220 protein-coding genes, 1 tRNA gene, 1 other RNA gene and 1 riboswitch (2 of these 223 cut by a window edge) are annotated in these 230686 nt (G+C 56.6%); of the genes, 89 read left to right on the top strand and 133 right to left on the bottom strand.

Going from position 1 to position 230686, the window contains the following annotated elements:
• Positions 1–2754, top strand: the 3' portion of a protein-coding gene (glnE, locus tag DUD43_RS11985) for a bifunctional [glutamate--ammonia ligase]-adenylyl-L-tyrosine phosphorylase/[glutamate--ammonia-ligase] adenylyltransferase (RefSeq protein WP_153230471.1). It extends 3 nt beyond the left edge of the window; 2754 of the gene's 2757 nt are visible here — the last part of the coding sequence; its start codon lies off the left edge, out of view; the stop codon is at positions 2752–2754.
• A gap of 102 nt (positions 2755–2856) precedes the next feature.
• Entirely contained in the window at positions 2857–3555 is a 699-nt protein-coding gene (locus tag DUD43_RS11990; protein WP_153230472.1) for an epoxyqueuosine reductase QueH, read from the top strand.
• A 317-nt stretch (positions 3556–3872) separates the two neighbouring features.
• Here the strand turns inward: DUD43_RS11990 and clpB are convergent, their stop codons facing one another.
• Entirely contained in the window at positions 3873–6464 is a 2592-nt protein-coding gene (gene clpB, locus DUD43_RS11995) for an ATP-dependent chaperone ClpB (RefSeq protein ID WP_153230473.1), read from the bottom strand.
• A gap of 324 nt (positions 6465–6788) precedes the next feature.
• On the opposite strand from clpB, the gene DUD43_RS12000 reads away from it, so the two are divergent.
• Positions 6789–7517 carry a helix-turn-helix domain-containing protein gene (locus tag DUD43_RS12000; protein ID WP_009455938.1) on the top strand — a complete coding sequence of 243 codons (729 nt, stop codon included), beginning with the start codon at positions 6789–6791 and terminating at the stop codon, positions 7515–7517.
• A gap of 141 nt (positions 7518–7658) precedes the next feature.
• On the opposite strand, the gene DUD43_RS12005 is transcribed toward DUD43_RS12000, so the two are convergent.
• From DUD43_RS12005 to aceA, 10 genes are all read right to left on the bottom strand, one after another.
• Complete coding sequence (locus DUD43_RS12005) at positions 7659–7913, bottom strand: hypothetical protein (RefSeq protein ID WP_153230474.1); 255 nt, start codon at positions 7911–7913, stop codon at positions 7659–7661.
• Between the two features lie 66 nt (positions 7914–7979).
• The gene (locus DUD43_RS12010) at positions 7980–8183 is read right to left on the bottom strand and encodes a FixH family protein (protein WP_153230475.1); all 204 of its coding nucleotides are present in this window, start codon (positions 8181–8183) and stop codon (positions 7980–7982) included.
• A gap of 18 nt (positions 8184–8201) precedes the next feature.
• Positions 8202–9701, bottom strand: a complete 1500-nt coding sequence (gene ccoG, locus DUD43_RS12015) for a cytochrome c oxidase accessory protein CcoG (RefSeq protein WP_153230476.1) — start codon at positions 9699–9701, stop codon at positions 8202–8204.
• 37 nt (positions 9702–9738) lie between these two features.
• The gene (gene ccoP, locus DUD43_RS12020) at positions 9739–10656 is read right to left on the bottom strand and encodes a cytochrome-c oxidase, cbb3-type subunit III (protein ID WP_153230477.1); all 918 of its coding nucleotides are present in this window, start codon (positions 10654–10656) and stop codon (positions 9739–9741) included.
• Positions 10653–10826: a cbb3-type cytochrome oxidase subunit 3 gene (locus DUD43_RS12025; RefSeq protein ID WP_153230478.1), complete on the bottom strand. Its 174-nt coding sequence runs from the start codon at positions 10824–10826 to the stop codon at positions 10653–10655. Before DUD43_RS12025 ends, ccoP begins: the two co-directional genes overlap by 4 nt.
• A complete protein-coding gene (ccoO, locus tag DUD43_RS12030) occupies positions 10827–11486 on the bottom strand; it encodes a cytochrome-c oxidase, cbb3-type subunit II (RefSeq protein ID WP_153230479.1) in 660 nt (219 codons plus the stop codon).
• Between the two features lie 10 nt (positions 11487–11496).
• The gene (gene ccoN, locus DUD43_RS12035; protein WP_153230480.1) at positions 11497–12984 is read right to left on the bottom strand and encodes a cytochrome-c oxidase, cbb3-type subunit I; all 1488 of its coding nucleotides are present in this window, start codon (positions 12982–12984) and stop codon (positions 11497–11499) included.
• 183 nt (positions 12985–13167) lie between these two features.
• Positions 13168–13353: a cbb3-type cytochrome oxidase assembly protein CcoS gene (gene ccoS / locus DUD43_RS12040; RefSeq protein WP_153230481.1), complete on the bottom strand. Its 186-nt coding sequence runs from the start codon at positions 13351–13353 to the stop codon at positions 13168–13170.
• Position 13354: 1 nt separating this feature from the next.
• Positions 13355–14323: a hypothetical protein gene (locus DUD43_RS12045; RefSeq protein WP_051316227.1), complete on the bottom strand. Its 969-nt coding sequence runs from the start codon at positions 14321–14323 to the stop codon at positions 13355–13357.
• Positions 14324–14910: 587 nt separating this feature from the next.
• A complete protein-coding gene (aceA, locus tag DUD43_RS12050; protein WP_009455950.1) occupies positions 14911–16218 on the bottom strand; it encodes an isocitrate lyase in 1308 nt (435 codons plus the stop codon).
• A gap of 308 nt (positions 16219–16526) precedes the next feature.
• Between aceA and queF the strand changes: the two genes are divergently transcribed.
• Positions 16527–17354: an NADPH-dependent 7-cyano-7-deazaguanine reductase QueF gene (gene queF, locus DUD43_RS12055; protein WP_153230482.1), complete on the top strand. Its 828-nt coding sequence runs from the start codon at positions 16527–16529 to the stop codon at positions 17352–17354.
• 174 nt (positions 17355–17528) lie between these two features.
• Here the strand turns inward: queF and DUD43_RS12060 are convergent, their stop codons facing one another.
• From DUD43_RS12060 to orn, 15 genes are all read right to left on the bottom strand, one after another.
• Positions 17529–18779 (bottom strand): MFS transporter, encoded by a 1251-nt coding sequence (locus tag DUD43_RS12060; RefSeq protein ID WP_137430209.1) that lies wholly within the window; start codon positions 18777–18779, stop codon positions 17529–17531.
• Positions 18780–18784: 5 nt separating this feature from the next.
• The gene (gene pgsA, locus DUD43_RS12065; RefSeq protein WP_026482947.1) at positions 18785–19357 is read right to left on the bottom strand and encodes a CDP-diacylglycerol--glycerol-3-phosphate 3-phosphatidyltransferase; all 573 of its coding nucleotides are present in this window, start codon (positions 19355–19357) and stop codon (positions 18785–18787) included.
• 39 nt (positions 19358–19396) lie between these two features.
• Positions 19397–21220: an excinuclease ABC subunit UvrC gene (uvrC, locus tag DUD43_RS12070; protein ID WP_153231623.1), complete on the bottom strand. Its 1824-nt coding sequence runs from the start codon at positions 21218–21220 to the stop codon at positions 19397–19399.
• Positions 21183–22238 carry a beta-N-acetylhexosaminidase gene (nagZ, locus tag DUD43_RS12075; RefSeq protein ID WP_035272713.1) on the bottom strand — a complete coding sequence of 352 codons (1056 nt, stop codon included), beginning with the start codon at positions 22236–22238 and terminating at the stop codon, positions 21183–21185. The genes uvrC and nagZ overlap by 38 nt, the downstream gene beginning before the upstream one ends.
• Complete coding sequence (acpS, locus tag DUD43_RS12080) at positions 22235–22693, bottom strand: holo-ACP synthase (RefSeq protein ID WP_042481654.1); 459 nt, start codon at positions 22691–22693, stop codon at positions 22235–22237. Before acpS ends, nagZ begins: the two co-directional genes overlap by 4 nt.
• Positions 22694–22825: 132 nt before the next feature.
• Positions 22826–24139 (bottom strand): phenylacetate--CoA ligase PaaK, encoded by a 1314-nt coding sequence (gene paaK / locus DUD43_RS12085; RefSeq protein ID WP_153230483.1) that lies wholly within the window; start codon positions 24137–24139, stop codon positions 22826–22828.
• 73 nt (positions 24140–24212) lie between these two features.
• A complete protein-coding gene (gene paaI / locus DUD43_RS12090; protein ID WP_153230484.1) occupies positions 24213–24674 on the bottom strand; it encodes a hydroxyphenylacetyl-CoA thioesterase PaaI in 462 nt (153 codons plus the stop codon).
• Positions 24674–25465, bottom strand: coding sequence for a 2-(1,2-epoxy-1,2-dihydrophenyl)acetyl-CoA isomerase PaaG (gene paaG, locus DUD43_RS12095; RefSeq protein WP_042481663.1), 792 nt, complete (start codon positions 25463–25465; stop codon positions 24674–24676). Before paaG ends, paaI begins: the two co-directional genes overlap by 1 nt.
• Before the next feature lie 14 nt (positions 25466–25479).
• On the bottom strand, positions 25480–27144 hold the full coding sequence (gene paaN, locus DUD43_RS12100) for a phenylacetic acid degradation protein PaaN (RefSeq protein ID WP_153230485.1): 1665 nt from the start codon (positions 27142–27144) through the stop codon (positions 25480–25482).
• Positions 27145–27227: 83 nt separating this feature from the next.
• Positions 27228–28310 (bottom strand): 1,2-phenylacetyl-CoA epoxidase subunit PaaE, encoded by a 1083-nt coding sequence (paaE, locus tag DUD43_RS12105; protein ID WP_153230486.1) that lies wholly within the window; start codon positions 28308–28310, stop codon positions 27228–27230.
• 4 nt (positions 28311–28314) lie between these two features.
• Positions 28315–28815, bottom strand: coding sequence for a 1,2-phenylacetyl-CoA epoxidase subunit PaaD (gene paaD / locus DUD43_RS12110; RefSeq protein WP_042482208.1), 501 nt, complete (start codon positions 28813–28815; stop codon positions 28315–28317).
• Between the two features lie 5 nt (positions 28816–28820).
• Positions 28821–29585 carry a 1,2-phenylacetyl-CoA epoxidase subunit PaaC gene (paaC, locus tag DUD43_RS12115; RefSeq protein WP_153230487.1) on the bottom strand — a complete coding sequence of 255 codons (765 nt, stop codon included), beginning with the start codon at positions 29583–29585 and terminating at the stop codon, positions 28821–28823.
• Between the two features lie 8 nt (positions 29586–29593).
• A complete protein-coding gene (gene paaB, locus DUD43_RS12120) occupies positions 29594–29878 on the bottom strand; it encodes a 1,2-phenylacetyl-CoA epoxidase subunit PaaB (protein WP_153230488.1) in 285 nt (94 codons plus the stop codon).
• 94 nt (positions 29879–29972) lie between these two features.
• The gene (gene paaA, locus DUD43_RS12125; RefSeq protein ID WP_153230489.1) at positions 29973–30965 is read right to left on the bottom strand and encodes a 1,2-phenylacetyl-CoA epoxidase subunit PaaA; all 993 of its coding nucleotides are present in this window, start codon (positions 30963–30965) and stop codon (positions 29973–29975) included.
• Positions 30966–31253: 288 nt separating this feature from the next.
• Positions 31254–31799, bottom strand: coding sequence for an oligoribonuclease (gene orn / locus DUD43_RS12130; RefSeq protein ID WP_153230490.1), 546 nt, complete (start codon positions 31797–31799; stop codon positions 31254–31256).
• Positions 31800–31842: 43 nt separating this feature from the next.
• Here orn and DUD43_RS12135 point away from each other — a divergent pair, with 43 nt between their 5' ends.
• Both DUD43_RS12135 and rsgA read left to right on the top strand, forming a co-directional pair.
• A complete protein-coding gene (locus DUD43_RS12135; RefSeq protein ID WP_153230491.1) occupies positions 31843–33090 on the top strand; it encodes a M48 family metallopeptidase in 1248 nt (415 codons plus the stop codon).
• Positions 33087–33986 (top strand): ribosome small subunit-dependent GTPase A, encoded by a 900-nt coding sequence (rsgA, locus tag DUD43_RS12140; protein ID WP_153230492.1) that lies wholly within the window; start codon positions 33087–33089, stop codon positions 33984–33986. Before DUD43_RS12135 ends, rsgA begins: the two co-directional genes overlap by 4 nt.
• A 79-nt stretch (positions 33987–34065) precedes the next feature.
• Here rsgA and DUD43_RS12145 read toward each other — a convergent pair whose 3' ends face one another.
• Positions 34066–34737 carry an NUDIX hydrolase gene (locus DUD43_RS12145; protein WP_153231624.1) on the bottom strand — a complete coding sequence of 224 codons (672 nt, stop codon included), beginning with the start codon at positions 34735–34737 and terminating at the stop codon, positions 34066–34068.
• Positions 34738–34890: 153 nt separating this feature from the next.
• Positions 34891–35265, bottom strand: a complete 375-nt coding sequence (gene rplS, locus DUD43_RS12150) for a 50S ribosomal protein L19 (protein WP_003799181.1) — start codon at positions 35263–35265, stop codon at positions 34891–34893.
• 272 nt (positions 35266–35537) lie between these two features.
• Here rplS and DUD43_RS12155 point away from each other — a divergent pair, with 272 nt between their 5' ends.
• Together DUD43_RS12155 and DUD43_RS12160 are read left to right on the top strand one after the other, a co-directional pair.
• On the top strand, positions 35538–35813 hold the full coding sequence (locus DUD43_RS12155; protein ID WP_153230493.1) for a lipoate protein ligase C-terminal domain-containing protein: 276 nt from the start codon (positions 35538–35540) through the stop codon (positions 35811–35813).
• Positions 35810–36580 (top strand): lipoate--protein ligase family protein, encoded by a 771-nt coding sequence (locus tag DUD43_RS12160; RefSeq protein ID WP_409049732.1) that lies wholly within the window; start codon positions 35810–35812, stop codon positions 36578–36580. Before DUD43_RS12155 ends, DUD43_RS12160 begins: the two co-directional genes overlap by 4 nt.
• Positions 36581–36611: 31 nt before the next feature.
• Here DUD43_RS12160 and DUD43_RS12165 read toward each other — a convergent pair whose 3' ends face one another.
• The 6 genes from DUD43_RS12165 to DUD43_RS12190 form a co-directional block, all read right to left on the bottom strand.
• Entirely contained in the window at positions 36612–36806 is a 195-nt protein-coding gene (locus tag DUD43_RS12165; RefSeq protein WP_026482961.1) for a hypothetical protein, read from the bottom strand.
• Between the two features lie 305 nt (positions 36807–37111).
• A complete protein-coding gene (locus DUD43_RS12170; RefSeq protein WP_009455994.1) occupies positions 37112–37753 on the bottom strand; it encodes a peroxiredoxin in 642 nt (213 codons plus the stop codon).
• A gap of 186 nt (positions 37754–37939) precedes the next feature.
• The gene (locus tag DUD43_RS12175; RefSeq protein ID WP_153230494.1) at positions 37940–39757 is read right to left on the bottom strand and encodes an acyl-CoA dehydrogenase; all 1818 of its coding nucleotides are present in this window, start codon (positions 39755–39757) and stop codon (positions 37940–37942) included.
• Positions 39758–39865: 108 nt separating this feature from the next.
• Entirely contained in the window at positions 39866–40795 is a 930-nt protein-coding gene (locus DUD43_RS12180; RefSeq protein WP_153230495.1) for an electron transfer flavoprotein subunit alpha/FixB family protein, read from the bottom strand.
• Entirely contained in the window at positions 40796–41545 is a 750-nt protein-coding gene (locus DUD43_RS12185; protein WP_009456000.1) for an electron transfer flavoprotein subunit beta/FixA family protein, read from the bottom strand.
• 85 nt (positions 41546–41630) lie between these two features.
• Entirely contained in the window at positions 41631–42554 is a 924-nt protein-coding gene (locus DUD43_RS12190) for a histone deacetylase family protein (RefSeq protein WP_194273387.1), read from the bottom strand.
• 11 nt (positions 42555–42565) lie between these two features.
• Between DUD43_RS12190 and mltB the strand changes: the two genes are divergently transcribed.
• Positions 42566–43759, top strand: a complete 1194-nt coding sequence (gene mltB / locus DUD43_RS12195) for a lytic murein transglycosylase B (RefSeq protein ID WP_153230496.1) — start codon at positions 42566–42568, stop codon at positions 43757–43759.
• Here mltB and cysM read toward each other — a convergent pair.
• The 14 genes from cysM to gyrA all read right to left on the bottom strand — a co-directional run bounded on the left by cysM (position 43756) and on the right by gyrA (position 59008).
• Entirely contained in the window at positions 43756–44661 is a 906-nt protein-coding gene (cysM, locus tag DUD43_RS12200) for a cysteine synthase CysM (RefSeq protein WP_153230497.1), read from the bottom strand. The two genes, mltB and cysM, sit on opposite strands and share 4 nt — an antisense overlap.
• Before the next feature lie 99 nt (positions 44662–44760).
• Positions 44761–45147, bottom strand: a complete 387-nt coding sequence (locus DUD43_RS12205; protein ID WP_153230498.1) for a ComEA family DNA-binding protein — start codon at positions 45145–45147, stop codon at positions 44761–44763.
• Positions 45148–45263: 116 nt separating this feature from the next.
• The gene (gene rfaD / locus DUD43_RS12210) at positions 45264–46262 is read right to left on the bottom strand and encodes an ADP-glyceromanno-heptose 6-epimerase (RefSeq protein WP_153230499.1); all 999 of its coding nucleotides are present in this window, start codon (positions 46260–46262) and stop codon (positions 45264–45266) included.
• Positions 46259–47188 (bottom strand): D-glycero-beta-D-manno-heptose-7-phosphate kinase, encoded by a 930-nt coding sequence (gene rfaE1 / locus DUD43_RS12215; RefSeq protein WP_153230500.1) that lies wholly within the window; start codon positions 47186–47188, stop codon positions 46259–46261. The genes rfaD and rfaE1 overlap by 4 nt, the downstream gene beginning before the upstream one ends.
• Positions 47185–48432 carry a lipopolysaccharide assembly protein LapB gene (gene lapB, locus DUD43_RS12220; RefSeq protein WP_153230501.1) on the bottom strand — a complete coding sequence of 416 codons (1248 nt, stop codon included), beginning with the start codon at positions 48430–48432 and terminating at the stop codon, positions 47185–47187. The genes rfaE1 and lapB overlap by 4 nt, the downstream gene beginning before the upstream one ends.
• A 16-nt stretch (positions 48433–48448) precedes the next feature.
• Complete coding sequence (locus DUD43_RS12225; RefSeq protein WP_153230502.1) at positions 48449–48781, bottom strand: lipopolysaccharide assembly protein LapA domain-containing protein; 333 nt, start codon at positions 48779–48781, stop codon at positions 48449–48451.
• Between the two features lie 114 nt (positions 48782–48895).
• Entirely contained in the window at positions 48896–49255 is a 360-nt protein-coding gene (locus tag DUD43_RS12230) for an integration host factor subunit beta (RefSeq protein ID WP_026482971.1), read from the bottom strand.
• A gap of 5 nt (positions 49256–49260) precedes the next feature.
• The gene (gene rpsA / locus DUD43_RS12235; RefSeq protein ID WP_022983279.1) at positions 49261–50979 is read right to left on the bottom strand and encodes a 30S ribosomal protein S1; all 1719 of its coding nucleotides are present in this window, start codon (positions 50977–50979) and stop codon (positions 49261–49263) included.
• Positions 50980–51065: 86 nt separating this feature from the next.
• Complete coding sequence (cmk, locus tag DUD43_RS12240; protein ID WP_153230503.1) at positions 51066–51743, bottom strand: (d)CMP kinase; 678 nt, start codon at positions 51741–51743, stop codon at positions 51066–51068.
• Positions 51740–53062, bottom strand: a complete 1323-nt coding sequence (gene aroA / locus DUD43_RS12245; protein WP_153230504.1) for a 3-phosphoshikimate 1-carboxyvinyltransferase — start codon at positions 53060–53062, stop codon at positions 51740–51742. The genes cmk and aroA overlap by 4 nt, the downstream gene beginning before the upstream one ends.
• Positions 53059–53943, bottom strand: a complete 885-nt coding sequence (locus DUD43_RS12250) for a prephenate dehydrogenase (protein WP_153231627.1) — start codon at positions 53941–53943, stop codon at positions 53059–53061. The genes aroA and DUD43_RS12250 overlap by 4 nt, the downstream gene beginning before the upstream one ends.
• A gap of 187 nt (positions 53944–54130) precedes the next feature.
• Entirely contained in the window at positions 54131–55222 is a 1092-nt protein-coding gene (gene pheA, locus DUD43_RS12255) for a prephenate dehydratase (protein WP_153230505.1), read from the bottom strand.
• Complete coding sequence (gene serC, locus DUD43_RS12260; RefSeq protein WP_153230506.1) at positions 55215–56324, bottom strand: 3-phosphoserine/phosphohydroxythreonine transaminase; 1110 nt, start codon at positions 56322–56324, stop codon at positions 55215–55217. Before serC ends, pheA begins: the two co-directional genes overlap by 8 nt.
• Complete coding sequence (gene gyrA / locus DUD43_RS12265) at positions 56324–59008, bottom strand: DNA gyrase subunit A (protein WP_153230507.1); 2685 nt, start codon at positions 59006–59008, stop codon at positions 56324–56326. Before gyrA ends, serC begins: the two co-directional genes overlap by 1 nt.
• 440 nt (positions 59009–59448) lie before the next feature.
• Here gyrA and ompA point away from each other — a divergent pair, with 440 nt between their 5' ends.
• The 3 genes from ompA to gph all read left to right on the top strand — a co-directional run bounded on the left by ompA (position 59449) and on the right by gph (position 61550).
• On the top strand, positions 59449–60045 hold the full coding sequence (gene ompA, locus DUD43_RS12270) for an outer membrane protein OmpA (RefSeq protein ID WP_009464175.1): 597 nt from the start codon (positions 59449–59451) through the stop codon (positions 60043–60045).
• An 83-nt stretch (positions 60046–60128) separates the two neighbouring features.
• The gene (gene ubiG / locus DUD43_RS12275) at positions 60129–60851 is read left to right on the top strand and encodes a bifunctional 2-polyprenyl-6-hydroxyphenol methylase/3-demethylubiquinol 3-O-methyltransferase UbiG (protein ID WP_009464176.1); all 723 of its coding nucleotides are present in this window, start codon (positions 60129–60131) and stop codon (positions 60849–60851) included.
• A gap of 6 nt (positions 60852–60857) precedes the next feature.
• Positions 60858–61550 carry a phosphoglycolate phosphatase gene (gph, locus tag DUD43_RS12280; protein ID WP_153230508.1) on the top strand — a complete coding sequence of 231 codons (693 nt, stop codon included), beginning with the start codon at positions 60858–60860 and terminating at the stop codon, positions 61548–61550.
• Between the two features lie 6 nt (positions 61551–61556).
• On the opposite strand, the gene DUD43_RS12285 is transcribed toward gph, so the two are convergent.
• Positions 61557–62423 (bottom strand): LysR family transcriptional regulator, encoded by an 867-nt coding sequence (locus tag DUD43_RS12285; RefSeq protein ID WP_153230509.1) that lies wholly within the window; start codon positions 62421–62423, stop codon positions 61557–61559.
• 84 nt (positions 62424–62507) lie between these two features.
• Between DUD43_RS12285 and DUD43_RS12290 the strand changes: the two genes are divergently transcribed.
• Positions 62508–64043, top strand: a complete 1536-nt coding sequence (locus DUD43_RS12290) for an MFS transporter (RefSeq protein ID WP_153230510.1) — start codon at positions 62508–62510, stop codon at positions 64041–64043.
• Here the strand turns inward: DUD43_RS12290 and fdxA are convergent.
• Positions 64040–64372, bottom strand: a complete 333-nt coding sequence (gene fdxA, locus DUD43_RS12295) for a ferredoxin FdxA (RefSeq protein ID WP_009464181.1) — start codon at positions 64370–64372, stop codon at positions 64040–64042. The two genes, DUD43_RS12290 and fdxA, sit on opposite strands and share 4 nt — an antisense overlap.
• Before the next feature lie 135 nt (positions 64373–64507).
• Complete coding sequence (locus tag DUD43_RS12300) at positions 64508–65581, bottom strand: linear amide C-N hydrolase (RefSeq protein WP_153230511.1); 1074 nt, start codon at positions 65579–65581, stop codon at positions 64508–64510.
• A 236-nt stretch (positions 65582–65817) separates the two neighbouring features.
• Here DUD43_RS12300 and DUD43_RS12305 point away from each other — a divergent pair, with 236 nt between their 5' ends.
• Complete coding sequence (locus tag DUD43_RS12305) at positions 65818–67833, top strand: ligand-gated channel protein (RefSeq protein ID WP_153230512.1); 2016 nt, start codon at positions 65818–65820, stop codon at positions 67831–67833.
• Between the two features lie 62 nt (positions 67834–67895).
• Here the strand turns inward: DUD43_RS12305 and DUD43_RS12310 are convergent, their stop codons facing one another.
• Entirely contained in the window at positions 67896–68225 is a 330-nt protein-coding gene (locus tag DUD43_RS12310; RefSeq protein WP_153230513.1) for a hypothetical protein, read from the bottom strand.
• Between the two features lie 106 nt (positions 68226–68331).
• On the opposite strand from DUD43_RS12310, the gene DUD43_RS12315 reads away from it, so the two are divergent.
• Both DUD43_RS12315 and DUD43_RS12320 read left to right on the top strand, forming a co-directional pair.
• The gene (locus tag DUD43_RS12315) at positions 68332–69135 is read left to right on the top strand and encodes a hypothetical protein (protein WP_153230514.1); all 804 of its coding nucleotides are present in this window, start codon (positions 68332–68334) and stop codon (positions 69133–69135) included.
• Positions 69136–69182: 47 nt separating this feature from the next.
• The gene (locus DUD43_RS12320) at positions 69183–70307 is read left to right on the top strand and encodes a metallophosphoesterase (RefSeq protein WP_153230515.1); all 1125 of its coding nucleotides are present in this window, start codon (positions 69183–69185) and stop codon (positions 70305–70307) included.
• Between the two features lie 22 nt (positions 70308–70329).
• On the opposite strand, the gene DUD43_RS12325 is transcribed toward DUD43_RS12320, so the two are convergent.
• Positions 70330–71106, bottom strand: coding sequence for a DNA alkylation repair protein (locus tag DUD43_RS12325; RefSeq protein WP_153230516.1), 777 nt, complete (start codon positions 71104–71106; stop codon positions 70330–70332).
• A complete protein-coding gene (locus DUD43_RS12330) occupies positions 71103–71591 on the bottom strand; it encodes a MarR family winged helix-turn-helix transcriptional regulator (RefSeq protein ID WP_153230517.1) in 489 nt (162 codons plus the stop codon). The genes DUD43_RS12325 and DUD43_RS12330 overlap by 4 nt, the downstream gene beginning before the upstream one ends.
• Before the next feature lie 334 nt (positions 71592–71925).
• Here DUD43_RS12330 and DUD43_RS12335 point away from each other — a divergent pair, with 334 nt between their 5' ends.
• A complete protein-coding gene (locus DUD43_RS12335) occupies positions 71926–73209 on the top strand; it encodes a pyridoxal phosphate-dependent aminotransferase (protein WP_153230518.1) in 1284 nt (427 codons plus the stop codon).
• A gap of 110 nt (positions 73210–73319) precedes the next feature.
• Here the strand turns inward: DUD43_RS12335 and DUD43_RS12340 are convergent, their stop codons facing one another.
• On the bottom strand, positions 73320–74255 hold the full coding sequence (locus DUD43_RS12340) for a LysR family transcriptional regulator (protein WP_194273388.1): 936 nt from the start codon (positions 74253–74255) through the stop codon (positions 73320–73322).
• Between the two features lie 198 nt (positions 74256–74453).
• On the opposite strand from DUD43_RS12340, the gene DUD43_RS12345 reads away from it, so the two are divergent.
• Both DUD43_RS12345 and DUD43_RS12350 read left to right on the top strand, forming a co-directional pair.
• Positions 74454–75374: a ketopantoate reductase family protein gene (locus DUD43_RS12345; RefSeq protein WP_194273389.1), complete on the top strand. Its 921-nt coding sequence runs from the start codon at positions 74454–74456 to the stop codon at positions 75372–75374.
• Between the two features lie 43 nt (positions 75375–75417).
• Positions 75418–76719: an MFS transporter gene (locus DUD43_RS12350; RefSeq protein WP_153230521.1), complete on the top strand. Its 1302-nt coding sequence runs from the start codon at positions 75418–75420 to the stop codon at positions 76717–76719.
• Positions 76720–76798: 79 nt separating this feature from the next.
• On the opposite strand, the gene DUD43_RS12355 is transcribed toward DUD43_RS12350, so the two are convergent.
• Positions 76799–77701, bottom strand: a complete 903-nt coding sequence (locus DUD43_RS12355; protein ID WP_153230522.1) for a LysR family transcriptional regulator — start codon at positions 77699–77701, stop codon at positions 76799–76801.
• Between the two features lie 144 nt (positions 77702–77845).
• Between DUD43_RS12355 and DUD43_RS12360 the strand changes: the two genes are divergently transcribed.
• On the top strand, positions 77846–78271 hold the full coding sequence (locus tag DUD43_RS12360; RefSeq protein WP_153231628.1) for a RidA family protein: 426 nt from the start codon (positions 77846–77848) through the stop codon (positions 78269–78271).
• Here the strand turns inward: DUD43_RS12360 and DUD43_RS12365 are convergent.
• The 6 genes from DUD43_RS12365 to DUD43_RS12390 all read right to left on the bottom strand — a co-directional run bounded on the left by DUD43_RS12365 (position 78213) and on the right by DUD43_RS12390 (position 81167).
• Entirely contained in the window at positions 78213–78530 is a 318-nt protein-coding gene (locus DUD43_RS12365) for an antibiotic biosynthesis monooxygenase family protein (RefSeq protein WP_153230523.1), read from the bottom strand. The genes DUD43_RS12360 and DUD43_RS12365 overlap by 59 nt on opposite strands.
• Positions 78527–79525 carry a zinc-dependent alcohol dehydrogenase family protein gene (locus DUD43_RS12370; protein ID WP_153230524.1) on the bottom strand — a complete coding sequence of 333 codons (999 nt, stop codon included), beginning with the start codon at positions 79523–79525 and terminating at the stop codon, positions 78527–78529. Before DUD43_RS12370 ends, DUD43_RS12365 begins: the two co-directional genes overlap by 4 nt.
• Before the next feature lie 61 nt (positions 79526–79586).
• A complete protein-coding gene (locus DUD43_RS12375) occupies positions 79587–79889 on the bottom strand; it encodes an ArsR/SmtB family transcription factor (protein WP_153230525.1) in 303 nt (100 codons plus the stop codon).
• 19 nt (positions 79890–79908) lie between these two features.
• Positions 79909–80118: a hypothetical protein gene (locus tag DUD43_RS12380; RefSeq protein WP_153230526.1), complete on the bottom strand. Its 210-nt coding sequence runs from the start codon at positions 80116–80118 to the stop codon at positions 79909–79911.
• Positions 80119–80123: 5 nt separating this feature from the next.
• The gene (locus tag DUD43_RS12385) at positions 80124–80711 is read right to left on the bottom strand and encodes a TetR/AcrR family transcriptional regulator (protein ID WP_153230527.1); all 588 of its coding nucleotides are present in this window, start codon (positions 80709–80711) and stop codon (positions 80124–80126) included.
• Positions 80712–81167 carry a MaoC family dehydratase gene (locus DUD43_RS12390; protein ID WP_153230528.1) on the bottom strand — a complete coding sequence of 152 codons (456 nt, stop codon included), beginning with the start codon at positions 81165–81167 and terminating at the stop codon, positions 80712–80714. It abuts the gene before it with no gap.
• Positions 81168–81898: 731 nt separating this feature from the next.
• Here DUD43_RS12390 and DUD43_RS12395 point away from each other — a divergent pair.
• On the top strand, positions 81899–83641 hold the full coding sequence (locus DUD43_RS12395; RefSeq protein WP_153230529.1) for an ABC-F family ATP-binding cassette domain-containing protein: 1743 nt from the start codon (positions 81899–81901) through the stop codon (positions 83639–83641).
• A gap of 102 nt (positions 83642–83743) precedes the next feature.
• Here the strand turns inward: DUD43_RS12395 and DUD43_RS12400 are convergent, their stop codons facing one another.
• The 3 genes from DUD43_RS12400 to DUD43_RS12410 all read right to left on the bottom strand — a co-directional run bounded on the left by DUD43_RS12400 (position 83744) and on the right by DUD43_RS12410 (position 85585).
• A complete protein-coding gene (locus tag DUD43_RS12400; RefSeq protein WP_153230530.1) occupies positions 83744–84247 on the bottom strand; it encodes a GNAT family N-acetyltransferase in 504 nt (167 codons plus the stop codon).
• Between the two features lie 33 nt (positions 84248–84280).
• Positions 84281–84772, bottom strand: a complete 492-nt coding sequence (locus DUD43_RS12405) for a RidA family protein (protein WP_153230531.1) — start codon at positions 84770–84772, stop codon at positions 84281–84283.
• A gap of 195 nt (positions 84773–84967) precedes the next feature.
• Entirely contained in the window at positions 84968–85585 is a 618-nt protein-coding gene (locus tag DUD43_RS12410; RefSeq protein ID WP_153230532.1) for a LysE/ArgO family amino acid transporter, read from the bottom strand.
• 110 nt (positions 85586–85695) lie between these two features.
• Here DUD43_RS12410 and DUD43_RS12415 point away from each other — a divergent pair, with 110 nt between their 5' ends.
• A complete protein-coding gene (locus tag DUD43_RS12415) occupies positions 85696–86595 on the top strand; it encodes a LysR family transcriptional regulator ArgP (RefSeq protein WP_153230533.1) in 900 nt (299 codons plus the stop codon).
• A gap of 112 nt (positions 86596–86707) precedes the next feature.
• Here DUD43_RS12415 and DUD43_RS12420 read toward each other — a convergent pair whose 3' ends face one another.
• Positions 86708–88216: a PLP-dependent aminotransferase family protein gene (locus DUD43_RS12420; RefSeq protein ID WP_153230534.1), complete on the bottom strand. Its 1509-nt coding sequence runs from the start codon at positions 88214–88216 to the stop codon at positions 86708–86710.
• Between the two features lie 105 nt (positions 88217–88321).
• Here DUD43_RS12420 and DUD43_RS12425 point away from each other — a divergent pair, with 105 nt between their 5' ends.
• Both DUD43_RS12425 and DUD43_RS12430 read left to right on the top strand, forming a co-directional pair.
• Complete coding sequence (locus tag DUD43_RS12425; protein ID WP_153230535.1) at positions 88322–88975, top strand: FMN-binding negative transcriptional regulator; 654 nt, start codon at positions 88322–88324, stop codon at positions 88973–88975.
• Between the two features lie 127 nt (positions 88976–89102).
• Positions 89103–89564, top strand: coding sequence for an Rrf2 family transcriptional regulator (locus tag DUD43_RS12430; RefSeq protein ID WP_153230536.1), 462 nt, complete (start codon positions 89103–89105; stop codon positions 89562–89564).
• Between the two features lie 51 nt (positions 89565–89615).
• Here DUD43_RS12430 and DUD43_RS12435 read toward each other — a convergent pair whose 3' ends face one another.
• From DUD43_RS12435 to ssrA, 4 genes are all read right to left on the bottom strand, one after another.
• Positions 89616–90311 carry a class I SAM-dependent methyltransferase gene (locus DUD43_RS12435; protein WP_153230537.1) on the bottom strand — a complete coding sequence of 232 codons (696 nt, stop codon included), beginning with the start codon at positions 90309–90311 and terminating at the stop codon, positions 89616–89618.
• Between the two features lie 93 nt (positions 90312–90404).
• Positions 90405–91340: an NAD(P)/FAD-dependent oxidoreductase gene (locus DUD43_RS12440; RefSeq protein WP_153230538.1), complete on the bottom strand. Its 936-nt coding sequence runs from the start codon at positions 91338–91340 to the stop codon at positions 90405–90407.
• A gap of 155 nt (positions 91341–91495) precedes the next feature.
• The gene (locus DUD43_RS12445; protein ID WP_042481811.1) at positions 91496–92119 is read right to left on the bottom strand and encodes a glutathione S-transferase family protein; all 624 of its coding nucleotides are present in this window, start codon (positions 92117–92119) and stop codon (positions 91496–91498) included.
• Positions 92120–92235: 116 nt separating this feature from the next.
• Positions 92236–92597: a transfer-messenger RNA gene (ssrA, locus tag DUD43_RS12450) on the bottom strand.
• A gap of 145 nt (positions 92598–92742) precedes the next feature.
• Between ssrA and sstT the strand changes: the two genes are divergently transcribed.
• The 7 genes from sstT (at position 92743) to DUD43_RS12485 (ending at position 99691) form a co-directional block, all read left to right on the top strand.
• Positions 92743–93969, top strand: a complete 1227-nt coding sequence (gene sstT, locus DUD43_RS12455) for a serine/threonine transporter SstT (protein ID WP_153230539.1) — start codon at positions 92743–92745, stop codon at positions 93967–93969.
• A 163-nt stretch (positions 93970–94132) separates the two neighbouring features.
• Positions 94133–94765 (top strand): LysE family translocator, encoded by a 633-nt coding sequence (locus DUD43_RS12460; RefSeq protein ID WP_153230540.1) that lies wholly within the window; start codon positions 94133–94135, stop codon positions 94763–94765.
• A 328-nt stretch (positions 94766–95093) separates the two neighbouring features.
• Complete coding sequence (locus DUD43_RS12465) at positions 95094–95597, top strand: nucleoside 2-deoxyribosyltransferase (protein WP_153230541.1); 504 nt, start codon at positions 95094–95096, stop codon at positions 95595–95597.
• A gap of 207 nt (positions 95598–95804) precedes the next feature.
• Entirely contained in the window at positions 95805–96641 is an 837-nt protein-coding gene (locus tag DUD43_RS12470; RefSeq protein WP_153230542.1) for a MurR/RpiR family transcriptional regulator, read from the top strand.
• Between the two features lie 286 nt (positions 96642–96927).
• The gene (locus DUD43_RS12475; RefSeq protein ID WP_009456280.1) at positions 96928–97239 is read left to right on the top strand and encodes a DUF485 domain-containing protein; all 312 of its coding nucleotides are present in this window, start codon (positions 96928–96930) and stop codon (positions 97237–97239) included.
• Positions 97236–98900 carry a cation acetate symporter gene (locus DUD43_RS12480; RefSeq protein WP_153230543.1) on the top strand — a complete coding sequence of 555 codons (1665 nt, stop codon included), beginning with the start codon at positions 97236–97238 and terminating at the stop codon, positions 98898–98900. Before DUD43_RS12475 ends, DUD43_RS12480 begins: the two co-directional genes overlap by 4 nt.
• A gap of 128 nt (positions 98901–99028) precedes the next feature.
• Positions 99029–99691 (top strand): response regulator transcription factor, encoded by a 663-nt coding sequence (locus DUD43_RS12485; RefSeq protein ID WP_042481829.1) that lies wholly within the window; start codon positions 99029–99031, stop codon positions 99689–99691.
• Here the strand turns inward: DUD43_RS12485 and DUD43_RS12490 are convergent.
• Positions 99678–103121 (bottom strand): PAS domain-containing hybrid sensor histidine kinase/response regulator, encoded by a 3444-nt coding sequence (locus DUD43_RS12490; RefSeq protein WP_153230544.1) that lies wholly within the window; start codon positions 103119–103121, stop codon positions 99678–99680. The genes DUD43_RS12485 and DUD43_RS12490 overlap by 14 nt on opposite strands.
• 459 nt (positions 103122–103580) lie before the next feature.
• Between DUD43_RS12490 and DUD43_RS12495 the strand changes: the two genes are divergently transcribed.
• Positions 103581–105290: a sulfate adenylyltransferase gene (locus DUD43_RS12495; RefSeq protein WP_153230545.1), complete on the top strand. Its 1710-nt coding sequence runs from the start codon at positions 103581–103583 to the stop codon at positions 105288–105290.
• A gap of 282 nt (positions 105291–105572) precedes the next feature.
• Here DUD43_RS12495 and DUD43_RS12500 read toward each other — a convergent pair whose 3' ends face one another.
• Positions 105573–106778, bottom strand: coding sequence for an MFS transporter (locus tag DUD43_RS12500; RefSeq protein ID WP_153231629.1), 1206 nt, complete (start codon positions 106776–106778; stop codon positions 105573–105575).
• A gap of 11 nt (positions 106779–106789) precedes the next feature.
• Positions 106790–107980, bottom strand: a complete 1191-nt coding sequence (locus DUD43_RS12505; protein ID WP_153230546.1) for a serine hydrolase domain-containing protein — start codon at positions 107978–107980, stop codon at positions 106790–106792.
• A 120-nt stretch (positions 107981–108100) separates the two neighbouring features.
• Here DUD43_RS12505 and DUD43_RS12510 point away from each other — a divergent pair, with 120 nt between their 5' ends.
• Complete coding sequence (locus DUD43_RS12510) at positions 108101–109033, top strand: LysR family transcriptional regulator (protein WP_153231630.1); 933 nt, start codon at positions 108101–108103, stop codon at positions 109031–109033.
• Positions 109034–109317: 284 nt separating this feature from the next.
• Here DUD43_RS12510 and speE read toward each other — a convergent pair whose 3' ends face one another.
• Entirely contained in the window at positions 109318–110595 is a 1278-nt protein-coding gene (gene speE / locus DUD43_RS12515) for a polyamine aminopropyltransferase (protein WP_153230547.1), read from the bottom strand.
• 173 nt (positions 110596–110768) lie between these two features.
• Positions 110769–111914 (bottom strand): ATP-binding protein, encoded by a 1146-nt coding sequence (locus DUD43_RS12520; RefSeq protein ID WP_153230548.1) that lies wholly within the window; start codon positions 111912–111914, stop codon positions 110769–110771.
• Positions 111915–112708: 794 nt separating this feature from the next.
• Between DUD43_RS12520 and DUD43_RS12525 the strand changes: the two genes are divergently transcribed.
• Both DUD43_RS12525 and DUD43_RS12530 read left to right on the top strand, forming a co-directional pair.
• The gene (locus tag DUD43_RS12525) at positions 112709–113332 is read left to right on the top strand and encodes a helix-turn-helix domain-containing protein (RefSeq protein WP_153230549.1); all 624 of its coding nucleotides are present in this window, start codon (positions 112709–112711) and stop codon (positions 113330–113332) included.
• Between the two features lie 202 nt (positions 113333–113534).
• Positions 113535–115241, top strand: a complete 1707-nt coding sequence (locus tag DUD43_RS12530; RefSeq protein WP_153230550.1) for a methyl-accepting chemotaxis protein — start codon at positions 113535–113537, stop codon at positions 115239–115241.
• Between the two features lie 5 nt (positions 115242–115246).
• Here the strand turns inward: DUD43_RS12530 and DUD43_RS12535 are convergent, their stop codons facing one another.
• The gene (locus DUD43_RS12535) at positions 115247–115822 is read right to left on the bottom strand and encodes a TMEM165/GDT1 family protein (RefSeq protein ID WP_009456260.1); all 576 of its coding nucleotides are present in this window, start codon (positions 115820–115822) and stop codon (positions 115247–115249) included.
• A 1-nt stretch (position 115823) separates the two neighbouring features.
• A riboswitch (yybP-ykoY riboswitch) is annotated at positions 115824–116000 on the bottom strand.
• 90 nt (positions 116001–116090) lie between these two features.
• On the opposite strand from DUD43_RS12535, the gene DUD43_RS12540 reads away from it, so the two are divergent.
• On the top strand, positions 116091–117653 hold the full coding sequence (locus tag DUD43_RS12540; RefSeq protein WP_153230551.1) for a glycosyltransferase family 39 protein: 1563 nt from the start codon (positions 116091–116093) through the stop codon (positions 117651–117653).
• A gap of 5 nt (positions 117654–117658) precedes the next feature.
• Here DUD43_RS12540 and DUD43_RS12545 read toward each other — a convergent pair whose 3' ends face one another.
• The gene (locus tag DUD43_RS12545) at positions 117659–118567 is read right to left on the bottom strand and encodes a LysR substrate-binding domain-containing protein (protein ID WP_153230552.1); all 909 of its coding nucleotides are present in this window, start codon (positions 118565–118567) and stop codon (positions 117659–117661) included.
• Between the two features lie 125 nt (positions 118568–118692).
• On the opposite strand from DUD43_RS12545, the gene DUD43_RS12550 reads away from it, so the two are divergent.
• Positions 118693–119319, top strand: a complete 627-nt coding sequence (locus tag DUD43_RS12550; RefSeq protein WP_153230553.1) for an FMN-dependent NADH-azoreductase — start codon at positions 118693–118695, stop codon at positions 119317–119319.
• A 248-nt stretch (positions 119320–119567) separates the two neighbouring features.
• Here the strand turns inward: DUD43_RS12550 and ribA are convergent, their stop codons facing one another.
• Positions 119568–120239, bottom strand: coding sequence for a GTP cyclohydrolase II (gene ribA / locus DUD43_RS12555; protein WP_153230554.1), 672 nt, complete (start codon positions 120237–120239; stop codon positions 119568–119570).
• Positions 120240–120549: 310 nt separating this feature from the next.
• Here ribA and DUD43_RS12560 point away from each other — a divergent pair, with 310 nt between their 5' ends.
• The gene (locus DUD43_RS12560) at positions 120550–121062 is read left to right on the top strand and encodes a hypothetical protein (protein ID WP_153230555.1); all 513 of its coding nucleotides are present in this window, start codon (positions 120550–120552) and stop codon (positions 121060–121062) included.
• Between the two features lie 81 nt (positions 121063–121143).
• Positions 121144–121842, top strand: a complete 699-nt coding sequence (locus tag DUD43_RS12565) for a cytochrome b/b6 domain-containing protein (RefSeq protein WP_153230556.1) — start codon at positions 121144–121146, stop codon at positions 121840–121842.
• Between the two features lie 153 nt (positions 121843–121995).
• Here the strand turns inward: DUD43_RS12565 and DUD43_RS12570 are convergent, their stop codons facing one another.
• The gene (locus tag DUD43_RS12570; protein WP_153230557.1) at positions 121996–123642 is read right to left on the bottom strand and encodes an ABC1 kinase family protein; all 1647 of its coding nucleotides are present in this window, start codon (positions 123640–123642) and stop codon (positions 121996–121998) included.
• 264 nt (positions 123643–123906) lie between these two features.
• On the opposite strand from DUD43_RS12570, the gene DUD43_RS12575 reads away from it, so the two are divergent.
• Positions 123907–124758 carry a neutral zinc metallopeptidase gene (locus DUD43_RS12575; protein ID WP_153230558.1) on the top strand — a complete coding sequence of 284 codons (852 nt, stop codon included), beginning with the start codon at positions 123907–123909 and terminating at the stop codon, positions 124756–124758.
• A 75-nt stretch (positions 124759–124833) separates the two neighbouring features.
• Positions 124834–124909, top strand: a tRNA-Lys gene (locus DUD43_RS12580).
• Positions 124910–125085: 176 nt separating this feature from the next.
• Here DUD43_RS12580 and DUD43_RS19125 read toward each other — a convergent pair.
• The 6 genes from DUD43_RS19125 to DUD43_RS12605 all read right to left on the bottom strand — a co-directional run bounded on the left by DUD43_RS19125 (position 125086) and on the right by DUD43_RS12605 (position 130915).
• Entirely contained in the window at positions 125086–125253 is a 168-nt protein-coding gene (locus DUD43_RS19125; RefSeq protein ID WP_194273390.1) for a hypothetical protein, read from the bottom strand.
• Between the two features lie 252 nt (positions 125254–125505).
• Entirely contained in the window at positions 125506–126852 is a 1347-nt protein-coding gene (locus DUD43_RS12585) for an aspartate aminotransferase family protein (RefSeq protein ID WP_153230559.1), read from the bottom strand.
• A 119-nt stretch (positions 126853–126971) separates the two neighbouring features.
• Positions 126972–127931 (bottom strand): helix-turn-helix domain-containing protein, encoded by a 960-nt coding sequence (locus tag DUD43_RS12590; protein WP_153230560.1) that lies wholly within the window; start codon positions 127929–127931, stop codon positions 126972–126974.
• A 193-nt stretch (positions 127932–128124) separates the two neighbouring features.
• Complete coding sequence (locus DUD43_RS12595; RefSeq protein ID WP_153230561.1) at positions 128125–129435, bottom strand: MFS transporter; 1311 nt, start codon at positions 129433–129435, stop codon at positions 128125–128127.
• Positions 129436–129471: 36 nt separating this feature from the next.
• Positions 129472–130350, bottom strand: coding sequence for a TauD/TfdA dioxygenase family protein (locus DUD43_RS12600; RefSeq protein ID WP_153230562.1), 879 nt, complete (start codon positions 130348–130350; stop codon positions 129472–129474).
• Between the two features lie 88 nt (positions 130351–130438).
• Positions 130439–130915, bottom strand: coding sequence for a MarR family winged helix-turn-helix transcriptional regulator (locus tag DUD43_RS12605; RefSeq protein WP_052362886.1), 477 nt, complete (start codon positions 130913–130915; stop codon positions 130439–130441).
• 166 nt (positions 130916–131081) lie between these two features.
• Between DUD43_RS12605 and DUD43_RS19350 the strand changes: the two genes are divergently transcribed.
• The 3 genes from DUD43_RS19350 (at position 131082) to DUD43_RS12615 (ending at position 133353) form a co-directional block, all read left to right on the top strand.
• A complete protein-coding gene (locus tag DUD43_RS19350) occupies positions 131082–131204 on the top strand; it encodes a hypothetical protein (protein ID WP_259672471.1) in 123 nt (40 codons plus the stop codon).
• 554 nt (positions 131205–131758) lie between these two features.
• Positions 131759–132097, top strand: coding sequence for a P-II family nitrogen regulator (gene glnK / locus DUD43_RS12610; RefSeq protein WP_009456229.1), 339 nt, complete (start codon positions 131759–131761; stop codon positions 132095–132097).
• Between the two features lie 14 nt (positions 132098–132111).
• Complete coding sequence (locus DUD43_RS12615; RefSeq protein ID WP_153230563.1) at positions 132112–133353, top strand: ammonium transporter; 1242 nt, start codon at positions 132112–132114, stop codon at positions 133351–133353.
• A 119-nt stretch (positions 133354–133472) separates the two neighbouring features.
• Here the strand turns inward: DUD43_RS12615 and DUD43_RS12620 are convergent, their stop codons facing one another.
• Together DUD43_RS12620 and purB are read right to left on the bottom strand one after the other, a co-directional pair.
• Positions 133473–133925 carry a c-type cytochrome gene (locus DUD43_RS12620; protein WP_083053307.1) on the bottom strand — a complete coding sequence of 151 codons (453 nt, stop codon included), beginning with the start codon at positions 133923–133925 and terminating at the stop codon, positions 133473–133475.
• 99 nt (positions 133926–134024) lie between these two features.
• Positions 134025–135401, bottom strand: coding sequence for an adenylosuccinate lyase (purB, locus tag DUD43_RS12625; protein WP_153230564.1), 1377 nt, complete (start codon positions 135399–135401; stop codon positions 134025–134027).
• 235 nt (positions 135402–135636) lie between these two features.
• On the opposite strand from purB, the gene DUD43_RS12630 reads away from it, so the two are divergent.
• Positions 135637–136248 (top strand): glutathione S-transferase family protein, encoded by a 612-nt coding sequence (locus tag DUD43_RS12630; RefSeq protein WP_153230565.1) that lies wholly within the window; start codon positions 135637–135639, stop codon positions 136246–136248.
• A gap of 59 nt (positions 136249–136307) precedes the next feature.
• Here the strand turns inward: DUD43_RS12630 and DUD43_RS12635 are convergent, their stop codons facing one another.
• Complete coding sequence (locus tag DUD43_RS12635) at positions 136308–137153, bottom strand: helix-turn-helix domain-containing protein (protein ID WP_153230566.1); 846 nt, start codon at positions 137151–137153, stop codon at positions 136308–136310.
• An 83-nt stretch (positions 137154–137236) separates the two neighbouring features.
• On the opposite strand from DUD43_RS12635, the gene DUD43_RS12640 reads away from it, so the two are divergent.
• Positions 137237–138331 (top strand): alpha/beta hydrolase, encoded by a 1095-nt coding sequence (locus DUD43_RS12640; RefSeq protein ID WP_153230567.1) that lies wholly within the window; start codon positions 137237–137239, stop codon positions 138329–138331.
• Here DUD43_RS12640 and DUD43_RS12645 read toward each other — a convergent pair.
• The 6 genes from DUD43_RS12645 to DUD43_RS12670 all read right to left on the bottom strand — a co-directional run bounded on the left by DUD43_RS12645 (position 138318) and on the right by DUD43_RS12670 (position 145821).
• Positions 138318–139130, bottom strand: a complete 813-nt coding sequence (locus tag DUD43_RS12645) for a sulfite exporter TauE/SafE family protein (protein WP_153230568.1) — start codon at positions 139128–139130, stop codon at positions 138318–138320. The genes DUD43_RS12640 and DUD43_RS12645 overlap by 14 nt on opposite strands.
• Before the next feature lie 9 nt (positions 139131–139139).
• Positions 139140–140255: a tRNA 2-thiouridine(34) synthase MnmA gene (gene mnmA, locus DUD43_RS12650; RefSeq protein ID WP_153230569.1), complete on the bottom strand. Its 1116-nt coding sequence runs from the start codon at positions 140253–140255 to the stop codon at positions 139140–139142.
• Between the two features lie 218 nt (positions 140256–140473).
• Positions 140474–141895: an FAD-binding oxidoreductase gene (locus DUD43_RS12655; protein WP_153230570.1), complete on the bottom strand. Its 1422-nt coding sequence runs from the start codon at positions 141893–141895 to the stop codon at positions 140474–140476.
• 26 nt (positions 141896–141921) lie between these two features.
• On the bottom strand, positions 141922–143016 hold the full coding sequence (gene aroG, locus DUD43_RS12660; protein WP_269465265.1) for a 3-deoxy-7-phosphoheptulonate synthase AroG: 1095 nt from the start codon (positions 143014–143016) through the stop codon (positions 141922–141924).
• Positions 143017–143501: 485 nt separating this feature from the next.
• Positions 143502–143732, bottom strand: a complete 231-nt coding sequence (locus DUD43_RS12665; protein WP_153230571.1) for a YbdD/YjiX family protein — start codon at positions 143730–143732, stop codon at positions 143502–143504.
• 1 nt (position 143733) lies between these two features.
• Complete coding sequence (locus DUD43_RS12670; protein WP_153230572.1) at positions 143734–145821, bottom strand: carbon starvation CstA family protein; 2088 nt, start codon at positions 145819–145821, stop codon at positions 143734–143736.
• Positions 145822–146340: 519 nt separating this feature from the next.
• Between DUD43_RS12670 and ehuB the strand changes: the two genes are divergently transcribed.
• The 4 genes from ehuB to ehuA all read left to right on the top strand — a co-directional run bounded on the left by ehuB (position 146341) and on the right by ehuA (position 149455).
• Positions 146341–147207: an ectoine/hydroxyectoine ABC transporter substrate-binding protein EhuB gene (ehuB, locus tag DUD43_RS12675; RefSeq protein ID WP_153230573.1), complete on the top strand. Its 867-nt coding sequence runs from the start codon at positions 146341–146343 to the stop codon at positions 147205–147207.
• A gap of 102 nt (positions 147208–147309) precedes the next feature.
• Positions 147310–147981 carry an ectoine/hydroxyectoine ABC transporter permease subunit EhuC gene (gene ehuC / locus DUD43_RS12680; RefSeq protein WP_009456199.1) on the top strand — a complete coding sequence of 224 codons (672 nt, stop codon included), beginning with the start codon at positions 147310–147312 and terminating at the stop codon, positions 147979–147981.
• Between the two features lie 2 nt (positions 147982–147983).
• A complete protein-coding gene (gene ehuD / locus DUD43_RS12685; RefSeq protein WP_153230574.1) occupies positions 147984–148676 on the top strand; it encodes an ectoine/hydroxyectoine ABC transporter permease subunit EhuD in 693 nt (230 codons plus the stop codon).
• Positions 148673–149455 carry an ectoine/hydroxyectoine ABC transporter ATP-binding protein EhuA gene (gene ehuA / locus DUD43_RS12690; protein WP_153230575.1) on the top strand — a complete coding sequence of 261 codons (783 nt, stop codon included), beginning with the start codon at positions 148673–148675 and terminating at the stop codon, positions 149453–149455. The genes ehuD and ehuA overlap by 4 nt, the downstream gene beginning before the upstream one ends.
• A 147-nt stretch (positions 149456–149602) precedes the next feature.
• Here ehuA and DUD43_RS12695 read toward each other — a convergent pair whose 3' ends face one another.
• The 6 genes from DUD43_RS12695 to DUD43_RS12720 form a co-directional block, all read right to left on the bottom strand.
• Positions 149603–150205: a DUF2239 family protein gene (locus DUD43_RS12695; RefSeq protein WP_153230576.1), complete on the bottom strand. Its 603-nt coding sequence runs from the start codon at positions 150203–150205 to the stop codon at positions 149603–149605.
• A gap of 374 nt (positions 150206–150579) precedes the next feature.
• Complete coding sequence (gene thpD / locus DUD43_RS12700; RefSeq protein WP_045930185.1) at positions 150580–151503, bottom strand: ectoine hydroxylase; 924 nt, start codon at positions 151501–151503, stop codon at positions 150580–150582.
• Positions 151504–151521: 18 nt separating this feature from the next.
• The gene (locus tag DUD43_RS12705; protein ID WP_009456191.1) at positions 151522–151914 is read right to left on the bottom strand and encodes an ectoine synthase; all 393 of its coding nucleotides are present in this window, start codon (positions 151912–151914) and stop codon (positions 151522–151524) included.
• Positions 151914–153221: a diaminobutyrate--2-oxoglutarate transaminase gene (gene ectB / locus DUD43_RS12710; protein ID WP_153230577.1), complete on the bottom strand. Its 1308-nt coding sequence runs from the start codon at positions 153219–153221 to the stop codon at positions 151914–151916. Before ectB ends, DUD43_RS12705 begins: the two co-directional genes overlap by 1 nt.
• A 95-nt stretch (positions 153222–153316) precedes the next feature.
• On the bottom strand, positions 153317–153835 hold the full coding sequence (gene ectA / locus DUD43_RS12715; protein WP_228125784.1) for a diaminobutyrate acetyltransferase: 519 nt from the start codon (positions 153833–153835) through the stop codon (positions 153317–153319).
• A 35-nt stretch (positions 153836–153870) separates the two neighbouring features.
• Positions 153871–154398 carry a MarR family winged helix-turn-helix transcriptional regulator gene (locus DUD43_RS12720; RefSeq protein ID WP_153230579.1) on the bottom strand — a complete coding sequence of 176 codons (528 nt, stop codon included), beginning with the start codon at positions 154396–154398 and terminating at the stop codon, positions 153871–153873.
• A 349-nt stretch (positions 154399–154747) separates the two neighbouring features.
• On the opposite strand from DUD43_RS12720, the gene yddG reads away from it, so the two are divergent.
• Positions 154748–155659: an aromatic amino acid DMT transporter YddG gene (gene yddG / locus DUD43_RS12725; RefSeq protein ID WP_153230580.1), complete on the top strand. Its 912-nt coding sequence runs from the start codon at positions 154748–154750 to the stop codon at positions 155657–155659.
• 164 nt (positions 155660–155823) lie between these two features.
• Here the strand turns inward: yddG and tldD are convergent, their stop codons facing one another.
• Entirely contained in the window at positions 155824–157284 is a 1461-nt protein-coding gene (gene tldD, locus DUD43_RS12730; protein WP_153230581.1) for a metalloprotease TldD, read from the bottom strand.
• 528 nt (positions 157285–157812) lie between these two features.
• Here tldD and DUD43_RS12735 point away from each other — a divergent pair.
• A complete protein-coding gene (locus DUD43_RS12735) occupies positions 157813–158160 on the top strand; it encodes an H-NS family nucleoid-associated regulatory protein (RefSeq protein WP_153230582.1) in 348 nt (115 codons plus the stop codon).
• A gap of 94 nt (positions 158161–158254) precedes the next feature.
• On the opposite strand, the gene DUD43_RS12740 is transcribed toward DUD43_RS12735, so the two are convergent.
• Entirely contained in the window at positions 158255–158902 is a 648-nt protein-coding gene (locus tag DUD43_RS12740) for a DUF4136 domain-containing protein (protein ID WP_153230583.1), read from the bottom strand.
• Between the two features lie 164 nt (positions 158903–159066).
• Here DUD43_RS12740 and pepN point away from each other — a divergent pair, with 164 nt between their 5' ends.
• Both pepN and DUD43_RS12750 read left to right on the top strand, forming a co-directional pair.
• Positions 159067–161745, top strand: coding sequence for an aminopeptidase N (gene pepN, locus DUD43_RS12745; RefSeq protein ID WP_153230584.1), 2679 nt, complete (start codon positions 159067–159069; stop codon positions 161743–161745).
• Entirely contained in the window at positions 161742–162767 is a 1026-nt protein-coding gene (locus tag DUD43_RS12750) for a class 1 fructose-bisphosphatase (protein WP_009456167.1), read from the top strand. The genes pepN and DUD43_RS12750 overlap by 4 nt, the downstream gene beginning before the upstream one ends.
• A 123-nt stretch (positions 162768–162890) precedes the next feature.
• On the opposite strand, the gene DUD43_RS12755 is transcribed toward DUD43_RS12750, so the two are convergent.
• Entirely contained in the window at positions 162891–163877 is a 987-nt protein-coding gene (locus DUD43_RS12755; protein ID WP_153230585.1) for a quinone oxidoreductase family protein, read from the bottom strand.
• A gap of 148 nt (positions 163878–164025) precedes the next feature.
• On the opposite strand from DUD43_RS12755, the gene DUD43_RS12760 reads away from it, so the two are divergent.
• Positions 164026–164886, top strand: a complete 861-nt coding sequence (locus DUD43_RS12760) for a DMT family transporter (RefSeq protein WP_153230586.1) — start codon at positions 164026–164028, stop codon at positions 164884–164886.
• 4 nt (positions 164887–164890) lie between these two features.
• Here the strand turns inward: DUD43_RS12760 and DUD43_RS12765 are convergent, their stop codons facing one another.
• From DUD43_RS12765 to DUD43_RS12775, 3 genes are all read right to left on the bottom strand, one after another.
• A complete protein-coding gene (locus tag DUD43_RS12765) occupies positions 164891–165961 on the bottom strand; it encodes a tartrate dehydrogenase (RefSeq protein WP_042481959.1) in 1071 nt (356 codons plus the stop codon).
• A 129-nt stretch (positions 165962–166090) separates the two neighbouring features.
• The gene (locus tag DUD43_RS12770; protein WP_153230587.1) at positions 166091–167029 is read right to left on the bottom strand and encodes a 2-hydroxyacid dehydrogenase; all 939 of its coding nucleotides are present in this window, start codon (positions 167027–167029) and stop codon (positions 166091–166093) included.
• Entirely contained in the window at positions 167029–168531 is a 1503-nt protein-coding gene (locus DUD43_RS12775; protein WP_153230588.1) for a helicase HerA-like domain-containing protein, read from the bottom strand. The genes DUD43_RS12770 and DUD43_RS12775 overlap by 1 nt, the downstream gene beginning before the upstream one ends.
• Before the next feature lie 139 nt (positions 168532–168670).
• On the opposite strand from DUD43_RS12775, the gene DUD43_RS12780 reads away from it, so the two are divergent.
• The 10 genes from DUD43_RS12780 to DUD43_RS12825 all read left to right on the top strand — a co-directional run bounded on the left by DUD43_RS12780 (position 168671) and on the right by DUD43_RS12825 (position 176009).
• Positions 168671–169402, top strand: a complete 732-nt coding sequence (locus tag DUD43_RS12780; protein WP_153230589.1) for a YebC/PmpR family DNA-binding transcriptional regulator — start codon at positions 168671–168673, stop codon at positions 169400–169402.
• 48 nt (positions 169403–169450) lie between these two features.
• The gene (gene purD, locus DUD43_RS12785) at positions 169451–170740 is read left to right on the top strand and encodes a phosphoribosylamine--glycine ligase (RefSeq protein WP_153230590.1); all 1290 of its coding nucleotides are present in this window, start codon (positions 169451–169453) and stop codon (positions 170738–170740) included.
• Positions 170741–170761: 21 nt separating this feature from the next.
• On the top strand, positions 170762–171667 hold the full coding sequence (hemF, locus tag DUD43_RS12790) for an oxygen-dependent coproporphyrinogen oxidase (protein WP_042482223.1): 906 nt from the start codon (positions 170762–170764) through the stop codon (positions 171665–171667).
• A complete protein-coding gene (gene nadD, locus DUD43_RS12795; RefSeq protein WP_153230591.1) occupies positions 171658–172275 on the top strand; it encodes a nicotinate (nicotinamide) nucleotide adenylyltransferase in 618 nt (205 codons plus the stop codon). Before hemF ends, nadD begins: the two co-directional genes overlap by 10 nt.
• Positions 172276–172283: 8 nt before the next feature.
• The gene (gene rsfS, locus DUD43_RS12800; protein ID WP_042481969.1) at positions 172284–172688 is read left to right on the top strand and encodes a ribosome silencing factor; all 405 of its coding nucleotides are present in this window, start codon (positions 172284–172286) and stop codon (positions 172686–172688) included.
• 70 nt (positions 172689–172758) lie between these two features.
• Positions 172759–173229: a 23S rRNA (pseudouridine(1915)-N(3))-methyltransferase RlmH gene (rlmH, locus tag DUD43_RS12805; RefSeq protein WP_009456141.1), complete on the top strand. Its 471-nt coding sequence runs from the start codon at positions 172759–172761 to the stop codon at positions 173227–173229.
• 23 nt (positions 173230–173252) lie between these two features.
• Positions 173253–173870 carry a Maf family protein gene (locus tag DUD43_RS12810; RefSeq protein ID WP_153230592.1) on the top strand — a complete coding sequence of 206 codons (618 nt, stop codon included), beginning with the start codon at positions 173253–173255 and terminating at the stop codon, positions 173868–173870.
• 139 nt (positions 173871–174009) lie between these two features.
• Complete coding sequence (gene dsbG / locus DUD43_RS12815; protein ID WP_153230593.1) at positions 174010–174783, top strand: thiol:disulfide interchange protein DsbG; 774 nt, start codon at positions 174010–174012, stop codon at positions 174781–174783.
• A 21-nt stretch (positions 174784–174804) separates the two neighbouring features.
• Positions 174805–175107, top strand: coding sequence for a hypothetical protein (locus DUD43_RS12820; protein WP_153230594.1), 303 nt, complete (start codon positions 174805–174807; stop codon positions 175105–175107).
• Positions 175108–175238: 131 nt separating this feature from the next.
• Positions 175239–176009, top strand: a complete 771-nt coding sequence (locus DUD43_RS12825) for a MipA/OmpV family protein (protein ID WP_153230595.1) — start codon at positions 175239–175241, stop codon at positions 176007–176009.
• 7 nt (positions 176010–176016) lie between these two features.
• Here the strand turns inward: DUD43_RS12825 and DUD43_RS12830 are convergent, their stop codons facing one another.
• From DUD43_RS12830 to DUD43_RS12855, 6 genes are all read right to left on the bottom strand, one after another.
• Positions 176017–176394 (bottom strand): translation initiation factor, encoded by a 378-nt coding sequence (locus tag DUD43_RS12830; protein WP_153230596.1) that lies wholly within the window; start codon positions 176392–176394, stop codon positions 176017–176019.
• An 83-nt stretch (positions 176395–176477) separates the two neighbouring features.
• Positions 176478–177932, bottom strand: coding sequence for a YdgA family protein (locus DUD43_RS12835; RefSeq protein WP_153230597.1), 1455 nt, complete (start codon positions 177930–177932; stop codon positions 176478–176480).
• 78 nt (positions 177933–178010) lie between these two features.
• Complete coding sequence (locus DUD43_RS12840; protein ID WP_416202950.1) at positions 178011–178922, bottom strand: NAD(P)-dependent oxidoreductase; 912 nt, start codon at positions 178920–178922, stop codon at positions 178011–178013.
• 81 nt (positions 178923–179003) lie between these two features.
• Positions 179004–179651 carry a maleylacetoacetate isomerase gene (gene maiA, locus DUD43_RS12845; protein WP_153230599.1) on the bottom strand — a complete coding sequence of 216 codons (648 nt, stop codon included), beginning with the start codon at positions 179649–179651 and terminating at the stop codon, positions 179004–179006.
• Between the two features lie 34 nt (positions 179652–179685).
• Entirely contained in the window at positions 179686–180657 is a 972-nt protein-coding gene (gene ispH, locus DUD43_RS12850; RefSeq protein ID WP_009456459.1) for a 4-hydroxy-3-methylbut-2-enyl diphosphate reductase, read from the bottom strand.
• Positions 180657–181133 carry an FKBP-type peptidyl-prolyl cis-trans isomerase gene (locus DUD43_RS12855; protein WP_223254057.1) on the bottom strand — a complete coding sequence of 159 codons (477 nt, stop codon included), beginning with the start codon at positions 181131–181133 and terminating at the stop codon, positions 180657–180659. Before DUD43_RS12855 ends, ispH begins: the two co-directional genes overlap by 1 nt.
• 49 nt (positions 181134–181182) lie before the next feature.
• Here DUD43_RS12855 and radC point away from each other — a divergent pair, with 49 nt between their 5' ends.
• From radC to DUD43_RS12895, 8 genes are all read left to right on the top strand, one after another.
• Positions 181183–181854 (top strand): RadC family protein, encoded by a 672-nt coding sequence (gene radC / locus DUD43_RS12860; RefSeq protein WP_153230600.1) that lies wholly within the window; start codon positions 181183–181185, stop codon positions 181852–181854.
• A gap of 93 nt (positions 181855–181947) precedes the next feature.
• Entirely contained in the window at positions 181948–182790 is an 843-nt protein-coding gene (locus DUD43_RS12865; RefSeq protein WP_153230601.1) for a MurR/RpiR family transcriptional regulator, read from the top strand.
• A 341-nt stretch (positions 182791–183131) separates the two neighbouring features.
• Positions 183132–184550 (top strand): MFS transporter, encoded by a 1419-nt coding sequence (locus DUD43_RS12870; RefSeq protein ID WP_153230602.1) that lies wholly within the window; start codon positions 183132–183134, stop codon positions 184548–184550.
• A 38-nt stretch (positions 184551–184588) separates the two neighbouring features.
• The gene (locus DUD43_RS12875; protein ID WP_153230603.1) at positions 184589–185266 is read left to right on the top strand and encodes an aspartate/glutamate racemase family protein; all 678 of its coding nucleotides are present in this window, start codon (positions 184589–184591) and stop codon (positions 185264–185266) included.
• A gap of 28 nt (positions 185267–185294) precedes the next feature.
• Positions 185295–186620 carry an MFS transporter gene (locus DUD43_RS12880; protein WP_153230604.1) on the top strand — a complete coding sequence of 442 codons (1326 nt, stop codon included), beginning with the start codon at positions 185295–185297 and terminating at the stop codon, positions 186618–186620.
• Between the two features lie 352 nt (positions 186621–186972).
• Positions 186973–187239, top strand: coding sequence for a type B 50S ribosomal protein L31 (locus DUD43_RS12885; RefSeq protein ID WP_003802796.1), 267 nt, complete (start codon positions 186973–186975; stop codon positions 187237–187239).
• A gap of 135 nt (positions 187240–187374) precedes the next feature.
• Complete coding sequence (locus tag DUD43_RS12890) at positions 187375–189135, top strand: ArnT family glycosyltransferase (RefSeq protein WP_153230605.1); 1761 nt, start codon at positions 187375–187377, stop codon at positions 189133–189135.
• Positions 189136–189144: 9 nt separating this feature from the next.
• Positions 189145–190566 (top strand): MATE family efflux transporter, encoded by a 1422-nt coding sequence (locus tag DUD43_RS12895; protein ID WP_153230606.1) that lies wholly within the window; start codon positions 189145–189147, stop codon positions 190564–190566.
• 270 nt (positions 190567–190836) lie between these two features.
• Here DUD43_RS12895 and DUD43_RS12900 read toward each other — a convergent pair whose 3' ends face one another.
• The 3 genes from DUD43_RS12900 to DUD43_RS12910 all read right to left on the bottom strand — a co-directional run bounded on the left by DUD43_RS12900 (position 190837) and on the right by DUD43_RS12910 (position 194176).
• Complete coding sequence (locus tag DUD43_RS12900; protein WP_153230607.1) at positions 190837–192114, bottom strand: quaternary amine ABC transporter ATP-binding protein; 1278 nt, start codon at positions 192112–192114, stop codon at positions 190837–190839.
• Entirely contained in the window at positions 192111–192968 is an 858-nt protein-coding gene (locus tag DUD43_RS12905; protein WP_009456478.1) for an ABC transporter permease, read from the bottom strand. Before DUD43_RS12905 ends, DUD43_RS12900 begins: the two co-directional genes overlap by 4 nt.
• 164 nt (positions 192969–193132) lie before the next feature.
• A complete protein-coding gene (locus DUD43_RS12910; protein WP_153230608.1) occupies positions 193133–194176 on the bottom strand; it encodes an ABC transporter substrate-binding protein in 1044 nt (347 codons plus the stop codon).
• A gap of 186 nt (positions 194177–194362) precedes the next feature.
• On the opposite strand from DUD43_RS12910, the gene DUD43_RS12915 reads away from it, so the two are divergent.
• Entirely contained in the window at positions 194363–194602 is a 240-nt protein-coding gene (locus DUD43_RS12915) for a hypothetical protein (RefSeq protein ID WP_153230609.1), read from the top strand.
• Between the two features lie 112 nt (positions 194603–194714).
• On the opposite strand, the gene DUD43_RS12920 is transcribed toward DUD43_RS12915, so the two are convergent.
• Positions 194715–195953, bottom strand: a complete 1239-nt coding sequence (locus DUD43_RS12920) for a class I SAM-dependent methyltransferase (protein ID WP_153231631.1) — start codon at positions 195951–195953, stop codon at positions 194715–194717.
• Between the two features lie 351 nt (positions 195954–196304).
• On the opposite strand from DUD43_RS12920, the gene DUD43_RS12925 reads away from it, so the two are divergent.
• From DUD43_RS12925 to DUD43_RS12980, 12 genes are all read left to right on the top strand, one after another.
• On the top strand, positions 196305–197453 hold the full coding sequence (locus DUD43_RS12925; RefSeq protein ID WP_153230610.1) for a Bcr/CflA family multidrug efflux MFS transporter: 1149 nt from the start codon (positions 196305–196307) through the stop codon (positions 197451–197453).
• A 140-nt stretch (positions 197454–197593) separates the two neighbouring features.
• Entirely contained in the window at positions 197594–197830 is a 237-nt protein-coding gene (rpmB, locus tag DUD43_RS12930) for a 50S ribosomal protein L28 (protein WP_003802782.1), read from the top strand.
• A 35-nt stretch (positions 197831–197865) separates the two neighbouring features.
• A complete protein-coding gene (gene rpmG, locus DUD43_RS12935) occupies positions 197866–198033 on the top strand; it encodes a 50S ribosomal protein L33 (protein ID WP_003802781.1) in 168 nt (55 codons plus the stop codon).
• A 212-nt stretch (positions 198034–198245) separates the two neighbouring features.
• On the top strand, positions 198246–200903 hold the full coding sequence (leuS, locus tag DUD43_RS12940; protein WP_153230611.1) for a leucine--tRNA ligase: 2658 nt from the start codon (positions 198246–198248) through the stop codon (positions 200901–200903).
• Between the two features lie 2 nt (positions 200904–200905).
• The gene (gene lptE, locus DUD43_RS12945) at positions 200906–201538 is read left to right on the top strand and encodes an LPS assembly lipoprotein LptE (RefSeq protein ID WP_228125785.1); all 633 of its coding nucleotides are present in this window, start codon (positions 200906–200908) and stop codon (positions 201536–201538) included.
• Positions 201539–201540: 2 nt separating this feature from the next.
• On the top strand, positions 201541–202602 hold the full coding sequence (gene holA, locus DUD43_RS12950; protein WP_153230612.1) for a DNA polymerase III subunit delta: 1062 nt from the start codon (positions 201541–201543) through the stop codon (positions 202600–202602).
• A gap of 69 nt (positions 202603–202671) precedes the next feature.
• Positions 202672–203967, top strand: coding sequence for a glutamate-5-semialdehyde dehydrogenase (locus DUD43_RS12955; RefSeq protein ID WP_088450488.1), 1296 nt, complete (start codon positions 202672–202674; stop codon positions 203965–203967).
• 3 nt (positions 203968–203970) lie between these two features.
• Positions 203971–204387 (top strand): CopD family protein, encoded by a 417-nt coding sequence (locus DUD43_RS12960; RefSeq protein WP_035272539.1) that lies wholly within the window; start codon positions 203971–203973, stop codon positions 204385–204387.
• 1573 nt (positions 204388–205960) lie between these two features.
• A complete protein-coding gene (locus tag DUD43_RS19435; protein WP_231691408.1) occupies positions 205961–207310 on the top strand; it encodes a THUMP domain-containing class I SAM-dependent RNA methyltransferase in 1350 nt (449 codons plus the stop codon).
• 216 nt (positions 207311–207526) lie between these two features.
• Complete coding sequence (locus DUD43_RS12970; RefSeq protein WP_153230613.1) at positions 207527–208045, top strand: RDD family protein; 519 nt, start codon at positions 207527–207529, stop codon at positions 208043–208045.
• A gap of 43 nt (positions 208046–208088) precedes the next feature.
• Positions 208089–209000 carry an Hsp33 family molecular chaperone HslO gene (gene hslO, locus DUD43_RS12975; RefSeq protein ID WP_009456504.1) on the top strand — a complete coding sequence of 304 codons (912 nt, stop codon included), beginning with the start codon at positions 208089–208091 and terminating at the stop codon, positions 208998–209000.
• Between the two features lie 79 nt (positions 209001–209079).
• Positions 209080–209907, top strand: a complete 828-nt coding sequence (locus DUD43_RS12980; protein ID WP_153230614.1) for a hypothetical protein — start codon at positions 209080–209082, stop codon at positions 209905–209907.
• Between the two features lie 361 nt (positions 209908–210268).
• On the opposite strand, the gene ftsB is transcribed toward DUD43_RS12980, so the two are convergent.
• The 4 genes from ftsB to DUD43_RS13000 form a co-directional block, all read right to left on the bottom strand.
• Positions 210269–210574 (bottom strand): cell division protein FtsB, encoded by a 306-nt coding sequence (ftsB, locus tag DUD43_RS12985; RefSeq protein ID WP_009456508.1) that lies wholly within the window; start codon positions 210572–210574, stop codon positions 210269–210271.
• Positions 210575–210619: 45 nt separating this feature from the next.
• Complete coding sequence (eno, locus tag DUD43_RS12990) at positions 210620–211906, bottom strand: phosphopyruvate hydratase (RefSeq protein WP_009456510.1); 1287 nt, start codon at positions 211904–211906, stop codon at positions 210620–210622.
• A 354-nt stretch (positions 211907–212260) separates the two neighbouring features.
• Positions 212261–212707 (bottom strand): MarR family winged helix-turn-helix transcriptional regulator, encoded by a 447-nt coding sequence (locus tag DUD43_RS12995; RefSeq protein WP_153230615.1) that lies wholly within the window; start codon positions 212705–212707, stop codon positions 212261–212263.
• Positions 212708–212709: 2 nt separating this feature from the next.
• Positions 212710–214284 carry an MDR family MFS transporter gene (locus tag DUD43_RS13000; protein ID WP_416202926.1) on the bottom strand — a complete coding sequence of 525 codons (1575 nt, stop codon included), beginning with the start codon at positions 214282–214284 and terminating at the stop codon, positions 212710–212712.
• A 157-nt stretch (positions 214285–214441) separates the two neighbouring features.
• Between DUD43_RS13000 and DUD43_RS13005 the strand changes: the two genes are divergently transcribed.
• Positions 214442–215167 carry an SDR family NAD(P)-dependent oxidoreductase gene (locus tag DUD43_RS13005; protein WP_153230617.1) on the top strand — a complete coding sequence of 242 codons (726 nt, stop codon included), beginning with the start codon at positions 214442–214444 and terminating at the stop codon, positions 215165–215167.
• Between the two features lie 132 nt (positions 215168–215299).
• Here the strand turns inward: DUD43_RS13005 and DUD43_RS13010 are convergent, their stop codons facing one another.
• The 8 genes from DUD43_RS13010 to DUD43_RS13045 all read right to left on the bottom strand — a co-directional run bounded on the left by DUD43_RS13010 (position 215300) and on the right by DUD43_RS13045 (position 222583).
• A complete protein-coding gene (locus DUD43_RS13010) occupies positions 215300–215584 on the bottom strand; it encodes a DUF1330 domain-containing protein (RefSeq protein WP_153230618.1) in 285 nt (94 codons plus the stop codon).
• 18 nt (positions 215585–215602) lie between these two features.
• Entirely contained in the window at positions 215603–216454 is an 852-nt protein-coding gene (gene kdsA, locus DUD43_RS13015; protein WP_009456521.1) for a 3-deoxy-8-phosphooctulonate synthase, read from the bottom strand.
• Between the two features lie 76 nt (positions 216455–216530).
• Entirely contained in the window at positions 216531–216911 is a 381-nt protein-coding gene (locus tag DUD43_RS13020) for a VOC family protein (protein WP_153230619.1), read from the bottom strand.
• Between the two features lie 88 nt (positions 216912–216999).
• Positions 217000–218646 carry a CTP synthase gene (locus DUD43_RS13025; RefSeq protein ID WP_153230620.1) on the bottom strand — a complete coding sequence of 549 codons (1647 nt, stop codon included), beginning with the start codon at positions 218644–218646 and terminating at the stop codon, positions 217000–217002.
• Between the two features lie 148 nt (positions 218647–218794).
• Positions 218795–220573 (bottom strand): aminopeptidase P family protein, encoded by a 1779-nt coding sequence (locus tag DUD43_RS13030; RefSeq protein WP_153230621.1) that lies wholly within the window; start codon positions 220571–220573, stop codon positions 218795–218797.
• Positions 220574–220666: 93 nt separating this feature from the next.
• Positions 220667–221320 carry a CoA transferase subunit B gene (locus tag DUD43_RS13035; RefSeq protein ID WP_153230622.1) on the bottom strand — a complete coding sequence of 218 codons (654 nt, stop codon included), beginning with the start codon at positions 221318–221320 and terminating at the stop codon, positions 220667–220669.
• Positions 221321–221339: 19 nt separating this feature from the next.
• Entirely contained in the window at positions 221340–222038 is a 699-nt protein-coding gene (locus DUD43_RS13040) for a CoA transferase subunit A (RefSeq protein ID WP_094197279.1), read from the bottom strand.
• Positions 222039–222160: 122 nt separating this feature from the next.
• The gene (locus DUD43_RS13045; protein WP_153230623.1) at positions 222161–222583 is read right to left on the bottom strand and encodes an acyl-CoA thioesterase; all 423 of its coding nucleotides are present in this window, start codon (positions 222581–222583) and stop codon (positions 222161–222163) included.
• A 182-nt stretch (positions 222584–222765) separates the two neighbouring features.
• Here DUD43_RS13045 and DUD43_RS13050 point away from each other — a divergent pair, with 182 nt between their 5' ends.
• Positions 222766–224412 carry an electron transfer flavoprotein-ubiquinone oxidoreductase gene (locus tag DUD43_RS13050; protein ID WP_194273392.1) on the top strand — a complete coding sequence of 549 codons (1647 nt, stop codon included), beginning with the start codon at positions 222766–222768 and terminating at the stop codon, positions 224410–224412.
• Positions 224413–224492: 80 nt separating this feature from the next.
• On the opposite strand, the gene DUD43_RS13055 is transcribed toward DUD43_RS13050, so the two are convergent.
• The 3 genes from DUD43_RS13055 to DUD43_RS13065 form a co-directional block, all read right to left on the bottom strand.
• Positions 224493–225389: a DMT family transporter gene (locus DUD43_RS13055; RefSeq protein WP_228125787.1), complete on the bottom strand. Its 897-nt coding sequence runs from the start codon at positions 225387–225389 to the stop codon at positions 224493–224495.
• Between the two features lie 165 nt (positions 225390–225554).
• A complete protein-coding gene (gene acs, locus DUD43_RS13060) occupies positions 225555–227540 on the bottom strand; it encodes an acetate--CoA ligase (RefSeq protein WP_153230625.1) in 1986 nt (661 codons plus the stop codon).
• A 97-nt stretch (positions 227541–227637) separates the two neighbouring features.
• On the bottom strand, positions 227638–228942 hold the full coding sequence (locus DUD43_RS13065) for an MFS transporter (RefSeq protein WP_153230626.1): 1305 nt from the start codon (positions 228940–228942) through the stop codon (positions 227638–227640).
• A gap of 346 nt (positions 228943–229288) precedes the next feature.
• Between DUD43_RS13065 and DUD43_RS13070 the strand changes: the two genes are divergently transcribed.
• A complete protein-coding gene (locus tag DUD43_RS13070; RefSeq protein WP_228125788.1) occupies positions 229289–230008 on the top strand; it encodes a C40 family peptidase in 720 nt (239 codons plus the stop codon).
• 112 nt (positions 230009–230120) lie between these two features.
• Here DUD43_RS13070 and DUD43_RS13075 read toward each other — a convergent pair whose 3' ends face one another.
• Complete coding sequence (locus tag DUD43_RS13075) at positions 230121–230456, bottom strand: DUF2325 domain-containing protein (RefSeq protein WP_009456553.1); 336 nt, start codon at positions 230454–230456, stop codon at positions 230121–230123.
• Between the two features lie 213 nt (positions 230457–230669).
• Positions 230670–230686 carry the 3' portion of a CysB family HTH-type transcriptional regulator gene (locus DUD43_RS13080; RefSeq protein WP_009456554.1) on the bottom strand. Its footprint extends 934 nt past the window's final position, so only the last 17 of its 951 coding nucleotides appear in the window; the start codon falls outside the window, past its right edge — the gene reads right to left on this strand; its stop codon occupies positions 230670–230672.

The raw sequence follows: 230686 nt of genomic DNA on the forward strand, positions 1-230686 counted from the left end.
AGCCAGTCCATTATATTGAAGCCCGTGATGCAATGGTCCGGCCCCTTGCGTCGAAAAGTAAACGCTCAGCCACAATTTGGAACGTGGTTGGAAGAGCAAGCCCAGCACCCTGTCACCCCCGCACTGATTACGCAATGGTATAGGACTTTGCTGCCCGAACCCGAGAATGATCGTCTGGCACAAGTGCGCCAGGCCTTGCGCCAACTGCGTGAGCGGGTCTTTCTGGTGCTGATGATCCGCGACATCAATGGCCTGGCGCCGCTGGACGAAGTCATGCAGGCCATGAGCAGCCTGGCTGATCTGGCCGTGGCACAAGCCTATGAAACCGTGGCGCAGCAACTGGCGGAAATCCACGGTATTCCTAAAAACTCGGAAACTGGCCTGCCCCAGGAGATGATTATTTTGGGTATGGGCAAGCTGGGCGGGGGGGAATTAAACGTTTCTTCCGACATTGACCTGATCATGCTCTACGACGAGGACGGCGAAACCGATGGTCGCCGCCCCCTGAGCTATCACGAGTTTTACGGCAAAGTTACCCAGCGCATGATGCCCGTGCTGTCCGATACGGACGCCTTCGGCCAGGTGTTTCGCACCGACTTGCGCCTGCGCCCGGACGGCGATTCCGGGCCACTGGCCTGGAGCATGCAGGCTCTGGAAAACTATCTGGTCAACCAAGGCCGGGAATGGGAGCGCTATGCCTGGATCAAGGCTCGTCCCATCAAGGCCCAGGCCTTTGAAGGCAGCCGCAGCGCTGGAGATGTGCATCACTTCGAAGCGCTGCGTACCCCTTTTGTGTACCGCAAGTATTTTGACTTTGATGCCCTGTCTGCCCTGCGCGGCCTGCGCGAACGCATCCGTCAGGACTGGACACGTCGTGCCCTGAACCGCAATGGCGTGGAGACCTGGCACAACATCAAGCTGGGGGACGGCGGAATTCGAGAAATTGAGTTTGTGGTTCAGCTCAACCAGCTGATTCGCGGTGGACGACAGCCTTCCCTGCAAACACCCAGCCTGCACAAGGCCCTGCGCGGTCAATGCGCAGCCGGTCTGCTGGACCAGGAGGTCTGCGACAAGCTGCTGGCCGCCTATACCTTCTTGCGGCGTGTCGAACACCGCCTGCAGTACCGTGAGGACGAGCAAACCCATTTGCTGCCCCAGGACGAAGAACTGCGCACCGAGCTGGCGGCCACGTTGGGCCTGAGCCTGGCCGATTTCGACGACCAGCTAGGCCAGCACAGAAAGTTTGTGTCGCACACCTTCCGCAACGCCTTCCGTCTGGCCGGTATGGGCGAAGAAGCCAGTGCCGAGCCTCCTGCAGCGGCAGCCCCCGCCCCCGAAGTCAACAGCGCCGAGCAAGATCAGGCTTTGCAGGAGCGCATCGAACAATTGCGTCAGGCCCTGCTGAACAGCCATCGCCTGCGCAGCCTGCCCAATGCCAGCCTGGATCGCGTCCAGCGCTTGATCCCCTTGGCCGAGGACTACGCCTATCGTTCCGAAAACCCGGAAATGACGGCGACCCGGCTCTTCAACCTGATCGAGCTGATTGCCCAGCGCAGTGCCTATCTGGCTTTGCTGGCTGAATACCCCGATACCCTGGCCCGTGTTGCCCGTATTGTCTCGGCCAGCCCTTGGGCCGCGCAGTATCTGGCTCAATACCCGCTCCTGCTGGACAGCCTGATCGAATGGCATTCGCTGATGGAGATTCCGGACTTTGCCGCCCTGTCCGAGCAAATGTGCCGCGATCTGGACGCGTGCCGCCTGCCCGATGGCCAGGCCGATGTCGAACAGCAAATGAACATGATGCGCGACTGGCAGCACCAGATCACCTTCCAATTGCTGGCTCAGGATCTGGAAGGCGTGTTGACGGTAGAGGCTCTGGCCGACCAGCTCTCGGCCCTGGCCGACATGATGCTGGCCGAAACGCTGGAGCGCACCTGGCCTCTGACGCGCCCCCGCAGTCTGGGCCCCGAACACGACACTCCGCCCCGCTTTGCCGTCATTGCCTACGGCAAGCTGGGCGGCAAGGAAATTGGCTACGCTTCGGACCTGGATCTGGTATTTCTGTACGACGATCCCAGCCAGGACAATGTGGAGCGCTACATCAAACTGGCTCGCCGCATGACCAGTTGGTTATCAGCCATGACCTCCTCTGGCCGCCTCTACGATATTGACCTGCGTTTGCGCCCGGATGGTGATGCGGGTTTGCTGGCTGTCAGCGTGGATGCTTTCGAGCAGTATCAAACCCGCAGCGCCTGGTCCTGGGAGCATCAAGCCATTACCCGCGCCCGTTTTGTGACCGGGGATGCCCAGATCAAGGAACGTTTCGATGAAATCCGCCGCTCCATCCTGTTGATGGAGCGTGACCGTCGCAAACTGCGCGCTGACATTCTGGACATGCGTGACAAGATCAGCGCCGGACACCCCAACCGCAGCGAACTGTTTGACTTGAAACACGACCGTGGCGGCATGGTGGACGTGGAGTTCATCACCCAGTATCTGGTGCTGTGCCATAGTCGTGAGCATCCCAAACTGCTGGAAAACCTGGGCAATATCGCCTTGCTGGGCATTGCCGCACAGGCGGGCCTGATTGCGGTAGACCATGCCCAGGAAGTGGCCGACGCCTACCGTGCCCTGCGCCGTCGTCAGCACGCTTTGCGTCTGGAAGGGGCAGAAAAAGCCCGTGTGCCGCAAACCGAGCTGACTCAGGAACGGCAGGCCGTTACGCGTCTATGGGACGAGGTCCTGGGGTACTAAGGCAACAGATTGATTTCACTAAACTTTGCCAAGAATCTACAATAGTCGCATTGATTTATTGTGCGACCGACTCGGGACGCCTTTTTTCTCGGATTCAGATTCATGTCCACTCAGCTCAATCGTCCAGTTTTAACCATGCCGGAGAAGCGCGAGAAATTGCTGCTGCACTCCTGCTGCGCCCCCTGTTCGGGCGAGGTGATGGAGGCCTTGCACGCCTCGGGGATTGAATACACCGTTTTCTTCTACAACCCCAATATCCACCCGGCCCGCGAGTACGAACTGCGCAAGCAGGAAAACATTCGCTTTGCCGAAGAACACGGCATCGAGTTCATTGACGCCGATTACGACGTGGATAACTGGTTTGAACGTGTACGCGGCCTGGAACATGCCCCCGAGCGTGGCGAGCGCTGCACCGTCTGCTTTGATATGCGCTTTGAGCGCACGGCCCTCTACGCCCATGAAAATGGCTACGACATCATCTCGAGCGTGCTGGGTATTTCGCGCTGGAAAGACATGAACCAGATCAACGACTGTGGCGAACGCGCTGCAGCCCGTTATCCGGAGATGAAGTACTGGACCTACAACTGGCGCAAAGGTGGCGGCTCGCAACGCATGCTGGAAATCAGCAAACGCGAGAACTTCTATCAGCAGGAATACTGCGGTTGCGTGTACTCGCTGCGCGACACCAACCGTCACCGCCGCTCGCAAGGCCGCCCTCGTGTCGAGATCGGTGTGAAGTTCTACGGCAAGGATGAACTGGACCTGACTCCGCCTCCGGCACCGGTTCAAGAGAATGCCTAAGCAAGACCTGTACGGTCTTTACGGACTCAGTACACCTGGCCAAGACAGCCTCCGCCTGCCAGATGTCCCTTATACGAACATGACACCGATGAGCCACACCAAGATTCTGGATAGCTTTGTCTTTGCCAAAACCCAAGTGGGTGACACAGATCAGAGGTAAAGCAACCCAGGCTTGAAACACTCCGTAGAGCCAAAGAAAAAGCGCCCTGGTTTCCCAAGGCGCTTTTTTACTGCTGTTTCAACTACGATTTACTGCATGTGCTGGTCATCTCTACTGCTCAACGCTCACCAGCACAACAGTAATTAGCGTCTGCTGATTACTGGATACTGCGGCTGAACGTAAATTCGCCGTCCTTCCAGTCCACAGGCACCACATCTTTAGGACCAAAGCGGCCTTCCAGAATCAGGCGAGCCACCGGGTTTTCAATGTGCTGCTGGATGGCACGTTTCAAAGGACGTGCACCGAACACAGGGTCAAACCCGGCCTTGGCCAACTGCGCCAAAGCAGCCTCGCTGACTTCCAGATGCATGTCACGCTGAGCCAGACGCTGATCCAGACGTTCAAGCTGGATACGAGCAATGGACTCGATGTGTTCTGCTTCCAGACCGTGGAACACCACCACTTCATCAATACGGTTCAGGAACTCGGGGCGGAAATGCTGTTTCACCTCTTCCCACACCACTTCCTTGATCACATCGTAAGGCTCACCTGACAAACGCTGGATATGCTGCGAACCCAGGTTGGAGGTCATGATGATTACCGTATTACGGAAGTCCACTGTACGACCTTGACCGTCAGTCAAACGACCGTCGTCCAGCACCTGCAAGAGCACGTTAAAGACGTCGGGGTGCGCTTTCTCTACCTCGTCCAGCAGAATCACCGAATAAGGTTTGCGACGCACGGCCTCGGTCAGGTAACCGCCCTCTTCGTAGCCCACGTAGCCGGGAGGCGCCCCGATCAAACGAGCCACCGAGTGTTTCTCCATGAATTCGCTCATGTCGATACGAATCATGTGATCCTCGGAATCAAAGAGGAAGTTGGCCAATGCCTTGGTCAGCTCGGTCTTACCCACACCAGTTGGCCCCAGGAACAGGAAGGAACCATAAGGGCGGGACGGATCAGACAGACCCGCACGCGAGCGACGGATAGCATCCGACACCAGACGTACTGCCTCACCTTGGCCGACCACACGCTTGTGCAGGTAGTCTTCCATCTGCAAGAGCTTTTCACGCTCGCCCTGCATCATCTTGGACACAGGAATACCGGTTGCACGCGAAACCACTTCCGCGATTTCCTCGGCACCGACCTGCGTACGCAGCAAGCGAGGTTTGTCCTGATCCGCCTTGTCCATATTGGCTTCGGCCGCTTTCAGACGCTCTTCCAGCTCGGGCAGCTTGCCGTATTGCAGCTCGGCCAACTTGTCGAACTGACCCTTGCGTTGCAACTCGGCCATTTCGGCACGGACTTTCTCGATTTCCTCTTTAACGACTTGCGAGCCCTGGACGGCCGCTTTTTCGGCTTTCCAGATCTCTTCGTAGTCGTTGTACTCGCGCTGCAGCTTTTCCATCTCGTCATTGATGGCCTGCAAACGACGCTGAGAGGCCTCGTCCGTATCCTTGATGACGGCTTCACGCTCGATCTTCAACTGAATGATGCGGCGATCCAGCTTGTCCATGACCTCGGGCTTGGAGTCGATCTCCATACGGATACGGGCAGCGGCCTCGTCGATCAGGTCAATGGCCTTATCGGGCAGGAAGCGGTCCGTAATGTAACGCTGCGACAGCTCGGCCGCGGCCACAATGGCAGGGTCGGTAATCGCAACACCGTGGTGCAGCTCGTAGCGCTCCTGCAAACCGCGCAGAATCGCAATCGTGGACTCCATGTCAGGTTCGTTCACCAGCACCTTCTGGAAACGGCGCTCCAGAGCGGCATCCTTCTCGATGTATTGGCGGTACTCGTTCAGCGTAGTCGCACCAATACAGTGCAGCTCGCCACGCGACAAGGCGGGTTTGAGCATATTGCCGGCATCCATGGCACCTTCGGCCTTGCCAGCGCCCACCATGGTGTGCAGCTCGTCAATGAAGACAATGGTTTTGCCATCGTCCTTGGACAGCTCTTTCAAGACAGCTTTCAGACGTTCTTCAAATTCGCCACGGTACTTGGCACCGGCCAGCAGAGCGGCCAGATCCAGTACCAGAACGCGCTTGCCCTTCAGGGTTTCGGGCACTTCGTTGTTCACGATACGCTGCGCCAGACCCTCCACAATGGCGGTCTTACCCACCCCAGGCTCACCAATCAACACGGGGTTGTTCTTGGTACGACGCTGCAGAATCTGGATCGTGCGGCGAATTTCGTCGTCACGGCCAATCACCGGGTCCAGCTTGCCCAAACGGGCGCGCTCGGTCAGGTCTGTGGTGTATTTGTCCAGCGCCTCACGGTTGCTATCACCTTCAGCGTCATTCACATTGGCACCACCGCGTACGGCTTCAATGGCGGCTTCCAGCGCACGACGCTGCAAACCGGCATCACGCAGAGCACGACCAGTTTCACCCTTGTCATCGGCCAGGGCCAGCAGGAACAATTCGCTGGCGATATAGGTGTCACCGCGCTGAGCGGCTTCCTTGTCGGTTTTGGCCAAAGCCGCTTGCAGGGCCGAACTAAGCTGCTGCTGACCTTCCGCCCCTTGTACCTTGGGCAGATTGGAGATCAGGCGGTTAAGCTCGTTTTCCAGACGGGGAATGGCAACGCCCGCACGGGCCAGCAAGCTGCCGGTGCCAGAATCAGCATCAGCCAGCAAGGCGACCAGTACGTGGGCGGGTTCCAGATAGGGGTTGTCTTCGCGAACAGCCAGGCTTTGCGCATCCGCTAAAGCCTGTTGAAACTTCGTTGTCAATTTATCGATTCGCATAGAATTTTCACTTCAGAAAATATGCGATCAGCTAAAGCAAACAGTTACCAAATACTGCTCGCCCAGATCTCGCAACAAATAACAGGATGAATTGAAGATAAGGACAAAAACCAAGTATTCAAGTGTTTAGATCGCTTTTAAACAACAACATGGCAGGGGTAGTTACAGTGCGCTGTACCCGGCATGGGGAGCCACTTCCCGCGTGGCGCGGGCCTTAAGAACTAAACATATTAAGGATTAGCGGGAATACCAACCAATAAAAAGCTACAATTACACTTGATTTGACTCAAAGATTTAGCGTTTCGCCATCTGACATTATTCCTTATGCAAAAACGTATCTCGGTTACCGCTGACTCCATACGCTGCTCCAGCTGTATGCTCAATGAGGTGTGTCTACCTCTTGGGATGCCTAAGCATGAAATGGAGCGGTTGGACGAATTAGTCAAGGAGCGCATCCGCATCCCCAAGGGCGGCGTGCTGTTTCGACTGGCCGACTCAGTCGAGGGAATCTATGGTCTGCGCTCTGGTTCGATCAAGATGCAGCTGGAAGATTCCACCGGCCACATCCAGATTACGGGCTTTTTATTACCAGGAGAAATCCTGGGCATGGATAGCCTGGTTGAAAATCGCCATGTCTCCCATGCCATCGCCCTGGAAGACAGCGAAGTCTGTGTGATCCGCCTCGATGATCTGGACCGCCTGTCGGCCCAGTTGCCTATCTTGCAGCAACAGTTCCGTCGCCTGATGAGCAAGGAAATCAACCGTGCGCATCAACTGATGATGACCCTGGCCGGACTGCGTTCCGAACAGCGCCTGGCTGCCTTCTTGCTGAACCTGTCCCAGCGCCTGTCGCTGCTTGGCTACTCCCCTTACGAATTCATTCTACGCATGAGCCGCGAAGAAATCGGCAACTTCCTGGGCCTGACGCTGGAAACCGTCAGCCGCCTGTTCTCGCGTTTTGCGCGCGAAGGTCTGCTGAAAATCTCCCAGCGCGAAGTCCACTTGCTGGACCTGGCCGCCCTGCGCACGCTGGCAGGCACGGAGTGCGACTAAATCACCTGGCTGTTGCCTAGGGCTCAGGCAGGCCGCCGAACGTCTCTACGGCCTGCTGTATCGCTCCCCAGCGCCAGACGCGCACAAAAAAAAGCACATGCAATTTGCATGTGCTTTTTTATCTCCTGGCGCTTGTCCGAATCAGTCCAGACTGTCTGCCGGTTCAGCCAGTACCGCTGGCGAACCAGAGGACATATACAGGCTAAGCGTACAAGCCACCGAAGCGGCCACCCAGAACAGAAAAAACGCCACCGTATAAAAGGTCAGTCGATCTACTTGCATATGTCCAAGTACAACGATGTCCAACGGGTCCACCAACGCAAACACAATTGCACTCAGTACCCCAGCGACCAGGAATGAAGGCCACAGTATCCACATCAACGATCGGATGGTCATTCGTACCCCCTTCTTGAACGGAAACATACTTCTCTCAACCCTAGCGTAACGGTGAATCAACTGCTCTTAGCGCTGCTCGCGGGCAGGCTCTGTCTTGGTGACAACCAGACCTTGCTTGACGCCGCCGTCCGAAACTCCCTGGTTACTGAAGTTCTGAAAGGCCAACACAATAGTAATGACGCAGCCCACGATAGCCAGAGCCGGTCCGGCCATCAGCAACCAGGGCCACGGTTCACGCCACCAGGGTCCACTGTCCTTTGATTCGTCCATGTTTTGCTCTTTATAAAGTTACTGAGGAATATAAAAACTACTGCGTTCGTTCACGTAGGTCTTGCGGCCCCCTTCATGCTCGCCTACTGCCTGGATGGAAATACCATACAGGCCTGGCTTGGCACTACTAATTGGGACTTGCACCACGACCGGCAACAATCTATTGCCAGCAGGTGCCACATGAATGTGATCCTGGCCGTTCTCGGTCAAATGAATGCGTGCGCCTTCCAGACCAGTGACGGACAACTGCAGCTCCATCGCCTCTTCCGAGGTATTGATGACTTGCAGGCGGAACACGTTTTCAATCATGCCGCCGGGCACTTCACGGCCCAACGCGCCACGGTCGCGGATCACGTCCACACGCATCGGTGTCCGGGTTGCCAAGGTATAGACGAAGGCACCACAAATGACAGCCAGAATCAGGATATAAGACAGCACGCGCGGGCGCAGCATGCGACGTCGCACCTGCGGCTGCGTCATGCGCTCTTTAATGGCACGTTCCGAGGTGTAGCGGATCAGGCCCTTTTCGTAGCCCATCTTGTCCATGACCTGATCACAGACGTCCACACAGGCACCACAGCCAATACACATGTATTGCAGGCCATCACGAATATCAATGCCGGTCGGACAGACTTGAACACAGAGGCTGCAGTCCACACAATCGCCCATGCCGGCTTCTTTATGGTCAATCTTGCGAGATCGACCGCCTCGGGTTTCACCACGCACGAAGTCGTAGGTAACCACAAAGGTATCGCTGTCCACCATGGCACTTTGGAAACGCGCGTAGGGGCACATGTACTTACAGACGGCTTCGCGCATGAAACCTGCGTTACCCCAGGTGGCAAAGGCGTAGAACAAGAGCCAGAACCACTGCCAGGGGCCCAGGGACAAGGCGATCAGTTCACCACCCAGTTCACGGATAGGCGCGAAGTAGCCGATAAAGGTAAAGCCGGTCCACAAGGCAATCACAATCCACAGGAAGTGCTTGGTTGCCTTGAGACGTAATTTGCGGGCGTTCCAGGCCTGTTCATCCAGGCGGATACGCGCCAGACGGTCACCTTCCACCTTGCGCTCGACCCACATGAAGATCTCGGTGTAGACCGTCTGCGGACAGGCATAACCACAGAACAAGCGGCCGGCCATGGCGGTGAAAAGGAATAAGGAGAAGGCAGATATAAGCAGCAGCACCGTCAGGTAGATAACGTCCTGGGGCCACAGAATCATGCCAAAGATGTAGAACTTGCGTTCCAGCAGGTCAAACAGCACTGCCTGACGGCCGTGCCATTCCAGCCATGGCAGACCATAGAAAATGATCTGCGTGAAATACACCATCCAGATCCGCCAGCGGGCGAATACGCCCTTGACGGATCGTGGATAGATTTTGCTGCGCACATCGACCAGCGCCTTCTCGACTTGCGGAGAGGTTCCACCCGCTCCCTTGGTGTTACGTGGAGGTTGCCACTTGGGCACAGTTCCCTGCGCGGTATCAGCGCTCGGTTGGGAAGAATCACTACTCATTGCAAGTCCTGAAGGCGTCAGATCAATTTAAAACACATTAGTTAGCCTGGGCAGGCTCGGCATTATTCGACAAGCCCCAGACCCAACCAGCCAGCAAACGAATCTGCTCAGGAGTCAGAGTGGCTTTCTGAGCCGGCATCTGGTTGGTACGACCCTGCAGGACGGTCTGAACGATGGTGGCTTCGGAGCTGCCATACAGCCAGTAATCGTCAGTCAGGTCAGGAGCGCCCAACAGCGTGTTGCCCTTGGCATCCGCACCGTGACAGGCAAAACATGCGCTGTCATAGACACGTTTACCAGCAACCAGACGCAGAGGATCTGCAGCCAGGCCGGACAAGGAACGCACATACTGAGCCACATCGGAGGCTTGAGCGGGGGTGAATTGCGCTTGTGGCGGCATCATCCCGGTACGGCCTTCGGTAATGGTGTGCAGAATCTGCTCGGGCTCGCCACCCCACAACCAGGCTTTGTTGGCCAGGTTAGGGAAGCTGGGAGCACCTTGTGCATCGGAGCCGTGACACTGGGCGCAGTTGTTCAGGAACAAACGCTGACCAATTTCGCGGGCTTCCTGATCGCGAGCGATCTCTTCGATAGGCATTTCGCGGTAACGGGCGTACACAGGCTCCAGGCGAGCATTGATCTCGGCCTGTTGCTGCTTGACCTGTTGGCCGGAGCTAAAGCCCAGCGTGCCCTTGAAGTTGCCCAGGCCGGGGTACAGCACCAGATAACCCAAGGCAAACACACACAAACCGATGTACATCACGGTCCACCAGCGTGGCACGGGTGTATTCAGTTCGGTCAGGTCACCGTCCCAAACGTGGCCGGTTTCTTCTACGTCGACGGTCTTGCCCAGAAATGCGCGCTGGGTAAAGAGCAGCCACAAGCAAAACACGATGCCCAGCAAGGCGATACCGGAGATCCAGAGGCTCCAGCCATTATTAAAAAAGTCACTCATTCGGAACCCCCAGGGTTTTTATCGTTACTTCCCTCGTCGGGCAAGGCGAAAGGCAGAAGCGCTGCTTCTTCGTTGGCCTGGCGGCGTCCTCGAGAGAACGCCCACCAGCAAATGCCAAGGAAGGTAGCCATCGCCAAAGCGGTCACAACAGCGTTGATGATGGCTAACATTTAGTGGCTCCCCTGCTCCACAGCCTTGGCGGCTGCGTCGCGACTGGCTACGCCCAGACCTTGCAGATAAGCAACCACCGCGTCTTCTTCGGTCTTGCCTACCAGCTCCTGAGGAGCAGCATCAATTTGTTCCTGCGTGTAAGGCACACCCAAGGTACGCAGGACATTCATGCGGTCCTGAATGTTTTCGCCTTCCACCGAGTTTTTCTGCAGCCATGGGTAGGCAGGCATATTGGACTCTTTGACCACGTTACGTGGGTTGCGCAAGTGAATGCGGTGCCATTCGTCGCTGTAGCGCTGACCCACACGAGCCAGGTCAGGACCGGTACGCTTGGAACCCCACAGGAAGGGGTGGTCGTACACGGACTCACCCGCCAGCGAGTAAGGACCGTAGCGCTGCACTTCGGACTGCAGCATACGAATTTGCTGCGAGTGACAGCCCACACACCCTTCACGGATGTAGATATCGCGACCCATCAGCCTTAACGGCTCGTAAGGCTGAATGCCTTCGGTAGGCTGGGTGGTCGAGTGTTGAAAGAACAAAGGTACGATCTGCACCAGGCCAGCGAAGGAAATCACCAAGATACTCAGGATGATCAGCAGCCCGGTGTTTTTCTCGATCGTGGCGTGCGAAAAGCGCTTGTTAGTGTCATTAGCCATGATTTACTCCTTAGGCCAGCAAAGTGGTTGGACCAACCAGCGCTGGGTCGCGGGCATCCGGGTTTTTCAGGGGCACAACAGGGTTGATACCTTTCTGACCTGCACGAACGGTCAGGAACACGTTCCAGGACATCAGCAAGATACCGGCCACAAAGAAGGCGCCGCCCAAAGCACGGATTGCGTAGAAGGGGTAAGTAGCCTTCACGACTTCCACAAAGCTGTACGTCAAGGTGCCATCAACACCGGTAGCACGCCACATCAGACCTTGCATCACACCGGCAATCCACATTGCGGCGATATACAGCACCACGCCCAGGGTAGCCAGCCAGAAGTGCAGGTCGATCAGACGAGGACGAGCCATTTCAGTACGGCCGTACAGACGGGGGATCAGGTAGTACAGGGAACCGAAGGTAATCATGGCAACCCAGCCCAGCGCACCGGAGTGCACGTGACCAATGGTCCAGTCGGTGTAGTGCGACAGCGCGTTCACCGTACGGATAGCCATCATGGAGCCTTCAAAGGTGGACATACCGTAGAAGGACAGAGCCACAACCATGAACTTCAGGATCGCGTCAGTACGCAGCTTGTGCCAGGCACCCGACAAGGTCATGATGCCGTTGATCATGCCGCCCCAGGAGGGAGCCAGCAAAATCAGGGAGAAAGTCATGCCCAGAGACTGGGTCCAGTCTGGCAAGGAGGTGTACAGCAAGTGGTGAGGACCTGCCCACATGTACGTAAAGCCCAGGGCCCAGAAGTGGACGATGGACAAGCGGTAGGAGTAGATGGGACGGTTGGCCTGTTTGGGGATGAAGTAGTACATCATGCCCAGGAAGGACGTGGTCAGGAAAAAGCCCACGGCGTTATGGCCGTACCACCACTGCACCATGGCGTCCTGCACACCGGCGTAGGCCGAGTAGGACTTCATGAAGCTGACTGGCAGTTCCAGGTTGTTGAAAATGTGCAGTACAGCGATGGTGACGATGTAGGAGCCAAAGAACCAGTTGGCCACATAAATGTGACGTACACGGCGCTTGACGATCGTGCCAAAGAACACAATGGCGTAAGCCACCCAGACCAGCGTGATCAGGATGTCAATGGGCCATTCCAGTTCGGCGTACTCTTTGGAGCTGGTGTAACCCATAGGCAGGGTAATGACCGCAGCCACCAGCACAGCTTGCCAGCCCCAGAAAGTGAAGGCTGCCAGCTTGTCGCAGAACAAACGGGCCTGACAGGTACGCTGCACGACATAGTAGGATGTCGCGAACAAGCCGGTGCCACCAAAGGCAAAAATCACAGCGTTCGTATGCAGTGGACGCAGACGTCCAAAACTAAGCCACGGTGTGTCGAAATTGAGTTCTGGCCAAATCAACTGCAAGGCAATAAAAAGGCCTATTGCCATGCCGATGACGCCCCAAAATACGGTCATGATGGCGAACTGCCTCACAATCCCGTAATTGAAGACTTCGGCGTTATTTCCGACTGCATCGGAAGTGCCCATTTGCTTCCCCTAAACAAACATTGTTAATACAAGCGACAACAAGCTACATCATCCAGCAAGTCGGTAATCCGCTACTTGATGCTTATCAAAAAACTTCGGAAAGCACGCGCTCGCGCGTGTTTCCGCCCCGCAGACTGTGTGTCGCCGACCATTTGCAGGGCTAAAAAACAAAATTGGCAGGTATCAGGAATCGGGTGGACGCTCTGCTCCCGACAGACCCGCGGTGGAGTCGTCGTCCAGCAAGATGGAATCAGCCGCATTGCCCGTATCTTCAAACTGACCGGCAAAAATTGCCCACCAGAAAGAGATACCGATGACAATGACCAGAAAAATGGAGATGGGGATCAGGACCAGCAAAGAGCCAAACATATCAGCCCTGCCTTGCTGCTGGACCGGTCCACTGGGCCGGCACCTCACGGGTGCGGCTGCGATAGATGCGCCAGGAGTTGGCCGCTACGGCCAAAGAGGACACCAGCATGCTGACGGCTGCCAGCCAGGGGGCCACAATGCCCAAGGCTGCCAGGGGAGTCATGAGCAAATGCCAGACAATCGAACCGTACAGGTTCTGACGGGCGATGCGGCCGGTTTGCTGGGTCAGTTGTACAACTTCAAATTCATTCTTGGCAGGTCGGGCCAGCAAGCCGGCATGCGCTGAAGCGACGGCTGAAGGAACCGACATGGACATGGCACAGGGACAGCTCATGACCAGCATGGCGACCACAACGGGCACGACATGCGAAGGGTCCATCCAGTACCAGACCAGACCAAAGGCAGCGGCCAGTACCAGCTGAATGCTGACAAACCAGAATGCCAGGGTATTGGCATGACCCGTCACGGACTGGCGAAAACGTTCGATCAGGTCATGGGATGCAGACTGCGTTACCGACTGGCGTGCACAGAGCTCCAGATAACGGGCGGTCAGCAAAAAGGCCACGAACATCGTGACCGAGTCGTAGTACACCTCGCCCTGCTGGGTCCAGGTGTTATAGACGCTGGGCAGGAAGGCGCCAACAATGCCCAGGGCCACCGGCACATCCATGCCGACACGGCCTTCGGACAAGCTTTTGACCGCGCCTTTCAAGATGGGCCAGGCACAGTACAGCACGACTGGCATGGTCAGGCACAGGCCCGCCCAGTTCATGAGCACAATGACTTGCGAGAGGGATTCAATATCTTCAGCGCGGGTGCTGAAGGAGCGCATATAGCCGGGGAAAGCAAACATCATCACCTGCATGGCAGCCAGCCAGGACAGGCCCAAACGGGCTAGTGTGTGTCGTCGACGCGACCGCTGCTCATCGGTGAGGGGCTTTGGAAGAGAAAAAATCGAATATGCGCGCATGGAAGGACTATAAGCCACTGATATTTCTTCATTCTTGATTTAAATCAATACGACTTTGCTTCGATCCTATATCGTTGTCCTTATGCATCTTGTTCAGGCCGTTACCCCCCCAACGCGGCGCTAACTGTTCAATGCTTTCAAGGCTGCTTATTGGCAGCCTTTTTTTTATTCCCATCCGCAAGGCAGGACAACGATTTTGCACTGGCTATTCGTCCCTTGCGCGGCCAAAGTCTACCACGCCTTTTCCCTATGAGAATGCCTTGATTATCAAGACTTTTCATGACGAAATAAGGTCGCTCTGTGAATGCAAATCAATTCACGAAAACTTGAACCCTGAATTTAAAAACAGGCGTGTCTTGCTACCCGCTTTGCAAGCCTTTTCGGGCCTGTTTTCCGCCTTTCTTTTCTGTGCTTACCAAGCCTGTTCAAAACCGTTTTCATCAAATATCAAGTCTTTAAATTTGATATTTGAAATATGTAGCTTTTAAGCAAAAACCAGCGCCCAAATAAAAAGCAGCCCACCGACTGGAGCGTACGGTGGGCTGCCTGCAACCAGAGAAGGGGCTATCTACCCTTCCCTGTCCTGCTTATGCCTCGGAGGGCGCGAACTGCTCGGCTTCGGTGGAGCCGGCCAGTGCGGTCGTCGAGGACTTACCGGCTTCAACTGTCTGCGTGACAGCGTCAAAGTAGCCTGTACCCACTTCGCGCTGGTGTTTCACAGCGGTAAAGCCCAGTGGTGCAGCGGCGAACTCTTTTTCCTGCAGTTGAACAAAGGCGCTCATCTGGTTGCGGGCGTAGCCGTGGGCCAGTTCGAACATGCCGTAGTTCAGTGCGTGGAAACCAGCCAGGGTGATGAACTGGAACTTGTAGCCCATGGCACCGAGCTCGCGCTGGAACTTGGCAATGGTGGCGTCGTCCAGGTTCTTCTTCCAGTTGAACGATGGCGAGCAGTTGTAGGACAGCAGCTTGCCAGGGAACTGACGGTGGATGGCTTCCGCAAAGCGGCGAGCGTATTCCAGATCCGGAGTGGAAGTTTCGCACCAGACCAGGTCGGCGTAAGGAGCATAGGCCAGACCACGGGCAATGGCTTGATCCAGACCGGCACGGGTACGGTAGAAACCTTCAACCGTACGCTCGTCCAGAATGAAGGGGCGATCGTACTCGTCCACATCGCTGGTGATCAGGTCTGCTGCGTCCGCATCGGTACGGGCAACCAGAATCGTGGGAACGTCCAGAACGTCGGCAGCCAGACGAGCAGCCACCAGCTTGGAGATGGCTTCACGAGTGGGTACCAGCACTTTGCCACCCAAGTGACCACATTTCTTGGCCGAAGCCAGCTGGTCCTCGAAGTGAACGCCTGCAGCGCCCGCCACAATCATGGCTTTCATCAGTTCAAATGCGTTCAGCACACCACCGAAACCGGCTTCTGCGTCGGCCACGATAGGAGCGAAGTAATCCACGTAGCCTTCGTCGCCCGGATTCACCCCTTCCATCCACTGGATCTGATCACAGCGGGCCAGGGAGTTGTTGATGCGACGCACCACGGATGGCACCGAGTTAACGGGGTACAGCGATTGGTCAGGGTACATTTCGCCAGCGCTGTTGGCGTCGCCAGCCACTTGCCAACCCGACAGGTAAATCGCTTTCAAACCGGCCTTGACCTGTTGCATGGCCTGGTTACCCGTCAAGGCACCCAGTGCATTCACAAAGGGTTCCTGATTGATGGACTGCCACAGACGCTCAGCGCCACGGCGAGCCAGAGTGTGCTCCTCGACCAGAGAACCACGCAAACGAATCACTTCCTCAGCGGTGTAACCACGCTTGATACCTTGCCAGCGTGGATCTTCTGCCCAGCGTTTTTGCAAATTGCGGATCTCAGTTTCTCGAGCATTCATGATGGACTCCTAAGATGGATTTAACAGTGAACAAGATGACTACAGTCTACCCAAATGCTGCACCGCAACCATGTTTTCTATCTTATATAAGAGTAATTATTTTTTTGTTTAAAATCATATAGATGAATAATTAATTTCGAGATATGAAACGACTTACCTGTTTGTGAAATGAAAAACTGTGCGGCGCGACAGCCGTTTTTTGCATACTGAGACAAGGATTTCACAATGTGGGATAATCGCCTTTATACCGCCCGGTGAGCGCCTGCTCGCTGCACCGGTTTCCTGTTTTATTTCTGCAGTACCCGCCAATGAGCAACACCTCCCCTCTTAAAGACTCGCCTCTTGGACATGATGTGGTTTATCCCACACAGTACGATCCCAGTGTCCTGTTTGGCATTGAACGCTCCCTGAACCGCCAGACGCTTCAGGTTCCCGAACAATGGCATGGCGCCGATATCTGGAACGGTTACGAGATCTCCTGGCTCAATCCCAAAGGCAAGCCCGTCGTCGCCCTGGCACGCTTTGTCATTCCCTGGAATAGCCCACGCATCATCGAGTCCAAGTCCTTCAAGCTGTATCTGAACTCGTTCAATGATGAAGTGATAGAAGACATGGCCAGCCTTGTACAGCGCATGGAGCAAGACTTGAGCGCTGTTGCCGGTGCCGCCGTTAATGTGACGCTAATTCCGCTTGGCGCCTTGAACGGTCAGCCGATCAGCCAGCTGGAAGGCCACTGCATTGATGAGCTGGACATCAGCATTCAGGACTACACGCCACAAAGCGGCTTGCTGCAATGCCTGCCAGACGCCCCCATCGTGACCGAGTCCCTGGTCTCTGATTTGCTCAAGTCCAATTGCCCCGTCACCGGCCAACCCGATTGGGGCAGCGTGCAAGTGCGTTATACCGGCCCGCAGATTGACCCGGCTTCCTTGCTGCGCTATATCGTTTCGCTGCGCCGTCACACCGAGTTCCATGAACATTGTGTGGAACGTCTCTACAGCGATATTCAGCAAAGTTGCCAACCAGAGCGTTTGCTGGTGTACGCGCGTTATACCCGCCGTGGCGGCCTGGATATCAACCCCTGGCGCAGCAGCCATGCGGATAGCGTAGAAGAACCTCGACTGGCTCGTCAGTGATCTCTATATAGCTATAGAGAGATGCTTGAACCGGAAAGGCGAATACGTCTTTCCGGATTCACAACTGGAAGAGCCCTGCTGTAAGGTCGAGCAAGACAAAACCCCAAAAACCTATCGTGTTTTTGGGGTTTTCTTTTATGGCCGTCTGAGAGGCCATGAATAGCATCGAGCAGATCAGGATTTGGTCGCGCGGCTTACGGTAGAGGCCACATATACCGCCAAGCCAGCCGCAGTCCAATACCCGATGGCTGCGCCGTACCATGGGGCCTGGGTCAAACCCACGTCCAGCAGCAAACCAAAGCCGACTGGCGCCAGAGAAGAGCCCACGTCCATACCCGAATACACCAGGCCGTATACCGCGCCGGTAGACCCTTTGGGGGTGACACGGCGTATCAGCATGTCCCGCGATGGCGAGGCGATGCCCGAGCAGAAGCCAGCCGCCCCCACCACGAACAAGGCCAGCGAAGGCATAACCCAGCCTGCGCCCAGTACCAGCAACAAAGCCCCCGATACGCACAGCGACACAAACACAATCAATTCAGAACGCGGTGTCGTGGAAGCAATGAAGCCCCCCACAAACATGCCTGCGGCCGAAGCCAGCATGAAGCCGGACAAGGCCGTACCCGCCGTCACCTTATCAATGCCATAGGTGTTGTGCAGCATGGGGATGGTGTAGTTCTGTACTACGGCCATCGCTGCGGTAGCAAAAGCAAAGAACAGGAAGGCGCCCCACAAGGAAGGACGCGACAGCAAGGTAGACAAAGTCGTCCAGACCGACTCCTTGGCCTGCGGACGTGCAGGCGCTGCTCCCGAGGCCGTGCGCCCTGCCAGGGCATCCCGGTTCATCAGAACCAGCACCAGAATAGCTGCAATCAAGGCTGCCGCCGACAATACGGCGACGCGCCAGTTGAAGTAGATGGTCAGTGTGGTGATAAAGACCGGCGTCAAGGCCCAGCCCAGATTTCCCGTCAAACCGTGCGCGCTAAAGGCGTGGCCCAAACGAGCCGGGCTGACACGATGATTCAGGATGGAATAATCCACCGGATGAAACACGGCATTGCCCACGCCACCAATCAAGGCTGCCGCCAGCAACATGCCATAGCCATTGGCCGTACCGATCAGCAAGGCCGCCACCACGAAACAGGACAGGCCCACCTTCAGGACCGGCAAGGCGCCGATGCGGTCAACCAGAAAACCGGAAGAAGCCTGCCCAAAACAGGACACCAGGTAGAAAGTGGTGACCAGGCCACCCAGGGTCAGGAAGTCGTAACCGAACTCCTGGCCCAGGGAGATATACAGTGTGGGCAGAATCAGCTGAAAGAAGTGCGAACTGGCGTGTGCGATACCGATAACGCCAATAACCCGCCAGTCCTGTGAGCCGTCGGGCCCCGCCCCATCCAGCGTCGTTGTTGATGAATTAGCCATTTGTCTCAGAGTTGCTTTTTCTTGATCTCCGGCCAGGCCTTCTGCAAGTAGTAGCACATGGACCAGACCGTCAGGACCGCGGCGACAATAATCAGGGCTTGCCCAATGATCCGTGTCGGCAAGCCCATGACGGGCGACCAGTACAGCAGACAAGGAATGGCAACCATTTGCGCGGCGGTTTTGAATTTACCCAAGCGATGAACTGCCACACTACCACTGGCACCAATCTTGGCCATCCATTCCCGCAATGCCGAAATGGTGATTTCGCGGCCAATAATAATCAGGGCGATAAAGGCATCCACGCGGCCCAGATCCAGCAAAACCAGCAAGGCGGCGCTGACCATGAGCTTGTCCGCAACCGGGTCCAGGAAGGCCCCGAATGAGGAAGTCTGGTTCCAGCGGCGAGCCAGCCAGCCGTCAAACCAATCCGTTGCGGCGGCCACGATAAACACCGAAGCGGCCCACAGATCGCGTGTTTCCATGCTCAGCCAATCCGCTGGCAGATAAAACAGGGCGACGATCAAGGGAATCAGAACGATGCGAAGCCACGTCAGGGCTATGGGCAGATTAAAAGGCATAGCTTGGATACCAACCTAATTTAAAACAGAGGCTCTCGCCTATCGTAAAGCATGATAAATGCGTTCGGCCAGTTCAGTGGATATTCCATCAACCGCACTAAGCTCATCAATACTTGCGTCCGCAACGCCGCTAAAACCACCAAAGCGAGCCAGCAGACGCTGACGCCGTTTGGCGCCAATCCCGTCAATATCTTCCAGGCGTGACACATTGCGCGTTTTGGCACGTTGGGCACGCATGCCCGTAATGGCAAAACGGTGCGCCTCATCACGCACCTGGGCGACCAGCATCAATGCCGCAGACTCCACACCCAAAGCCACCGGCGGGCGATCATCGGCAAACACCAGGGTTTCCAGACCTACTTTACGCTTTTCACCCTTGGCAACGCCGACCAGGACATGAATATCCAGGCCCAGCTCCACAAAAACCTGACGGGCAATTTCCACCTGGCCCTTGCCGCCGTCGATCAGAACGATATCGGGCAAAGGCGCCAAACCTTCGGCAACCCGCGAGAAACGTCGGTTCAGCACCTGACGCATGGCTGCGTAATCGTCGCCCGGCGTGATGCCGGCAATGTTGTAGCGGCGATAAAGCGAGTTCTGCATCTCGTGGTGTTTATAAACCACACAGGAGGCCTGGGTGGCCTCCCCTGCTGTATGGCTGATATCGAAACATTCGATGTGCAGGGTGTCGAGCTGAGCCTCATCCAGGTCCAGTTGCAGCGCTTCGGCCAGGGCTCGGGTTCGATCTGCACGGGCGGTGGATTCGCTCAGCACGCGGGCCAGTGCCAGACCGGCGTTCTTGGTGGCCTGCTCCAGCCAGATCTTGCGTACCCCTTGCGGGCGCACCACAACGCGCGCCTTCACGCCGGTTTGCTCGGCCAGCAGCGGCATCAGGTCCGCATCAGGCAAAGCGTGCGAACAGACCAGAACCGGCGGCATGCGGCGCTCCAGATAGTGCTGGGCGATAAACGCCGCCAACACATCACTGGGAGTGTCATCGTTGATTTGTGTGGGGAAGAAAGCGCGGTCGCCCAGGTGACGGCCACCGCGCACCATCGCCAGGTTCACACAGAACTTACCGCCCGCGTTCAGCACCACAATAATGTCTACATCTTCCTTGCCCACCTGCTCCATGCTTTGCTGCTGCAGCACGGCCGACAAGGCTTTCATCTGATCACGCAGGGCCGCCGCCTGCTCAAAGTCCAGGGCATCAGAGGCCTGCATCATGCGCTCTTGCAGCTCGCCCAGAATTTCCGCCGTATTACCATCCAGAAAACTGATGGCGCGCTGCACATCCAGCTGATACTGCTCGGTCGAAATCAGGTTCACACAGGGGGCCGAACAGCGTCCGATCTGATGCAGCAAACAGGGACGGCTGCGGTTGGCGTAGACGCTGTCCTCACAGGTCCGTAAACGGAACACCCGCTGCAGGATCTGAATGGTCTCACGCACCGCCCAGGAGTTGGGATACGGGCCGAAGAAATGCCCCTTCCCGCTGGTACTGCCCCGGTAATAGGCAATACGAGGCGCCTGGTGGGCGCTGATCATCAGGTAGGGGTAGGACTTGTCATCCCGGAAAAGAATGTTGTAGCGCGGCCGCAGACGCTTGATGAGGTTGTTTTCCAGCAGCAAGGCCTCGGCCTCGCTGCGGGTAACGGTTACCTCGATGCGCGCAACACGCGCCACCATATGGGCAATACGGGGACTGCTCAGCGTTTTCTGGAAGTACGAGCTGACACGGCGCTTGAGGTCACGCGCCTTGCCCACATACAGTACCTCGCCCTGATCGTCGATATGCCGGTACACGCCCGGCAGATTCGGCAGATCAGACAGATAGGATTTTAGATTGAAGTCCGCGGGCATATTGATAGTGTTCATCCGCTTGCAAAGCGTCCCAATCCAAGGCTGGCGTCGTAGGCATCAGGCGACGAATGCGGTTTTGCGATTCCTCGGAAATCGTGAAATCCAGGCGCGAGAGCAAATCGTCGGCCAGATCAGGGCGATTGCAGACCAGCACCATGTCGCAACCAGCACCCAGAGCGGCCTGAGCACGTGCCAGGATATCACCCACAACGGTGGCGCCTTCCATGGTCAGGTCGTCGGAGAAAATCACGCCGTCATAGGCCAGGGCCTTGCGCAGCACGCGCTGAATCCAGTACGGCGAAAAGCCGGCTGGCAGCGGGTCTACTTTGGAGTAGATCACGTGCGCAGGCATCACGGAAGGCAACTGCAAGGTGCCCAGCCAGCCGTAAGGGGCGGCGTCTTCGTCCAAAATCTCTTCCAGGGTACGGTCGTCAACGGGGATTTCGTGATGCGAATCCGCCTCTACACCGCCATGACCGGGAAAATGCTTGCCGCAAGCGGCCATACCAGCCTTGTTCAAGCCACGAATCAAGCCTGCAGCCAACATGGAGACGGCGCGGGGATTACGGTGGAAAGAGCGATCACCAATCACCTTGCTGACACCCCAGTCCAGATCCAGCACCGGCGTAAAGCTCATGTCCACGCCGCAAGCGCGCAGCTCGGCCGCCAGCACATAGCCCGTATCGGCGGCCACCGCAGCGGCCTTGACGGCATCGCGTGTCCACAACTGACCCAACTGGCTCATGGCGGGCAGCGTGGTAAAGCCGTCCTCGCGGAAACGCTGCACGCGGCCACCCTCGTGGTCCACGGCGATCAGCAAAGGCTCATCACGGGCTTCGTGAATGGACTGGCACAGGGCGGTCAACTGAGCACGATTTTCAAAGTTGCGGCTGAACAGGATCACGCCACCGACCAGCGGATGGCGCAGGCGCTCGCGCTCCTGATCCGTCAGGACCATGCCCTGCACGTCCACCATGACCGGGCCCGGAGGCAGTACTGCTTGCGAGGAAGAACTCATTTAGTGTCAGACTCAGCTAAGGATAAGGAAGGAATGGCAGGCGCTTTGGCTTCCAGCACCACAAAGGCCATGGCCATATCGGATTCATCAGTCAGGGAAATATGAACGGCCCCGAAACGGGCATCAAACCAGCTTTGCAGATCCGCTGACAGGCGCACCATCGGGCGGCCACCGGGCGCATTCAGGGTTTGCATGCGCGACCAGGCCATAGGCATGCGCATACCCAGCCCTACCGCTTTGGAAAAGGCTTCCTTGGCCGCGAAACGGGTGGCCAGATAGCGCAGGCCGCGCACCGGATCGCGTGCCTGACGGCGGGCGTAAACTTCCCGCTCCTGCTCGCCCAGGATGCGCTTTACAAAGCGATCACCATGACGAGCCAAGGCGCGCTCGATCCGCTCGATACGGATCAGGTCGGTGCCGATGCCGGCAATCAAACCGGACGGTATTGGGGGCATGATGTCATCAGAAAAAATACAGCGAAAACGGCCTGGGCCGCCTACCAGCTTGCAATGATACCGTGAGAGCGCAGAATACAAAAACGGCCCTGCCAGAGCAGAGCCGTTTTTTTCGACTTCAAGCAAGCCGACTTAGAACGCGCGCTTGTCGATCACACGTTTGGCCTTGCCGGTCACGGTACGCTCGACCATGCCGGAGGACTGCACACGGATACGTGCGCTGACGCCAATAAAGGTCTTGATGGAGTGAGTCAAACGACGAGCCAGTTGCTCGCGCTGGGCTTCGTTCAAATGATTGAACTCGGCACGCACTTCCACCAGAATTTCCAGCTCGTCCATATTGCCGTTACGGCTCAGAACCAGTTGGTATTGGGCAGCCAGCTCAGGCATCTTCAGAACCAGTTCTTCGACCTGGGTCGGGAACAGGTTCACACCACGCACAATCAGCATATCGTCGCTGCGGCCAGTGATCTTGCCGATGCGGCGCATGCTGCGCGAAGTGGGTGGCAACAGCTGTGTCAGGTCGCGAGTGCGGTAGCGGATGACGGGCATGGCTTCTTTGCTCAGCGAGGTAAAGACCAGTTCACCGCTTTCACCCTCGGCCACAGGCTCGCCGGTTTCAGGGTTGATGATTTCCGGGTAGAAATGGTCTTCCCACACTACTGGGCCGTCCTTGCTTTCCACGCACTCCATGGCCACGCCAGGGCCCATCACTTCGGACAGGCCGTAGATGTCCACGGCGTCGATGCCAGCGCGCTGCTCGATATCCAGACGCATCTGGCCGGTCCAGGGCTCAGCGCCAAAAATACCGATACGCAGGGAGGTATCGCGTGGGTCCATGCCCTGACGCTCGATCTCTTCCACGATATTGCAGAAGTACGAGGGGGTAACCAGAATCACGTCGGGACGGAAATCCTGAATCAGCTGAACTTGTTTTTCAGTCTGACCACCGGACATGGGGACCACGGTACAACCCAGGCGCTCGGCACCGTAGTGCGCACCCAGACCGCCGGTGAACAGGCCGTAGCCGTAAGCCACGTGGGCAATATCACCCGGACGGGCACCGGCCGCCCACATGGAACGGGCAAACAAGTCCGCCCAGGTGGAAATATCCTTGGCGGTGTAGCCAACCACGGTCGGTTTGCCCGTGGTGCCGCTGGAAGCATGAACGCGTGCTACCTGTTCGCGGGGAACCGCAAACATCTTGAAGGGGTAGTTGTCACGCAGGTCCTGCTTGGTCGTGAAGGGGAACTTGGAAATATCCGACAATTGCTTCAAATCGTCGGGGTGCACGCCCGCTTCATCAAATTTCTGCCGGTAATGCGGCACATTGTCGTAAGCATGCTTTAACGTCCATTTCAGACGTTCCAGTTGCAAGTTACGGATTTCGTCAACACTTGCATGCTCGATGGCATCGCGGCCAACCTGTTCTTTAATTGCTGTCATGGTGTACTCCTGCCCTGCCGCTGGTGTGGTACTACCGACCCCCCCGGGTCTACAGGGTATGTATCGTCAAAAGTTATTTTTTTTCAATCCCGCCCAATACCGTGCCATTCAGCCGGTACGAGCGCCCACGGAACAAGGCAATGCGCTTGTCGTTCTGGTTGACCACCTCGATGTCATAAACACCGGTGCGGCCTGCCAGGGAGGCCTCGACAGCGCGAGCCGTCAGGACATCCCCTTCAAAAGCAGGTGCCAGGTAATCGATGGTGCAACCGGACGCAACAGTCGGTGCATTGCGAGAATTGCAGGCAAACGCAAATGTGCTGTCAGCCAAGGCAAAAATGAAACCGCCGTGACAGGTCTTGTGGCCGTTGAGCATGTCGGCGCGCACCGTCATGCTCATATTGGCCTCACCCGGTGCCACGCTGTCCAGGCTCAGGCCCAGGCCCTGAGAGGCCTGGTCATTGCCATACATATGCTCGCTGACCTGTTGGGCCAGCGCTTGTGGGTCTTCAACAGCAAGTGCGTTGCTTTGCATTACTTTCCTTTGAATTGGGGGGCACGTTTGCCCAGGAATGCATTAACACCCTCGCGATAATCCTCGGATGCACCCAGTTCACGCATCAAGTCGCGTTCCAGATCCAACTGTTGATCAAGCGAATGGGCATCACTGGCATAAATCGCTTTCTTGGCATAGGCCAAACCTTTGGTCGGAGCCTGGGCAAAGTGGGCGGCCAGCTCGTTCAGGCGAGCCTGGAACGCGTCGTCATCCACACATTCCCAGATCAGGCCCCACTGAGCAGCCTGCTCGGCCGAGAGCTTATCGCCCAGCAAAGACAGGCCCATGGCGCGTGCTGTACCCACCAGACGCGGCAAGAAGAAAGTACCGCCGGTATCGGGCAAAAGGCCCAGACGGCAGAAAGGCTGGATGAAGCTGGCCGAGCGAGTGGCGATCACGATGTCGCCGGCCAGAGCCAGGTTGGCCCCGGCACCAGCGGCCACACCATTGACCCCCACCACCACAGGGGCCGCCAGCGCGCGCAGGCGACGCACCAGCGGTGCGTAGTATTTCTCGATGGTGCCACCCAGATCCACGGGTGCATCACCCGCGCTCATCTGGCGCTCGGACAAGTCCTGGCCAGCACAAAAGCCACGGCCATTACCCGTCAGAATCAGCACGCGCAGATCCGCGCACTGTTCCACTTTATCCAGGGCCTGAGCCAGCTCACCGTGCATGTCGGCCGTAAAGCTGTTGAGCTTGTCGGGACGATTCAAGGTGATGCGTGCTACGCCATTTTCCAGCTGAAATTGAATACTTTGGTCAGTCACCTGGCCACCCTCCTTTAGAAATGCCAGCGAGTCTGAACGACACGGAAACGGTTAGCGACATAGGCCGAATCCGACAGGGATGCGTTGGCGGCCGGGTTGGCGCCAGTGCCGTGGAAGTCACTGTAGGCTGCGGTCTGGTTGATGAACACAGCGCCGGTCAGGTTCAGGGACAGGGACACGCCGGAACGCTCGGCCATGCGCTGGATCTTGGCAGTCACAGCATCATCGGTGCTGTAAGCCGACAAGGTCAGTGCACCGTGCTCAATCACGTTGCGACCTGCCACTTCAATGCTTTGCTCGGTCGAATCGGTTTGCACCACAAACACGATGGGGCCGAACCATTCTTGCTGGATCTCGGGCTGGTCCACACGGGCCTGCAAGACCAGCGGTGTGCGTACGCGGGCACCGGGGAATGCGGGGTGTTCCAGCGTCTGGCTGTCAGCCAGGATAGGCATGCCCAGCTGGCGAGCCTGATCAATACGCCGTGCGCACGCTTCGTTTTGCACGGCGCCGGTGATCTCAACGGCACGGGCCGGATCGGACACCAGTTTTTGCACCGCCAGAGCCAGGCCTTGAGCCACTTCATCAAAGCTCATCACGCCGTCGGCCGTACGGATACCGTCGCGAGGCACGTAGATGTTCTGAGGAGCGGTACACATCTGACCGGAGTACAGCGCAAAGGAGAAAGCCAGGTTGCGGGCAACAGCCTTAAAGTCTTCAACCGAATCGATAATGACCTGGTTCACACCGGCTTTTTCGGTGTAGACCAAAGCGTGGCGGGCATTTTCTTCCAGCCAGTTACCGTTCTGGCTGCTGCCGGTAAAGTCGATCAGCTTGACGGCCTTGTTCATGGCCAGTTGCTGGGCGGTGTCTTCCGATGGCTCGTGGGCGGCCAGCAGAACCACATTAGGATTGAAACCGGCTTCGGCCAGCACTTCGCGGGCGATCGCAACGGTAATGGCCAAAGGCAGGATTGCGCCAGGGTGCGGCTTCACAATTACGGTATTGCCGGTTGCCAGGGAAGCAAACAGGCCGGGGTAACCGTTCCAGGTCGGGAAGGTGGAGCAACCAATCACCAGACCAATGCCACGGGGCACCACTTTGAACTGCTTCTTCATCTGGATGGGATCGTGCTTGCCCTGGGGCTTGATCCAGTCAACCAGACCGGGGATACGGGACATTTCCTGCCAGGCGTAGGCCACGGCTTCCAGCGCACGTTCCTGAGCGTGAGGGCCACCAGCCTGGAAGGCCATCATGAAGCCCTGACCCGTGGTGTGCTGCACAGCGTGAGCAATCTCGAAGCTGCGCTGGTTCAAGCGATGCAGGATTTCCAGGCAGATACCAACCCAGGCTTGTGGGCCAGCGTCACGCCAGCTGTCCAGCGCCAGTTGCGACTGGGCCAGCAGTTGATCCACAGGCACTTTGGGGTAGCGGATGCCCAGATCAAAACCAAAAGGCGATTGCTCATTGCCCACTTCACCTTGTGCGCCTTCCAGCGCCAAAGGAAAGGCTTTGCCGCGGTAGGCTTCAAAAGCAGCCTGACCATCCTGAGCCGCGGTTTCACCATAGGCGCGCGGGCTGGGATTTTCAGGGTAAGCGCTCCAGAAGTTGCGCTCCAGAATACTGCTCAAAGCTTGATCCAGCGTCGCCTGATGCGTCTTGAAAAAATCTGCTGCCATACAATGTGCTCCTGAAACTAGTAGGACGCCAAGCTGGGAAGCCGGCGTCCAGATTCTTGAAAAACCGCTTGTTTGCTGCGGTCTTAGGTTTCCTGATCGAAGTCGATGACCACCCGGTCGGTCACCGGGAAGCTTTGACAACTGAGCACGAAACCGCGGGCTACTTCGTAATCTTCCAGTGCAAAGTTGGCGTCCATGTCCACTTCGCCCTCTACCACTTTGCAACGGCAGGTGGAACAAACCCCACCTTTACAGGAGTAAGGCAATTCCAGCCCTTGCTCCAGCGCCGCATCCAAAATACTGCTGTTGCTCTTGCTGATGGTCAGGTTGCGGGTGATACCGTCCTGAATCACGGTCAGCTCGCACTCTTCCTTGCCCGGAGCCTTGCGCGACTCTTCGCCCGTGCGCAAGGCACGTGGGCCTTTGGGGGCACCGAACAGCTCGAACTTGATCTGGGATTTTGCCAGGCCGTTTTCCTGCAAGGCGGCAACCACCTGCTCGCTCATGTCCTGGGGACCGCAGACAAAGGCCACATCCACACTGGCGGGATCGAACCATTGCTGCATCAGCTGGCGTACTTTTTCACCGTCCAGACGACCGTTGAACAGGTCAATATCCTGCGTTTCCCGGCTCATGATATACACGATGGAGAAACGTTCCATATAGGTGTTTTTCAGGTCCTCGATCTCTTCGCGGAACATGATGGCCGAGGAGGCACGGTTACCGAAAAACAGCGTGAAGGTCGACTGGGGCTCGGTATCCAGCGCGGTTTTCACCAGCGACAGAATCGGGGTAATGCCGCTACCGACCGCAAAGGCGGCGTAACGGTGAGCCTGGCTGGGATCAAAGTCCACAGTGAAGTTGCCATCCGGTGGCATCACTTCCAGGGAAGCACCGGCTTCCAGGTGACTATTAGCCCAGGTAGAGAAGGCACCATCATTGACGCGCTTGATCGCCACGCGCAGCAAACGGTCGTGCGGAGCCGCACAGATCGAATAGGAGCGGCGCAGTTCCTGGCCGTCCAGATGGGTGCGTAAGGTCAGGTATTGACCGGGGCGGAACTGAAACACATCCTGCAAATCGTCGGGCACGGTAAAGGCCACCACCACGGCGTCGCGGGTGCTGCGGGAGACCGAGGCCACAGGAAGAGAATAAAACTGACTCATAGGACTAATGCGCCTTAAAGTAATCGAATGGTTCACCGCAGCTGATGCAGCGATACAGCGCCTTACAGGGTGTAGAGCCAAACTGGCTGATCACCCGTGTATGCGTGGAGCCGCATTGAGGACAGGCCACCACGGGCGCCTCGGGCTGACGCAGCAAACCAGAAATATCAACCGCACTTTGGGCCGGAGGAGCGATACCGTAGTCGCGCAAGGCCAACTTGCCCTGCTCGCTCATCCAATCGGTCGTCCAGGCCGGTGACAACTTCGTATCCACCCGAACCTGCTCGATACCGGCCTGTTGCAAGGCCTGTTCAATCGAGTGGCTCATCTCGTACATCGCCGGACAACCGGAGTAGGTCGGTGTGATGGTGACCACACACACGCCCTGCTCCCAACTCACGTCACGCACAATGCCCAGGTCCAGCAAGGAGATCACGGGGATCTCCGGGTCTGGAACCGTGGCCAGCACTTGCATGACCTGCTCGGTGCTCCAGGTCTGTGTCATGGCAATCACCAAGTGGCGTCAGGATACATACGTGGCAGATGCTGCATTTCTGCCAACAGAAACCCTAACGCTTCTGTGTGACGGCCTTGCGGGCCACCACGGTAGGCCTTGTGCTGAGCATCCTGTTCGGCCGGGCAACGCAGGGTCGCGCGCTCCAGCGCATTCTGGATGTACTCCAGGCAAGGTTGCCACAGGCTGGCCATCAAGGGCACGGCCTGACGCTGAGCCAGTTCCTCGGTGACCTCGTCATCCAGGAACAGTTCACCCAGGTAGAACCAGGCGTCATCAATCGCTTTTTGCATGCGCTGATGGCTCTCGGGCGTACCGTCACCCAGGCGCACGATCAGATCGGTCGAGCGACGCAGGTGATACAGCACTTCTTTGTGTGCCTTCTGGGCAATGGCACGAATCTGCTCGTCGCTGGACTCGACCAATTGCTCTAGCAAGAAGCAATGCCAGGCATCAAACAGGAACTGGCGTGCCAGAGTGTCGCCGTAATGGCCATTCACACGCTCAACCAACAGGTAGTTGGCGTACTCGTGGACATCACGGTGATAAGCCAGACGATCTTCGTCACGGCCCTGACCTTCGGTCTCGCCTGCCAGTGTCAGCCACATACGGGCCTGACCCAACAGGTCCAGTGCGGTATTGGCACAGGCCAGCTCTTCTTCCAGAGCCGGGCCGTGACCAGTCCACTCACCCAGACGCTGTGCCAGCACCAGGTTGGAATCGCCCATGCGCAGGGCGTAGGAAAACAAGGCTTTGTCCATACCAGTTCCTACATATTGATGCCGTCAGGCATTGGGAAAAACGTAGGATGGCGGTAGACCTTGGTGTTGGAAGGCTCGAACAGCGGGCCTTTGTCACCAGGACTGGAGGCAGCGATATCTGCTGCACGCACGACCCAGATGCTCACGCCTTCGTTACGGCGGGTGTACACATCACGGGCATTGTTGATGGCCATTTCGGCGTCCGGAGCGTGCAAGCTGCCTACGTGTTTGTGGGCCAGACCGTGCTGGCTGCGAATGAAAATTTCCCACAGGGGCCAATCGTTCTTGCTCATAACTGAAAATTCCTTGCTGTGCAGCGGCGCTGTCAAAGCACCTGCTGCGAATCGGATCGAATCAGAAACCGTGCTGGTTTCCTAGCCTTATTGATCAGGCCACCTTGCGGACGGCTTCCTGCTTTTGGGCATGTGCATCCAGTGCATCACGGAACCAGGCGCCGTTCTCGTGGGCCTGGACTCGGGCTTCGAGTCGCTCACGATTACAGGGACCATTGCCCTTGATCACTGCCCAGAATTCTTCCCAGTCGATCTCGCCAAAGTCGTAGTGACCACGCTCTTCGTTCCAGCGCAGATCAGGATCAGGAATGGTCAGACCCAGGTACTCGGCCTGAGGCACAGTCTGGTCCACCATCTTCTGACGCAGTTCGTCGTTGGAGAACAGCTTGATCTTCCACTGCATGGATTGGGCGCTGTTGGTGGAGTCCGCATCCGAAGGACCGAACATCATCAAGGCAGGCCACCACCAGCGGTTGATGGAATCCTGAACCATGGCCTTTTGCTCGGGCGTGCCATTCAGGCACATCTGAAGCAGCAGGTCGTAACCCTGGCGCTGGTGGAAGGATTCTTCCTTGCACACACGCACCATGGCACGGGCGTAAGGACCGTAGGAGCAACGGCACAGCGGAATCTGGTTAATGATGGCCGAGCCGTCAACCAGCCAGCCGATCATGCCGATGTCGGCCCAGTTCAGTGTGGGGTAATTAAAAATACTGGAGTACTTGGCTTTGCCCGACAGCAGGTCGTCGACCAGCTTGTCACGGCCTACGCCCAGGGTTTCGGCAGCGCTGTACAGGTACAGACCGTGACCGGCCTCGTCCTGCACCTTGGCCATCAAGATGGCTTTGCGCTTGAGCGAAGGGGCGCGGGTAATCCAGTTGCCTTCAGGCAGCATCCCGACAACCTCGGAGTGCGCGTGCTGAGAAATCTGGCGCACCAAGGTTTTGCGATAGGCTTCGGGCATCCAGTCCCTGGCTTCGATGCGGACACCCTCATCGATGCGCTCTTGAAACCGACGCTCTTCGTCGGACATCTGCTCGATATCCTGGACCTGCTTGACGCCTGTCTCTACAAGTTGTGCATACATGACCATCCCCGGTAAGAGTGCTGAAAGCGCCCAAACAAATTTTGTTTCGACGCAAACCATATACACTTCATTATTTAATACGAAAAATGTGATGTCAATCGTAAATCCGTATCATATGACCCCAGAACAGATACTTTAAGGGTAAATACTTAGACGTAAAAAAACCGAGGAGCGACAAATCGCTATCCTCGGTTTTGATCCTGCCAATGCGCCCCCACGTAAAGCATGCAGCCCGATCACGGAGCTTGCCGGGGCCAGCGCAACACCCGCTTGGCCTGCCCTTCCCGTTTACAGACGGATAAAGTGCTCGCGGTAGTGCTTCAGCTCGTCAATGGACTCGTAAATATCGGCCAGGGCCTCGTGGCGGCTTTGCTTGACGAAACTTTTAACCACTTCAGGCTTCCAACGCAAAGCCAGCTCCTTGAGCGTGCTGACATCCAGATTGCGGTAGTGGAAGAAAGCTTCCAGGCGGGGCATGTAGCGGTACATGAAACGGCGGTCCTGGCTGATGGTGTTGCCACACAGGGGCGACTTGCCAGCCGGTACGTGCTCTTTCAGGAACTCCAGCAACTGGTCCTCGGCCTGCGCTTCAGTCAAGGTGGAAGCTTTGACCTTGTCGATCAGGCCGCTGCGGCCATGCGTCCCCTTGTTCCAGGCGTCCATGCCATCCAGCAGTTTATTGCTTTGATGAACCACCAAAACCGGGCCTTCAGCCACCAGGGTCAAGTCTGCTTCTGTTACCACGACCGCAACTTCGATGATGCGCTCTTTGTCCGGATCCAGTCCTGTCATCTCCATATCGAGCCAGACCAGACGCTGTGTATGAACCGCCATATAATCATTCCTCAAAACGCCCATTTTACATATAGCCGCCTACATGCTGACTTTGTTGTTCATTATCTTTCTGCTTGCAGACGTTTTGCTGCGCTTTTATTTAGGCTTGCGGCAGATCCGGCACGTTTACCGCCATCAGAACGAGGTGCCTGCCGAGTTTTCCGAACGCATTGGCCTGCATAGCCATCAACGTGCTGCACGCTACACCATCGCACGCACCCGGCTGGGTTTGAGCGAGCGTCTGGTGGAAGCTCTGGTGCTGCTGGGCTTTACGCTGCTGGGCGGTCTGCAATGGCTGGATGTCACGTTGGGCAACTGGATCAGCCATGAACTGCTGCGTCAGCTGACCCTGATTGGCGCGGTCCTGGCGATTATGGGGGTCGTCGGCCTGCCTTTTGCCTGGTATCGCAAATTTGTACTGGAAGCGCGCTTTGGCTTTAACCGCATGAAGCCTGCGCTGTTCTTTGCCGACACCGCCAAAACTCTGGTCATCGTCCTGATTCTGGGCACCCCCTTGTGTGCTGCCCTGCTCAGCCTGATGGATTGGGCCGGCCCCTCCTGGCCCTGGTACGGCTGGGGCCTGTGGCTGGTTTTCAATCTGCTGGTGCTGTGGCTGTACCCACGCGTTATCGCCCCCATTTTCAATACTTTCAAACCGCTGGAAGATGCCAGCCTGCGCGAGCGCATCAATGCCCTGGCACAGCGTTGCGGCTTTCAGACCAATGGCTTGTATGTGATGGATGGCTCGCGCCGCTCCGCCCATGGCAATGCGTACTTCACCGGCCTGGGTCGCCAAAAACGCATCGTGTTTTTTGATACCTTGCTGAACAAGCTGCAGCCCGAGGAAGTGGAAGCCGTGCTGGCGCATGAGCTGGGCCACTTCAAGCATCGCCATATACAGCGCCGTCTGTTGATCAGCGTGGTCACGTCCCTGATCTTTTTCCTGCTGGCAGGCTGGGCCTGGGGCAAGGTAGGCTTTTATACCGGACTGGGTGTGATTCCCCAGTTAGGTCGCCCCAACGACGCCCTGGCCCTGATCCTGTTCTTTATGGTGGTGCCCACCTTCACCTTCTGGATGGGCCCCTTGAGCGCCCTGCTCTCGCGCCGCGACGAATATCAGGCCGACAGCTTTGCTGCCCAGCACAGCCAGGCCCAGGACTTGATCAGCGCCTTGCTCAAGCTCTATAACGACAATGCCGCAACCCTGACACCCGACCCTATGCATTCTGCCTTTTACGATAGCCACCCCAACGCGATTGATCGCATTCGACACCTGAAAAGCCTGGCATGACATCTAAATACATTAGCGGTCTGGTGACCGCCGCCCACGGTCGCCACTACTTTGTCGAGCTGCCGAATGGCGAAACGATCAAGTGCTTTCCACGTGGAAAAAAAGCCGGGATTGCCGTTGGCGATCAAGTCGATGTGCTGATGCAGGCTAAAGGGGAAGGCTCTATTGAGGCGGTGCAGGAACGGCGCAATCTGCTGTATCGCTCTGACGATTTCCGCACCAAGCAGTTTGCCGCCAATATTGATCAGCTTCTGATTGTGGTGGCACCGGAACCCGTGTATTCCGAAGACCTGCTGGGACGCGCCCTGGTCGCAGCCTGGAGTGTGGATATTGAGCCTGTGATTATTCTGAACAAGGCCGATCTGGGCACTCACCTGGAACGTGCGCGCGCCAAGCTGGCCCCTATCGCGGCTCTGGGTGTGCCTATTCTGGAAATGGTGGCGCTGGAGCCAGAACAAACACGGGAAGCCCTGGCTCCCTGGCTGGCGAATAAACGCACCTTGCTGCTAGGGCAAAGCGGCATGGGCAAATCCACCCTGCTCAATGCTCTGGTCCCGGATGCAGGCGCACTGACCCAGGAATACTCGCAAGCCTTGGGCGCTGGCCGACACACAACCACCAGCACCCGCCTGTATCACCTGCCCAATAGTGGCGACCTGATCGACAGCCCCGGCTTCCAGGCCTTTGGCCTGTCGCACATGACACAGGAAGATATTGCGCACGGCTTCCCCGATTTTCGAAAGGCCGTGGAATCCTGCCGCTTTTACAACTGCACCCACCGACATGAGCCGGGCTGTGGGGTGCTGGCGGCCATCGAAGCAGGCAGCATTCACCCTGAGCGTCACGCGCTGTACCAGCGCTTGCTGGCCGAGCACGAAAACAAACCACGTTATTAAGGGAATCAGGGGCGAGGCAAGACGCCCCTTTTTCATGAAGGCGGGATACGCTGCCAGAGCGCCCGCCTGTCAGACCTGATTACAGGCCTTTGGCACGCGTATCCCCACCGGCAGACAACTGCACCCAGGCAGCCGACAAGTGGTGGTAAAGATTACGGATCAAAACCGCTGTGGCACCCCAGATAAAGTACGGGCCCCAAGGGATAGAAAAGTAGTAACGCCCTGCCCCGTCCGGCAAATCGGCGTGATGCAGCTGATGGCACTGCGGGTCCAGCAGGACCGACAAGGGCACTTCAAAGACCTCGGCCACTTCAGAGCTATCGGGCAGCACCTGAAAACCCTCTTGCAGCTCGCCAATAATGGGGCGCATCGCAAACTGGGTGCTGGTGACAAAAATAGGATGCTGGCCCAGATAGCGCACAAAGCGCGGCTCGATGCCGATCTCTTCCTGGGTTTCACGCAAGGCGGCCTCTACCGGCCCCAGATCCGAGGCTTCAATACGTCCACCGGGAAAACTGATCTGCCCCGCATGGTTGTGCAGGTGCATGGCCCGACGCGTGAAAATGACGGTAGGCCCCTCGGGGCGCTGCATCACGCCAATACAGACGGCGGAGCGCACATTCATGGAACCGGGCAAGAACTCTGGATAAAAGGAGCTGCGAAATAAAGGCTCGACCTGCCACTGTATGGGCTGGGCGAAGGCACTACGCAGAAAATCCAGTTGCTGGGCCTGGGCAGGCAATTCAGGCAAAGGGTCTAATGCAACCAGGGGCTGGCTGCGAGGGTCGAATCCAGGAACGATAACGGGCCTGATACGAGGCTTATCCATAAGAACTGGTATGTGATCCCACATAAAAACAAAGGCACCCGCCTGGGTGCCTTTGCATCGTTGTTCGCTTGGGAATTAGTTACCCGAACGACGAACGAGTTTTTCTTTGATGCGAGCGGCTTTACCCGAGCGATCACGCAGATAGTACAGTTTAGCACGACGTACAGCGCCACGACGCTTGACTTCGATGCTGGCAATCTGAGGGGAATACAGCTGGAATGTACGCTCAACGGCTTCGCCGGAAGAAATCTTGCGAACGATGAAAGAAGAGTTCAGACCACGATTGCGACGGCCGATAACCACGCCTTCGTAAGCCTGGACACGCTTACGCGTACCTTCAACCACGTTTACGTTCACAACAACAGTGTCACCAGGACCGAACTCGGGAGGCAGCTTGCCACCGGTCAGGCGCTGGATTTCTTCTTGCTCAAGAATAGCGATCAAATCCACGATTAACTCCAAAACCATCGTATCAGCCGCACACATTATAAAAATCGCGCTGACAGAGGATGAAAAAATGATTAGCCCATGATTCTATCAGCAAAAAGCCTGAATTACCAAGCTTTTTGACGGATGACGGCTTCGTTTCCGGACGTTTAACTACGCTAAAATACGACACTTTGGGCATGATGCCCTCGTATTAAACGCAGCAAAGGCGGGATTTTACTCGCTTCGCCCTCCCCTTGGCAAAAAGGGGCCGACCTTATCAAAGGACACAGTCTATGCATGCTGAATACAAAGTTCCTGGCGGCAAGCTGGTCGTGATCGATCTGGATGTCAAAGACCATATGATCGAACAAGCACGATTGAGCGGCGACTTTTTTCTGGAACCCCCCGAAGCACTGGCCCTGATCAATCAGGCCCTGCAGGGCCTGTCCATCAACAGCAGTGCCGAAGAAATTGCGGCTCACGTTAGCCGCGCCCTGCCCAAAGACATTGAAATGTTCGGTCTGGACCCGCAAGCCATTGGCGTGGTCGTGCGGAGGGCCCTGGCATGATGAGCTGGAACGAGTTGCCTTGGGAGCTGGTCCATATGGAGCCGCAGCCCGCTGCCCTGCATATGGCACTGGACGAAATCATTACCCAGCAAGTCAGTGAAGGCACCCGCGCCCCCACCCTGCGTATCTGGGAATGGCAAGAGGCTGCCGTCGTGATTGGACGTTTCCAGTCCCTGCGCAATGAAATTGAAGCCGAGGCCGCAACCCGTCATGGTATTCGTGTGGTGCGTCGTATCAGTGGCGGTGGCGCCATGTTCATTGAGCCCGGCAATACCATTACGTATTCGCTTAGCGTGCCCAAGCAGTTTGTAACCGGTATGACGTTTCAGGAGTCCTACGAATTTCTGGATTCCTGGGTGATTGAAGCCCTGCGCGAAATTGGTATTGATGCCTGGTACCAACCCTTGAACGACATTACCAGCGCCGGTGGAAAAATTGGCGGTGCCGCACAAGCGCGCCGTGGCAATGCCGTCTTGCACCATGTGACCATGGCCTACGACATTGATGCCGACAAGATGCTGGAAGTCCTGCGTATCGGCAAGGAAAAACTCTCGGACAAAGGCACCACCAGCGCCAAGAAACGCGTGGACCCTATCCGCAGCCAAACCGGCATGAGCCGTGAAGCGGTTATTGAAGCGATGCTGAACGTGTTCCGCAAAAAGACGGCACTGAAAACCAGCACACTGGATACATCGACACTGGAACAGGCCGAAAAACTGGCACGCGACCGATTCCTGTCAAACGACTGGACACAACTGGTGCCCTGATCGCCTATTGGAGCAGCACAAGGGCGTGGCCTTAAAACCCGCCCATGCTGCCCAACCACAGCAAGCCAGGAATACTGGCACCCCACACAGCAACCAAACACACATCCATGACCTTGGCCTTGAAGGACAGCGGTTTGGTGAACGGGCTGGACGAGGCCGCGGAACGGACTGGGCCACGGAACCGGGGAGTGGCTTGAGGACGGTAATGACGGCTTGGACTGGACATGGCTAACTCCGTTTACTGTTTTCTTATACAGTACTGTACTTAAAACCAGCACCTAGTGCAATCAGTACCTGCCATGATGTTGCGCCTGCCCCACTGACAGGCTGAAACCCAGCCCCGAAGCTAGTCACAGCCAATTCACTACCAGGCTGGCCCTATCCCTCCCAAGCGTTTTCGGTGCTGGCAAAGCACTTCCATACAGTGCTTTACACAGTAGTCCTGCACAGCAACGCTTCCTGTCATACCCCAAAAAAAGCCCTCGCGCCGCAATGGCACGAGGGCTTTTTGTCTGAACCTAACGGTAATGCTTACTTGTTAGGCTGAGGCGTCACACGCAGGTAAGGACGGATCTCGGTGTAGCCTTTGGGGAATTTCTGCTTCAGAACTTCAGGGTCCTTCAGGCTGGGAACGATGATCACGTCGTCACCGTCTTCCCAGTTCACTGGCGTAGCCACGCTGTGGCTGTCGGTCAGTTGCAGGGAGTCGATCACGCGCAGGATTTCGTTGAAGTTGCGGCCCGTGCTGGCTGGGTAAGTGATGATCAGACGCACTTTCTTGGCAGGGTCGATGATGAACACCGAACGCACTGTCACGGTGGTGCTGGCGTTGGGGTGGATCATATCGTACAGATCCGACACCTTGCGGTCAGCGTCAGCCAGGATGGGGAAGTTAACCGTGGTTTTTTGAGTTTCGTTGATGTCATCAATCCACTTGCCGTGGGAATCAACATCGTCAACGGAAACGGCAATCACTTTCACGCCGCGCTTGGCGAACTCGTCCGCCAGCTTGGCGGTGTAACCCAGTTCGGTGGTGCACACAGGCGTAAAGTCGGCTGGGTGGGAGAACAAGACGCCCCAGCTATTACCCAAGAACTCGTGAAACTTGATGGTGCCAGCGGAGGATTTTTGTTCAAAATCAGGGGCCAGGTCACCCAGACGAAGTGTAGCCATTACGTTCCTCTTTTCGAAATGCAGCCGCGATCAGGAGATCACCGACTTAAATAATCAGGACTAGTCAGATGATTTTGTCAGTATAAAGAGTGCGCTTCAAATAATTTAAAGCTATATCAATATACCCAAAAAAGGCCCGGCAGCCAAAGAGGCGGCGCGGGCCTTTATGCCTTGCGGCTTGACGACTTACAGCAGTTCAGTCGACAGGTAAGGAGTCAGCTCCACACCGTCCGCTACCGACAGGGCCAAGGCGCCGGCACGTGGCAGCAAGTGGCTGGCAAAGAACACGCTGGTGGACAGCTTGCGGCGCAGGAATGGATCCTGGCTACCTTCGCTCAGTGCTTTCTCGGCCGCCAAGGCGGCGCGGGCCATCTGCCAGCCGGTCAACACATAACCGGACAGCATCAGGAAAGGCACGCTGCCCAGGAACACGGCAGACAGGTCTTTCTGAGCGTTCATCAGGGTGAACATGGCAGCACGTTCCACGCTCTTCACACCGGCTTCCAGACGATCAGCGATCAGGCTCAAGGCAGCCTTGTGCTCACCGCCCTGAGCCGCACGTTCACGCAGCTTGGCCACGGTAGCACCCAGCTCGGGAGCCAGCCCCTGGATCACAGCGCCAGCATCACGCAGCACCTTGCGACCGATGAAGTCGTTGGCCTGAATGGCGGTGGTGCCTTCGTAGATAGGCAGAATGCGCGAGTCGCGGTAGTGCTGGGCTGCACCGGTTTCTTCGATAAAGCCCATACCACCATGCACCTGCACACCCAGGGAAGTCACTTCCAGGGACATTTCAGTGCTGAAACCCTTGACCACCGGCACCAGGAACTCGTACAGAGCCTGGTAACGCTTGCGGGCATTTTCGTCTGCACTGTGACGCGCCTTGTCGTTCACACCGGCTGCGAAGTAAGCCAGCGCACGGGAGCCTTCTGTCAGAGCACGCATTTGCACCAGCATGCGCTGCACGTCGGGGTGATGAGCGATGGAGACGGCTTTACCGCCCGTCAGGGGAGCACCCTGCACACGGTCGTTCGCGTATTCAACAGCTTGTTGCAAAGCACGTTCAGCCACGGCGATACCCTGCACGCCCACTGCGTAACGGGCCGCGTTCATCATGATGAACATGTACTTCAGGCCTTCGTTTTCCTTGCCGACCAGGTAGCCAACAGCGCCCTCGCCCACATCACCCTTGCCCGAGCCGTACAGCAGCACGGCGGTCGGGCTGCCGTGGATGCCCAGCTTGTGCTCCAGCGACGCACACCAGACGTCGTTGCGAGCACCCAGGGAACCATCATCGTTGACCATGAACTTGGGCACGATGAACAGCGAAATCCCTTTCACACCGGCAGGCGCATCAGGTGTACGGGCCAGCACCAGATGGACGATGTTCTCGGCCATATCGTGCTCACCATAGGTGATGAAAATCTTTTGACCGCTGATGCGGTAGCTGCCGTCATCCTGAGGAACAGCGCGACTGGCAACCTGGGCCAGATCCGAACCGGCCTGAGGCTCGGTCAGGTTCATGGTGCCGGTCCAGCGGCCTTCCAGCAAAGGAGGCAGGAAACGTTCTTTCTGCTCGTCCGAGCCGACCATGGACACGGCTTCGATCACGCCGTCAGTCAGCAAAGGACACAAGGAAAAAGCCAGGTTGGCGGCATTGATGTTTTCACATGCCACGGCACCGATCAGCTTGGGCAGGCCCTGGCCACCCAGCTCGACTTCGTGCTGCAAGCCTTGCCAGCCGGCTTTTGCAAATTCTTCAAAGGCTTTTTTAAAGCCGGGTGTGGTGGTGACCACACCGTCATTCCACTTGGCGCCATTCTGATCACCGGCGCGGTTCAAAGGTGCTACTTCCTGCTCAACGAAGCGGGCGTTCTCATCAATAATGGCATCGATCAACTCGGCCGAGAAATCCTCAAAGCCAGGCAACTCCAGCACACCAGGTAGATCAGCCAGCTCTGTAAGCGCAAAGCGGATGTCTTGGGTGGGTACACGATACGTCATGAACACTCCTACACAGAAACAAAAAGGACCGAAGCCACAATCAGGCCCCTAGGATATACGCACTGAAAAAAAGCCTGCTGGAGAAGTATCCAGCAGGCCGATGGGCGCTTAGAGCGCTTTTTCTAACTCAGGCACAGCCTCGAACAGATCCGCGACCAAACCGTAGTCGGCCACGCCAAAAATAGGCGCTTCAGGATCTTTATTGATCGCCACGATGACCTTGGAGTCTTTCATGCCAGCCAAGTGCTGGATGGCACCGGAAATACCCACGGCCACGTACAGCTGAGGAGCCACGATCTTGCCTGTCTGACCAACCTGCCAGTCGTTTGGTGCATAGCCGGCGTCCACTGCAGCGCGCGAGGCACCCAGTGCAGCACCCAGCTTGTCAGCCAGACCGTCCAGCAGTTTGAAGTTTTCGGCGCTGCCCATGCCGCGACCACCGGACACGACCACACCGGCACCAGCCAATTCAGGACGATCACTCTTGGCCACTTCACGGCTGACGAACGTCGAACGACCGGAATCAGCGACGGCGCTCAGCTCTTCAACAGCGGCACTACCACCTTCAGCGGCCACCGCGTCAAACGCGGTGGTACGCACGGTGATTACTTTAACGGCATCGCTGGACTGAACAGTGGCCACAGCGTTACCGGCATAAATAGGACGGGTGAAGGTGTCAGCCGACTCCACGGACAGGATGTCCGACAATTGGGCAACATCCAGCTTGGCCGCCACGCGAGGAGCAATATTCTTGCCCGAAGCGGTTGCCGGGAACAGGATGTGGCTGTAGTTGGAGGCAATGGCCAGCACCTGGGCAGCCACGTTCTCGGCCAGGCCTTCAGCCAATGCAGGGCCATCGGCCAACAGCACTTTGCTGACGCCCTGGGCTTTGGCAGCGGCTTGAGCCACGCCGGAAGCCTGGTTACCAGCGACCAGAACATGCACATCACCGCCGATCTTCTGAGCGGCAGCCAGGGCGTTGAGCGTTGCAGCCTTCAGCTGCTGATTGTCGTGCTCGGCAATAACAAGGATAGCCATTTAAATCACCTTCGCTTCGTTCTTCAGTTTCTCGACCAGTGTGGCAACGTCGGGCACCATGATGCCGGCAGCACGAGCTGGAGGCTCAGTCACTTTCAGCGTTTTGATACGAGGAGCCACATCAATGCCCAGCTCTTCGGGAGTCAGGGTTTCCAAAGGCTTTTTCTTGGCCTTCATGATGTTGGGCAGTGTCACGTAACGAGGCTCGTTCAAGCGCAGGTCGGTGGTGATCACGGCAGGCAGGCTCAGCTTCAGTGTTTCCAGACCGCCGTCCACTTCACGAGTGACCGACACGCTGTCGCCCGACACTTCAACCTTGCTGGCGAACGTGGCTTGTGGCCAGTCCAGCAAGGCAGCCAGCATCTGGCCGGTTTGGTTGGCGTCGTCGTCGATCGCCTGTTTGCCCAGGATCACGAGCTGAGGTTGCTCTTTGTCCACCACGGCCTTGATCAGCTTGGCCACGGCCAAAGGCTGCAATTCGGCGTCGGTTTGCACCAGAGTGGCCCGATCAGCACCAATGGCCAGAGCCGTGCGCAGTGTTTCCTGGCTTTGTGCAACGCCGCAAGAAAGAGCGATCACTTCAGTGGCTGCACCGCTTTCTTTGAGGCGAGTGGCCTCTTCGACAGCGATTTCGTCAAAGGGGTTCATGGACATTTTCACATTGGCAATGTCCACCCCGGTTTGGTCAGATTTCACGCGCACCTTGACGTTATAGTCAACTACGCGTTTCACGGGTACTAACACCTTCATGTAATGTTCTCCAGTGCAGTCTTAAATAAAAATTGTTCTGTTGAAATAAGGCTTTAGAAGAATTCCAAAGCCCGGAGCCACTCGCCTAAAGCCCGGCGAGGGCCTTGATGTGGGCCACCACGCTGCGTCCCAGGGACGAGGGATCGTACCCCCCTTCCAGCATACTGACCAGACGTTGTCCGGCACTAGGCGCACAGGCTTGGACCACCATGGCGGTCAATTCCGCATAATCGGCCTCAACCAAGCTGAGCTGTCCCATCTCATCTTCACGGTGGGCATCAAAGCCTGCCGAGAAAAAGACGATTTCAGGGGCAAACGCCTCTATGCGGGGCAAACAAACCTGTTTGAACAGATCGATAATCTGAGCAGACTTGGTGTAGGCCTCAACCGGTATATTTACCATGTTTTGCGCCGCCGGGTCCTGAAAGGAATCAGGAAAAAACGGGGACTGAAAGAAACTGCACATCAGAACCCGCTCGTCGCCGGCAAAAATCTGCTCGGTTCCATTGCCGTGGTGCACATCAAAATCCACGATCAGCACACGCTTGAGATCATATTTTTCCATCGCATAGGCCACGGCCACGGCGATATTGTTGAAAAAACAAAACCCCATCGCCCGCGCCCGTTCGGCATGATGTCCGGGGGGCCGCACTGCACAAAAAGCGCCCGTCGCCCCTTCGTTCATGACGCCATCGACCGCATCCAGGCCCGCCCCGGCAGCGGCATAGGCCGCTTCCAGGGTATGCGGATTCATCAGGGTGTCCGGATCGATATTGAAATATCCCTGCCGCGGCAATTGCTCTTTGAGCTTTTGCACGTAAGCAGCATCATGCACCCGCAGGATATCCTCATCCGTCGCCAGCCGAGCTTGCCGCTGGGCCAGATAGGATGCCAGACCGCTGGATAGCAGTTGATCGTTTATGGCATCCAGTCGCTGCGGACTTTCCGGATGCCATCGGCCCATCTCATGCAAATGGCATGATGGATGGATAAAATATAGTGTCTCCATGAGGATGGATTATGTTCAGACCCACTCGAATTTTGCAAGCAGTACTGATCGCGCTGAGCACTGCCGGCTGCGCCACGACCACTTCCCAAGCTCCTTCTACGGACACCAAACCCAGCAACGACGCGGCTTTCCAGGCCCCGGTAAAAAAAACCGGCGCCGTCACAATCAAGGCTTTGGTCGAGCCCGAGTCCATTCAGGCCGGTGAATCGCGCTCCGGCCGGACACAATTTTTTAAATTAAACGGTGAATTAAACGATGACATTGCGAGCTACGCCCAGGAAGTGGCGAAGGTGCGCAAGATTCCCCTGGATGTTGTCACCGATATTTTGCAGCAAGCTCAATATAACGAGACCGCCGCCAAATTAATGCGCCCCACCAAAGGGCGTATCAAGCGCAGCTGGGTAACGTACAAGCAGCGCAATGTGGATCCGGCCCGTATTCAAGGCGGTGTCCAGTTCTGGCAAAAGCATCGCCTGGCTCTGGACCAGATCTCCAAAGACTATGGCGTACCGCCTTCTATTATTGTGGCCATCCTGGGCGTGGAAACCGTCTATGGAAAAATCATGGGCGACTTCAAGGTGCTGGATGCCCTGTTTACCCTGGGCTTTGCCTATCCGGACGACAGCCGCCCCGAGCGCGGCCAACTGTTCCGCGACCAATTGGCTGACCTGATCGAATTGCATTACCAAGGCGAGCTGGACGCACGGATTGTTCAGGGCTCGTTCGCGGGCGCCATGGGCATGTCCCAATTCATGCCCGGCAGCCTGATACGCTATGCCGTCGATGGTGATGGAGATGGTCGTATTGATCTGCGCAATAATCCGGCCGATGCCATGGCTTCGATTGCCAACTTCCTGCGCGCACACGGCTGGGAACCTGGCCTGCCGGTTTTTGCTCCGGTCGAACTGAGCAATGCGAATAAAGGCATGGTGGACGGCGGCATTTACCCCAAGCTGACTTGGGCGCAATTGAATAATGCCGGTGCCACGGTGAAAGGCCAGAGCCAGAATGCAGGCCCTTGGCAGCAGGCACAACTAGGTGTGGTGAACCTGGTGGACGAGCCACGCAATACGACGGAGTATCGCCTGGGCACGCCCAACTTCTTTGCCATTACCCATTACAACCGCAGTTATTTTTATGCCAGCTCGGTCGCTGATCTGGCTTCCGAACTGGCTAAACAAATGGGCTATGGCAACCCTAATTAATTGAAGATGCCGGTAGACAGGTAACGGTCGCCACGGTCGCACACAATAAAAACGATCGTGGCTTTTTCTACGCTCTGAGCAACGCGCATGGCAGCCACCAAGGCACCGCCGGAGGAAATACCGGCACAGATCCCTTCTTCAGCGGCCATACGGCGCGTCATGATCTCGGCCTCTTGCTGGCCAATTTCCTCGAACATATCCACTTTGGATGGATCGTAAATCTTGGGCAGATACTCTTCTGGCCATTTACGAATACCGGCGATTTGCGCCCCTGGTGCAGGTTGAGCCCCCACCACCACAATGCCGCTGTTTTGACTACGCAAGTAATTACCCACACCCATGATGGTGCCAGTCGTACCCATGGCGCTGACAAAGTGAGTCACCTGGCCATCGGTTTGCTGCCAGATTTCCGGGCCGGTGCTATGCACGTGAGCCGCTGGATTGTCCTGGTTGGCAAATTGGTCCAGCACCTTGCCCTGCCCTTCGGCTTGCATCTTCAGCGCCAGATCACGGGCGTATTCCATGCCGCCTTGATCCGCAGGTGTCAGAATCAACTTCGCACCATACGCCGTCATGGAAGCACGACGCTCCAGCGACAGGTTGTCGGGCATGATCAAAATCATTTTGTAGCCACGCACGGCCGCAATCATGGCCAGCGCAATACCGGTATTGCCGCTGGTGGCCTCGATCAAGGTGTCTCCCGGCTTGATATCACCGCGGCGCTCGGCCTCTTGAATCATGGAACTGGCAGCACGGTCTTTCACCGAACCGGCGGGGTTATTGCCTTCCAGCTTGGCCAACAGGACATTACCGCGCGCCTGCCCAAACTCGCCTGGAATACGCTGCAAGCGCACCAAGGGGGTTTGGCCAACGGTATCTTCAATGGTGGGATAGTTTTTCATCGATCAATCTCTTACCTTGAGCAAGAAGGCAGCCAGCTCGCACTGACTGCCCATGCAGACTAAACAAACTACTAGCTTAAAGCGAGTCTACGCCCAGAGCTACGGCTTTCTTCTTATATCCGCATCGGCCGTATTGGAAACCGGCTTGCTGGCGACTTTGGCAGGCTCCACTTTCAGACCCGACTGCTCCATCGTAATGATCTTTTTCGCACCTATCCCTTTGACCCGGTCGGCCAAATCCTGCAAAGAGTCAAAAGGACCACCCCGCTTGCGCTCCTCCAGAATCAGCTCGGCCGTGCGGGGACCTATGCCTTTAATTTGTTGCAGTTGCTGGGCATCGGCCGTATTCAAGTCGACCGCCGCAACCAAGCTCCAAGGTCCCAATAAACATAAGGCAAGCAGAAAGCGTAAAACGGAAGCACGCCAGCCTTGCATGGAACGCAGCCAGCGATAGGAAACGGGGGACAAGATCAGGGAGGTAGACATGATAAAGGCTCCTTGGAAAGAAGCCTTTATGGTGCTGCCTGAGTGAATGCAAAAGCGGTCCGAAGACCGCGTTTAGCCATGCGTGGCAGCCCGCATGGACTTTATGATCCTAGTGCTTAGCGCAGAGCACCCGATTGCAGCAGACGACGCACGTACTCGGCCACGCCGGTCTGTACATCGTGGAAGGGCTTGTCATAACCCGCAGCACGCAGCTGAGTCAGGTCCGCCTGGGTGTGGCTTTGATAACGGCCTTTCAAATCATCCGGGAAAGGAATGTATTGCAGGAACTGCTGCGTCACCAACTCTTCCAATGCCAAGGCAGGCAGGCCATCGTGTTCACGCAAGGTGTTGACGACGGTCTGGGCTACATCATTGAAGGGCTGAGCACGGCCCGAACCGCAATTGAATACGCCCGACTGCTTGTCCTGACCCAGGAAATGCAGATTCACCGACACGACATCATCAATAAAGACGAAGTCGCGCTGCTGGCCGCCATCCACATAGCCATCCCAACCACCAAACAAGAGCACATGGCCGTCGCGGCGGTATTGCAGCATATTGTGATACGCCACCGAGGCCATACGACCCTTGTGCTGCTCTTGCGGACCATAGACGTTGAAGTAACGCAGACCCACCACAGGCGCACGCAGGCTATCCAGGTGACGACGCAGCACCTGGTCGAACAGGAACTTGGAATACCCGTAGACGTTCAAAGGCGCTTCGTTGCTGAGGTCCTCGGCATACAAGGGGCCCGCACCGTAAACAGCGGCCGACGACGCATACAAGAGAGGGATGCGCTTGGCCTGGCAGTACTCGAAGATTTCCAGTGTCACGCGGTAATTGTTATCCATCATGAACTGACCATTGCGCTCGGTGGTGTCCGAACAGGCACCCTGGTGCAACACAGCTTCAATATTGGAGAACTCGTCCCGCGCCAGACGGGCACGGAAATCATCCTTGTCCATATAGTCGGCAATTTGGCCATGCACCAGATTGACGAACTTGTCGCCATCGCTCAGGTCGTCCACCACCAGAATGTCCGTCACACCCTGCTGATTCAGGCCTTTCACCAAATTGCTGCCAATAAATCCAGCGCCACCGGTCACTACGATCATGCCAATTCCTTTGCCGTCACAATGGACGTACCCAATTTTCCGACCACGATACCACCCGCGCGATTCGCCCAGCGCATGGCCTGCAACCAATCCAGACCAGCCGCCCGCATGACCGCCAGCGTTGCCAATACCGTGTCCCCGGCACCCGAGACATCGAACACCTCTTGTGCCTGGGCATCCACATGCTCACGCCCCTGCTCGGTGAACAAGGTCATGCCTTGCTCGGAACGGGTAATCAGCAAGCATTCCAAATTCAACTTGCGACGCAAACCCTGGGCGCGTCGCATCAAATCATCTTCATCTTTCCAGGCACCCACGGCTTCCTGCATTTCCGAACGATTCGGCGTCAGGATCGTGGCACCTTGATAGCGCTCGTACGTTTTGCCTTTGGGATCGACCAGAACAGGAATGTTTCTGGAGCGTGCCAAGGCGATCAGGCTTTCAACCTGGGCCAAAGCACCTTTTGCGTAGTCCGACAAGACCAGCACCTGATGCTGATCCAGCAAGTCGCTCATGCTTTGCTGCAACTGGTCCAGAGCGCTGCTGGCCGGGCTTTCTTCAAAGTCCACACGCAGCAGTTGTTGCTGACGACCCAGCACGCGCAGCTTCAGCGACGTGGGCATGACCGGATCTTGCACCCAATGGGCCTGAACATGGTCTGCTTTCGCCAGTTCACGCACTGTCTTGCCCGCTTCGTCCTGCCCGATCACACCCAGAAGGCTGGCCTGCGCACCCAAAGCGGCAATGTTGCGCGCCACGTTGGCGGCACCACCCAGACGATCTTCCACGCGGCCCATCTTGACCACGGGAACCGGCGCCTCGGGGGAGATGCGATCCACATCGCCAAACCAGTAACGGTCCAGCATGACGTCGCCCACTACCAGCACACGGCTGGCGGCAACGGCTTCAGCAGGAAAGGTCATCATTTCAGCTCCTCAAGACGGCGAGGAGCATAGGTTTCCCAGGAGTTGCAACCGGGACATTGCCAATAGAAATGGCGAGCCTCAAAGCCGCAAGAACTGCAGGAATAACGGTCCAGACGTTGAGTGTGACGATGAATCAAGGAACGCAGCAGACTCAAATCCGCGCCTGCAATAATTTGATCGACACCGACAGCTTCAGCGCCTTCGGCACCTTCCTTGCCCTGCCCTTGATCCTGGAGTTCAACTTCCAGCATCTTGTCCAGACCCAATAAAGAAGGATGGGCGCGCAAGGCATCACGGGCAAAAGCCCAGGCCTGCAAATGGCCTTCCTGTTCGCGCAGAACACGGAACAGCACATTGAAAATATCCAGGCTGGGATGCTGCTGGTAATGACTGCGCAGCATGGCAACGCCCTCTTCGCCCCGACCCAGCTTGCGGTAACTGTCCAGCAGCTCGGTGGCGTACAGGCCCACATATTCAGGAGCACTGCTCAGAATGGAGACCAGATAAGCCCGCTCCTGCTCGCTTTGCCCTTGCATACGCGCCACACGGGCACGCAAACCGGCAACCCGAGCCTGAGAAGCATACATGCCCTGGCCCGTACCCAGCTTGCGAATGGCATTATCGGCCTCGTCCAGAGCTTTGGCTGCACGTTCAAAATCGGGCTGCTTACCTTGCAAAGCCCCTTCGGCCTGCTCGCACTGGTAATGCACCAGTTGCGGCACGGGTTCATCAACCAGAGCACGCAAGCGGCGCACCGCTTCAATGGCACGCGGCCAGTCGTGCTCGGACTCATAAATACGGATCAAGGCGCGCATGGCCGGGATTGCAAAACGCGTTTCACGCACTGCCTCGAAAGCGGCCTCGGCCCGGTCCAGCATGCCGGCTTTCAGGAAGTCCTGGGCAATCTGAAACTGGGCGTTTTCACGATCGGCCACTGGCAGATCGGCGCGCGACAGCAGACTTTGATGCACACGGATGGCACGCTCCATTTCGCCACGACGGCGAAACAGGCTGCCCAGTGCAAAGTGCAGCTCGGTGGTTTCGGGGTCCAGCTTGGCCACTTCCACAAAAGCGTCAATGGCACGATCCGGCTCTTCATTGAGCAGGAAGTTCAAACCCTTGAAATAGGAATCCGGCAAAGTGCGGGTTTCGGACATCATCTGCCGAAAATCCACCCGCGCGGCGACCCAGCCCAAGGCAAATAGAATTGGTACAAAAACCAACCACCAGGTTTCAAAATCCACTGTTTACTCCAACGGCTTACAAAGGCGCCAAGGGGGCGACGGTCTCGGGCGCAACAGCGGCCGTATTCACGGGCGATTGCTGCACTTGCTCCAGTCTGTCTTGCAGACGGTCCATTTCACGGCGCAAGCGGTTGACCTCGCGACGGCGACGCATGACTGCACCCACCATCAAAAGCAGCCCCAACACCAAACCTAAAATAAACGCGGCCAGCATCACGACGATCAGCGGAACGTCTTGAATAATATGCTCGGCGAAAAAGCTGACTTGCACCGGTTCCGTGTTTTTCAGTGCGAACAGAAGCACGATCACAAAAACGAGCAGACGCAGTACCCAGACTAGATAGCGCATTTTTAGGGCTCCAACAGTGTTTTTATAATGTCTGATTGTACGTGCAAGCGGAATTTAGCGCACACGCAAAACAGGCCCTGTAAAGGGCCTGTGTAATCAGTGTGCAAGTAGGTCTTAACCGTGACGGACTCTCGCATTGAGCTGCTCGAAGGCAGACGACTGGTCGTCCGCTTCGATTTGCTCTTGCTCAAGAAAGACAGAATCGACTCGCTCGCGCAACTCCTTACCCGCTTTGAAGTGAGGCACCTGTTTGCCAGGCACCATCACTTTTTCACCGGATTTGGGATTGCGCCCTACCCGCGGCGAGCGGGTAGAGAGCGAAAAACTGCCAAACCCTCGGATTTCGATCCGTTGACCGCTGGCCAGGGCCTGGGTCATAGAATCCAAAACCGTTTTCACGGCGAAATCCATATCGCGCAGAGCCAGCTGCGGATAGCGGCTGGCCAACAACGCGATCAGCTCAGACTTTGTCACGCTGATTAACCGTCGTCACGTTGCTGCTGGTCCAGCTTGGCACGCAGCAGAGCACCCAGATTGGTCGTACCGGACGAAGCGCTGGCTTCGGTCAGGCGGGCCATGGATTGAGCGGTTTCGGCGGTATCACGTGCCTTGATGGACAACTGAATCGAACGGGTCTTGCGATCCACGCTCAAGATCATGGTTTCGATTTCCTGACCTTCTTTCAGAGCCGTCGTGGCATCTTCAACACGACCCGAGGAGATCTCGGAGGCGCGCAGGTAGCCTTCAACGTCCAGCGACAGAGTTACAACAGCACCCTTGGCTTCTACCGACTTGACGACGCCGCTAACCACAGCACCCTTGTCGTAAGTAGCTACGAAGTTGTTGAACGGATCGCCTTCCAGCTGTTTGATACCCAGGGAAATGCGCTCTTTGTCGGTGTCGATGCCCAGAACCACGGCGTCAACTTCGTCGCCCTTCTTGAAGTTGCGAACGGCTTCTTCGCCAGTCTCGGACCAGGACAGGTCGGACAGGTGAACCAGACCGTCGATGCCGCCTGGCAGACCAACAAACACGCCGAAGTCGGTGATGGACTTGATGCCACCGCGAACCTTGTCGCCGCGCTTGAAGTTGATGGCGAAATCTTCCCATGGGTTGGCACGGCACTGCTTCATGCCCAAGGAGATACGACGACGATCTTCGTCGATTTCCAGAACCATGACTTCGACTTCTTCACCCAAGGTCACAACCTTGCGTGGGTCAACGTTCTTGTTGGTCCAATCCATTTCGGACACGTGAACCAGACCTTCGATACCGTCTTCCACTTCAACAAATGCACCGTAGTCGGTCAGGTTGGTAACCTTGCCGAACAGACGGGTATTTTGTGGGTAGCGACGTGCCAGACCGATCCATGGATCTTCGCCCAGCTGCTTGACGCCCAGGGAGACGCGGCTCTTTTCCTGATCGAACTTGAGGACCTTGGCTTCGATTTCCTGACCCACCTGCAGAACTTCGGATGGGTGACGAACACGGCGCCATGCCATGTCGGTGATGTGCAGCAGACCGTCGATGCCGCCCAGATCCACGAACGCACCGTAATCGGTGATGTTCTTGACGATACCTTTGACGATAGCGCCTTCGGACAGGGTTTCCAGCAGTTTCTGACGCTCTTCGCCCATGGAGGCTTCCAGCACAGCGCGACGCGACAACACGACGTTGTTACGCTTGCGATCGAGCTTGATAACCTTGAATTCCAGGGTCTTGCCTTCGTATGGCGTGGTGTCCTTGACAGGACGCAGATCAACCAGCGAACCGGGCAAGAATGCGCGGATGCCGTTGGTCATGACAGTCAGACCGCCCTTGACCTTACCAGTGATGGTACCGTTGACCAGTTCGCCGGACTCAAGCGCTTGCTCGAGGGACAACCAGGCCGACAGACGCTTGGCGCGGTCGCGGGACAGGATGGTGTCGCCGTAGCCGTTTTCAAAGGCGTCGATTGCCACGGAAACAAAGTCACCAGCTTGAACTTCCAGCTCGCCCTGATCGTTCAGGAACTCTTCCAGAGGGATCAGTGCTTCGGACTTCAGGCCAGCATTGACCAGCACGTAGTTGTGGTCAATACGCAGAACCTCGGCGGAGATAACTTCGCCGCTTTTCAGGTCTTGGTTTTTAATGCTTTCTGCAAACAAATCGGCAAAGCTTTCGCCGCCCGTTGCGTCTGTGTGAAGGTTAGTGGACATTAAATCAATCCGTCAGCCAAAATGGCCGTTAAAAAAACACACCAGGCAGAACCCGGTGGAGTGAACAAAGCCCGATCAGCACGGGATTAGGCTGTCGGGACCGCAATGCCCGACCAAAGGTCGAGCACCTTATTTACAACTTCCTGGATGCTGAGCTGGGAAGAATCCACAATGTGGGCACCCTGCGCAGGCACGAGCGGGGCATGGGTTCGAGAACGATCACGTTCGTCGCGCGCACGCAAGTCCGCCAAAAGACTCGTAAGATTAGCAGAAATACCCTTTTCGCTCAACTGTTTACAGCGTCTTTGGGCTCGCACTTCCGCATCTGCCAGCAAAAATATCTTTAAAGGCGCGTCCGGGAACACAACTGTGCCCATATCGCGGCCATCGCCCACCAAACCGGGCGCAACGCGAAAATCCCGCTGCCGTTGCAAAAGTGCCTCACGCACCAGAGGCAAGGCCGCCACCTGGGAAGCCAGATTTCCTACCTCTTCCTGACGAATGGCGTCGCTGACGTCCTCGCCATCCATGTAGATATGGGGGTGGTCAAAACGCACGTTCAGGTTCTGGGCAGCGTGCTGCACCTGCGCCTCGTCCTGTACATCCACACCGCGACGCAGGCAGGACAAGGCGGTCAGACGATACAAGGCGCCGCTATCCAGCGTGTGCCAGCCCAGCCGCTGCGCGACCAGAGAAGCAATTGTCCCCTTACCGGAAGCGGTAGGACCATCAATGGTAATGACGGGAATGGTCTGCTCTGTCATGCCTGCACCAATTGTTCAAAAACAGAAAAATACTCGGGGAAAGTCTTGCTGACGCAGGCGGGATCCAGAATGGTGACCGGCACCGGACCAAAGCTGGCCAGCGAGAAACACATGGCGATGCGGTGGTCATCATAGGTTTCGATGCTGGCCAAACGCCATTGATCGGCCGCAATAGGATGCACAGTCAGCCAGTCCGGCCCGGACTCCACCGTTGCGCCCAGCTTGCGCAGTTCAGCCTGCATGGCATCAATACGGTCGGTTTCCTTCACGCGCCAGCTGGCGATATTGCGCAAGGTGCAAGGGCCATCGGCAAACATGGCCATGGCAGCCGCCGTCATGGCGGCATCAGGAATGTGGTTGAAATCCAGATCAAAGGCTTTCAGCTTGTCGCCCTGCGCCACGCACAGGCCCGAAACGATCAGCTCATTGGCATGGCGCTCGATACGGGCACCCATGGCTTCGGCCACATCCGCAAACTGAATATCACCTTGCAGGCTTTCTGTGCCCACGCCTTGAATGCGCAGCGGACCACCACCAATGGTTCCCAATGCAATGAAATACGAGGCGGACGAGGCATCGCCCTCCACCACGTACAAACCGGGGCTGACATAAGCGGCATCAGCAGGGACAGTAAAGCTGCTCCAGCCGTCACGCTCTACCTGCACACCAAAGCGCGCCATCATGGCCAGCGTGATTTCAATATAAGGCTGGGAGATCAACTCCCCTTCCACCTCGATACGCAAAGGCTGGCCCGTACGAGCAGTCAATAAGGGAGCGGCCATCAACAAGGCTGTCAGAAACTGGCTGGATACCGAGCCTTTTACCGACACGCGACGCTGATCTGCTTGAGCCAACTCACCAATCGCCAAGGGAGGATAGCCCTCTGCGCCCAGATATTGCACATCAGCACCCAGGCTACGCAGTGCATCAACCAGATCCCCGATAGGACGCTCGTGCATGCGAGCAATACCGCTAAGATTGAAACGGCCACCCATCAAGCCCAAGGCAGCGGTCAAGGAGCGGAAGGCCGTACCGGCATTACCCAAGAACAGATCGGCATCGCGATGCGCAAAAGGAGCACCACCGTCGATTACGACCGTGCCCTGCCCCAGATCCTGCACAGCCACGCCCATTTGCTGCAAGGCAGCCATCATGACGCGCGTGTCATCCGAATGCAGCAAGCCTTCCAGGCGGGTTTGCCCTTGAGCCAAAGCGGCCAACAAAAGGGCCCGATTGGAAATGCTCTTGGACCCCGGCAATTGCAGTTGTCCGCTGGCGCGGCTGACGGGGTTCAAAACAAGACTGTCGCTCTGGCTCATTGCAAACCACTCCTACTTGCCCAAAAACGGCGTGCCAAGGCAGCACGCTCCAAAAATTCGTATAAAGCCTGGCCATCCTGGTCCTGCAAAGCCTGCTCAGCCTGATCCAGAGCCTGACGTACTTCCTGCAACTGGCCCAAGACAGCCTCGCGGTTGCTCAGGAAAATATCGCGCCACACCTCGGCTGATCCGGCTGCAATGCGGGTGAAATCCCGAAAGCCGGTCCCCGCCAAGGCAAAACGCTGATCCGAGTTGGCGCTGGAGGCCACCTGCCACATGAAGACCGAGGATAAAAAGTGCGGCACATGGCTGACCGAGGCCAGCACTTCATCGTGCGTAGCCGGGTCCATCAACATGACCCGCGCCCCGCAAGCCTCCCACACGGCGATCAAACGCTCGCGTGCACTGGCACTGTTTTCTTCCAGGGGGGTCAAAATGACGTTACGGCCGTCGTAAAGATCAGCCCGCGCCGCTTCGGGGCCTACGGTTTCCGCACCCGCAATCGGGTGGCCGGGCACAAACTGGCCAAGACGATCACCCAGCGCTTCGCGCGCCACGCTGACCACATCGACTTTGGTGCTGCCTGCGTCGCTGATCAGGGTGTCGTCACGCAGATGGGGACGCAAGGTTTTCAATACCGAGGCCATTGCACCGATAGGTGTGGCCAACACAATCAGGTCCGCTTGCTGGGCGGCTTGTTCAAGCGTGGCGACCTCGTCGATCAGGCCCAGCTCCTGGGCGCGCCGCAAACTTTTCAGCTGCCGACCTACGCCCAGCACTTTTCCTACCGCCCCGGAGCGCTTGAGCGCCAGGGCCAAAGAGCCGCCAATCAAACCGACTCCGACGACCGCCAGCACCGGAACCAAGGGCGGCGGCGCCATAGTTTCTGATGACGCTATCATGATTAATTCCGTTCCCTCTCAGGCCGTCCATGCTGCGCGCATTGCGTGAAATAGCACGAGCAAAACCGGGATATTGATGCAGACTTTGCCTGACTGTCGCGTGGAATCAGGCAAAAGGCCGTGAGGGGGAAATCTTCCCCACTCAGGCCTTTCTTGTTTCTGATGCTTAAAAGTCGTTTACGGGGTAAGAACCCAGAATCTTGAAAAAGGCGACTTGTTTCTTCAGCTCTGCCAAGGCAGCGGCCATGGCGGGCTCGTCACGATGGCCGATCAGGTCTACGTAGAAATAATATTCCCACTGCCCTGTCCGTGCAGGACGCGACTCCAGGCGAGTCATGGAAACACCATGCACAGCCAAAGGAGACAGCATGTCATAGACAGCGCCAGCCCGGTTGGGCACAGCCAGAATGATGCTGGTCTTGTCATTGCCGCTAGGCAAGGACTCGATATTGCCGATGGCCAGGAAACGTGTGCGGTTATGCGGATCGTCCTGAATACCGGCTTCGACCACGCCCAGATTCCAGGCGGTGATGGCCGTATTACCGGCAATCGCTGCCACGGTAGGATCGGAGGCGGCAAGACGCGCTGCTTCTGCATTGCTGGAAGCGGCTTCACGCAAAAGCTGGGGGTAATGCTTTTGCAGCCAGTTCTGACACTGTGCCAAGGCCTGAGGATGGGCCATCACACGGGTGACGCCTTCCATCGTGCCGCTTTGGGTCAGCAGATTGTGGTGTACACGAATCGAGCGCTCGCCCAGGACACGCAAGGGCGAGTTCAGCAGCAAATCCAGCGTGCGGTTCACGGCACCTTCAGTCGAGTTCTCGACCGGCACCATACCCACTTCAGCCTGACCCACTTCGACGCTGCGGAAAACCTCGTCAAAGGAATCGCATTGCAGGCCATCCAACGCATGGCCGAAATGCTCGTAAGCGGCCTGCTCGGAAAAAGAGCCTTGTGGGCCCAGGTAAGCCACGCGCAATACGCTTTCCAGACCGCGGCAGGCAGAAATAATCTGCCCCCAAACGGCTTCTACCGCTGCCGGAGTAAACGGGCCATCATTTTCAGACTGCAAGCGACGCACAATACGTGCCTCGCGTTCGGGCTTGAGGATGACTTCCTCTGTATTGAAGTCCTGCTTGATCTTGCCCACTTCCAAAGCCGCACGAGCACGCTCGTTAAGCAACTCCAGGATCTGGCGATCCAGCTCATCAATACGATTGCGCCAAGGGAGCAGGCGCTCAGTTAAGGTATTAGCCATTCCGTCGTTCAAAATCAGTCATGAAATCGATAAGTGCCTGCACACCCTCCAGCGGCATGGCGTTATAGATCGAAGCGCGCATACCGCCCACGCTCTTGTGCCCTTTCAGGGAGGTCAAACCCGCTGCCGTGGCCTGTTCCAGGAACAAGGCATCCAGCGACTGATCACGCAAGAGGAACGGTACGTTCATGCGCGAGCGGTAAGCCGGATGGATGGTATTGGTGTAGAACTCGGAGGCATCCAGAAAGCCATACAAGGCCTCGGACTTGGCCGCATTACGTGCCTGCATGGCAGCCACACCGCCCTGGCGTTCCAGCCATTTGAACATCAGGCCGGCCATGTAGATGGAGTACGTAGGCGGCGTGTTGAACATGGACTGCTGCTTTTCGATGTTGGCGTAATTGAACGCCGACGGGCACAGTTCCATGGCATGGCCCAGCAAGTCCTTGCGTATCATCATCAAGGCAATACCGGACATGCCTGCATTTTTCTGGGCACCTGCGTAAGCAACCGCCACGCGCGAGAAATCAATCGGGCAGGACAAGATGTTGGAGGACACATCGGCAACGACGGGTACATCCAGCTTGGGAATATCGTTGAACTCCACGCCACCAATGGTTTCATTGGTGCAGACGTGCAGGTAAGCCGCATCCGAGCGCACATCCCATTGGGAAGGCTCGGGGAACCAGGTCCAGGGCGCCCACTCCTTGCCCTGATCCTGCCAGGCCTGACCGCTGGTACCGGCAACACGAATGTCACCATAGCGCTGAGCTTCTTCGCAGGACTTGACCGACCAGCTGCCCGAAAGCACGTAGTCGGCCTTGCCGCTGCCATTGCGCTGGATCAGGTTCATGGGCAACAGGCCGTTCTGGCCCTGTGCCCCACCCTGAACGAACAGCACCGCGAAGTCATCGGGCACGGACAACAAGCTGCGCAAATCGGCTTCCGCCTCGTCACGCACACCCATATAGTCCTTGCTACGGTGGCTCATTTCCATGATGGACATGCCGGTGCCGTGCCAATCGGTCATCTCAGCGGCGGCTTGTTCCAGCACTTCCAACGGCAGCATCGACGGGCCTGCCGAAAAATTCCATACACGCATTATTCGTTTTCCTCGCCGGAAGGGTCCGCCTGGTCTTGGGCGGAATCAGTTTGATTGTTCTGCTCAAGACTTTCTGGCGCTTGACCGTCTTCGGCCAGCTCGGCATCGACCTCATCATCGGTCTCCACCACGCGGTACACACCAGAGAGTTCGCTGTCATCATCCACGCTGATCAAGGTCACGCCTTGCGTTGCACGGCCCATCTCGCGGATTTCAGCCACACGAGTACGGACCAGCACACCAGCGTTGGTAATCAGCATGATTTCGTCAGTTTCGCGGACCAGCACGGCGCCCACAACCTTGCCATTACGGGCCGAGGTCTGGATGGCAATCATGCCCTTGGTGCCACGACCGTGACGCGTGTATTCACCAATCGGGGTGCGCTTGCCAAAACCGTTCTCGGTGGCAGTCAGCACGGATTGGGTTTCGTCTTCGGCAACCAGCAAGGCGATCACGGACTGACCATCTTCCAGCGTCATGCCGCGCACACCACGGGCTGCACGGCCCATTGGACGTACATCACCTTCGTCAAAGCGCACAGCCTTGCCGGCATCAGAGAACAACATGACGTCGTGCACACCGTCGGTTAGTTGAGCGCCGATCAGGTAGTCGCCCTCGTCCAGGCCCACGGCAATAATGCCGGCCTTGCGGGGGTTGGAGAAGTCGGACAGCGGGGTCTTCTTGACCGTACCGCGCGAGGTCGCCATGAACACGAACTGATCTTCGCTGAATTCCTTGACGGACAGCACCACGTTGATCTTCTCGCCATCTTCCAGAGGGAACATATTGACGATAGGACGGCCGCGCGAGTTGCGCGAACCTTGTGGCACTTCCCAGACCTTCAGCCAGTACACACGGCCACGGTTGGAGAAGCACAGCAAGTAATCGTGCGTGTTGGCGATGAACAGCTTGTCGATCCAGTCGTCCTCTTTCATGGCGGTGGCTTGCTTGCCACGACCACCACGACGCTGGGCTCGGTACTCGGACAGCGGCTGGCTCTTGATATAGCCGGTATGCGAGAGCGTCACCACCATATCCATAGGGGTGATCAGGTCTTCGGTATCCAGCTCGGTGGCGTTGTGCTCGATTTGCGAGCGACGAACGTCCTTGCCGGTCGCCGAGAACTCGTCGCGTACGGCGATCAGTTCGTCACCAATAATGGCAGACACACGAGCCGGGCTGGACAGGATGTCCAGCAAGTCAGCAATCTTGTCCATGACCTCGCGGTATTCCTGAACAATTTTGTCCTGCTCCAGGCCGGTCAGGCGTTGCAAGCGCATGTTCAGGATTTCCTGAGCCTGCACTTCGCTGAGACGATACAGACCTTCCGAGCTCATGCCGAACTCGTCACCCAGATCATCAGGACGGTAAGCCTGACGGCCGCCCACAATGGCGCTGGTGTCGGCACGGGCCAACATCTCGCGCACCAGACCGGAATCCCAGGAACGAGCCATCAGCTCGACACGGGCAACCGGTGGCGTTGGAGCGGCTTTGATGATTTCGATGAACTCATCAATATTAGCCAGGGCCACAGCCAGACCTTCCAGCACATGGCCGCGCTCGCGCGCTTTACGCAGCTGGAATACGGTACGGCGTGTCACCACTTCACGGCGGTGGCTCAGGAAGTAATCCACCAGCTGTTTCAGGTTGAGCAGACGGGGCTGGCCATCGACCAGTGCCACCATGTTCATCCCGAAGGTTTCTTGCAGCTGCGTGTTCTTGTAGAGGTTGTTCAGTACAACTTCCGGTACTTCGCCGCGCTTCAGCTCAATGACCAGACGCATGCCGTCCTTGTCGGACTCGTCGCGAATATCGGAGATACCCTCGATGCGCTTTTCATTAACCAGCTCGGCAATACGTTCTTGCAGCGACTTCTTGTTGACCTGGTAAGGGATGGCGTCGACCACAATAGCCTGACGGTTGCCCTTTTCCATGTCTTCAAAGTGTGTGCTGGCGCGCATGATGACGCGACCACGGCCCGTGCGATAGCCTTCGCGCACACCGGACATGCCATAAATAATGGCGCCGGTCGGGAAATCGGGGGCCGGGATGTATTCGATCAGTTCATCAACCGTGCACTCGGGGTGGCTCAGGCAGTACAGACAGCCGTTGACCACTTCAGCCAGGTTATGCGGCGGAATATTGGTAGCCATACCCACGGCAATACCCGAGCTGCCGTTGACCAGCAGGTTGGGCAGACGCGAAGGCAACAAGGCCGGTTCTTTTTCGCTGCCATCATAGTTAGGCACGAAATCCACGGTTTCCTGGTCGATATCGGCCAGCAGTTCGTGGGCGATCTTGGCCAGACGGATTTCGGTGTAACGCATGGCCGCGGCGTTATCCCCGTCGATGGAACCAAAGTTACCTTGTCCGTCGACCAGGGTGTAGCGCATGGAAAAGTCCTGCGCCAGACGCACGATAGTGTCATAGACGGCAGAGTCACCATGAGGGTGGTACTTACCGATCACATCACCGACGATACGAGCCGACTTCTTATAGGCACGATTCCAGTCGTTATTGAGTTCATGCATGGCGAACAGAACACGGCGATGCACGGGCTTCAAACCATCTCGCACGTCGGGAAGAGCACGGCCCACAATCACGCTCATGGCGTAATCGAGGTAGCTGCGGCGCATCTCCTCTTCAAGCGAAACGGGAAGCGTCTCCTTGGCAAAGGAATCCATAGGTCAATTCTTTATAGATATGGGTTAAGCAGTAAGCCAGCCGTAAACGGACAAGAGGAAATTCTAGCACTTTCACATAGAGGGACGCAGCGTAGGGAGGCGACAAGGCGGGCGATATGTGATTGAAACGGTCGATTCGTCAAAAATCCATCGTCCACTAATCGTATCGATGATGGATTCAAGAAGCTGCCCCACCCTCTTCCTGTTGCCTAAAACCAACAATATCAGGAAAGAACAAGGCTAATTCCACGCATCTTCACGAATCGTTCCCTGTCCCCCTCACGCATGCGGCCGAAATGTCTTAAGATTCGACCTAACACGCATGAAACCCAGCGCAAGCAAGTCTTTGTTCCGTTCAAAGGATTGCTATACTGGTTCCGTTAATCAGCGGCAGGGGTTCGCTGCGGTCACTTAACAGCATCAGCTCAACGAGGAGAAATATGAACAAACCCTCCAAAATCGCACTTGTACTCGCCATTGCCGCCGCATCGGCCACTAGTGCAGTTTCCGCACAAGAGTCCGGCGAAGTTAACAACTGGCGCAATCCGTTCGGCGACGTTTGGAAAAACGGCACCAACGAACTGTGCTGGCGCAACAACTTCTGGACACCTGCTACAGGTATTCCAGGTTGTGACGGTGTGCCCGTTGCCCAAGCCCCCGAAGCTCCTGTCGTCGCTCCTACCGTCACTAAAGTGACTCTGAACGCTGACACTTTCTTCGACTTCGACAAATCCACCATCAAGCCAGAAGGCCGCCAGGTTCTGGATCAAGTGGCTGACACCGTTCAGTCCATCGATCTGGAAACTCTGATCGCTACCGGTCACACTGACTCGATCGGCGCTGAAGCTTACAACCAGAAGCTGTCCGAGCGTCGCGCCAATGCTGTTAAAGCATACTTGGTCAACAAAGGCGTACCTGCTGACCGTATCTACACCGAAGGCAAGGGCGAAGCTCAGCCCGTGGCGTCCAACAAGACCCGCGAAGGCCGTGCTCAAAACCGTCGCGTAGAAATCGAAATCGTGGGCAACCGCAAGTAATTCTTGCTGCATCACGTATTTCTGTAGCTAAGGCTACAATTAAGGCTCCGCTTTTGCGGGGCCTTAATTTTTTTGGATGAGCCATGACCGCTTCCACCGTCACTAACGTCAATGTCGATCCCGCAGAGATCGATAAATTCAGTGCACTGGCATCCCGCTGGTGGGACCCAGACAGCGAGTTCAAACCGCTGCACGCCATCAACCCTTTGCGTCTGGACTGGATTCTGTCCTACACCGGCTCCCTGGCGGGCAAGCAGGTATTGGACGTCGGTTGTGGTGGCGGCATTCTGTCTGAAAGCCTGGCTCAGTCCGGCGCCGACGTCACCGGCATTGATCTGGCCGAGCGCTCCTTGAAAATTGCCCGCTTGCACAGCCTGGAATCGGGCGTGCCGGTCAAATACGAAATGATCAGCGCCGAAGACATGGCCGATCAGCACCCTGGTCGTTTTGATGTGGTCACCTGCATGGAAATGCTGGAACACGTCCCCGATCCGGGCTCCATCATTGCGGCCTGCGCCAAGCTGGTCAAACCCGGTGGCTGGGTCTTTTTCTCGACCCTGAACCGCAATCCCAAATCTTTTTTGTTTGCCATTGTGGGCGCCGAGTATCTCTTGCGTCTGATCCCCAAGGGCACTCACAGCTATGAAGGTTTTATCAAACCCAGCGAGCTGATTTCCTCGGCCCGTCGCAGTGGTCTGGATGCCCTGGCCCTGAAGGGTCTGGAATACAACCCGATTACCGAGCACTATCGCCTGTCCGGCGACACCTCCGTCAACTACCTGCTGGCCAGCCGCCGCCAGAGCTAAGCCCTCATGAATAAACTGGTTCTATTCGATTTTGACGGCACCTTGGCCGACTCTGCTCCGGATCTGGCTGCTACGGCCAATCGCATGCGTCAGGCCCGTGGTCTGCCCGATCTGCCTTATGAAGCTCTGCGCCCCTACGCCTCTCATGGCGCGCGTGGCCTGATCAAGGTGGCTCTGGATATCAATACCGATCACCCTGAATACGCACAACTGCGGGCACACTTCCTGCAGGACTACAACGACCACATGACGGAACTGACCCATTTGTTTGAAGGCGTGGCTCCTATGCTCAAACAGCTGGAACAGGCGGGCTATACCTGGGGGATTGTTACCAACAAGCTGGAATATCTGGCTTTGCCCCTGATACGTCATCTGGGACTGGAAGCAGGCTGTGCCGTCACTGTCGGTGGCGATACCACACCGCACACCAAACCCCACCCTGCCCCCTTGCTGCATGCCGCCAAGCAAACCGGCTTTGCTCCCAAGGACTGCCTGTATGTAGGCGACGACCTGCGCGATATTCAGGCCGGTCAGGCTGCGGGTATGGCCACCATGATCGCGGCCTACGGCTATTGTGCCCAGGACGATAGCCTGAGCAACTGGCAGGCCGATCTGACGGTGCATCACGCTTCAGATATCTGGGAAGGCGTACAACGCTGGGCTAACGACCAGCTCCGCCCCTCTCCACTGGCCTGCTAAACAGGCCTAAGGCAGCAGCTCCGACAGGCGCTGCTGCATCCACACTGCCGCAGGCGGCAAAGTCTGCCCCTGCCGCCACAGCATCCGCACAGGCAAAGGCGGCAACACCATCTCCCGACAATGCAACTGCGCCAGCTTGTTGCGCAGGTTCTCATACTCCGCAATATTCAGCGGCAAGATCGCCCAGCCCAGACTATCGGCCACCATATCGGCAATCACATAAAAGCTGTCTGAACGCCACACACTGGGGCTGACAACCGTCTGCTCTGTCCCTTCGATATGAATCAGCAACTGCCGATGTGCCGTCAGTTCTTTACGGCTGACCTGATTCTGGCTGGCAAGCTGGTGCGTACGCGCCACACAAATCGCCTGGGGCACAGCGCCGATGTAACTTTGCGCAAAAGACGTGGCATCAGCGCCACGATCAAACTGAAAAGCCACATCCGAGCGGCCCTCCAGGATGTAATCCATCACCTCGGAAGCGGTCCCGTTCCAGATCGTCAATTCCACAGCAGGCCAACGCTCGGCCAACTCTTTGAGCAACAGACGTAAAGGCTCTTGAGGCAAAGCCTCATCCAGAGCAATTTCCAGCCGGGTCGGCTGCCCTTGGGAGAAATCCAGCGCCCGACGATTCAGCACGTCCACCTGGCGCAACAGTGCCTTGGCTTCCAGCAGCATGATCTCGCCCGGCACGGTCAGGCTCAAGGTTCGCCGCGAACGATCAAACAGCTCCAGATTTAGATCCGCTTCCAGCAGGGAAATCGAGGTGCTGACAGCCGACTGCACCTTGCCCAGCTCTTTTGCGGCCTGCGTCATGGAGCCGATTTCTGCCACGGCGACAAAGTGTCGAATACGTTCCAGTGTCCAATCCATTTATCTATCTTATAGATGCTAATTAACTTTGTCTGTTGATAATATTGATAGATCATAAGGGCTTTCCTACCCTTCTGGTTTTTTATGCTGCACAGCTCGATTACCCATCAAGCCCAAACTGCTCCCCTGTCTCCAAGCCGTCGCTGGTTGATCCTGGCGATTGTGTCGGCAGCCCTTCTACTGATCGTGGTGGACATGACGGTGCTCTACACCGCCCTGCCACGCTTGACGCATGATCTGCAGGCTTCGGCCTCGGACAAGCTGTGGATCATCAACAGCTACGCCCTGGTCGTCTCCGGACTGCTCCTGGGCATGGGCACCCTGGGCGATCGCCTGGGCCACAAGCGCCTGTTCCTGTCCGGCCTGGCCATGTTTGGTCTGGCCTCGATCGCAGCCGCCTACTCCCCGAACCCAACGGCCTTGATCGCCGCCCGCGCCTTTCTGGGTGTGGCCGCAGCCATGATGATGCCCGCCACCTTGTCGCTGATCCGCATCACCTTTCACGATGAGCGCGAACGTGCCGTAGCCTTCGGTGTCTGGTCTTCGATTGCTTCGGGCGGTGCCGCTTTTGGCCCTGTCCTGGGTGGCTTCTTGCTGGAGCATTTCTGGTGGGGATCGGTCTTTCTGATCAACGTGCCTATCGTGCTGATCGCACTGCCTATGGGCTGGATGCTGGTGCCCCGCTCCACGCCGGATGCCTCCCGTCCCTGGGATATCAAAGGCTCCTTGCTGATCATGGTGGGGCTGGTAGCCAGCACCCTGGCCATCAAGGAAATGGGCAAGCTGCACACGGACTGGACCCTGACCACTGCCGCCTTGCTGGTCGGCATCCTGTTTCTAGGCTGGTTTGTCCGTCAACAAAACCGCAGCCCTTTCCCTTTGCTGGACTTTGCCCTGTTCAAGGATGCCACCCTAAGCACCGCCGTGCTCGCGGCCTTGACCGCCTCGGCTGCCTTGATCGGTATGGAACTGGTGTTCAGCCAACGCCTGCAATTGGTACTGGGTTTCTCACCACTGGAAGCGGGTTTGGCCATTATTCCCTTGCCGCTGGCTGCTTTTATGGCGGGCCCGCTGGCCGGGCGTCTGCTGGTCGTGATCGGCAGCAAGCGACTGCTGATTGGTGCCTTGAGCCTGGCCGGCACGGGCATGGCCGCTTACCTGCTGTGGCATAACAGTGCACAGCCTTTGCAAGTGATCAGCCTGGTCATGCTGGGCCTGGGGATTGGTGCCGCCATGACAGCCGCTTCCAGCACCATCATGCAAAGCGTGCCACCTTCGCGCGCCGGTATGGTGGCCTCGGTCGAGGAAATGTCTTACGAGCTGGGTGGTGCGCTGGGCGTGACCATTATGGGTAGCCTGCTGTCCTTCGTGTACAGCGCCAGCCTGATCTTGCCGCAGGAATTAAGTGATCACGCCCTGGCCTACGACAGCCTGGATCAAGCCTTGTTGATGGCAGAAACCATGCCGCAGAATCTGGCCCTGACCCTAAGTGAGCTGGCCCGAGACTCTTTTGATAAAGGCTATGTGGCGGTACTGGCCAGTTGTACGGCCTTGCTGGTGATGGCGGCCTTGGCTGTCTGGTACTTCCAGCGCAATAACAGCCATCAGAAAGCCCATTAATCTTTCTTCAAGAGCGCCAACTTGTCGGTCTGAGTCGCCCAGTACTCATGATCCGGCAAGGGCGCTTTTTGTTGACTGATACGCTTCCAGGCCGGGTCCTCGCTCAGGGTCCGGTTCAGCTCCACATAGACCTGCTGCTCGGGCGTCACATCCTGATCACTGACAATCGCCCCCACCGGGCACTCGGCCACGCAGATCGAGCAATCAATGCACTCGTCAGGGTGAATGACCAGGAAATTCGGGCCTTCAAAAAAACAATCCATGGGACACACCGTCACACAATCGGTGTACTTGCACTGGATACAGGCTTCCGTCACTACGTAGGTCATGAAACAGCTACTTCAACAAATAAAGACGGGGCATAGCATAACAGCTGAACATGAATATCATGTGATCGCTGTCGGCTATGCCCCGAATAGCTCACCTGGAGTCAGGCTTGCCCCAGGTGGCTTACGCCGCCACGCTTAAATAGCAGGTGGCTTCACTGGCAAGAAGTGGAAAGGCTTGGAGGGTTTGAAGTGCTCCAGCACCTCGCCCATATAAACCGTGCTTTGCTCTGGCCCCAGTTCCAGTTTCATGACCTTGCCCGTTTCAGCCGAAAAATCGACCTTCTTCATATCCAGCCAGAAAGCGCCGGGCGACAGAACCGAATCAAAGTAGTACAGACTACGCTGATGGTCGAACACAGTACGCCAGCGGGTTGAGGAGTTGTTAGGCTGATCAGGCACTGTCATACCGTAAGGTGTAGACGCATTGCGAATCACGCTCAGCACACTGGCCACCGCCTTGTCATCACTAAGATTGCGCGGCACCGCATTGATGTAGAAAGAAGCACGTGCAAAACGGTCTGCCGCACGGCTCGTCCCTGGCAACATATTCAATCCACCCACATCCTGCCAGTAGTCCTTGATGGCCAACTGCTGATCGTAGGTAGGTGAGTTCGTCATCACCTGATATTTGCGGTTGTGGTGGATGTGCTGCTTGCCATCGATGTACTCAATAATGGCGCTGTCCCCGGACGCATCCGACATGGCCATATGCAGCGTTGCCAGACGCTCCTCGTCCGGCATCTTGTCTGTCAGCACGACAAAGGGGTTCTTTTCCAGTGCCTCTACCGCTTCAGCCACCGTTGCGAAATTGTCCAGTACATACTGTCCCCACAAGGACAGACTCAGGGTCTTGTCACCTTTTTTCGGAGTGGGAAACTGCGACTCGGGCAACCACAAAAGGTTGACGTTCAAACCCTTTTCATTCGCACCATCTGTCGAGGCAATGTCATAGCCCGAGGCAATGACGCTGCCATACTTCGAGGTCCATTCCATCGCGGTAGGGCCTGTTTCACCATTCCGTTTTTCGCCACGCGGAAAAATCCAGAGATTCGTTTCGACATCCCTTTTCCAATCCATGGAACGACCGGTAATCACCTGACCGTTATCACCCAGAAAAACAGCTCGGGTACACGCCTGAGAGGCCGCAGGCACCAAAGCCAGCCCAACTGCACACGCCAGCAAAGTACGACGACATTTTTTTAGCAACATCTTTCTCTCCAGAGACGGCTAGCCGCCCAATCAATGAAACAAAAAAACCGACTGCTTTCACAGCCGATACATTGGACACGGGTGTAACAAAAACAGGATTAAGGCAGCGCGTCAAGCCAAGTGACATCTTGTGGTGCAAGACCTACAGATACATGAAAAAGAGCCCTCTTAATTTGAGAATCAGGCCGATTAGATAATAATAACTGTTCTCATTTTTGTTTCTTATTCTGATTTCTATGTCCCTCTTGTTTCCTCTTTCTCCGGCAGCCCGTGCCGTAGCTATTCTTGCTGGCTCCATCGTTCCCTTTTCCTGTACCTTGGCCCAACAAAGCGTTAACCAGCTCGACAATATCGTGGTTACCGCCTCCGGCTTTGAGCAAGCGGTTCAAGACGCCCCAGCCTCCATCAGCGTAGTACCACGTACCGAACTGGAAAAGAAAGCCTATCGTGACGTGACAGACGCCTTGCGCGACGTTCCTGGTGTTGTGATCACCGGGGGGGCCAGTGGCAGCGATATCAGTATCCGTGGCATGGCCTCGGCCTACACTCTGATCCTGGTTGACGGCAAACGACAAAACTCGCGCGAGACACGTCCCAATAGCGACGGTGCAGGTATCGAGCAAGGCTGGTTGCCGCCCATGCAGGCCATCGAACGTATTGAAGTGATCCGTGGCCCCATGTCGTCCTTGTATGGCTCGGAAGCCATGGGTGGTGTGATCAACATCATTACCCGCAAAGTTCACCAGGAATGGACCGGCTCGCTACGCACAGAGGGCACCGTCCAAGAGGACTCCAAGTCCGGCAATATTTATCAAGGCAACTTCTATCTGGCAGGCCCCATCAAAAAAGACATGTTGGGCCTGCAGATTTATGGCCAGGAATCCCGCCGCAACGAAGACGAAATTCTTAACGGTTTCAATAAGCAGAACACGTCCTCGGGCACCGTCAAGTTGACCTTGACGCCTTCGGCCAATCACGACTTCACCGCCGAGTTCTCCCGCACCTTGCAAGAGCGCACATCCACTCCGGGCAAGAGCATGGCAGCAGAGAGCTGCGGCAAGAACGGCAAATGCACTCCCAACGAGATCTCCACCAGCAAGTACTCTCGTAATGTGTTCTCCGTAGGTCACAACGGTCGCTGGGGTAAAGCCGTCTCCAACACCTACGTGCAGCGCGAGGAAATTGATAATCCCGGCCGCAGCATGTTCCTGAAAAACACCGAGTTCAATACGCAATGGAGCCTGCCCTTGGGCAACCATATGCTGACTTCGGGATTTCAATATCTGCACGAGCAACTGCGTGATACCAACAATCAATACAAACCTGAGGTCAGCCGTCTGAGTCGTGAGCAATGGTCTGTCTTTGCTGAAGACGAATGGAGCATGACCGACAACTTCGCCTTGACCGGCGGCGTGCGCATGACTCATGACGAGAACTATGGCAATCACTGGACTCCACGCCTGTACGGTGTGTGGCATGCTACCGAGCAGTTGACCCTGAAAGGCGGTGTGTCCTCCGGCTTCAAAGCCCCTTCCCTGCGCTCGGCCGTGGCTGACTGGGGTCAGATCACCGGTGGTGGCGGTGGCGTACCTGCCGTGATTGTTGGTAACCCGAATCTGAAGCCTGAAAAGAGCCTGAGCCAGGAACTGGGCATTGTTTGGGACAACCAGAACGGCATGGTCAACAGCCTGACCTTCTTCAATACCAATTTCAAAGACAAGATCTCTGAAACTCGCCGTTGTACAGATCCGGATGGCCTGCCTAACTGCCACGTTTTCCCAGGCGATCAAGGCTATAAATTCATCAGTGACCGCGTCAACGTAGACAAGGCCATCATGCGCGGCGTGGAAGCATCCACAACCTGGTCAATTACCGATGACCTGCGCCTGGCTGCCAACTACACCTACACCTACTCCAAGCAAAAGAGCGGGGACTTCTCCGGTCAGCCTTTGAACAAGATGCCCAAGCATATGTTTAATGCGACGCTGGACTGGGATGCCAACGAGCATCTGGGCTTGTGGACGCGTGTTAACTATCGCGGCAAGACCTCGGACTACCTGAGCCGTACCAGCATGGCGCAAGGCACCCCATCCTTCACATTCCTGGACGCCGGCCTGAACTACAAATTCAACAAAACCACCACGGTTGGCTTTGGTGTGTACAACATCTTTGACAAACGCGTCACAGATGAGACTTTTGATGCTGTGTATGATGGCCGCCGTTACTGGGCACAGTTGACTGTTGGTTTCTAAAAAAACCACCCTCTCATGCATGATTGAAAAACGGCCCTTAAGGGGCCGTTTTGCAAATCTGTCTAAAACTCCAGGCAGTCAAAAAATCCCGGCAGTCGCGCATAGCTGTCCATAAGCTGATCAATGACATAAGCGCTGTCACGGGTTTCCAGGGCCAGCAGGTTTTCCCGGTAATCTTCATCGGCCAAGCCAACGGCACTGCGGCCCGGATCAACACGGGCACCAGCCAGTAGCTCGGACAGCTTGGGGTCCTGCATCGCCTCCAGGGCTGCACGCAAGGCCAGTTCTTCATCCGTGAAACCAACTTGTCCGGTGCGATCAGCTTGTAACGCCGCTTGCACTAGGGGCAACAAATTATCAATATCTTGCTTGCTAAGGTAAAACATATGCATGACACGTTCTCCACGGGTTGGTGATCGGCTAGTCCAGCATACCGAAAGAAACAAGACTGGCGCTAGTACGCCGTCATTTACAGAATTAAAAAGGGGGTCCATGACAATGATGCATAAACTCACTCATTCCCGCTGGTTATTGTTGGGAGTCTTGCCACTGGCCAGTCTGGTTCATGCCCAAGTGAGTACTCAAAGTCCAGAAGCCCTGTCCGACAGCAGCAGCTCGCCACGCTATGCCGTGCAGATTACGCCTTACGCCTGGATTACCGGCTTGTCGGGCGAGTCCTCTCCCTTCAAGCGCGCGCCTTCTCTGGACATAGAAAAGTCCTTTTCAGATGTCCTGCACGATCTGCGTGCTGCCGCTTTTCTGAACACCTGGGTGCGTCGCGACCGCTATGTGTTCAACAATGATCTGCTCTACGTAAACACACGCGAAAGTGAAGTGGTGGGTGGTTTGCCTTTGGTGGGTGCTGCAGAGGGAACCGTGGACACTCGGCTGTTCATGGCCACCCTGCAAGGCGGCTACCGCATCTATGACTCCGAGCAAGCCAGCCTGGATGCGCTGGCCGGTTTTACGTTCTGGGATATTCGTACCCGCGCCCACCTGACAAGCGCTGGCCGCACCCGCCATCATCAGGAAAGCTTCAGCTGGGTTGACCCCACTATCGGGCTACGCGCCTTTTATCGCTTTACGCCTGAACTTTCTACCCAAGCCCAGGTCCATCTGGGGGGCTTTGATGCCGGTTCGCGCCTGAGCTATCAAGCGACCCTGACCCTGAACTACGAGCTATCGGACAATTTCTCTGTTGCCGCCGGGTACAAGATGCTGAATGTGGACTATCGCCGCTCCGGCCATGTTTTTGACACGCGCATGTCCGGGCCCGTCATTGGCCTGACCTGGCGTTATTGATGACGTTTTGCAGGCTCCCCTGAGCCTGGTATTTTTTGGATGATCTTGTGTTTCAAGTCGCTGCCCTCGTTTTTGCCCTGTATGTCGCCTGGCGACTGATCAAACCACTGAAGATCAAACCCTGGATCAAGTGGCTGCTAAGTACCCTGGCTGTTGCCGCCACCTTTCACCATTACACCGTGGCCCTGTTCTGGGGCTCGCGGGCTTCCCCGGAAATTCCTGCACAAGCCATCATGGTCCTGGGCTGGGCTTTTGGGGCCGTTTTGCTGGCAGCCTGCTTTACCCTGATTACCGATCTGGCAGGCTTGCTGATGCGCGTTCTGTACAAACCTGCAGGGCTGCTTCTGTTGCGCTCCCCGGCCTTGCGGGGCGTGCTGGGTATCGCAGCTATCAGCCTGTCCGCATTGGGTGTCTGGCAGGCAGTGCAAGTCCCCGAGGTGAAATCCATTGAAGTAAAGATCAAGGGCCTGTCTCCCAGCCTGGATGGTTTCAAGCTGGCGCAACTGACCGATCTGCACGCCAGTCGTCTGCTGCAAGGCCCCTGGATACAAGCCATTGTCGATAAAACACAGGCTTTGAAACCAGATCTGATCGCGATTACGGGTGACCTGGTCGATGGTACGGTGAAGGCTCGCCGTGATGATGTCGCCCCCTTGCAAGCTCTGTCTGCTCCCAAAGGCGTCTGGGTGATTGCAGGCAACCACGAGTACTACACCCAGTACCAGCCCTGGATTGAGCACTTCAACCGCCTTGGGCTACGCATGCTCCTGAACGAGCACAGCATTATTGAACAGGGCGATGCCGCTTTCGCCTTGGCTGGCATCACCGACAAATCGGCAGCAGGACATGGGCAGCCCATGCCTGATGTGGCGGCAGCAGTCGCCGGGATCCCTGCGGGTATGCCCATCATCATGCTGGCCCACCGCCCTGACACCGCCAAGGAAAGCGCAGCGGCCGGAGCGGCCTTGCAGTTGTCCGGCCATACACATGGCGGCCATATTGTGGGCATGCACAAGATCGTGCAGATGGCCAATGGCGGCTATGTGGGCGGGCTGTATCAGGTGGGTGATATGCAGTTGTACGTCAGCTACGGTGCCGGGCTGTGGGCAGGCTTCCCACTGCGTCTGGGACGCGCCTCGGAAATCACCCTGATTACCTTGCGCGCCTCCTGAGTCCAGGACTAGAACCGGAGCATCAAGACACGCTGCGCAGTGCCCGTCGACACAGGCGCTGCACAGCGGCATTGTCCGACGATTGCGCCTGCCATTGAGCACATAGATCACGCACCCACTGCGGCTGATCCTTGGCCGCATCATTCAGGAAATTGGCAACCGAGTCCTGCACATACACACTGCCATCACGGTGCAAGGCCTCCAGAATCGGCAACATGCGTTCCGGTTCTTTTTTCAGGATGGCGATATGTGCGCACCACACTCCCCGAGGGCGCAGCGCTTCACACGCAAAGCGCCGCAAATATTCCGAGTCCGAACGCACCCACTGCTGCAAGGACTGAATCGAAAGATCCAGCTCTGCCACCAGGTGAGGGCGTACCGCCATCCAGGCCCATTCACGCACACCAAAATGCGCATCATCAGCCAAAGGACGCAGTGTCTCCAGGCGCTGGGGCACGCTTAATGACTCACGGGCTCCCACCATAAAGCAGGCCCAGCCCCGCACCACATCCGCCGGATGCTCCAAACAACGTGCCCAGGCCATCTCGCCATAGGTGTCCAGCAAATACTCCCCTATGGCTTTCATGCGCTTGAGAATACCCAGTTCAGCCAGAGTGTCGATGTGCTGCGCGCCCTGCTCATCCAGTTCCGGAAACACGGTCGCCACCAGCACACGCTGATCAATGGCCAAGGACTCGGTCAGGGTAAGGCCCTGGATTTCCCCCTTGGACAGGGCCAGCAAAATATCAGCCGGGATGTCCGCGACCCTGGCATAACCCTTGCGGTTTTCGGTACTCATGATGCTTGTTCTCCACCGGCGGCTTTGTTCAACAAGGTGCTGAGCTGCGTGCATTCTGCCTCGGTCAAATGCTGGAACAGCTCGCCTATCCACTGGGCGTGGGTTCCTACCAGCGTCCTGGCCAGCTCCGCCCCCTGAGGGCTCAGTTTCACCATGACGGAACGCCGGTCAGCCTCGGCCGCAAAGCGCTGCACCAGGCCCGCTTTCAGCAAGCCATCCACCAGGGTTGTGACGGTTGCCCGCGTCACGCCTGCCCGTTCAGCCAGGATGTGGGAGGGCATGCCCTCAGGCGCGTCTTCCAGCAGGAACAAAAGCACAAAACGGGCCTCGCTCAAACCATGAGGGGCCAGCAAGGCGGCGCAGTCTCGATCAATACGGGCAGACAAGGACAGGAGCTGAAAACACAGGGACATGCCCTGAACGTTGACGCCCTTCTGCTGCTCTGCGTGCGAGAGCAAGGCCTGATATTTGGTTTCCAGTTTCATAATTCGATATCAAATGATTTGATATCGAATCTTAATATCGGACCCAGTCAAAAACAAGAAAAATAAAAGGAGTCTGCTGGTCCGAAATGAAGCTGGGTGATTTCACATCATGCCGATTCAATCCACAAAGCGGAATATGCCCGGCTAGTAAGGAGCCTATCTACAAAGACAGCCGATTTTTCGACAAAAGAGTGTCGCCAAAATTCGACAATGCCACATTTTAAGCTTGATGCTTACAAGAGAGGCTCACGCATGCGGTAAGGTATAAGGCTGGTCAGGTATCAGCCCTGCCACCGTTCATCAGCAGCACACATGGAATCCGATTACCAGCATCATGAATAGCATCAAGAAATCGAGCAAATTGGCGAATGTTTTGTACGATATTCGCGGCCCCATCATGGACCGGGCCAAGCAAATGGAAGACGAGGGACAGCAACTGATCAAGCTGAATATCGGCAACCTGGCGGTATTCGGTTTCGACGCCCCGGAAGAAATCCAGCTCGACATGATCCGCAACCTGCCCAACTCATCGGGCTACTCGGATAGCAAAGGTATTTTTGCCGCACGCAAAGCCGTCATGCACTACACCCAGGAACAAGGGATCAAGGGCGTGACGCTGGAAGATATTTATCTGGGCAATGGCGCCTCTGAACTGATTGCCATGGCCACCAATGCCCTGCTGGACGACGGCGACGAACTGCTCCTGCCCATGCCCGACTACCCGTTGTGGACGGCCGTAACCAGCCTGTCCGGCGGCACTCCCGTGCATTACCTGTGCGACGAATCCAAGGGCTGGATTCCGGATCTGGACGATATCCGTTCCAAGATCACTCCGCGCACCAAGGGCCTGGTTGTCATCAACCCGAACAACCCCACCGGCGTGCTCTACCCCGACTCCGTGCTGCAAGCCCTGGTCGATATTGCCCGCGAATTCAATCTGGTGTTGCTGGCCGACGAAGTCTACGACAAGGTCCTGTTCGACGACATGAAGCACACTGCCATGGCCAGCCTGTCCAACGACGTGCTGACCCTGACCTTCAACTCGCTGTCCAAGAGCTACCGCGCATGTGGTTACCGCGCAGGCTGGCTGGTGATTTCGGGCGACAAGAAAGCCGGTGCCGACTACATCGAAGGTCTGAGCATGCTGGCCAATATGAAGCTGTGCGCGAACGTGCCCGGCCAATGGGCCATTCAGACCGCCTTGGGTGGCTATCAAAGCATTAACGATCTGGTTTGCGAAGGCGGACGCCTGCGTCGTCAGCGCGATCTGGCTTACGAGCTGATCACCGCGATTCCAGGGGTCAGCTGCGTCATGCCCCACGCTGCCCTGTACATGTTCCCGCGTCTGGACCCCGAGGTTTACCCCATCAAGGACGACCGTCAGTTCTTCCTGCAACTGCTGGAAGCCACACGCGTAATGCTGGTGCAAGGCACGGGCTTTAACTGGCCCCATCCGGATCACTTCCGCATGGTGTTCCTGCCCCACGAGCCGGACCTGCGCGAGGCCATCAACCGCATCGCCAAGTTCCTGAAAGACTATCGCATCAAGCACGGCACGGAACGGCCCGAGTTCGCTCAGGCTACCCTTCCTGCTGAAGGCAGTGCAGAGGCCGTGTAAGCCATCAGGCATGCACACCTGGCTTGGGCAAGATGCAAGCCACGTCTGAATGAGAAACGCCCGATGCACTTGCATCGGGCGTTTTGCTTTTCAAGGCCCCTGCTCAGCGCCTAGGTTTTTGCTGCTTTCTTGTTGATCAGATTCTGGATCTCATCCAGGAACTTCAAAGCCGGGCCGGGCAAGCGGCCAAAACGACGGTAATAGGTGGAAAAACGTCGCTCCTGATTCATGCCTTCCACCATGATTTCCTGCACCATGCCAGCCTGCAATTCAGCCAGGTACATGGGACGCCCCAGCCAACTGACAAAGCCCGATTGCGTGACCAGGCTTTTCAGCAAGGGAATGGACAGGCTGGACACCGTCACTGTCGGTGCCGGCAGACCTTTATCCAAGAACAAGGCCATCAGGCGGTTGTGCGGCTCGGTATTCCTGGGCACAAAACACCAGCGCTCCTGCAAGAGGTCTTCCATCGTCACTTGTGGCTTGGCCAGCAAAGGATGCTGCGCCCCCACTACGACACGCATGGTTTCACTCCACTTTTCATCCCCGGCAACAGTGCGTTCGGTTTCAATCGTCTCGGGTGCGATCAGCAAGTCCAGGTGATAGTTCTCCAGTTTTTCGACCAGACCATTCCAGATGCCTTCCGTGACCTCGATCTCTATGCCCGGCCAACGGTCCAGATACGCCGCAATGGCAGTGGGCGCAAAAATCGCGGAGGTTCCCGCCGTCACCCCTATCCGCAGCACCCCAGTTGCCAGACCTCGCAAGCGATTCATTTCCTTGCGGGCAATCTGTTCTTCCTGACTCAGGGTTTGGGCATGCGGAGCCAAGGCCGTTCCAAAGGCTGTCAGGCGCATGCCACCGGAATGGCGCTCGAACAAGGGCTCGCCCACCGCCTGTTCCAGCCGCTTGATGATGCGGCTTAAAGCGGGCTGCGTCAGGTTCATTTTGTCGGCGGCTCGACCCAGCGATCCGGTCTCGACTACCGCCAAAAAAGCGCGCAATTCGTTCAAGTTGTAGACCATACCGAACTGTAATGACTTCACCCTTAAATAGCAATATTCAGGAATACCCCTCGCTCCTACACTATCGAAAAAAAGATTAATCCTTGGGGGACAAAACCATGCTTCAAACAGCGCCACGCTGGGCCTACGCCATCGCAAGCCAGGTATTCCTTTTTTAAACAATGGCCTGCCTTGCGCAAGCCATCTGCTTTCACTTTCCAAACCATGAACAAGCCCACTATGAAAATTTGTATTGGTGGTGGCGGAGCCATGGGCAGCCTGTTTGCCTGGCAGCTCTGGCGCTCCGGTGCTCAAGTCCATATTTACGACCCCTGGGTCGAGCATGTGCAGGCCATCCAAGCACAGGGCCTGCGGGTGGATTACGCCCAGGGTCAGGAAACCGCTATGCTCTTTGCCAGCAATAATGCGACCGACATTGGCCCCTGTGATGTCCTGATGATTTTTGGCAAATTCCACCAAACCGCAGCCCTGATTCAGGCTTGTCAGCCTGTGCTCCGGCCCGACACGCTGATCCTGACCTTGCAAAATGGCCTGGGCAATATCGAGATCCTGAAAAACGCCAACCCCAAGCATCGCCTGGCCTTTGGTTTGACGACCCTGACCAGCGAACTGCATGGACCGGGCCATATCGAATCCAGCTACAGCGGTACGGGCGAGACCTTTTTCTGGCCCATGGACGGGCAAGTCACTGACACAGAAATACGTCTTGGCCAATTGCTGAGCAGCCCGATCGGCACCATGACGCTGGACGCCCAGATCGAGCTGCGCATCTGGAAAAAACTGGTGATCAATTGCTGCCTGAATACCGTCTGCGCCCTGGCCAATAGCAATGTGGCCCAAGTCGCTTCTACGCAAGGGGTCTGGCAACTGTTCGAGAACATCATCAGCGAAATCGTGACACTGGCGGCCATGAAGCACATTCCGCTAACCCGCGATATGGCTCTGTCCTATCTAAGCCAGGTTTGCGAAGACGCGGCGGATCACTTCCCGTCCATGGTGATGGACATTCGACGCGGCAAACGCACCGAGATCGACTGCCTGAACGGTGCCATCGTGCAGCAGCTTAAAAAGCGTGGCTTCAGTGCCCCCTGCAATGAGACAGTGACCTCACTCATCAATGTTTTAGAGGCGCGAGCCTGAATACCCAAAAGCAAACATAACAAAGCACTATCTGGAGGAAATAATGGCTGGAACGACTTACTCGGGCGCTGCTTGGCCAGTGCCCACCCGCATCACCCTGAGAGTTGTATTTCTGTGTTTTTTAGCCATTCTGTTTGAGGGCTACGACGTAGGCGTCATGGGGGCGATTCTGCCTGCTCTGGCGGCTGACAAGGCTTGGGAACTGTCGCCCCTGGAGCTGGGAGCCCTGGGCAGCTACGCCTTGCTGGGCATGTTCTTCGGTGCCCTGGCCATAGGCACCCTGAGCGATATGGTGGGCCGCAAGAAAATGCTGATACTGTGTGTGGCGGGATTCTCCCTGTCCATGGCAGGCGCAGCCTGGGCTCCTACCCCGGCTGTCTTTGGTATCTTCCGCTTTTTCGGCGGGCTGGCGCTGGGCGGCGTCATTCCGGTTGCTGCGGCCTACACCATTGAGTTCTCGCCCCCGCAGCGTCGCAGCCTGAACTATGGGCTGATGTACTCGGGCTACTCTCTGGGGATTTTGTCCTCGGCCCTGATTGCCATGTGGCTTCTGCCGCAATTTGGCTGGCGCGAGGTGGTGGCCGTGGGTGCGCTGCCCATTATTTCCGTCCCCTTTCTGATCAAGTTCTTGCCAGAGTCGCTGGACTACTTGCAGACCAAGGGACGTCACACCGAAGCCCTGAGCTTGGCGAACAAGCTGGGCATGAACTCCCTGCCTGCTGCCAGCACTGCCGAGCCCGTACAAGCGAACTGGCGCAGTGTGCTGCGAGCCATCTTTGGTCCCGGCTATTTGCGTGCCACTGTCTGCTTCTGGCTGGCTCTGTTTTTCGGCATGATGCTGGTGTATGGCCTGAACACCTGGCTGCCGCAGATCATGCGCCAGAACGGATTCGATCTGGGCTCCAGCCTGATGTTCCTGGTGGTGTTCAGTCTGGCATCGGCGCTGGGTGGTGTGTTCCTGGGTAGCCTGGCCGACCGCAGCGGCCCCCGCCGCATCGTGTTCCTGTTTTACCTGTTGGGTGGTCTGGCGATTCTGGGCCTGATGCTGGGGAACTCGCTATTCACGAACTATGTGCTGGTCGCACTGGCCGGGATAGGCAGTATTTCTACGTCCTTGATTCTGACGGGCTATCTGACCAATTACTACAGCCCGCATGCACGTGGTACGGCAACCGGCTGGGCCATGAGCTTTGCCCGCCTGGGCGCGGTATGCGGCCCGCTGGTAGGCGGTTATATCGGGAATCTGGGTCTGGCCGTCAGCTGGAACTTCATTGTGTTCTCGGTGGCGGGACTGGGAGCAGCGTTGATGGTGGCCGCAATCCCGGCCCGTCCTTCGGGAGAGTAAAGCCAGGCGGTATTGAACTTGCTTTCAAATAGGCTTGTTCAAACAAGTAGAGGATGCAGGGGCGCGATAAATGCGCCCCTCATTTCAGATCAGCCAGCAGTTCTGTCACCCAATCAATAAAAACACGTAGCCGAACATTCGTATGCTTGCTGCGGTGAAAAGCCACATGCAAGGGCATGGGGTCCATCGTCCAGTCGGGGAATAGCGCCATCAAGCGCCCTGTTTGCACGGCTTCCCTGGCCAGATATTCCGGCAAGCAAACCAGCCCTAAACCCGCTTCGCCCGCTGCCAGATAGGCATTGCCATCATTCACGGCCAAACCATAACGGCCTGGCAAAGCAACCCGCTCTTTATGACGACGCAAGGCATAAGGAAACGGCTTGTTCTGATGCTCCCACAGATACCCCACCATTCGGTGGGCAGACCCTTCCAGTTCTTTGGGATGCGTAGCTACACCAAACTGCTCCAGATACGACGGCGCCGCATAGATGGCCAGATGCAATTCCCCTACGCGCTTGGCGATCAAGGACTGATCCTGAATCTGGCCACCGCGAACTACACAGTCCATGCTTTCATCCAGCAGATCTACCGTCTTGTCGCCCACTCCCATATCCAGCTGAATATCCGGGTAGCGTGCATAGAACGAAGGCAGAGCGGGCACCAGCACACGGCTGGCTAAAGGGCTGGGCACATCCACTCGCAAGCGTCCACTGGGCGAAGCCAGGGCCTGGGCCAGATCCCGCTCACTGTCCTCCAAGTCAGCCAGCAATTGCTCGACGCGCTCGAAGTAAAGTGCTCCAGCGCTGGTCACGCTGACCTTGCGTGTCGTGCGATTCAGCAAGCTCACCTGCAAGCGCGCCTCCAGTTGCTGCACCAGATGCGTGGCCCTGGTTCGACTGATATGCAAAGCCTGAGCCGCCCTGGTAAAGCTGCCCGTTTCCACCACCTTGGCAAAGGTACGCATCGCTTCAAAACGGTCCACGCATTATCTCCAATCGGTAGCAGGGATTGTTTGGATTATAGAAACAGTGTTGTCTGCCATCCAGCGTTTATCTGCTCACGCCCAGGGCCTACAGTGAATAGTTCAATGAACTTCGCCTGCGCCCAGCAGGCACAGGAAAGCATGATGACTCCCCTACGCCTTGCGGTATTCCCCACCGAACGCCAAGCCTTGTATGAGCGCGGGCATTACTCACCCGCGATTCGCTCCAACGGCTTTTTATTTGTTTCCGGCCAAGTGGGCAGCCGCGAGGACGGCTCGCCCGAGCCGGATCTGGAACAGCAAATACGCCTGGCTTTTGAGAACCTCAATACCGTACTGGCCGCCGCAGGCTGCAGCTTTGCGCATGTGCTGGATGTGACACTGTTTCTGGTGAACCCGGAGGCAAATCTGGAAACCCTGTGGAAGGTTCTGCCGGACTATTGGGGTGACGCCCCCTACCCGGCACTGACAGGCGTAGGGGTTCCGTGGTTGTCGGGTTTTCAATTCGAGATCAAGGTGGTGGCGCAGTTGCCCGAACAAAATCCCCAGCACTCATGTGATGCACCATAGGCTCATCGACTAAATAGTCTTGAAGCACCTGCATGAAAACCCGGTGATCTTCCCCCTTTTCAAAAACCATGACATGGTCCTCCAAAGAGGCCCAGCACACGATCAACGTGAACAGATGCGGTGCTTCCACTCCCTGAGCCAGCAGGTGCCCCTGATAACCCTGGGCACGCTGCAATAAAGGAGCGACCTGTTCAAATGCCTGTCTGAAAGCCGCCGCCTGTTCCAGCCGTACCGGCAATTGCGCCACTTCATAAATCATGCGTTTTCCTTGGCGCTATGCTCGGCAATCAGAGCCGGATCAATCGCAATGGCAATTTTTCCTTGCAAGCCATTATTCGGGCTTTCCAGACGTGCATGCGCCAGGCCTATATCAGCCAAGGCATACACCGCGCCTACATGCGGGCGCAGTTGACCACGTTCGACCAAGGCACTCAGCTCGTCCAGCTTGCCGCGGTTTTGACGGGTAAATACAAAGTGATAGCTGGCGTTCTTGCCCCAGGCCTGAATCAGATTTTGTGGCTGGGCAATATCCACAATCGAAACAATCCGGCCCAACTGTGCCAGGGCATCGGGACTGCGCGACAAGGTGTTGCCGCCGATGGTATCGAACACAACATCCACGCCCTGCCCGTCGGTTTCGCGCATGATAGCCTCGACGTAATCCTCCTTCTCATAATCAATGATCACATCCGCTCCCAGGCCACGAACAAACTCGGCATGCGTAGCGCGTGCCGTCGTGAATACCTGCGCCCCGATAGACTTGGCCAGTTGAATCGCTACGTGGCCCACGCCACCTGCTCCACCATGAATCAGAATACGCTCGCCCACTCGCAGCCCGGCACGCACAACCAAGGCCTCCCAAGCGGTGCCTCCCACCAGCGTCAGGCTGGCCGCTTCCAGATGGCTCAAGGTCGCAGGCTTCTTGCCCACAATGCTTTGGTCAGCCACGTGATACTCGGCATAGCTGCCTTGCCCTTCAAAAATCTGCGGGGTGTACCAGACCTCATCACCAGGAACAAAACTGCGCACACCTGGGCCTACCTGCTCCACCACGCCAGAGACATCGTGACCCGTAATAGCGGGCAGTGGCACCAGGTCCGCGTAATCGCCACGCCGCACCTGATAGTCCAGCGGGTTGATGGAACTGGCATGCACACGCACCAGCACTTGCCCGGCCCCAGGCACAGGCTTGGGCACCTCGGCCAGTTCAAAAGAATCAGGGCCACCAAATGATTTCAATCGCATTGCTTTCATGAACAATCCTTAGTTCGTTAAAAAGGGATATCGGGAATTATCGATGTATTGGGATAAAAAATTACAGGTCCGAGCCGATCAGTTCAGCCAGAGCCTGAATATTTGCCTCGTTGCGCTTGTAATAAGTCCATTGGCCAATCCGACGAACCTCGACCAGACCAGCTCGCTGCAAGGTCGCCAGGTAATCAGACACCGTGGACTGAGACAAACCCACACCTTCCTGAATACTACTGACGCAAACCCCGACCTCGTTCACATCCCCTTCGTCTTGCGCAGGGAAATGCTTGGCCGGATCTTTCAAACCTTTCAAGATTTCAAGACGCGTGCGGTTAGAGAGCGCTTTGAATATATCGAGCAATTCCATGGATGCATTATATCGAAAATTACCGATATGCCAATGTAGTAAATTTATTTTTAACAACAACAACAACAACAACAACAACAACAACAACAACAACAACAACAACAACAACAACAACAACAACAACAACAACAATGATCGCGGTTAGGTGCAGAGGTGGTCTTCCAAGACCTGCAGGCATCCCAAAAGAAACACCAGCCCCCTTGCGCTCATCATTAAAGCTACTTATCAAGCCACTTAGTCAGACTCACTACCGGGCAATGCGGCCAACACCGCGGCCTGCATCTCTTGCGTAAATGCAGTATCACCCATGGCCCGGCTGATCATCCCTGTCCCCAACATGGCGGCAAACAAGAGCATGATTTGCTCTTCGGTCTGCTCGGCACAGGCTTGCACGGCCACACTACGGAACTGCTCAAACAAGCGCTCTACCCCTTCGCTGTAAATCGCCGTGGTCTGCGCATCCGCAGGCAAGCCGCTGGCCAGGGAAGAAAAGGCCAGAATCGGGCAGCTTTGGGTTTGAGGCCGGTGCTTGAAATAACGCCGCATCAAGGCTTGAAAGCCTTGCACGGCATCTTCTTCATAGCGCTGATTGATACGCTCCCAGGACTCCGAGGACTGGGTGAAAGCAAAGCGGGAAGCCTCATCAATCAAGGCCTCTTTGGAGGCAAACTGCTTGTAGAAAGCGCCAGCCGTCTGGCCCGCATCTTTCATGATGTCCCCGATGGAAACCCCTTCCACCCCATGTTTGCGAAACAGCCGACAAGCCGTTTCCAGCACCCGCTCGCGGTTGCGTTCGGCCTGCTCACGCGAGACACGCCCCATTCAAACCTCCGGACGACGAAAAGCAATCAGCTTGGCCACCAGGCGCTGACACACTTCATTGTTTTGATTCATGGTGTGAGACTCCACCACCACCATTCCCCTGTCCGCTTTGGAGCGGGAGGGCTGAATATCGATGATTTTACTGAGCACATGCAAGACATTGCCAGGGCGCGTAGGCCGTGGCCAGTCGATCTGCCCGCCCGCTCCAATAATCCCCTGACTGAATACCAGACTGTCCACCAAAAGCTTCATGGTAATGGCGGCCGTATGCCAGCCGCTGGCCGCCAAACCGTGGAAGAACGTGTCCTTGGCCGCTTCTGCATCCAGGTGAAAAGGCTGCGGATCAAACTGGCGGGCAAAACTGACAATTTGCGCTTCATCCAGAGCATGCTCTGCGCTGCGAAACTCCATTCCCAGGGCCAGATCTTCAAGATAGACAGGTGCTGTAAGGCTCATCCGAATACTCTCCAGAAAGTGTGTGAGTGCGTGTCGCTGCCCGCATAAATAGATTATGAATAGCAGCTATCCTTGCATAGCTTTCTCTGAAAATCAACAATAGATTATGAACATACTCTATTTTAAAAATGGTGATAATTCTGCTTTTTCTTACTGAGTAACAACGCAGCCTGGAGTTTGAAAACACATACTCAAACACCGAAGATTGATCTGAAAATCGCTTGCTTGCGGCTAGCAAAAAGCATGGAAACCCGTAATGCACCTACCTGCCTCATCCCCATCTTGAGCTGAATAAATGCGCCTTTAATGCCACACATAGCCTCAAAATCCAGCATCTTGATTTTCTATAGCTCAACAAGCTGATTACAATCACAGCCTTGCGGTTTTGTCGGGACGGACGGCGTTTCACACCTGTCTTTCTTTCCCTGGCACAACCAGTCCTTACCCTGCCCTGAGGCCACAGGCTCGTTGACCCAAGGAGTCTCCTGCACCCGCTTCAGGCATGGCTAACCCATTGATTAAGAGGAGATCCTACACCTATGTGCAAATTCATTTATGCACTCTTCTTTGGTATAGAGAACGGCTCAAGTTTTCGATTTCGCAGCGCGATAATCTAGACTTGAGCGAAGCAATAACTCACTGAAGGACTTCACTCAGGCCTCAAGAATTATCGTCAGCTTCTATTGACGAGGATGCGTTGTACCCGCGCACCCAAGAAACTTGAGCATCTCATGAGTACATTACTGTCGGTCCACTCACTCTCTTACGAAACCCTTTCCGGTCCTTTATTCAAAGAAATTGCCTTCACTATCAAGGCCGGAGATCGAGTTGGACTTATAGGCCACAACGGTTGTGGCAAAAGCACTTTAATCAGCCTGCTTTGTGGCGAACTGACGCCCAAACAAGGCAGTATTTCACTAGCAAACCACTGCATTCTGGCGCGTGTTGAACAATACCTGCCAGCAGATCTGCACGCCTTGAGTTTGCTGAACGCCGTACTGGCTGCCCTACCCGCAGAGCAGCAAAACACGGATGCCTGGCGCGCAGAAACCCTGCTCGGCGAGATGGGCTTTCAGGAACAGGACTGGCATACCCAGGTCAGTGCTTTAAGTGGTGGGCAATACACTCGCCTGCTGCTGGCACGGGCCTTGATTACCCAGCCTGATCTGCTCTTGCTGGACGAGCCCAGCAACCACTTGGACTTGCCTTCCCTGCTGTGGCTGGAAAGCTTTCTAAGCAGCTGGCGCGGCACGTTTGTGCTGGTCTCTCACGACCAGCGCCTGCTGGATCGTGTCTGCAACAGCACCATTATTTTGCGCGATCGCACGCTGTCTTTTTTCTCTCTTCCTTGCTCTGCCGCGCGTGAAGCATTGCGCAATCGGGACGAGACGGATTTGCGTCGTCATCAAGGCGAACAAAGGGAAATTGATCGCATCGAACAAAGCGCAAAACGCCTGGCTATCTGGGGACAGGTCTACGACAACGAGACCTTTGCCCGCAAAGCCCAAAGCATGGAAAAACGGCTGTCCAAACTACGCGAAAACCAGACCGATCTGACGGATGGCACACCCTGGACCTTGCAACTGCATGGTCTGGACATGAAGGCAGATCGTCTGCTGGATATCGCGGATATGGCCGTCAGCCCGGCCGAGAACCTGCCTGCCCTCTTTCAGGCCCATGGCTTGCAAGTGCGCAGCGGGGATCGCATCGGATTGGTCGGTCGAAATGGTTGCGGTAAATCCTCTTTGCTGCGTCAGTTATGGCGATACTGGCAGGCCGAAGCGGACATGGACGGGCTGAAGTTTCACCCGCAATGCCGCATTGGTTACTACGACCAGGACCAGCAGCAACTGGATGGTTCCAAGACCTTGCTGCATGCCTTGCAGGACTTTTCGCCCTTGCCGGACGATGTCAGGAAAATGGCACTGATCAGTGCCGGCTTCCCTTACCTGCGGCATGCACAGAAAGTGGATAGCTTGAGTGGTGGCGAGCGTGCTCGGCTGATGTTCATTGCCCTGTCGCTGGCCAACTATCATCTGCTGTTTCTGGACGAACCTACCAACCACCTGGATCTGGAAGGCAAGGAAGAACTGGCAGAGGAACTGTGCGAATTCAAAGGCGGTTTTATCCTGGTCACCCACGACCGGGAGCTGCTGGAGAAAAGCTGCAATCGCTTCTGGCTGGTGGACGAAGGTTCCTTGACGGAAATGCTGGACCTGACGCAGTTATATGCCTCTCTGGTTCAGACAGATCAAGCAGAGAAATCCTCCCCAGCTTCCAGCCCAGGCACATTGGGCACGAAGACGGCTCAATCAGCCCCCTCCAGCGACGACAGTTTGCTGGAACAACTGATTGAGCTGGAAAGCAGACTGGAAGCGGATCTGGCACGCAAGCCCAAGCATCAAAAGCCTGGCTTGCAAGAGGTCTGGCAAGCGGAAATCCACAAGCTGCGCCAAGCCTTGAATCTGGAATAATCCAGACCTTATGCCTTGCCTGTTCAACAGATCCGGCAAGGCATAAAAAAAACAGCCCCTTGTTGTCAGTTGCAACAAGGGGCTGCCTTTATCTATCTGGTTTTAATCCGCTAAATCCAGCACCAAAGTCTGTGACATCAAAGGGGAACCCTCACGCAAAGGCTCGGGCTCTCCGCTGGGTACAAAGCCGTAGTTTTCATACAGCCGGACGGCTGCTTCATTTGTCAGGGTCACACCTAGACGAATACACGCTGCTTGTCTGTTTTTTGCCCATTTCACCGCGGCATCCAGCAGACCAAAACCTGCCCGCAAACCTCGCGCGGATGGTGCCACCCACATCTGGTAAATATCGGCCACAGCGGGTTCCGAGGCAGACAGCTTGCACCAGACCAGGCCACAAGCTATCCCCTCTTTTTCAGCCAACAAGACATGGTCCGTCTCGGACGCACAAGCAGCTTGAATTCGCTCCTGCCAGAAATGCTCAGGATGTGCGGACTCCACGGCATAGGTACTCCCAAAGGCATCAGGAGAATCACGCAAGGCGCTTAGACGCAATGCCTGATAGGCTCGCCATTCCTGCGCCTGAACCGGACGAATAGAGATCACAACACATCCTTTTCAAAAAGAGTCTGGTGGCGATCAAGGCCGTACGGCTGTCACCTCCAGCTCGACCAGCCAACCAGGGTTCACCAGAGCCTGGACCACCATAGCGGATCGTACGGGCAGATTTGGCTGGTCCTTGGTGCCGAAGTACTTGGAATAGCCTGCCATGAAGCCATCAAAATCCAGCTTGCCGCCATCGGGGGCAACCAGGAAAGCCTGCATCTTGATAATGTCCCCGACCGACATGCCCATACCTTCCAGCTGAGCCTTGATTTGCTCCATGATGGACTCGGTTTGCTGCTGCATATTGCCATAGGCTGCCGGGCTGGCTGCATCCGCCGACTTGTCGCGCACAGCAGGAACAGTGCCGCTCAAGTAAACCGTGGTTTTACCGGCAGGCACTTCCACTGCCGTCAAAATCGGGAAATCCGAATTGGGAATAGGATGGCGCTTCACATCCTGCGCCAACGCCGGTGCAGCCAGGCTGCTGATCAAGGCAGCAGAGGCAAGCATCTTCACGACATTCATAGTTTTCTCCTGATTGAAGGTTCAAAAACCAAGACTTCATTAGGTACAAGCTCTTCCCTAAAGCCTATTTAATTTCAGAAAGACAGCTCAAAGTTAAGACAGTTATCTTTTGATTCAAAAAACCTGGCTTTTCCCGGCCTGTGACACAGGCTGTTATCAGGAGGACAAGCAGCAAACCGCTGCCTGGACCAAGACTTAATGCAAAGGCCGCAGCAGCAATAAAGCACACAGGGCCAACATGAAAACAGCGATGCTGCCGTCCAGCACACGCCAGGCCAGCGGCTGACGAAACACGGGTTGCAGCAATCGCGCCCCGTAGCCCAAGGCCAGAAACCAGCTGGCACTGGCTGCACAGGCGCCCAGGGCGAATGCCCACTGCAAGTTGCCGGGATAAGGCGTAGACAGACTGCCCAACAGCACCATCGTGTCCAGATAGACGTGGGGGTTCAAGAAGGTGAAGGCCAGACAGGTCAGCAAGATGCGGCGACGATTGCGCTCGCTACCCTGCCCGGCCATCAGGCTTCCCTTGCCGGTCCAGGCTCGCTGTGCCGCCAGCAGCCCATACCAGGCCAGAAAAGCCGCGCCGCCAAAGCGCAGAACTTGCAACAAGCCAGGCCATTCCTGTACCAGAGTACCGATGCCAGCCACGCCTCCCAGAATCAAGACAATATCGGCCAGCGCGCAGATCGCTACCACCAAACCCACATGACTACGCTCCAGTCCCTGCTGCAACACAAAGGCATTTTGGGTGCCAATAGCCATGATCAGGCCTGCACCTGTCAGAAAGCCAGTCGCTACAACAGAGAAGAACATGCCATCCATCCACAGAATTGAAAAACTGCGTTATGGTGCTGTCATTTACGATTTAAGAAAAGCTAATTATTCTTTACTCAATTAAGAATAACTAATCAGATAGGCCAATCATGGATCTGCTGCACCCACAACTCAGAGCCTTTACGGCAGTCCTGGAGGAAGGCAGTTTTGAAGCGGCCGGACGCAAGCTGTACATCACCACCTCGGCCGTCTCGCAACGTATCAAGGCGTTAGAAGACAGACTGGGACAGGTGCTGGTCCTGCGCCAACCACCTTGCCGCCCGACACCGGCGGGAGAGTTGCTGCTGCGTCGTGTGCGTCCCATGCAGGTTCTGGAAGCAGAGGCTGTCGCGGACTTTCTGCCGGAACACATTGGACCGCGTCGGCCTATTGCCATTGCGGTCAATAGTGACACGCTGGATACCTGGTTTCTGGAAGCCTTGTCCCAGCTAAGTCAGGAGCATGGCTACCTGTTTGATGTGCGCGTGGATGATCAGGACCACACGCTGGAACTGATACGCAATGGCTCCGTGCTGGGCGCTGTCACCGCCGAACCCACACCTCTGCAAGGCTGCGAGGTTCAGGCTTTGGGCATCATGCGCTATCAGGCAATTGCTTCTCCAGAATTCGTGGCTCGGCATTTCGGATTGGGAGTAGACACAGAATCCCTGGCTCAAGCCCCCATGATTGTCTTCAACCGCAAGGACGAATTGCAGTGGCGCTTTATACGGCAGATCAGCGCTGAATCTGTCGCCCCTCCCATCCACTACCTGCCCACCTCTACCGGCTTTGTGAAAGCAGCGGCTTTGGGCCTGGGCTGGTGTCTGGCACCCGACTCCATGGTCAGCGATGCCCTGGCCGCCGAAGAGCTGGCTTTAGTCGCCCCCGGCCTTTGGCTGGATGTGCCTTTGTATTGGCAACATGCTGCTATCCGCTCCGACACCTTGCGCAATATGGGTAGAGCTCTTCAAGAAGCAGCCAGCACTTCATTGCTGCCAGTTCCTGCTTGATGGACCTTGTCGCGTCCGCACGGGAAAACCAGAGACGGAGTTTTTAATTCGAAGAAGATGGCAGAAGCCGTGTTCAAGCAAGCTCTTGAAACAGGCTGGTCGAAACCTGCACTCAGGACTTTCTGCTGTTCCTGGAGGGCCGGGCAAGCTCAGAGATAATGCGCCCCAGCTTCTGCGCCGCTTCCTTCATGTGCTCTGGACTGAATGCACTCAAACCCAGAATCAAGCCCGGAGGGCCTTCACCAGCGTGATACATGGTGGAGACCGGACGCACAGCCACACCCTCCTGCATGGCGCGCTGTGCCACTGCCACATCGTCAATCTGCGAGGACAGCCACAAGACGGAGTGCATGCCTTGGTCTCCGGGCTGCAAGCTGGCCAAGTCGCCTGGCAGAACCTCGCGCACAATCTCAAAGAGATGATTGCGACATTGGGTATAGACCCCGCGCATACGCCGAATATGGCGCTCCAGATGCCCCTCTGAAATAAAGCTGGCCAGAACATGCTGGTCCGCACTGGGCGGATGCCGATCCAACAGGACTCGCGCTCCGCAAAAAGCCTGTACCAGCTGCGGCGGCACAATCGCATAACCCAGGCGCAACGAGGGAAACAGCACCTTGCTGAAGGTTCCCAGATAAATCACCCGCTCCGGGTCCAGGCCCTGCATGGAAGGAAAGGGATGGCCGGAATAACGGAACTCGCTGTCGTAATCATCCTCGACAATCCAGGCGGACTTATCCCGTGCCCAGGCCAACAACGCATTGCGTCGTGCCATGCTCATGGGCATACCCAAAGGGTATTGATGCGAAGGAGTCACAAAGGCGACCCGCGCATCGGCTTGCAAGCGTATGCCCGCAGCGACATCCAGCCCCTCTTCATCCACAGGCACACGCACCATACGTTCCGGCGCACCTACCGTGTTCAAAATCGCGGTAATACCGGGATAGGCCGGGTTCTCCACCCAGGCGAAATCCTGCTGACTCATCAAGACCAGACAAGCCAGAAACAAGCCTTGCTGAGTGCCCGTGGTCACAATCACCTGCTCTGCCTCACAACGCACTGAGCGTGACCGACGCACGTATTCCGCAATGGCCTCCCGCAAAGGCAAGGCACCTTGAGGATCACCATAGCCGCTCGGCGCGCCCTGACCATGCGCCCGCAAGCGATTCCCCAAGCGTCGCCAGATGGGACCAGGCGCAGCGGCACCCAATGGAATCGACACAGCAAACGGGGCAGACGGCAAAGGCTGGAATTGAGCCGCAACTGTATTGAATGGCTGAGCAGCGGGTGGTGCAGGCTGGGCAGGCAACGCTGTCGCCCTGCGCTTCTGCGCCCTTGTTTTGGGGCTGGCCAGCGAGTGAGCAATATAAGTGCCCACGCCCGGTGAGGACTCCAGAAAGCCTTCGGCAATCAATTGCTCGAAAGCCTCTACAACCGTGCCACGAGCAACGCCCAAGGATGCCGCCAAGGCTCGTGTCGACGGTAAGAATTCACCCGGTTTGAGCGCACCGTTTTTTACCGCATCGCGCAGCTTCTGCGCCAACTGACGACCCAAGGATCCGGCGTTTCGGTCCAGCTCGCCTAGGGAAGGAATCTTTGGATTATGGGCAGTGCGTGACATGGCTTGTGGTCCACAAAAATAGCGCCAAACTGGTACAGAGCAATGATCCAGAACAGATCAATAATAGACACATTGATCCTGAATCCCAAGCCCGAAAAGACAACGATGTATATCCCCGCACACTTCAATGAATCCCGGCCTGAACCACTGCACGAGCTGATCGCCCAGCATCCGCTGGGCATTCTGGTCGCCAATGGAAAAAGTGGTTTGAGCGCGAATCACCTGCCCTTCATGCTCCATCCCCAGGAAGGTGCGCAAGGGGTATTGCATTGCCACGTCGCCAGAAACAATCCCGTATGGCAAGACCTGGAAAACGGCGATGAAGTAATGGTGATATTTCGTGCAGGGGACGCCTATATCTCCCCACAATGGTTTCCCAGCAAACTGGAAACACACAAGCAAGTCCCGTCCTGGAACTACATCGTGGCCCATGCTTATGGGCGGGTAACAATACGCGATGAAGAACGTTATGTTCGCGGTGCCGTGGCGCGTTTAACCCGCATCCATGAAGCCAGCCAGCCCGTGCCCTGGAAGATGACGGATGGCCCCAAGGACTATATCGACGCCATGCTGAAAGCCATTGTCGGGATTGAAATCGAGATCACACGACTGATCGGCAAGACCAAGCTCAGTCAGAATAAAGAGGCTCGGGATGTGGAGGCGGCATCAGCAGCGTTGATCAGCCAAGGGGACCATTTCATTGGCAATGCGATGCAGGCGGTGGCAGCAGACAAACGCGCACAAGAAGCCAAGAAATAAACAAGGTGACGATCCGCTGCAAGGTACAAACCACCCCGATCTGACTATCCCCTTCTTGCTACTTATAATGTGACATCGTGCACCGGGACACCCTCCCCCTTCCCCGGTGCATCACAAGGTCAAGAATATGAGAAGTGATAGTCGGCTCTCCCGCATGCTGCATGTTTTACTGCACATGGCCAGGCACGATCAGCCATTTACCTCCGAGCAAATCGCCACCATGCTCAGCACCAATCCCGTGGTCGTCCGACGCACTATGGCGGGCTTGCGCAAGGCGGGCTACGTGCGCTCTGAAAAAGGCCACGGGGGTGGCTGGACGCTAAGCTGTGATCTGAAAGAGGTCACGCTGCTGGACATACACAAAGCGGTTGGGGGACCGCGTATCTTCTTTATTGGCCACGAGAACGAGAACCCAAGCTGCGGTGTCGCCAAAGTGGTTAACGCCGCCTTGGGCGATGTGCTCAAGGACGCAGAGGCCCTGGTCATGCAAAGGCTGGAGGCTATTCCCTTGGCAGAGCTATTGGCCGAGTTTGAGCAGCTCTATAAGGCAGAAATGGCAGAGCTGGACAGGAAGATGGCGGAGCAATAATCCGCTGGCTCTGCTTGGTTCAGGGCAGAATCAGGAACAGAGAATGAGGCGCTAGGCCTGATCATCTGCATAGGCTACCCAGCCCCAGAACGAGAGCCCTGCATAGAACAAGGCTGGTGCCGTGAACCCGGCCTCTCGCAACAAACCCTCTTCCTCCTGCGGGCTTAACAGCGTCAAATGCTGGGCCATATTTGAAGCAGAACGTATCGCTTCTGCCGTAGTTTCCGTCCCTGTGGCAAAGGCGATGGATCGGGCTAGCCAGTCCTCAGTTGCCCCCTCCTCTGGCCGACAATGATGAGCCACCACAAGCGCCGTCCCCGGTCTCAAGCGTGCGTGCAAGGATTTCAACAGCGACAAGCGCTCTGCTTTTGACAAGAAATGCAGAGTCAGCAGACAAGTAGCACCATCAAATAGCTCCAGCGGTGCATCGTCCACATAGCCTTGTATCAAATCCACTTGCGAACCCAAAGGCCCTAGCACCTGGGCCGCCAGATCCAGCATGGCTTGCGAGGGATCGACTCCTGCAAAAGACCAATCTGGACGGGCTTGCGCAAAGGACTTCAACTCCAGCCCGCCTCCTGCTGCCAGGACCAGAATCCTGGCATTGCTCTTTGCCCGTTCGGAAAGCAGGATCAAGGCCATGCGATGAAGGTCCTGGAAGCCAGGGATGCGCTGTGGCGTTGTATCGGCATACCGGGCGACCAAGGCAGGATCGCTAAAGGGCTGGACGGAAGTGGGGGTTCTCATTGAAATCCTGAGCGGGTGGTAAGCAATGGCATGGGTGCACCCTATGCCATTGCTCGGTCTGCGTGGAATTTGGCGCTGGACATTGCTCTGGCCTCATGCAGCCTTTTCCGAGCTGGCTCCACCCTGCTCGACCAAACCATAAATCAAGGAATGATGTGCCCCACCCGCCGCCATTACCCCCGCAGCGGCAGCGATGGTGGCATTAGCCATAGGACTGGACGCATCACCCGCCGCAAACACACCCGGTACAGACGTGTGCTGCATGGGGTCCACAGCGATAAAAGACCCCGTAGGACCCGCTGTCAGCTTGCAACCCAGCTGTATGGCCAGGTCGCTGGCCAACTCTGTTTTGGGCGCTACAAACAGACCGGAAATAGCCACAATTCTGCCATCCTGCAAACGCACTGACTCCAGTCCTGGCTTGCTTCCCAACAGCTCTGCAATCGGTGTCTTTTCGATCTGCACACCACGCGCTATCAGTTGGGCTTCCTGCTCTGCATTCGGTGTAAAAGCAGCTTGAGTAAACAAGGTGGTCGGCCCCCAATCTGGCACCAGCATGGCTTGATGCATAGCCAGTTCGCTGCTGGCCAACACCCCCAAAGGCTGCTGGTTCAGCTCAAAGCCATGGCAATAAGGACAATGCAGCACACTGTTGCCCCAACGCTCCTGCAGACCAGGAATATCAGGCAAGCCGTCCTTGACGCCAGTGGCCAGAATCAGGCGACGCGCACGGATGGTCTGGGCGTCCTCGGTCAATAGCTGAAACCCACCCTCTATGGCATGAACCTCCACAGCACGCCCGGCTCGCTGCTCGACCGTCCCGTACTTCGCAAGCTGAAGTTTTGCCGTCGCCATGATGGCCGCCGGAGCCTGCCCATCCTGCCCCAGAAAGCCATGAGAGGCCTGGGCAAAGCGATTCCGGGGTTGCCCCGCGTCCAATAAAAGTACGCGCCGCCGCGCCCGACCCAATTGAATCGCCGCTGCCTGCCCCGCAAAACTGCCACCGACGATGATGATGTCGAAGTCCATAAACTCACCTTCTCCTTAACGTAACTTCTCATGTTACTTATTAGAGAAAAACAGGTCAACTCATGAAACTATATTTGTTACGATTTTGATTCGGAAATAGAAAGAAAGGCGTTACGCCGTGCTGAGCACAGCGCAACGCATATAAAGAATGTCGTTCAGGCAGCGGCCTCGGCTACCGCCTTGCGCACGGCCTCGCGCGCTCCTACCCGCTCCAGATAGGCACTGAGTTTAGGAAATTGGCTCATATCAACCGAGTCACCTTCCAGCCAGCCACCTACGGTGTACAGATACGCATCGGCCACGCTGAACTGCTCGCCCAGCACCCAGGGGCCTGCAATCAGGGATTCCAGATACGCCGCACAAGCTGTCATGTTTTGCGGCACCTTGGCACGCATGGCTTCTTCCGCAGCAGGATCATCCGCCCAACGGGAACCACGACGCTTGTGCGCGTGGGCCACATGCACGGTGGATGCCAGATAGCTGTGCAGCTCCTGCATGCGGGCGAACGCAAAGGGATCATTCAAAGGAGCCAGCTTGGCAGCCGGAAAGCTCTGTGCCACAAAAGCCAGCAAAGCCGGGGTTTCCGTCAACGCGCCCTGCTCTGTCACCAGTGCCGGAACACGCCCCTTGGGATTGACGCGCAGAAACTCCGGGCTTTGCTGTTGATTCGCACCAAAATCCAGCTTGACCACATCAAAGTCAGCCCCTGCTTCATGCAGTGCAATATGAGTGGCAAGCGCGCAGGTCCCTGGCGCGGAATAGAACACCCAACGAGACATGTCGATCTCCTTTTGTCCATAAAACGAAGGGATCATTATGACGCTGAAGTGTTGTGGGGCAAGCAAAAAACAAAAAACCCAACAGCCGTTAAGCTGTTGGGTTTCTTGGGATATCTTGGTGGAGTCGGGGGGAATTGAACCCCCGTCCGCAAGCCGTCCACAGACAGTTCTACATGTGTAGTCAATTAATTTTAAGTTTTAACCTTGGACTGTGCCAATTGACAGGCCTTTCCTTGGCGATCCACTAAGTTTTAGAACCGGACTACGTGGCACAGGCCGATTCGATTCTTTGTAAATAACACTGCTGTAGGTTGCCCTACCTAACCCAAAGACAAATTAGTGCAGTGGCCCAGCCTTAAGCGGCTAGAGCGAAACGCTCGTCGTTGGCGTTTATAGTTTTCCAGTGGATTTACGAGCTTACTGGTGCTCGACACGCCCTGTGCTGCTTCTTGACCCACGTCGAAGCCATGTCGACCCCATGTGGATTAGCAACCATATCACATCGGCTACAAAATGTATAGCGCCTGGTGCTAGAATAACCGTCTTCCGCGCTCTGGCTGAGTCCTCGCCAGAGCGTTTTTTCACGTACTTCACACCTACCCTTTTGTCTGGAGTCGCTTTTCATGGCCCATCCCGCCAATCAAGCCAGAGGCCCATTAGGCTTTATCCTGCACGGCAGTCTTGTTACTCAAATTGTGATCGGTTTGATCGCCGGTATTTTGCTGGGGCGCTTTGCTCCCGATGCCGCACACTCGATCGCCCTGCTCGGTCAATTGTTTGTTTCTGCCTTGAAGTCGGTCGCGCCGATTCTGGTGTTTGTGCTGGTGATGTCTTCCATTGCCAATCAAAAAGCCCAATCCTCCAGCCGCATGGGCCCGATTTTGCTCTTGTATGTTCTGGGCACCTTCCTGGCCGCGCTGATTGCCGTGATCGCCAGTTTTGCCTTCCCCGTCAAACTCAAGCTGGATCTGGCCGACACCACCCTGAACCCGCCCGGCAATATCGTGGAGGTGTTGCTGGATCTGTTGACCAGCATTGTGGTGAACCCGGTTGATGCCTTGCTCAACGCCAATTACATGGGCATTTTGGCCTGGGCTATTGCTCTCGGTCTGGCACTGAAACACGGCTCGCAAGGTTCGCGTGACCTGCTTACCGATATGGCCAATGCCGTGTCGTCCCTGGTGCGCCTGGTCATTCGCTTTGCGCCGCTGGGTATTTTTGGTCTGGTAGCGGTCACCATTGCCGAGTCCGGCTTTGATGCGCTGCGCCAATACGGTTTGCTGCTGCTCGTGCTGGTGGGCTGCATGCTGGTGGTGGCCCTGGTCATCAATCCCTTGATCGTGTTTGCCAAGCTGCGTCGTAACCCGTACCCGCTGGTATTCACCTGCCTGCGTGAAAGCGGTATCACGGCCTTTTTCACCCGCAGTTCGGCTGCCAACATCCCTGTGAACATGGCTTTGTGCGAGCGTCTGGGCCTGCATAAAGACACCTACTCGGTATCGATTCCGCTGGGTGCCACCATCAATATGGCCGGTGCTGCTGTCACGATTACCGTGCTGACGCTGGCTGCGGTGCATACTCTGGAAATTCCGGCTGACGTGCCTACCGCCTTGCTGCTGAGCCTGGTGGCCACGATTGCTGCTTGCGGTGCGTCTGGCGTGGCCGGTGGCTCTTTGCTGCTGATTCCACTAGCATGCAATATGTTCGGTATTTCCAACGATGTCGCCATGCAAGTGGTTGGCGTAGGTTTTGTGATTGGAGTGGTTCAAGACTCGGTAGAAACGGCCTTGAACTCCTCGACCGACGTGCTGTTTACCGCTGCGGCAACGCTCGAACCAGGCCGTGCCTGATTTGATACCTTGACGCGCAAGGGGCCAGCCATTCAGGCTGGCCTTTTTTGTAAGTAGTCCAAGTCAAACCCGATAGCATCAACCCAGGCAACAGCCGCCATACTTGAATATGCTGGTTCTGCCAGATACTTCCGCAGTCAAGCTCTTTTCTCAAGGAATTTCCGTGGATTTAGCCAGCCTTTCTCTGTATATCCTTGCTGTGTCAGCCGTCACTGTCATGCCGGGCCCCACCATGCTGCTTGCCTTGAATAATGGTGCGCATGGCGGCAAACGGATTGCAGCTTGCGGTATTGCGGGTGCGGCCCTCTCGGATCTGATTCTGATCGCGGCCGTAGGCTGTGGACTGGGCGCGCTGCTGCTTGCTTCAGAACAGCTTTTTACCGTGGTGAAATGGATTGGCGCGGCCTATCTGCTGTATTTGGCTTATGGACTCTGGAACGCTCCGGTCAGCACCATCCAGACCGAAGCCTCCACGGAAAAAGCCCTGTCGGGTCGGGCCGCTTTTCTGCGCTCCTTACTGGTCGCATTATCCAATCCCAAAGGCCTGCTGTTCTTCTCTGCCTTTCTGCCGCAGTTCATCCACCCAGGCGATTCCATTGCAAGCCAGTACATCACGCTGGCGCTGATTACTGCCTTGATTGATATGGCATTGATGACTGTCTACGCCGTCGGAGGCCATCACGCCATGCGCCTGCTTTCTGGTCAGGCCATGCGCTGGCTGAACCGGGGTTGTGCAGGCATGCTGGCAGGTCTGGGTATTGCTTTAAGTCTGTATCGACGCAGCAATTCCAACTAAGGCTCACGACTTTTTCAAGAAAACCAGGGACCCGCATCGGTCCCTTTTTTCTTGTGTGCTGCGCCCCCTTCTTGTCTACAGCAACAAGATCCATCACCATCCGTGACGCCGGAGCAACAGGCCAAACGACAAAGCGCAAAACCGGGCCAGATACCTGCACCCGGTACTCTGTTCAGGCCGATGGGATCGTATATCATCATTCAGATGGCCGCCCCGCATAGCCTGCTGCGGTTTCAGGGCAGCCACCCCCTCACAAGCTCCGGTTTATCAAGGCAGCCAGCCTGGACCGGCACGGTTTCCCCTCACCCCGAATCAACAAGGAGCCAAGATGAAACGTATCTATTTAGCGGGTCCTGATGTGTTTTTCAGCGATGCCACCGAGCGCGCCAAGCTGCACAAGCAATTGGTACGAGACTTTGGCTTCAAGCCCTTGCATCCCGTTGATCAGGAAGAAATCGAGGCCTCGTCCATCTACCACCACAATATTCGCCTGCTGGATCAGGCCGATGCGGTTCTGGCCAATATCACGCCCTTTCGCGGCGCAGAGATTGATACCGGCACCGCCTTTGAAATTGGTTATGCCGTGGCTCAGGGCCTGCCTGTTTTCACCTACCGCTCTACTGCCGATACGGTTTTGGACACCGTGCGCGAACACTACAGCCCGGTCGTACTGGACCCCGCCAGCCAGATCTGGCGCGATCGCAACGGTGCACTGATCGAGGACTTCGGCCTGCCTTCAAACCTGATGGTGGCAATCAGCACGGAGTTTGTACACGGTTCCTTTACGGATGCCTTGATCGCCGCGCAAGATTATTTCAAAGCCATCAGCTAATTCGTTGACCAGAAAATTTCTGCTGATTAATCAATCACAAGCAATCAAACAGGGGCAAAATTAAACGCATTTCAGCGCAATTAAACGCACCCTGCACTCAGGTATGATTAGGCCTTGAAATCTTCTGCCGGAACATAGGAACCACACCCACCGTTCCCTCAACACCCGCTTTTCTTGAATCAAAAAAACAGGGCTACGCCCAGCACCATGCCAGACACCAGCAACATCTCTTTTCCTGACCGTGTACGCGCCATCCTGAGTGACCTTCCCGCTTCCGAGCGACGTCTGGCCCAATTCACGCTGGATTTCTCGGGTGATCTATCCAGCTACAACGCCTCGGAACTGGCCAGTCTGGCTCAAGTGTCCAATGCCACCGTCACGCGCCTGATCCGGCGTCTGGAATACGCGAACTACGAGGCGGCACGCAAACAGATTCGCTCGGAAAGAACGGATGACTCCTTCACCTCGCTCAGCCAGCCGCTGTCTGCGGGCGAAGCCGCCTTGTATACCCACTTGCAGGACAGCTATAGCAAGCTGGGCAATACCTACCGACATCTCTCCCAGTCGGTTCTGCTGGAAGCCAGCCAGGCCATCAGCCGTGCGCGACAGGTGTGGCTGGTAGGTTTGCAGGCAAACTACTTTCTGGCCGGGCATTTTTACTGGCATTTGTGCAAGTTCATGCCAGGGGTACGGCTTATCCCCGGCGCGGGCCAGACCGTCTCCGAATACCTGGCCGACATCCAGCACCAGGATGTCGTGATTGTTTTTGATTTGCATCCACGCCCCAGCCACATGCCGGAACTGATCCAGCGTCTGGAAACACGCTGTGCGGATCTCGTGCTGATCACCGACCAGGATTACAAGGAGCGCCCCAAAACCCGCTGGTCCCTGCCCTGCCAGCCCGGATCTGAACAGCTGCCTGATAATTCGGTGGCCGTTGCCAGCCTGTCCCATCTGCTGCTGTCCGAAATACTGAAAGTGCGTGGCGCTGATCGCCGCGATGAGTCAGAACAAGAACTGGCCACCGCTGACGCGCTGTTTTAATCGAACAAAAAGCACTCTTTTCAAACTCTGCAACCGACTCAGGGCAGAAGAAACCAGCTCTTGTGCCTGTGCGTCTCCTGCATCATTTGCCCCGTCCAGCTAAACCCAGGCTCCGAAATCAGAGCCTTCTCCCCCCTCATCTACGACCAAAGTCGCCTGTTGGGAAAAGTTGATTCGTTCTATACATGCTGTACACAGAGCGCCCTCAAGCGCCAACTCTCTGTACACGCCGTGTTTAGAGAGCCTCGATGCCAAGAATCATCAAACCCCATAAGGAGACATAAGAATGAGCTCAGCCAATACTGTCGTGACGGCAGTAACCCAGCACCCCGCCTATCAAGAGCTGCTTAGAAGACGCAACCGCATGAGCCTGATCTTTTTCGGCTTGACCGTGATTGTGTACGCCGGTTTTATCTTGACCCTGGCCTTTGACCCCGAACTTTTCAGCCGCTCTGTCGGTTCCATGACCATGACGATTGGCGTGCTTAGCGCCGCCATTGTGCTGATTAGCGCTGTCGTCCTTGTGTCCACCTTCGTCTACATTTCCAACAAGGTCTATGACCCCTTGCTGGCTCAAATCATGAAGGACGTGACATGAAGAAACTACTTCTGAGCCTGGGCCTGTTTGGCATGGCCAGCGGCAATGCCATGGCGGCCCCATCTGGTCAGGCCAATACCTCGGCCATTGTCATGTTCCTGATCTTTATTGCCGGAACCATGGTCATTACCTGGTGGGCGGCCCGCCGCACACGCACCACATCGGACTTTTACACCGCCGGTGGCGGTTTGACCGGCTTTCAAAACGGTCTGGCGATTGCCGGGGACTATCTGTCCGCCGCCTCCTTCCTGGGGATTGCGGGCATGGTGTACGTCAGCGGTTTTGACGGCATGATTTACGCCATCGGCTTCATGTTCGGCTGGCCGGTTGTGATGTTCCTGATTGCAGAACGCCTGCGCAATCTGGGCCGCTACAACTTTGCCGACGTGACCTCGTTTCGCCTGTCCCAGAACCCCATGCGGATTCTGGCGGCCAGCGCCTCCCTGCTGATCATTGCCCTGTACCTGATCGCGCAAATGGTCGGCGCGGGCAAGCTGATCGTGCTGCTGTTTGGTCTGGACTACAACGTAGCCGTGGTGATTGTGGGTTCGCTGATGATGATTTACGTCACCTTTGGCGGCATGACGGCCACCACCTGGGTACAAATCATCAAGGCCGTACTGATGCTGTTCGGCGCCACACTGATGACGATTCTGGTTCTGGCCGCTTTCTACTGGGATGTCGATGCCATGCTGGCCGCTGCCGTGGAAACGCACCCCACCGGACACGCCATTCTTGAACCCGGCGCTGCCGTCAGCAGCAACCCGCTGAACGTGCTGTCCCTGGGTATTGCACTGGCCTTCGGTACCGCTGGCCTGCCGCATATCCTGATGCGTTTCTTCACCGTGGCCGATGCCAAGGAAGCCCGCAAATCCGTGATCTACGCCAGCAGCTTTATTGGCTACTTCTACCTGCTGACCTTCATCATCGGTTTCGGTGCCATCGCCTTGCTGGTCAAGCATCCCGAGTACTTCCAGACTGGCCCGGATGGTTCCTTCAACATGCTGACCAACCTGATTGGCGGCACCAATATGGTCGCGGTGCACCTGGCCAATGCGGTAGGCGGCAATCTCTTGCTGGGCTTCCTGGCTGCCGTGACCTTCGCCACCATTGTGGCCGTGGTGGCAGGTTTGGCTCTGGCGGGTGCGGCAGCTATTTCGCATGACTTGTACGCCAACGTCATTGCCAAAGGACGCGCAACCGAAAAAGACCAGATGCGCATTTCGCGTATCTCCACGGTGGTGCTGGGTGTGCTGGCAATTTTGCTGGGCATTATCTTCGAAAACCAGAACGTCGCCTTCATGGTGGGCCTGGCCTTTGCCATTGCAGCCAGTGCCAACTTCCCGGTCCTGGTGCTGTCGATTGCCTGGCGTGGCTGCACCACGCGTGGTGCCACCATTGGCGGCTTCCTGGGCCTGGTCACTGCCACAGTGTGGGTGGTCTTGAGCAGCACGGTGTGGGTCGATGTATTCGGTTTTGCCGAGCCCATCACCCCCTTCCCTAACCCCGGCATCCTGTCCATCCCGCTGGCTTTCTTCTCGATCTGGCTGTTTTCGACCCTGGATAACAGCGCCCGCGCTACCCAGGAACGCGAAGCCTTCGAGGCTCTGACCGTACGCAGTCAAACCGGCATCGGTGCGGCCAGCGCCAGCGCTCACTAACACTTTTACGCTGATTCAATCAGCACGCTGGAACAAAAAACAGGGCATTTCGGTGCCCTGTTTTTACTGATGTGCAGCTCATCCTGGCCGGCACCATTACAGATACTTGAACATGGCATAATCCCCACATGAATGAACTGCTCATTGCTGACGATCACCCGCTATTTCGTGAAGCATTACGAGGAGTCGTAGCCAGCCTGTTTCCCGGCACGGCCATATACGAAGCGGATCGCATCTCCAACTTATATCCACTGGTCGACGACCATCCTGACGCCGATCTGCTCTTGCTGGATCTGGATATTCCGGGGGCAATTGGTTTCAGCGCGCTGGTCCATTTGCGTGCGACTTACCCCTCCCTGCCCATCATTCTGGTCACCGCCCATGAAGAGGCCCGCTTTATGCGCCGCGCTATGGATCACGGCGCCATGGGCTTCATCCCTAAATCCATTGATGCACAAACGCTGGGCGTGGCCTTGCAAGTGGTTCTGGACGGCGGCACCTGGCTGCCGGAAATCGGCTCTTCCGCCCCCGGCATCAGTCTGGACGAACGGGAAGTTGCCGCGAAATTGCGCGAGCTGACGCCACAACAATTTCGCGTGCTGCAAATGCTCAGCACCGGACAACTGAACAAACAGATTGCCTACGAGCTGAATGTCTCGGAGGCCACCATCAAGGCGCACATGACGGCCATCCTGCGCAAGCTGGGTGCTTCCAATCGCACCCAGGCCGTCCTGATGGCCAGCCATCTTGGTCTGAACCAGGATGAATCCCAGGACGCTAATACGTTTTAATTTGCGCGGTCAAAAAAGCTCGCAGCGAAGCGGGCTTTACCGGCTTGGTCAGCACCAGATAGCCATATTGTCTAGCCGCTGCTTTCAGCTCATCACTACCATCCGCCGTCAACAGAGCACCCTGCGCATGGGGCAGATGCAGGCGCAGTAATTGCAGCGCCTGCAAGCCGTCCAGCCGATCATGCAAGTGATAATCCACCAGCAAAACATCGGGGTTCAGGGCGATTTTCTCCAAAGCACTGTCTACCGTATTGGCGGTGATGATTTCCGCTCCCCAACGGCCCAGCAGCACTTCCATCCCCGCAATAATATCCAGATCATTGTCCAGACACAGCACACGCAAACCCGTTAACGGCAAGCCATCGGCAGGCTTGCTGGACTCGTTACTTGGGTGACTGCTGGCCTCGCTAGCGTGGCTCAAGGGAACGCGAATGGAGAACATGCTGCCGCACCCCACTTCGGACCGCACATCCAGTGTATGCCCCAGCAAGACCGCAATACGTTGGCAAATGGACAGGCCCAATCCCAGGCCACGGCCATCCCAATCGAAGGCTTGCTCGTAGCGATGGAACTCCGCATAAATCTGCTGAATATGATGCGGCGGAATGCCCTGGCCGGAATCCCAGACCTGAAACTCCAGCTCCTCGCCCCGAACCCGCACGCCAAAGACCACCCGCCCCTCTTGGGTGTAGCGCAAGGCATTGGCCAGGAAGTTTTGCAGCACCCGGCGCAGCAGACGATGATCGCTGTACACCAGCAAAGGACGAGCATGAATCCGCAATTGAATGCCACGCCGTGCTGCCATGGGCGCGTATTGATCCGCCAAATGCTGTAGCAGGTGCTGAACATTGATCACGCCCAGATCCGGCTTCAAGGCTCCGGCATCCAGACGGGAAATATCCAGCAGTCCTTCCAGCAATTCCTCTGCGGTACGCAAAGAGGTATCCACCCGTTCGGCCAGATTGGGCATTTCCGCAAGGTCATGGGTATCGCGCAAGGCCGAGGCAAACAGGCGCGCTGCGTTAATCGGTTGCAGCACATCGTGACTAACCGCCGTCAGGAAGCGGGTGCGAGACTCCTGGGCTTTTTCCGCCTCCTGCGTACGCACCGCAACGCGCTGTTCCAGGCTGTCGTTCATCTCCCGCAGCTCGCGCTCCACACGCTTGTAATGCGTAATGTCGCTGTAGCTGGTGACGTAGCCGCCGCCCGGCAAAGGCCGCCCCCGCAGCTCCACCACCTGCTTGTCATTCAACATGCGCTGGGTCACATAGGAAGAGCCTTCGCGCATGAACTGAATACGACGGTCAATAGCCTGCTCCACCCCTATGCTTTCCACGCCATCGACCTTGCCCCGTTCGGCATTAAAGCGAATCAGGTCCGCCACGGATCGCCCCACATACAACATGCTGGGCGGGTAATCGAATAGTTGCTGATAGCGCTGATTCCAGGCGACCAGACGCATGTCCGCATCCACCACACTAACGCCCTGATCAATGTTTTCCAGCGTGGCCAGCAAAATGTCCCGATTGAAACGCAGCTCCTGACCCGCCTCATCCAGCACGGCCATGATGGCGGCCACCTCCATGCCCGAACCACGCAAGGCGCTGGTCAGCACCAGGCGCGCGGACGCCGCCCCCACCGCGGCGGCCAGCAATAGCTCCGTGAAATGCACCCAGGCACTATCTGCCCGCAAGCCGGGCTCCAAAGATTGTTTGACCTGTCTGGCCTGCGTCTCAAAAGCCCGCCGCGCCATCTTCTTGCCGACAATACGCTCTGCCAACAACAGCAAGTCCTGTACCGACAAATCCCCGTAAGAATGACGGGCCGCCAAGGTCTGACGTTCCGCATACGGATTCAGAAAAGGCTCGGCCCGCAAGCGTTCTCCCAGGCCCGGACGTCGGCGCCAGGACACCCAGAGGAAGGCGCTGATATTGCACAGCAAGGACCAGAACGTGCCATGCGTCAGCGGGTCCCAACCCTCCACACCAAACAGCTGATAAGGGCGCAGCCAGGACAGGCCAAAAGGCCCTTGATGCAGCCAGTCGTCCGCCAACCAGCCCACCTCGGTCAGCGTCGGCAAGAGCAAGGTATAAACCCAGATGGCAAAACCAAATAGCAGCCCGGCCTCTACGCCCTGCCGACTGGCACCGCGCCAATACAAGCCCCCGATCAAGCCCGGCCCAAACTGCGCGACCGCCACAAAAGCCATCAAGCCGTAGGCTGCCAAGGTCGTATCGCTACCGCTCAGCATGTAATAGCCGTAAGCCACACCCGCCAGCGCCATGATGGCAACACGACGTATCCATAACACTGTGGAAGCCACCGTACTTTGCTGATACTGCGCCCAGCCACGGCGCAGCAACAAGGGCATTACCAAGTCATTACTGACCATGGTTGAAAGCGCCACGCTGGTCACAATGACCATGCCGGTTGCCGCAGAAAAACCACCTATATAAACCATCAAGGCCAGGCCAACCTGGTTTTGCGACAAGGGCAAGGCCAGCACAAAACTGTCCGGTGCCACCCCCTCGCCCCCGACGCCAAACAAGCTGACACCCGCTGCGGCAATAGGCAAAACCATGACGCTGACCACCAGCAGATAGGCACCGAACAACCAGCGCGCCCGCCGTATATCCACCACGTCACCACACTCCACAATGGCCACATGGAACTGACGGGGCAAACAAATAATCGCGGCAAAAGCCAGCAAGGTCTGACCTACAAAACCCACAGGCGGGCTGTTCTCGAACAGCGTGCTGACGGCTCCCACCATATTGAGTTCAGTCTTGCCAAACCAGCGAAAGGCAAACAGGCCAACCGCGACCAGAGCGACCAGTTTCACCACAGACTCGAAGGCCACGGCCAGCATCAAACCCGGTCTGTGCTCGGTGGCGTCCACCTGCCGCGTTCCAAACAGAATGGAAAACAAGGCCATCAAAATCGCCACATACAAGGCCGGGTCACCAAACAGCCCTGCGTGAAATTCTGTCCCGGCCAGCACACTCAAACTCAAGGCCACCGCCTTGTATTGCAGGGCCAAATATGGAACGGCCGCCACCACGGCAATCCCCGCCACCATGGCCGCCAAACGCTGCGAGCGTCCATAACGACTGGCCATGAAGTCCGCAATGGAAACCGTATTCTGGGATTGAGCCACCAGCGCCAGGCGTTCGATAATTCGCCAGCCAAACAGCAGCATCAGCATGGGGCCTAAATAAATAGGCAAAAAACCAATGCCATAGCGCACGGCCGACCCGACCGCCCCGTAAAAGGTCCATGAAGAACAGTACACAGCCAAGGCCAGGCTGTAGACCGTAGGTCGCAACCAGGGGCGCTGGGTATACAAGGGATTCCTGTCCCCGAACCAGGCAATGGCGAACAAAATTGCGGCGTAAATCAAAGAAGCCAACACCACCCAAGCTGGCGTCATCTGCACTGTCTCCTACTTTGGTATAACGCGATGATTTTTCTCGCGATTGTGAGTAATACTAAGACAGTTCCTGCGGGATCTGGCCTTGGAAAGCTAGGGCTTATCACCTATACCCAATTTGAATTTCAGGGCAGATCTCTTGGGGCAAGCGGCAGCCGCAGCATCATGGGCCACGGTGAAAATCACCTCACCCCTGAACACGCCCGACACGATGCCTGCATCCCTGTCGTCATGCCGTATCAAACGACCGCAGCAAAACAAGGCGCAGGCGGTATTCAAGCCAGCGCTGCATCACCTGTTCAGACAAGGATTTGTCGTCTGACATCACAAGAAGAAATAGAGCGTTTGAAATCCGGGGGCCCGTCCCCTGGCCTGAAACTCATCTATCACTGGCAAACGGAAACGCCCCGACAAATAACTATCTTTCATCGTCACGCGGGGCAAATTAAAGGAGGCAATATGAACCACTCAACATTGAACTTTGATCGCTATCCACAACAGCCGCACGGTGGAACGCTGGTCAACCAGGTCGTCCCGGAAGATCGCGTCAAGGGCGAGATCGAACGTGCGCGCTCCCTGCCCAGCATCCGCGTGGATCTGGAAGCCGTCATCACTATCGAGATGATTGCGACCGGGGTGCTCTCCCCCAACAAAGGCTTCATGAACGAGGCCGACTACAACTCCGTGCTCAAAGAGGGTCGTTTGAGTAATGGTGTGGTGTGGCCTGTGCCCTTGAGCTTCGCCCCGATTGGCGATCGCAACCGCGACATTATTAAAGGACTTTCGGTCGGCTCCGAGGTGGCGCTGACCAATAGCCAGAATGAGCCAGTGGCCATCCTGAGCATCGAGGACATCTTCTCCTACGACAAGGAGCAGCGTGCCCAGCAACTGTTTGGTACTACGGACAGAAACCACCCCGGCGTGGACTCCATTTACCGCCGCATGGGCGATGTGTCCCTGGGTGGTACGTTGCACCTGCTGCAGCGTGTGGATTGGGGCCCGTTCGAGAAACTGCGTCGCGAACCCAAAGACACCTGGCGTCTGTTCTACGAAGAAAAAAAATTCAATTCCGTGGCAGGCTTTATCACCGGCGCGAACCCGCTGCACCGGGGCCACGAGTACATTCACCGCAATGCGCTGGAAGGCATTGATGGCCTGTTCCTGCAGCCGCTGGTGGAGATGGCCAAGCGTGAATACGTGCGCCACGAATTCCGCATGATGGCCTACCGGAACGTGCTGGATACCTACTACCCCAAGGACCGCGCCATCCTCTCGCCGCTGCGTGTCACCTATATTTTTGCTGGCCCGCGCGAAACCATTTTGCATGCCCTGATCATGAAGAACTACGGGTGTACCCACGCCCTGATTGGGCGGGATCATGCCGGGATTGGCAGCTACTACGACAAGTACGCCAGCCACAGCATTTTCGATCAGTTCAGCCCCAAGGAAATGGGCATTGATGTGCGCCTGTTCCATGAAGTGTTTTACTGCACGCGCTGCGCCTGCCATGCCACTTCCGAGACCTGCCCGCACGATGATCGCTTCCGCTTGACCATCTCCGGTACCGGCATTCGCGAGATGCTGCGTCACGGCATCATGCCGCCCAAGGAGATTTGCCGCCCCGAATCCATCCTGCCCGCCATGCAAGGTGTACAACCCAAAGGACTGTGCGAGGAAGGCGAAGCCATCCAGCCGGTCAGCAAGGTTATCCAGAGCATGTTCCCCTACTACACCCAGTACACCCGTCTGGGCGGGGCCAAGCGTAGTAAACCGCTGGATCCCTCTCAACTGACCGTACGCGATCTGGAAATTGCCAGCCACGACGTCCGGCACCATGCGGGAGATATCTACAACGGGGTGTACACCGAGTACAGCGCCGTGGTGGACCACAACCGCAGCATGCAAGCCGCCTGGATTGAGGACGCGCGTGCCGCCTTGCGCTTCCAGCAAGAACGTCTGATCAGCGATCTGGAAGAAAAGCAGCAACAAGCACCGGAAGAAGCCTCGGACGAGTTCATGTACCAGGACAAGCAAGAGGTCGTGCGGGAGCTGCATTCGGCCCGCAGCTTGCTGGACGATATTCCAGCGGTGATTTCTGCCAAGCAGCTGACCACACGTACCTGGAACGTCCTGCCTTACCAGCGCTATCGTGGGGCGGATAAGGAGTAAGGCGGTATCTTGCTACACCGTCCTGCTCGGATTGAAATCGAGCAGGACGGTGTCAAGAAGCCAGGGTAATTAACCGTCCCAGATCGAGAATCAAACTGTGCTGGGAGTTGCTAACTATCCCCTGTCCAACTGGCCACAATGGACCGATAGCGGCGCGCACTAAGGGGCGCTTGCCTGAGCGATACCACTTGATGCACCCGTGATGACGACAGCTTTTGCGTGAGTAACCTTACTCAGGATTCATCTCTCTTGAAGATCATCGAGACAGCCTGTAACAGATGCCTATTTCGATGATGGCAAGCCATGTGAGCGAGCAACTCCAGTGACCGCTAATGCTGCGACGAGCAGCGCCAGCACACTCCACGGAAAGGCGGACACGCTAAAGGTTTCAAGCAGAATGCCGCCGACGATTCCACCACCAGCAATGGCGATATTCCAGACCGTCACCATCATGGATTGCGCCACATCGGTGGCTTCCCCTGCCGCCTTGGCCAAGGCCGTTTGAAATAGCGTTGCCGAACCGCCAAAGGCCAGCCCCCAGACGGCGACAGACGCGTAAACAGCAGCCGGTACGGTGCCGACAAGGCCAAGTGCCAATGCGGCAAGCGCGAACAAGGTCGTGCTGATCAGTACCAGTTCACGCAAGCAGCGGTCGATCAACACACCCACAATCCAGATGCCCAGTAGCGCGGCTATGCCAAAAACCAGCAGCACGAGATCAGTCCGATCCGCGATGCCAGCTGGAACGAGAAAAGGCGCAATGTAGGTGTAGAGGATGTTATGGGCCAGCACATAGACTAGCGTGACGAACAGAATCGGCCGAATGCCCGGTAAAGTGAAAACCGCCCTGAGCGCAAACCCCTTTCCGCGTGCTTGTCCTGGAAAGTCCGGCACCTTGGCGATCACCCAGAATACGAGGATCACGGTCAGCAAACTAATCAGGCCAAAAGTCGCGCGCCAGCCGGAAGCCACACCCAGAAGAGTGCCAGCGGGAATGCCAAGAGAAAGTGCGATCGGTGTGCCCGCCATGGCAATCGCAATAGCGCGTCCCTTCAAGTGTTCAGGCACCAAACGCGCTGCATAGCCAGCCACCAGGGCCCAAAGCAGTCCTGCAAATACACCTGCAAAGAAACGGGCGACAAGTGTGACGGTGTAGCTATCGGAAACGGCGGTCACCAAATTGACAAGAGCAAAGCCGCTAATGGCGGTCAGCAACAATGGCCTGCGCCGCCAACTCTGCGTGACTGCCGTCAATGGAATCGCGGCAAGCAGGGAGCCAATCGCATAAATGGTGACGAGCTGGCCGACCAAGGCTTCGGATACCGTCAGGCTTTGCGCCATCAGTGGCAATAGACCAGCGGGCAGAGCTTCGGTCAGGATCGTGATGAAGGCGGCCAACGCCAAGGCCAGCAAGGCAGGCAGCGGCAAACGATCCTGATTATTCACAGGAACCTGATTGCATTCCTGCAAGCAGGCCGCGCTGTTCATGGAGGTAGAACTCATTGTCCAGCCTCCAAGGCACCATAGACTGCATCACGCAAATCGGTGACAAAGCGGCCGGACATCCCTTCGTACAAGGTATTGGTGAAGGCGACCACAGCGAGCCTTTGCGTCCGATCGACGAACCATGAGTGACCGTAGGCTCCGCCCCAGCGCCAGGTTCCATTGGACTCGGGAGACGCAGCCAGTGTCCGGTCGCGCAGGACCGAGAAACCCAGTCCAAAACCGAACCCTGGCGCATCCGGCAGTTCATAGCCATTCGTCTGGTCCCGCCCCATTTCCGCAACCATTTCGCTGGTTAGCAGACCGCCGCCCCCTTGGCGCAAGGCTTCCAGCAAGCGCAAAAAGTCGCCTGCCGTGCCCGCCATGCCCGCTCCCCCCGAAGGAAATGCCTGCGAATCGAAGATGCGCGCAGGACTGTAAGGGATACCCACCACCCCCTCGAAGGGCGAGACTGTTTCGCCTTCTTGCAGTAGATGCGGCTGAGGCGTGCCATTGACGTAAGCAGTCGCCACACGTTGCGCATCCCGCGCGATAAATCCGGTGTCTGCCATGCGCAGTGGACCCACCACAAGCTGACTCACCGCCACATCCAAAGGCGCGCCATACACCTGCTCGATCAAGGCACCCAGCACGTCGATTGCCAAGGAGTAGCCCCAGGCGGTTCCTGGCTCGTACAGGAGCGGCACAGTGGCGATGCGACGCAGGTTTTCCCCCAGACTGATAGCAGACGCATCCATGCCGTCCGACACACCAGCCTGCGCATAGGGACCTTGCGCATCAGCCTCAAGGAAGCGATAGCCCAATCCGGCCGTATGGCTGAGCAGTTGTCGGACAGTGATCTGCGCAGGACGACCATCAGCCAAACTTGGCCGGAATTCAGGCAGCCAAGAGTGAATGTTGTCATCAAGCCCCAGGCGTCCTTGCGCCACCAATACCAGTGCGGCGGTGGAGACAATGGGCTTGCTCACGGAGGCCAGGCGAAAGACTGTATCCACCGTCATCGCGCGGCGACTTTCATGGTCGGCCCAGCCGTAAGCCTGGTGATGGATCAGCTTGCCACCGCGGGCCACCAGCACAACCGTGCCGACCAGGCGACCCTGGTCCAGTGCCTGCTGAACAAGGGTCTGCACGCGGGTGGAAAGATGCGCTGACGGGACGCTGGCGCCAGGCGTAATTACGGAAGTCATCACAGGTAACTCCTTTCTTCAATGAAGCCAAGCCTCATGATAGAAAGCCTGAAATTAAAGAAAAAGTCAGGTAGAGTTCCGTTTTAAGCGGAACTTTATGTCCGTAATTGAGGTGTGATGATGGACAGTCTCAACAGCTTCACGGTATTCGTCCAAGTGGCTGAAGTACGCAGCTTTGTTGCAGCAGGTCGGCTGCTGGGCGTGTCGGCGTCCGCTGTCGGCAAGAGCGTGGCGCGACTGGAGGAAAAGCTGGGTGTACGCCTGTTTCACCGCAGCACTCGCAGTGTCACGCTGACAGCCGAAGGCACACTGTTCCTGCAACGCAGCCGTCGCATTCTTGCCGAAATCGAGGCAGCAGAGCAGGAGCTATCGCAGGCGACAGCCGCGCCGCGTGGCCGTTTGCGAGTCAGCTTGCCACTAGTCAGCTCACTGGTGCTACCCGTACTTGGCGAGTTCATGCGCCAGTACCCCGAGATTGAGCTGGATCTGGATTTTTCCGACCGGCTGGTCGATGTAATCGAGGAAGGTTTCGACGCGGTGATCAGAACGGGGAACCCAACTGACTCGCGCCTCTCCGCCCGTCGGCTTGGCTCCTTCCGGTCCCTACTGGTCGCTTCACCCGACTATCTAGCGCAGCAAGGGATACCCAAAGTACCTGCTGATTTGCTGAATCACACCTGCCTGCACTACCGCTTTCCCAACAGCGGCAAGCTGGAGCCGTGGGCCTTGCGCCGCGCAGCCGATGAACCCGAACTGACGCTACCAACTTCGATGATCTGCAACAACATCGAGACACGCGTGTGCTTTGCCGTGCAGGGTTTGGGCATCGCCTACCTGCCGGAGTTCTCGATCAGAGAGCCTCTGGCAGATGGGCGGCTGCAGACCATTCTGGCCGACTATGCCGAGCGCACTGGCGTTTTCCACATCCTCTGGCCCGCCAGCAAACATCCTTCACCAAAAGTCAGGGTCTTCATCGATTTCCTGTGTGCTCGCGTATTTCCAGCTTCGCGGGACAAGCCTCAAGCCAAACCCCACCGCAAGGACAGCCGATAGAGGATTGAACTATCTGCTCTACTTCCCACGCCCCCACTGCTGCGCAGGTTGTGCACCGTTGCCGTGACCTTCTGTCTCAAGGATGGCTTTCGACACTCGCAGGGGCCTAGATTGTCCTCGTCTCAGTAATGGATAAATCCGCTGTATAGAGCTTCGATTGAGTGCTGCACAAAGCAATACAGGCACCGTCGTGAAACAAAAAAGCCCCTGATCTTGTTGAGATCAGGGGCTTTTTTTCATAACAGAGCCTGCCCGAAGTCAGACTCGAACTGTCCAGAACCTGCTTAACAGACCTCTTCCAGATTGACCTCGTTCACAGGCATCAGGCGGCGGTAGAAAGTAGGCAGCGCAAACAGAGCGCCATGAAGATCAGCGTTGTAGAACTGCAGGGAATCCTGGTTCTCGCTGCTCATACGCTGTTCCAGGCGCGCCTGGATTTGCTCGGCGGAGAAAGCACGCGGGTTCAGCTCGTCGGAAGCAATCGCCAGCCCCCAGTAAGAGCCATACAGCGGAATATGCAGACCGTAGCCATGTACTTGCGCAAACACACCGGCCAGGGACTCGCTCAGGCTCTTTACCTGCTGGCTTTCGTGGAAAGGCGAACCCAGGTGCAATACCAAAGCACCACCGCTTGCCAGCGCACGTTTGCAGGACTCAAAGAAAGCCGCCGTGTACAAGGGACCGGCCGGAGTTTCAGGGTCGGTCAGATCCAGATAAATCAGATCAAAACGTTCCTGTGTATTGGCCAGGAATTTCGCGCCGTCTTCGATCTGAATCTGCACGCGCGGATTATCAAACGCCCCCTTGTGAATGGACTGCAAGTGCTCGCGAGCTACCTCAATCACTTCACCATCCAGCTCAACCAGGGATACTCGCTCCAGGCTGGGGTACTTCAACAACTCTTCCAGGGCTCCGCCATCACCACCGCCCACAATCAGGGCGCGACGTGGATTGGGGTGAGCCATGACAGCCGGGTGAATCAGACCTTCGTGGTAGAAGAACTCTTCGGCCTCGGAGGTCATCATGCAGCCGTCCAGACGCAAGGTCGTACCCAGGGTTTCGGAACGCAGCAGTTCCAGACGTTGGAAAGCAGTCTGGCGCTCCAGCAAACGCTCAGTAAAGCGGAAGCCATACAGCGCATCCTGATTCAGGTTTTCCGTCAGCAGTTCGCCAGCATGGGCCGGGCCGTCGGCCTCGCCGCGCCACAAGCGATTACGCTGGGCCTGGCCGGGCTTGAAAGCCTGTTCAATTCCGTTGATCAGGCGGGTTGCCTTGCCGGAGTTGTCCTGCATGAAGTTGCAGACATACACGTCCAGCGTTACGCCACCGCGCTCTGGCCAGGTATGGATGGCCAAGTGAGACTCGGCCAGCAACAGCACTCCGGTAACACCACCGGGCTGCCCTTCAAACTCGGGAAATGCCTGCCACTCTTCACCAACAATCGTCAGCCCTGCATCAATAGTCTGCTGGCGGCAAAAATCAGCCAGTTTCTGGGCATCGATCAGCAGCTCCGGGCTGCATGCACATTGGTAAAGGTCTGCGGTCAAGTGCAAGCCTTGCATAATCGTGTGCTCCTTTAACGGATTTTGCGCTCCCCACCAACGAGATGACCGCAACGTAAAAACTTCAAAGCGAGGTGCACCTGAAATGGCGATCACCTCGCTTCACGAAAAGAGCGCAAATTGTACCTTATATCAAACTTAAATATATGAAAATAACCCTATTTTAGAGAAGATTAAGGTATATACGATGCGGAAGGCAGCAGAACCAATTCCATGACCAAATGCGCGCCCGGCCCCGGACGCTCCTTGAAATAGACCCGGCCCCCGTGGTGCTGCACAATCGAGCGCAAAATGGACAAGCCCAAACCGCTGCCTTGCACCTGCTGACCGGGCAGGCGATAGAACTTGTCAAACACCTTCTCTTTATAGAGAGGATCAATACCCGGCCCTTGATCCAGGACCTCTATACAGGCCCAACCAGCCTGGCCGGGCTGCAAGCGCAAGGTCACCGTGCTGTCCGCTGGGGAATACTTCAGGGCATTTTCCAGCGCATTACGCAGGGCCACCAATAAAGGAACAATATCCACCTTGGCCCACAAGCCATACACGGGTAAATCCAGGCGAATGCGATGGCGCTGCTCATTAAAGGCGCGCAGGCTCAGGCGCAGCACGGCACGCAAATCCGATTCGCGCCATTCCTGCATCCCCGCCCCCTCGTACTCCATGCGATTCAGGCGCGTCAAATCGTCCAGCAGCACATCAACGCCACGGACTTTTTCATGTAATTGGGTGTAAATCTTGCTGGCCCAGGCAGACGGGGTGGTCTCCAGTTGCAGCAATTGGATATAGCCGCTGATGGCGGCCAGTGGAGAGCGGATTTCATGGGCCGCTACGGCAAAACAGTCGGCGCGATCGCGCTCCTGTTGCATTTTTGCGCTGACATCACGAATCATCAGCAAGGTTGAAGTGTCTGAATCGGGGGCGGCATAGGCATGAAATTCCAGGGCGCGAGCCTGTTTCCCTTCGCCATCCCGGTGCAAGCAGTAAAAGGGATTTTTCGCACGGTTAATAACCTGGCTAATTCCAGGCAGCAAATATGCTAAATCCGCCCGTATTCCTTTTTCCAGGTTCTGGAAAAAATCAATTAAATCATCCGTGCCATTGGCTAATTCCGGCGTATCCAGCAAACGGCGCATGGCCCGATTGCAGCCTTCAATTCGCCCACAGGAATCGAACATGACAATGGCATCGGGCAAGGCATCCAGCATTTGCTCAAAGCGATTCGCTTTTTCATAAGCCTGCCCCGGCCATTTAGGCACGCTCGCTCGGTCAAACAAACGTTGCCCGATCAAAAAACTGGTAAATAGTGTGAGCAACAAGCCAATCCCCTATTTTCGTCCCACAACAAGCACCGTGCCTGCCTCAGTGCGGTTTCAATCTCCATGCGAGAAAAAGCCGGTCCAGCGGATAAACCAGGCATTTTTCCTGATGGGATTACTGACATGCCAATGCCCTTGCATCAGCTTGGGTGAAAAAAACGGTTAAGCGCCTAATAAATGAATTTCATAACAATTAAGCGAAACAACGGGAAAGGTATTAGTACGTTTTAAAAGTTTTACTCCAAAAATGGCCGCCATACTGCTTAACAAGACAATCAGCCTTATCATAAGGCGCAGAAACTTTCTTTGAGGAAACAAGGGGACTTATACAAAATAGATTCCTATTTATTTCATAAAGACTGATCAGGATCAAGACTAACGATAAAAACAAGTGCTAGGGTGCTAACAGCCTTTTTTCTTGGCCCGACAAGCCAAGCACCGCCCGGACCCGCCCATATCACTAACGTTTATAAATGTGTTCAGCTACCTACACTGGGCCCGTCCGGTAACACGACAGCGCAAGGGATACGCGTAAAATCAGCAAGGCGAGTCCAGGTTCACAGGCCCGCCCGATTGAAGTGATTCCCTGACGAAGCATGAACATCTGAAAATCGGAGATATTAGAAGCATGTGTGTCGAATACTCTGCCTATCACTTGGCGTGAACAGGCCACTTTCCATTGCCATTATTAGTATTTCTGTACTTACTAATACCGTCTCTACACTCTGCACTGCTACATCGGGGCACACAGCCTTCTTTTCCCCGGTCTGGCCTGCTTTCATTTTGTTGACTCCATGAACGACGCCGTTTACTCCACTCGGCAGGCTGCTGATTTACTGGGTGTGTCTGTACGCACCGTACAACTCTGGGTAGAAGCCGGGACCCTGAAAGCCTGGAAAACCCAAGGCGGGCACCGACGCATCGACCGCGACTCCGTACAAGCCATCTTGCAAGAGCGCCAGGGGCAGACCAGCTCCCAGACGCCCGATACCCCGATTACCCCCAGCCTGCCCGTTTGCAGCGGTGAACCCTGCCTGCGCGTGCTGGTCGTTGAAGACGACCTGGATTTGCTGGCGATTTACCGCATGGCCATGGAACACCTGCCCTTCCCGGTCGAGTTGCGCTGCGAACAGGATGGCCTGAAAGGTCTGATTGCCGCCGGCAACTTCTACCCCGATGTGCTGATCGTGGACCTGAACCTGCCCAAGCTCGATGGTTTTGCCATGCTCAAGGCCCTGGCCGACGCCCCGGAAACCGAACATACCCAGATCTACGTGATTTCTGCGTTGAACGCCGCCGATATTCACGCGCGTGGCGGCCTGCCCGGCAACGCGACAGCCCTGGCCAAACCTATTCCCATTGCCCTGCTCCTGCAACTGCTCAGCGAAGCTTTCCACGCCCAGTACCTGCCCTCCTGAACGCCCGCTCTTCCCTTTATCAGCACGGATCAATTTTTTCAATTTCGATCGGTTTGTGACAAAAATTTTCATTTGATTATCATTTTTTTATTTTTAGACATAAAAAACGAATCAAATGATACTATTCACGAAAATTCACAACAAGAAATTGATCCGTTTATCTTGAGTCTTTTGCTGATACAAAAATACAAAGGGAAAGGCTATGCGCAAGAACCTACCAATCACCGGCATCGAAACCGAGCTGCTGGACGAGCAATATCTCATTTCCAAAACTGACCTGGCCGGCCGCATCATTTATGCGAATCCGGCCTTTGTCGAGGTAAGCGGTTTCAGTCGGGAAGAGTTGATTGGCGAGCCGCACAATATCGTGCGTCACCCCGATATGCCGTCCGAAGTCTTTGCGGATTTGTGGCATACCCTGAAACAGGGGCGCTCGTGGGTGGGGGTGGTAAAGAATCGCCGTAAAGACGGCGGTTTTTATTGGGTTCTGGCCCATGCCAGCCCGATTATTGAACAAGGCGAATTAACCGGCTTTGCGTCAGTACGTGTGCGCGCAAAACCCCAGGATATTCAAGCCGCTGAACAGTTTTATCAGGAATTGCGCGAGGGCCGAAGTCTCTCGCGAACCATACGTGCCGGCCAAATTACAGCCCGCAGCTGGCGTCGCCCTTTTGCCAGCCTGCGTTTTTTGGCCGGCCCCAGTTTGCTGGCTGCCTTTTTACGAAAAGGCCTGTTGAATCTAGGTATTACCGGCGGGATTATTGCCATGGTCCTGAATACGGAAATGCCGCAGCAAAGCATGATCCTTCTGGCCAGTTCGCTGGGTGTAGGAACCTTAATGATTCTGGGCTATCAGGCCGTGCTGATGCGACGCGTTTTGGGATCGTTTAAAACGGCCACGCACATCGCTCAACAAATTGCCGCCGGCAACCTGACAGTCAACACACGTGGGCCCGCCGTGAAGAAGCTGGAAACCCTGGGCCAGAACCTGGATCTGATGCGTAAAAGCCTGATGAGCATCAGTACCGATGTGGACCATAGCTGCAGCAACAATCAAGTCGTGTCGCGCAAGCTCTCGGACAATAGCGCCTTACTGGAGGCTCGCACACAAGAGCAGGCGGCCTCCATGCAGGAGACCACCGCCAGCATGAGCTCGTTTGGGCAGGCCGTTTTGCAGACAGCAGAAAATGCCAAGGCCAGCCATGAACTGGCCAGTCGTAGCGCAGATATTGCGGGTCGCGGGAACGAGGCGGTTCAGAAAGTCAGCTCGTCCATGCAGCAGATTCTGGAAAGCTCGCAGCATATTGGCAATATCGTGTCGATGATCAATAACATCGCCTTTCAGACTAATATCCTGTCGATTAACGCCTCAATTGAATCAGCCCGTGCCGGGGAAGCCGGTAAAGGCTTTGCGGTAGTGGCCTCTGCCGTGCGTTCGCTGGCTCAGCAAGCCGCCGAAGCGGCTGATGAAATCAAGCAACTGGTCACCGAAACCCAAACCCTCAGCGCCGAAGGTGCTAGCCACGCGGCAAATGCCGGGCAGACCATGCAGGAAATTCTGACGTCCGTGTCTGAAGTTGCCGGTTTGATGGGTGAAATCTCTGCCGCTACCGGCGAGCAAAGCATTGGTTTGGGTCAGCTGACCCAGGCCTTGAAACAGGTGGATCAGATCACCAGCGACAATGCCGCCCTGGTTCATGACTTGAGTGAAACGGCTCAGGAACTGAACCAGAACGGGGCCGAGCTGCAAGAGGCAATCAGTGTCCTGAATCATGGGGAAAGTGCGCATACTCACCAGCCCACTCGCTCTGCTGCCCCCTTGATCCTGGCCCCGGTTGTGAGTATGGATGCCGCTCGTCGCAGACCTGCCCATCCGGGCCGACTACGACAATTGGCATCCAGCACCTGAATTCGCTAGAAGCCCAGGCTTTCAGCCCCTCCCAACAAGGCCAGCACGCCCAGCACGGCAAAGATACAGGCAGCAATCCGGTGCACCAGTTGAGTCGGCAAACGGCGGGCAATACGCTCGCCGAACAAGACGGCGGGTGCATTGGCCAGCATCATGCCCAGGGTCGTGCCCAGAACCACCAAACCGAACTCCTGATATTTGGCGGCCAACGCGACGGTGGCGATCTGTGTCTTGTCGCCCATCTCGGCCAGGAAAAAAGTCACCAGCGTGGTACCAAAAACGCCAAAGCGCGTACGAGTGGCTTCGGCATCGTCGATCTTGTCGGGAATCAGAATCCAGATGGCCATGGCCAGGAAGGAAATACCCAGCACCCAGCGCAGCACTTCAGGGTCCAGCAAAGCGGGAACCCAGGCGCCAATGGCACCGGCCAAACCGTGATTAACTAAAGTTGCTATGAAAATAGCGAGAATGATGGGCCAAGGGCGTTTGTAGCGGGCTGCAAGAATAAAGGCCAACAACTGGGTTTTGTCCCCAATTTCTGCCAAGGCAACCACACCCGTGGAGATAAACAACGCTTCCATAACAACTCCTGGCCGGATAAGAGACAGATGACCACAAACCCTCCCGGCCAAACGCGAAGGTCTATGGTCAAAAGTCTTGCCAGGCTAAGTTGCTATCAGCGCCATGACCCTGTGTAGGCCAAGTATGTTGACGCTGATCTTCGGTAATCCGAAGCGGCTACTCCCTAATGACGAAGCGCATCGTAGCCCAGATTAAGGCGCCTGTCCAATCGGGGTTTTTCAACGCACAAGAAGTACACTTGCTTATTTCCACGCTTTCACCATACGCATGACTGCCCAGAACCCAGCATCGGCCCAGCCCAACACCTACCAGCGCTACGTGCTGCTGTATCTGTTATTCATGGTTTTGCTGTGGTCCGTTTTGATGGCAATTAGCCACAAAGCGCCCGACCTGGACGGCATGGAAGAGCTGGTCTGGTCGGCCAGTTTCGAGCTGGGCTATTTGAAGCATCCGCCCTTCCCATCCTGGGTGATGGCTGCCCTGACCAGCGTGGTCGGACGCCCGGCCTGGCTGACTTTTGCTGCAGGCATGACGGCCTCGGTGCTGGGGCTGTGGTTTATCTGGAAACTGGCCTGCGAGTTCCTGAATCCCGAACGCGCCTTCATGGTCTTGCTGATCAGTTCTGTCAGTATTTACTTTTCCTTGCGCGGCACCATTTTTAATCACAACACGGCACAACTGTGGTCTGTAACCGCCGCGACCTGGTTTTTCTATCGCGCCAGCCGGGATCAGAAACCGGCAGATTGGTTATGGCTGGGTGCAGTCGCTGCGCTGTCTACCGTCACCAAATACAGCGCCGTGATTCTGTTCACTGCCTTCTTCCTGTACTTTCTGCGCAGCGGTATGTGGCGTCAACGGCAAACCTGGATAGGGCTGGGTCTGGCCCTGCTTGCCTATGTACTGGTCCTGTCGCCCCATCTGTACTGGCTGGTGAAAAATGACTTCGCCCCCTTCCGTTATATGGACGGCTCGCTGGAAACGCATACGCGTTGGGAAGCCTACAAGGAGCTGCTGGCTTTCAGTCTGGACCAGCTGGGACGACTGAGCCCCATGATTGTGGCCATGATTGCGCTGGCCATCTGGAATCGTCGTGACAGGAAAAAGCTGGCTCCGTCCGATGCCGCTCTGCAAAACAAGCAGCGCTATGCCGATGATATTTCCCGCCGCGACAAGCAGTTTCTGCTGTGGGTGGGCCTGACTCCCATCGTCAGCACGGTCCTGATTTCAGCCATTATGGGCACCCGTCTGGTCGCTTCCTGGGCCACGACTTTCTTTGTCTTGTATGGTTTTTTTGCCTTGTGGATCATGCACGGCAAGGACAAGATTCAGCTGCGTCGCGTGGCCATTATTGTGATCGTGCTGCAGATTCTGCTGGCATCGGGCTATGCCCTGGCTCGCGGTCCATTGGCCTGGCATAAAGGTCGGGACTCCCGCTCCACCTTCCCCGGCCCGGAAGTGTCTGCCCAGATGCAAGCTATCTGGAAAGAACACATGCCCGGCATTCCACTTAAAGTCGTGGTGGCGGACACCTGGCTGGGCGGCAATATTGCTGTTCATGCAGGCCAGGACGTGATGGTCTTTATTGATGCCGACCCGGCTGCATCCCCTTGGCTAACACTGCCCAAGGATATGGAATGCGGTGCCCTGATTGTCTACAGCATTCAAACTCGTGGAGAACCTCCGGCATCCCTGCTCAAGCTGTACGAACAAGCCCCCATCAAGGGGCAGGCCGAGCAGCGCTGGTCCTCTGAACGCAGCCCCATGATTGATCTGAACTGGGCGATTCTGCCCGCCCAAAGCAGTTGCCCATTTGCAGCGGCGGCCCGCTAAAACGCTTAAATCTTGGGGTGATGCACCGGCAGTTGCTCCCCCAGATAATCCAGAAAATGCCGCACCGCCGGGGCCATGCCTCGGCGGGAGGCAAATACAGCGTGAATAATCCCCGGCAAGGGTGCCCACTGCGGCAGAACCTGCACCAAGCGCCCGGCTTTCAGGGCATCGCAGCACATATAGTCAGGCAAGATGCCCACGCCTATGCCCTGCTCCACCCCTTCACGCAACGTCAGCAAATCCGAGGCCATATAGCGCGGCCTGTGCGTTACCGTCAGGCTGGCCCCTTCGGGACCGTACAATTCCCATTCGTTTTGACCTTGCCGGGCCGACATGGCCACCGTGGGCAACTTGACCAGATCTGCCGGGCCACGGACCGGATCAAAACGCGCCAGCAGTTCAGGCTGGGCAACCAGAATCGCCCCGGTTTCGCCCAGGCGTTTCACGATATAGCTGGCGCTATCACTTAATGTACTGCGGACTCGCAAGGCCACATCAATCCCGTCCGCTACGGGATCGACCACCCGATTGCTGACTTCCACCTCCAGTTCAACCTGGGGATAGCGAATCAGAAACTGCGCAAACACGGTCGACAAGACCGTATGGGCCAAGGTGACCGGGCAACTGATGCGCAAGAGGCCACGCGGCTCCTGCTGCACCTGGGCCACCGCCGAGTAAGCCGCTTCGGCCTCATCACGCATGGCCTGGCAATGGCGCAGGAACACCTCTCCGGCAGGGGTCAGAGACAGGCTGCGCGTGGTGCGTTGCAAAAGACGCACACCGACCTCTGCCTCCAGGCGGCTCAAGCGTCTGGACACTCGCGATGGCGGCATACCCAGGTGCCGGGCGGCAGCACTAAAGCCGCCGCGTTGCACCACTTCGGTAAACAGCACCATGTCATTTAAGTCATACATACAGGGATGTTTTCCAGGATTACAGACAAAAGTAGAATAATCTTTCTCAGAAAAACCGGCTTATCAAAGGTATGGGCATCAAACATAATGACACCATTCCTTCATCGCTTTGGACACCAAACATCATGAAACTGCTACACGTAGACTCCAGTATCACCGGCGCCAATTCTGTTTCCCGCGAACTTTCGCAATTTGTGGTTGATCAGTTGCGCCAGCAAAATGATCAAGTCCAAGTGGAGCATGTGGATCTGGCCCTGAACCCGCCACCTCACTTCTCGGCTGACTCCCTGGGCATGCGCCTGGGTCTGGACCCAGCCACTCTGAGCGAGCGTCAGCGCGCCGAGAACGCCATCACCGAACAATACCTGAGCCAGTTCCTGGCCTCCGATGTGGTTGTCATTGGCGCCCCCTTCTACAACTTCACCATTCCCAGCCAACTGAAAGCCTGGATGGATCGTCTGGCTCAAGCTGGCCGTACTTTCCGCTACACCAGCAATGGCCCTGAAGGTCTGGCTGGCAACAAAACGGTGTACCTGGTTCTGAGCCGTGGCGGCATCTACTCCGAATCGGAGCAAGGCCAGGCCATGGAACACCAGGAAAGCTACCTGCGCGTGATGTTCGGCTTCATGGGCGTGACGGACCTGCGTATTGTGTACGCCGAAGGTCTGGGCAAAGCTCCCGAGCTGCGCGAGCAGATTATAGAAAACGCCAAAGCCAGTGTCAGCGCCTTGCTGGAAAAGAGCGTTGCCTAAGAGACAGCGAAGGCCAGGTTCGACCCGGCCTTTCTTGCTTAGTTCTGCAAGGCCAAGGCATCCGTCGTTTTAATGACCAGGCCGGCCCTATAAAAATAAGCCAGACCCGAATCCCTGTGTGGATTTCGGGTCTGGCTTTATTTTGGGTATCGATAAGACAAAGGGCCAATTCATGGCCCTTTTTTTGATACCGATAAAGCAGGAGCTGAACCGGGACAGAATCAAATCCGGCCCGTGTCCCCTCTTTTTTATTCGTCCGTTTCCAGCCAGTGGCCCAAACGCAGACGCTTGGTATTCAGGTAGCTCTCGTTAAAGGGATTACCTTCAATTTGATGCGGCACACGCTCCACCACATCAATGCCAATTTCCTGCAGGGTTTTTACCTTGCGCGGATTATTGGTCATCAGACGCAGTTTCTGGATACCGACGTGCTCCAGCATATCCTTGCAGATATCGTAGCGACGCATATCGGCAGGAAAGCCCAGCTTCTCGTTGGCTTCCACGGTATCCGCACCCTGATCTTGCAGGTTGTAGGCACGGATTTTGTTCACCAGACCGATACCCCGCCCTTCCTGGCGCAAATACATCAGGGCACCACGGCCTGCCGTGGCAATGCGCTCCAGCGCCAGCTGCAGCTGAGGGCCGCAATCGCAGCGCAGGCTGAACAGGGCATCGCCCGTCAGACACTCGGAGTGGACACGGGCCAGGACAGGCTCGCCGTCGGCTACATCCCCCAGGGTCAACAAGACGTGTTCTTTTTGATTGCTGCGCTCTACGAATACATGGATCTGGAATACGGCCCAGGGTGTGGGCAAACGGCTGGAGCTGACGTAGTCCAATAAAGCGCCGGGTTTGGCCTGCTGGGCAGCAAGCGTAGAGTCCGATTCTGACGCCAGTGCGGCATCCGGGATGGATTGCATAATGAGTCTCTGCTGCAACGAAGAAATGCGGCTTGGCCCCATCCGGGGCAACCCAGCAATGATAGCTCAATTCGGCCTGTTTCTTTACGCCTGGGACAAGATGCTTTTCAGGACTAATTTAGCCAGTCCACCCCTGACACATAGATGAAACATTCATCTTATGTGCCTATCCTTATAGCGAAAAGTTCTGCTATCCGGTATTCTACGCAACAAGAAAATACATAAAATGTTATGAAACTTACAAATACAGATGAACCATGGCGCTTTGTGTTTTTTTACTAGCCCGGATCGTCTCCCAACTTGATTGATCATGCCCGTCCCTAAGGCCTTTATTCGTTATGTTGTGATTGGGCTCTCGCTGGCCCTGCAACCGTTTGTCGCCCATAGCGCGGCAAGCCAGACCTGGCCTCAACCTCCTTCGCAGTTAAGTCTGGACAGCCCCTACGGCACCCTGCAAGTGAGCCAGAGCGATTATGTCTATGAAGCACAATTGCAACTGGACGCACAAATCATCGCGCCAGAGCTCAAGGGGCTGATCAATATTCCCTACGCCTTCAAGCAGCCCAATAATCAGACAGCCCTGATTTCTGTGGACAATGGCCTGGGTGGTTGCTCGATCAATTACCACTGGGTCACGGTGTCCTCCAAGGGCTACACCGTCTCGCCCGCCTTTGGCTCGTGCAGTGCACAAATCCGGGTACGCCATCACGGCCAGACCCTGATTATGGAAACCCCCAGCCTGGATAATCCGGCCCTGATCGACGAGTACCGTTACGACGGTCGCAAAATCAGTTTGCGTAAACGCAAACACAGAGTCCAATAAGGGAAGGAACCTGCATCGGGAAACGGACTCCAAGACAACACCGACTATAATCAGATGTCTACGTCTCTCCGGATTTTCCCTATGCAAGCCTCCTCGACTCGCCCTTTACTCATCTGGGATTTACCCACCCGTTTGTTCCACTGGCTGTTCGTGATCAGCATTGTGGGCTGTTTTGTGACGATCAAGGCAGGCGGTCTGTGGATGGACTGGCACGTACGCTTTGGTCTGCTGGCCTTGGGACTACTGGCCTTTCGCCTGGTCTGGGGCCTGGTCGGCGGTTATTACTCGCGCTTTAGCCACTTCTTTCCCAATCCGGTGAGCAGCCTGCGCTATCTGCGCGACAAACCTGCGGTCTATCCGGGCCACAATCCTATCGGCGCCTGGTCTGTCTGGCTGATGTTGATTGTGTTTGGTTTTCAGGCTGTTTCGGGCCTGTTTGCCAACGACGACATCTTCACCACCGGCCCCCTGGCCTACCTGAGCAGCGACTGGTCCAAAACCCTGACCGGCCTGCACAAGGCCAATGAATGGATCATGCTGGTCATTATCGGCTTGCATATCCTGGCTATTTTCCTGTATCGCGTATTACGTGGTCAGAAATTAACCAGCGTCATGGTCAAGGGCAGCATGCCCGTACCCAGTGAACCTGCCCTGCCAGCCAGTACGGATACCTGGAAAACCCGTTTTCTCGCTCTGATCATTGTGGCGCTGATTGCCTGGGGCGTGTATTGGATGACGGGTCTGGCGCCTGTAGGCGGTGGCATGGACGACTTTATGTAAGCCCGACTTATCCCCAGAAGCTGTGAATAAACCTGGGGATAATGCGGGGACTGTTTGGGCTGAGCCGCATTTTTACTAGCCGTCTTTTAAACTGGACGGTGACTAGCCGCTTGAGCACTCTCTGCACAAAAAGCGACGGCCTCAAGATACTTTTCAGCGCCGTCGCCAAAATCCCCACAAGACCAGAACCAGACCCAGCACGGCGGCTAATAAACCGGCCCAGCTGAAAATAGTCAGGCCCAGCCAAGCGGGGCCACGTGTTACCAGCACTGGTCCCAGAATCAATACAAAAGCTGCCGTCACAATCGCAATCGCCAAACGGGTAGCCGCTTTTTCCAGCGATGAGGCCAGACGTGGCATACCCTCGATTTGAATGCGCGCTGAAATCTTGCCCTGTCGGACTCGATGCATCAGCAAACGCAGCAATTGGGGCGCATCCATCGCCAACTGGCGAGACTCCAGCAGGCTGCGTTGCAAGTCCGCATACACACGGCGAGGTGAATACTGCTTGCGCATCAAGGCCATGATGACGGGCTGTGCAACCTCCACCACATCAAACTGCGGGTCCAGGCGTTTCAATACGCCATCGGCAGTAATAAAAGCCTTGAACAGCAAAGCCAGATCCGGTGGCAGAATCAAATGGTTCTCGCGCGCCAGAGCCATGAAGTCCAGCAAGGCGGCCGAGATGGACAGAAGTCCACTGCTTTGCCGGGCCACATAACGCTGGGCACTTTCTTCCAGACGACCCCAGTCAAAATCTTCCGCACCGGACCAATCCAGCAAGGTGGTGGCCACCCCATCCGCCTGCCCGTCCACAATCGCCCGCAGTAAAACCAGCAATTGCTGACGGCGACGTTCCGTCAAATGGCCCACCAAGCCGAAATCAATAAAGGCGACCTTATTGCCCGGCAAGGCCATCATATTGCCGGGGTGCGGGTCGGCATGAAACAAGCCGTCCTCCAGAACCATATGCAGGAACGCCAACGCGCCACGGCGGGCCAGCAAGGGACGATCCGCTTCAATGGCTTGCAACTGCGCTTCCTGAATGGGCGAGACCCCAGGCACAAACTCCTGCACCATGACGGTCGCGCTGGTCCACTCCATATAGACACGCGGGACCACAATGTCCTTGAAGGGCCGCATGTTCTCACGCACCGCCAGGGTGTTGGCCGCTTCACGCGTAAAGTCCAGCTCATCGGCAATGGCCTCAGCCAGGGCACGCACAATATCGTAGGGGCGATACTCGGGCAGCAAGCCTTGTTGCTGAACCAGACGGGCAATCTGTTTCAGCAAACGCAGATCAGCCTGAATCAGAGGCTCCAGACCGGGGCGCTGCACCTTCACCACCACCTCAGTGCCATCACGCAAACAGGCGCGATACACCTGTGCCATGGATGCCGAGGCCAGCACCTGGATATCAAAACGCGCAAAGGCCTGCTCTACGGTTTGCCCTAAAGCCTGCTCCAGCTCGGGCCGGATCGTTTCCCAGGGCACCGGTGCGGCATGACCTTGCAGCTTCTCCAGCTCCTGCGTCCACTCCAGCGGCAACAAGTCATTGCGTGTGGCCAGAATCTGACCGAGCTTGATAAAGGTGGGGCCCAGTTCTTCCAGAGCACGTCGCAGACGTTCAGGCGCGGAGCGTTCAGGCATTTCTGTCGCCACCGGGGTCTTGTTGCCGGGCAGCAGGTCCGACAAACCCAGGCGATGCATCACATCCCCAATCCCGTATCGAGCAATGACCGCTCCGATGGCACGAACTCGTGCATGGTCGCGCAAGGCCAACAAGGTTCCTCCCAACATACTCGCTCTCCAGTAGGGTACGCCCTGAGAAAAGTAGCATACCGCAGTGTCCGGGTGACTTACTTATCCACTTATCCACATTTTCAGTGGGCAAGCTCGGGGATAGCCTTTGGACAAGTCACATTAAGGCAAGTAATTCAATGACTTGTCATGACGGGGTAATTAAAGCCCCCTTCTCTTTGGCAGATGACAAGAATCGAAAATGCCTCTGCTTTGGCCCGCAAATCAGAGTACATTGACGTTTTCAAATTCAAGGAGAGCGTGATGCGTCTGGATAAGTCTCGCTCCAGCCGTAATGTCGAGGACCGCCGTGCCAATGGGCCACGCCTGAGCGGCGGCAAGATCGGCTTGGGGACAATTGTGCTGGCCCTGGTGGCCATGTACTTTGGGGTGGATCCCAGTGTGGTGCTGAACCTGGCCGATGGCCCCACCAGCGCCCCGCAATCTCAACCTGTTCCGGCCTCGGATGCACAGGGCCAAACCATTGCCAAAATCCTGGGTGAAACCGAGGATGTCTGGCGTGATATTTTTGCCACGCAAACCAATGGCAGCTACCGCGATCCCGTGCTGGTTCTGTATCGTGGCGCCACTCCCACGGCTTGCGGCGCAGGCCAATCAGCCATGGGGCCGTTTTACTGTCCGGCCGATCAAAAGCTTTATATAGACCTGGGCTTTTTTGCCGAGATGGAACGCAGCATGGGCGTCAAAGGCAACTTTGCCCCCGCTTACGTGATTGCGCATGAAGTTGGCCACCACGTTCAGAACCAATTGGGCATGATGCGCCGTGTGGATGAAGCCCGCCGCAGTGGCTCGGCCTCGCAAGCCCGTCAGGCGTCTGTGCGTCTTGAACTGCAAGCTGACTGCTACGCGGGTATCTGGGCCAATCACGCAGATGCACAACGCCAGATTCTGGAGCCGGGCGATATACGCTCTGCACTGGACGCGGCCCAAGCCGTAGGCGATGACACCTTGCAAAAGCAATCCCAGGGCTATGTGGTTCCCGATTCCTTTACCCATGGCAGCTCGCAACAACGCATGGCCTGGTTCATGGAAGGCTATAAAACCGGGCAGCTGAAAATGTGCGATACCTTCACTCGCCCTGATCCAGCATCCTGATAAACGTAAAATTATGTAACCACTGCTTGTGCAGAATAATTTTCGCTCTATAATCTTTTTCTTCGCAGGAAACGGGGGTCGTTAGCTCAGTTGGTAGAGCACTGGACTCTTAATCCATTGGTCGACAGTTCGAGTCTGTCACGACCCACCAAACGCCCTGCGGCTTGTGAGAGTTTTTAAGGTAAATTTCTGCTCCGCAAAATATACCTTGCTCCGCAAAAAGCATTTTAGCCCGCCATAAAGCGGGCTTTTTTGCGTCTGGAAAATGCTTAACGCTTCCAGCATGCACTGTTGAAACCTTGCCAGGCTCCAAACTGCGGCCAGAAATTAACCCGAATGTGCGCGCTTGCCAGGATTTTTCTTGCTGCGGGTATGCGCGCCACGTTCCTGGCTAACTCGTTGGCCGCGGGTTTTCGTGCTAAGGGTCACGCCCTTGGGTGGAGTGGGAGGAGGAGTACGCTTACGGTCGGCCTCGGTCACAATTTTGGTGCTCATGGAAATCTCTCCAGTTTGGTTAAGTTGCGCTTATTTCGCGTTCGTTCGGTTTAATCTTTGCAGCAGGAATCATCACAGATAAGCTGCCACCTGATCTAGCATAGCAGGCATTAGTCAAACCGGCTCGAACGCCCCCAATGGGGCGATGACATACCCCAGGTAGAGGCTCGCTTAGTAAGCGAGCCTCTACCTCCAGCATTACCGCCTTCAGGTGATGGCCTCCTCATCCCGAAAGTCAGCCTGCGCATTCGCTTAGCCTTTACCGTAGATCAGGCTGACCACTTCCTTGCTGGTCTCGATATAGCCCGTCACATCATCATCCGTCATGGGCGAGGTCAAACCGATCTGCCCGCGATGCACCGGGAAGTATCCCCTGGCAGCCATTTCCAGCGCATAGATACCCATGGCGTCATCATCGACCTTATGCCAGTAGTCTCTATGCGTGGTGATGCGTTGACCTTGCGCTTTGGTCAGGGCGTAGCCCATTACTGAAAACCCGCCTATCAAGGTCAGAGGATAGCCCTGCTGATCCGCCCAGGAAGTCAGCTCGTTCTTGATGCGCGCCGCCATGCTGTTCAGGCCTTGAATCGCGGTTTCATCCAGCGCCTGCATGCAGGCAATACCCGCCGCGCAGGCAAGAGGATGCCCATGATGGGTGCCCGACATCATGACCCGATTCTCTTCGACCACACGGAACACTTCCCGGCTTCCGCCGACCGCCCCGATAGGTAGCCCGCCACCGATAATCTTGCCCAGCACGGTCAGGTCCGGCGTCACCTGGTACACGCTTTGCAAGCCACCATAAGCCGCACGCAACGTGACGGTTTCATCAACAATCAACAAGATACCCAGCTCTTTGGTGAGTGCCCGCAACTGCGTGACGAACTGCGGGTCCAGCTCGACGATACCGCCTGCACCGGCCTGCAGCTCCATCAGTACGCAAGACACCTCGTCCGCATTGGCTCTCAGGATACGCTCGCAGGCCTCAAAATCGTTCTGCACCAGGATAAGGACATGCTCGCTTTTGTACGAGGGGATGCCCTGCGAGTCAGGCAAGGGCTTGGGGTTCTGGTCTGGGCCAGGAGAGCCGTCCGGGTCCGGGTGCGCCGAGATCGCCAGATCGTCCGTGAAACCATGATAGCCACCCTCAAATTTGGCAATCTTCTGCTTGCCCGTATAGCCCCTGGCGATACGAACCGCGCCCAGACATGCCTCGCTGGCAGAACAGAAAAACTTGATCTGCTCTATTGAGGCGATGCGCTCACACAGCAACTGGGCCAGATCCAGTTCGACATCAATCGGGTTACCGAACGAAAAGCCATTGGGCAAGGTCTCCTGAATCGCCGCCATGATGGCGGGATGATTATGACCGAGCACATTGGTGGAAAAGTTGTTGTTCAGATCAAGCAGTCTGACGCCGTCTATGGTGTGCAGATATTGGGCTTCGCCCCGTTCAGCAAAGATCGCATGAGGGCCATAGGCGAAGGTGCGGCGACTGAAGCCACCCGGAATGTAATTTGTTCCCTTGGACGTCTCCAGTTTGGAAAGATGAAAAACATCCGAGAATTTCTTCAGTGAAGCGTCGTAAGCCAAGCTCATCCCTGTCTCCTGTTTTATAAGTATGGAGACTAATCTTATCGATGGCTTTGGCACCTATTTGGCCTTTCCGTGCAGGACGGCTTGACTCTGCCTGCACGCAGCGCCAATTGGCAGATGACTCAGGACAACAAGGCCTTTCTGGCCGCCCGGCACTCGCTGGGCGTCATCCCGAAACGTCGCCGGAACGCACGGCTGAAATGCGCGGCGTCGTTGAACCCCCAGGAAAAACCGATATCACTCAAAGAACGGCTGAACATCGCCAGGTTCTCAATATCGGCGCGGCTGCGGTCCAGCCTGGCGTACTGAATGTAGTTCCAGACGGTCTGCTCCTCGTGCTCAAACAGGCTGTGCAAGGTGCGCAGAGAAATTCCCATGGCCTGGGCCGCCATCCCTGGCGTCAGCTCGGGATTGCTCAGATTGTGGGTCAGATAGATCTTGAGACGGGTCAGAGTGGCAGCCCGGCTTTTGGAGAGCACGGCAGGCTCGTCCTGCATCACGCTGGCGAAAGCGGTCAGCAGCAAGTCAAAAAAATGCTCCTGCAATTGACCGGCAAGCAGGCTGTCTTCTTCTGAAGACTGCAACACCAGATTGGCGACGTAGCTGTACAGAAACCGTCCCGCCCCCGCACTTCCTGAAAAGGGGCGTGCCACCAGATGCTCAAGATGTCCACAACGGGCAGTCAGAAAATGGCGCGGGAAATCGACCGATATCTGGCGGGAGTCACCATCGAAACACATCTCGTAGGGACGCGCACTGTCGTACAAGACGATCTCGCCGGGATGCGTCATGGCGCTACGTCCATCCTGCTTGAGCAGCCCTTTGCCTTGCAGTTGGAAGTTGATCTGGACAATGTCCTGCTCGGCACGTTTGATGTGCCGGTCTTCGCGTCGCACCCGGCTGCGCGAGGTAGCAATATCGGAGAACAGCACATCGCCCAGTTTGCGCCAGGCAATACGTCCATAAAAACGGGAAAGGTCCTGCACCTCGACCGAGGTCACCGTGTACAAATCCGAAATGGCGCTTTCCCAATAGCGCTGACGCTCCTGGGGATGAAGAGCATCGGTCCTGATATGCTTCATCGGGGCTCCTTAAGTCAGTCTTGTGACTTGATACAGGAGAAAACACTCCAAGCCCGGAGCGGCTTATGACAGCTCGCTTCCCAAGGCACTGATCTGCTGTTTTCAAGGCTTTTGATCATAGCACTTGCCCTGCTCTTGCACAGACCTGGCGGGCTGACGCTTCTGTGTGCCAAAGCGTCAGCCCGCAACACACTCAGACTGAAGCCGTACCGCCCAATGCACCACCCGCCTTGGCCTGAATTTGCGACAAGGTTCGGGCCGGATCGACCAGAATGAAGCCCAGCACAGCACCCGCCAGCAAGAGCAGCGCCGTCAAGGCAAAGCCTTGGTGAAAGCCGGCAATGCCGGGTTCGGCCTGAATCAAGCGCCCCATCACAATCGGCGCGACCAGACCCGCCGTGGTGGACAAGGAGTTGGTAATGGCCAGGGTAGAACCGCGCTTTTCAACCGGGCTGATCTGAGCCGAAATGGCCGAGCACAAAACAAAGCCCACTTGCGGAAAGCTCAAGCCCAAAGCGATCAGCACAATCCCGGCAGTGGGTCCTGGGTTCAGATAGGCCGCCGCCAGCAGACACAAGGCCCCTGCCAGCAAGAAACCCACCGTGACCTGACTACGTGCCACTCGCGAAGAATAGCCCTGACGCAAAAAGCGATTGGACAGGTAGGAGCCGCCCGAGACGATTGGGATCGCCACAAAGATGCACAGGGAGAATAACCAGCCCGCCTTATCGGACGAAAAGCCCAGACCCCGCTGCAAATAGGCAGGCAACCAGGTAAAGACCAAGGCTGCGCACCAGTACGCAACCCAGTACATCAACAGATTGCCGATAAAGCTGCGATTCAGCAGTACGTGCCGATAGGAACTGCGCGACGAAGTCGTACTCTTGCCCGCCTCCGCCGTGGGGGCTGCAGTGGCACTGATCGGGCCATCCTTACCCAGCACAGCCCACACCACCAGCCACAGCACTCCTGCCGCTGCCGTCACCCAAAACACCGAGCGCCAGCCGTGGCTGATGGCCAGGTACCCAACCAAGGGGCCCGCCAGCAACATCCCCACCTGCCCGCCTTGCATCACGATGGCGGTAGGCCAGGTCCGCTCCTGATCCGGGAACCACTTATAACAAGCGTGCAGGGCCAGGGGATAAGCCGGCCCCTCCCCTATACCCAGCAAAATACGACAGGCCATCAAGGCAGCAATCGTACTGGCACCCATGGCAACCGGCACCTGCGCAATCGACCAGATAATGACCAGCCCCACCAGCAACAAGCGCGATGACACTGTATTGGACATAAAGCCCACCACAATGCCCGAGATCGCAAACAGAAAGAAAAAGCTGCCTGCAATCGTGCCAAACTGCTGCGGGCTGATGGCCAGCTCCTCCATCAGCGGCACGGCGACCAGACCAAAGATCGCCTTGTCCGCGAAGTTGATCACCATGAACAAAAACAACAAGAACACCACGACGTACCGCTGTCCTGGGAAATACTTTTTATGGTTTTCCATGTCTCCCCCCAACTTGTCAAAAATGCAGCGATACGATCAATAAGGACGGTCGCCCACAATGGTGGCTCGGGCCATTTGTCGGGGCAAAGGGAAATAATCCTGAACAGCATAATGCTGAGTCGCCCGGTTATCCCAAAATGCAATGGTGTGAGGCTGCCATTTCAAGCGCACCTGATATTCAGGATGGCGGGCCTGATCCACCAAATATTGCAGCAGGAAATGCGCGCCACTTTGCAGCTCGGGCATGCCACGGAAAAAGCCGGTTTCGATGTAGTTAGCCAGGTGAGTGGTCCAGCTGCTGACATACAAAATCCGCTGGCCGGTTTCCGGATGAGTACGCACCACCGGGTGTGTCTGGGCTGGGAAACGATCTCGCAAAGCCGCCCTGTCCTCCTCGGGGATACGGTCTATGAAGCCGGGCAGTAAATCATGCACCGCTTCCAGCTCGTGCAAAATATCTTTGATATGGGGCGGCAGATTTTCATAGGCCAGTGCCATATTGCACCAGATGGTATCGCCCCCAGCAGGCGGGCATTCAATGCAGCGCAGGATGGAACCCATGGAAGGTTCGGCCCGCCAGCTAACATCGCTGTGATAGATATTCTCACGCCCCGGCTGCGTGTTATTGCCACCCAGCAGCACCAGCTCGGGATAGTCCGGATCGTGCGGGAAAACCGGATGCACTTCCAGTTCCCCAAAACAACGGGCGAAGGCAACGTGCTGTGCCGCGTTCAAAGGCTGATCGCGAAATACCAGCAACTGATGTTTCAACAACAAGGCACGCAGTTCCTGTACCTGCGTTTCCTCCAAGGGCTGAGTCAAATCGACTCCCGCTACCTCTACCCCGATAGCGGGCGACATGATTCTGGTTTCCAAGCGACTGGCTGCGATTGGGCTGTCTACGGCCTGCGTCATGATCATCTCCTGAATATTGTTTTGTTTCAAACGAAACAATATTAGCGTGAGAAGAATCTGGCACAACTCGGTGATTACCCTTGAAACTTCAAATATGTGCGTCGCCGCTGAAATCGCTGCCAAAGCGCTGAACCATGCGGTTCTCCAGGCGCGTCATCATTTCTTTAAAGGAACTGAGCTCTTCCTGGCTAAGCACGGAAGTCAGTTCCTGTTCCAGATCCAGGGCGATCGGCACGATGCGATCATGCACTTGCTGGCCCTGCTCGGTCAGGCACAGCAGATTGCTGCGCATATCGTTTTCATTATCGCGACGAGCAATTAACTGGGCAGCCGTCAAACGGGAAACCGCACGGCTGACCTTGGCCTTATCCATGCTGGTGCGCTCGGTCAAACTGCCCGAGGTCAAGGTGCCGTAGCGACCCAAGGTCGCAATGATGCGCCACTCCGGGATGGATAAACCAAATTGCTGCGCGTGCTGACGCGCGAAGGTCACCGCAATGTGCGAGGCCAGTATCGTGACTTGATACGGGAGAAAATTCTCCAGGTCCAGGGTAGTTTTTTCCAACTCGCTTCCCAAGGCGCTAGTCCGCTGTTTTCAAGGCTTTTGATCATAGCATTGCCCGGCAAACCCCTGCCCCGATTTTGCGGGCCCATCTGCCCGTCATAGTTGTTTACTTTGTCGGTCTGAAAAATCCGATAGGCTAAAAGATCATTCAAATCAGGAGATTGTCATGCTGATTGCTATTGATCCAACTAAAGCCCCCGATACCACGCCACCGGGTAAAACACCGAACCCCGAGCCTGATCCGAAAAAAATTCCGGGCAATGAACCACCCGCCAAACGCAAGAACTGAAGGGCAGCAACGTCAAGCCCCAGCCCGCATGAAATGAAGCCTCTGTATCAGGGCAGCAAGAAAAACAAGCCTGCCCTGCTCGCCCCCTTGCACTCATTTAAAGGGCACTTTTGAAGCGGAAAAATGTTGCAAAGTTAAGACTATTAAAAAAAAATGCGCACTTGTTGCGCTGCAACATATATTATTTTTCCATAGTCGTTGTTCCTGCGGTGGTGAGATGAGCGGAGACAGGCGTCACAGAGCGCTGCTGTTATCTCGCTGCCCACCGACTAGGCAAGACCGGGGTCACGTGCCTAGCTAGCTTACTCGCCTTGCCGGAATTGTGTTGCTCTTCAACCTACAACACAGGTCCGCTTGCCTACCACTTGCGTTCGCGCTGTCGCACACCCTGCTGACAGCCGGAGAGTCGCTCAAACCGGCGCTGCCCGGTTGCACTCAAGCCATCCACCAGGATTACCCATCCCGGTCGGCCCCCTCTCAACCGTCTCCTACCCCTCTCGGTGTTCCTTTGCATCCGCAAGGCCGGCTTGCCTGTGTTTACTTCAGGAACACCTATGAAATTGATTACCGCCATCGTCAAACCCTTCAAGGTTGACGAGATACGCGAGGCCCTTTCCGATCTGGGCATACAGGGGATGACGCTAACCGAGGTCAAGGGATTTGGTCGCCAGAAAGGCCACACCGAGCTTTACCGCGGTGCGGAATATGCGGTCGACTTCCTGCCCAAGATCCGCATTGAACTGGCTATCCCGGACGAGCAGTTGCAAAGCGTTCTGGAGGCCATTCAAAGCAGTGCCCGCACCGGTCGTATTGGTGACGGCAAGATCTTTGTCCAGCCGCTGGACCATGTCATCCGCATCCGCACCGGCGAATGCGATGAGCAAGCCCTGTAATCGGAGACTCCATCATGAACAACGCTGATCTATCGTGGATGCTGGTCTCCACGCTTCTGGTACTGATGATGGCCGCGCCGGGCCTGGCCCTGTTTTATTCGGGAATGGTGCGTCAAAAAAATGCTCTGTCCATGCTGTCCCAGACCTTGCTGGTGTTCAGTCTGGGGGTGGTGCTGTGGTTTATCTATGGCTACTCGCTGGCATTTACCGCTGGCAATCCTTTGATCGGCAGTTTCGACAAGGTCTTGTTCAATGGCATGTTCACCGCCGCCGACCAACAGTTCTCCATGTCGGGCACCCTGCCTGAACTGCTGTTTGCGTCTTTTCAGGCTACCTTTGCCGGTCTGACTTGCGCTCTGGTTGTCGGTAGTCTGGCAGAACGTACTCGCCTGTCGGCCATCCTGGTCTTTACCGTGATCTGGTTCACCCTGGCCTATCTGCCCATTTGCCATATGGTCTGGTTTGCCGATGAACAGCACGGCGGCTTGCTCAACTCCCGTGGCGCGCTGGACTTTGCCGGTGGAACGGTGGTGCACATCAATGCCGGTATTGCGGGTCTGGTCGGCGCCTGGATGATTGGTCCCAGACTGAACTACCGTCGTGAAGCCATGCCACCTCATAACCTGCCCTTGACCTTTATCGGTGCGGCTCTGCTGTGGGTAGGCTGGTTCGGTTTCAACGCAGGCTCGGCTTTGTCTGCCAATGAAAATGCCACGCTGGCGTTCTTCAACACCATGTTGGCCGCTGCCATTGGCGTTGTAGCCTGGACCTTGGGTGAATGGATCAGCAAAGGTCATCCCTCCTTGCTGGGTGCTTGCTCGGGTGCGATTGCAGGTTTGGTCGGCATTACCCCGGCAGCCGGTTTTGTAGCTCCTTCCGGTGCACTGGCCATTGGCCTGATTACTTCCCTGGCTTGCTTGTGGGGCGTTAATGTTCTGAAGCGTTGGTTACGTGCCGACGATACGCTGGACGTTTTTGGCATTCACGGTTTGGGCGGGATTGTGGGCGCGTTGCTCACGGGTCTGTTCAACGCACCTGTTCTGGGTGGTCCCGGTACCGCGGCTGGCAACAGTATCTGGATGCAGCTGTGGATTCAGCTTGAAGGCGTGCTGGTAACGCTGGTCTGGTCTGGTGTGGCTGCGTGGATTGCCTTCACTATTGCCAAAGTCGTCTGCGGTGGTTTACGTGTCGATGCCGAGCATGAGCGCGAAGGTCTGGATATCCGTACCCACGGTGAAACGGGTTATCAACACTGAGATCCCATCATGATTCTTGCCAATCTTGCCTGCAGGCAAACTGCTCCCTTTAAACACAGGCACAGGCCTAAAAGAAAAAGCCCTCTTTCGAGGGCTTTTTTTATAAGCAGACCAGTTGCTTATTTTTCTTTGCGGTAAGCGTCGTGACAGGTCTTACAGGACTTGCCCACGTTACCGAAAGCCACGCGGAAGGCATCAAAGTCACCCGAATCGGAAGCCACTTTCAGCTTGTCGATAGCAGCGGTGAAATCATCGGTGGCTTGTTTGAAACCCTGAGCATCGCTCCAGGCTTCGGCTTTGGTCTCGCCGCCTTCGGTACCAGCGCCAAATGCGCCCCAAGGCAAGGCCGCCAAAACCGTCAACACTTCTACGTTTTTAGCGATAGCAGCCGCATCATACGGTGCTTCTTTTTTGGCAACGGGAGCCATACGACCAAAGTGCGAACCAATCAGCGACATGCTGGCTTGACGGTAGTTCACGGCCTGTTCTGGCTTGGCAAACTGGGCGGTAGCGGGCGTGACGAACGCAGCGCACAGGGCGGCAGCGGCAGTCAGAAACGCGAATTTTTTCATGTGAACTCCTGTGTGATGAAACATAAAACACTTCATAAAGCACTGGCTCAAAAAACCCGATCTGGCTGTGCCCTTGTGCAAGAGCACAGCCGTTTGGATTTAGATGGCCTGGGCCAACTTTACCGCCACACCCAGATAACTGCGTGGAGTTAGCTCAAGCAAATAGGTTTTAGCGTCTGCGGGCAGTTCCAGACCGCCAATAAACTCGCGCAAGGCTTCCTGAGTAATACCACGGCCACGTGTCAGCGCTTTGAGCTGCTCGTAAGGCTGAGGCAAACCGTAACGACGCATCACGGTTTGAACCGGCTCGGCCAGGATTTCCCAGCAGGCGTCGATGTCCGCATCCACGGCGGCGGCGTTCAGCTCCAGCTTGCCGATACCACGCAGGCAGGCGTCGTAAGCCACCACGCTGTAGCCCAGGGCCACGCCCAGGTTACGCAGCACGGTCGAATCGGTCAGGTCACGCTGCCAGCGGGAGATAGGCAGCTTTTCGGACAGGTGGCGCAGCATGGCGTTGGCCAGGCCCAGATTACCTTCCGAGTTTTCAAAGTCAATCGGGTTGACCTTGTGCGGCATGGTGGACGAACCGATCTCGCCTTCTTTCAGGCGCTGCTTGAAGTAACCCAGGGAGATGTAGCCCCAAACGTCACGGTTGAAGTCCAGCAGGATGGTGTTGGCGCGAGCAATCGCGTCAAACAGGGCAGCCATCCAGTCGTGTGGTTCGATCTGAATGGTGTAGACGTTTTGCGTCAGGCCCAGACCGCCCAGCACTTTCTTGCTGAACGCTGGCCAGTCAATTTCGGGGTAAGCCGAGAAGTGCGCATTGTAGTTACCGGTTGCACCGTTCAATTTAGCCAGAGGCTGAACAGCGGCGATGGCGGTAATGGCGTTTTGCAAGCGAGCGGCCACGTTGGCGAACTCTTTGCCCATGGTGCTGGGGCTGGCAGGCTGGCCGTGGGTGCGCGAGAGCAAAGGCTGCTCGGCATGCAGACGGGCCTGAGCCTTGATGGCATCGCACACTTCCTGCAACTGAGGCAGGATGACCTGCTCGCGAGCACGCGTCAGCATCAAGGCGTGCGAAGTGTTGTTGATGTCTTCAGAGGTGCAGGAGAAGTGGATGAACTCAGCCGCTGCAGACAGCTCGGCGTGGTCGGCCACTTTTTCTTTCAACCAGTATTCCACGGCTTTCACGTCGTGGTTGGTGGTGCGCTCGATGGCTTTGATGCGGGCGGCATCGTCTTCCGAGAAGTTCTGCACCAGGCTCTTGAGCACCTCGCGGGCTTCGGCAGAGAAAGTAGGCAGTTCAGGCAGACCCGCGTCGGACAGGCCGATCAACCAGGCCACTTCGACTTCTACGCGATGCCACATAAATGCGGCTTCGGACAACAGGCCACGCAGGGGGGCGGTACGGCTGCCATAACGCCCGTCCAATGGCGACAAGGCATTCAGAGTGCTCAGGGTATCGGCTATGTGCATCGTTCTACAGAAAAGAAGGGGGAATAAAGTCAGCCCGCATTCTAACATTGCGGGCTGACACCCGTATGCCGCGTGTTCAGCATGGGGGCAGAATGCGACGGCTGTTCGAGGCTTTGACGAATAAACCACAGTTTTTCAACATTGTTTCCAGCGACAGGGTCAGGCCCGACCTGCGGGGCGTTCGCCCATAGGTTCCTGCTATACTTTTTGAGCCTGCAACTTTTGATAGCTTTTTATGAAACTTCTAGCTTCCCTCACCAGCCCATACGCGCGCAAAGTGCGTGTTGTCATGGCGGAAAAAAAGCTCGACTACGAGCTGATTCTGGAGGATGTGTGGGCCGATGACAGCGATATTCTGAAACACAATCCACTGGGCAAAGTCCCCTGTCTGATTATGGATGATCAGGCAAACTTGTTTGACTCCCGCGTGATCGTCGAGTATCTGGATACCCTCTCGCCCGTCGGCCGCCTGATCCCCCAAGCCGGACGTGATCGCGCTGCAGTCAAATGCTGGGAAGCCATTGCCGATGGCTTGCTCGATGCCTGCGTTGCCATCGTGGTGGAAAAACGCCGCCCCGAAGCGCTGCGTCTGCCCGCCTGGATTGACCGCCAAAACAGCAAGATCACCGCCGCCCTGCAATCCATGAACAACACCTTGGGTGACCAGTCCTTTTGCATGGGCACCAGCTTCAGCCTGGCCGATATTGCCGTAGGCTGCGCACTGGGTTATCTGGATCTGCGCTTTCCTGAACTGGACTGGCGCTCGCAGTACGGCAATCTGCAACGCCTGGATGAAAAACTCCAAGCGCGCCCCTCGTTTGCCAGCACCTTACCGCCTACGCAGTGAGCGTTGCGCTAGCAAGCCAGGGCCCATTCTTTTGAATGGGTTTTTTTATGTCTGCTGACTCAGGACTCGCCCAGCAAACGGTACATCCAGAAGGCCTCATCGGACTTCATGCGCTGGGCGAACTGGGCCGGTGAAAAGCCGGAAATGCGTTTGACCTCTCTGCCAAAATGAGACTGGTCGCTATACCCGGCCTGCAGCGCCACATCGGACCAGACCGGATTTTCCTGCTGCCGCACCAGGGCAAACGCACGTTCTGCCCGCACATACAGCTGTAGCTCTCGCTGACTCTGCCCGGCCCAACGCTTGAATTGCCTTTGCATCTGGCGCAAGCCCGTGCCCGTGCGTGTTGCGGCCATCCTCATCCCCAAAGCCGTCAGCCAATGATGCAAGGTGGCAGCACCTTCTATCGCCAGGCTGCCATGAGCACAGCGATGGATTGCCGCCTCCAGCTGCTGAAATAAAGGACCATCTTCAGTCCCTACCCGCCCAAGTGCCTGACAACCGGCAGCGGACAAGACCTGATCCATAGGCAGTAGCTGGTCCAGAAAATCGCTGGCCTCTATTCCAAACACACGCTTCAAGGCATCGGGGTAGAGTCCAATCGAAATCGCATGGACAGGCCCCGGAGACCAGCTAATGGACGGTGTGCGCGAAGGCCCAGCGAACAGCATACTGGGAAGGGCCTCTGACAGGACCGAAGTCCCACCCTCCGCTGGCGTCTGCACCATGTGCAGCTGACCGTGGAAAACCCACGACAAAACCACCAGAGGCGAAGCCGGATAAAAATTCAAACGCTGCTCCGGCAGCAGGTCCAGACCACGGGTATCACGCTCCACACCCAGATGGATGATGGCCGCGGCTTGTCGGCTGGGGTGATGCAAACGGGCACAAGGCAAAGCAGACATGAGAGGTCGTTTCCGTTCTATCCGGCCCAGTCAAGGCGGGCCACACTGAAAGTCCTTTTATCCTACTTCAGCCCCGCCCTCTTATGCCCAAAACTATCTTGCAAGGATCCTGGTCTCATCGCTGCCGCAGCACCCTCGCCCTCTGGGCCACCACCCTGGACGTGTTGGCCCGCCGCGCCATCGCCAAACCCTTGGTGCGCGGCTGGTCTGTGCCATTTGAAATTGCCACCCTGTTTTATCGCAAGCAGTTCAACCACGCCTTCCGCTTGCCAAGCATGGCTGAAGGCCGCGCCTACTTCGATAGTTTGTACACGATTGCAGAACCGGACTTGCCCGTCCAGGTCCACGCCAGTACGCCCCAAGAACCACGTGGCGACTGGTTTATTCCAGACCGCCCGAACAGCTCCAAAACCCTCTTGTACTTTCATGGCGGCGGCTATGCTTTCTACCCTGCCGTGTCGCGACACTTCATTCGCCTGCTGGCCCACAAGCTGCAAACCGCCATCTTCGCCGTGGACTACCGCCTGACCCCGGAACATCCCCACCCGGCCCAACAGGACGATGCGTCAGACGCCTACCGCTATCTGCTCAAGCGTGGCATCCCCGCCCAGGATATTGTCCTGGCAGGCGACTCGGCAGGCGGACATCTGGTATTGATGACTCTGGTCAGTCTGCGCCAGGCCGGACTGCCCCAACCTGCCCTGGCCTTGGCACTGAGTCCCTGGACAGATATAGGCCGACGCGGTGCCAGCCAGTTTGGCTATGATCGCTACGATATGGTGCAGGGTTATCAAACCCTGCAATACGGCCAATGGCTGAAAGGAAATGGCCTCTGGAGTGACGAGCAGCTCTCTCCCATTGCCCAGGATCTGCGCCATCTGGCCCCCATCTACATTCAGGCGGGCGGCAAGGAAATTCTGGTCGACATGATTCGCGATTTTGCCGCCGAAGCGCACAAGCAGGGAGCCAATATACGGCTGGATGTATGGCCGGACATGACGCACGAGTTCCATGCCTACGGCAGTACCCTGCCCCAAAGCGAACAGGCGATTGCCGCGCTACGGACAGCGATTAAATGGACTAAAGGGGGAGTGTTTGAGTCGGCCGACGAAACCGAATTGAATGGGCTGGACTCTGCCTTTGGCAAAGCCCAGCCTGAAGACATCAAGCCTGTGTGATGGCCTGCGTAATCATGTAGATTGCCAGCACAGTCAGCATGCCAGCGAAGATGCGCTTGAGCGTCATCTGGTCGATCTTGTGGGCCAGACTGGCGCCCAAGGGAGCGGTACAAATACTGGTGGCCGAGACAATCAACAAGGCAGGCCAGTAAATAAAACCAATCATGCCGGGATGACCGCCCAGGCTCGCCTGACCGGACCAGATATAGCCCACGCTATTGGCCAAGGCAATGAAAAAGCCCAGGGCAGCCGAGGTAGCCACAGCCTGTCGCACAGGCACATTGCCGCGCAGCATGAAGGGAACGGACAAGAAGGCCCCACCCGCACCCAGCAAACCGGAGATGAAACCGATCAAGGCACCCATGGCGGCAATCCACAAGGGAGCAGGCAAGGAGCGGCCTTGTACCGGGGTCGACTTGCGTGCCATTTTGGAGGCCGAGTACAAGACGAACACACCAAACACAATCGCCAGCGCCGTGCTGTTGATCATGGCAAAAATCGCACCGCCCGACAGCAGCCCGCCCACGATCAAACCGGGCACCATCACCTTGACCACATCCCAACGAATGGCGCCATGTTTATGGTGAGCCCGCACGCTGGACAAGGAAGTGAACAGAATCGTGGCCATGGCCGTGGCAATGGAAGCATGCACGGCCAGCTCCTGCGGCACACCAAACAGCGGCAACAGGAAGGTCAGGAATGGCACCAGAATCATGCCCCCGCCAATTCCCAGCAGCCCTGCAGCCAAACCTATACCGGCACCCAGCACCAGCAAACTGATGACAAGAATGGGATCCATACCCGCCTCTTATTGAATAATGCCGCCGCCCAGGCAGCGGTCACCGTCATACAAGACCACGGATTGGCCCGGTGTTACGGCCCATTGGGGCTGATCAAAATGCAGAGACAGGCTGTCACCTTCGGCAGCCAGGACCGTGCAGGCCGCATCGGCCTGACGATAGCGGGTCTTGGCATGAATCGGGCCCAGCGCGGGCGGATGGCCTGCTACCCAACTGGTCTGCTCGGCCTTCAATTCGGACTGCAACAACCAGGGGTGATCATGCCCTTGCACCACATACAACGTGTTCGTGGCCAGATCCTTACGGGCGGCATACCAGGCGTCGGCAGTACCGTCTTCGCGCTGCTTGCCCTTGACGCCCCCAATGCCCAAGCCCTTGCGCTGACCATAGGTGTGGAAAGCCAGGCCCACGTGCTGACCCAGCACCTGCCCTTCCGGTGTCTTGATAGGACCGGGTTGAGTGGGCAGATAGCGATTCAGGAACTCGCGGAAAGGACGCTCGCCAATAAAGCAAATGCCGGTCGAATCCTTTTTAGCCGCATTGGGCAGCTTCAGTTCCTCGGCAATACGGCGCACTTCCTGCTTGTTGATCTCACCCAAAGGGAACAAGGTGCGCGACAGCTGCGCCTGGTTCAGGCGATGCAGAAAATAGCTTTGGTCCTTGGACGCATCCAGACCTTTCAGCAGTTGATAGTCTGTGCCGCCCCCAGCCATAGGCACGCCACGCACACGGGCGTAATGGCCGGTGGCAATCCAGTCGGCACCCAAGGTCATGGCATGGTCCAGAAAGGCCTTGAACTTGATTTCCGCATTGCACAGAACATCGGGATTCGGGGTGCGGCCTGCCGAGTATTCCCGCAAGAACTCCGCAAACACGCGGTCCTTGTATTCCGCAGCGAAGTTGACCGCCTCGATCTCGACCCCGACCAGATCGGCCACGCTGGCCGCATCCAGCCAATCCTGGCGTGAGGAGCAGAATTCGGAGTCATCGTCGTCTTCCCAGTTCTTCATGAACAGGCCCACGACTTCATAGCCTTGCTCTTTAAGCAGCCAGGCCGAGACAGAGGAGTCCACGCCGCCGGACATTCCGATAACGACGCGACCTTTTTTGGTGGAAATAGTCATTGCAGTGATGATGAGAGGTGCCGCAGCAAGCAAACCTGCGGTCTGGCGCGTGCACCTGACTAACTAAAAAAGGCATTGTACGCCTGCCCTGACGCATGTACAGGCAGACACTGCCCACGGCTGGGGTTTATGGAAAACTGTGCTGCCCAGGACACAAATAAAAAGCCCGAACACACGGTCCGGGCTTTCAGGGCGACTCAAGTGTGACTCAAGCGCGATCAGTCCAGAGGACGCGGGGGCAACATCTTGCCGGGGTTCATGATGTTGTGAGGATCCAGCGCCTGCTTGATGCTGCTCATCACATCCAGTGCATCCTGACCGTGCTCGGCCAGCATGAACTCCATCTTGTGCAAGCCCACACCGTGCTCGCCAGTACACGTACCCTGCATGGCAATGGCTCGCTCTACCAGACGATGGTTCAGGCGCTCGGACTCGTCCCACTCTTCCTGGCTATCGGCATCCAGCAGCATCAGGACGTGGAAGTTACCATCGCCCACGTGGCCCACGATGGTGTACGGGAACGGGGCCTGATCCATATCGGCCGCGGTTTCCGCCACACACTCTGCCAAAGCGGAGATAGGCACACAAACGTCCGTGGTGCTGGAACGACAGCCGGGACGCAGTTGCAAACCGGCAAAATAGGCATTGTGTCGGGCCGTCCACAGGCGGGAACGATCCTCGGCCTTGTCAGCCCACTCAAAGTCCATGCCGCCGTTTTCACGGGTAATTTCCTGAACCACCTGAGCCTGTTCCTGCACACCGCTGGGGCTGCCGTGGAATTCAAACAGCAACAGAGGCGATTCTTTCAGGCTCAACTTGCTGTAGGCATTGGTGGCACGTACAGCGGCGGTGTCCATGAATTCGACACGCGCAATCGGGATACCCATTTGAATGACCTCGATCACGCTTTGCACGGCAGAGCGCAGATCGGGGAAATTACAGATGGCGGCGGAAATAGCTTCGGGCTGAGGGTACAGACGTACCGTCACTTCAGTGATGATGCCCAGCGTACCTTCACTACCGATGAACAGACGGGTCAGGTCGTAACCGGCCGAGGATTTCTTGGCGCGGTTGGCTGTATTGATAATGCGACCATCGGCGGTCACAACCTTCAGCGTCAGAACGTTTTCACGCATGGTGCCGTAACGCACGGCATTGGTACCCGACGCACGGGTAGCGGCCATACCGCCCAAGCTGGCATCCGCACCGGGGTCGATGGGGAAGAACAAACCCGTGTCACGGATATGCTCGTTCAAGGCCATGCGCGTCACGCCAGCTTGCACCGTAGCGGTGAAGTCCTCGGCGTTGATGGCCACGATCTCGTCCATGCCGGACAAGTCCAGGCTGACGCCACCTTGAATTGCCAGAAAATGCCCTTCCAGCGAGGAACCAGCCCCGTAAGGAATCAGGGGCACATGGTGCTCATGACAATGACGTGCCACCCAGGCTACTTCTTCTGCGCTGCGAGCAAAAACAACCACATCAGGCAGCATGGGTGGATACGGCGATTCATCCCGTCCATGGTGTTCACGCACGGCGTGAGAAAGCGAGCAACGCTCTTGGAACTGAGCCTGCAAGGCTTCTACAAAACCTTCAGGTAAAGGGCGCCGCGCTAGGTCGGCATGACCGGGAGCATTCATGAGCATTCCAAAAAGGCAAAACCCTATTATGAGTGGCTAAGTGCCCCCTCTTCAAGAGCGACTCGCGCCTGACGACGCTGACGCACCGCTTCGGCCAGTTTTTCCAGAACCACCACGGTGTCATCCCAATCGATGCAACCGTCGGTAATGCTTTGGCCGTAGGTCAAAGGCTTGCCTTCCACCACGTCCTGACGACCGCCTACCAGATGGCTTTCAATCATCACGCCGCAAATACGCATATCGCCACCAGAGATCTGACCAGCCACATCGGCCAGCACTTCTGGCTGACGGCGGTAGTCTTTATTGCTGTTGGCGTGGCTGGCATCGACCATCACACGCGGCACCATACCGGCCTTGATCATGGCCTGGCTGGTTGCCTCGACGTTTTCAGCGTCGTAGTTAGGCGTCTTGCCGCCGCGCAGAATCACGTGGCAATCGTTATTGCCCACGGTGGACACAATGGCGGAGTGACCACCCTTGGTGACCGACAGGAAATGGTGTGGCTGGGAAGCGGCCTTGATCGCGTCCAGAGCAATGCGGATATTGCCGTCTGTGCCGTTCTTGAAGCCCACCGGACACGACAATCCGGAGGACAGCTCGCGGTGAACCTGGCTTTCAGTCGTACGCGCACCAATGGCGCCCCAGGAAACCAGATCAGCAATGTACTGGGGAGTAATCATGTCCAGGAACTCGCAGCCAGCAGGCAAATCCAGCTGGTTGACGGCCAGCAGCAATTCACGTGCGGTACGCAAACCCTGATTGATGTTGAAGCTGCCATCCATGAAGGGGTCGTTGATCAGCCCTTTCCAGCCCACTGTGGTACGTGGTTTTTCGAAGTACACGCGCATCACGATTTCCAGCTCGGGCGCAAAGCGCTTGCGCTCGACCGTCAGACGGCGGGCGTAGTCCATTGCGGCTTCAGTATCGTGAATGGAACAAGGGCCCACCACGACCACCAGACGATCATCCCGTTCGTGAAGGATCTTGTGAATGCTGCGGCGTGCCTTGTGAACCGTCGTCGATACAGCAGAGGTACACGGGAACTCGCGCATCACATGGGATGGGGGAGACAGCTCCTTAATTTCACGAATCCGTAAATCATCAGTATTGTGCGACACGATTGAACTCCAGTTGGTTTGCCAGGTCCGGGGGCAAACGAAAAAAAAGCCGCCCGGTCTATGCTGGCGGCTTATTTCAGGATTTAGGTCTTACTTGTGTTTGGTGCAACCCGTCCTTTCCTCCACCAGCGGCATCGGAAAAGCATAAAAATAAAAGAAGAAAACGGGGGTTGCGAAAGTCATGGGAAAAATCCTAACACAGTTCCTGACGCGCCGCCAACAAAACCAGCAAGATTCATCCACAAAAACGCAGAACAACAAAATATTTATACCAACAAGGCCCTAAAAAATACCACTAAACGAAATTATCATTTCGTTTAGCGTTTTTTATCGGCCCTTTTGTTTCGTGTTATCGCGAAAAACCACGATAAATCGTTTAGATGACTTGTTTGTCTTATTTTTACATCTGCATACAAACCTGATGACAAGCTGCCCGGCACAAACGCAAAAGGGCCAGAACACTGGGTTTTGGCCCTTAGCCGCCTAATTTAGCAGCAGGCTATACGCCCTTTGCCGCCATACCGGGCTTGCTGTCGTTCCCGGAAAAACTCGGCGTACTCCATCGGTTTCTGATCGGGGTGATTGACCCGCATATGCGTCAGATAAGTTTCGTAGTCAGGCACGCCCACCATCAGGCGCAAGGTTGTGGCCAGATAACGCCCGGTGCCCCGCCCTGCCTGGGCACTGCGCGAGATGGCTCCCGTCAATAATCCTTTCATATCAAACTCCTGCTGCCGCTTGAGCCGGCAATGGCTCGTACGGAGTTTCGGCAGAATGCGGCTCCGTGCTGCGACGTGCTTTCAGCACGCAACGGATGCCAAAGAACACCATGCTCAAGACCACGAAGATGAACAGACCGCACAAGGTAGAGTTCACGTAATCGTTGAAAATAACCTGCTGCATCTGCTCCAGGGATTTGGCCGGTGCCATAACGGTTTGTTCCGCCAGACCTTTCTGATACACCTTGGCGTGGGCCAAGAAGCCGATCTTGGGATCGGGGTGGAACATTTTCTGGAAGCCGGCAAACAGCGTGCAAATCAACAGCCAGATAGTGGGAACGACCGTTACCCATGCGTAACGGTCTTTCTTCATCTTGAAGAGCACCACCGTACCCAGCACCAGCGCCACCGCTGCCAGCATCTGGTTGGCGATACCAAACAAAGGCCACAAGGTGTTGATACCACCCAGCGGATCGACCACACCCTGATACAGGAAGTAGCCCCACGCCGCCACGCACAAGGAAGTGGCAATCAGGTTGGCAACCAGGGACTCCGTGCGCCGCAAGCCCGGCACAAAGGTGCCCATCAAGTCTTGCAGCATGAAGCGACCCGCACGAGTACCAGCGTCCACTGCCGTCAGAATGAACAGGGCTTCAAACAGAATGGCGAAGTGATACCAGAAGCTCATCATCGCAGGCCCGCCGATGACGTTGTGCAGGATGAAGGCCATGCCCACAGCCAGGGTTGGAGCACCACCGGCACGAGAAATAATGCTGTTTTCACCCACGTTGCTGGCCATTTCAGTCAGGTCAGCAGGGGTAATCAGAAAGCCCCAGCTGGACACCACTTGCGCAGCCTGTTCAGGCGTGGTGCCAATCAAGGCTGCCGGGCTGTTCATGGCGTAGTAAATACCGGGTTCGATCACGCAAGCGGCGACCAACGCCATGATGGCCACAAAGGATTCCATCAGCATGCCACCGTAACCGATGTAGCGCGCCTGGGTTTCATTTTCGATCATCTTGGGCGTGGTGCCCGAGGAAATCAAAGCGTGGAAACCGGACACGGCACCGCAAGCAATGGTAATGAACAGGAAGGGGAACAAACTGCCGGACCAGACTGGGCCAGTGCCATCAATAAACTTGGTGGTAGCCGGCATTTTCAGCTCGGGTGCCACGATCACAATCCCGATAGCCAGACCCACAATGGTGCCGATTTTCAGGAAGGTGGACAGATAATCACGCGGAGCCAGCAGCAACCACACGGGCAGCACGGCGGCAATAAAGCCGTAAATAATCAGCGCCCAGGTCAGCTCTTCGCCATTCAGGGTGAAGAATGGCCCCCAGGTTGGGTGCGCGGCCACATCCTGGCCATAGACAATGGCGGCCAGCAGGAAGATCAGCCCGATCACCGAGACCTCGCCAATACGGCCCGGCCTCAGGAAGCGCAGATAAATCCCCATGAAAATGGCCAGCGGAATCGTTGCCGCCACCGTAAAGGTGCCCCATGGCGAGTTGATCAGGGCCTTGACCACAATCAGCGCCAGCACAGCCAGGATGATGACCATGATCATGAAGGCGCCAAACAGCGCAATCACACCGGGCACCGTGCCCAGCTCGGACTTGATCAGATCCCCCAGCGAGCGCCCGTCGCGGCGCATGGAGATGAACAGAACCGTGAAGTCCTGCACCGCCCCCGCAAACACCACACCGGCCAGAATCCAGAGCATGCCGGGCAGATAGCCCATCTGCGCAGCCAGCACCGGCCCGACCAGAGGACCTGCCCCTGCAATAGCGGCAAAATGGTGCCCGAAGAGCACGTGTTTATTGGTCGGTACGTAATCCAGACCATCGTTATGACGCCAGGCAGGCGTCATGCGGGTGGCGTCCAGCTCAAAGACCTTACGAGCAATGAAACGACTGTAATAACGATAGGCAATTAAATAGACGCAGACTGCGGCGACTACGATCCATAGAGCATTGATGCTCTCCCCCCGGCTTAGTGCCACCGTTCCCAGGGCAAAGGCCCCCAGCACTGCAACCAGCACCCAAATCAAATGCTGTTTTATAAAACCGCCCTCTTCTCTGCTCATAGAGCCTCCACGATTTTGCATTAAGTAAGCCTGTCACCAACTTTTTCCTCTGGCAGCACTTCTGATCTGAAGAAGTCGCCAGCTGCCGGTACAAGAGGCGCCATACCGCGTGGGGCAGGCGTTCTTGCAGGGTCGGCACAGTCGCTTGGTACTGTGCGTTCCCGAACCGGCAGGGTTTGAAAGCGCGCCAAAGCGCACTTTCCAAAAGGGTGTCGGCACGCCCGCAGGCGCACCAAACTCATTCATGAATCAATCTGGGGTAGGCATAAGCCAGGCGCTTTTGAGAGGACAAGCGCTCTTTAATCCTTGGGAGCATAGTGAAAACGCGTACTCAAAACACCGCGCATTTTCCCTAAGCCCTATCACTTTCCTTATATAGAAATGCTAAGCAGGCCCTTTGCTCGATAGCTTCTATGCATTTAATTTGAGTACGAATGATTTTATACGCTATGATTTCCCTGCAAATCTTTCGTAAAACAAATCATTCATAACGAAATGGTATAGGCAAAAAAAGGACTCATGATGAAATTACAATCCAAGCCCCTCTGCGCGTTGGCCTTTGCCCTGCTGGGTACCATGGCTGCCGCCTCCAGCGCCCACGCGGTCACGCTAGAACAAGTCAAAGAGCGCGGCGTGATTCGCGTCGCCGTTGCTAATGAAATTCCGTACGGATTCATGGACATGTCCGGCAAAGCCCAAGGCGCTGGCCCCGAAGTGGCCCAGGCCATCATGGAGCGCCTGGGTGTCAAAGAGATCAAATGGGAAACTGCCAACTTCGGCTCCCTGATCCCCGGCCTGCAAGCCAAACGCTTTGATATGGTGGCCGCCGAAATGGCCATCCTGCCGCAACGTTGCAATACCGTGCTGTTCTCCGAGCCCAACAGCTCCTACGGCGAAGGCCTGCTGGTGGCCAAAGGCAACCCCAAGAACATTCACTCCTACGAAGACTTCGCCAAGACCGATCACAAGATCGCCATCATGGCGGGTGCCGATCAGCTGGAAATGATGCAGGCTCTGGGCGTGCCCGATGATCGCATGATCACCATTTCCAACAATGCCGATGCCATCTCCACCGTGGCAACAGGCCGTGCCGACGCCTATGCCGCAACCGGCCAGACCGCCAGCGACCTGGCCTCCAAAGGGGGCGGCAAAGTGGAGCTGGCCGCCGAGTTCAAGGACCCCATCATTGATGGCAACCCGGTTCGTAGCTGGGGCGGTTTTGCCTTTGCCAAGGAGTCCGAGGACCTGCGCAACGCGGTGAACAAGGAACTGGCCGAATTCAAGAAAACCGATGAATGGAAAGCCATCCTGAGCAAGCACGGCTTTACCGAAGAAGACGCCACGCACTCGTTTGAGAAATCCACGGAACAGCTGTGTAAAGCCTGATCCTTCACCTGCGGGTAAGGCGGCCGCACGGGCCTGCGCGGCCCCTTGCAAGAGCCGACAGAGCACCGAACGTGCACCGCCTGCCCTTGTCTGGAACCTGATATGGATTGGTTAAGTTACAGCTCCGCCCTGATGGACGGGGCCTGGGTCACCATACAGCTCACCCTGTATTCCACCGTCGTGGGAGCCATCGCCTCCTTTGCCCTGGGCATAGGCAGGCTTTCCCACTCGGTGGCCCTGCGCTCGCTGTCCGTCACCATTATTGAAGTTTTTCGCGGTACCTCTTTACTGGTACAACTGTTCTGGCTGTACTTTGCCCTGCCTATTCTGGGCGAGTCCATGGGCCTGGACTGGCGTCTGGACCCGGTCGTGGCGGGCACCCTGGCCCTGGGTCTGAACATTGGCGCCTACGGGGCCGAAGTGGTACGTGGTGCCATCCAGGCCGTGCCGCATTCCCAACTGGAAGCGGCCAAGGCCCTGGACTTTACCGAGCGCCAAACCCTGTGGCGCATCAGCCTGCCCCAGGCCATCCCGGAAATGATGCCCAGCTTCGGGAATCTGGCTGTACAGAACCTGAAAGATACGGCTCTGGTCTCCCTGATCAGCCTGGGAGACTTGAGCTTCAGAGCTGAACAAATACGCAACTTCACCCAGGACAGCACCACCATCTACACCCTGCTCTTGCTGATGTACTTTGGCATGGCACTCGTGCTGACGGTCCTGATGAAATTGCTGGAACGCGCAACCGGCCGCTGGCGCGCGCAAAGGAGCTGAACATGCTGTTTGGTATTGAATGGGACACCAGCAGCAACGGAGCATTTGCGCTGTCTATCCTGCCTATCCTGCTTAAAGGCTTATGGGTCACCATCCAGGCCGCCGTGCTGGGCTTTGGTGTTGCGGCCGTTTTAGGGCTGATTCTGGCAGGCCTGAAAAGCGTTCGTCTGCGCCTGATTTCCTGGCCCGCCTATGTGCTGACCGAGTTCCTGCGCGACACACCTTTGCTGGTGCAATTGTTTTTCCTGTACTACGTGCTGCCGGACTACGGCATCGTGCTGCCCGCCTTTCTGACTGGCGCACTGGCGCTGGGTGTGCAGTACAGCGCCTATCTGTCGGAGGTCTATAGAGCTGGTCTGGAATCCGTCACCCACGGCCAGACCGAAGCGGCCCGCGCGCTGGATATTTCCCCGCTGCGCACCTTTATAGTCATCACCCTGCCCCAGGCTATCCCACGCATCATCCCGGCCATGGGTAACTACCTGGTGTCCATCATGAAAGACGTGCCCGTGCTCTCTGTTGTATCGGTACTGGAAGTCCTGAACGTGGCCAAGATTATTGGTGACCGTACTTTTAACTACATCATTCCCCTGTCCATGGTGGGCGGCCTGTATCTGCTGCTGACCCTCCTGGCTTCGGCTGGGGTACGAGCGCTGGACCAGCGTTTGCCCAAGCAAGGAATCCCCCTGCGATGACTGACACAAACCCCATCATTCAATTTGACAATGTCACCAAGAAATTTGGTGATGTCACCGTCCTGGACTCCTTGAACTTTCAGGTGCAGCCGGGTGAGAAAGTCACCATCATCGGCCCTTCCGGTTCCGGTAAATCCACCGTGCTGCGCATTCTGATGACACTGGAAACCATAGACGATGGCGTCATCACGGTAGCGGGCAAGCCCCTCTGGCACGAGCGGGTCGATGACAAGCTGGTGCCTGCCAGCCAGAACCATTTGCGCGAAATGCGCAAGGAAATGGGCATGGTGTTCCAGCAGTTCAACCTGTTCCCGCACATGACGGTAATGCGCAATGTGACTGAAGCGCCCACCCATGTGCTGGGCCTGTCCAAAGAACAGGCACGCGAGCGGGCCACCAAATATCTGGATCTGGTGGGCCTGATCGACCATGCGGACAAATTCCCCAGCCAGCTCTCCGGCGGGCAGCAACAGCGAGTGGGGATTGCTCGGGCCCTGGCCATGGAACCGAACATTCTGCTATTTGACGAGCCCACCTCGGCCCTGGACCCGGAGCTGGTGGGCGAAGTGCTGGGCGTCATTCAAAAGCTGAGTCAGGAACAGGATCTGACGATTCTGCTGGTGACCCACGAAATGCAATTTGCCAAGGAAGTCTCAGACCGCGTCTGCTTCTTTGATAAAGGCGTGATCGTGGAATCCGGCCCGCCCGAACAAGTGTTCTGCAATCCGCAGGAAGCACGGACACAGGCGTTCTTGAGCAATTTCATTCAGGCGGCTTAGCAGCCCCTACGCACTCCGCCACTTGAGCGTGGTTCTGCCCTGCAAGTTACGCATGACAAAGGCACAGCCGGATGCCTGCGTCGGCTCCAGATACACACGTAGTTAAGACTTGGTGTTCATGATCTCTGTCACCAAGTCTTATTAAGACTAGGGTGTCGCCGGAGTTTCCGCCAGCTTGATCGCATGCTCCCGCACATCTTCCGGCCAAGCAGCCAGCAGGGTTTTGAAGCGCTCCTGCTCATCCGCAAACAAGGCTCGCATGGCTTCTTCAAAACCAGGCAAATCACCACCAATTGCGGTCATGAAGTTATAGGCCCGCTCCTGCGCCTGACGGCGCTGATCTTTTGCGGCACTGGCACGGCGAGCTTCTTCAACCAGTTTGCGTAGCGCAACCGATGCTCCACCGGGTTGAGTCGCCAGCCAATCCCAATGGCGGGGCAACAAGGTTACTTCGCGGGGAACCACGCCCAGCTTAGGGCGACCACGGCCGCGTGGAGCCTCCTTTTCTGCCTGCTCAACCTCAGCTTCAGGAGCATCCACTGGCGCATAGCGTTGTGCCAGTTCCTCGTCTGTCCCTTGAGTATTCACATCCACAAAGCGGCCTGTCACATCGTCAAAGATCAGCACGGGATCGTTAACCCGGCTCTCCAGCACTTTCTTCACGGCCAGCACATTGGCCAGCATGGGACCGGACGCGATACGGCGGTGACCCATAAAGCTGGTGTAGGTATTGGGGTAAGTCGTTTTCATAGCAAAACCAATGCTTCGATTAAGAAGCCCCTATTTTTACCCGGATGATATTAATCAGTCAATATTATCCGGGTATAAATAAAAAGGTGTTGCTAATTGAGCGCATTAAAACCGGCAAATCCTGACCAACTGTCATCACAAAGATTCCAGTGCAAGCCTAGTCATAGCTACTGAATATCTCTTCTAACGGCTTTCTGAACCCAGGCCAGTCAATAAGAGGAAGACCAGCCACCTCTGCCCAAGCCCGGTCCCGGTGGCTTGCCTCCCCCCCCCCTGTTCACGATCTTGAACCCACAAAAAACGCCCCCTGAAATAGCTTCAGGGAGCGTCTTATCCGGCCAGGTCTGCACCCAAGGCGCAGACCTTCTTCTTGCTTAGGACTCCAGCAGCGGTCCGTTCAATGGCGTCAGGACAGGGAACTGCCCGCGAGTCGCCACATGCGCAGGACGGGGTGTCAGCCCCTGCTTGGGATCACCCACGCAGTTTTCCACGCTGTTATAGACCGTAAACACATTGGCTCGTGGCCAAGGCGAGATATTGCTGGCCGAACCATGCAAGGTATTGCAGTCAAAAAAGATCACCGAACCAGCCTTGGCGGTAATGGCTTCTATCCCCCCCTGATCCACCAGCAAACGCAGGCTGATCGGATCGGGCACGCCATACTCCTGCTTGCGCAAGGATTCCTTGTAATGGTTGTCCGGTGTCTGCCCCGTGCAAGAGATGAACTGACGGTGCGAACCCGGTACCAGCATCAAGGGGCCATTGCACACATTATTGTCTGTCAGCAGCACCGAGCAACTTAAAGCGCGCATTTGCGGCATGCCATCTTCGATATGCCAGGTCTCGAAGTCCGAATGCCAGTAAAACTCCTTGCCGGTAAAGCCCGGTTTCAGGTTGGCACGGGACTGATGAACATACACATCCGAGCCCAGAATCTGGCGGGCCACATCCAGCACACGCGGATCGCGCACCAGGCGGGCAATCAGCTCGCTGAGTTCATGCACCCGAAAGATCGAGCGCACGGCCTGACTGCCCTTTTCCACCACGGCCTCTTCACGCGACAAGATGCCGGGGTCGGTGCTCATGGCTTCCACATTGCCCAGCAAGGCTTGCACTTCCTGCGCATTGAACAAATCAGGCAGCAGTAAAAAGCCGTTGTCCTCGTACTCCCGCAGCTGGGACTTGTTCAAAGGCTGGCTACCTACCGGATCCGGATACACCACCGGCTCCTGGCGGCTGACGATGGCCGCCGTTCGTTCTGTACGAGAGGTGTACAGATCGCTCATGGTCACTGTCATCATGCTCTCCTTAGGTCTTCAGTCTTCCACGATGGCTGGGTAGACCCCTTTCTCATCGTGAACTTCCTGACCGGTCAGGGGCGGATTGAACACGCAGATCACTCGCAGCGGCTCTTTGCCACCGCGCAGATAGTGTTCATCGTGCTGGTCCAGGGCATAGACCACGCCTGGGCCCAAATCGTATTTCTTGCCGTCGGCAACGGTTTCGATTTCGCCATCGCCCTCGATGCACCACACCGCTTCCAGGTGATTCTGGTAGTGGATGTGGGTCTCGGTGCCAGGAAAAATAACGGTTTCATGAAAGGAAAAACCCATGCCGTCTTTCTTGAGCAAAACACGGCGACTGACCCAGGTGTCTGTGCGCACCTCATCACGGGTTCCAATCACATCTTGCACGTTCTTCACCAACATTAGCGTGCTCCTCCAATCTTCAGAATCTTGGCCTGTGTGCCGCGCTTGGACAGGCACTGGGCCACGCTGCGTTCAATAATGTCCAGACCTTGGCTCAGCTCTTCATTGCTGATGGTCAGGGCAGGCAGCAGCTTCAGAACCTCGTCGTGGGCGCCCGAAGTTTCAATCACCAGACCTTGCTTGAAAGCCTGTGCGGCGATTTCATTGGCCAGACCGGCACCGGGTGGTGTCACCAGGCCCTGAATCAAGCCGCGACCACGCACACTCAAGCCACGATCGGGATAGCTGTGCACCAGATTTTCCAGCCAGTCGCGCACTTGGCGCTCCTTGCCCTGGATCTCGACTTCAAAGTCTTCATTGGCCCAGTAGCTTTCCAACGCTTGAGCGGCGGTCACGAAAGCCAGGTTATTGCCACGGAAGGTGCCGTTATGGGCGCTGGGCTTCCACACGTCCAGTTCAGGACGCAGCAGGACCAGGGACATGGGCAGTCCAAAGCCGGACAGGGATTTGGACAAGGTGATGATGTCAGGGCTGATACCGGCCTGCTCGAAGCTGAAGAAACGGCCCGTACGACCGCAACCGACTTGAATGTCATCGACAATCAGCAGCATGTCGTGCTCGCGGCACAGACGTTGCAACTCACGCAGCCAACGCTGTGTGGCCACGTTCACGCCCCCTTCACCTTGCACGGTTTCCACGATGACCGCGGCAGGATGGTCCAGGCCACTGCTGGGATCTTCCAGCAAGCGCTCCAGATAAGCCATCGTGTTGACGTCCGGGCCCAAGTACCCGTCATAGGGCATGAACGAGGTATTGCCCAGGGCCACACCCGCTGCACTACGAAATTTGGAGTTCGCCGTCACTGCCAGGGAACCCGTGCTGACGCCGTGGAAACCGTGCGTAAAGGAAATCACATTCTGGCGACCCTTGACCTGACGTGCCAGTTTTAACGCCGCCTCCACGGCATTGGTGCCGGTAGGCCCCGTAAACTGCAAGCGGTAGTCCCACCCGCGCGGTTTGAGCAGAACTTTGTCCACCGTTTCAAGAAAGTATTTCTTGGCGCTGGTGGCCATGTCCAAACCGTGTACCAAGCCGTCGGTGTTCAGGTATTCAATCAGCTTTTCTTTCAGATGGGGATTGTTATGCCCGTAGTTGAGCGTACCGGCCCCACTGAAAAAATCGATGTATTGCCTGCCTGACTCGTCCTCCAAGACCGAGCCTCGGGCTTTGTTGAAAATGACCGGGAAGGACCGGACGTAGCCCCTTACTTCAGACTCCATCCGGTCGAATATTTTTAAATCAGTCATATTTCCTCTCCTGGTTATAGAACGGCGTGTCTTGAGCCGACAAACAACAATCAGCGAACCAGACCGGCTCTACCGTTCTTTTGCGTAAAGTCCCCTTATCCAGAGTCCAAGGGGCCGATTCGTAATAGAGGTTCTGCCTCGTGAGCCTGTGCGGCAAACAAGGCGGTATCAAAGAATTCCTGTTCCTGCATGGGCGCTGCCCAGCGCCGGGCCATGGCGGCAAACAGGCCACGCGAGGCCCGGTTGCCGGGGCTGACCGTCGTTTCCAGATAGCGCAGGGAACGGCCACGCAAACGCTGCCTTAGATGGTCCAGCATGGCCTGCCCCAGACGACGCCCACGGGCGCGCTCGTGCACGGCTACTTGCCATACAAAGAGCACATCAGGACGGTCGGGGAGAAAGTAGGCAGAGATGAAACCGTCTATTTGTTCCCCACGCTGCGCGACAACGCAGGTCTGGGAAAAGTGCTCGCTGAGCAGCAAATAGAGATATTCAGAATTCAGATCCAGTGGCGGGCTGTCGGCAATCAGCTGATGGATTGCGGCGGCATCACGCAACAGGGGCGCACGCAGTATCAGCGCCGGGTCACTGGGGGCAGGATCGGTGGCAGTCATGCTGCCGGCCGAGCTGCCCGGACTAGGTCGATCCGTCAAACCACCAACCCGGATTCGGGGGGTACATCCCCTTCCGGGACCTCAAGAATAGGCGAGGCCGTATCGTCGGCCTCCAGCACAACATCCGGGTCAGCATCGAGCAAGCGCACAATGCGCTCCAGGGACAGGGTCATGGTGGCCTGTTCCAGCTCGGGCAACTCTTTCAAGGCGTCCGACAACTTCTTTTGCAGCGGGGACGGCGTATCGCGCGCCAGGGTCACCCCTTCGGGCGTCGCGCTGACAAAGACAATGCGTCGGTCTTCACGGCCACGCTCGCGCAGCACCAGTTTCTTGTCTTCCAGGCGGTCCAGAATACCGACCACGGTGCTGGGGCTGACGTGCATTTCACGGCTGATGGCCGTGGCCGTCAGCGGGCCCTTTTCAATAATGGTGCGCAGGCAGATCAACTGGGGCGCGGTGATATTGCTGTACGCCGACAGTTGCCTGGAGTGCAGGGCAATCGAGCGCGTAATCTGGCGCAAGGCCCGCAAAATTCGTAAATCGTAGTGTTGATCTGTGGTCATTTAATTAGCCAAACAAAATAATTCAGCACGATTAATTCGTGTTGAAATGATATGCCTAGAAAAGATCCAAGTCAAACCGATTTACACTCACCATCATAGAGAGCGTAAACGCGTGGTTCTGACTCAAAATCCAAGAAAATGTAAGCGCCAGCTTCTTCAAAAGCGGGCCAGCCAGGAGCAGAACGATGCCCTGCTCTATCCCTTTTTCACCCGGAGCGGTTCAGGACGACACGCAGCTTACAGTAAACTGTCCAAGCCCGAACCCAACCCGGCCCATTAACCCATAAGTCTCCTGGCCAAGTAAAGCCGCTGCCCGTTCACGGTGCGCCTTGCAGACAGTGAAACCAGCATGAAGCAATCTGATAAGGCAACCCTGATTGGTCTGATCGCCATTGTTCTTTGGAGCACGATTGTCGGCCTGATACGCAGCGTCAGCGACTATCTGGGTGCTACCGGCGGCGCTGCCCTGATATACACCCTGGCCTCGGTCTTTCTTCTCTTATCGGTAGGTTGGGTACGCCTGCGCCACTTCCCGCGCCGCTATCTGATCTGGGGCAGCATTCTGTTTGTCTGCTATGAGCTGTGTCTGGCCCTGTCCATTGGCTATGCCCACAACAGCCAGCAGGCGATTGAAGTGGGCATGGTCAATTATCTGTGGCCCACCTTCACCATCGTGGCCGCTATTTTGTTCAACAAGCAAAAAGCCAACTGGCTGATCGCGCCGGGCCTGCTCTTGTCCATGATGGGCATCAGCTGGATTCTGGGCGGCGAGCAAGGTTTAAGCGTGCACAGCATCTGGCTGAATGTACAGGACAATCCCTTGAGCTATGGCCTGGCCTTTAGCGGCGCACTGATCTGGGCGGGCTACAGCACCATGACCGCCCGCATCGCCCAGGGCAAAAATGGCATCACCTTGTTTTTCATGCTGACCGCGGCCGTTCTGTGGGTGAAATACCTGGGCCAAGGTGCACCCGCAATGAGCTTTACTGTTCCAGCACTGGTGTATTTGCTACTGGCCGCCATTGCGATGGGCTTTGGCTATGCCGCCTGGAACGTGGGTATTTTGCACGGCAATGTCACCATACTGGCCGGCGCTTCCTACTTTATTCCGGTCTTTTCAGCCGCCCTGTCCACCTTCCTGCTGCAAGCTCCTTTGACGCTCACCTTCTGGCAAGGCTCGGCCATGGTGTGTTCGGGGGCCTTGTTGTGCTGGCTGGCCATCCGGGTTCGCAAACCCAGGCCGGTGAAACGCACTGCCTGAAAAAACCATACTCATTAATCCCGGCATGGCTGTGCCTGCCGCGCAAAAATCAAAATTAAATCCAATTTGCTGCAGCGCAATAAAAGCAGCATAAAAAAAGACCGCCCAAAGTTGAATTAACTGGGGCGGTCTTTTTATCGGTTTTGATTAGCCGACAAATTAAATCAGGCGGTTCCACCTACGGTCAGGTTTTCCATCCGCACGGTAGGAATACCCACTCCAACCGGAACGCTTTGACCTTCTTTACCGCAAGTACCCACTCCTGAATCCAGCTGCATGTCATTACCGATCATGCTGATTTGATTCATGGCATCGGGGCCACTACCAATCAAGGTGGCACCTTTAACGGGGTACATCAGTTTGCCGTTTTCAATCACCCAGGCTTCCGAAGCCGAGAAAACAAACTTACCGCTAGTAATATCGACCTGGCCGCCACCGAAGTCTACGGCATATAAACCCTTTTTAACCGAGGCAATAATTTCCTGCGGGTCTTTATCGCCACCCAACATAAAGGTGTTGGTCATGCGCGGCAAAGGCAGGCTGGCGTAGGACTCGCGACGGCCATTGCCCGTAATGGCGGCACCCATCAAGCGCGCATTATGGGTGTCTTGCAAATAACCTTTCAAAATACCGTCTTCAATCAGGACGGTACGTTGTGTGGCATTGCCTTCGTCATCCATATTCAAGGAACCACGGCGGTTTTCCAAAGTGCCATCATCAATGACGGTCACGCCCTTGGAGGCCACGCGCTGGCCAATACGGCCCGAGAACAGGCTGCTGCCACGACGGTTGAAGTCACCTTCCAAACCGTGGCCTACCGCTTCGTGCAGCATGACGCCTGGCCAGCCTGGGCCCAGAACCACCGTCATCTGACCGGCTGGCGCGGGTTTGGCTTCCAGATTCGTCATGGCCGAACGCACGGCCTTGTCCACGTAGCTGCGCAGCATATCGTCGGAGAAGTAGGACAGATCAACCCGTCCACCACCGGCGGCCGAACCACGTTCACGACGGCCATTCTGTTCAACAATGACCGACAAGGACAAGTGCACCAAGGGGCGTACATCAGCAGCCAGACGGCCATCGCTACCGGCCACCAGCACCACATCGTACTCCGCACCCAGGCTGGCCATGACCTGCACCACGCGGGGGTCTGCGGCACGCGCCAAGGCATCCAGTCGTCCTAACAAAGCCACTTTTTCAGGGGCAGGCAAGCTGGCAATCGGGTCTGTGCCCGTATACAAGGTGGGACGCTGCGAATCGGCCGGCACCAGAATACCGCTTTTACCCGAGCCGCCCTGGCGTGCAATCGAGCGCACCACACGAGCCGAAGACAGCAAGGCCTCCGGGCTGAGGGAATCCGAATAGGCAAAGGCGGTTTTCTCGCCGCTTAATGCGCGCACACCCACGCCCTGCTCAATAGAGAAGCTGCCGCTTTTGACGATCCCTTCGTCCAGCGCCCAGCCTTCGCTGCGGGTGTACTGAAAATACAAATCGGCGTAGTCAGCCTGATGGGTGAAGATCTCACCGAGCGCGCCGGACAAATGGCTTTCATTCAAGCCCCAGGGCTCAAGCAACAGTCCACGGGCGCATTCCAGGGCATTGATAGCCGGATCAACTAACTTCATCGTTTATTCCTACTGACAGATCCCCGGCAAGCCCATGGCTGCAAGGGACGAAAATGGGTACCAAAAGACGTGCTGACATCAACTTGGCTTCCGTCCATCTGAGCATTAAAACAGAATGTGCCACCGTATGCGATGCCGACGTACTGATCGGGCGGTTTCCGGGCTTTCAGAACCATAAATCAGCCGGTTGAACTAATAGGTTCAAAAATTCCAATTACGACATTTTCTGATACGGAATTAAAACTATTTTAAAATCTCCCTAATTAGAAACCCACCTATACGGTTTTGATATAAACCCATTCAAATTCATGATAACCCCTGATTAGATTAATTAATCAAGTGCCATTGAATTGTCTAATGGCCTTAAATAATTACAAAAACCAAACAACTTTTTGATTAAGCGTTTATTTTTTATCCAAACTACTTATCTTTTCAAGAAAATCAAAGTACACTGTTTTCGCATGATAAACACGAGCTTGTACAGGCAGGGTTTATCAGATAACTACAAACATGAAACAGGAATCCCATATGTCAGTCGAAACTTACAGCTCCGCGAAGCAAAAGATAGAAAAAGAGATTCTGCGTCTGCAAAAGCAGATGAAATCCCTTCGAGTCAAACAGCGTCGTCCTGTGATCGCGTCTATCGTCAAGTCCATGCAAGATAACGAGATCACGATTGAAGAAGTCGCTGAAGCTCTGGAAAATTCCGCCCGCCGCGGTGCTGGTGCAGGTTCCGACGGCCCTAAAACCAGCTTGCCTCCCAAATACCGCCACCCCGGCACCCAGGACACCTGGACGGGCCGTGGCCGCCCACCACGCTGGATCATTGATGCTGAAGCCAATGGTCGCAGCCGTGAAGAGTTCCTTATCAAATAAGCTTGGGAACCAAACAAAAGAAAGGGACCGCTTGAAAAAGCGGTCCCTTTCTTATTGATATAAATCCCCTACATAATGCCGGGGTACTGGCGACTCAATCCCGAGGTAATGGATATCGGATATCAATTACTTGCCCATTATTACCAGGGAAACCATCAAATATGGCCTGGGACAAAAATGGCATCTGCTGGTCCAGGTTGTCGGAATGGCTATAAGAGACGGCTGTGGCGCGATACACTTCTGCGCCCGAGTTTTGATTATCTGTAATGATTACATTTAGATAATTTTTATACACAGTGACAGGAACATTCACTACATTCGGAGAATAAAAGAAACCTCCGCCCCAACCATCATTTGGCGCATAATAGCCGCGCCCGATTCCCCAAGCCGATGGACCATAAAAACTATCTGCAAATTGAGGCACCCAGCTTTGTTCCTGCGGATTGCCATAATCCATTTGCAGCACAAAACGCGCGGACTTCAGATCCGCCGCTTGCACCAGTCCCGTAACGCCAATAGAAGCCCGCACAGAATCGGCAAAAGACTGGTATTGCAGACTACTGCTTTTGTCCGGCGAAGACTTGATGTAATAGGTATCGCCACTGGTGGCCGTGGGCCATTGCTGATAACGCGTCAATTTGGCGGACCAGCTAGGCGCAGCGCAAGCCGTGGTCAATACCGCCAATGCCAGGCTCATCAGGCGTAGGGCGCGCCAGGAAAACCCTTCAGAAAATAACGTCATAGTTTCACCCTTGCTTGTTTTTCGCTTGCACGTTCAAGCCCGATTAATGACAGCGCCGTAGCGCCGACGAACAATTAGTTTACTGCCTGTTTCTGGCGTCCAGTGTGGGCGTTCAAACAACATTACAATAGACCATCTTTTTTCGATTGTCGGACCAGGATCACATGCGCACAGACACCTTACCTACGATCTCCCGCCACGATTACCAGCCCTACCCCTATCAAATAGAAAAGGTACGGCTGGAGTTTGATCTGGCGGCCGAGCAAACCTTGGTTCGACTGGCTTTTCGAGCCAGCAGCCGGGACGGCCAGGTCCGCCCCCTGGTACTGGATGGCGAAGACATTGAACTGCTTGAAGTCAGTATCAACGGCGTCGCCCTGACTGCCCAGGATTACCAGCTTGATGAGCAGGGCCTGACGCTCTCGCCCCAGACCGCAGAATTTGATCTGGTGCTGGTGAGCCGTTGCCGCCCGCAAGACAACACCATGCTCATGGGCTTGTATGTCTCGGGCCAGAATCTGTTTACCCAATGTGAAGCCCAGGGCTTTCGTCGTATTACCTTCTTCCCGGACCGTCCTGATGTGATGTCCCGTTATGAAGTGGTGCTGCGCGGCGATGCCACGCTTTACCCGTATCTGCTCTCCAACGGCAATTTGCTGGAAAGCACAACGCTGGACGATGGCCGCAGCCAGGCCATCTGGGAAGATCCTTTTCCAAAGCCTTCTTATTTATTTGCACTGGTTGCTGGCGATTTTGATGTACGCGAACGCGAAATCAAAAAGGCCAATGGCCAGCCTGCCCTATTGCAGGTTTATTGCGATCGTGGTGACGGCGATAAAACAGAATGGGCCATGGAATGCCTAGAACATTCGGTACGCTGGGATGAACAACGCTTTGGCCTGGAACTGGATCTGGACCGCTTCATGATTGTGGCCGCTCGCGACTTCAATATGGGCGCGATGGAAAACAAGGGCCTTAACATCTTTAATGCCGCCTATGTGCTGGCGGATGCACAAAGCACCACCGATGCCTCCTTCCACGCGGTTGAAGCCGTTATTGGTCACGAGTACTTCCATAACTGGACCGGCAACCGCGTCACCTGCCGCGACTGGTTCCAGCTTTCCCTGAAAGAAGGCCTGACGGTTTTCCGCGATCAGGAGTTCTCTGCCGATATGCTGGCCCAAGGGCTGGATGGCGCTCAGGCCGCCAGTGCCCGTGCCGTCAAACGCATTGATGATGTCAGCGTCTTGCGTGCCGCCCAGTTCCCTGAAGATGCCGGCCCGATGGCTCACCCCATTCGTCCCGAGAGCTATCAGGAAATCAGCAACTTTTACACCGCCACTATTTACGAAAAAGGCGCTGAAGTCATTCGCATGCAGCACACCTTGCTGGGCGAAGAAAACTTCCAGGCTGGTATTCGTGAATACTTCAAGCGCCACGACGGCCAGGCAGTGACTTGCGATGATTTCGTGGACAGCATGGACAGCGTGTATCGCCAGGTCAAACCCGGCCAAAGTCTGGAGCAATTCCGCCGCTGGTATCAGCAAGCGGGAACTCCACGCGTTCAGGTCAGCCTGCTACACGACCCAGCCGCCCAGACCGCCACACTGACCCTGCGCCAAAGCAATGAGCCCGCCGGGATCGAGAACAAATCCACACCCAAGCCACCTTTGCACATCCCCTTTGCCCTGGGCATGCTGGATCAGCAAGGCACACCACTGACTCTGCATCTGGATGGTCAGCAAGGCGATACGCTGGTACTGGATTTCACGCAAGCCGAACAAAGCTGGACCTTCACACAGATTCCTGAGGCGCCGGTTCTGTCCTTGCTGCGCAATTTCTCTGCGCCTGTGCGGGTGGACTACTACCGTCCGGATTCCGAGCTGGCTTTGCTGGCCCGTCACGACACCGATCCGTTTGCCCGTTGGGAAGCGGCTCAGCTGCTGGCTACCCGTCTGATTTTGTCCTCGGCATCGGGACGCACGCCGTCGGCCGCACAATTGGCGACGGTGGTGCAAACCTGGCATGCGCTGGTACAAGACCCTGCCTTGAGCCCTGCTTACAAGGCCCGCATCCTGTCCCTGCCCAGCGAACGCGAATTGCTGGAACAAACCAAGCCCATGACCCCGCGTACCGTGGTTCAGGCTCGTCGCCAGCTGCAACGTGAACTGGGTCTGGCCCTGACGCCCTACTGGCAGGAGCTGTATCAGTACCTGAGCCTGGAACAAGCTCCCTACAGCCCCGACGCCTTGCAGGCTGGCCAGCGCTCCTTGCGCAATCTGGCCCTGAATTACCTGCTGGTGGCCGGCGTGAATACCGGCCCGCAATTGGCACGCAATCAATACGATCAGGCCACCAATATGACTGATCGCATGGGTGCGCTTAGTGCGCTGGTGAACTACGGTGACGAAGAGGATCGTCAGGACGGTCTGGATGACTTTTTCCAGCGCTGGCAGGACAATCCCCTGGTGCTGGACCGCTGGTTCAGCTTGCAGGCCACCGCCCCCAGCACACAAGTTGCCCAGGTGCGCGCCCTGATGCTGCATCCTGCTTTCTCGATGCGCAACCCCAACCGCGCCCGCTCTCTGATTTTCCAGTTCTGCATGAATAATATGCAGGCTGTACACACGCCGGAAGGCTATACCTTCTGGGCCGAGCAAGTCATTGCCCTGGACAAGCTCAACCCGGAAATCTCTGCCCGCCTGGCCCGTGTGTTTGATAACTGGGCCCGCTTTGAACCCGAAGCCCGCGACCTGCTCAAGGCAGCGCTGGAGCGGATTCAGGCCGAACCCGGCCTGTCGGGCAATGTGGCCGAAATCGTACATAAAGCATTAACTCTTTGACCTCGGAGTCTGTCTTGAAGAAAAACCTTACTCAGTATCTGGTGGAGCAACAGCGCCAGAAGAAAACGGTCACCGCCGATGTGCGCCTGCTGCTGGAAACAGTGGCGCGCGCGTGCAAGGCGATTGGCCATGCCGTCAGTAAAGGGGCGCTGGGCGGCGTTCTGGGTTCTCTGGACTCCGAAAACGTCCAGGGCGAAGTTCAGAAAAAACTGGATGTGCTGTCCAATGAAATCCTGCTGGAAGCCAATGAATGGGGCGGTAACCTGGCTGCCATGGCCTCCGAGGAAATGGACACCCTGCACCGCATTCCCGACTACTACCCCAAGGGCGAAAACCTGCTCTTGTTCGATCCGCTGGATGGCTCGTCCAATATTGACGTGAACGTGTCCATTGGCACGATCTTCTCGGTGCTGAGCGTACCGCCTGAAGCGCGTGACCGCGTGATCGAAGAGCAGGACTTCCTGCAACCCGGCGTGCGTCAGGTTGCCGCCGGTTATGCCATTTACGGCCCGCAAACCATGCTGGTGCTGACCGTGGGTGATGGCGTGGCCGCCTTCACGCTGGACAAGGAAATGGGCTCCTGGGTGTTGACCACCGAGCGCATCACCATCCCCGAGGACACCTCGGAATTTGCCATCAATATGTCCAATATGCGTCACTGGGAAGCCCCGGTAAAACGCTATATCGACGACTGCCTGGCAGGTCCGGATGGCCCATTGGGCAAAAACTACAATATGCGCTGGATCGCCTCCATGGTGGCCGATGTACACCGCATCCTGACCCGTGGCGGTATCTTCATGTACCCCCGTGATGCCCGCGCCTCCGGTCGCAAGGGCAAGCTGCGTCTGATGTACGAAGCCAACCCCATGAGCTTCCTGGTCGAGCAAGCCGGTGGCATGTCGATTGACGGCACACAGCGCATTCTGGACGTACAACCGACAGAACTGCACCAGCGCATTGGTGTGATTCTGGGTTCGCGCAATGAAGTCGAGCGCGTGCGTCAGTACCACGAGCAAGGCTGATTCCTGTCCGCCGAACATCGGCGGATACAGCACTGCCAAATGAAAATGGCCTCCTTGTCGGAGGCCATTTTTTATACGCAGAACTATTTGCGTTGACTGCTCGTCACCGCCCAATAATCCGCTTTAATCCAGCGTCAAAACCGTAGAGCCTGTCGTGCGACGACCGGCCAGATCTTCATGGGCCTTGGCAACCTGATCCAGCGGGAAACGCTGACCGATCAGCGGCTTGATCTTGCCTTGCAGCACCAGCTCGAACATCTCGTCAGCGGCCGCCTGCATGGTTTCCTGGGTAGGCACATAAGCACCCAGCACAGGGCGAGTCACATACAAGGAACCCTTGGATGCCAACGTCGCCAGATTCACACCCGTTACCGGACCGGAGGCATTGCCAAAGCTGACCATCAGGCCACGCGGTTGCAAGCAATCCAGCGAGCGCTCCCAAGTGTCCTTGCCCACGCCGTCATACACAACAGGCACTTTCTTGCCGTTGGTCAATTCCAGCACGCGCTGCACCACGTCTTCGTGGGAGTAATCAATCACTTCCCAGGCACCGTTCTCTTTAGCCAAAGCGGCTTTCTCGGGGCTGGAAACCGTACCAATCAACTTCACGCCCAAGGCACGCGCCCATTGGCAGGCGTACAAACCCACGCCACCGGCAGCCGCATGGAACAGAATCGTCTGGCCTTCGTGCACACGATAGGTCTGGCGCAGCAAATACCAGCAAGTCAGACCTTTAAGCATCATGGCCGCTGCCTGCTCAAAAGTGATTCCATCAGGAATACGCACGACACGATCGGCAGGCACATTACGTGCCTCGGCATACGCCCCCAGGGGACTTTGACCGTAGGCGACGCGATCACCGACTTTCAGGTGCGTGACACCGGAACCGACGGCTTCCACAATGCCGGACGCTTCAAAACCCAAACCATGTGGCAAGGGATTGCTGTAGAGGCCATTACGGAAATAGATGTCGATAAAGTTCAAACCCACCGCTTTTTGGCGTATGGTGACTTCCTTCTCCTGAGGAGCGGGCAGCTCTACCGAAGCCCACTGCAGTACCTCCGGACCACCATTACGTTCAATCCGTATCGCCTTAACCGTCTGCGTCATTGTTTTACTCCTTTGATGAGGGGCCCATAGCAATGTCTTAGAATAATGCCTTACACGTATTGCCTGCCCGACCCCGCTGCCCTATCGCTGGCTGATATAAAGCACCAGAATAGCCTAAATTGACTCTTTTTTTCTCGGATCGCTTTCCATGACGCATGGACGTGCTCTGGCTGCCATTCATGTGGCTGCCGTTCTGTTCGGACTGACCGGTATTTTTGGTGAACTCATTCAGGTCGGCGCCATGCTGATCACCGCAGGCCGAGCCAGCTTTGCGGTCCTGGCCTTGTTCATCAGTATTCGCTCTCAAGGGCGCGGTTTGGGTCAGGGCATGAAAGCTGCAGACTTTCGCACTCTGCTTCTGGCATCCATCATGCTGGCCATTCACTGGGCCACTTTCTTTGTGGCCGTCAAAGTGGGCGGCGTGGCCATTGCCACTCTGGGCTTTGCCAGCTTCCCGGCCTTCATTACCTTGTGCGAATGGGCCGTCCTGCGCGAGCGCGTCACCGTGTCGGAATGGATCATTCTGGCCCTGGTTACCTTTGGCCTGTTGCTGGTGACCCCGTCTTTCGATTTCCAGGATCAATCCACCATTGGCCTGGCCTGGGCAATTGCCTCCGGCTTTACTTTTGCCATGTTCACGCTGATCAACCGCCGCGCCGCCAAGCATCTGTCTGCTCAGCAAGTCGCATGGTGGGAGAATCTGTTTGTGGCCTTGATGTGCTGGCCTTTTGCCATACCGCTGCTGGGCGACAGCACCCTGGTGGACTGGGTCTGGATTGCGCTGCTGGGGGTGTTTTGTACGGCTTTGTCGCACTACCTGCTGGTCTCTGCGCTAACCGTTCTGAATGCTCGCAGCGCCGGGATTGTGATTGCCCTGGAGCCTGTCTACGCCATCGCCTTTGCGGCTCTTCTTTTCGCTCAATACCCCAGCAGCCGTGCGCTGCTGGGTGGTGCCATCATGATTGGCGCCATCACTTGGGCAGGCCTGCGCCCACCCAAGTCCAGCTAATGGCTTAGGCCATTGCTTCCAGAACCTGAGCAACGGCGGCACCGACTTCTGCGGTGCTGGCCTGGCCGCCCAGATCAGGGGTACGTGGGCCATTGGCCAGAACCTGCTCAATGGCTTGCACCACTTCGGCGGCGGCCTGCGGGTAGCCCAGGAAATCCAGCATCAAGGCACCACTCCAGATCTGACCGACCGGGTTGGCAATGCCCTTGCCATAGATATCCGGGGCCGAGCCGTGCACGGGCTCAAACAGGGATGGGAATACCCGTTCGGGGTTCAGGTTGGCCGACGGTGCAATACCGATGGTACCGGTACATGCCGGGCCCAGATCGGACAAGATATCGCCAAACAGGTTGGAAGCCACCACCACATCGAACCAGTCCGGGTGCTGCACAAAGTGCGCGCACAGAATGTCGATGTGATACTTGTCCCACTTCACGTCGGGGTACTGCTCGCCCATGGCTGCCACGCGGGAATCCCACCAGGGCATGGAGATCGAAATACCGTTGGATTTGGTCGCAGCAGTAACGTGTTTGCCGCGTTTTTTAGCCAGCTCAAACGCGAACTTCAAGACACGGTCTGTACCGGTACGGGTGAAGACGCTTTCCTGAATCACGACTTCGCGCTGCGTGCCTTCAAACATGATGCCGCCGCTATTGGAGTATTCGCCTTCGGTGTTCTCGCGCACGATGAAGAAATCAATATCACCGGGCTCACGACCGGCCAGCGGCGAACGCACGCCGGGCATCAAGCGCACGGGGCGCAAGTTGATGTACTGATCGAATTCACGACGGAACTTGAACAGGGACTCCCACAGTGAAACGTGGTCAGGCACCAGATCGGGCCAGCCCATGGCACCAAAGAAAATGGCCTCGGTATCCATCAATTGGGCTTTCCAGTCCGAGGGCATCATGGTGCCGTGCTTCTGGTAGTAGTCCGAGCTCCAATCCAGCACTTTCCAATCAAAATTAATGGCGTGACGACGAGCGGCCACTTCCAGAATACGCAGCCCTTCGGGCATGACTTCCTTGCCGATCCCGTCTCCCGCGATCACGGCAATACGATGAACTTTACTCATTCCTCTTTCCTTGTGGTTTTACATGGCCTCAACGGCCTTATTCTGAAAAGACGCTGCTCTGTTCACAAAACAGCAATTAGCCTGCCAGCTCCCCACGGTGCTGGCAGGCTGGTCCTAATCCAACAATGATTAATAGCCCTGGCTGTGATTGACTCGCCCAGTCGCCGGTTTGCCTTCTTGCAAAAGCTCGATACGCGAACCGATTTGCTCCAGCGCCAGTTCACGCACGGTGATGCCCGAGATATGAGGTGTAATCATCACGGAAGGGATACCCCAATAGGGGTGATCTGCTGGCAGCGGCTCTTGAGTAAAGGCATCCAGCAAAGCGCCTGACAAGTGGCCGCTCTTGAGGGCGTCCAGCACATCCGCATCGACCAGATGACCACCGCGAGCCACGTTGATCAAATAGCCACCGGGCTGCAAATTCGACAACACGTCGCGGTTGATCAGACCCTCGGTTTGCGGAGTCAGCGGCAAAGCGTTGACCAGAACACGGCTGGCAGAGACGCACTCTTTCAGGCCTTCTTCACCGGCATAGCAAGGGAAGTCCGCTTCATGCAGACGACGCGACCAGCCATGCACGGGGTAACCCAGGCTGGCAATCACATGGGCAATCTTGCTGCCAATTGCGCCCAGACCCAACACGGCTACAGGCCACTGACGGCGATCAATCGGGCGATAGGCTTTCCACTTGCCTTCGCGTGACTGCTCTTCGTATGGCTGAAAACGGCCCACAGCACGCAGCACACCATACAAGGCATATTCAGCCATTTGCTCGGCCATGCCCGCGTCTTCCAGACGGTACAAAGGCATTTCGGCCGGGATAGTGCCTGCTACTGCATCCACGCCTGCACCCAGATTGAAGGTAGCGCGCAAACTGGGCTCTTGCTTGAACAAGACCGTATCCGGTTGCCAGACGACGGCATAACTCGCCCCGGTGCTGGCTTGTCCGGGGACGAACTCGTCAATCCTCCAATCGGGATAGGCTTTGCGGAACTCATCCGCCCAACGTGTTGTTTCTGATGGCCGTGCGGTGGCAACAATTAAATGAGGCAATGGCGAGGGCATTAACGTTTTCCTCCAAATAAAGAACCCAACACCCCACGCAGCACTTTGGTGGCAGCCCGTTTGGTCTCGGTTTTGATCATGCTTTGCACCAGGCCGTCCTTCTTGCCACCGCGCGGCCCTGTTGATCCAAAAAGAAAGTCATTCACAACGCCCATCAGGCCGTCGTCCTTGCCAGCCGCCGCCCCTACCTGGGTCGCCCCTGCCGCACCGTTGGCAGCCGCATCGGCAGCCTTTTTAGCCAGCACTTCATAAGCCGATTCGCGGTCAATGGACTGGTCGTACTTCAAACCAAACAAGGAGGCTTGTCGAATCGTTTGTCGTTCAGCCTCGGTAGCGGGGCCGATACGGCTACCCGGAGCCACCAGCCAGGCACGCTCGGTAGGCGTTGGAATCCCCTTGGCATCCAGCATGGACACCAGGGCTTCACCCACCCCCAGTTCGGTAATGGCGGCTTCAATATCCAGGCCGGGATTGGGGCGCATGGTTTGCGCTGCCGTCTTGACGGCTTTCTGATCACGCGGCGTAAAGGCGCGCAAAGCGTGCTGTACCCGATTACCCAGCTGACCCAGAACGGTATCAGGAATATCCAGCGGGTTTTGTGTCACGAAATAAATACCCACGCCTTTGGAACGGATCAGGCGCACGACCTGCTCAACTTTTTCCAGCAGAGCCTTTGGTGCACCTGTAAACAATAAGTGGGCTTCGTCAAAGAAGAAAACCAGACGCGGTTTGTCCAGATCGCCCACTTCCGGCAGACGCTCGTACAGATCAGCCAGCATCCACAGCAGGAACACGGCGTACAAGCGAGGCGACTGCATCAGCTTGTCGGCGGCCAGCACATTGATCATGCCGCGCCCGGAAGAATCGGTGCGAATCCAGTCCATAACATCCAGCGCCGGTTCACCAAAGAAGCGATCCGCCCCCTGGGTTTCCAGACGCAGCAAGGCGCGTTGGATTGCCCCCACACTGGCAGCCGCAATATTGCCGTACTGATTACGCAGCTCGGCAGCGCGATCCGATACGTCTTGCAGCACGGCGCGCAAATCTTTCAGGTCCAGAATCAGCTGACCTTCGTCATCCGCCAGGCGAAAGACAATATTCAGAATCCCTTCCTGGGTGTCGTTCAATTCCAGAATCTGGGACAGCAGCAAGGGTCCCATGTCGGAAATTGTGGCGCGGACCGGATGGCCCTGCTCGCCAAAAATATCCCAGAAGGTGACCGGGTTCGCGCCCCAGACCGGCTCGGGCAAACCCAGCTTTTGCAAGCGTTCCTGCAATTTGGGATTGGGCTGGGCGGCCTGGGAAATCCCGCTCAGGTCGCCTTTGGCATCGGCCAGAAAAACCGGCGTTCCCAGACGGGAAAAGGCTTCGGCCAGGACCTGCAAGGTGACGGTTTTCCCCGTCCCTGTGGCACCCGTAATACAACCATGCCGGTTGGCCAGAGCGGGCAACAGGTAAATGGGAGTATCGCTATTCTGAGCAAGCAAAATTGGATCAGCCATGATTGTTTGTTCTCTTCCGGATAGAATGCCAAGTGCCTAGATTCTAGCGACTTTCGCCCAAGCTCGGGCCTTGTCGCGCAGACAGGTTAAAATAGATCTGTTTTTCTTTGAACGTAGTCTACTGAATTGGTAATACTTTATGGCCGGACATAGTAAATGGGCGAATATTCAGCACCGTAAAGGTCGTCAAGACGCAAAACGGGGCAAACTTTGGACCAAGATCATTCGTGAGGTCACCGTGGCCGCACGTGCCGGCGGCCCTGACCCCGAGTCCAACCCACGTTTGCGCATGGCCTGGGACAAGGCAACCGGTGCCAATATGCCCAAAGACAACATTCTGCGCGCCATCCAGCGCGGCGCAGGCGGGGCGGACGATGCCAACTACGAAGAAATTCGCTACGAAGGCTACGGTATTAACGGCGCGGCCGTGATTGTGGACTGCATGACCGACAACCGTCAGCGCACGGTCTCGGATGTGCGTCACGCCTTTACAAAAAATGGCGGCAATCTGGGTCTGGACGGCTCGGTCGTGTTTCAATTCCGCCACTGCGGTCAGTTTCTGTTCGCTCCGGGCACCTCGGAAGACACGATTATGGAAATCGGCCTGGACGCCGGTGCCGACGATATCGTGACCGACGAAGAAGGCCTGATCGAAGTGCTGTGCGCTCCTACGGACTACCCGGCTGTACAAGCCGCGTTCCAGGCAGCTGGCCTGACGCCCGAAGTGGAAGGCGTGGTCATGAAAGCCCTGAACGAGACCGAGCTGAGCGGCGACGATGCCGTCAAAATGCAAAAACTTCTGGACGCACTGGAAGGCCTGGACGATGTCCAAGAGGTCTACACCACCGCCGTCATGGACGAAGCCGAATAACCTGGTTCCTGAAAACTCCTCTTTGCGGGCCCTGCCCGACTCATCACTATGAAGCTACTTGTTGTCGGCAGCGGCGGCCGTGAACACGCCTTGGCATGGCGCCTGGCCCAATCTGCACGCGTGCAGACTGTCTACGTTGCCCCAGGCAATGGCGGTACCGCGCGTGCCGAACGTATTGAAAACCTGGCGATCACCGATATCCAGGAACTGATTGCCTTTGTGAAGCAAGAAAAAATTGCCTTCACCATCGTCGGCCCGGAAGCCCCTCTGGCCGCCGGCATTGTGGACGCCTTCCGTGCGGCCGGTCTGAAAATCTTTGGTCCCACCCAGGCTGCCGCGCAGCTGGAAAGCTCCAAGGACTACGCCAAGGCCTTCATGGTGCGCCACAACATCCCGACGGCAGCCTACGCCACCTTTACCGATCCGGACGCCGCCAAGGATTACATCCGTCAGCAAGGCGCTCCCATTGTGGTCAAGGCCGATGGTCTGGCCGCTGGCAAGGGCGTAATTGTGGCCACCACGCTGGAAGAAGCGCTGGGCGCCATTGACGACATTCTGGGCGATGGCCGCTTTGGTGCTGCCGGTGCCCGTGTGGTCGTGGAAGAATGCCTGACGGGCGAAGAAGCCAGCTTCATCGTGATGTGTGATGGCAAGAATGTGCTGCCCATGGCCACCAGCCAGGACCACAAACGCCTGAAAGACGGCGATCAGGGCCCGAACACAGGCGGCATGGGTGCTTACTCCCCTGCCCCTATCGTCAGCCCCACGCTGCACAACCGCATCATGCGCGAAGTCATTCACCCCACCATGCAAGGCATGGCCAAGGAAGGCTTGCCCTACTCCGGCTTTCTGTACGCTGGCGTGATGATTGACGATGGCCCGGATGCCACCCGCCCCATCAAGGTGCTGGAATTCAACTGCCGCATGGGCGACCCTGAAACCCAGCCCATCATGATGCGCATCAAGAGCGATCTGACCGAAACCTTCGAACTGGCTCTGGCTGGCAAGCTGGACGAGGCCACCATCGAATGGGATCGTCGCACCGCCATTGGCGTGGTACTGGCAGCAGCCAACTACCCCGAAGAGCCTCGTACCGGTGATGCCATTACGCAATTTGCGAAAGACACCGACGAGTGCATCACCTTCCATGCGGGCACTCAGATGAAAGAAGGCACCGTGGTCACCACAGGTGGTCGTGTACTGTGTGTCACCGCCATGGCCGACTCCATCCGTCGCGCTCAGGAAGCGGCTTACGAGGCCATTTCCCAAACGCATTTCGACGGCAAGCAATTTCGCACCGATATCGGCTGGCGCGCCCTGCCCAGCAGCGAAACCTGATTTACGCAGCAAGGTCTTTTCATGTCTTTACCCATTGATACCGTCCAGGCTTATTTCCGTCAGTTGCAAAGCCACATCGTGGACACTCTTGAGCAGCTGGATGGCACGCCTTTCGAGTCGGACCAGTGGGATCGTCCAGAAGGCGGTGGCGGTCTGTCCCGCCTGCTGGAGAACGGCCCCGTTTTCGAGCGGGCTGCCGTTCTGTTCAGCCATGTCAAAGGCCACACCCTGCCTCCTTCGGCCAGCGCCCACCGCCCCGAACTGGCCGGACGCCCCTGGGAGGCCATGGGTGTTTCGCTGGTGATTCACCCGCGCAATCCCTTTGTGCCTACCACGCACATGAACGTGCGCATGTTTGTGGCCCAGGCCCAGACAGCGGATCAGGACGATGTGTTCTGGTTTGGCGGCGGTCTGGACTTGACGCCCTACTACCTGCACGAAGACGATGCCCGCCACTTCCATCAGGTATGCCACGACGCCCTGGCGCCACACGGTGCGGATTACTATCCGCGCTACAAGCGCTGGTGCGACGAGTACTTTTACCTGAAGCACCGCAACGAAACCCGTGGCATTGGCGGCATTTTCTACGACGACCTGAACGAGCCCGGCTTTGAAGCCAGCTTTGCCCTGACCCGCTCCGTGGGCAATTCCTTTACCGATGCCTACGCACCTATCGTGCGTGCCCGCATGGATCAGGAATACACCCAGGCGCATCGGGACTTCCAGGCCATTCGTCGCGGCCGTTATGTCGAATTCAATCTGGTCTTTGACCGCGGCACGCTGTTTGGCCTGCAATCGGGTGGACGTACGGAATCCATCCTGCTGTCCATGCCCCCCCAGGCGAACTGGCGCTACAACTGGTCGCCCGAACCCGGCACACCCGAAGCCGCCCTGGCCCAATACCTGGTGCCGCGCGAATGGATTTAAAGCGTGTCGGGCTCCTGGGTGGCAGTTTTGACCCCATCCATAAAGCCCATGTAGCGCTGGCTCTTGCCGCGTTCGAACAATTGCAACTAGATCAGGTCCAGTTGCTACCCGCCGCCCAGCCCTGGCAACGCGACGCTCTGGGTGCCAGCACCCAGGACCGCCTGGCCATGGCCGAGCTGGCCGCTCAAAGCCACCCCGGTTTGCAGGTGAACCCCGTAGAGATCGAGCGCGGTGGCCCCACCTACACCATCGACACGGTACGCAGCTTGCCGGCCGGGTCGCAGTACTACTGGATTTTAGGCAGCGACCAACTGCATAATTTCTGCAGCTGGAACGACTGGCAGGAAATTCTTGAATACGTCGAACTGGCTGTTGCCCAGCGCCCCGGCAGTCCTTTGGAAACGCCCGTGGCCTTGCAGCAGGAACTGAGTCGACTTCAGCGCCGTTTGCATCAGATCGACTTTCTGCCCATGGACATCTCGGCCACCCAAATTCGGGAGCGAGTGCAGCGCGGTGACAACATCACCGCCCTGGTCCCGGAAAAAGTCGCTCAATACATTGACAAAAAACGGCTCTATCTTTCCCACCCACAGGCGCGCCCTGTATAGTTCTTTTTATGAATATAGAAACACTTCAACGACTCGTCATCGATGCCCTCGAGGACGTCAAAGCTCAAGACATCAAGGTCTTCAGCACTACCCACATGACCGGCCTGTTCGATCGTGTGGTCATCGCCAGTGGTACTTCCAACCGGCAAACCCGCGCTCTGGCACAGAACGTGTTTGACAAGGCACGCCAAAACAAAGTCGAAGTCCTGGCCCATGAAGGCGAAGACACCGGCGAATGGGTGTTGCTGGATTTGGGTGACATCGTGGTGCATTGCATGCAACCCGCCATCCGCCAGTACTACAACCTGGAAGAACTTTGGGGCGAGCGCCCTGTCGAAGTGGAACTGCTGCCGCAATCGCGTCAGGTTCCACCCGCTGGCTTTTTCGCCAGCGCCGACGAAGACGAAGACTAAGCACTTCCTCTGCCCTGTCGGCAATACCCGGGCCGCAGCTTACGATGCGGCCTTTTTTTTTAGATTTCCCATGAAACTCATTGTCATCGCGGTAGGTCAGCGCATGCCCGACTGGGTGGAGCAAGGCTGGCAGGAATATGCACGCCGCATGCCCCAGGACTGCGCCATAGAACTGCGCGAAATCAAGGCCGAACCCCGTACCAGCGGCAAGACGCCTGCCCAGATGATGCAGGCCGAAGCCAAGCGCATTGAGGCGGCCATTCCCGCCCAGGCGATGCGCATCGCCCTGGACGAACGCGGCAAGGACCTGACTACCGTCAAGCTGGCTCAGGAACTGGAACGCTGGCGCAGCAGCGGTCAGGATATTGCGATTCTGGTCGGTGGCCCGGACGGGCTGGATGCAGCACTCAAGCAAAGCTGCCACGGCATGCTGCGTCTGTCCTCGCTGACGCTGCCCCACCCGCTGGTACGCATTTTTCTGGCCGAACAACTGTATCGCGCCTGGTCCGTCATGACCGGGCATCCTTATCACCGCGCCTGAATCTTCTTTAGTTCTGATTTCTTATGCCTTTTCAGCCCATCTACCTGGCCTCTGCCAGCCCACGCCGCCACGACCTGCTCAACAGCATCCAGATCACTCATGAAGTCCTGAATGTGCCCAGCCCTCCGGGCGAGGATGAACCGCGTCTGGAACAGGAAGCGGTGCTGGATTATGTCCGTCGCACGGCCCGCGACAAATTGCTGCGCGCCCTGGAATGGCGAGCACAGGACAGCAGCCTGGATCAGGAACGCGCTATCCTGAGCGCCGACACCACGGTCTGCATGGGCGAGGACATTTTTGGCAAACCTGCTGATCTGGCCGATGCCGCACGCATCCTGCGCGAGCTCTCGGGCCGTCGTCACAAGGTGATGACCGCCTTGTCCCTGGGCGTAGGTGGGGTGGAATTTGAAAGCATCAGCATCAGCGAAGTCAGCTTCAAAACCCTGAACGAGCAGGAAATTGCAGAGTACTGCGCCAGTGGCGAGCCCATGGGCAAAGCCGGAGCCTACGGTATTCAGGGTTTGGGCGGCGCTTTTATCAGCCACTTGAGCGGCAGCTACACCGGCGTGATGGGTTTGCCTGTGCACGAGACCTACCGCTTGCTGGAATTGGCCAGTCTGAAGATTCGCACACCCGGCTAAACCGGAGAAACAGCCTGATCAGAACAGGAATGGGGAACTATCCGAACCCGGCCTAGTCCCATTCTTTTATTCCATTTGGATCTTAGTATATATTTTCTGGATATATACCTTTACCGACTGTTTTGCAGGATTAACCACCATGTCGCTTTCCTCTTTTTCGATTCGTCTTGCCTTGGCCGGTTTGCTGTGCGCCAGCACTGTCGTCCAGGCCACCGACCGCCCCGCTGCCCTGAAGGCCCTGGAAGAACAAGGCCTGTCCATCGTGGGCGAGTTTGATGCGCCCGGTGGGCTGAAAGCCTGGGGCGCGTATAGCGGGAATCGCGCATTGGCCATCTACAACTTGCCCGACGGACAACACATGATGGTGGGCACCATGATCGATGCCAAGGGTGAGGAAGTGCGCCCGGCCGGTCTGGACGAACTGGTGCAACCCGCGATTGCCAAGGACATGCTGGGCAAGCTGGAAAAATCCCGCTGGATCAAGGATGGCGACGACAAGGCCCCCCGCGTGGTCTACGTCTTTACCGACCCGAACTGCCCTTACTGCATGCAGTTCTGGCAAATGGCCCGCCCCTGGGTGGACTCCGGCAAGGTACAGCTGCGCCACATCATGGTGGGCATTCTGGCCCCCAGCAGCAGCCTGAAATCGGCCGCCATCCTGGCCGCCAAAGATCCTACCAAGGCCTTGAACGAGCACTCTCTGGCCATGCTGAAAGACCGCAGCGCCGGTGTGAAAGGTCTGGACAGCGTGCCCAACGACATCGAGGCCGACCTGACCCGCAATGAAGATCTGATGATGGGCTGGGATTTGCGTGCCACGCCCGCCATGGTCTGGCAGGATGAGCAAGGCCGCATTCAAATGCAGACCGGCGCTTCGCCCGACATCACCGAACGCGTTTTTGGCCCACGTTAATTTCAAGCAGGACGTTTATTCATGAGCACTCGTGTTCTCTTGCATGCCCCTACCGCCGATGCCCTGGAGCGCGCCCGCAGCAATGCGCGCAACTTGCTCAAGGACATACCGGATGCGCAGATTCGCATCATCGCCAATGCGCAGGCCGTTAAAGCCTGCGTAGAAGGCGCTGAGCACGATTGCGACGCCTACACCTACCTGTGCCCCAACACACTGCGCAATCAATCTCTCAGTGCGCCAGAACGCTTCCAAACCCTGGAGCAAGGGGCCATCACCGCCCTGGTGACACTGCAAGCAGAAAACTGGATTTACATTCGGGCCTGACAGGGTGTAGGGCCAGAACAACAGACCATACTGGCCGGTCATGATTCTGCCTGCCCCCGCCCAAACCTTGATACGATAGCTAGGCCCGCGGCAAGCGGGCCTGTTTTTACCCGTATCACAAGGAATCTGTCATGCCCACCCTCGCCCGTTCTGCTCTGCGTCCCTGCCTTTTACTGGCTTTATGTGCTTTAGGAACCAGTCAGGCACTTGCACAGCAAACGACCGTGGGTGTCGGTGTTGGTTTTGCTCCCAAGTACGAAGGGGCGGACAGCTACGATGGCCGTTTCTACCCTCTGCTCTCGCACCGCAACGGCCACTTCTTTCTGGCCCCCAAAGCAGGCATGCCTGCTATCGGTCTGCAAACCAATCTGACAGACAACTGGACAATCGGCACCTACGCCGCTCTGGCCCGTGCACGTAAATCCGGCGATGCCGACCGCCTGTACGGCACGGACGATATTGATCGTCACGGCAATCTGGGCGTGTTTACCGCCTACCGACTGGGCAATGCCAAAATCGAGGGTAGCTACTACCAGGCACTAAAAAGCGGCTACGGCGCCACCGCCGTGCTGGACTTGAGCTACCGCCTCTGGAACGATCAGGACAGCAGCTTCTCGCTGGGTGCAGAGTTGAAATGGTCCAACGAAAAAGCCATGCGCACTTACTTTGGTGTGAAGTCGCACGAAGCGGCAGCCAGCAATGGTCAACTGAACAGCTACCGTCCTGACGCTGGTCTGCGCTCCTACGCGCTGTACGGTCAGTACACCCACAAGCTCAGTGAAAGCTGGTCCCTGCAAGGTCTGCTGGGCGTCAATACCCTGGGTGAAGAAGCCAAGGACAGCCCATTGGTCGAGAAGAAAAGCAGCGTCTTTGGTGGCGTAGGCTTGGGCTACAGCTTCTAAATACCTGTCAGGGTCTGCCGACCCGTTTGACCGTCAAGCCGTTGTGTTCCAGGCGTGCCTGCACAACGGCTCGATGATCACCCTGAATCTCCAGCGTTCCCTCTTTCAGCGTCCCGCCCGCTCCACAGGCGTTCTTCAGCTCCTTGACCAGCGCCTTGAGCTGCTCCTCGGGCATCACCAGACCTGTTACCACGGTCACTCCCTTGCCTTTTCGCCCCTTGGTTTCCAGACTCAAGCGTACTGGCCCCTGAGCCTGAGACAAGGCTTCCTGGCGACGATTCTCTTCACAGCGACACTGATTTTGCGCCTGCCCGCAATCCGGACACATGCGTCCTTGTTCCGTGCTGTATACCAGTCGAGACAACTGGTCCGATAAGCTGGCCATGGAATCTGGCTCCCTTCCCTATTAGGTCAAAAAAAAGCCCACCGAATATCGGTGGGCTTTACGCTGGACAAAGCCCAGACGAATTACATCATGCCCATCAGGACCAGACCAAGCAATTGCTCGGAGGTGAAGCGCTGGCCGTTGATGTCAAACACGCGGTCTTTGCCGTCGTATTTGATGGCTGTCGAAATGCCGTTTTCATCGTTGGTGATCATCTTGGACTCGGCGTAAGGAGCTACGGCTGCATCCAGAACCATATCCAGCATGGCGGCGTTGCCTTCTTCAGGCGACAGGCCTTCAGCCTTGTCCATATCGGCAGCCAGACCACGCAGCATGGGTTTGGAGATCAGGAGATCCAGCTGAGCAGCAGGAATGGCTTCGATCCACATCTCGGGGCTGGTTTGCAGCTCTTGCAACGTCGCATTAGGCTTTTGGAAGTCCACTCGCAACGTGGCTTTGGACTCGCCAGCGGCCGTGTACCAACGCAGAGGCTCAACACGCAGCACAGGCTTGTGCTCCAGTGCTTGCAAAACCAGTTCCATCATCTTCTGAGCCGTTGGGCCATCAACCGAATCCATATCGTTTTGCAGATTGGAATCGGAGATCAGCTTGGACAACGCGGAGATAGCGGGTGCGTACACACGATCAAAATTCATCGACAGTTCAACCGAACCCAGCTTGACCTTGTCTTCAAACACCAGATCGGTCAGCGCATAGACAACCTTGGTATCGCTGATGGAGTCTTTGGTCACCGCATCGGAATTGATGGCGATCTGTTTGAAGGTGATGCCATCGGTCTCGGCCGTTTGCATCTTCACACCATCCACGCTCAGCTTGCCGACCTGGGTACCGTTGACGTTGATGTCACCGTCTTGCTTGAAGTCCACCACGAAGTTGGAGGCTTCCAGCTTCAATGGATCTTCGCTGATATCGTCAACAAACAGCTTGGGGAAGCTGCCGGTCACAACAATATCTTTGCTCTTGCCACCGGCTTTGGTGCGCAGTTGACCGCCGCTGAAGTCCACTTTGACTTCGTCGCCCTGGTGCTTGATGGCTTCAAAATGCACGTTGGAGTCCACGGCACCGTCAAAACCAACCAGGCTGTCAGCCCACAAAGGGGTCTTGTCGCCGGTCAGCTTGTACCAGCCTTCGGTGTCTTTGGTCTTGACCAGTGTGCTGTGCGACAAGGCGGCAACAGGGGTGAAGTTACCCAGCGCCATTGCCGACAAAGGCAAAGGACCATGGCTGATCTTGTCGTCAAAGGTCAGCTCAACAGGCTTCTCTTCAGCGTTAGATGACTTGACGGTAATGGTGTAGCGAGCGGTAGAGGAAAACACGCCACGCTGGTAGTCGACCACGTTCATGACGACCGACTCGCTCATGCCCATCTGCTGCAGCTGTTCTGCGGCCAGGGTATTGAACTCGGCCACTTTCGTACCCACCAGCGCTTCTGTTTTCTTGCCGGTGTACCAGGTCGAACCGCCATATGCGGCCGCTAACACGACAACTAGTGTGACCAGCCCTGTACTTTTCTTCATGACTTCCCTTTTGTAGACCTACAGTCCCAACTTCAAATAGCCGACATAATACCGAAACTAAGTTTGACTGATGGTAGTTTATTCCCCGTAATTGTAACTATTCACATGCGTAATGCGAGCGACATCTTCTTCGCCCAGGCCCAGACGATGGGCCGCACGATAGGTTTGCTGAGCCGCATGAGCCACCGGCATGCTGGTATGACTGACACTGGCCAGCTCCGCCACGGTATTCAAGTCCTTCAGCATGGTGTCCACCGACGCTTTTACTTGATTGTCGGGCTGAGTCATGCGCGGCACGAACAATTGCAGCAGAACCGAATCGGCCCAACCGCCCCCCAGAGCCTCACTGATTTTGGAAGCATCCACGCCATTGTCATTGGCCAGGCTCAAGGCCTCGGCAATGGCGGTCAAGGTGGTGGCCACAATTGTCTGATTGCATAACTTTGTTACTTGGCCGGCCCCTACTGCCCCCATCAAAGTGACGCGCTGCGAATACGCGGCCAGCACCGGACGGACACGATCCAGCTGCACAGCCTGCCCGCCCACCATGATGGCCAGGGTGCCTTGTTCAGCGCCGCCAACACCACCGGATACCGGAGCATCTAGCCAATGGGCCCCACAACGCTGCTGCAACTGGGCCGCCATCTCGCGCGAGGCTTGCGGTGGGATCGAGGAGTGATCCACCACAATCCGCAAGGCTCCCTGCACCGACGCCAGGCCCTGCTCGCCCAGGACGGTATCGTGCACAGCCTGCGCATCAAAGACACACAGGAAAACGGCCTCACACTGCTCGGCCATTTGCGCCGGGGTATCGCACCAATGGGCACCCGCTTCGATCAGGGCTTGCGCCTTGTCCTTGGAGCGATTCCAGATGCGAACCTGACGACCGGCATTCAACAAGCGGCGCACCATAGGCTGACCCATACGGCCCAAACCACAAAAACCAATATTCATGTCTCGTCCTTTACGCCCCCAACGCCGTCCAGCCAGTTGAAACGGGGCAAGAAAAACCCGCCTGTCAGGCGGGTGGAGTCCGGTCGGCGCAAGCAGAGGCCGACCTCATGCAGATGCTCAAGCTGCATCGGGCTGACGGTCGGGAGCCGCTTCCTGAAATGCGGACAGCTCCAGACACTTTTCCTCTACCGCCAAGAGGCGTGGAAATACGCTTAGATCCATGTCAAAACGACGTGCATTGAACATTTGAGGAATCAGGCAGATTTCGGCAAGACCGGGGGTATCACCAAAAATAAAGGCATGATCCTTTTTGCCATGACGCTGCACCAAGGCTTCCAGGCCTTCCAGGCCTACGCTGACCCAGTGGCGATACCACTGGTTGCGCGCGTCTTCCTCGGCATGCAGCTCGTTTTTCAAATACTGCAGCACGCGCAGATTATTCAGCGGGTGAATATCACAAGCCACGGTTTGTGCCATGGAACGTGCCCAGGCCCGCTCTGCCGAGGCTTTGGGCAACAAAGGCAATTCAGGATAGCGTTCGTCCAGATATTCCAGGATGGCCAGGGATTGCGTAATGATCAGGCCATCATCATCCAAAGCAGGCAGCAACTGCACGGGATTGATTTGCACATAATCCGGCTGATGCTGCTGACCGCCATCCTTGAGCAGGTGCACAGGTTTGATCTGGTAATCCAGACCCTTGAGGTTCAGACCAATCCGCACCCGGTAAGCGGCGGAACTGCGAAAGTAGCTATACAAAATCATCTTGTCTCCTGTCCACCCTGCAAAAATCGTTTTTTTATTTGTTCAGGCTTTCAATCTTGCGCGACAGCTCTCGGGGCAGCGGGAAGGCAATGTTTTCTTCCACGCCATCCAGGGCTCGCACTTTGCCTACGCCCAATTCCTGCAAGCGCTGAATCACCTGATTGACCAGAACTTCCGGTGCCGATGCGCCCGCTGTCACGCCCACGCGCTTCTTACCCACCAGCCAGGCCGGATCAATCATTTCCGGTTTATCCAGCAGATAGGCTTCAGCCCCCTTGCGTTCGGCCACTTCGCGCAAACGATTGGAGTTCGAGCTGTTGGTACTGCCCACCACCAGGACCAGATCACACTGTGGAGCCATGATCTTGACTGCATCCTGACGGTTCTGTGTGGCATAACAGATATCGCTTTTCTTGGGTTCCACGATATTGGGGAAGCGCTCACGCAAGGCTTGGGCCACCACCGCGGCATCGTCCACGGACAAGGTGGTTTGCGTCACAAAGGCCAGTTTGTCGGGATCAGCCACTTTCAGATTGGCGACGTCCTCGGGCGTTTCCACCAGGTACATGCCGCCATCGGCCTGCCCCAGCGTACCCTCGACTTCAGGGTGACCGACGTGACCAATCATGATGATTTCCCGGCCTTCCGCGCGCATGCGAGAGACCTCGATATGCACTTTGGTGACCAGCGGACACGTGGCGTCAAAGACTTTCAGGCCACGCTTTTCGGCATCGTCACGCACCTGACGCGATACGCCGTGAGCCGAGAAAATCACGATCGCGCCCGAAGGCGCTTCGTCCAGCTCTTTAATAAAGATCGCCCCCTTGTTGCGCAGGTCTTCCACCACGTAACGGTTATGGACGATTTCATGGCGCACGTAAATCGGTGCGCCGTGCAATTCCAAGGCGCGTTCGACAATATCAATCGCGCGATCGACCCCAGCACAGAATCCACGGGGCTGGGCCAGAACAACCTCAGCGTTCTGAACAGGAGTAGCTTGACTCATTACAGAATCCCCAAAATATGAACATCCAGGCGCAAGGCCACACCGGCCAAAGGATGGTTGAAATCGAACAAGGCGGTCTTGTCGTCGATTTCCTTGAGCACGCCCGAATAGCGGCTGCCATTAGGGGCAGCAAACTCCACCATATCACCGGGCACGAACTCCACGCCTTCGGCGGCATTGCTGGCCAGCATTTCACGAGTAATGCGCTGCAGGAGATCCGGGTTACGGGCGCCGTAGGCATCCTCCGGGGTGATGTCGAGCTGAAAGCGCTCGTCTTCACGGTGGCCCAGCAATTTCTCTTCCATGCCAGGGGCCCACTGACCATTGCCCAGTTGCAAGGTCGCCGGGCGGCCCGTAAAGGTATCCGCAAACACAGAGCCTGCCGCCGGGCCGCTGGCCAGCTCTATACGATAGTGCAAAGTCAGGTAGGAATCCTGACGGACAATTCCAAGCTCGGAACTAGCAGAGTTACTCACAATCGCTCACTATAGAAAATCATTCAATTACCGCATTTTAGCGTTTCTTATGGCCACATCCACTTTACGCCGCCAAGGGCCCCGTGAGCGCATGTTGGCGCACGGCCCTGCCTGCCTGAGCACCCCGGAACTGCTGGGTATTGTCCTGCGCACCGGGACGCGTGGGCGCAATGCTGTCGAGCTGGGCCAGATGTTGCTTGAACATTTTAACGGACTCAAAGGATTATTATCGGCCGATGCGTCTGCCCTGCGTCAGCTGGACGGAATCGGCCCGGCCAAATGCTCGGAACTGTTGGTTATCCGGGAACTGCAACGCCGCTGTGCCCTGGAATCGCTGACGGACCTGCCTTTGCTGAATCAGGCAGACAAGGTGCGCGAATATTGTCTTGCCCATATTGGACATTTGCCCGTGGAGCACTGCCTGGCCCTGTTTCTGGACAATCAGCTGCGACTGATCTGCGCCGAGGAAATCAGCCGGGGCACAGTCAACCAGGCCTCGGTCTACCCCCGGGAGATCTTGCGCGCAGCCCTGCGTCACCACAGCTGCGCCATTATTCTGGCGCACAACCACCCTTCAGGCGCAGCCTATCCCAGCGCTTCCGATATCCGGCTCACGCGGCACATACGTCAGGCGCTGGCTTTGGTGGATATCCGTTTGCTGGATCACATTATTGTTACGCCCAGCCAGACCGTCTCCATGGCCGAGCGCGGGGATCTGTAAACAATTCGGTCCGGCGAGGACGGCCGGATTTTTGATACAGTTCCATGAGCCTCCCCGTAAAATCCAGAACACACTACAAGAGTACGGAACGCCATGTCTGATCCCGCCGTGAAGTCCTTTGTTGGACGCGTACGTGACATTCTTCACGATCTATCCCCATCAGAGCGACGTCTGGCGGAATTTGCCCTGGATTTTCCGGGAGATCTGGCCGGCTACACCGCCTCAGAGCTGGCTTCGCTGGCCAATGTGTCCAATGCAACGGTTACCCGCTTTATTCGACGCCTGGGCTATAGCAATTACGAAGCCGCCCGCAAGCAAGTGCGCTCCGAAAAGAAGGCAGGCTCGCCCCTGCTGCTGGCCGCGACCGAGACAGAGGCCGAGCGCTCGCTGGCCACGCATTTGCAGCAAAGCCAGAACAATCTGGCCTCTACCTATAGACGCATTCCCGATTCGCTGCTGAAAGAAATCGCCCAGGCCATGCTGGGCGCGCGGAAAGTGTGGGTACTGGGATTTCGATCCAGCCATGCTCTGGCCAATTACTTTCGCTGGCAGTTGCTGCAAATCGTCCCTGAGGCCCAACTGATTCCCGGTCCTGGCGAGACCATGGGGGAGCATCTGGCCGGTATACATGCCGACGATGTGGTGGTGATGTTTGCCCTGCGTCGCCGGGTACGCAATATGGAGCAGCTGATTGGGCAAATGGCGCAACTGAACCCGAATGTGCTGCACATCACTGACCAGCTCAGCCCGGAAAAAAGCGCCTGTCGCTGGACCCTGCGCTGTGATGTGCAATCGCCCGGTGTGCTGGATAACCACGTGGCGGTGATCGGGCTGTGCCATTTGATCCTGAGCCAGGTGATGGATCAGGCCGGACCTGCCGGGCGTCGTCATCTGGGTCTGGTGGAGGCTTTCCACGACAGCTTTCTGGAGCTGTAGATCACGGTATCTGCATCGGCAGCACCAATAGAGACAGAGACAGAGACAGAGACAGAGACAGAAACAGAGACAAAGACAGGACAGGACAGGACAGGACAGGACAGGACAGCATCCAGGATAAAACGGGCTCAGCCTATTCAAGGAATCGAATAAGGATCATACGCGAACTGCGATGATCCTTTTTTTATCAAAAACCCTTTTATATCAACACCCTGCGCCACCACCCCGCAGACACTGCAAAATCTTTCTCGTTTACCCTAGTTTTGAAAAGATTTTTTCATATCAATAATGATTGAAAAAATAATGTTGGGGCCGCATACGCCCTGGAACGAGGAGAAACCATGTCTAGCAAGCAACAAACCTTGCCAGCCGACACCGGGCAGGCACAGGCCAGTTCTACGGCCAACAATCATACGGTTCAGCAGCAACTGGAAAACTCGCTGGAAACCATAGGCGTCACCAACTCGCACCGCAAAGTGCTGGCCCTGATTTTGCTGGGCGTGCTGTTTGACGTGCTGGAGCAAAATGCCGTGGGCCTGGTCGGCCCGCTGCTACAGCAACACTGGGGGCTGACGCCGCGTGATGTCGGGTTTCTGAACACCCTGACCTTCGCCGCTGCCGCTCTGGGGCGCTTGCTATCGGGCTATATCGCGGACCACTACGGTCGCCGTGTCATGCTGACCATCAACCTGGCCCTGTTCACGCTGGGCGCGCTGATCTGCGCCCTTGCCCCCAGCTACTGGGTACTGGGCCTGGGTCGCATGATTGTGGGCTTTGGTCTGGGTGGCGAGATCTCGATTGCCGTCACCATGCTGGCCGAATTCTGCTCCTCGCGCTTTCGCGGCACGGCCGTCGGCACGATCAACGTCGCCGGTGGCGGTTTGGGCAATATGTTGGCCCCGGCCTTCGGCTTGTTGGTCTTTACCCTCTTTCCCGGCCCTGAAAGCTGGCGCTGGGTATTTGGCCTGCTGGTCATGCCTGCCTTCATGGTGTTGTTCTATCGTCGCTACATTCCTGAAACACCCCGTTTTCTGGTGTCGCAAGGGCGTATTGACGAGGCCAATCAGGTTCTGAATATTCTGGCCTCGGGCAAGCTGGGCCGCCACGTTGCCAATCCCTATCCTTATTTGCACAGCGGCCCGCAAGCACAAAAAGCAGAGCGGGTACGTTTGAGCGAGATTTTCCAAGGCCCGCTGGCCATGCGCACTCTGGTGACCGGCATTGCCGTGTGCATGACCTACGGCGCGCAGCTGACAGTTCTGACCCTGATGCCGACCCTGCTGGTGGAGCAAGGCCACTCTTTGGTGAAAAGCTATACCTTCACGATCCTGATGCAGTCGGGCAGCCTGCTGGGGGCCTTGACCGCCTCTTACCTGGGCTCCCGTGTGCCTCGCAAACGCGTCTTCACCTATGGAGCCTTGCTGGCCTGCGCCAGCGGTCTGGCCTTTGGCTTCCTGAGCTTCAATATCTACCTGGTACTGCTGTTCGGCGCAGCCTTCCAGTTCTGCGTGCTTCTGTTGAACACCACGATCTGGATTTTCTCCCCCGAGCTGTATCCCACCCGCGTCCGCGCCTTTGGCACCGCCTTCATTCTGGCGCTGGGCACCTTGGCGGGCGCATTTATTCCTACGCTTAGCGGCTGGGTGCTGGAAGGCTATGGTGTAGCCGGCATGTTCACCTTGATGGCGGGCATGTATGTCACCTTTGCCGCTGTCCTGCAGCTGGCGCCCGAAACCTTCGGTCGCCCTCTGGATACCTGATTCACTTAATAAGCCGTGTTGCTGCGGCCCCTGTATTTATGTCTCATACCGTACTGCTCATCAACCCCAATACTTCCCGTCCCACCACGGACATGATGGTGGCGCTTGCCCAGGCTTGTTTCCAGAGCCTGCAGCGTAGCGACATTCAGGTCCGGGGGCTGACCGCCCCCGAGGGACCGGGCATGTTGACCGAAATGGAGGAACTGGAGCAGGCCGCCGCCATGGCCAGACACCCGCAGGTGTTGGCCCAGGCGCAGGACGCTGATGGTGTCATCGTCGGCGCTTTTGGGGATCCCGGCCTGCAAGCCCTGACTGAACGCGTCACGGTTCCGGTCATCGGCATCGGGCAGGCCTCCATGGAGCAAGCCGCCCGCGCAGGTACGCCTTTTGGCATTGCCACCACCACCCCCGGTCTGGAGCAATCCATTCTGGATCAAGTACAGCGCTATGGCTGGAGCGACCAGTTCTCCGGCCTGCGCCTGACCCCTACCGCCCCGCTGGATCTGGCCCAGGCCCCTGATCGTCAGGATCAGGAACTGGCCGACAGCGTCGTGGCATGTATCGAACAGGACGGTGCCCGCGCCGTCATCATCGGCGGCGGCCCGCTGGCGCAAAGCGCCCAAGCGCTGCAAAGCAGGCTGGCTGTGCCGGTGATCAATCCCATCATTGCTGCCTGCGAGCTTATGGCCGAGCGCCTGCCCCCAGATCAGCCATAACACGCTGTACCACACAAGGAGACACCCCATGACAAGCAGCACCCTTGCGGACGGAGCCCAGGCTTCATCCGCCAGCAAGCAGGAACTGGATCAGATTTACAAGAAAGTGATGTGGCGCATTTTGCCCTTCATCTTCTTGCTTTGGATGCTGGCCTGGATAGACAGGCTCAATATTGGTTTTGCCAAGCTGCAGATGCAGCCCGAATTGGGGTTTTCCGAAACGGTGTACGGCATAGGTGCCGGGATTTTCTTCCTGGGCTACTTCTTTTTTGAAGTACCCAGCAACTGGTTGCTGCTGCGTATTGGTGCGCGCAAGACCCTGGCCCGCATCGCCTTTGGCTGGGGTCTGATCTGCGTGCTGATGATGTTTACCAAAACAGCCGCCTACTTTTATGTGATGCGCTTTTTACTGGGGGCCTTTGAAGCGGGCTTCCAGCCCGGTGTGCTGCTGTTCCTGACTTTCTGGTTCCCGGCCCATCGCCGTGCCAAAGCCTTTGCGGTCTTTATTTCCGCCTCGGCCGTGGCTTCGGTTGTGGGTGCACCACTGGCCGGTTTCATCATGACGCGCCTGCATGGCGTCAATGACTGGTCGGGCTGGCAATGGCTGTTCCTGCTGGAAGGCCTGCCCACGATTTTCGCGGGCATTCTGGCGGTGATGTTCATTGTGGACAGCCCTGAAAAGGCCAGTTGGTTAAGCCAGCGTGAAAAAGACCTGATCAAGCAGGAGCTGGTACTGGACGCCAAGGCCGCAGGGCCGCGCGAGCACAGCTTCAAGAAAGCCCTGGGCAATGCCGATCTGTGGACTCTGACCCTGATGTTCTTTGGCATCGTGGCCGCCAACTCCACGCTGGCCTTTTTTGCCCCTACCCTGGTGCGCTCGCTGGGCCCGACCGATCCGCTGCAGGTTGGTTTGCTGGTCGGTCTGGTCTATGTCTTTGGGGCGATTTTCCAGCTGGCGCTGGGCTTTAGTGCCGACCGTCGCCGCGAAGCCCGACTGCACACGGGGATTCCGGTCATCATCGGCGCCATCGGTCTGGCTGGCGTGGGTCTGTTCCTGGGTAACAATACGACCATGGCCTTCATCAGCCTGATCATTGCCGTGTCCGGCACCATGGGTTGCATTCCGGTGTACTGGCAATTGCCCAACGCCGTCCTGGCAGGCTCGGCAGCCGCGATTGGCGTGGCCTTCATCAACTCGGTAGCCAACCTGGCCGGTTTTGGCGCGCCCTTCATGTTGGGTGCCCTGAAAGACGCCAGCGGTAATTTCCAAAGCGGTTTGTGGATTATTGCGGCGCTGGAGCTGGCCGTCGGCATCTGGATTCTGTCTTTCCGCAAGCGCAAACAGGTAGCCTGAAGCCCTTATTAATCAGCAAGCAAGGCCCCGAAATCTGGCAATCTACGGGTTTCGGGGCCTGCTTCACGATCCTTAGGTGGCTTCTTGTTGCACTTGTGCCGCGCTTTTACGGAGTTTTCTTTGAAAAGCGGCGGCTCGATGCTAAAATTTCAGGCTTCATCGGATACGTGGCAAAAAGTCTTTAGGCATTATTCAATCGGGCGGGATTTAAAAAATCCAAACCCGGTTAAAAAAACAGCCCTCTAGCTTTTTAGTGCCGGTATTTACAAGATTGGAAATCTGCCCTGTGCAGCTTTGTTTTTGTAAATACGCGCCTTGCTGGCGGTCCTTATTTGTCAAAACAGGAATCATCATGAAAGAAGGCATTCACCCAGAATACCGTGACGTGGTGTTTCTGGACCTGCAAACGGGCAACTCCTTTATCACCCGTTCCACTGTCCAGACTCGCGAAACCACCGAAAAAGACGGTAAGACCTACCCACTGTTCAAGTGTGACGTGACGTCCGAGTCGCACCCCTTCTACACGGGCGCTCAAACCCGTATCGTGGAAACTGGCCGCGTTGAAAAATTCCGCGCCCGTTTTGCCCGTACGGCTGGTACCGTCAAGAAAGGCGAATAAGCTCTCTTTCGCGACATACCGCGTTCAGCGCAAAAAAGGCAGCTTCGGCTGCCTTTTTTTTAGCGTACATTTCCCGGCCAAGGCGCCCCCTTTGCATTAAGATAGGGCGAATCAACAGACTGTTTTACCCTAGACGTGTCATCCAGCCTCATACCCACCTCCACCCCTGCCCGCCTGACTGCTACCGCTGCCGTCAAACTTCCCCGACTGGTCCTGCTTGTTGTAGGGACTATTTACATTCTTGCGGGTCTGTTTTTCCGTGATCCCTGGAAGGCAGACGATGTCATCGGGCTTGCAACCATGCTTACCGCTTTGTCTGATCCCAGCGGTCAGGCCTTGCTGTTGCCGCAGGTGGGCGATCTGGCGCATGCCCAGGATGGGCCGCTGACCACCTGGCTGGGTGCCCTGTTCATTACGCTGTTTGCGCCGCTGCTCAAACTGTTTACCTCCGAGCTGAACGCCAATATTGTGGCGTCCCGCCTGCCCAACCTGCTGTGGTTCGGCACGCTGGCAGCGTCGGTCTGGCACAGCGCTTATTGGCTGGCCCGTCGTCCTGAAGCTCAACCGCTGCGCCTGCCCTTTGGGGGCGAGCCCTCGCCCACGGCCTATGGGCGCATGATTGCCGATGCCACCTTGCTGCTGACGGTGGCTACGGTCGGCATTCTCTGGCGCATGCACGAAACCTCGGAAGTGCCGGCCATCATCGCCTTCCAGGCACTGGCCCTGTACAGCCTGGTGCGCATGTTTGACCGTCCGGCTTCCGGTGCGATCCTGCTGGGCCTGTCTTTGGGTGCCTGCTTCCTGACCCGTGGCTGGCTGGGCGCTGGCCCCATCATGCTGGGCACCGTGCTGTGCTTCATTCCACGCGGCCCCTTGCGCCAGCACAGCCAATGGCTGGCCCTGAGCGCCGTGCTGACACTGGCCATCATCATGGCCTGGTGGATTCCCGCCAAGCGCGTCAGTGTGTACTGGACTGAACAGTGGCGTCTGTGGCATCTGGCTGCCTGGGGATGGGCCGGTTTCAAAGAACAACTGAATAATCTGCGCGACTTGCTGTGGTTCCTCTGGCCCACCTGGCCTTTGGCAGTGCTGGCGCTGTGGCAATGGCGCAACTGGTTCAAGGCCCCGCATATTTATGTACCGACCATCAGCCTGCTGGTCCCGCTACTGAGCCTGCTGTTTATCCGCGATGCCTTCGAGCCTGAATACGCCTTGCTGGTCGTGCCCTGCGCCATCCTGGCGGCTTTCTCGCTACCTACCTTGCGTCGTGGCGTAGTCAATACGCTGGATTGGTTTGCCATCATGTGCTTCTCGCTGACGGCAACCACGGTCTGGCTGGGCTGGATTGCGCAGCAAACCGGCTGGCCTCGTCAGATTTCGCACAATATCGCTCGCCAGACTCAAGGTTATGACACCTTTATCTCCTGGCCGGTGATGATTATTGCTGCGCTGGGCACACTGGCCTGGATCGCACTGGTGCGCTGGCGCCTGTCCACCAACCCGCCAGGACTGCTGCGTGGCACAGTCTTGTCCGCCGGTGGTCTGATTACAACCTGGCTCTTGCTGGTTACCCTGTGGATGCCCTCGCTGGACTACGTACGTAGCTACCGGGACGTATCGGGCGAACTGTCCGCGGCCCTGCACGAACACAGGCAGCCCGGCGAGTGCCTGCGCTCCTGGGGCCTGGGCTCGGGACAACGCGCCTCCTTCCTGGTGTTCAACAACATCAATATCAATTTCGACAACCGCTGCTCTTTGGTGCTGGAACAGTTCTCCCTGCGCGACCTGCAAGATGGCAAGGCCCCCATTCCTGACAATGCGGTCCAGCTCTGGCAAGGTAAACGCGGGCCAGATCGTCACGAGGCTTTCCGTCTGCTGCGAGTGCAAGCTCAGTAAGTTTCAATCATGTCCTCCGTGTTTCATCACAACTGGAAAGGCCAGGCAGGTCAGATCCTGCGCCAGGCCTGGCCTGTGCTGGTCGGCTCCTGGGCGGGTATCGCCTTCGGGGTGCTGGATACCGTTATGGTCGGCCACAGCAGTCCCATCGACTTGCAGGCCATGGGCCTGGGCGTCTCCATTTACATCACCGTCTTTATTGGCTTGATGGGCGTCATCCACGCCCTGATCCCCATCATTGCGCAGCAATTTGGCGCGCGCCGCCTGACTGAAGTGGGTCGCTGGTGGGGGCAAGGCGTGTGGCTGGCCCTTTTGCTGACCCTGATCGGCACCCTGGCGCTGGCCTTTCCCAATATATGGCTAAGCTGGTCGGGCGATTTGAGCCCTGAAGTTCACGACCGGGTGACCTGGTATTTGCGCAGCCTGATTCTGGCCCTGCCCGCCTCCCTGGTATTCCGAACGATTTATTGTCTGGGCACGGCCACCTCCCGCCCCAAGGCTGTCATGCTGATCAATCTGTTCAGCGTAGCCTTCAAAGCTCTGTTCAACTGGATGCTGATTTTCGGGAAATTCGGTTTGCCAGCCATGGGGGCTGTGGGCTCGGGTTTGGCGACTACAGTAGTTTCCTGGCTAATGCTGGCCGCAGGTCTGTGGCTGCTGCGTACGGATCGCTTCTACAAGCCCTTTAGCTTGCGACTGGGTCTGCCTAGCTGGGCGGCACAGAAAGAACTGCTGCGTCTGGGCCTGCCTATGGGCGGCTCTTACCTGATCGAGATCTGCGCCTTCAGCTTCATGGCTTTGCTGGTGGCCCGCGAAGGGGTGTTTGCTTCTGGTGCGCATCAGATCATGGCCAATCTGGCAGCCGTGTGCTTTATGGTGCCCATGGCCGTGGGTGTTGCCGCGGCATCGGTCAGCGCTCAGGCCATTGGTGCGGGGCAGTATCACCGTGCCCGCCATGTTGGGATGCTAAGTCTGGGGATTGTGCTGGCCGGGGTCACGCTGACGATCAGCCTGCTGGTTCTGCTGCGTCCAACCTTGGCCAATGCCTATACCGACGATGCCGACGTGGCCCTGCGCGCCCTGCTCTTGCTGCAACTGCTGCCCTTCTTCCACTTCTGCGATGCATTCCAGTGCCTGATTTCCTATCTGCTGCGCGCCTATAAAGTGGCTTTTGTTCCCATGCTGCTGCAGTTCTTTGCCCTGAGCGTGCTGGGTCTGGGCGGTGGCTGGTGGTTAGGGTTTGGACCTGCTGCCGGATCGTTGGAAGGAGTGATTCAGTGGCTGGCTCCGGGTGCACCTGTGGGTGCAGCCAGCTTGTGGACCATGTCCAGCCTGGGCCTGGGGGCTTCGGCCTTGCTGCTGCTGTTCTGGTACAGCCATATTCTGCGTATCTACAATCCGGCCAGGCGCAAGACGCGGGTGTCCCAATAAGCAAGACCTAGGGCACTGGCATTCGCTCAGTCCACGGCAGACTCAGACATCCAGATACTGACTGCCCTGTGCCCTTTTGCTCTTTGCTCTTTGCTCTTTGCTCTTTGCTCTTTGCTCTTTGCTCTTTGCTCTTTGCTCTTTGCTCTTTGCTCAGCATCAAAAGCCTAAGGCCAAAATACGGCAAGCCTTCAAAGCGCAAACATATAAAAAAACGGGACCAGTCGAATAACTGGTCCCGTTTTCTTTATCGCCTTACCAAGACAAGGATGCTCAGGCAGCAGGCTTGGTACCTTCACTTGCTTCCACGATCTTGGCGGTATCATCCGGAGCCGACTCTGCAGCCGCATCCGGCGATTCCTCAACCGCATCAATAAGCGGGCTGACCAGATCCACGACCTTGCTACGCGAGAGCAGGCCCAGGAACTCGTCGTTTTCGCCCGTCACGGCCAGAGGCTCGCTGCTACGCAGCAATTGCCCCAAAATTTCATCCAGGCCCATGGTGGCGGGAACCGAACTCATCTCATCCACAAAGCTGGAAATATCCCGTGCCCCTTGCTGCACCGCTTCCTGAGCACTGGAACGCATCAAGACACCGGCCAGACGCTTGCCATCGAGCACAGGCGCATAACGCACGCCCCGCTCGCTCAAACGCTCCAGCGCATGAACAGCACGGGTACGCATGGTGAAAGTCAGCGTCTTGCTGGAATCGCGCACCGCATGGGCAGCGTTCAGCACTTTGCTGCGGTTCACATCCTGCAAGAAAGCCTGCACATAATCGCTGGCAGGCGACAGCAGAATATCCTCGGGCGAACCTTCCTGGATCAGCTCACCATCTTTAAGGATGGCAATCCGGTTACCCAGACGCAGGGCCTCGTCCAGATCATGCGTAATAAACACAATGGTCTTGTTCAGACGGGCTTGCAGTTCCAGCAACTGGTCCTGCATTTCGCGTCGAATCAAGGGATCCAGCGCCGAGAAGGCTTCGTCCATCAGGAGAATGTCAGCATCGGTGGCCAAGGCACGCGCCAGACCCACACGCTGCTGCATACCGCCAGACAGCTGGTGAGGATACTGATTCTCGAAGCCCTGCAGGCCCACCTGCTCCAGCCAGTACGTGGCTTTTTCCTCGCGGGCAGCGCGGCCCATGCCCTGCACTTGCAAGCCATACGCGGCATTTTCCAGTACGGTGCGATGCGGGAACAAACCAAAGCGCTGAAAGACCATGCTGATCTTTTGCTGACGAAACTGCATCAAGGCCTTGCAGTCCAGGCTCATGACGTCCACATCATCAACCAGAATCTGCCCGGCCGTCGGTTCGATCAGACGGTTGAAGTGGCGGATCAGGGTGGACTTGCCCGAACCGGACAAACCCATGATGACGTAAATGCTGCCATGCTCAATGGACAGGCTAATATCACGCAGACCCAGCGTATGGCCGCTCTTGGCCAGCAGCTCGTCCTTGCGGACGCCGTTACGGGCCTCTTCCAGCCAACGCTCGGGTTGGGAGCCAAAGATCTTGTAGATATTGCGAACTTCAATCTTGCTCATGAGGCCTCCCGTGTCTGAAAGCGGCGACCAAATTCTTGCGTGATACGGTCAAACAAGATGGCCAGCAGCACAATACCCAGACCGGCCATCAGGCCACGGCCCACTTGCAGGCGGTTAATGCCTTGCAGCACTTCGTAGCCCAGACCACGCACACCGATCATGGAGGCAATCACCACCATGGCCAGCGCCATCATGGTTGTCTGGTTGATACCGGCCATGATGTTGGGCATGGCCAAAGGCAGTTGCACGCCGTAAAGCTGCTGCCAGCGGTTGGAGCCGAAGGAGCGCGAGGCTTCCAGCACTTCACTGTCGACCAGGCGTATGCCCAGATCCGTCAGACGAATCACCGGCGCAATGGCATAAATAATGGTGGCAATCAGGGCGGCGATCTTGCCCAGGTTGAACAGCATCACCACCGGAATCAGATACACAAAGCTGGGCATGGTTTGCATCACGTCCAGCACCGGCATCATGATGCGGCGCAGCCAGTTGAAGCTGGCCATCAACAAGCCTAGCGGTATGCCTATCAGAACAGACAGGAAGACGGCCACGATCATCAGCGCCAGGGTCTGCATGGCAGCATCCCACAGGCCGATCAAGCCGATAACAAACAACATGGCACCCATGGCCACGGAAAACAGGACGCGGCGGCTGGCAGCCCAGCCCAGCACGACCACCACCAGCACGACGGCCCACCAGGGGCTGCTGCGCAAGATGGACTCCATGAAGACCAGCATGTCCAGCAAAGGCTGGGTCATGGCGCGCAAGGTACTGGAATAATTGGCAACCAGATCACCCACGAACTGATCGATGGGCAAACGTAAGGCGCGCGGATCAATCAACTCAGGAAACATAAAAAACACTCCGTAAAACTCGTGCATGCGGCGCGGGCATGTCGCCCGGCCATGAGCCTGCCGACCACAGAGGGGCCAGGCAGAAAAGCGAGGTACGGCTCAGTGCCCGCACCCTCATGGGGTGCAGTCACCGAGGCCGGCCTCGCCCTACAACATCACGAATACTAAAGAGCGGCTTTTACGCGCTGAGCCACATCCAGCGGCACCCACTTGGACCAGGTGTCCTCGTGCTCTTTCAGGAACCAGTGCGCCACATCCTCGGGCTCACCCTCGGTTTTTTCCATGTGGGCCATGGTGTCGTTCATCAGCTCCAGGGGCATGCTGACATTGGCCAGGAAGGCCGTCAGCTCGGGAGCTTGCTTGGAGAACTCCGTATTCACGGCAGTGAACACCGGATTTTCGGGGTAATCGCTAGGCTCTGGATTGGCACAATCCGGGTCCGTCAGACACCCGTGCTTTTTCTCGTCATAAGCAGGCAGCTCCAGCTTGACCAGATCCATGGAACCCACCAGCGGTGTGGGGTACCAGTAGTAGAACACCACGTTTTCCTTGCGCTGATAAGCGGAGGTCAAGGCAGCCTTCTGCGTGGCACCGGTACCGGGCGAGAACAGAGTGAAGGTATCACCCAGCTTCAGGGCATTGAACAGATTGCCGCTGACCACTTCACAACCCCAACCTGCCGGGCAACCATAGAAACGGCCTTTACCGGGTTCTTCAGGGTCTTTGAATTCATCTTTGAACTTGGGCAAGTCCGCAGCGGACTTCAGTTCAGGCAGGCGCTCGGCGGTGTAGCGTGGAATGAACCAGGCTTCACCACCCATATAAATATCGCCAATACGTTTTACATTTCCCTTGGCTTCAGCCTGTTTCCAGGGATCAGCCACACTGTTGAGCCAGATTTCAGTGTTGACATCCAGGTCGCCTCGCTCCAATGCGGCCAGAGCCGGAAGCGTCTCGACCGAGATGACCTCAGTCTTGCAGCCATAACCCTTGTCAGCGATAAAACGCTCGACTTCAGTCAGGACCAGATTCGATTCCCAATTCATGCCGCCAAAGCGGACAGTGCGGTCCAGTTCGCAGGCAACCGGCGTGGCGGCTTGTGCAGCGGACGACAAACCCAGCAGAACGCTGGTCAGCACGGAGGCTTGAATCAGGGGAAAGCGGTGCAAGCGCGACTTGGCACCGGCGTGAGGGAAGTATGAAGACATGATGCTCCTCCTTGAGTTACTGTGGACGCGTCCTGCATGATCAGTCGGCGCCAAGGCTAAAGGGGTGTGCGGAAGACGATGCTCTTATCGCCAATACATACCTACGTATAGAGCGAGTGCCAGGCACTCACGAAAAACCCGGGACGATGTAGATGGGCAACACCCTTTTTTATACCGTCCTGTGCCTTGACCGAAACAAAACGGCTGGGGCTGGGCTACACCGCGCGGGGCGATGATTTGGTGCGAATAGAACACGCTGTTCAGGCGGCTCTAAATCGAATTGATGAATCTGATAAGGAGGCCATTCTACGGGCCTTTGCAATCAAAAACAAATTCTTACCGCACAAAACCAGCAAATTTCCGAAATATGTCAATGGCGAAAACGCAACAAAACCCTTGTTTGGCGTGGTTTTAGCGATTTTCTAAACTTTTTTTTGTTACTTATTAATTCAGATTTGATTAGGCGACTTGAAACCGGGGCCTGAAAAGACAAATGACAAGGCATAACACCTTGTCATTTGCCCTGCCAAACGGCGCTCTAGCGCTGGTACATATAGTCTCGACGCCACGGATACACCAGGTCTGGGGCGTAATCCAGCTCCTGCGCCCGCCCGGCACTTTGCGCCTGGGCTAGAACCTGATGCAAGGCAATCCAGCCATGCTCAAAGCCCATCGCGCAACCGGCCAGATAAACCCGGTAGGCGCGCAAGGATTTTTGACCTTGCTCGGAATCCAGCGTGGCCTTGGCCTTGTCCAGCTGGCTTTCCAAAGCATCGCTCCAGGCCCACAAGGTGCGCGCATAGTGGGGACGCAGATTTTCAATGTCCAGGCCTTCCAGCCCACCTTCGGCCAGATGACGCAGCACATGACTGATATGGGTCAGCTCGCCACCGGGAAAAATGTATTTCTCGATAAAGTCGCCCATCCCGGCGCCCAACTGGCTATTGTCCACGCCACCTGCGGTAATGCCGTGATTAAGAATCAGGCCACCCGGCTTGACCAGACGGCGCAACTTGTCGAAGTAAGCGCTGAGCTGGGCGCGGCCCACGTGCTCGAACATGCCCACCGAGGCCAGCTTGTCATAAGGCTTGAGTTCATCCAGCTCGCGATAATCCAGCAACATCATGCGGGCCCGGCCCGACAGACCTTTTTGCTCGATCAGCCCGTTCACATAGGCATGCTGGTTACGGGACAAGGTAATGCCTGTCACGTCCACATCGTAGTTTTCAGCCGCCCACATCAGCAGCCCGCCCCACCCGGCTCCCACATCCAGAAAACGCTCGCCCGATTGCAGGCGCAGTTTGCGGCAAATGTGATCCAGCTTGGCTTCCTGAGCCTGCGCCAGCGTCATGTCCGGTTCGCGGTAATAGGCGCAGGAATAGACTCGACGCGGGTCCAGCCACAAGGCATAGAAATCATCCGACAAGTCGTAGTGAAACTGGATCTGCTTGGCGTCCTTTTCCTGGGAATGACGCCACACGGACGTCAGATGCTTGACGATGGAAGTCAGCCAGCCTGCCTGGGCCGCATCCACCGGGGAGCCCGGCAAGATGTCTGCGGCCAGTTGCATCAGATCCCGCATGGAGCCCTCAAAGTCCATACGCCCTTCCACGTAGGCTTCCCCCAACTGCCCGGATTGCCCGGCGGCCAGCTGCGCCAAGGTGGCATTGTCTTTGATGATCAGATGAACCGCTGCATTGGCCGTTCCAACTTGCTCGCCGTTAGGCAAGGTCAGCCGAACCGGGATGCTGAGTTGATCTAATTTGGCCTGGACCATTGATGAAATTGAACTCAACTTCGCCTCCTTGCATGTAAACAAACAAAGATGACAATGTGTCGCCTGTTTCGACACACCGCCCGTAAGCTGTCAATCCTGTAGCCTAATACAATCAGCCCCTGAATCCGTTGCGTCAAAGTCACGAATCACATACTTCACACCTAAAGCACTTATACCGGAATTAGCTTTACCCCATGCTAAACTGCCTGCCTTTGGCCCATTGCATCGGTTTGCATTTGATGCGCGGCACAGGGTAGTGGGTTCAGGCTCTCGGCCAGGATCTGCCCCACCTTAATACTTGGCCCGATGACACGCAACCACTCCCCTGCATTTCCCCCCTGGCTAATCCTGATGGGGCTGCTCACCGCCCTGGGGCCACTGGCCATTGATATGTACCTGCCCGCCTTCCCGGCGATGGCTCAGAGTCTGAACACCTCGGCAGGCATGGTAGAGCGCACGCTGGCTGGTTTCTTGCTGGGTGTGGGCGTGGCTCAGCTGGTCTACGGCCCGATGGCCGACCGCTTCGGGCGCAAACTGCCCCTGCTGCTGGGCGTGCTGATTTTCACCACTGCTTCTTTCTTCTGTGCGCGCGCCAGCGATATTGATGAACTGACCGTCTGGCGCATTGTGCAGGCCTTTGGTGGCGCGGCAGGCATGGCCATTCCCCGCGCCGTGATCCGGGATCGTTTCGAGACCCGTGAAGCCGCCCGCGCCCTGTCCATGCTGATGCTGATCATGGGCGTCATGCCGATTCTGGCCCCGCTGATCGGCGGCCAGATCCTGCTGTTTAGCGACTGGCGCGGCATTTTCTATTTCATGGCCGGTTGTGGGGTGCTCTTGTGGCTGCTGACTTTCTTCACCATGAAGGAGTCCTTGGCCCCCGAACGTGTCCTACCCCTGCAACCCAAACTGATTGCGCATAATTACAGCGCTTTACTGCGTGACCGGCCTTTCATGTTTTATTCGCTGGCCGCCGGTTTCAGTTCTGCGGGCATGTTTGCCTATATCGCCGGATCACCACGCGTCTTTATTGATTTATTTGCCGTCGAGCCGCGCCATTTCGGTTTTTATTTTGGGGCGAATGCCGCCTGTCTGATTGTTTTCTCTCAGGTCAGCGCCCGTTTGCTCAATACCTACAGCCCGCCCACCTTACTGCGCGTAGCGCAGGGACTGCAGGTCATCTTTACCTTGCTGGGTGCCGTTCTGACCCTGCTGGGCGTACTGGACCTGAGCTGGCTGATGGTGACACTGATGGGCTTTATGGCCTGCCAGGGCTTTGTGAACCCCAATTCCGCGGCTCTGGCCCTGACTGAGCAAGGCCACCGTCTGGGAACGGCCTCGGCCCTGATGGGCGCCTTGCAAATGCTGTGTGGTGCGCTGGCCGGTTTTGCCGTCAGCAGCTGGTCCTCGTCCAATGCCTTGCCATTGACTGCCGTATTGGCCAGTTGTGCCGTCTTATCGTGGCTGTTTGGCCGCAACGCAGCAAGGAAAGCACGGTAAAACTTGATCTAAGTGATTTTTCCATATTAGAATAATCTTCTTTGTACCCCAGCACTGGGGTTAACACGATCCTAATTTTACAATCGCCCGCGGCTTTTTTCGTTTAGCGGAGGCTGATTTAGATCTCAAGGGGTATGACCATGGCACGCGTATGCCAAGTGACCGGAAAAGGCCCAATGTCGGGCAACAATGTTTCGCACGCCAACAATAAGACCAAGCGTCGCTTCCTGCCAAACCTGCAGTCCCGTCGTTTCTGGGTTGAAAGTGAAAACCGCTGGGTTCGCCTGCGCGTTTCCGCTAACGCTATCCGCACCATCGACAAGAACGGTATCGACTCCGTTCTGGCCGAAATGCGCTCCCGCGGCGAAAAATACTAAGCTGCGCTTCTTAAACATTTAACCAGGAGCTCATCATGGCAAAAGGTATACGCGAAAAAATCAAACTCGAATCGTCCGCCGGTACGGGTCACTTCTACACCACCACCAAAAACAAGCGCAACATGCCTGAAAAGATGGTGATCAAGAAATTTGACCCCGTCGTTCGCAAGCACGTCGAGTACAAAGAAACCAAGCTGCGTTAATTCGCGCCCCGCTCCTGCAGCGGATTGGTTTTCAAAAAAAGCCCCTGCCCTGCAGGGGCTTTTTTTGCCCTTCACAGGCTGCTGTGACAGGCCTGCCTCCTGTCTGCCATTACGCTCATGCACACTGCCTACCTTGCAGCCGTCCACAGCGAGATTTGCCCCGTATAATGGCGGATACTCCTTTACTTTTGTCTAAAACGGTATTGCCACTCATGCAGGAACGTTACAACCCCAGCGAGGTTGAACAACTCGCTCAGCAAAACTGGACCGATCGGGACGCCTATCGCGCCGTCGAAAACGCCACCGCTCCCGATGGCTCGCTCAAACCCAAGTTTTACGCATGCTCCATGCTGCCCTACCCCAGCGGCAAGCTACACATGGGCCACGTGCGCAACTACACCATCAACGACATGATGGCGCGCCAGCTACGCATGCGCGGTTTTAACGTTCTCATGCCCATGGGCTGGGATGCTTTTGGCATGCCCGCTGAAAACGCCGCCATCAAATCGCAAGTTCCGCCTGCAAAGTGGACTTACGACAACATTGCCTACATGAAAAAGCAGATGCAGGCGATGGGTCTGGCTATCGACTGGTCGCGCGAAATGTGCGCCTGCGATCCCGAGTACTACAAATGGAACCAGTGGCTGTTCCTGAAGATGCTGGAAAAAGGCATTGCCTACCGCAAGACCCAGACCGTGAACTGGGACCCGGTAGACCAAACCGTTCTGGCCAACGAACAGGTTATTGAAGGCCGTGGCTGGCGCTCGGGCGCGCTGGTTGAAAAGCGTGAAATCCCCGGCTACTACCTGCGCATTACCGACTACGCCGAAGAGCTGCTGGACACCGTGAAAACCGGCTTGCCCGGCTGGCCCGAGCGTGTGCGTCTGATGCAGGAAAACTGGATCGGCAAGAGCCAGGGCGTGCGTTTTGCCTTCCCTCACGATATTCGTGACGAGCAAGGCCAACTGATTCAGGACGGTCGCCTCTTCGTGTTCACCACCCGCGTGGACACCATCATGGGCGTGACCTTCTGTGCCGTTGCTCCTGAACACCCGCTGGCTGCCCTGGCTGCCCGCAACAATCCCGAGCTGACGGCCTTTATTGAAGAATGCAAGAAAGGTGGCACCACGGAAGCCGATATGGCTACCCGCGAGAAAGAAGGTCTGCCTACCGGCCTGATCGTCAAGCACCCACTGACTGGCGCCGACGTTCCTGTCTGGGTCGGTAACTACGTCTTGATGAGCTACGGCGACGGTGCCGTCATGGGCGTTCCCGCTCACGACGAACGCGACTTCGCCTTTGCCCTGAAATACCAATTGCCCATTCAGCAAGTGATTGGCGTTGAAGGCAAAGAGTACGACGCCACCCAATGGCAAGACTGGTACGGCGACAAGCAGCAAGGTCAGACCATCAATTCCGGCAAGTACGACGGCCTGACGCACGTCGCTGCCGTGGATGCCATTGCGGCAGACCTGAATGCTCAAGAACTGGGCGAGAAACAAACCACCTACCGTCTGCGCGACTGGGGCATTTCCCGTCAGCGCTACTGGGGCACTCCTATCCCTATCATCCATTGCGATGATTGCGGCCCGGTTCCTGTTCCAGAAAAAGACCTGCCCGTGGTTCTGCCCGAAGAGCTGATTCCCGATGGCAGCGGCAACCCGCTGAACAAGCACGAAGCCTTCCTGAAGTGCGCTTGCCCCGCTTGCGGCAAACCGGCACGTCGCGAAACGGACACCATGGACACCTTTGTGGACTCGTCCTGGTACTTCCTGCGCTACACCACGCCCAAGCTGAACGACTCCATGACCGATCAACGCACCGATTACTGGATGCCCATGGATCAGTACATCGGTGGTATCGAACACGCTGTGCTGCACTTGCTGTACGCCCGCTTCTGGACCAAAGTCATGCGCGACATGGGCCTGGTCAAGATTGACGAGCCCTTCACCCGCCTGCTGTGCCAGGGCATGGTGCTGAACCACAGCTACACCCGCCGCACACCTCAAGGTGGTATCGAATACTTCTGGCCTGAAACTGTCGAAAACGTCTACGACGAAAAAGGCGCGATTATCGGTGCCCGCTTGAAGAGCGATGGTCAGCCCGTGCAGTACAACGGCATTGGCACCATGTCCAAGTCCAAGAACAACGGCGTGGACCCACAGTCCCTGATCGACACGCTGGGTGCCGATACCGCTCGTCTGTTCATCATGTTCGCCAGCCCGCCAGAACAAACACTGGAGTGGTCGGATTCGGGCGTGGACGGGGCCAACCGCTTCCTGCGTCGCCTGTGGGCCTTCTGCTACAGCCACGCCGAAGCCCTGCGTGCCGGTAACGCCCAGGCGACCGACTGGAGCGATCTGGATGCGGCCGCCAAGCGTACCCGCCTGGAAATCCACTCCTTGCTCAAGCAAGCCAATTACGACTACGAACGTATTCAATACAACACCGTAGTTTCGGCTTGCATGAAGATGCTCAACACCCTGGAACAGACTCAATGGGAAGACACGCCTGCTGCACAACGTGCCCTGGCTGAAACCACGTCCATCCTGTTGCGCGTTCTGTATCCTGTGGTCCCACACATCACCTGGCAGTTGTGGCGTGAACTGGGTTGGGCAGACGGTCTGGGCGATATGCTGGATGCCCAATGGCCTGAAGTTGATGAACAAGCCCTGATTGCCGACGAAGTGGAGCTGATGCTGCAAGTCAACGGCAAGCTGCGCGGTTCCCTGGTCGTGCCTCAGGGAGCGGAAAAAGCCGCCATTGAACAAGCCGCAGCCGAACACGCTGCCGTGCTCAAGTATCTGGAAGGCCGCCCCGCCAAGCGCATCATTGTGGTGCCTGGCAAACTCGTTAACGTCGTAGGTTAATCATGCACTTAGCCCGCCTGCTTCCTTCCAGCTCCTTGTCTGTTCCTGCACCCAGGTTCTGGGGACTGGCGGGCTTGATCCTCCTGCTCAGCCTTGTTCTGACAGCGTGTGGCTTTCACCTCAAAGGGGTGGCCCCGCTGCCGTTCCAGACGATCTACACCAACATTACGGATAACAGCGCGTTTGGTGCGAACCTGCGTCGAAACTTGCTGGCCAGCTCGCCTCAAACCCGCTTTGTTGAAGATCCCAAAGACGCACAGGCCATCTTGCAGCAGCTATCCCACACCCGAAACCAGCGCGAAATCTCCATCAACGCCAAAGGTCAGGTCGAGGAATACGAGCTGCAATTGACCTTTGTGTTTGAACTGCTGGACTCCAAAGGCCGCGTGATTCTGCCTCCCACGACACTGAACGTCATCCGTGAAGTGCCGTACGATGCCGAAGCCGTACAAGCCAAGGACAGCGAAATCGAGATGATTTTCCGTGACATGGAACAGTCTCTGATCAACCGCACAGTACGTCGCCTGAGCTCGCCCGATGTGACCAGCGCCTACCATTTCATGAGCAGTCAGCCTGACGCCAGCTCCATGGAAGACATGGAACTGCTGCCTACTCGACAACAGGCACCGCTGTAAAAATGGGACGCAGGGCCGACCACGACACCTTGCTGCGCGAACTGGCCACGCCATCCGCAGCCTTCCAACCGCTTTATGTGGTGTCCGGTGACGAGCCCCTCCTGCTGGTTGAAGCCGCCGATGCGGTGCGCGCTCGCGCCCGCCAGGACGGCTTTACCGAGCGCAGCAGCTTTACCCTGGATGCACGGGCCGACTGGTCACAGTTGTTTGCTGTCGCCCAGAACATTTCCCTGTTTGGTGATCAAAAGCTGGTGGATGTGAGCATTCCCAGCGGCAAACCCGGCAAGCCGGGCGGCGATGCCCTGCAAAAGCTGTGCGAGCTGATCAGCGGCGGACAAATGGATGGCACCAGCTTTCTGATTCAACTTCCCCGCCTGGACAAGGCCACGCGCAATAGCAAATGGTGCCAGGCTCTGGAACAGGTGGCCTGCTGGGTTGAAATTCAGCCCATCAGCCGCAACTCCCTGGCTGGCTGGATTGCCCAGCGCCTCAAAGTCCAGGACCAAAGCCTGGAGCGCAACAGCCTGGAGTGGATGGCCGACAAGGTTGAGGGCAACCTCCTGGCCGCCCATCAGGAAATTCAGAAACTGGCCCTGATTTACCCACCCGGCCAGCTCAGCCAGGAAGAACTGGAAAACGCGGTTCTGAACGTAGCACGCTACAGCGTGTTTGATCTGCGCGACTCCATGCTGGCCGGCCAAAGCCAACGCGCCCTGACGGTGCTTGATGGCTTGCAGGCAGAAGGCGAAGCCCTGCCCCTGGTCCTGTGGGCAGTAGGCGAAGAAGTGCGTACCCTGGCCCGTTTGTCACAAGCGCGTCAGCAAGGGCAGGACCTGTCCAACCTGTTTCGCCAATACCGCATTTTTGGCCCGCGCGAAAAACTCGTCCGTCAGGCCCTGGACCGCATCCCGCCTCAAAGCTGGCCCGCTTCGGTTCTGCATGCACACGATATAGACCGTTTGATCAAAGGCCTGCACCCCAACGGACGTCAGCAAGACCCGTGGGAAGAAATGCGCCGCCTGACCATGCGTATCGCGGTCGCGACACAAGCGCCCCGCCGCTAAGCGTCCGATACCCCCTTAACCTCTTAATTGTTGCGATAATGCTCTCTTGAACCGGAGAGTTACACGGCTATGAACGATATCACCCAGTCCTCTGCCGCCACCCAGGTCGGCGATCTGTCTTCCATGATGCAAGATTTGGGCAAGCGCGCCCAGCTTGCTGCCCGTCGCATGCGCGCCGCCACTGGCAAAGCCAAGGCCGACGCCCTGCGCTATATGGCTGATGCCCTGATTGAGCAGAAAGCCCAGTTGCAAGCAGCCAACGAGCTGGACTTGCAAGCGGCACGTGAACGTCAGATTGCCCCGGCCATGATCGAGCGTCTGGTCCTGTCGGATCGTGCCCTGGAAATTATGACCACAGGCCTGCGTCAGATTGCAGACATGGACGATCCGGTTGGCCAGATCAGCGCCTCGCGTACCCGTCCTAACGGCATGCGTGTCGCTCAGATGCGTGTGCCATTGGGTGTGATCGGCATCATTTACGAATCGCGCCCCAATGTCACCATTGACGCCGCCGCCCTGTGCCTGAAATCCGGCAATGCCACGATTCTGCGCGGCGGCAGCGAAGCGTTTCACTCCAACCAGGCTCTGGCCCAGATTATCTCCAGCAGCCTGGAACGTGCTGGTTTGCCCAAAGAAGCCGTACAAGTGGTTCCCACCACGGATCGCGATGCTGTTGGCCTGCTCGTAACCATGAACGACTACGTGGACGTGATTGTCCCGCGTGGTGGCAAGAGCCTGATCCAACGACTGAGCGCCGAAGCAACGGTTCCTCTGATCAAGCATCTGGACGGCAACTGCCACGTCTATGTGGATGAATTTGCCGATCTGGAAAAAGCGACCCGCATCGTGTTCAATGCCAAGACCTATCGCTACGGTATTTGCGGCACCATGGAAACCTTGCTGGTTCACCGCAGCATTGCACCGGCTTTCCTGCCAGAAATGGCCCGCCAATTGCAGGAAAAAGGGGTGGAGCTGCGTGGCTGTGAGCAGACCCGCGCTCTGGTCGCCAACGTGGCCCCTGCCACCGAGGAAGACTGGGAAACCGAATTTGCCGCAGCCATTCTGGCAATCCGTATTGTGGATTCCATGGACCAGGCCATGGACCATATTGCCCAGTACAGCTCCGAGCACACAGAATCCATCGTGACGGAAAACCTGAGTCTGGCCGAGCGCTTCCAGCGCGAAGTGGACTCCAGCTCCGTCATGGTGAACCTGCCTACCTGTTTTGCCGATGGCTTCGAGTACGGCCTGGGTGCAGAAATCGGTATTTCCACCAACCGTCTTCACGCCCGTGGCCCGGTTGGCCTGGAAGGTTTGACGACCTACAAATGGGTCTTGCATGGCAATGGCCAAATGCGTGGTTAAATCATGCTTTGGCTAAAAACATTTCACATCTTGTTTGTGACCTCCTGGTTTGCCGGGCTGTTCTACCTGCCCCGCATCTATGTCAATCTGGCCCAGGAGCAAGATGCCAAGACCTATGAAACGCTCTTGGGCATGGCCCGGCGCCTGTATCGCTTTATGGCCCCTTTGGCCATTTTGACTTTGCTGACAGGCCTGGGATTGTTTTTGTATTACGGCATAGGCAAAGGACAGGGCTGGATGCACGCCAAACTGACCCTGGTTTTGATCCTGTTTGCCTTTCACGGTGTGTGCGGACGCTATCTGCGGCAGTTCCAGCAAGGGCAACAAAGCCGCTCACACGTATTCTTCCGCTGGTTCAATGAAATTCCGGTCATCGTTCTGCTGCTGGTCCTCATCCTGGTGGTTATAAAACCCTTCTAATACCTTATTCATGTCAGACCAATCTGAACGCAAGACACTAAGCCTGAACCCAGGCCCTAAAAAGAAAGCCAGCAATGCGGAACCCCGCGTGCGCTCGGGTGCGCGCGCACGTGCGGCCAGCCTGCAGCAAGACCGCCAGGGCGGCCCCAAGCGCGAGGCCCGCCCTTACGTAGAAAAACGTGACCAGGACCGCCGCGAGCGCCCTGCTTTCAACCGCGACCGCGCAGATCGTCCCCAATCGGGTGAGCGTCGTGAGTTCTCCGGCGAACGCCGTGAACGCCCGGCATTCAACCGTGACCGTGAGAGCCGCCCTCAGTCTGGCGAACGTCGCGAATTCTCCGGTGAACGCCGTGAGCGTCCAGCATTTAACCGCGATCGTGACAGCCGTCCCCAATCGGGCGAACGTCGTGAGTTCTCTGGCGAACGCCGCGAACGTCCCGCATTTAACCGTGACCGTGACAGCCGCCCGCAATCCGGTGAACGTCGCGAATTCTCCGGTGAACGCCGTGAGCGTCCCGCATTTAACCGCGATCGTGACAGCCGTCCCCAATCGGGTGAACGTCGCGAGTTTTCCGGTGAGCGCCGCGAGCGTCCCGCATTCAACCGCGATCATGACAGCCGTCCCCAATCGGGTGAGCGTCGCGAGTTTTCCGGGGAGCGCCACGAGCGTCCCGCATTCGACCGCAACCGCGAAGGCCGTCCTCAATCGAGCGAACGTCGTGAGTTCTCCGGCGAACGCCGCGAACGTCCCGCATTCAACCGTGACCGTGACAGCCGCCCACAATCGGGTGAACGTCGCGAGTTCTCCGGTGAACGCCGCGAGCGTCCCGCATTCAACCGTGACCGTGACAGCCGTCCGCAATCGGGCGAACGTCGTGAGTTCTCCGGTGAGCGCCGTGAGCGTCCAGCATTCGACCGCAACCGCGAAGACCGCCCACAATCCGGTGAACGTCGTGAGTTCTCGGGCGAGCGTCGCGAACGCCCCGCATTCAACCGCGACCGTGACAGCCGCCCACAATCCGGTGAACGTCGTGAGTTCTCTGGCGAACGCCGCGAGCGTCCAGCATTCAACCGTGACCGTGACAGCCGCCCTCAATCGGGTGAGCGTCGTGAGTTCTCCGGTGAACGCCGTGAGCGCCCAGCATTCGACCGCAACCGCGAAGACCGCCCACAATCCGGTGAACGTCGTGAGTTCTCGGGCGAGCGTCGCGAACGCCCCGCATTCAACCGTGACCGTGACAGCCGTCCACAATCGGGGGAACGTCGTGAGTTCTCCGGTGAACGCCGCGAGCGTCCAGCATTCAACCGTGACGGCCGCCCGCAATCCGGTGAACGTCGCGAATTCTCTGGTGAACGCCGTGAACGCCCCGCATTCGACCGCAACCGCGAAGGCCGTCCGCAATCCGGCGAGCGTCGTGAGTTCTCCGGTGAGCGCCGCGAACGTCCCACATTTAACCGTGACCGTGACAGCCGCCCTCAAACGGGTGAACGTCGCAATTTCTCGGGTGAACGCCGCGAACGTCCGGCCTTCAAGGGCGACAACGAATCTTCGGAGCGTACCCCTGCCGGCAAGATGCCCAGCAAGCTTTTTAGCCCGGCCGGTGACTCCGATGCCTTTCCTCAGTATGTCTCGCCTATCCAGCGTGTAGACAGCCCCCAGGCCCCCAAGCCCGGTCAGCGCCTGCCCGATAGCAATATCGAGCAAAACGAGCGCGTCCAGGTCAAGGCCCTGCAAGGCGAACGCTACCGCCTGTTTGCTCCCTGCCCACAAGGGCTGGAAGAGGCGCTGTCGCTGGAACTGCAAGCACTGGGTTACGAGAACGTCCAAACCGGTCGTGCTGGTTGCCATTTTGACGCAGACTGGATCGGTGTCATGCGCGCCAACCTGTCCTCGCGACTGGCTACACGCATTTTGCTGGAAGTCTCGCACGCTCCTGTCACCAACGAGGAAGACATTCTGGCCCTGGCCCGCGTGACTCCCTGGGAGCGCTGGTTCGGCCCCGAGCAGACACTGCGTGTCGACACCTCGGCCGTACGCAGCCCCATGCAAAGCCTGCAGTACTGCAATCTGCGCGCCAAAGACGGGATTTGTGACCGCCTGCGTGATCTGGAAGGCGCACGTCCTTCCATCGATACCGTACGCCCGGATGCCAAGGTGCATTTGTTCCTGGACGAGACCAGTGCCACCTTCTATCTGGACACCAGTGGCGAGTCCCTGTTCAAGCGCGGCTGGCGTCATGACAAGGGCGATGCGCCTTTGCGTGAAAACCTGGCAGCGGGCCTGCTGGCCCTGTCTGGCTGGGACCCCAGCAAGCCTTTGATCGACCCTTTCTGCGGTAGTGGCACGATTCTGATCGAAGCCGCCTGGATGGCTTTGGGCGCACCTCCCGGAATCTGGCGCCCCTTCCACTTCGAGCGTCTGCGTTGCCACGATCAGCGTTTGTGGCGTGACATCAAGGACGAAGCGCGCTCCATGATCGCTCCTCGCCTGGATACGCCGCTGATTGGCTACGACATCAACCCCACCGTTCTGGATGCTGCCCGTTCCAACCTGGAGCGCTCGCACCTGACGCTGGAGACGATTCGTTTCGAGCAAGGCGATGCCCTGAAGATTCGCCCGGAAACAGAAGCCGGCTGGATTGTCACCAATCCTCCTTACGGCGAACGTCTGGAACATCAGGACGAGGACTTCTGGCCAAACTGGGCCAGCAACCTCAAGCAAAACTTCGCCAACTGGAGCGTGAACATGATCAGCAGCGACCTGGAGCTGCCGCGTCATATGCGCCTCAAGCCCAAGCGTCGTTACCCGCTGTACAACGGCGCTCTGGACTGCCGCCTGTTCTGCTTTGACATGGTTCCGGCCAGTTATCGCAATAACGAGGCCGCCTCGGACGCCAGCGAAGACTCGGCCAGCGCCGAATAAGCGTCAAGCCATCTTGCACAAGGCAACAAGGGCCAAGTCCATGAAAATGGCTTGGCCCTTGTTTATTGGGACAAGCTCCCCATCTATCTTGAGTACTTTTCCACCCTTTTGGGGCCCGCTCGATAGCAGGCCTGCTGTTCCAGCCCTGAACCGGCAGCATTCCGTTAGGCAGCGATATACGCGATAATGGCAGTCTTCCCTGCCTCAAGACGCACCATGACACCCACACTCACTACTCCTGGCCGCTGGCGACGCTTTGCCTGCATGATGTATGAATCCATCCTGCTGTTTGGCGTTATTTTCACCACCGGCTATCTGTTTGATACCTTGACCCAAAGCCGTAGCGGCCTGGATCTGCGTCATGTGCGTCAGGTCGTTCTGTTTATTGCACTGGGGATTTATTTTGTGCTGTGCTGGCGCAAAGTGGGCCAGACCCTGCCCATGAAAACCTGGCACATGCGACTGGTAGATGAGCAAGGCCAGATTCCTGCCCTGCGCACCCTGCTGCTGCGTTATATTCTGCTATGGCCCCTGCCCTTGCTGGGGGCCTTGCTGGTTCAGCTTCTGTCTGGCTACACAGGCTATGCGTCCACGGACCTTCTTATCGTGTTTACGCCTTTTCTGAACTTTATCTGGACCTGGTTCGACAAGGACCAGCAGTTCCTGCACGACCGTCTTAGCAAGACTCGTCTGATCGATGCGCGCCCTACCCGTGTTACTTCGGCAGCCACCTGAGCAGGCAGGCTGCCTCTTCATTTTTTAGTAGTACAGCAAAGTCATGACCGACATTTTAAAAAAATACCTGTTCGCCGACCAAAGCACACGAGCCCAGATTGTTCATCTAGAACAAGCCTGGCAAATGGGTCTGGAACACCAGCACTACCCTGCCTGCATCCGCGACTTGCTGGGCGAGCTGGTGGCCGCTTCGGTGCTCCTGGCGGGCAACCTCAAGTTTGACGGCTCCCTGATTTTGCAAATCCAGGGCGATGGCCCGATTGCCTTGCTGGTAGTGGAGTGCACCTCGGACATGGACATACGCGCAACGGTATCGCTGCGTGAGAACCATCCCGTGCCCCAAACCGGCACTTTGCAAACCCTGCTGAACCCGCAAGGCCAAGGGCGCTTCACCGTGGTGCTGGCCCCGCGTCAGAGCAGCAAGGATTTCCGTCCTTACCAAGGCGTGGTGCCTCTGGAAGGCGAGACCGTTGCCGAGGTTCTGCAAACCTATATGCGCACCTCCGAACAGCTGGATACCCACCTGTGGCTGGCCGCCGACGAGAACCGTTGTGCGGGTCTGTTGCTGCAACGTATCCCGCCCCAAGGCGGCCACAGCCTGGCACAGAACCTGGACACCTGGGAACGCGCCCTGGCGCTGGGCTCCACCGTCCAGACTCAGGAATTGCTGCAACTGGATAGCGACACCCTGATTCATCGCCTGTTCTGGGAAGAAGACCTGCAAGTCTTTGAGCCTCAGTCCGTGCGCTGGCATTGCCCCTGTTCCCGTCAACGCGTCAGCAATATGCTGCGCATGCTGGGCCGGGCAGAGATCGAGCAAATGCTGGCCGAGCAAGACACCATCAATGTGTCCTGCAACTTCTGCGGCAAGCCCTATCAGTACGACGCAATTGATTGCGCGTCCCTGTTTGTCGACAAGGGCGATACCCAACCGGGTGACGATACCCTGCACTAAGCAGAAACCACTACGAGGGACTACGCCAGCACAAGTCCTTCTACCGAGCTAAAAGACAGTCAGCCATGATGGCAACATCATGGCTGATTCTTTTTCTTCACCCTATCATCAATCCGGTTTGGCAGGCGCTCACATCACGGGAGCCTTGCTGGCCATCATCCTGCTGAGCTGGCTGGTGCTGGACGTGCTGACGCTGTACTCCTTGCGCGTACGCCTGCAGCACGGCCTGTTGCAGGCAGCTCGTCAGGCCAGCGTGCATCATGCCCGGCCTGAAACCATTGCCCTGGCATTCAGCCAAACACTGGCTGCTGCCAAAGTGCCACTGCACGATCAATGGCAAATCCAGATTCTGTCTCCCTCACCGCAGGCTTTCATGCTGCATGGCAGGCCTTCCCGGCTTCATGAGGGGCGTACAAGCATTACCCAGGGCTGGCAGGCGCGACAAGCGGATCAAGCCAGCCACGGCGGCCCCAGCATCTACCAGGCCAACACATTGCACTTGTACCTGCTCTATGCCCATAAGCCGGGACCTCTTTCCTTGCTTCGCCTGCTACCCAAGCTTGCTGCCAGCATGCCTGGCCCTTCAGGTTCGGCAGCGGTCTGGCTACGCCTGGAAATCAGACACCCCATGCAGTCTGATGCCGTGCAGTGGGATGACTTGGCTGACGGTCGAGTCGTCTATGCCCAGCAGACTGAAAACGAGCTTGCTTTGCCAGTTTCCCAAACAGGCTGGTCCGCAGACCTGGAGCCAGCGGAACCGCCATCAACGGTCGGAGATAGCCGTCTGCCGCCATGGGATGGCTCTGCTCAAGGATCAGGTCAGGATTCGCCCTCTCCAGGGCCTGCCGCCCCCACACCAGACTCAGGAGGAGCTGAATCTCTGCCCCCAAACCCTGCCTGCTACTAACTGTCGCGCCATTCGGGGCGGGCTTCAGATATCGGCAACATAGGACGCTATAAACGCATTCCTGCTCCAAGCGGAAGACAGAATTACAGCCAGTTATGGCCGTAGTCAGGGCAGTGAAGGGAACAAGAAGAAGGAAAGCGCCGATAAGGCCGTCACAAAACCGACAAAGCCAAAGGGACTCGATAGCCACTCCGTCACCGCTCTGCCCCTGAAATGACTGCTACTTAAAACCAGACCCGATCCAGGCCCACATACAAGGAGCGCAACAAAGCCCGGATCAACGATCCAAACACAAAGCAGGAGAACAATCAGGAATGAACAGGCCGATCAGCCGTTCCAGCAGCGCCTTGCGCGCTACTTCTTAACGTGGGCTGCTTGTTGTGGCAGCCGAACCACCGGGAGGCACGATCTGCACAAAGATCTCGCCTTCGCGCATCATGCCAAATTCGCTACGAGCACGCTCTTCAACCGCGTGGGTACCCGAACGCAAATCCTGAACCTCGGCCAGCAAGGCGTTGTTACGCGCCGTCAGGGCTTCATTGGTTTCTTTTTGCGCAACCAGCCTGGTCTGCATTTGCCGTACATCCAGCCAACCGCCTTTGCCCCACCATAAAGCGTAATGGGTTACCAGGGTCAGGCACAGCAGGAGCAGGACGATAAGGCGCATGGTGATATAAGAACCGGGTCTTCTGACCCGGTTCATCAAACAGAATTAGCGCAGATTATAGAACGCTTCGCGACCTGGGAAGGTAGCAACTTCTGCCAATTCTTCTTCAATACGCAACAACTGGTTGTACTTGGACATGCGATCGGAACGGGACAGGGAGCCTGTCTTGATCTGCATGGCGTTTGTAGCCACAGCGATGTCCGCAATCGTGGAGTCTTCGGTTTCACCCGAACGGTGCGAAATCACGGCGGTGTAACCAGCGCGCTTGGCCATTTCGATGGCAGCAAAGGTTTCGGTCAGGGTGCCGATCTGGTTGATCTTGATCAGGATGGAGTTACCGATACCCAGCTCGATACCCTTCTTCAGGATCTTGGTGTTGGTTACAAACAAATCGTCACCAACCAACTGGATCTTGTCGCCCAGTTGCTGGCTCAGAATGCGCCAGCCGTCCCAATCGTCTTCGGCCATGCCGTCTTCGATGGAGATGATGGGGTACTTGTCGCACCAGTTAGCCAACAGATTGGCAAAGTCCTGCGAGCTCAGGGACACACCACCTTCGCCAGCCAGGTGGTATTTACCGTCGCGGTAGAACTCGGAAGCGGCGCAGTCCAGGGCCAGAGCGATCTGGGTGCCGGGCTCGTAGCCAGCTTGTTCGATAGCGCGCAAGATCAGTTCGATAGCGGCTTCGTGGTTGGCCACGTTAGGAGCAAAGCCACCCTCGTCGCCCACAGCGGTGGACATGCCTTGATCGTGGATCAGGCCTTTCAGGGTGTGGAATACTTCTGCACCCATGCGCAGCGACTCGCGGAAGCTCTTGGCGCCCACGGGCATGATCATGAACTCTTGCAAGTCCAGGGTGTTGTTGGCGTGTGCACCACCGTTGATGACGTTCATCATCGGCACAGGCATGGCCATGGCACCGCTGCCACCGAAGTAGCGGTACAGGGACAGACCCGAATCATCAGCAGCGGCACGGGCCACAGCCATACTGGCAGCCAGCATGGCGTTGGCGCCCAGGCGGCTCTTGTCTTCGGTACCGTCCAGCTCGATCAGGGTGCGATCGATAAAGGTTTGTTCCTGAGCATCCAAGCCCATCAAGGCTTCGGAGATTTCCGTGTTCAGGTTCTCGACAGCGCGCAAAACACCTTTGCCCAGGTAACGGCTCTTGTCACCATCACGCAGCTCCAACGCTTCGCGAGCGCCAGTGGATGCACCAGATGGAACGGATGCACGCCCCATAGCGCCCGATTCGAGCAATACATCACACTCCACCGTTGGATTACCACGGGAGTCCAGAATCTCGCGGCCAATAATATCTACGATTGCACTCATGATTTTGACAGTCCTGCCTGAAGTAGCATTAAGCTAGATAAGTTAAACAATCCTGCTGCCGGGCGTATCGCCGTAAACCGATGTGAAGATCAGCTTGAAAAGGCGCCTAGCCTGGAAGTTGAAAAGATCAGCAAGCGCGACAGCTATAGTGCAATCAGCGCCCCCTGCCCTCCTGCTAAAACAGGATTGTACCTGCCCATGACACAGCCGTGCCATGTCTGGTCCCGAAAGCTGGAAAAAAGCTAGGATTCAAGACCCTGCCTTCATCCTGATCGAAACCGGCACGTGTTTATTATCACCAGAAATTCCGAGACTAGGCGGCGTCTCTGTAAATACAAAAAGTACCGATACGTCTCAAAGTAAATCTTTGTCGCCCGCTTTCAACAAGGCGCTTTCCCAGTTGCCCAGCAAGGTAATCAACTGGTTCAAGTCCTGATCGGAGAAGTCCTGCAGCATGGCTTCCACCAGGCGGCGGCGCCGGGGCAAGGTGGCCTCGACCAGTTCGCGGCCAGCGGAGCTGAGACGCACATTGGTCAGGCGGTTGTCCTGCTCATCGGTGAAACGCTCGACCAAGCCCAGGGACTCTATGCTTTTAAGCTGCCGAGTCACCGCAGCCGGATCAATGCGCAGCAAGCGCACCAATTGCTTTTGCGACAGGCAGCCGTTCTCCTGGTACAAGCAAATCAGGACACGCCAGCGTGGCAAGGGCATGCCCAATTGCTGGTCAAACGCCGCCATCAGACTGCGATACGTGCGCCCCAACTGCTGAGCCGCTTGAAGTTGCGGAAATTCATTCATCATGTTCAAGACTGTTCTTGACGATTAAATCGTATCGGCGGCACTTTGCGTACCCAATAAAAACACCAGACAATCAGCAGCAAAGTCACGGCCATACCCATATTGACGGCATGTGCCAGGGCATCGCGGGCCAAGCCCAGATACATCTGCCCGTCCTGCCCCGCCTGCTCCAGAAACTGTGTCTGCTGACTCACACTCATCAGGACTTGCGGGTCTTGCAGGGAGTTGATCAGGCTCGTGGGCAAAGCCGCCAATTGCGTGCGGATGGCCTCACCATACTGGTAATTGATCAGGGTTCCGACCACCGCCGTACCCAACATGCCACCCACCATGCGCATGGACTGTAGCATGGCCGTGGCAATCCCCAGCATGGAGCGCTCGACAATTTCCTGCGCAAACACCGTCAGATTCGGCATGATGCAACCAATACCAGTACCTGCAATCGTGGCGTAAATCACAAAATGCCAATGCGGATCGGTTTTCTTGATGAACACCATGCCCACGCAAGCAATGCTCAGCAGCACCAGACCCAGATAAAACATCATGGTGGGCCGACGCAGGCGCGTAATCGTACGGCCATTAATGATACTGCCCACGGTAATGAACACGACCAAGGGGGTGATCAATAAACCGGCAGTTTGTGGCCGCAAACCGTAACCGCCTTGCAGCAACAGAGGCGCATAGAACAAGAGGCCAAACAGAATAAAGCCCAGACCGGCAGACAGAACCAACAAAGAGAATTGAGCAGGGCTACTGAACAGGACCAAAGGCAGCAAAGGCTCTGTAACCCGACGTTCCCAAGCCACCAGCAGAACAAAGGCGGCCACACTGCACAGTCCCAGCAAGACCATCAGGTAGCTACCGCCATATTGCGGCAAGAGCTCCACCAGCAGCTGAATAGATGCCAGCCCCACCATCAGCAGCAAGGCCCCCAGCCAATCCAGACGCACTTTAGTCTGACGGAAATGGCGAATCTGCGGCAAGTAACGATAGACAAAATACAGGCTTAACAAACCCACGGGCAGGTTCACATAAAACACGGAGCGCCAGCCATAGTGCTCGGTCAGAATCCCACCCAGAAAGGGCCCCACCCCGTTCGCAATCCCAAAGGAAGCGCTAAGCATGACTTGCCAGCGCAAACGCACACGAGGGTCAGGAAACAGATCGGGCACACAGGCAAAAGCGGTCCCGACCAGCATGCCCCCGGCTATCCCCTGCAAGGCCCGAGCCAACACCAGCTGCAACATGCTTTGCGCCATGCCACAGAGTACGGAAGCCAGGGTAAACAAGACGATGGACACCAGCACAAAGCGGCGGCGTCCATAAAAATCCCCCAGGCGGCCAAAAATAGGCACGGTAATCACCGAAGTCAACAAATACGCGGTTGCCACCCAGGCATACAGTTCAAAACCATGCAGCTCGGACACAATGGTGGGCAACGCTGTCCCGACCACGGTCTGATCAATTGCCACCAACATCACCACAAAGCACAGCCCCATCATCGCCAGTATGGATTCTGTGACTGACAAGACACGCCCTGGCGTCTTTTGTGCTGCTTCCGATACGTTTACCATTTTCATTGACCATGCAATTATTGCCTAGTCAATCATTTTACGAGAGTGATAAAAACCTGACAAGCACTGCCTGAATCAAACTCTGTTCCCGCATCCCGGTACACAATAGCGATCATCCGGAAAGCAAGGCTTTCCAAGCGAATCTGCTCCACAGGAAAAACGTATGAATATCATGATTGTTGGTGCCAGCATGGGTCTGGGACGCGCTTTGATGGACGGCTTGGCCCAGGATGGCAACACGCTGTATGGCGTGGCTAGACGGCCACCTAGCTCCTTGGGCAGCTCTCTGAAACCGGACCCCAGCCCCAATCAGCACTGGATATGCGCCGATTTGTCCCAGCCGGACACCGCCAGCCAATTGGCAGCCGCCTGCCCGGACTCGCTGGACGTGCTCATCTACAACCTCGGGATTTGGGAGGACACGGCGTTCAGTGAGGAATACGATTTTCTGTCGCAAAGCGATCTGGCCCTCCGCCGTCTGGTCGATGTGAATCTGACTGGGGCCTTGCTGGCCATCCGTCACTTGCTGCCCCATTTATTACGCAGCAAACAACCTCGCTTGATTCTGACGGGATCGACCTCGGGTCTGCGTCAAAGCGGACGGCCGGAAGTCGCTTTTGGTGCGACGAAATTTGCCTTGAATGGTTTGGCTGACAGCCTACGCGAAGGCTATAGAGATCAAGGGCTGGCAGTAAGCTGTCTGCAACTGGGCTATCTGAATACGGAAGATGGCCTGGATGTTCCCTTGCACACGGCGGCTGAACGGGATCAGGGCGAGACCATCCCGGTCCATGACGTGCTCACCATTGTGCGCAGCCTGCTGCAACTGTCTCCGGCCAGCTTTATACGCGAGCTAATCCTGCCTGCCCTGCGTGATCCACGCTTTTAAATATCAAAACAAGCGAATCCCGTTCCTGAGCTATTGAACAAAAGGGTTGGACTCTATACCTGGGCCCCATAAAAAAAGGGAGTGTTTGCACACTCCCTTTTTCCTGCCTGACTACATGGCGTAGTCCGCTTTTTACAGCCCCTGCACCACGTACATGGTCATTTTGGCAGCGCCTTCACGTGCTTTACGGGCACGACGGTATTCCTCGGAATCGTGGAAAGCCTGGGCCTGTTCCAGCGTGTCGAACTCCATCACCACGGTACGCAAAGGCGCATTGCCTTCCAGAGTGACCGTTTCACCGCCACGCACCAACACTTTCACGTTATGGGTTTTCATGGCGATGCTGGAAAACTCCTGGTACTGCTTGTACTGCTCGGGGTTGGTAACTTCGACATTAGCAATCAAAAATGCGGACATAGTGTCTCCAAACTACTTTTAATAGCCGTGCTGCAAGGCACCGCTGTTTTTAACAATCGAATCGATCTGTTGCAGTGTCCGCAGCAAATCTGCCATCTGCGACAGAGGGACAGCATTCGGGCCGTCAGACAAGGCCTTGTCCGGATTAGGGTGGGTTTCCATGAACACGCCCGACACACCCGCTGCGACAGCAGCACGCGCCAGGACGGGCACAAACTCACGCTGGCCACCCGATGTCGTGCCCTGCCCGCCCGGCAACTGCACCGAGTGCGTGGCATCAAACACGACCGGGCAATCCGTGGCGCGCATGATCGCCAGGGAGCGCATATCGGACACCAGGTTGTTGTAGCCAAACGAAGCGCCACGCTCACAGACCATGATGGTGGAACCATCACCGCCCATTTCCATTGCCGCTGCACGTGCTTTTGCTACCACCTGCACCATATCCTGAGGTGCCAGGAACTGGCCCTTCTTGATATTCACGGGTTTCAGGGTAGCCGCACAAGCCTGAATAAAGTCGGTCTGACGGCACAGGAAAGCCGGTGTTTGCAGCACATCCACGACGGCAGCCACATCATCAACCTGGTCTTTGTCGTGTACATCGGTCAGGACCGGCACTTTGTAGTGCGAGCGCACATCCGCCAGAATCTGCAGACCTTCCGCCATGCCGGGACCACGGTAAGACTTGTCCGAACTCCGGTTGGCCTTGTCAAACGAGCTTTTGTAGATAAAGGGGATACCCAGGGCCGAGGTAATCTCGGCAAGCTGACCCGCTGTATCAAACGCCATTTGACGCGATTCAATCACACAAGGGCCAGCGATCAGAAAAAAGGGCCGATCCAGGCCAACGTCGTAACCGCATAAATCCATAATAGACCTCGTTTCAGTATTGCTGCATTCTCCCACATTCCTGACGGCGATGCTGCACCGCAGTGCAGCATGCCTGTCAGCCCAATCGTTCGGAGATTTCGATCAGGTTCAAGTCCGGGTCGCGCACATAGACAGAGCGAATCGGGCCAGTAGCCCCCGTACGCTGTACAGGCCCCTCAATAATGGGCCAGCCTTGTGACTGCAAATGCTCGATCACCTGCTCCAGCGGAATGCTGGCGATAAAACACAGGTCCAGCGCCCCCGGCACCGGCAAATGGGCCTTGGGCTCGAACTCCTGCCCACGCACATGCAAATTGATCTTTTGCGAGCCAAAGCTGAAGGCAATGCGCCCTTGCCCAAAGACTTCCTGCTTCATGCCCAGAACTTGCGTATAGAAATGGGTCGTGGCTTGCGGGTCGGTACAGGTCAGCACCAAATGATCCAGCTGTTCGATCATGATTACTCCCAGGAAAGCGGGCAACACATTCTGTCGCCCCGAATGAAAAAGCCCGCGTAGCGCGGGCCTTTTCAGTCATACCAAATTATCAAGCCGACTTTTTCTGGCGTTCCAGAGCCGCTTTGATATAGCTGGTAAACAGCGGATGGCCATCACGCGGTGTGGAGGTGAATTCCGGATGGAATTGCACGCCCATGAACCAGGGGTGATCTGGCAACTCCATGATTTCTGGCAGGTTCTCGGTAGGAGTACGAGCAGAAATCACCATGCCTACTTCTTCCAGACGCGGCACGTACAAGGTGTTGACCTCGAAACGGTGACGGTGACGTTCGTTCACTTCAGGGCCATAAATGGCTTCAGCACGCGAACCGGGTTTCACCGGGCAACGCTGCGCGCCCTTGCGCATGGTGCCGCCCAGATCGGAGGAACCATCACGGTGCTCAACCTTGCCTTCACGGTCTGCCCACTCGGTAATCAAGGCCACAACGGGATGCACGGCAGAGGGATCGAACTCGGTCGAGTTCGCGCCCACCAGATTGCCCACATTGCGAGCAAACTCAACCACGGCCAATTGCATGCCCAGGCAGATACCCAGGAATGGCACGCCGTTTTCACGAGCATATTGAATGGCGCGGATCTTGCCTTCGGTACCACGCTTGCCAAAACCGCCTGGCACCAGAATGGCGTCCAGACCTTTCAGGCAATCCGTACCTTCGTTCTCGATAACCTCGGAATCCAGGTACTCGATATTGATACGGGTACGGGTGTGGATACCGGCGTGAACCAGGGCTTCGCTCAGTGATTTGTAGGACTCGGTCAGGTCTACGTACTTGCCGACCATACCGATACGCACTTCGTGCTCCGGATTTTCCAGGGCCTGTACCAGACGATCCCACATGGACAGATCAGCCGGTGGAGGCGACAGCGCCAGTGCATCACACACCAGGCTGTCCAGACCTTGCTTATGCAGCATGGCTGGAATCTTGTAGATGGAATCCGCGTCCCATACCGAAATCACGGCGTCCATGGGTACGTTGGAGAACAGCGAAATCTTGGCCAGCTCGTCATCAGGAATGACGCGGTCAGCACGGCACAGCAAAGCGTGGGGGTGAATACCGATTTCACGCAGCTTTTGCACCGAGTGCTGGGTAGGTTTGGTCTTGAGTTCGCCAGCCGATGCAATGAACGGCACCAGTGTCAGGTGAACAAAAGCGGTGTTGTTGCGGCCCAGGCGCAGATTCATCTGGCGGGCAGCTTCCAGGAAAGGTTGGGATTCAATGTCACCCACTGTGCCGCCAATCTCGACGATGGCAACATCGGCCTCGCCATTGTAGGCAGCCTTGGCGCCACGAATGATGAAGTCCTGGATTTCGTTGGTGATGTGCGGGATAACCTGCACGGTCTTGCCCAGATAGTCCCCGCGACGCTCTTTGCGCAGCACGGATTCGTAAATCTGGCCCGTGGTGAAGTTGTTGACCTTGCGCATGCGAGCGGAAATAAAGCGCTCGTAGTGGCCCAGGTCCAGGTCGGTTTCCGCACCATCCTCAGTAACAAACACTTCACCGTGCTGGAAGGGGCTCATGGTGCCCGGATCTACGTTGATGTAGGGATCCAGCTTGAGCATGGTCACGCGCAGGCCGCGGGACTCCAGGATGGCAGCCAGGGATGCAGCCGCAATACCTTTGCCCAGGGAGGACACAACGCCTCCCGTTACGAATACATATTTGGTGGTCATTATAAAAGGCGCCTGAGGTCAAATCAGGCGATAGCGGGAAATTTGGATTATAACGGCAAGCGCCCATGCTTGGCGACCTGACAAGTGGCATTTCACTGCGGAAATACCACTTGTCCTTGCAACTATTGACAACAGCAGACGGTAGCGATCAGATCGCCTGCGTCCTTTGCTCAAGCCACTTGCGTGCATCACCCTGAACACGCGGCAAGAGGCGTTCACGCACTTGCTGATGATATTCATTGAGCCAGTTGCGCTCGGCCACCGTCAGTAGTGCGGCATCTATACAACGCGTATCGATAGGACACAGGGTCAGGGTTTCAAAACGCAGAAACTGCCCGTACTCGCTACGCATGGCCGGGACGGCAGCGACCAGATTCTCGATCCGTATGCCCCACTGACCGGGACGGTACAAGCCAGGCTCGTTGGACGTAATCATGCCGGCACGCATGGCGGAATGTGGTCCGATGCGACCACGCCAGGAAATAGACTGCGGGCCTTCGTGCACATTCATGAAGTAACCCACGCCGTGGCCGGTGCCATGACCAAAGTCCAGGCCCTGCTCCCACAAAGGCTGACGCGCCAGCACATCAATTTGCTGACCGGCAATACCTTCGGGAAACACCAGCATGGACAAGGACACCATGCCTTTCAGAACCAGCGTGAAATCACGAATCTGCTCGGCAGATACCTGACCTACCGGCACCACACGGGTAATGTCGGTCGTCCCGCCCTGATACTGCCCACCGGAGTCGATCAGCAACAGGCCGTTGCCATCAATACGGGCGTGGGACTGCTGGGTAGCCTGATAGTGCGGCATGGCACCATTGGCCTTATAGGCGGCAATCGTGCCAAAGCTGGGGCTGACAAAGCCTTCCTGACGGGCACGGGCGGCGCAGATATGTTCATCCACATCCAGCTCGTTCACGTCGTTTTGCTGCTCAAACCAGGCAAGGAACTCGCACAAGGCAGCGCCGTCTTTTTCCATGGTTTCACGCACATGGTCCAGCTCGGCATCGGTCTTGCAGGACTTGAGCAATTGAGCCGGGTTGATGTATTCGACCACATTCAAATGGGCGGCCAGTTGGGCGGCCCAGGCCGTGGTCCGGGCCATATCCAGCAATATGGGCATGGATGCCGGCAAGGCGCGCATGAAGGAGGACAGCTCGGTATAGCCTTGAACTTGCACACCATCGGCTGCCAGTGCTTCCTGTATGCCGGCCGACAGCTTGTTGCCATCCACAAACAGAAACGCCTGATCCGGACCAATCAGCAAGTACGACAAAAACACTGGGTTATAGGACACATCGCTGCCCCGCAGATTCAGCGTCCAGGCAATATCATCCAGCGCGCTCAGCAAATGCCAATGCGCGCCCTGCTCCTGCATGGTAACTCGGGTGCTGCTCAAATTTTCCTGACGAGTGCGGCAGGCAAAAGGAGGCAGATGCTCCACCACCTGACCGACAGGCGCAGCAGGTCGATCCGTCCAGATCGGGCTCAGCAAATCGGCTTCCAGCACCCACTCCAGCTCCGGCGTGGCCTTTTGCCAGGCCAGCAGACTTTGTGCCGACACCGACTGGCTATCCAGCGCAACTCGCGACTGGGCAGGCACATGCTCGGCCAGCCAGTTGGCCGGTTCAGGCACTCCGGCCTCGCCCGCACGTTGCAATTGAATGCCGCTACCTTCAAGTTCCTTGGCCGCCTGTTCCCAATAACGGCTATCGGTCCACAAACCAGCCCAATCTGCCGTCACCACCAGCAGCCCGGCCGACCCGACAAACCCGCTTAGCCACTGACGGCTTTTCCAGCGATCGGGCAGGTATTCAGACAGATGAGGGTCAGATGTAGGCCAGATGCTTGCCTGCACGGACTGAAATTGCATTTGTTCGCGCAGCGCCTGCAAGCGTGCGGCAACGGGGGTATGGGCCATGCCAACTTCCTTTACATAAACAGCGTTCACGCACCGATCAAGCATAAAAAAAGCTCCGACTCGCGCCGAAGCTTTTTTAGCCAGAGAAACCGATCAGGCCACAGCGCTGACGTCCAGCGGGACGCCTGTCTTGGACTGAATGTACTCAAGGCTGACTTCTGGTGCCAACTCAAGCAACTTTAAACCATTTTCCGTCACTTCCATCACTCCCAGATCGGTAATGATGAGGTCAACCACACCCACGCCCGTCAGGGGCAAGGTGCAAGCAGGCAGAATTTTCAGGTCTTCCGTGCCGTCTTTCTTGGTGGCCACGTGTTCCATCAGGACCACGACGCGACCGACGCCAGCGACCAGGTCCATGGCACCGCCCATGCCCTTGATCATCTTGCCGGGGATCATCCAGTTGGCCAGATCACCCTTTTCCGACACCTGCATGGCGCCCAGAATTGCAATATTGATCTTGCCGCCACGAATCATGGCAAACGAGTCTGCCGAGGAAAAAATGGACGAGCCGGGCAAGGTGGTGATGGTTTGCTTGCCAGCGTTGATCAGGTCAGCGTCAATCTTGTCTTCGGTCGGGAATGGGCCGATGCCCAGCAAACCGTTTTCCGACTGCAACCAGACTTCAATGCCCGCAGGCACGTGGTTGGCAACCAGCGTAGGCAAACCGATACCCAGGTTGACGTAAAAGCCGTCCTGAAGCTCCAGAGCGGCGCGTGCCGCCATTTGATCTCTATTCCAAGCCATTATTATCTTGCCTCGCTAATCAGGAAGAACGAACGGTACGCTGTTCAATGCGCTTTTCGGGCTGGGCATTGAGCACGATACGGTGCACGTAAATGCCGGGCAAATGCACATCATCCGGGTCCAGGCTGCCGGTCTCGACAATTTCCTCGACCTCGACAATGGTGATTTTTCCAGCCATGGCCACGTTCGGGTTGAAGTTGCGCGCGGTCTTGCGGAACACCAGGTTGCCACTGCGGTCGGCCTTGTAGGCTTTGACCAGCGACACATCAGGCACCAGAGCCTCTTCCATCACGTATTGCTGACCGTTGAACTCGCGAATTTCCTTGCCCTCAGCCACGATGGTGCCCACACCCGTTGCGGTAAAGAAAGCAGGAATGCCCGCGCCACCGGCACGCAGCTTTTCAGCCAGTGTGCCCTGGGGGGTGAAGTCCAGTTCCAGTTCGCCCGCCAGATACTGACGCTCAAACTCCTTGTTTTCACCCACGTAGGAGGAAATCATCTTGCGGATCTGGCGTGTTTCCAGCAACTGACCCAAACCAAAGCCATCCACCCCGGCATTATTGCTAATGCAGGTCAGGTTTTTGACTCCGCTATCGCGCAGCGCAGCAATCAGCGCCTCGGGAATTCCGCACAGGCCGAATCCACCTACCGCGACTGTCTGTCCGTCGGCAACGACCCCCTGCAACGCCTCCTTGGCGCTTGGATAGACTTTATTCAATTGACTCTCCAATAACTCTTTAATTGGCCTAAACAGCAAACTTTGTCCAATAATGCCGCTGTGCACCATACAGTGCTATCAGGCATTCTACGACTTGACTATGCTTTCCGTATACGTAAAGCTTAACCCTGAAAAACCGAGTGTATCTGTTTACGCTCATCTTCGGTCCAAGGTTGAGAACCGCCTTGGGGGTTAATGGACACTAGCACACAGCGGCCACGTGCATAAATGACATCGGCTTGATTTGCGTCACATACAAAGACTTCCAACTCAATGCTGCTGCCACCGACTTTCAGCAATTTGTGCACAATCCGCACAGTGGCCGGATACAGGACCGAACGCAGGAAATCCAGGCTGGCGTGCGCCAGTACCCCGGTACGTGGAGAAGGTGGCACCATGCCCAACTTCATCATTAACTGGACACGGGCTTCCTCGACGTAGCGAAAGTAAACCGTATTGTTAACATGATTCATGGCATCCAGATCGCCCCAGCGCACGGCAATATCAAAAGTGGCTCCTGCACCAGAATCTACTACTTGTGTCATTACATGCTCTCCTTACCGATATTTACTGATGAACCCGGAAGCCACCAGGCACTGCCCCTGGCCTCCGAACTCAAAACGGGATTAAGCAGACTACAATACAATCGACCGTACGCACAGTACACGAATTTCACCCGCCAACAATCAAGAACAAAGCGCTAAGCCGTAATAGGAGATCAGCAGCAATGTCTGAACGTGAATCGATGGAATATGACGTTATTATCGTCGGCGCTGGCCCTGCAGGCCTGGCCACCGCGATACGTCTGAAACAGCTCGCCCAAGAAAAAGAACAAGAAATCAGCGTCTGTATCCTGGAAAAAGGCGCTGAAGTGGGTGCCCACATCCTGTCAGGCGCCGTCATGGACACGCGCGCTCTGGACGAACTGCTGCCGGACTGGAAAGCGCAAGGCGCCCCCATCTCGGTAGAAGTGACTGAAGACAAATTCCTTTTCCTGACCGAAAAAGGCGCACGCAGCACCCCCATGTGGTTGCTGCCTGACTGCTTCAAGAACCATGGCAATTACATTGTCCGTCTGGGCAACGTCGTGCAATGGATGGGTGAGCAGGCCGAGGCCCTGGGCGTGGATATTTTCCCCGGCTTTGCCGCTGCCCACATTCTGTATGACGACAACGGTGCAGTCCGCGGCGTCTTGACAGGCGATATGGGTGTGGCCCGCGACGGCACGCACACGGCCCACTATCAGCCCGGCATGGAGTTGCTGGCGTCCTACACGATTTTTGCCGAAGGTTCACGTGGCCACCTGGGCCGTGAGCTGACCGAGCGCTTCAAGCTGGACGAATCCCGCAATGCCCAAAGCTACGGCATTGGCATTAAAGAACTGTGGGAAGTGGATCCCTCCCAGTCCCAGCCCGGTCTGGTGATTCACACTGCTGGCTGGCCGCTGGATTCGGACACTTACGGCGGCTCCTTCCTGTACCACCTGGATAACAATCTGGTCATGGTCGGGATGGTAGTGGGTCTGGATTACGCCAACCCCTGGCTGTCTCCCTTTGAAGAATTCCAGCGCTACAAAACCCACCCTGCCCTGCGCGCCACGTTTGAAGGCGGCAAGCGCATTGCTTACGGGGCTCGCTCCCTGACAGCCGGTGGTTTGCTGGCACTGCCCAAACTCAGCTTCCCCGGTGGTGCTCTGGTCGGTTGTGATGCCGGTTTCCTGAATGCCTCGCGCATCAAGGGTAGCCACGCTGCGATCAAATCCGGTTCTCTGGCCGCTGAAGCGGCTTTTGAAGCCTTGCAAGCTGGCCGCAAACAGGACGAGCTGTCGCACTACGCCGAGAAGTTCAAACAGTCCTGGCTGCATGAAGAACTGAACAAGGCCCGCAACTTCAAGCAATGGTTCAAGAAAGGCCGCTCGATTGCGTCCGTCATGACCTTTGTGGAGCAAGGTCTGTTCAAGGGCAAAATGCCCTGGACGCTGCGTAATAACAAGCCTGATCACGCCTGTTTGCAGCCTGCGGCTGAATGCGCCCGTATCGACTACCCCAAACCAGATGGCAAGATCACCTTCGATCGTCTCAGTTCCGTGTTTATTTCAAACACCAACCACGAAGAAGATGAACCTATCCACCTGACACTGAAAGATCCGTCCGTTCCTGTGGCGGTGAACCTGGCTCGCTACGGTGGCCCCGAAGCCCGCTTCTGTCCGGCTGGCGTGTACGAGTTCATCAAGACCGAAACCGGCGACGACAAGTTGCAGATCAACGCACAGAACTGTGTGCACTGCAAAACCTGTGACATTAAAGACCCCACCCAGAATATCGTTTGGGTACCACCACAAGGTGGCGAAGGTCCGGTGTACAACGGCATGTAAAAACAACTCTGGCCTTGGTGGGAACTCCAAGGCCAGAAGTTTTGATGCTGAAAAAAGCCACCCCGATGGGTGGCTTTTTTTTATGTTCTTTGCGTCTTGCGAGATCGACTGGGCCAGTTCACCACGAACAGACCCAATAGAATCAGGCCTGTCCCCATCAACTCCAGTTGAGTGGGCCATTCGTCCAGCAACAACCAGGCCAGCAAGACAGTCAACGCAGGCACACCCAGGCTGGACATCCCGGCCAAGGTCGCGCTGACGCGACTGACTACGGCCATCCACAGCAGCCAACCTACCCCGGTTGCGATAACGCCCAGGTACAGTACGCCACTGAACATCTGCCATTCCATCACAATGGGACGCTGGGGAATCAGGAAGCTCAAGGGCAGAACAATCACAATCCCCAGCAAGCACTGCCAGACGGTGGCATTGAGCAGCTCGACTCGATGGCGCTCAAATAGTTGCTTGGAGAAAACCGCCCCCAAAGCCCAGCTCACGCCACTCAAGGTAGCCAGAACGGAACCGAGTATGCCGCCCATCCCTTCCCAAGGCGCGATCAGGAGCATCAAACCCAGGATGGCAGGCACCATGCCCATGATGTGGCGTTTTTGGGGACGTTGGCCCAACATGGGCCAGGACAGCAGCAAAATCCAGATGGGCATGGTGTAGGCCAGGGCCACCATCTTGCCCGCCCCACCCGCCTGCAAGGAAAACTGGCTAAGCAGTTGAAAGCCGGTGGTCTGGAAAATGGCGACGCCCAGGCTCAGCTTCCATGGCGTAGGCCGTAAATGCCCGCCTTTAAGACGCAGCACCAGCCATAAAAAAACGAATGCCACCGCATAGCGTGCTGCAATCAGATCCACTGGCCCGATGTAGACGGTCATCGCCTTCATGACGACCCAGCTCATGCCCCAGGTCAGTACCACCAAGCCCATCAGCGCCAAAGCGCCCCTGTCTGCCTGCTGTTCCCCGCTCAAACCTTTCCCCCTTTTTTGGAATTCATGGACCGATGTTTTGGCCACGGACTCAATGCTAGGCTAATTCCACACTTAGCAGGTTTTCAGTAACAAAATAATCAGAAGAAATAAAAAAACCCTGGCTCTGAAAAGAAACCAGGGTCAAACAGGAACTACCAAAAAAACTTAGTGTGCTTCGGACAACTGATCCAGAATGGCCGGATTTTCCAGCGTGGATACGTCCTGGGTGATCGGCTCGTTATTGGCCACAAAGCGCAGCAAACGACGCATGATCTTGCCCGAACGTGTCTTGGGCAGGTTTTCACCAAAGCGGATCTCACGAGGTTTGGCGATAGGACCAATTTCCTTGCCCACCCAGTTACGCAGCTCGGCGGCAATCTTGTCGGCTTCTGCGCCCGAGGGCAGATCACCATTCAGCACCACAAAAGCCACAATAGCTTCACCAGTGGTCGGGTCTGGCTTGCCAACAACGGCAGACTCCGCCACCAGCGGGTGTGCCACCAGGGCCGATTCCACTTCCATGGTGCCCAGGCGGTGACCCGATACGTTCAGCACGTCATCGATACGGCCCATGACCCAGAAGTAGCCATCCGCATCACGCTGTGCACCGTCACCGGCCAGGTAGTAGCCTTTCAGCTCAGGTGGGAAGTAGCTTTTCACGAAACGGTCAGGATCGCCCCAAATGGTGCGAATCATATTGGGCCAAGGCTTGCGAATGACCAGGAAACCGCCATTGCCACGTTCAGCTTCGCCACCCACTTCGTCCACAATAGCGACGTCCATACCGGGGAACGGCAGACCGCAAGAACCGGGTTTCAGGGGGGTTGCACCAGGCAGAGGGGTAATTACATGGCCGCCGGTTTCTGTCTGCCACCAGGTGTCCACAATGGGGCAACGCTCGCGGCCCACATTCTTGAAGTACCACATCCAGGCTTCGGGGTTGATGGGCTCACCCACCGAACCAATAATGCGCAGGCTGTCCAGATTGTATTGTTTGGGGTGAATGGCCTCGTCCGCTTCGGCTGCCTTGGTCAGGGAGCGAATAGCAGTCGGTGCGGTGTAGAACACCGTCACGCCGTGGCGTTCAATCATGTTCCAGAAACGGCCAGCATCCGGGTAGGTAGGCACGCCTTCAAACACGACTTGTGTCACACCAGCAGCCAGAGGGCCGTAAGTAATGAAGGTGTGGCCGGTTACCCAACCGATGTCGGCGGTACACCAGAACACATCGCTGTCTTTGGCGTCGAAGGTCCACTGCACGCTCAGCATGGCACCCAGCAGATAACCTGCCGAGGAGTGCTGCACGCCTTTAGGCTTGCCCGTGGAGCCGGAGGTGTACAGAACAAACAGAGGGTGTTCTGCATTCACGGACACGGCGGGGCAATCGCTGCTTTGACCTTTAACGGCATCTTCCCACCACAGGTCACGACCTTCGTGCCAGGCAACAGGACCGCCGGTGCGCTTGTACACGATGACGTGACGCACGGCTTCGCAGTCGCCGCCGCTCAGGGCTTCGTCAACTGCATTTTTCAGAGGGATGGCACGGCCACCGCGACGTTGTTCGTCAGCCGTAATGACCAGGGAGGCCCCCACGTCCACAGCACGCTCGTGCAGGCTCTTGGCCGAGAAGCCACCAAACACGACGGAGTGAGTAATACCCAAACGGGCACATGCCTGCATGGCCACAATGGCCTGCACCGACATGGGCATGTAGATCAGGGCACGTTCGCCGGTTTTGTAGCCCAGGGCTTTCAAACCATTGGCAAACTGGCAAACCTGTTCATACAGTTCGCGGAAAGTCACTTTGGTGACTTCGCCACCGTCGGCTTCAAAGATCAGCGCAGTTTTGTTTTCAGTAGGGGTGCCCAGGTGCTTGTCCAGACAGTTGGCCGAGACGTTCAGCTCGCCATCATGGAACCACTTGTAAAACGGGGGCTTGCTGTCATCCAGAACCTGGGTGAAAGGCTTGGTCCAGACCAGACGATCGCGGGCCAACTCCGCCCAGAAGCCGGGGTTGTCCTGCTCGGCTTTCTGGCAAAGCTCCTGGTAGGCCGCCATGCCAGCAATGCTTGCTTCGCGTTCCAGCTTGGGGAACACGGGAAAGACTCGGCTTTCCGACAGGACGGATTCAATAGACGTTGGACCGCTCATGGTGTTGGCTCCTTTATTTTCCAGATTTGGTGTTTTTTATGGGCCGCGCATGGGCAGCCCAGCTTAATTTTATATAAACGTAACGCGCCTTACTTACTCAATCCTGACAACTGAGATCGGCTTGATTCTTGGCCAAAATGCCACGCTGAAAATTCAAACGCGACAGGATCAACAGGCCCGCCAGAAAGAATAATCCCGTGCAGGCCAAAGCCAAACGATGGTTCCCACCGCTTAACCACGTTACCAGACCGTAAGACAGCGGACCACATACGGCGGCCAGCTGAATGGCAAAGGTCCACAAGGCGAAAAATTCAGCCAGACGACTCTTGGGTGCCAGCAAGCCCACCATGGCCCGCCCTGCACTTTGACTGCTGCCTATACATAAGCCCGCGACGGCTGCTGCAGCCCAGAAACCGGCCAGGGAGCGCGTACTGACGGCAATCCCCACCATGACCAGCCAGGCGCACAGCGTCAGTGCCAGAGCACGTCGGTGGCCGATGCGATCCTGCACATGGCCAAACAGCAGAGCGCCCACGGCTGCTGCAATATTGACGGTAAAGATCAGCGTCATGGTTTGCGCCATGGTGAAACCCATGGCCTCGGTGGCGTACACCGCCGACAAGGTAATAATGACGGCAATCCCGGCCTGATAGGCAGCGCCACATAACAACAAGGTGCGGAAATCGGGAAAATGCTGATGCACATCGCGCGCCGATGCCGTCAGGCGCGACAACATGCCCTGCTGCTCTGCCCCGCTGGGTGCGCTGCGTTCACGCAGAAACAGAAAAGAAGGCAGGGCCGACAAGGCAAACAAGGCGGCCGTAATCAGCGCAATGCCCGGCACATATTCCTGAGCCGTCCAGCCCTGTGAAGTTGCCCAGGTCAGAAACGCCAGGGACAGGCCCAAGGCCAACATGCCACCAAAATAACCAAAACCCCAGCCCCAACCGGAGACACGTCCCAAGGCGTCTGGCCGGGCAATTTCCGGCAAGAAAGCGCCGATGATGGACTCGCCTATGCAGTAGCAATAATTGGATAAAGCGATGAAAACCAGGGCCCAGACAATGTCATTGGGACCAGCCCAATACAGCATCACGGTTGCCAACACACAACCTATGGTGCTGCTGAACAAAAGCCGTCTTTTGCCTTGACGTGCATCGGCTTTTGCACCGAGCCCAGGCATGGTCAACATGATGCTTAAATACGAGGCAGACAATGCCAGTGTCCACGCCAAGGTAGCCCAGCTGCGGCCTTCAGCGATGACGCCTACAAAATACGCGCTGTAGACACTGGTCAAAATGACGGTGGTGTAGCCAGAGTTTGCGAAATCATACATAGCCCAAGCCCACAACTCGCGCAGCCGTACTCCTTCGTTTAGGGCTTTCCCTAGGGCTTGTCCCATAAATCGCATCATTCAATCCCTATAAACAGTAAAACTTCGCTCTATTTCGGCTAATTTTCGACAAGTCAGCAACAAGAGCACTGGACCCATGCACAGGGCCTGAAAACCGCTGTCAGCCGCACTTTGCAACAGTATGATTCAATCGCAAAATACACTCCTACAATGCTTTACGGTGCAATTATCATCCGGTACACTGCCAAACATTCAACGCACAGCAACGTCCGGCAAAGTATGGTGCTTTTAGCCATACTTACAGCCCTGATACCCATCAATTGCTGCTAATTTCAGCAAAAATAGGCATCAAGGTTGTGCTGCTGCCCACCAAGTCCTTAAAAAAGCCCTGGTCATGCCGCCACATTACCTGAATCCACCCGCACTTTTGCACATTACCTATCGCAGCGCCAAGTATCTTTTGTTAGCCGGCGCGCTCGCTCTGACAGGGTGTGCCACCACTGGAACTCAACAGTCCAGTCAAAGCAAAGATCGTGCAGAACTGGATCACGGCTATTACGCCGACTACGAATTCCAGACCGAGTCCGACCCGCTGGGTACTTACCTGGCCAACCGCGCTCGTAACGACATCAATATTGCTTACAGCAGCGATCGTCGCCAAGGGCGTACCGAAAGCCGCAGTAGCCAAGGTTCTTCTTCTACCCATGGCCTTGCCAACGCCGCCCTGAACTTTCTGGGCGTGAAGTACAGTTTTGGTGGCGACGCCCCCAGCACTGGCTTCGATTGCAGCGGCCTGGTGTCCTACGTGGCTGAAAAGTCCCTGGGTCTGAAGCTGCCCCGCCAATCCAAAGACATTGCCAAAGAAGGCACCTCGGTTAACCGCAGCGAGCTGCGCAAAGGTGACCTGGTCTTCTTCAATACCCGTGGCGCTCGTTTCTCTCATGTAGGCATTTACCTGGGTGATGACAAGTTTGTTCACGCTCCTCGCACTGGCGCTGTTGTACGCGTCGAGAGCATGGAAGTGGGTTACTGGAAAAAACGCTATAACGGCGCACGCCGTCTGGCCGCTGCCGATACGCAGCAGTCCGAAACCCGTCTGCGTAGCGTCAAGTAAGACTGCCCTGCTGCCAATCGGGCAGCACACAAAAAAGCCACTGTTATGAAACAGTGGCTTTTTTTTAATCTGTAAAGATTCCTTCTTTGCCCCAGTAAGTCATGCCGCCAATCTAGTGGCTCTTGGACTTACCGAGCGGACAAGATTCACAATAGCCGCATTGGGTTAAGGCTTGCTTCATGCTGCAAACCGAGCGTCGGCAGGCGACCACTCGAATACCGGACTTCAAGGCAGCGGCCCGAAAGGTTTTCATGACATTGTGACCCAGGAAGTCGGTCAGTAAAATCAACAAATCGGTGCCGGAAGGCAACTGCAGGGTTTTTTTCTGGTGCGCAGGATCACGCCCGCTAATATGATGTTTGATCGAGATATTGTGGATCTTGAGCAGGTCGGGAATGTTCCCCAGACGGTCTGCTCCAACCACGACTGCACTGACGTATTGAGACACAGGAAGCTCCATTGGCTAAGAAAGTTGGATAATGATAATCATTCTTATTATCATAGTCAATTGAGTCGATAGCTTGTTTCAATTTTTACTTATAGCCTTTGACCATAAGCCCTCACCTGCCCTGCAAAACCACGCTGACAGCACAAACAAGAAGGGCCACCGTGTGATCGCGGTGGCCCTTCTTGCTATCTGAACAGCAGCGGTATGTACGCTTTACAGCGGGCCACCAG

Origin of the sequence: Alcaligenes faecalis (assembly GCF_009497775.1) — a bacterium.
GTDB lineage: Bacteria > Pseudomonadota > Gammaproteobacteria > Burkholderiales > Burkholderiaceae_B > Alcaligenes > Alcaligenes faecalis_D.

Excerpts from the sequence above, each read along its gene's own strand:
- DUD43_RS11990 (WP_153230472.1), top strand. The coding sequence starts at position 2,857 with ATGTCCACTCAGCTCAATCGTCCAGTTTTAACCATGCCGGAGAAGCGC.
- clpB (WP_153230473.1), bottom strand. The coding sequence starts at position 6,464 with ATGCGAATCGATAAATTGACAACGAAGTTTCAACAGGCTTTAGCGGAT.
- DUD43_RS12000 (WP_009455938.1), top strand. The coding sequence starts at position 6,789 with ATGCAAAAACGTATCTCGGTTACCGCTGACTCCATACGCTGCTCCAGC.
- DUD43_RS12005 (WP_153230474.1), bottom strand. The coding sequence starts at position 7,913 with ATGACCATCCGATCGTTGATGTGGATACTGTGGCCTTCATTCCTGGTC.
- DUD43_RS12010 (WP_153230475.1), bottom strand. The coding sequence starts at position 8,183 with ATGGACGAATCAAAGGACAGTGGACCCTGGTGGCGTGAACCGTGGCCC.
- ccoG (WP_153230476.1), bottom strand. The coding sequence starts at position 9,701 with ATGAGTAGTGATTCTTCCCAACCGAGCGCTGATACCGCGCAGGGAACT.
- ccoP (WP_153230477.1), bottom strand. The coding sequence starts at position 10,656 with ATGAGTGACTTTTTTAATAATGGCTGGAGCCTCTGGATCTCCGGTATC.
- DUD43_RS12025 (WP_153230478.1), bottom strand. The coding sequence starts at position 10,826 with ATGTTAGCCATCATCAACGCTGTTGTGACCGCTTTGGCGATGGCTACC.
- ccoO (WP_153230479.1), bottom strand. The coding sequence starts at position 11,486 with ATGGCTAATGACACTAACAAGCGCTTTTCGCACGCCACGATCGAGAAA.
- ccoN (WP_153230480.1), bottom strand. The coding sequence starts at position 12,984 with ATGGGCACTTCCGATGCAGTCGGAAATAACGCCGAAGTCTTCAATTAC.
- ccoS (WP_153230481.1), bottom strand. The coding sequence starts at position 13,353 with ATGTTTGGCTCTTTGCTGGTCCTGATCCCCATCTCCATTTTTCTGGTC.
- DUD43_RS12045 (WP_051316227.1), bottom strand. The coding sequence starts at position 14,323 with ATGCGCGCATATTCGATTTTTTCTCTTCCAAAGCCCCTCACCGATGAG.
- aceA (WP_009455950.1), bottom strand. The coding sequence starts at position 16,218 with ATGAATGCTCGAGAAACTGAGATCCGCAATTTGCAAAAACGCTGGGCA.
- queF (WP_153230482.1), top strand. The coding sequence starts at position 16,527 with ATGAGCAACACCTCCCCTCTTAAAGACTCGCCTCTTGGACATGATGTG.
- DUD43_RS12060 (WP_137430209.1), bottom strand. The coding sequence starts at position 18,779 with ATGGCTAATTCATCAACAACGACGCTGGATGGGGCGGGGCCCGACGGC.
- pgsA (WP_026482947.1), bottom strand. The coding sequence starts at position 19,357 with ATGCCTTTTAATCTGCCCATAGCCCTGACGTGGCTTCGCATCGTTCTG.
- uvrC (WP_153231623.1), bottom strand. The coding sequence starts at position 21,220 with ATGCCCGCGGACTTCAATCTAAAATCCTATCTGTCTGATCTGCCGAAT.
- nagZ (WP_035272713.1), bottom strand. The coding sequence starts at position 22,238 with ATGAGTTCTTCCTCGCAAGCAGTACTGCCTCCGGGCCCGGTCATGGTG.
- acpS (WP_042481654.1), bottom strand. The coding sequence starts at position 22,693 with ATGCCCCCAATACCGTCCGGTTTGATTGCCGGCATCGGCACCGACCTG.
- paaK (WP_153230483.1), bottom strand. The coding sequence starts at position 24,139 with ATGACAGCAATTAAAGAACAGGTTGGCCGCGATGCCATCGAGCATGCA.
- paaI (WP_153230484.1), bottom strand. The coding sequence starts at position 24,674 with ATGCAAAGCAACGCACTTGCTGTTGAAGACCCACAAGCGCTGGCCCAA.
- paaN (WP_153230485.1), bottom strand. The coding sequence starts at position 27,144 with ATGGCAGCAGATTTTTTCAAGACGCATCAGGCGACGCTGGATCAAGCT.
- paaE (WP_153230486.1), bottom strand. The coding sequence starts at position 28,310 with ATGAGTCAGTTTTATTCTCTTCCTGTGGCCTCGGTCTCCCGCAGCACC.
- paaD (WP_042482208.1), bottom strand. The coding sequence starts at position 28,815 with ATGACACAGACCTGGAGCACCGAGCAGGTCATGCAAGTGCTGGCCACG.
- paaC (WP_153230487.1), bottom strand. The coding sequence starts at position 29,585 with ATGGACAAAGCCTTGTTTTCCTACGCCCTGCGCATGGGCGATTCCAAC.
- paaB (WP_153230488.1), bottom strand. The coding sequence starts at position 29,878 with ATGAGCAAGAACGATTGGCCCCTGTGGGAAATTTTCATTCGCAGCCAG.
- paaA (WP_153230489.1), bottom strand. The coding sequence starts at position 30,965 with ATGTATGCACAACTTGTAGAGACAGGCGTCAAGCAGGTCCAGGATATC.
- orn (WP_153230490.1), bottom strand. The coding sequence starts at position 31,799 with ATGGCGGTTCATACACAGCGTCTGGTCTGGCTCGATATGGAGATGACA.
- DUD43_RS12135 (WP_153230491.1), top strand. The coding sequence starts at position 31,843 with ATGCTGACTTTGTTGTTCATTATCTTTCTGCTTGCAGACGTTTTGCTG.
- rsgA (WP_153230492.1), top strand. The coding sequence starts at position 33,087 with ATGACATCTAAATACATTAGCGGTCTGGTGACCGCCGCCCACGGTCGC.
- DUD43_RS12155 (WP_153230493.1), top strand. The coding sequence starts at position 35,538 with ATGCATGCTGAATACAAAGTTCCTGGCGGCAAGCTGGTCGTGATCGAT.
- DUD43_RS12160 (WP_409049732.1), top strand. The coding sequence starts at position 35,810 with ATGATGAGCTGGAACGAGTTGCCTTGGGAGCTGGTCCATATGGAGCCG.
- DUD43_RS12165 (WP_026482961.1), bottom strand. The coding sequence starts at position 36,806 with ATGTCCAGTCCAAGCCGTCATTACCGTCCTCAAGCCACTCCCCGGTTC.
- DUD43_RS12170 (WP_009455994.1), bottom strand. The coding sequence starts at position 37,753 with ATGGCTACACTTCGTCTGGGTGACCTGGCCCCTGATTTTGAACAAAAA.
- DUD43_RS12175 (WP_153230494.1), bottom strand. The coding sequence starts at position 39,757 with ATGACGTATCGTGTACCCACCCAAGACATCCGCTTTGCGCTTACAGAG.
- DUD43_RS12180 (WP_153230495.1), bottom strand. The coding sequence starts at position 40,795 with ATGGCTATCCTTGTTATTGCCGAGCACGACAATCAGCAGCTGAAGGCT.
- DUD43_RS12185 (WP_009456000.1), bottom strand. The coding sequence starts at position 41,545 with ATGAAGGTGTTAGTACCCGTGAAACGCGTAGTTGACTATAACGTCAAG.
- DUD43_RS12190 (WP_194273387.1), bottom strand. The coding sequence starts at position 42,554 with ATGGAGACACTATATTTTATCCATCCATCATGCCATTTGCATGAGATG.
- mltB (WP_153230496.1), top strand. The coding sequence starts at position 42,566 with ATGTTCAGACCCACTCGAATTTTGCAAGCAGTACTGATCGCGCTGAGC.
- cysM (WP_153230497.1), bottom strand. The coding sequence starts at position 44,661 with ATGAAAAACTATCCCACCATTGAAGATACCGTTGGCCAAACCCCCTTG.
- DUD43_RS12205 (WP_153230498.1), bottom strand. The coding sequence starts at position 45,147 with ATGTCTACCTCCCTGATCTTGTCCCCCGTTTCCTATCGCTGGCTGCGT.
- rfaD (WP_153230499.1), bottom strand. The coding sequence starts at position 46,262 with ATGATCGTAGTGACCGGTGGCGCTGGATTTATTGGCAGCAATTTGGTG.
- rfaE1 (WP_153230500.1), bottom strand. The coding sequence starts at position 47,188 with ATGATGACCTTTCCTGCTGAAGCCGTTGCCGCCAGCCGTGTGCTGGTA.
- DUD43_RS12225 (WP_153230502.1), bottom strand. The coding sequence starts at position 48,781 with ATGCGCTATCTAGTCTGGGTACTGCGTCTGCTCGTTTTTGTGATCGTG.
- rpsA (WP_022983279.1), bottom strand. The coding sequence starts at position 50,979 with ATGTCCACTAACCTTCACACAGACGCAACGGGCGGCGAAAGCTTTGCC.
- cmk (WP_153230503.1), bottom strand. The coding sequence starts at position 51,743 with ATGACAGAGCAGACCATTCCCGTCATTACCATTGATGGTCCTACCGCT.
- aroA (WP_153230504.1), bottom strand. The coding sequence starts at position 53,062 with ATGAGCCAGAGCGACAGTCTTGTTTTGAACCCCGTCAGCCGCGCCAGC.
- DUD43_RS12250 (WP_153231627.1), bottom strand. The coding sequence starts at position 53,943 with ATGGCGCCGCCGCCCTTGGTTCCGGTGCTGGCGGTCGTCGGAGTCGGT.
- pheA (WP_153230505.1), bottom strand. The coding sequence starts at position 55,222 with ATGGCTAATACCTTAACTGAGCGCCTGCTCCCTTGGCGCAATCGTATT.
- serC (WP_153230506.1), bottom strand. The coding sequence starts at position 56,324 with ATGCGTGTATGGAATTTTTCGGCAGGCCCGTCGATGCTGCCGTTGGAA.
- gyrA (WP_153230507.1), bottom strand. The coding sequence starts at position 59,008 with ATGGATTCCTTTGCCAAGGAGACGCTTCCCGTTTCGCTTGAAGAGGAG.
- ompA (WP_009464175.1), top strand. The coding sequence starts at position 59,449 with ATGAACAAACCCTCCAAAATCGCACTTGTACTCGCCATTGCCGCCGCA.
- ubiG (WP_009464176.1), top strand. The coding sequence starts at position 60,129 with ATGACCGCTTCCACCGTCACTAACGTCAATGTCGATCCCGCAGAGATC.
- gph (WP_153230508.1), top strand. The coding sequence starts at position 60,858 with ATGAATAAACTGGTTCTATTCGATTTTGACGGCACCTTGGCCGACTCT.
- DUD43_RS12285 (WP_153230509.1), bottom strand. The coding sequence starts at position 62,423 with ATGGATTGGACACTGGAACGTATTCGACACTTTGTCGCCGTGGCAGAA.
- DUD43_RS12290 (WP_153230510.1), top strand. The coding sequence starts at position 62,508 with ATGCTGCACAGCTCGATTACCCATCAAGCCCAAACTGCTCCCCTGTCT.
- fdxA (WP_009464181.1), bottom strand. The coding sequence starts at position 64,372 with ATGACCTACGTAGTGACGGAAGCCTGTATCCAGTGCAAGTACACCGAT.
- DUD43_RS12300 (WP_153230511.1), bottom strand. The coding sequence starts at position 65,581 with ATGTTGCTAAAAAAATGTCGTCGTACTTTGCTGGCGTGTGCAGTTGGG.
- DUD43_RS12305 (WP_153230512.1), top strand. The coding sequence starts at position 65,818 with ATGTCCCTCTTGTTTCCTCTTTCTCCGGCAGCCCGTGCCGTAGCTATT.
- DUD43_RS12310 (WP_153230513.1), bottom strand. The coding sequence starts at position 68,225 with ATGCATATGTTTTACCTTAGCAAGCAAGATATTGATAATTTGTTGCCC.
- DUD43_RS12315 (WP_153230514.1), top strand. The coding sequence starts at position 68,332 with ATGATGCATAAACTCACTCATTCCCGCTGGTTATTGTTGGGAGTCTTG.
- DUD43_RS12325 (WP_153230516.1), bottom strand. The coding sequence starts at position 71,106 with ATGAGTACCGAAAACCGCAAGGGTTATGCCAGGGTCGCGGACATCCCG.
- DUD43_RS12330 (WP_153230517.1), bottom strand. The coding sequence starts at position 71,591 with ATGAAACTGGAAACCAAATATCAGGCCTTGCTCTCGCACGCAGAGCAG.
- DUD43_RS12335 (WP_153230518.1), top strand. The coding sequence starts at position 71,926 with ATGAATAGCATCAAGAAATCGAGCAAATTGGCGAATGTTTTGTACGAT.
- DUD43_RS12345 (WP_194273389.1), top strand. The coding sequence starts at position 74,454 with ATGAAAATTTGTATTGGTGGTGGCGGAGCCATGGGCAGCCTGTTTGCC.
- DUD43_RS12350 (WP_153230521.1), top strand. The coding sequence starts at position 75,418 with ATGGCTGGAACGACTTACTCGGGCGCTGCTTGGCCAGTGCCCACCCGC.
- DUD43_RS12360 (WP_153231628.1), top strand. The coding sequence starts at position 77,846 with ATGACTCCCCTACGCCTTGCGGTATTCCCCACCGAACGCCAAGCCTTG.
- DUD43_RS12365 (WP_153230523.1), bottom strand. The coding sequence starts at position 78,530 with ATGATTTATGAAGTGGCGCAATTGCCGGTACGGCTGGAACAGGCGGCG.
- DUD43_RS12370 (WP_153230524.1), bottom strand. The coding sequence starts at position 79,525 with ATGAAAGCAATGCGATTGAAATCATTTGGTGGCCCTGATTCTTTTGAA.
- DUD43_RS12375 (WP_153230525.1), bottom strand. The coding sequence starts at position 79,889 with ATGGAATTGCTCGATATATTCAAAGCGCTCTCTAACCGCACGCGTCTT.
- DUD43_RS12385 (WP_153230527.1), bottom strand. The coding sequence starts at position 80,711 with ATGGGGCGTGTCTCGCGTGAGCAGGCCGAACGCAACCGCGAGCGGGTG.
- DUD43_RS12390 (WP_153230528.1), bottom strand. The coding sequence starts at position 81,167 with ATGAGCCTTACAGCACCTGTCTATCTTGAAGATCTGGCCCTGGGAATG.
- DUD43_RS12395 (WP_153230529.1), top strand. The coding sequence starts at position 81,899 with ATGAGTACATTACTGTCGGTCCACTCACTCTCTTACGAAACCCTTTCC.
- DUD43_RS12405 (WP_153230531.1), bottom strand. The coding sequence starts at position 84,772 with ATGAATGTCGTGAAGATGCTTGCCTCTGCTGCCTTGATCAGCAGCCTG.
- DUD43_RS12410 (WP_153230532.1), bottom strand. The coding sequence starts at position 85,585 with ATGTTCTTCTCTGTTGTAGCGACTGGCTTTCTGACAGGTGCAGGCCTG.
- DUD43_RS12415 (WP_153230533.1), top strand. The coding sequence starts at position 85,696 with ATGGATCTGCTGCACCCACAACTCAGAGCCTTTACGGCAGTCCTGGAG.
- DUD43_RS12420 (WP_153230534.1), bottom strand. The coding sequence starts at position 88,216 with ATGTCACGCACTGCCCATAATCCAAAGATTCCTTCCCTAGGCGAGCTG.
- DUD43_RS12425 (WP_153230535.1), top strand. The coding sequence starts at position 88,322 with ATGTATATCCCCGCACACTTCAATGAATCCCGGCCTGAACCACTGCAC.
- DUD43_RS12430 (WP_153230536.1), top strand. The coding sequence starts at position 89,103 with ATGAGAAGTGATAGTCGGCTCTCCCGCATGCTGCATGTTTTACTGCAC.
- DUD43_RS12435 (WP_153230537.1), bottom strand. The coding sequence starts at position 90,311 with ATGAGAACCCCCACTTCCGTCCAGCCCTTTAGCGATCCTGCCTTGGTC.
- DUD43_RS12440 (WP_153230538.1), bottom strand. The coding sequence starts at position 91,340 with ATGGACTTCGACATCATCATCGTCGGTGGCAGTTTTGCGGGGCAGGCA.
- DUD43_RS12445 (WP_042481811.1), bottom strand. The coding sequence starts at position 92,119 with ATGTCTCGTTGGGTGTTCTATTCCGCGCCAGGGACCTGCGCGCTTGCC.
- sstT (WP_153230539.1), top strand. The coding sequence starts at position 92,743 with ATGGCCCATCCCGCCAATCAAGCCAGAGGCCCATTAGGCTTTATCCTG.
- DUD43_RS12465 (WP_153230541.1), top strand. The coding sequence starts at position 95,094 with ATGAAACGTATCTATTTAGCGGGTCCTGATGTGTTTTTCAGCGATGCC.
- DUD43_RS12470 (WP_153230542.1), top strand. The coding sequence starts at position 95,805 with ATGCCAGACACCAGCAACATCTCTTTTCCTGACCGTGTACGCGCCATC.
- DUD43_RS12475 (WP_009456280.1), top strand. The coding sequence starts at position 96,928 with ATGAGCTCAGCCAATACTGTCGTGACGGCAGTAACCCAGCACCCCGCC.
- DUD43_RS12480 (WP_153230543.1), top strand. The coding sequence starts at position 97,236 with ATGAAGAAACTACTTCTGAGCCTGGGCCTGTTTGGCATGGCCAGCGGC.
- DUD43_RS12485 (WP_042481829.1), top strand. The coding sequence starts at position 99,029 with ATGAATGAACTGCTCATTGCTGACGATCACCCGCTATTTCGTGAAGCA.
- DUD43_RS12490 (WP_153230544.1), bottom strand. The coding sequence starts at position 103,121 with ATGACGCCAGCTTGGGTGGTGTTGGCTTCTTTGATTTACGCCGCAATT.
- DUD43_RS12495 (WP_153230545.1), top strand. The coding sequence starts at position 103,581 with ATGAACCACTCAACATTGAACTTTGATCGCTATCCACAACAGCCGCAC.
- DUD43_RS12500 (WP_153231629.1), bottom strand. The coding sequence starts at position 106,778 with ATGAACAGCGCGGCCTGCTTGCAGGAATGCAATCAGGTTCCTGTGAAT.
- DUD43_RS12505 (WP_153230546.1), bottom strand. The coding sequence starts at position 107,980 with ATGACTTCCGTAATTACGCCTGGCGCCAGCGTCCCGTCAGCGCATCTT.
- DUD43_RS12510 (WP_153231630.1), top strand. The coding sequence starts at position 108,101 with ATGGACAGTCTCAACAGCTTCACGGTATTCGTCCAAGTGGCTGAAGTA.
- speE (WP_153230547.1), bottom strand. The coding sequence starts at position 110,595 with ATGCAAGGCTTGCACTTGACCGCAGACCTTTACCAATGTGCATGCAGC.
- DUD43_RS12525 (WP_153230549.1), top strand. The coding sequence starts at position 112,709 with ATGAACGACGCCGTTTACTCCACTCGGCAGGCTGCTGATTTACTGGGT.
- DUD43_RS12530 (WP_153230550.1), top strand. The coding sequence starts at position 113,535 with ATGCGCAAGAACCTACCAATCACCGGCATCGAAACCGAGCTGCTGGAC.
- DUD43_RS12535 (WP_009456260.1), bottom strand. The coding sequence starts at position 115,822 with ATGGAAGCGTTGTTTATCTCCACGGGTGTGGTTGCCTTGGCAGAAATT.
- DUD43_RS12540 (WP_153230551.1), top strand. The coding sequence starts at position 116,091 with ATGACTGCCCAGAACCCAGCATCGGCCCAGCCCAACACCTACCAGCGC.
- DUD43_RS12545 (WP_153230552.1), bottom strand. The coding sequence starts at position 118,567 with ATGTATGACTTAAATGACATGGTGCTGTTTACCGAAGTGGTGCAACGC.
- DUD43_RS12550 (WP_153230553.1), top strand. The coding sequence starts at position 118,693 with ATGAAACTGCTACACGTAGACTCCAGTATCACCGGCGCCAATTCTGTT.
- ribA (WP_153230554.1), bottom strand. The coding sequence starts at position 120,239 with ATGCAATCCATCCCGGATGCCGCACTGGCGTCAGAATCGGACTCTACG.
- DUD43_RS12560 (WP_153230555.1), top strand. The coding sequence starts at position 120,550 with ATGCCCGTCCCTAAGGCCTTTATTCGTTATGTTGTGATTGGGCTCTCG.
- DUD43_RS12565 (WP_153230556.1), top strand. The coding sequence starts at position 121,144 with ATGCAAGCCTCCTCGACTCGCCCTTTACTCATCTGGGATTTACCCACC.
- DUD43_RS12570 (WP_153230557.1), bottom strand. The coding sequence starts at position 123,642 with ATGTTGGGAGGAACCTTGTTGGCCTTGCGCGACCATGCACGAGTTCGT.
- DUD43_RS12575 (WP_153230558.1), top strand. The coding sequence starts at position 123,907 with ATGCGTCTGGATAAGTCTCGCTCCAGCCGTAATGTCGAGGACCGCCGT.
- DUD43_RS19125 (WP_194273390.1), bottom strand. The coding sequence starts at position 125,253 with ATGAGCACCAAAATTGTGACCGAGGCCGACCGTAAGCGTACTCCTCCT.
- DUD43_RS12585 (WP_153230559.1), bottom strand. The coding sequence starts at position 126,852 with ATGAGCTTGGCTTACGACGCTTCACTGAAGAAATTCTCGGATGTTTTT.
- DUD43_RS12590 (WP_153230560.1), bottom strand. The coding sequence starts at position 127,931 with ATGAAGCATATCAGGACCGATGCTCTTCATCCCCAGGAGCGTCAGCGC.
- DUD43_RS12595 (WP_153230561.1), bottom strand. The coding sequence starts at position 129,435 with ATGGAAAACCATAAAAAGTATTTCCCAGGACAGCGGTACGTCGTGGTG.
- DUD43_RS12600 (WP_153230562.1), bottom strand. The coding sequence starts at position 130,350 with ATGACGCAGGCCGTAGACAGCCCAATCGCAGCCAGTCGCTTGGAAACC.
- DUD43_RS19350 (WP_259672471.1), top strand. The coding sequence starts at position 131,082 with ATGCTGATTGCTATTGATCCAACTAAAGCCCCCGATACCACGCCACCG.
- glnK (WP_009456229.1), top strand. The coding sequence starts at position 131,759 with ATGAAATTGATTACCGCCATCGTCAAACCCTTCAAGGTTGACGAGATA.
- DUD43_RS12615 (WP_153230563.1), top strand. The coding sequence starts at position 132,112 with ATGAACAACGCTGATCTATCGTGGATGCTGGTCTCCACGCTTCTGGTA.
- DUD43_RS12620 (WP_083053307.1), bottom strand. The coding sequence starts at position 133,925 with ATGAAAAAATTCGCGTTTCTGACTGCCGCTGCCGCCCTGTGCGCTGCG.
- purB (WP_153230564.1), bottom strand. The coding sequence starts at position 135,401 with ATGCACATAGCCGATACCCTGAGCACTCTGAATGCCTTGTCGCCATTG.
- DUD43_RS12630 (WP_153230565.1), top strand. The coding sequence starts at position 135,637 with ATGAAACTTCTAGCTTCCCTCACCAGCCCATACGCGCGCAAAGTGCGT.
- DUD43_RS12635 (WP_153230566.1), bottom strand. The coding sequence starts at position 137,153 with ATGTCTGCTTTGCCTTGTGCCCGTTTGCATCACCCCAGCCGACAAGCC.
- DUD43_RS12640 (WP_153230567.1), top strand. The coding sequence starts at position 137,237 with ATGCCCAAAACTATCTTGCAAGGATCCTGGTCTCATCGCTGCCGCAGC.
- DUD43_RS12645 (WP_153230568.1), bottom strand. The coding sequence starts at position 139,130 with ATGGATCCCATTCTTGTCATCAGTTTGCTGGTGCTGGGTGCCGGTATA.
- mnmA (WP_153230569.1), bottom strand. The coding sequence starts at position 140,255 with ATGACTATTTCCACCAAAAAAGGTCGCGTCGTTATCGGAATGTCCGGC.
- DUD43_RS12655 (WP_153230570.1), bottom strand. The coding sequence starts at position 141,895 with ATGAATGCTCCCGGTCATGCCGACCTAGCGCGGCGCCCTTTACCTGAA.
- DUD43_RS12665 (WP_153230571.1), bottom strand. The coding sequence starts at position 143,732 with ATGAAAGGATTATTGACGGGAGCCATCTCGCGCAGTGCCCAGGCAGGG.
- DUD43_RS12670 (WP_153230572.1), bottom strand. The coding sequence starts at position 145,821 with ATGAGCAGAGAAGAGGGCGGTTTTATAAAACAGCATTTGATTTGGGTG.
- ehuB (WP_153230573.1), top strand. The coding sequence starts at position 146,341 with ATGATGAAATTACAATCCAAGCCCCTCTGCGCGTTGGCCTTTGCCCTG.
- ehuC (WP_009456199.1), top strand. The coding sequence starts at position 147,310 with ATGGATTGGTTAAGTTACAGCTCCGCCCTGATGGACGGGGCCTGGGTC.
- ehuD (WP_153230574.1), top strand. The coding sequence starts at position 147,984 with ATGCTGTTTGGTATTGAATGGGACACCAGCAGCAACGGAGCATTTGCG.
- ehuA (WP_153230575.1), top strand. The coding sequence starts at position 148,673 with ATGACTGACACAAACCCCATCATTCAATTTGACAATGTCACCAAGAAA.
- DUD43_RS12695 (WP_153230576.1), bottom strand. The coding sequence starts at position 150,205 with ATGAAAACGACTTACCCCAATACCTACACCAGCTTTATGGGTCACCGC.
- thpD (WP_045930185.1), bottom strand. The coding sequence starts at position 151,503 with ATGACAGTGACCATGAGCGATCTGTACACCTCTCGTACAGAACGAACG.
- DUD43_RS12705 (WP_009456191.1), bottom strand. The coding sequence starts at position 151,914 with ATGTTGGTGAAGAACGTGCAAGATGTGATTGGAACCCGTGATGAGGTG.
- ectB (WP_153230577.1), bottom strand. The coding sequence starts at position 153,221 with ATGACTGATTTAAAAATATTCGACCGGATGGAGTCTGAAGTAAGGGGC.
- ectA (WP_228125784.1), bottom strand. The coding sequence starts at position 153,835 with ATGACTGCCACCGATCCTGCCCCCAGTGACCCGGCGCTGATACTGCGT.
- DUD43_RS12720 (WP_153230579.1), bottom strand. The coding sequence starts at position 154,398 with ATGACCACAGATCAACACTACGATTTACGAATTTTGCGGGCCTTGCGC.
- yddG (WP_153230580.1), top strand. The coding sequence starts at position 154,748 with ATGAAGCAATCTGATAAGGCAACCCTGATTGGTCTGATCGCCATTGTT.
- tldD (WP_153230581.1), bottom strand. The coding sequence starts at position 157,284 with ATGAAGTTAGTTGATCCGGCTATCAATGCCCTGGAATGCGCCCGTGGA.
- DUD43_RS12735 (WP_153230582.1), top strand. The coding sequence starts at position 157,813 with ATGTCAGTCGAAACTTACAGCTCCGCGAAGCAAAAGATAGAAAAAGAG.
- DUD43_RS12740 (WP_153230583.1), bottom strand. The coding sequence starts at position 158,902 with ATGACGTTATTTTCTGAAGGGTTTTCCTGGCGCGCCCTACGCCTGATG.
- pepN (WP_153230584.1), top strand. The coding sequence starts at position 159,067 with ATGCGCACAGACACCTTACCTACGATCTCCCGCCACGATTACCAGCCC.
- DUD43_RS12755 (WP_153230585.1), bottom strand. The coding sequence starts at position 163,877 with ATGACGCAGACGGTTAAGGCGATACGGATTGAACGTAATGGTGGTCCG.
- DUD43_RS12760 (WP_153230586.1), top strand. The coding sequence starts at position 164,026 with ATGACGCATGGACGTGCTCTGGCTGCCATTCATGTGGCTGCCGTTCTG.
- DUD43_RS12765 (WP_042481959.1), bottom strand. The coding sequence starts at position 165,961 with ATGAGTAAAGTTCATCGTATTGCCGTGATCGCGGGAGACGGGATCGGC.
- DUD43_RS12770 (WP_153230587.1), bottom strand. The coding sequence starts at position 167,029 with ATGCCCTCGCCATTGCCTCATTTAATTGTTGCCACCGCACGGCCATCA.
- DUD43_RS12775 (WP_153230588.1), bottom strand. The coding sequence starts at position 168,531 with ATGGCTGATCCAATTTTGCTTGCTCAGAATAGCGATACTCCCATTTAC.
- DUD43_RS12780 (WP_153230589.1), top strand. The coding sequence starts at position 168,671 with ATGGCCGGACATAGTAAATGGGCGAATATTCAGCACCGTAAAGGTCGT.
- purD (WP_153230590.1), top strand. The coding sequence starts at position 169,451 with ATGAAGCTACTTGTTGTCGGCAGCGGCGGCCGTGAACACGCCTTGGCA.
- hemF (WP_042482223.1), top strand. The coding sequence starts at position 170,762 with ATGTCTTTACCCATTGATACCGTCCAGGCTTATTTCCGTCAGTTGCAA.
- nadD (WP_153230591.1), top strand. The coding sequence starts at position 171,658 with ATGGATTTAAAGCGTGTCGGGCTCCTGGGTGGCAGTTTTGACCCCATC.
- rsfS (WP_042481969.1), top strand. The coding sequence starts at position 172,284 with ATGAATATAGAAACACTTCAACGACTCGTCATCGATGCCCTCGAGGAC.
- rlmH (WP_009456141.1), top strand. The coding sequence starts at position 172,759 with ATGAAACTCATTGTCATCGCGGTAGGTCAGCGCATGCCCGACTGGGTG.
- DUD43_RS12810 (WP_153230592.1), top strand. The coding sequence starts at position 173,253 with ATGCCTTTTCAGCCCATCTACCTGGCCTCTGCCAGCCCACGCCGCCAC.
- dsbG (WP_153230593.1), top strand. The coding sequence starts at position 174,010 with ATGTCGCTTTCCTCTTTTTCGATTCGTCTTGCCTTGGCCGGTTTGCTG.
- DUD43_RS12820 (WP_153230594.1), top strand. The coding sequence starts at position 174,805 with ATGAGCACTCGTGTTCTCTTGCATGCCCCTACCGCCGATGCCCTGGAG.
- DUD43_RS12825 (WP_153230595.1), top strand. The coding sequence starts at position 175,239 with ATGCCCACCCTCGCCCGTTCTGCTCTGCGTCCCTGCCTTTTACTGGCT.
- DUD43_RS12830 (WP_153230596.1), bottom strand. The coding sequence starts at position 176,394 with ATGGCCAGCTTATCGGACCAGTTGTCTCGACTGGTATACAGCACGGAA.
- DUD43_RS12835 (WP_153230597.1), bottom strand. The coding sequence starts at position 177,932 with ATGAAGAAAAGTACAGGGCTGGTCACACTAGTTGTCGTGTTAGCGGCC.
- maiA (WP_153230599.1), bottom strand. The coding sequence starts at position 179,651 with ATGATTTTGTATAGCTACTTTCGCAGTTCCGCCGCTTACCGGGTGCGG.
- ispH (WP_009456459.1), bottom strand. The coding sequence starts at position 180,657 with ATGAGTCAAGCTACTCCTGTTCAGAACGCTGAGGTTGTTCTGGCCCAG.
- radC (WP_153230600.1), top strand. The coding sequence starts at position 181,183 with ATGGCCACATCCACTTTACGCCGCCAAGGGCCCCGTGAGCGCATGTTG.
- DUD43_RS12865 (WP_153230601.1), top strand. The coding sequence starts at position 181,948 with ATGTCTGATCCCGCCGTGAAGTCCTTTGTTGGACGCGTACGTGACATT.
- DUD43_RS12870 (WP_153230602.1), top strand. The coding sequence starts at position 183,132 with ATGTCTAGCAAGCAACAAACCTTGCCAGCCGACACCGGGCAGGCACAG.
- DUD43_RS12875 (WP_153230603.1), top strand. The coding sequence starts at position 184,589 with ATGTCTCATACCGTACTGCTCATCAACCCCAATACTTCCCGTCCCACC.
- DUD43_RS12880 (WP_153230604.1), top strand. The coding sequence starts at position 185,295 with ATGACAAGCAGCACCCTTGCGGACGGAGCCCAGGCTTCATCCGCCAGC.
- DUD43_RS12885 (WP_003802796.1), top strand. The coding sequence starts at position 186,973 with ATGAAAGAAGGCATTCACCCAGAATACCGTGACGTGGTGTTTCTGGAC.
- DUD43_RS12895 (WP_153230606.1), top strand. The coding sequence starts at position 189,145 with ATGTCCTCCGTGTTTCATCACAACTGGAAAGGCCAGGCAGGTCAGATC.
- DUD43_RS12900 (WP_153230607.1), bottom strand. The coding sequence starts at position 192,114 with ATGAGCAAGATTGAAGTTCGCAATATCTACAAGATCTTTGGCTCCCAA.
- DUD43_RS12905 (WP_009456478.1), bottom strand. The coding sequence starts at position 192,968 with ATGTTTCCTGAGTTGATTGATCCGCGCGCCTTACGTTTGCCCATCGAT.
- DUD43_RS12910 (WP_153230608.1), bottom strand. The coding sequence starts at position 194,176 with ATGTCTTCATACTTCCCTCACGCCGGTGCCAAGTCGCGCTTGCACCGC.
- DUD43_RS12920 (WP_153231631.1), bottom strand. The coding sequence starts at position 195,953 with ATGGTCCAGGCCAAATTAGATCAACTCAGCATCCCGGTTCGGCTGACC.
- DUD43_RS12925 (WP_153230610.1), top strand. The coding sequence starts at position 196,305 with ATGGGGCTGCTCACCGCCCTGGGGCCACTGGCCATTGATATGTACCTG.
- rpmB (WP_003802782.1), top strand. The coding sequence starts at position 197,594 with ATGGCACGCGTATGCCAAGTGACCGGAAAAGGCCCAATGTCGGGCAAC.
- rpmG (WP_003802781.1), top strand. The coding sequence starts at position 197,866 with ATGGCAAAAGGTATACGCGAAAAAATCAAACTCGAATCGTCCGCCGGT.
- leuS (WP_153230611.1), top strand. The coding sequence starts at position 198,246 with ATGCAGGAACGTTACAACCCCAGCGAGGTTGAACAACTCGCTCAGCAA.
- lptE (WP_228125785.1), top strand. The coding sequence starts at position 200,906 with ATGCACTTAGCCCGCCTGCTTCCTTCCAGCTCCTTGTCTGTTCCTGCA.
- holA (WP_153230612.1), top strand. The coding sequence starts at position 201,541 with ATGGGACGCAGGGCCGACCACGACACCTTGCTGCGCGAACTGGCCACG.
- DUD43_RS12955 (WP_088450488.1), top strand. The coding sequence starts at position 202,672 with ATGAACGATATCACCCAGTCCTCTGCCGCCACCCAGGTCGGCGATCTG.
- DUD43_RS12960 (WP_035272539.1), top strand. The coding sequence starts at position 203,971 with ATGCTTTGGCTAAAAACATTTCACATCTTGTTTGTGACCTCCTGGTTT.
- DUD43_RS19435 (WP_231691408.1), top strand. The coding sequence starts at position 205,961 with ATGCCCAGCAAGCTTTTTAGCCCGGCCGGTGACTCCGATGCCTTTCCT.
- DUD43_RS12970 (WP_153230613.1), top strand. The coding sequence starts at position 207,527 with ATGACACCCACACTCACTACTCCTGGCCGCTGGCGACGCTTTGCCTGC.
- hslO (WP_009456504.1), top strand. The coding sequence starts at position 208,089 with ATGACCGACATTTTAAAAAAATACCTGTTCGCCGACCAAAGCACACGA.
- DUD43_RS12980 (WP_153230614.1), top strand. The coding sequence starts at position 209,080 with ATGGCTGATTCTTTTTCTTCACCCTATCATCAATCCGGTTTGGCAGGC.
- ftsB (WP_009456508.1), bottom strand. The coding sequence starts at position 210,574 with ATGCGCCTTATCGTCCTGCTCCTGCTGTGCCTGACCCTGGTAACCCAT.
- eno (WP_009456510.1), bottom strand. The coding sequence starts at position 211,906 with ATGAGTGCAATCGTAGATATTATTGGCCGCGAGATTCTGGACTCCCGT.
- DUD43_RS12995 (WP_153230615.1), bottom strand. The coding sequence starts at position 212,707 with ATGATGAATGAATTTCCGCAACTTCAAGCGGCTCAGCAGTTGGGGCGC.
- DUD43_RS13000 (WP_416202926.1), bottom strand. The coding sequence starts at position 214,284 with ATGAAAATGGTAAACGTATCGGAAGCAGCACAAAAGACGCCAGGGCGT.
- DUD43_RS13005 (WP_153230617.1), top strand. The coding sequence starts at position 214,442 with ATGAATATCATGATTGTTGGTGCCAGCATGGGTCTGGGACGCGCTTTG.
- DUD43_RS13010 (WP_153230618.1), bottom strand. The coding sequence starts at position 215,584 with ATGTCCGCATTTTTGATTGCTAATGTCGAAGTTACCAACCCCGAGCAG.
- kdsA (WP_009456521.1), bottom strand. The coding sequence starts at position 216,454 with ATGGATTTATGCGGTTACGACGTTGGCCTGGATCGGCCCTTTTTTCTG.
- DUD43_RS13020 (WP_153230619.1), bottom strand. The coding sequence starts at position 216,911 with ATGATCGAACAGCTGGATCATTTGGTGCTGACCTGTACCGACCCGCAA.
- DUD43_RS13025 (WP_153230620.1), bottom strand. The coding sequence starts at position 218,646 with ATGACCACCAAATATGTATTCGTAACGGGAGGCGTTGTGTCCTCCCTG.
- DUD43_RS13030 (WP_153230621.1), bottom strand. The coding sequence starts at position 220,573 with ATGGCCCATACCCCCGTTGCCGCACGCTTGCAGGCGCTGCGCGAACAA.
- DUD43_RS13035 (WP_153230622.1), bottom strand. The coding sequence starts at position 221,320 with ATGGCTTGGAATAGAGATCAAATGGCGGCACGCGCCGCTCTGGAGCTT.
- DUD43_RS13045 (WP_153230623.1), bottom strand. The coding sequence starts at position 222,583 with ATGACACAAGTAGTAGATTCTGGTGCAGGAGCCACTTTTGATATTGCC.
- DUD43_RS13050 (WP_194273392.1), top strand. The coding sequence starts at position 222,766 with ATGTCTGAACGTGAATCGATGGAATATGACGTTATTATCGTCGGCGCT.
- acs (WP_153230625.1), bottom strand. The coding sequence starts at position 227,540 with ATGAGCGGTCCAACGTCTATTGAATCCGTCCTGTCGGAAAGCCGAGTC.
- DUD43_RS13065 (WP_153230626.1), bottom strand. The coding sequence starts at position 228,942 with ATGGGACAAGCCCTAGGGAAAGCCCTAAACGAAGGAGTACGGCTGCGC.
- DUD43_RS13070 (WP_228125788.1), top strand. The coding sequence starts at position 229,289 with ATGCCGCCACATTACCTGAATCCACCCGCACTTTTGCACATTACCTAT.